At 37.4% G+C, this 230,686-nt stretch carries 192 protein-coding genes (1 of these 192 cut by a window edge); 39 read left to right on the top strand and 153 right to left on the bottom strand.

Annotated features, from left to right (window positions below; genetic code table 11):
- Positions 1 to 1,020: the 5' portion of a beta-ketoacyl-ACP synthase II gene (gene fabF / locus LDK52_RS11290; RefSeq protein ID WP_277586069.1), read on the bottom strand. Its footprint begins 216 nt before the window's first position; the window shows 1,020 of its 1,236 coding nt (coding positions 1-1,020); its start codon is at positions 1,018 to 1,020; the stop codon falls past the left edge of the window.
- Between the two features lie 28 nt (positions 1,021 to 1,048).
- On the bottom strand, positions 1,049 to 1,984 hold the full coding sequence (locus LDK52_RS11285) for a beta-ketoacyl-ACP synthase III (RefSeq protein WP_277586068.1): 936 nt from the start codon (positions 1,982 to 1,984) through the stop codon (positions 1,049 to 1,051).
- Between the two features lie 165 nt (positions 1,985 to 2,149).
- Here LDK52_RS11285 and LDK52_RS11280 point away from each other — a divergent pair, with 165 nt between their 5' ends.
- Entirely contained in the window at positions 2,150 to 2,338 is a 189-nt protein-coding gene (locus LDK52_RS11280) for a DUF2929 family protein (protein WP_277586067.1), read from the top strand.
- 1,119 nt (positions 2,339 to 3,457) lie between these two features.
- Here LDK52_RS11280 and LDK52_RS11275 read toward each other — a convergent pair.
- Complete coding sequence (locus LDK52_RS11275) at positions 3,458 to 5,593, bottom strand: ATP-dependent Clp protease ATP-binding subunit (RefSeq protein ID WP_277586066.1); 2,136 nt, start codon at positions 5,591 to 5,593, stop codon at positions 3,458 to 3,460.
- A 186-nt stretch (positions 5,594 to 5,779) separates the two neighbouring features.
- Here LDK52_RS11275 and LDK52_RS11270 point away from each other — a divergent pair, with 186 nt between their 5' ends.
- On the top strand, positions 5,780 to 6,475 hold the full coding sequence (locus tag LDK52_RS11270) for a Crp/Fnr family transcriptional regulator (protein WP_277586065.1): 696 nt from the start codon (positions 5,780 to 5,782) through the stop codon (positions 6,473 to 6,475).
- Between the two features lie 82 nt (positions 6,476 to 6,557).
- On the opposite strand, the gene LDK52_RS11265 is transcribed toward LDK52_RS11270, so the two are convergent.
- Both LDK52_RS11265 and LDK52_RS11260 read right to left on the bottom strand, forming a co-directional pair.
- Positions 6,558 to 6,878, bottom strand: coding sequence for a metal-sulfur cluster assembly factor (locus LDK52_RS11265; RefSeq protein ID WP_277586064.1), 321 nt, complete (start codon positions 6,876 to 6,878; stop codon positions 6,558 to 6,560).
- 51 nt (positions 6,879 to 6,929) lie between these two features.
- Positions 6,930 to 7,688 carry a prolyl oligopeptidase family serine peptidase gene (locus LDK52_RS11260; RefSeq protein WP_277586063.1) on the bottom strand — a complete coding sequence of 253 codons (759 nt, stop codon included), beginning with the start codon at positions 7,686 to 7,688 and terminating at the stop codon, positions 6,930 to 6,932.
- 131 nt (positions 7,689 to 7,819) lie between these two features.
- Here LDK52_RS11260 and LDK52_RS11255 point away from each other — a divergent pair, with 131 nt between their 5' ends.
- A complete protein-coding gene (locus LDK52_RS11255; RefSeq protein ID WP_277586062.1) occupies positions 7,820 to 8,632 on the top strand; it encodes a Cof-type HAD-IIB family hydrolase in 813 nt (270 codons plus the stop codon).
- 21 nt (positions 8,633 to 8,653) lie between these two features.
- Complete coding sequence (locus tag LDK52_RS11250) at positions 8,654 to 9,508, top strand: DegV family protein (protein WP_277586061.1); 855 nt, start codon at positions 8,654 to 8,656, stop codon at positions 9,506 to 9,508.
- A gap of 993 nt (positions 9,509 to 10,501) precedes the next feature.
- Here the strand turns inward: LDK52_RS11250 and LDK52_RS11245 are convergent.
- The 9 genes from LDK52_RS11245 to LDK52_RS11205 form a co-directional block, all read right to left on the bottom strand.
- Entirely contained in the window at positions 10,502 to 11,953 is a 1,452-nt protein-coding gene (locus LDK52_RS11245) for an alpha-amylase family glycosyl hydrolase (RefSeq protein ID WP_277586060.1), read from the bottom strand.
- Between the two features lie 627 nt (positions 11,954 to 12,580).
- Entirely contained in the window at positions 12,581 to 12,742 is a 162-nt protein-coding gene (locus tag LDK52_RS11240; RefSeq protein WP_277586059.1) for a hypothetical protein, read from the bottom strand.
- A gap of 90 nt (positions 12,743 to 12,832) precedes the next feature.
- Entirely contained in the window at positions 12,833 to 13,195 is a 363-nt protein-coding gene (locus tag LDK52_RS11235) for a YisL family protein (RefSeq protein ID WP_277586058.1), read from the bottom strand.
- 55 nt (positions 13,196 to 13,250) lie between these two features.
- Complete coding sequence (locus LDK52_RS11230; protein WP_277586057.1) at positions 13,251 to 14,147, bottom strand: fumarylacetoacetate hydrolase family protein; 897 nt, start codon at positions 14,145 to 14,147, stop codon at positions 13,251 to 13,253.
- A gap of 78 nt (positions 14,148 to 14,225) precedes the next feature.
- The gene (locus LDK52_RS11225) at positions 14,226 to 15,389 is read right to left on the bottom strand and encodes a DUF418 domain-containing protein (RefSeq protein ID WP_277586056.1); all 1,164 of its coding nucleotides are present in this window, start codon (positions 15,387 to 15,389) and stop codon (positions 14,226 to 14,228) included.
- A gap of 11 nt (positions 15,390 to 15,400) precedes the next feature.
- On the bottom strand, positions 15,401 to 19,114 hold the full coding sequence (addA, locus tag LDK52_RS11220; RefSeq protein ID WP_277586055.1) for a helicase-exonuclease AddAB subunit AddA: 3,714 nt from the start codon (positions 19,112 to 19,114) through the stop codon (positions 15,401 to 15,403).
- Positions 19,101 to 22,595, bottom strand: a complete 3,495-nt coding sequence (gene addB / locus LDK52_RS11215) for a helicase-exonuclease AddAB subunit AddB (RefSeq protein ID WP_277586054.1) — start codon at positions 22,593 to 22,595, stop codon at positions 19,101 to 19,103. Before addB ends, addA begins: the two co-directional genes overlap by 14 nt.
- Before the next feature lie 741 nt (positions 22,596 to 23,336).
- Positions 23,337 to 23,888 carry a signal peptidase I gene (gene lepB, locus LDK52_RS11210; protein WP_277586053.1) on the bottom strand — a complete coding sequence of 184 codons (552 nt, stop codon included), beginning with the start codon at positions 23,886 to 23,888 and terminating at the stop codon, positions 23,337 to 23,339.
- A complete protein-coding gene (locus LDK52_RS11205; protein WP_277586052.1) occupies positions 23,881 to 24,522 on the bottom strand; it encodes a TVP38/TMEM64 family protein in 642 nt (213 codons plus the stop codon). Before LDK52_RS11205 ends, lepB begins: the two co-directional genes overlap by 8 nt.
- A gap of 110 nt (positions 24,523 to 24,632) precedes the next feature.
- Here LDK52_RS11205 and LDK52_RS11200 point away from each other — a divergent pair, with 110 nt between their 5' ends.
- Both LDK52_RS11200 and LDK52_RS11195 read left to right on the top strand, forming a co-directional pair.
- Positions 24,633 to 25,340 carry an AzlC family ABC transporter permease gene (locus LDK52_RS11200; RefSeq protein ID WP_277586051.1) on the top strand — a complete coding sequence of 236 codons (708 nt, stop codon included), beginning with the start codon at positions 24,633 to 24,635 and terminating at the stop codon, positions 25,338 to 25,340.
- Positions 25,341 to 25,344: 4 nt separating this feature from the next.
- Positions 25,345 to 25,653 (top strand): AzlD domain-containing protein, encoded by a 309-nt coding sequence (locus LDK52_RS11195; protein WP_277586050.1) that lies wholly within the window; start codon positions 25,345 to 25,347, stop codon positions 25,651 to 25,653.
- A 1,040-nt stretch (positions 25,654 to 26,693) separates the two neighbouring features.
- Here the strand turns inward: LDK52_RS11195 and LDK52_RS11190 are convergent.
- The 30 genes from LDK52_RS11190 to LDK52_RS11045 form a co-directional block, all read right to left on the bottom strand.
- A complete protein-coding gene (locus LDK52_RS11190) occupies positions 26,694 to 26,951 on the bottom strand; it encodes a CsbA family protein (protein WP_277586049.1) in 258 nt (85 codons plus the stop codon).
- A gap of 8 nt (positions 26,952 to 26,959) precedes the next feature.
- On the bottom strand, positions 26,960 to 28,129 hold the full coding sequence (locus LDK52_RS11185) for a PDZ domain-containing protein (protein ID WP_277586048.1): 1,170 nt from the start codon (positions 28,127 to 28,129) through the stop codon (positions 26,960 to 26,962).
- Positions 28,130 to 28,215: 86 nt separating this feature from the next.
- Entirely contained in the window at positions 28,216 to 29,631 is a 1,416-nt protein-coding gene (locus LDK52_RS11180) for a S41 family peptidase (RefSeq protein ID WP_277586047.1), read from the bottom strand.
- Positions 29,632 to 29,702: 71 nt separating this feature from the next.
- Positions 29,703 to 30,281, bottom strand: a complete 579-nt coding sequence (locus LDK52_RS11175; RefSeq protein ID WP_277586046.1) for a redoxin domain-containing protein — start codon at positions 30,279 to 30,281, stop codon at positions 29,703 to 29,705.
- A gap of 1,204 nt (positions 30,282 to 31,485) precedes the next feature.
- A complete protein-coding gene (locus LDK52_RS11170; RefSeq protein WP_320415363.1) occupies positions 31,486 to 32,820 on the bottom strand; it encodes a murein hydrolase activator EnvC family protein in 1,335 nt (444 codons plus the stop codon).
- 28 nt (positions 32,821 to 32,848) lie between these two features.
- Positions 32,849 to 33,736 carry a permease-like cell division protein FtsX gene (ftsX, locus tag LDK52_RS11165; RefSeq protein ID WP_277586045.1) on the bottom strand — a complete coding sequence of 296 codons (888 nt, stop codon included), beginning with the start codon at positions 33,734 to 33,736 and terminating at the stop codon, positions 32,849 to 32,851.
- Entirely contained in the window at positions 33,726 to 34,412 is a 687-nt protein-coding gene (gene ftsE / locus LDK52_RS11160; protein WP_277586044.1) for a cell division ATP-binding protein FtsE, read from the bottom strand. The genes ftsX and ftsE overlap by 11 nt, the downstream gene beginning before the upstream one ends.
- 309 nt (positions 34,413 to 34,721) lie before the next feature.
- The gene (cccB, locus tag LDK52_RS11155) at positions 34,722 to 35,069 is read right to left on the bottom strand and encodes a cytochrome c551 (protein ID WP_277586043.1); all 348 of its coding nucleotides are present in this window, start codon (positions 35,067 to 35,069) and stop codon (positions 34,722 to 34,724) included.
- Between the two features lie 50 nt (positions 35,070 to 35,119).
- On the bottom strand, positions 35,120 to 35,995 hold the full coding sequence (locus LDK52_RS11150) for a YitT family protein (protein WP_277586042.1): 876 nt from the start codon (positions 35,993 to 35,995) through the stop codon (positions 35,120 to 35,122).
- A gap of 970 nt (positions 35,996 to 36,965) precedes the next feature.
- Complete coding sequence (locus LDK52_RS11145) at positions 36,966 to 38,057, bottom strand: methyl-accepting chemotaxis protein (protein ID WP_277586041.1); 1,092 nt, start codon at positions 38,055 to 38,057, stop codon at positions 36,966 to 36,968.
- A 12-nt stretch (positions 38,058 to 38,069) separates the two neighbouring features.
- A complete protein-coding gene (locus tag LDK52_RS11140; protein ID WP_277586040.1) occupies positions 38,070 to 38,438 on the bottom strand; it encodes a hypothetical protein in 369 nt (122 codons plus the stop codon).
- 83 nt (positions 38,439 to 38,521) lie between these two features.
- Positions 38,522 to 39,626 (bottom strand): peptide chain release factor 2 gene (prfB, locus tag LDK52_RS11135; RefSeq protein WP_407081813.1). Its coding sequence is split into 2 segments (ribosomal slippage): positions 38,522 to 39,550 and positions 39,552 to 39,626, totalling 1,104 coding nucleotides; the frame shifts between segments, so codons are not numbered across the junction.
- A 55-nt stretch (positions 39,627 to 39,681) separates the two neighbouring features.
- The gene (gene secA, locus LDK52_RS11130) at positions 39,682 to 42,192 is read right to left on the bottom strand and encodes a preprotein translocase subunit SecA (RefSeq protein WP_277586039.1); all 2,511 of its coding nucleotides are present in this window, start codon (positions 42,190 to 42,192) and stop codon (positions 39,682 to 39,684) included.
- Positions 42,193 to 43,039: 847 nt separating this feature from the next.
- Entirely contained in the window at positions 43,040 to 43,597 is a 558-nt protein-coding gene (gene hpf, locus LDK52_RS11125) for a ribosome hibernation-promoting factor, HPF/YfiA family (protein WP_277586038.1), read from the bottom strand.
- A 110-nt stretch (positions 43,598 to 43,707) separates the two neighbouring features.
- Positions 43,708 to 44,088: a PilZ domain-containing protein gene (locus LDK52_RS11120; protein ID WP_277586037.1), complete on the bottom strand. Its 381-nt coding sequence runs from the start codon at positions 44,086 to 44,088 to the stop codon at positions 43,708 to 43,710.
- Between the two features lie 155 nt (positions 44,089 to 44,243).
- Positions 44,244 to 44,738, bottom strand: a complete 495-nt coding sequence (locus tag LDK52_RS11115; protein ID WP_277586036.1) for a C40 family peptidase — start codon at positions 44,736 to 44,738, stop codon at positions 44,244 to 44,246.
- 179 nt (positions 44,739 to 44,917) lie between these two features.
- Positions 44,918 to 46,606, bottom strand: coding sequence for a methyl-accepting chemotaxis protein (locus LDK52_RS11110; protein WP_277586035.1), 1,689 nt, complete (start codon positions 46,604 to 46,606; stop codon positions 44,918 to 44,920).
- A gap of 393 nt (positions 46,607 to 46,999) precedes the next feature.
- Positions 47,000 to 47,848, bottom strand: coding sequence for a VOC family protein (locus LDK52_RS11105; protein WP_277586034.1), 849 nt, complete (start codon positions 47,846 to 47,848; stop codon positions 47,000 to 47,002).
- Between the two features lie 726 nt (positions 47,849 to 48,574).
- Positions 48,575 to 49,504 carry a threonine/serine dehydratase family protein gene (locus LDK52_RS11100; protein ID WP_277586033.1) on the bottom strand — a complete coding sequence of 310 codons (930 nt, stop codon included), beginning with the start codon at positions 49,502 to 49,504 and terminating at the stop codon, positions 48,575 to 48,577.
- 102 nt (positions 49,505 to 49,606) lie between these two features.
- Positions 49,607 to 50,188, bottom strand: a complete 582-nt coding sequence (leuD, locus tag LDK52_RS11095) for a 3-isopropylmalate dehydratase small subunit (protein ID WP_277586032.1) — start codon at positions 50,186 to 50,188, stop codon at positions 49,607 to 49,609.
- A gap of 15 nt (positions 50,189 to 50,203) precedes the next feature.
- The gene (gene leuC, locus LDK52_RS11090; RefSeq protein WP_277586031.1) at positions 50,204 to 51,613 is read right to left on the bottom strand and encodes a 3-isopropylmalate dehydratase large subunit; all 1,410 of its coding nucleotides are present in this window, start codon (positions 51,611 to 51,613) and stop codon (positions 50,204 to 50,206) included.
- A 19-nt stretch (positions 51,614 to 51,632) separates the two neighbouring features.
- On the bottom strand, positions 51,633 to 52,733 hold the full coding sequence (leuB, locus tag LDK52_RS11085; RefSeq protein ID WP_277586030.1) for a 3-isopropylmalate dehydrogenase: 1,101 nt from the start codon (positions 52,731 to 52,733) through the stop codon (positions 51,633 to 51,635).
- Positions 52,734 to 52,907: 174 nt separating this feature from the next.
- Positions 52,908 to 54,449, bottom strand: a complete 1,542-nt coding sequence (locus tag LDK52_RS11080) for a 2-isopropylmalate synthase (RefSeq protein ID WP_277586029.1) — start codon at positions 54,447 to 54,449, stop codon at positions 52,908 to 52,910.
- On the bottom strand, positions 54,436 to 55,467 hold the full coding sequence (gene ilvC / locus LDK52_RS11075) for a ketol-acid reductoisomerase (RefSeq protein WP_277586028.1): 1,032 nt from the start codon (positions 55,465 to 55,467) through the stop codon (positions 54,436 to 54,438). The genes LDK52_RS11080 and ilvC overlap by 14 nt, the downstream gene beginning before the upstream one ends.
- A 34-nt stretch (positions 55,468 to 55,501) precedes the next feature.
- Entirely contained in the window at positions 55,502 to 56,017 is a 516-nt protein-coding gene (ilvN, locus tag LDK52_RS11070; RefSeq protein ID WP_277586027.1) for an acetolactate synthase small subunit, read from the bottom strand.
- Positions 56,014 to 57,765, bottom strand: a complete 1,752-nt coding sequence (ilvB, locus tag LDK52_RS11065; RefSeq protein WP_407081812.1) for an acetolactate synthase large subunit — start codon at positions 57,763 to 57,765, stop codon at positions 56,014 to 56,016. Before ilvB ends, ilvN begins: the two co-directional genes overlap by 4 nt.
- Before the next feature lie 415 nt (positions 57,766 to 58,180).
- Positions 58,181 to 59,848 carry a dihydroxy-acid dehydratase gene (gene ilvD / locus LDK52_RS11060; protein WP_277586026.1) on the bottom strand — a complete coding sequence of 556 codons (1,668 nt, stop codon included), beginning with the start codon at positions 59,846 to 59,848 and terminating at the stop codon, positions 58,181 to 58,183.
- A 554-nt stretch (positions 59,849 to 60,402) separates the two neighbouring features.
- A complete protein-coding gene (locus LDK52_RS11055) occupies positions 60,403 to 60,834 on the bottom strand; it encodes a DUF2269 family protein (protein WP_277586025.1) in 432 nt (143 codons plus the stop codon).
- A 409-nt stretch (positions 60,835 to 61,243) separates the two neighbouring features.
- Positions 61,244 to 62,932, bottom strand: coding sequence for a methyl-accepting chemotaxis protein (locus LDK52_RS11050; protein ID WP_277586024.1), 1,689 nt, complete (start codon positions 62,930 to 62,932; stop codon positions 61,244 to 61,246).
- A gap of 24 nt (positions 62,933 to 62,956) precedes the next feature.
- Complete coding sequence (locus tag LDK52_RS11045; RefSeq protein WP_277586023.1) at positions 62,957 to 63,706, bottom strand: C40 family peptidase; 750 nt, start codon at positions 63,704 to 63,706, stop codon at positions 62,957 to 62,959.
- Positions 63,707 to 63,879: 173 nt separating this feature from the next.
- Here LDK52_RS11045 and LDK52_RS11040 point away from each other — a divergent pair, with 173 nt between their 5' ends.
- Entirely contained in the window at positions 63,880 to 64,206 is a 327-nt protein-coding gene (locus tag LDK52_RS11040) for an SCP2 sterol-binding domain-containing protein (RefSeq protein WP_277586022.1), read from the top strand.
- A gap of 43 nt (positions 64,207 to 64,249) precedes the next feature.
- Here the strand turns inward: LDK52_RS11040 and LDK52_RS11035 are convergent, their stop codons facing one another.
- The 20 genes from LDK52_RS11035 to LDK52_RS10940 form a co-directional block, all read right to left on the bottom strand.
- Positions 64,250 to 64,636: a DUF8042 domain-containing protein gene (locus LDK52_RS11035; protein ID WP_277586021.1), complete on the bottom strand. Its 387-nt coding sequence runs from the start codon at positions 64,634 to 64,636 to the stop codon at positions 64,250 to 64,252.
- Positions 64,637 to 64,703: 67 nt separating this feature from the next.
- Positions 64,704 to 65,057 carry a hypothetical protein gene (locus LDK52_RS11030; RefSeq protein ID WP_277586020.1) on the bottom strand — a complete coding sequence of 118 codons (354 nt, stop codon included), beginning with the start codon at positions 65,055 to 65,057 and terminating at the stop codon, positions 64,704 to 64,706.
- Entirely contained in the window at positions 65,054 to 65,455 is a 402-nt protein-coding gene (fliS, locus tag LDK52_RS11025) for a flagellar export chaperone FliS (RefSeq protein ID WP_277586019.1), read from the bottom strand. Before fliS ends, LDK52_RS11030 begins: the two co-directional genes overlap by 4 nt.
- A gap of 36 nt (positions 65,456 to 65,491) precedes the next feature.
- Complete coding sequence (locus tag LDK52_RS11020) at positions 65,492 to 67,009, bottom strand: flagellar hook-associated protein 2 (protein WP_277586018.1); 1,518 nt, start codon at positions 67,007 to 67,009, stop codon at positions 65,492 to 65,494.
- 15 nt (positions 67,010 to 67,024) lie between these two features.
- Positions 67,025 to 67,405, bottom strand: coding sequence for a flagellar protein FlaG (flaG, locus tag LDK52_RS11015; RefSeq protein WP_277586017.1), 381 nt, complete (start codon positions 67,403 to 67,405; stop codon positions 67,025 to 67,027).
- A 399-nt stretch (positions 67,406 to 67,804) separates the two neighbouring features.
- A complete protein-coding gene (locus LDK52_RS11010) occupies positions 67,805 to 68,005 on the bottom strand; it encodes a YjfB family protein (RefSeq protein ID WP_277586016.1) in 201 nt (66 codons plus the stop codon).
- A gap of 426 nt (positions 68,006 to 68,431) precedes the next feature.
- Entirely contained in the window at positions 68,432 to 68,809 is a 378-nt protein-coding gene (locus tag LDK52_RS11005; protein WP_277586015.1) for a hypothetical protein, read from the bottom strand.
- A 248-nt stretch (positions 68,810 to 69,057) separates the two neighbouring features.
- The gene (locus tag LDK52_RS11000) at positions 69,058 to 70,425 is read right to left on the bottom strand and encodes a flagellin N-terminal helical domain-containing protein (protein ID WP_277586014.1); all 1,368 of its coding nucleotides are present in this window, start codon (positions 70,423 to 70,425) and stop codon (positions 69,058 to 69,060) included.
- A 146-nt stretch (positions 70,426 to 70,571) separates the two neighbouring features.
- Positions 70,572 to 70,784: a carbon storage regulator CsrA gene (gene csrA, locus LDK52_RS10995; protein ID WP_277586013.1), complete on the bottom strand. Its 213-nt coding sequence runs from the start codon at positions 70,782 to 70,784 to the stop codon at positions 70,572 to 70,574.
- A gap of 4 nt (positions 70,785 to 70,788) precedes the next feature.
- Positions 70,789 to 71,226 (bottom strand): flagellar assembly protein FliW, encoded by a 438-nt coding sequence (gene fliW / locus LDK52_RS10990; protein WP_277586012.1) that lies wholly within the window; start codon positions 71,224 to 71,226, stop codon positions 70,789 to 70,791.
- 20 nt (positions 71,227 to 71,246) lie between these two features.
- On the bottom strand, positions 71,247 to 71,801 hold the full coding sequence (locus LDK52_RS10985; protein WP_277586011.1) for a DUF6470 family protein: 555 nt from the start codon (positions 71,799 to 71,801) through the stop codon (positions 71,247 to 71,249).
- 51 nt (positions 71,802 to 71,852) lie between these two features.
- Entirely contained in the window at positions 71,853 to 72,737 is an 885-nt protein-coding gene (gene flgL / locus LDK52_RS10980) for a flagellar hook-associated protein FlgL (protein ID WP_277586010.1), read from the bottom strand.
- A gap of 15 nt (positions 72,738 to 72,752) precedes the next feature.
- Positions 72,753 to 74,351 carry a flagellar hook-associated protein FlgK gene (gene flgK / locus LDK52_RS10975; RefSeq protein WP_277586009.1) on the bottom strand — a complete coding sequence of 533 codons (1,599 nt, stop codon included), beginning with the start codon at positions 74,349 to 74,351 and terminating at the stop codon, positions 72,753 to 72,755.
- 12 nt (positions 74,352 to 74,363) lie between these two features.
- The gene (locus LDK52_RS10970) at positions 74,364 to 74,858 is read right to left on the bottom strand and encodes a flagellar protein FlgN (protein ID WP_277586008.1); all 495 of its coding nucleotides are present in this window, start codon (positions 74,856 to 74,858) and stop codon (positions 74,364 to 74,366) included.
- Between the two features lie 152 nt (positions 74,859 to 75,010).
- Positions 75,011 to 75,274 (bottom strand): flagellar biosynthesis anti-sigma factor FlgM, encoded by a 264-nt coding sequence (flgM, locus tag LDK52_RS10965; protein WP_277586007.1) that lies wholly within the window; start codon positions 75,272 to 75,274, stop codon positions 75,011 to 75,013.
- A 266-nt stretch (positions 75,275 to 75,540) separates the two neighbouring features.
- Positions 75,541 to 75,957 carry a TIGR03826 family flagellar region protein gene (locus LDK52_RS10960; RefSeq protein ID WP_277586006.1) on the bottom strand — a complete coding sequence of 139 codons (417 nt, stop codon included), beginning with the start codon at positions 75,955 to 75,957 and terminating at the stop codon, positions 75,541 to 75,543.
- A gap of 43 nt (positions 75,958 to 76,000) precedes the next feature.
- Positions 76,001 to 76,624 carry a ComF family protein gene (locus LDK52_RS10955; protein WP_277586005.1) on the bottom strand — a complete coding sequence of 208 codons (624 nt, stop codon included), beginning with the start codon at positions 76,622 to 76,624 and terminating at the stop codon, positions 76,001 to 76,003.
- On the bottom strand, positions 76,621 to 77,760 hold the full coding sequence (locus tag LDK52_RS10950) for an ATP-dependent helicase ComFA (protein WP_320415362.1): 1,140 nt from the start codon (positions 77,758 to 77,760) through the stop codon (positions 76,621 to 76,623). Before LDK52_RS10950 ends, LDK52_RS10955 begins: the two co-directional genes overlap by 4 nt.
- Before the next feature lie 203 nt (positions 77,761 to 77,963).
- Positions 77,964 to 78,809, bottom strand: coding sequence for a DegV family protein (locus LDK52_RS10945; RefSeq protein ID WP_277586003.1), 846 nt, complete (start codon positions 78,807 to 78,809; stop codon positions 77,964 to 77,966).
- Between the two features lie 107 nt (positions 78,810 to 78,916).
- The gene (locus LDK52_RS10940; RefSeq protein ID WP_277586002.1) at positions 78,917 to 79,498 is read right to left on the bottom strand and encodes a nuclear transport factor 2 family protein; all 582 of its coding nucleotides are present in this window, start codon (positions 79,496 to 79,498) and stop codon (positions 78,917 to 78,919) included.
- Between the two features lie 130 nt (positions 79,499 to 79,628).
- Between LDK52_RS10940 and LDK52_RS10935 the strand changes: the two genes are divergently transcribed.
- Positions 79,629 to 80,555 (top strand): nuclease-related domain-containing protein, encoded by a 927-nt coding sequence (locus LDK52_RS10935; RefSeq protein WP_277586001.1) that lies wholly within the window; start codon positions 79,629 to 79,631, stop codon positions 80,553 to 80,555.
- Between the two features lie 976 nt (positions 80,556 to 81,531).
- On the opposite strand, the gene LDK52_RS10930 is transcribed toward LDK52_RS10935, so the two are convergent.
- On the bottom strand, positions 81,532 to 82,206 hold the full coding sequence (locus LDK52_RS10930; RefSeq protein ID WP_277586000.1) for a response regulator: 675 nt from the start codon (positions 82,204 to 82,206) through the stop codon (positions 81,532 to 81,534).
- 35 nt (positions 82,207 to 82,241) lie between these two features.
- Complete coding sequence (locus tag LDK52_RS10925) at positions 82,242 to 83,387, bottom strand: sensor histidine kinase (RefSeq protein WP_277585999.1); 1,146 nt, start codon at positions 83,385 to 83,387, stop codon at positions 82,242 to 82,244.
- Between the two features lie 140 nt (positions 83,388 to 83,527).
- On the opposite strand from LDK52_RS10925, the gene LDK52_RS10920 reads away from it, so the two are divergent.
- Positions 83,528 to 84,163, top strand: coding sequence for a YigZ family protein (locus LDK52_RS10920; RefSeq protein WP_277585998.1), 636 nt, complete (start codon positions 83,528 to 83,530; stop codon positions 84,161 to 84,163).
- A gap of 30 nt (positions 84,164 to 84,193) precedes the next feature.
- Positions 84,194 to 85,354 (top strand): CAP domain-containing protein, encoded by a 1,161-nt coding sequence (locus LDK52_RS10915; protein WP_277585997.1) that lies wholly within the window; start codon positions 84,194 to 84,196, stop codon positions 85,352 to 85,354.
- A gap of 870 nt (positions 85,355 to 86,224) precedes the next feature.
- Here the strand turns inward: LDK52_RS10915 and LDK52_RS10910 are convergent.
- The 19 genes from LDK52_RS10910 to LDK52_RS10820 form a co-directional block, all read right to left on the bottom strand.
- On the bottom strand, positions 86,225 to 87,754 hold the full coding sequence (locus LDK52_RS10910) for a SpoIID/LytB domain-containing protein (protein ID WP_277585996.1): 1,530 nt from the start codon (positions 87,752 to 87,754) through the stop codon (positions 86,225 to 86,227).
- Positions 87,755 to 88,453, bottom strand: coding sequence for an SH3 domain-containing protein (locus LDK52_RS10905; RefSeq protein WP_277585995.1), 699 nt, complete (start codon positions 88,451 to 88,453; stop codon positions 87,755 to 87,757).
- Positions 88,454 to 88,471: 18 nt separating this feature from the next.
- On the bottom strand, positions 88,472 to 91,309 hold the full coding sequence (locus LDK52_RS10900) for an SH3 domain-containing protein (RefSeq protein WP_277585994.1): 2,838 nt from the start codon (positions 91,307 to 91,309) through the stop codon (positions 88,472 to 88,474).
- A gap of 1,299 nt (positions 91,310 to 92,608) precedes the next feature.
- The gene (locus tag LDK52_RS10895) at positions 92,609 to 93,649 is read right to left on the bottom strand and encodes an LCP family protein (RefSeq protein WP_277585993.1); all 1,041 of its coding nucleotides are present in this window, start codon (positions 93,647 to 93,649) and stop codon (positions 92,609 to 92,611) included.
- A gap of 80 nt (positions 93,650 to 93,729) precedes the next feature.
- On the bottom strand, positions 93,730 to 94,950 hold the full coding sequence (locus LDK52_RS10890; protein ID WP_277585992.1) for a glycosyltransferase family 4 protein: 1,221 nt from the start codon (positions 94,948 to 94,950) through the stop codon (positions 93,730 to 93,732).
- Positions 94,951 to 94,962: 12 nt separating this feature from the next.
- Positions 94,963 to 95,826, bottom strand: coding sequence for a UTP--glucose-1-phosphate uridylyltransferase GalU (gene galU, locus LDK52_RS10885; protein WP_277585991.1), 864 nt, complete (start codon positions 95,824 to 95,826; stop codon positions 94,963 to 94,965).
- 28 nt (positions 95,827 to 95,854) lie between these two features.
- Entirely contained in the window at positions 95,855 to 96,922 is a 1,068-nt protein-coding gene (locus LDK52_RS10880) for a glycosyltransferase (protein WP_277585990.1), read from the bottom strand.
- Complete coding sequence (locus LDK52_RS10875) at positions 96,919 to 98,034, bottom strand: glycosyltransferase (RefSeq protein WP_277585989.1); 1,116 nt, start codon at positions 98,032 to 98,034, stop codon at positions 96,919 to 96,921. Before LDK52_RS10875 ends, LDK52_RS10880 begins: the two co-directional genes overlap by 4 nt.
- Complete coding sequence (locus LDK52_RS10870) at positions 98,031 to 99,329, bottom strand: oligosaccharide repeat unit polymerase (protein ID WP_277585988.1); 1,299 nt, start codon at positions 99,327 to 99,329, stop codon at positions 98,031 to 98,033. Before LDK52_RS10870 ends, LDK52_RS10875 begins: the two co-directional genes overlap by 4 nt.
- A gap of 302 nt (positions 99,330 to 99,631) precedes the next feature.
- A complete protein-coding gene (gene wecB, locus LDK52_RS10865) occupies positions 99,632 to 100,696 on the bottom strand; it encodes a non-hydrolyzing UDP-N-acetylglucosamine 2-epimerase (RefSeq protein WP_277585987.1) in 1,065 nt (354 codons plus the stop codon).
- Entirely contained in the window at positions 100,693 to 102,291 is a 1,599-nt protein-coding gene (locus LDK52_RS10860; protein ID WP_277585986.1) for an asparagine synthetase B family protein, read from the bottom strand. The genes wecB and LDK52_RS10860 overlap by 4 nt, the downstream gene beginning before the upstream one ends.
- A 13-nt stretch (positions 102,292 to 102,304) precedes the next feature.
- Positions 102,305 to 103,720: a lipopolysaccharide biosynthesis protein gene (locus LDK52_RS10855; RefSeq protein WP_277585985.1), complete on the bottom strand. Its 1,416-nt coding sequence runs from the start codon at positions 103,718 to 103,720 to the stop codon at positions 102,305 to 102,307.
- Positions 103,721 to 104,452 (bottom strand): acyltransferase, encoded by a 732-nt coding sequence (locus LDK52_RS10850; protein WP_277586085.1) that lies wholly within the window; start codon positions 104,450 to 104,452, stop codon positions 103,721 to 103,723. It abuts the gene before it with no gap.
- Positions 104,453 to 104,517: 65 nt separating this feature from the next.
- Positions 104,518 to 105,261, bottom strand: coding sequence for a hypothetical protein (locus LDK52_RS10845; protein ID WP_277585984.1), 744 nt, complete (start codon positions 105,259 to 105,261; stop codon positions 104,518 to 104,520).
- A gap of 80 nt (positions 105,262 to 105,341) precedes the next feature.
- Positions 105,342 to 106,457 (bottom strand): DegT/DnrJ/EryC1/StrS family aminotransferase, encoded by a 1,116-nt coding sequence (locus LDK52_RS10840; protein WP_277585983.1) that lies wholly within the window; start codon positions 106,455 to 106,457, stop codon positions 105,342 to 105,344.
- Between the two features lie 73 nt (positions 106,458 to 106,530).
- Positions 106,531 to 107,595, bottom strand: coding sequence for a glycosyltransferase family 4 protein (locus LDK52_RS10835; RefSeq protein ID WP_277585982.1), 1,065 nt, complete (start codon positions 107,593 to 107,595; stop codon positions 106,531 to 106,533).
- A gap of 947 nt (positions 107,596 to 108,542) precedes the next feature.
- Positions 108,543 to 108,947 carry a hypothetical protein gene (locus LDK52_RS10830; RefSeq protein WP_277585981.1) on the bottom strand — a complete coding sequence of 135 codons (405 nt, stop codon included), beginning with the start codon at positions 108,945 to 108,947 and terminating at the stop codon, positions 108,543 to 108,545.
- Between the two features lie 90 nt (positions 108,948 to 109,037).
- On the bottom strand, positions 109,038 to 111,539 hold the full coding sequence (locus tag LDK52_RS10825) for a phosphodiester glycosidase family protein (RefSeq protein ID WP_277585980.1): 2,502 nt from the start codon (positions 111,537 to 111,539) through the stop codon (positions 109,038 to 109,040).
- 35 nt (positions 111,540 to 111,574) lie between these two features.
- On the bottom strand, positions 111,575 to 113,872 hold the full coding sequence (locus tag LDK52_RS10820) for a hypothetical protein (RefSeq protein WP_277585979.1): 2,298 nt from the start codon (positions 113,870 to 113,872) through the stop codon (positions 111,575 to 111,577).
- Between the two features lie 164 nt (positions 113,873 to 114,036).
- Here LDK52_RS10820 and secA (LDK52_RS10815) point away from each other — a divergent pair, with 164 nt between their 5' ends.
- Positions 114,037 to 116,406 carry a preprotein translocase subunit SecA gene (secA, locus tag LDK52_RS10815; RefSeq protein ID WP_277585978.1) on the top strand — a complete coding sequence of 790 codons (2,370 nt, stop codon included), beginning with the start codon at positions 114,037 to 114,039 and terminating at the stop codon, positions 116,404 to 116,406.
- Between the two features lie 183 nt (positions 116,407 to 116,589).
- Positions 116,590 to 117,495 carry an LCP family glycopolymer transferase gene (locus LDK52_RS10810; RefSeq protein WP_277585977.1) on the top strand — a complete coding sequence of 302 codons (906 nt, stop codon included), beginning with the start codon at positions 116,590 to 116,592 and terminating at the stop codon, positions 117,493 to 117,495.
- A 280-nt stretch (positions 117,496 to 117,775) separates the two neighbouring features.
- Here LDK52_RS10810 and LDK52_RS10805 read toward each other — a convergent pair whose 3' ends face one another.
- The 3 genes from LDK52_RS10805 to LDK52_RS10795 form a co-directional block, all read right to left on the bottom strand.
- Positions 117,776 to 118,204, bottom strand: coding sequence for a VOC family protein (locus tag LDK52_RS10805; protein WP_277585976.1), 429 nt, complete (start codon positions 118,202 to 118,204; stop codon positions 117,776 to 117,778).
- Between the two features lie 92 nt (positions 118,205 to 118,296).
- On the bottom strand, positions 118,297 to 119,280 hold the full coding sequence (gene guaC / locus LDK52_RS10800; RefSeq protein ID WP_277585975.1) for a GMP reductase: 984 nt from the start codon (positions 119,278 to 119,280) through the stop codon (positions 118,297 to 118,299).
- A 154-nt stretch (positions 119,281 to 119,434) separates the two neighbouring features.
- Complete coding sequence (locus LDK52_RS10795) at positions 119,435 to 119,632, bottom strand: hypothetical protein (protein ID WP_277585974.1); 198 nt, start codon at positions 119,630 to 119,632, stop codon at positions 119,435 to 119,437.
- Positions 119,633 to 119,834: 202 nt separating this feature from the next.
- Between LDK52_RS10795 and LDK52_RS10790 the strand changes: the two genes are divergently transcribed.
- Positions 119,835 to 120,008 (top strand): hypothetical protein, encoded by a 174-nt coding sequence (locus LDK52_RS10790; RefSeq protein ID WP_277585973.1) that lies wholly within the window; start codon positions 119,835 to 119,837, stop codon positions 120,006 to 120,008.
- A 361-nt stretch (positions 120,009 to 120,369) separates the two neighbouring features.
- Here the strand turns inward: LDK52_RS10790 and LDK52_RS10785 are convergent, their stop codons facing one another.
- Entirely contained in the window at positions 120,370 to 122,682 is a 2,313-nt protein-coding gene (locus LDK52_RS10785) for a 5'-nucleotidase C-terminal domain-containing protein (protein WP_277585972.1), read from the bottom strand.
- Positions 122,683 to 122,929: 247 nt separating this feature from the next.
- Between LDK52_RS10785 and LDK52_RS10780 the strand changes: the two genes are divergently transcribed.
- A complete protein-coding gene (locus LDK52_RS10780) occupies positions 122,930 to 123,910 on the top strand; it encodes a proline dehydrogenase family protein (protein ID WP_277585971.1) in 981 nt (326 codons plus the stop codon).
- Between the two features lie 525 nt (positions 123,911 to 124,435).
- On the opposite strand, the gene LDK52_RS10775 is transcribed toward LDK52_RS10780, so the two are convergent.
- From LDK52_RS10775 to LDK52_RS10765, 3 genes are read right to left on the bottom strand one after another with little or no spacing between them, the layout of a single operon-like run.
- Positions 124,436 to 125,581, bottom strand: a complete 1,146-nt coding sequence (locus LDK52_RS10775) for a hypothetical protein (RefSeq protein ID WP_277585970.1) — start codon at positions 125,579 to 125,581, stop codon at positions 124,436 to 124,438.
- Positions 125,582 to 125,620: 39 nt separating this feature from the next.
- On the bottom strand, positions 125,621 to 126,982 hold the full coding sequence (locus tag LDK52_RS10770; RefSeq protein ID WP_277585969.1) for a sensor histidine kinase: 1,362 nt from the start codon (positions 126,980 to 126,982) through the stop codon (positions 125,621 to 125,623).
- Positions 126,972 to 127,679 carry a response regulator transcription factor gene (locus tag LDK52_RS10765; protein WP_277585968.1) on the bottom strand — a complete coding sequence of 236 codons (708 nt, stop codon included), beginning with the start codon at positions 127,677 to 127,679 and terminating at the stop codon, positions 126,972 to 126,974. Before LDK52_RS10765 ends, LDK52_RS10770 begins: the two co-directional genes overlap by 11 nt.
- A gap of 280 nt (positions 127,680 to 127,959) precedes the next feature.
- Here LDK52_RS10765 and LDK52_RS10760 point away from each other — a divergent pair, with 280 nt between their 5' ends.
- Positions 127,960 to 128,559, top strand: coding sequence for a transposase (locus tag LDK52_RS10760; protein ID WP_277585967.1), 600 nt, complete (start codon positions 127,960 to 127,962; stop codon positions 128,557 to 128,559).
- Positions 128,560 to 128,579: 20 nt separating this feature from the next.
- Here LDK52_RS10760 and LDK52_RS10755 read toward each other — a convergent pair whose 3' ends face one another.
- From LDK52_RS10755 to LDK52_RS10745, 3 genes are all read right to left on the bottom strand, one after another.
- Entirely contained in the window at positions 128,580 to 129,377 is a 798-nt protein-coding gene (locus LDK52_RS10755; protein ID WP_277585966.1) for a gamma-glutamyl-gamma-aminobutyrate hydrolase family protein, read from the bottom strand.
- Between the two features lie 72 nt (positions 129,378 to 129,449).
- Positions 129,450 to 130,520 (bottom strand): branched-chain amino acid aminotransferase, encoded by a 1,071-nt coding sequence (locus tag LDK52_RS10750; RefSeq protein WP_277585965.1) that lies wholly within the window; start codon positions 130,518 to 130,520, stop codon positions 129,450 to 129,452.
- A gap of 253 nt (positions 130,521 to 130,773) precedes the next feature.
- Positions 130,774 to 131,259: a C40 family peptidase gene (locus LDK52_RS10745; protein ID WP_277585964.1), complete on the bottom strand. Its 486-nt coding sequence runs from the start codon at positions 131,257 to 131,259 to the stop codon at positions 130,774 to 130,776.
- A gap of 362 nt (positions 131,260 to 131,621) precedes the next feature.
- Between LDK52_RS10745 and LDK52_RS10740 the strand changes: the two genes are divergently transcribed.
- Positions 131,622 to 133,322: a methyl-accepting chemotaxis protein gene (locus LDK52_RS10740; RefSeq protein WP_277585963.1), complete on the top strand. Its 1,701-nt coding sequence runs from the start codon at positions 131,622 to 131,624 to the stop codon at positions 133,320 to 133,322.
- Between the two features lie 762 nt (positions 133,323 to 134,084).
- On the opposite strand, the gene gdhA is transcribed toward LDK52_RS10740, so the two are convergent.
- Together gdhA and LDK52_RS10730 are read right to left on the bottom strand one after the other, a co-directional pair.
- Complete coding sequence (gdhA, locus tag LDK52_RS10735; RefSeq protein WP_277585962.1) at positions 134,085 to 135,467, bottom strand: NADP-specific glutamate dehydrogenase; 1,383 nt, start codon at positions 135,465 to 135,467, stop codon at positions 134,085 to 134,087.
- 571 nt (positions 135,468 to 136,038) lie between these two features.
- Positions 136,039 to 137,637, bottom strand: a complete 1,599-nt coding sequence (locus LDK52_RS10730; protein WP_277585961.1) for a M20/M25/M40 family metallo-hydrolase — start codon at positions 137,635 to 137,637, stop codon at positions 136,039 to 136,041.
- Between the two features lie 1,623 nt (positions 137,638 to 139,260).
- Between LDK52_RS10730 and LDK52_RS10725 the strand changes: the two genes are divergently transcribed.
- A complete protein-coding gene (locus tag LDK52_RS10725) occupies positions 139,261 to 139,470 on the top strand; it encodes a hypothetical protein (RefSeq protein ID WP_277585960.1) in 210 nt (69 codons plus the stop codon).
- On the opposite strand, the gene LDK52_RS10720 is transcribed toward LDK52_RS10725, so the two are convergent.
- Entirely contained in the window at positions 139,465 to 139,899 is a 435-nt protein-coding gene (locus tag LDK52_RS10720; protein ID WP_277585959.1) for a HEAT repeat domain-containing protein, read from the bottom strand. The two genes, LDK52_RS10725 and LDK52_RS10720, sit on opposite strands and share 6 nt — an antisense overlap.
- A gap of 201 nt (positions 139,900 to 140,100) precedes the next feature.
- Between LDK52_RS10720 and LDK52_RS10715 the strand changes: the two genes are divergently transcribed.
- Positions 140,101 to 140,310: a hypothetical protein gene (locus LDK52_RS10715; protein ID WP_277585958.1), complete on the top strand. Its 210-nt coding sequence runs from the start codon at positions 140,101 to 140,103 to the stop codon at positions 140,308 to 140,310.
- Between the two features lie 143 nt (positions 140,311 to 140,453).
- On the opposite strand, the gene LDK52_RS10710 is transcribed toward LDK52_RS10715, so the two are convergent.
- Together LDK52_RS10710 and LDK52_RS10705 are read right to left on the bottom strand one after the other, a co-directional pair.
- The gene (locus LDK52_RS10710) at positions 140,454 to 141,209 is read right to left on the bottom strand and encodes a hypothetical protein (protein WP_277585957.1); all 756 of its coding nucleotides are present in this window, start codon (positions 141,207 to 141,209) and stop codon (positions 140,454 to 140,456) included.
- Positions 141,210 to 141,299: 90 nt separating this feature from the next.
- Positions 141,300 to 141,515, bottom strand: a complete 216-nt coding sequence (locus tag LDK52_RS10705) for a hypothetical protein (RefSeq protein ID WP_277585956.1) — start codon at positions 141,513 to 141,515, stop codon at positions 141,300 to 141,302.
- 447 nt (positions 141,516 to 141,962) lie between these two features.
- Between LDK52_RS10705 and LDK52_RS10700 the strand changes: the two genes are divergently transcribed.
- Genes LDK52_RS10700 through LDK52_RS10690 form a run of 3 tightly spaced genes read left to right on the top strand, consistent with a single transcriptional unit; the run spans position 141,963 to position 145,556 of the window.
- Positions 141,963 to 142,715, top strand: coding sequence for a DeoR/GlpR family DNA-binding transcription regulator (locus tag LDK52_RS10700; RefSeq protein ID WP_277586084.1), 753 nt, complete (start codon positions 141,963 to 141,965; stop codon positions 142,713 to 142,715).
- A complete protein-coding gene (gene pfkB, locus LDK52_RS10695; protein ID WP_277585955.1) occupies positions 142,712 to 143,623 on the top strand; it encodes a 1-phosphofructokinase in 912 nt (303 codons plus the stop codon). Before LDK52_RS10700 ends, pfkB begins: the two co-directional genes overlap by 4 nt.
- Positions 143,624 to 143,639: 16 nt before the next feature.
- The gene (locus LDK52_RS10690) at positions 143,640 to 145,556 is read left to right on the top strand and encodes a PTS fructose transporter subunit IIABC (RefSeq protein ID WP_277585954.1); all 1,917 of its coding nucleotides are present in this window, start codon (positions 143,640 to 143,642) and stop codon (positions 145,554 to 145,556) included.
- A gap of 159 nt (positions 145,557 to 145,715) precedes the next feature.
- Here the strand turns inward: LDK52_RS10690 and LDK52_RS10685 are convergent, their stop codons facing one another.
- Positions 145,716 to 147,209: a class I adenylate-forming enzyme family protein gene (locus LDK52_RS10685; protein ID WP_277585953.1), complete on the bottom strand. Its 1,494-nt coding sequence runs from the start codon at positions 147,207 to 147,209 to the stop codon at positions 145,716 to 145,718.
- 214 nt (positions 147,210 to 147,423) lie between these two features.
- Here LDK52_RS10685 and LDK52_RS10680 point away from each other — a divergent pair, with 214 nt between their 5' ends.
- Positions 147,424 to 147,552 carry a hypothetical protein gene (locus tag LDK52_RS10680; RefSeq protein ID WP_277585952.1) on the top strand — a complete coding sequence of 43 codons (129 nt, stop codon included), beginning with the start codon at positions 147,424 to 147,426 and terminating at the stop codon, positions 147,550 to 147,552.
- A 43-nt stretch (positions 147,553 to 147,595) separates the two neighbouring features.
- Here LDK52_RS10680 and LDK52_RS10675 read toward each other — a convergent pair whose 3' ends face one another.
- The 3 genes from LDK52_RS10675 to ytxJ form a co-directional block, all read right to left on the bottom strand.
- Positions 147,596 to 149,344, bottom strand: coding sequence for a mechanosensitive ion channel (locus LDK52_RS10675; RefSeq protein WP_277585951.1), 1,749 nt, complete (start codon positions 149,342 to 149,344; stop codon positions 147,596 to 147,598).
- 527 nt (positions 149,345 to 149,871) lie between these two features.
- Positions 149,872 to 150,687 carry an STAS domain-containing protein gene (locus LDK52_RS10670; RefSeq protein ID WP_277585950.1) on the bottom strand — a complete coding sequence of 272 codons (816 nt, stop codon included), beginning with the start codon at positions 150,685 to 150,687 and terminating at the stop codon, positions 149,872 to 149,874.
- A gap of 260 nt (positions 150,688 to 150,947) precedes the next feature.
- A complete protein-coding gene (gene ytxJ, locus LDK52_RS10665) occupies positions 150,948 to 151,304 on the bottom strand; it encodes a bacillithiol system redox-active protein YtxJ (protein WP_277585949.1) in 357 nt (118 codons plus the stop codon).
- 145 nt (positions 151,305 to 151,449) lie between these two features.
- Between ytxJ and LDK52_RS10660 the strand changes: the two genes are divergently transcribed.
- Complete coding sequence (locus LDK52_RS10660; RefSeq protein ID WP_277585948.1) at positions 151,450 to 151,953, top strand: YusW family protein; 504 nt, start codon at positions 151,450 to 151,452, stop codon at positions 151,951 to 151,953.
- 194 nt (positions 151,954 to 152,147) lie between these two features.
- On the opposite strand, the gene LDK52_RS10655 is transcribed toward LDK52_RS10660, so the two are convergent.
- Both LDK52_RS10655 and LDK52_RS10650 read right to left on the bottom strand, forming a co-directional pair.
- Positions 152,148 to 152,612 carry a divergent PAP2 family protein gene (locus LDK52_RS10655; protein ID WP_277585947.1) on the bottom strand — a complete coding sequence of 155 codons (465 nt, stop codon included), beginning with the start codon at positions 152,610 to 152,612 and terminating at the stop codon, positions 152,148 to 152,150.
- 88 nt (positions 152,613 to 152,700) lie between these two features.
- The gene (locus LDK52_RS10650) at positions 152,701 to 153,357 is read right to left on the bottom strand and encodes a Dph6-related ATP pyrophosphatase (RefSeq protein WP_277585946.1); all 657 of its coding nucleotides are present in this window, start codon (positions 153,355 to 153,357) and stop codon (positions 152,701 to 152,703) included.
- Positions 153,358 to 153,472: 115 nt separating this feature from the next.
- Between LDK52_RS10650 and LDK52_RS10645 the strand changes: the two genes are divergently transcribed.
- A complete protein-coding gene (locus tag LDK52_RS10645) occupies positions 153,473 to 153,805 on the top strand; it encodes a DUF5658 family protein (protein ID WP_277585945.1) in 333 nt (110 codons plus the stop codon).
- Positions 153,806 to 153,814: 9 nt separating this feature from the next.
- Here LDK52_RS10645 and LDK52_RS10640 read toward each other — a convergent pair whose 3' ends face one another.
- Positions 153,815 to 154,846, bottom strand: coding sequence for a M23 family metallopeptidase (locus LDK52_RS10640; RefSeq protein ID WP_407081811.1), 1,032 nt, complete (start codon positions 154,844 to 154,846; stop codon positions 153,815 to 153,817).
- Positions 154,847 to 155,670: 824 nt separating this feature from the next.
- Here LDK52_RS10640 and LDK52_RS10635 point away from each other — a divergent pair.
- On the top strand, positions 155,671 to 155,850 hold the full coding sequence (locus LDK52_RS10635; RefSeq protein ID WP_277585943.1) for a hypothetical protein: 180 nt from the start codon (positions 155,671 to 155,673) through the stop codon (positions 155,848 to 155,850).
- 102 nt (positions 155,851 to 155,952) lie between these two features.
- Here LDK52_RS10635 and LDK52_RS10630 read toward each other — a convergent pair whose 3' ends face one another.
- From LDK52_RS10630 to LDK52_RS10605, 6 genes are all read right to left on the bottom strand, one after another.
- Positions 155,953 to 156,654, bottom strand: a complete 702-nt coding sequence (locus LDK52_RS10630) for a gamma-glutamyl-gamma-aminobutyrate hydrolase family protein (protein WP_277585942.1) — start codon at positions 156,652 to 156,654, stop codon at positions 155,953 to 155,955.
- Positions 156,655 to 157,207: 553 nt separating this feature from the next.
- Entirely contained in the window at positions 157,208 to 159,271 is a 2,064-nt protein-coding gene (locus LDK52_RS10625; RefSeq protein ID WP_277585941.1) for a beta-galactosidase, read from the bottom strand.
- A 102-nt stretch (positions 159,272 to 159,373) separates the two neighbouring features.
- Entirely contained in the window at positions 159,374 to 160,213 is an 840-nt protein-coding gene (locus LDK52_RS10620) for a galactooligosaccharide ABC transporter permease GanQ (protein ID WP_277585940.1), read from the bottom strand.
- A 5-nt stretch (positions 160,214 to 160,218) separates the two neighbouring features.
- Positions 160,219 to 161,475, bottom strand: coding sequence for a galactooligosaccharide ABC transporter permease GanP (locus tag LDK52_RS10615; protein WP_277585939.1), 1,257 nt, complete (start codon positions 161,473 to 161,475; stop codon positions 160,219 to 160,221).
- A gap of 113 nt (positions 161,476 to 161,588) precedes the next feature.
- Positions 161,589 to 162,860 (bottom strand): galactooligosaccharide ABC transporter substrate-binding protein GanS, encoded by a 1,272-nt coding sequence (locus tag LDK52_RS10610; RefSeq protein ID WP_277585938.1) that lies wholly within the window; start codon positions 162,858 to 162,860, stop codon positions 161,589 to 161,591.
- Positions 162,861 to 163,015: 155 nt separating this feature from the next.
- A complete protein-coding gene (locus tag LDK52_RS10605) occupies positions 163,016 to 164,008 on the bottom strand; it encodes a LacI family DNA-binding transcriptional regulator (protein ID WP_277585937.1) in 993 nt (330 codons plus the stop codon).
- 277 nt (positions 164,009 to 164,285) lie between these two features.
- On the opposite strand from LDK52_RS10605, the gene LDK52_RS10600 reads away from it, so the two are divergent.
- Genes LDK52_RS10600 through LDK52_RS10585 form a run of 4 tightly spaced genes read left to right on the top strand, consistent with a single transcriptional unit; the run spans position 164,286 to position 169,002 of the window.
- Positions 164,286 to 165,473: a galactokinase gene (locus LDK52_RS10600; RefSeq protein ID WP_277585936.1), complete on the top strand. Its 1,188-nt coding sequence runs from the start codon at positions 164,286 to 164,288 to the stop codon at positions 165,471 to 165,473.
- Positions 165,470 to 166,465: a UDP-glucose 4-epimerase GalE gene (gene galE, locus LDK52_RS10595; RefSeq protein ID WP_277585935.1), complete on the top strand. Its 996-nt coding sequence runs from the start codon at positions 165,470 to 165,472 to the stop codon at positions 166,463 to 166,465. The genes LDK52_RS10600 and galE overlap by 4 nt, the downstream gene beginning before the upstream one ends.
- A 2-nt stretch (positions 166,466 to 166,467) precedes the next feature.
- Complete coding sequence (locus LDK52_RS10590; protein ID WP_277585934.1) at positions 166,468 to 167,949, top strand: UDP-glucose--hexose-1-phosphate uridylyltransferase; 1,482 nt, start codon at positions 166,468 to 166,470, stop codon at positions 167,947 to 167,949.
- 12 nt (positions 167,950 to 167,961) lie between these two features.
- Positions 167,962 to 169,002: an aldose epimerase family protein gene (locus LDK52_RS10585; RefSeq protein ID WP_277585933.1), complete on the top strand. Its 1,041-nt coding sequence runs from the start codon at positions 167,962 to 167,964 to the stop codon at positions 169,000 to 169,002.
- 250 nt (positions 169,003 to 169,252) lie between these two features.
- On the opposite strand, the gene LDK52_RS10580 is transcribed toward LDK52_RS10585, so the two are convergent.
- The 4 genes from LDK52_RS10580 to LDK52_RS10565 all read right to left on the bottom strand — a co-directional run bounded on the left by LDK52_RS10580 (position 169,253) and on the right by LDK52_RS10565 (position 174,861).
- Positions 169,253 to 170,440: an ROK family transcriptional regulator gene (locus tag LDK52_RS10580; protein WP_277585932.1), complete on the bottom strand. Its 1,188-nt coding sequence runs from the start codon at positions 170,438 to 170,440 to the stop codon at positions 169,253 to 169,255.
- A 308-nt stretch (positions 170,441 to 170,748) separates the two neighbouring features.
- The gene (locus tag LDK52_RS10575) at positions 170,749 to 171,642 is read right to left on the bottom strand and encodes an NAD-dependent epimerase/dehydratase family protein (RefSeq protein WP_277585931.1); all 894 of its coding nucleotides are present in this window, start codon (positions 171,640 to 171,642) and stop codon (positions 170,749 to 170,751) included.
- Between the two features lie 1,363 nt (positions 171,643 to 173,005).
- The gene (locus LDK52_RS10570) at positions 173,006 to 174,226 is read right to left on the bottom strand and encodes a helix-turn-helix domain-containing protein (protein WP_277585930.1); all 1,221 of its coding nucleotides are present in this window, start codon (positions 174,224 to 174,226) and stop codon (positions 173,006 to 173,008) included.
- A 155-nt stretch (positions 174,227 to 174,381) separates the two neighbouring features.
- Complete coding sequence (locus tag LDK52_RS10565) at positions 174,382 to 174,861, bottom strand: metal-dependent hydrolase (RefSeq protein ID WP_277585929.1); 480 nt, start codon at positions 174,859 to 174,861, stop codon at positions 174,382 to 174,384.
- A 197-nt stretch (positions 174,862 to 175,058) separates the two neighbouring features.
- Between LDK52_RS10565 and LDK52_RS10560 the strand changes: the two genes are divergently transcribed.
- On the top strand, positions 175,059 to 175,466 hold the full coding sequence (locus LDK52_RS10560; protein ID WP_407081810.1) for a hypothetical protein: 408 nt from the start codon (positions 175,059 to 175,061) through the stop codon (positions 175,464 to 175,466).
- Between the two features lie 71 nt (positions 175,467 to 175,537).
- On the opposite strand, the gene LDK52_RS10555 is transcribed toward LDK52_RS10560, so the two are convergent.
- The gene (locus tag LDK52_RS10555; protein WP_277585927.1) at positions 175,538 to 176,200 is read right to left on the bottom strand and encodes a ribonuclease H family protein; all 663 of its coding nucleotides are present in this window, start codon (positions 176,198 to 176,200) and stop codon (positions 175,538 to 175,540) included.
- Positions 176,201 to 176,544: 344 nt separating this feature from the next.
- Positions 176,545 to 177,420, bottom strand: coding sequence for a helix-turn-helix domain-containing protein (locus tag LDK52_RS10550; RefSeq protein ID WP_277586083.1), 876 nt, complete (start codon positions 177,418 to 177,420; stop codon positions 176,545 to 176,547).
- A 48-nt stretch (positions 177,421 to 177,468) separates the two neighbouring features.
- Here LDK52_RS10550 and LDK52_RS10545 point away from each other — a divergent pair, with 48 nt between their 5' ends.
- Both LDK52_RS10545 and LDK52_RS10540 read left to right on the top strand, forming a co-directional pair.
- Positions 177,469 to 177,594 (top strand): hypothetical protein, encoded by a 126-nt coding sequence (locus LDK52_RS10545; RefSeq protein ID WP_277585926.1) that lies wholly within the window; start codon positions 177,469 to 177,471, stop codon positions 177,592 to 177,594.
- Between the two features lie 82 nt (positions 177,595 to 177,676).
- A complete protein-coding gene (locus tag LDK52_RS10540; RefSeq protein WP_277585925.1) occupies positions 177,677 to 178,615 on the top strand; it encodes a putative bifunctional diguanylate cyclase/phosphodiesterase in 939 nt (312 codons plus the stop codon).
- Between the two features lie 52 nt (positions 178,616 to 178,667).
- Here LDK52_RS10540 and LDK52_RS10535 read toward each other — a convergent pair whose 3' ends face one another.
- The 9 genes from LDK52_RS10535 to LDK52_RS10495 all read right to left on the bottom strand — a co-directional run bounded on the left by LDK52_RS10535 (position 178,668) and on the right by LDK52_RS10495 (position 188,948).
- Positions 178,668 to 179,687, bottom strand: a complete 1,020-nt coding sequence (locus tag LDK52_RS10535) for a LacI family DNA-binding transcriptional regulator (protein WP_277585924.1) — start codon at positions 179,685 to 179,687, stop codon at positions 178,668 to 178,670.
- Positions 179,688 to 179,771: 84 nt separating this feature from the next.
- Positions 179,772 to 181,868, bottom strand: a complete 2,097-nt coding sequence (locus LDK52_RS10530; RefSeq protein WP_277585923.1) for an ADP-ribosylglycohydrolase family protein — start codon at positions 181,866 to 181,868, stop codon at positions 179,772 to 179,774.
- 26 nt (positions 181,869 to 181,894) lie between these two features.
- A complete protein-coding gene (locus LDK52_RS10525; protein WP_277585922.1) occupies positions 181,895 to 183,046 on the bottom strand; it encodes an ADP-ribosylglycohydrolase family protein in 1,152 nt (383 codons plus the stop codon).
- Between the two features lie 12 nt (positions 183,047 to 183,058).
- Positions 183,059 to 184,519 (bottom strand): extracellular solute-binding protein, encoded by a 1,461-nt coding sequence (locus LDK52_RS10520; protein WP_277585921.1) that lies wholly within the window; start codon positions 184,517 to 184,519, stop codon positions 183,059 to 183,061.
- Positions 184,520 to 184,568: 49 nt separating this feature from the next.
- On the bottom strand, positions 184,569 to 185,387 hold the full coding sequence (locus LDK52_RS10515; protein WP_407081814.1) for a carbohydrate ABC transporter permease: 819 nt from the start codon (positions 185,385 to 185,387) through the stop codon (positions 184,569 to 184,571).
- Between the two features lie 75 nt (positions 185,388 to 185,462).
- Positions 185,463 to 186,365 carry an ABC transporter permease gene (locus LDK52_RS10510; RefSeq protein ID WP_277585920.1) on the bottom strand — a complete coding sequence of 301 codons (903 nt, stop codon included), beginning with the start codon at positions 186,363 to 186,365 and terminating at the stop codon, positions 185,463 to 185,465.
- Positions 186,334 to 187,263, bottom strand: a complete 930-nt coding sequence (gene rbsK, locus LDK52_RS10505) for a ribokinase (protein ID WP_277585919.1) — start codon at positions 187,261 to 187,263, stop codon at positions 186,334 to 186,336. The genes LDK52_RS10510 and rbsK overlap by 32 nt, the downstream gene beginning before the upstream one ends.
- A 12-nt stretch (positions 187,264 to 187,275) precedes the next feature.
- A complete protein-coding gene (locus tag LDK52_RS10500; protein ID WP_277585918.1) occupies positions 187,276 to 187,587 on the bottom strand; it encodes a DUF4387 domain-containing protein in 312 nt (103 codons plus the stop codon).
- Positions 187,588 to 187,598: 11 nt separating this feature from the next.
- The gene (locus LDK52_RS10495; RefSeq protein ID WP_277585917.1) at positions 187,599 to 188,948 is read right to left on the bottom strand and encodes an acyclic terpene utilization AtuA family protein; all 1,350 of its coding nucleotides are present in this window, start codon (positions 188,946 to 188,948) and stop codon (positions 187,599 to 187,601) included.
- A 361-nt stretch (positions 188,949 to 189,309) separates the two neighbouring features.
- Between LDK52_RS10495 and LDK52_RS10490 the strand changes: the two genes are divergently transcribed.
- Positions 189,310 to 190,080, top strand: coding sequence for a hypothetical protein (locus tag LDK52_RS10490; RefSeq protein ID WP_277585916.1), 771 nt, complete (start codon positions 189,310 to 189,312; stop codon positions 190,078 to 190,080).
- Between the two features lie 1,093 nt (positions 190,081 to 191,173).
- On the opposite strand, the gene LDK52_RS10485 is transcribed toward LDK52_RS10490, so the two are convergent.
- A complete protein-coding gene (locus LDK52_RS10485) occupies positions 191,174 to 195,058 on the bottom strand; it encodes a S8 family serine peptidase (protein WP_277585915.1) in 3,885 nt (1,294 codons plus the stop codon).
- Positions 195,059 to 195,542: 484 nt separating this feature from the next.
- On the opposite strand from LDK52_RS10485, the gene LDK52_RS10480 reads away from it, so the two are divergent.
- The 4 genes from LDK52_RS10480 to LDK52_RS10465 all read left to right on the top strand — a co-directional run bounded on the left by LDK52_RS10480 (position 195,543) and on the right by LDK52_RS10465 (position 200,298).
- Positions 195,543 to 197,030, top strand: coding sequence for a DUF6583 family protein (locus LDK52_RS10480; protein WP_277585914.1), 1,488 nt, complete (start codon positions 195,543 to 195,545; stop codon positions 197,028 to 197,030).
- 256 nt (positions 197,031 to 197,286) lie between these two features.
- Positions 197,287 to 198,507, top strand: a complete 1,221-nt coding sequence (locus LDK52_RS10475) for an ABC transporter permease (RefSeq protein ID WP_277585913.1) — start codon at positions 197,287 to 197,289, stop codon at positions 198,505 to 198,507.
- Entirely contained in the window at positions 198,507 to 199,661 is a 1,155-nt protein-coding gene (locus tag LDK52_RS10470) for an ABC transporter permease (RefSeq protein WP_277585912.1), read from the top strand. The genes LDK52_RS10475 and LDK52_RS10470 overlap by 1 nt, the downstream gene beginning before the upstream one ends.
- Positions 199,624 to 200,298 carry an ABC transporter ATP-binding protein gene (locus LDK52_RS10465; RefSeq protein ID WP_277585911.1) on the top strand — a complete coding sequence of 225 codons (675 nt, stop codon included), beginning with the start codon at positions 199,624 to 199,626 and terminating at the stop codon, positions 200,296 to 200,298. Before LDK52_RS10470 ends, LDK52_RS10465 begins: the two co-directional genes overlap by 38 nt.
- Before the next feature lie 198 nt (positions 200,299 to 200,496).
- Here the strand turns inward: LDK52_RS10465 and LDK52_RS10460 are convergent, their stop codons facing one another.
- From LDK52_RS10460 to LDK52_RS10370, 19 genes are all read right to left on the bottom strand, one after another.
- Positions 200,497 to 200,655, bottom strand: coding sequence for a YwzD family small protein (locus tag LDK52_RS10460; RefSeq protein ID WP_277585910.1), 159 nt, complete (start codon positions 200,653 to 200,655; stop codon positions 200,497 to 200,499).
- 739 nt (positions 200,656 to 201,394) lie between these two features.
- Complete coding sequence (locus LDK52_RS10455; protein WP_277585909.1) at positions 201,395 to 201,604, bottom strand: hypothetical protein; 210 nt, start codon at positions 201,602 to 201,604, stop codon at positions 201,395 to 201,397.
- Positions 201,605 to 201,775: 171 nt separating this feature from the next.
- Complete coding sequence (locus LDK52_RS10450; RefSeq protein ID WP_277585908.1) at positions 201,776 to 202,729, bottom strand: bile acid:sodium symporter family protein; 954 nt, start codon at positions 202,727 to 202,729, stop codon at positions 201,776 to 201,778.
- A gap of 159 nt (positions 202,730 to 202,888) precedes the next feature.
- Positions 202,889 to 203,188 carry a Zn-ribbon domain-containing OB-fold protein gene (locus tag LDK52_RS10445; RefSeq protein ID WP_277585907.1) on the bottom strand — a complete coding sequence of 100 codons (300 nt, stop codon included), beginning with the start codon at positions 203,186 to 203,188 and terminating at the stop codon, positions 202,889 to 202,891.
- Positions 203,189 to 203,192: 4 nt separating this feature from the next.
- Positions 203,193 to 204,326 (bottom strand): thiolase C-terminal domain-containing protein, encoded by a 1,134-nt coding sequence (locus LDK52_RS10440; RefSeq protein ID WP_277585906.1) that lies wholly within the window; start codon positions 204,324 to 204,326, stop codon positions 203,193 to 203,195.
- Between the two features lie 2 nt (positions 204,327 to 204,328).
- On the bottom strand, positions 204,329 to 205,804 hold the full coding sequence (locus LDK52_RS10435) for a class I adenylate-forming enzyme family protein (protein ID WP_277585905.1): 1,476 nt from the start codon (positions 205,802 to 205,804) through the stop codon (positions 204,329 to 204,331).
- On the bottom strand, positions 205,805 to 206,287 hold the full coding sequence (locus LDK52_RS10430; protein ID WP_277585904.1) for a PPC domain-containing DNA-binding protein: 483 nt from the start codon (positions 206,285 to 206,287) through the stop codon (positions 205,805 to 205,807).
- Positions 206,280 to 207,026, bottom strand: coding sequence for an SDR family NAD(P)-dependent oxidoreductase (locus tag LDK52_RS10425; RefSeq protein WP_277585903.1), 747 nt, complete (start codon positions 207,024 to 207,026; stop codon positions 206,280 to 206,282). The genes LDK52_RS10430 and LDK52_RS10425 overlap by 8 nt, the downstream gene beginning before the upstream one ends.
- 15 nt (positions 207,027 to 207,041) lie before the next feature.
- A complete protein-coding gene (locus LDK52_RS10420; protein ID WP_277585902.1) occupies positions 207,042 to 208,364 on the bottom strand; it encodes a TRAP transporter large permease in 1,323 nt (440 codons plus the stop codon).
- A complete protein-coding gene (locus tag LDK52_RS10415) occupies positions 208,361 to 208,855 on the bottom strand; it encodes a TRAP transporter small permease (RefSeq protein ID WP_277585901.1) in 495 nt (164 codons plus the stop codon). Before LDK52_RS10415 ends, LDK52_RS10420 begins: the two co-directional genes overlap by 4 nt.
- 12 nt (positions 208,856 to 208,867) lie before the next feature.
- On the bottom strand, positions 208,868 to 209,881 hold the full coding sequence (locus tag LDK52_RS10410; protein ID WP_277585900.1) for a DctP family TRAP transporter solute-binding subunit: 1,014 nt from the start codon (positions 209,879 to 209,881) through the stop codon (positions 208,868 to 208,870).
- A 4-nt stretch (positions 209,882 to 209,885) separates the two neighbouring features.
- Positions 209,886 to 211,193, bottom strand: a complete 1,308-nt coding sequence (locus LDK52_RS10405) for a (Fe-S)-binding protein (protein ID WP_277585899.1) — start codon at positions 211,191 to 211,193, stop codon at positions 209,886 to 209,888.
- On the bottom strand, positions 211,186 to 212,595 hold the full coding sequence (locus tag LDK52_RS10400) for an FAD-binding oxidoreductase (RefSeq protein ID WP_277585898.1): 1,410 nt from the start codon (positions 212,593 to 212,595) through the stop codon (positions 211,186 to 211,188). Before LDK52_RS10400 ends, LDK52_RS10405 begins: the two co-directional genes overlap by 8 nt.
- 1,155 nt (positions 212,596 to 213,750) lie before the next feature.
- Positions 213,751 to 214,833 carry a CdaR family transcriptional regulator gene (locus tag LDK52_RS10395; protein ID WP_277585897.1) on the bottom strand — a complete coding sequence of 361 codons (1,083 nt, stop codon included), beginning with the start codon at positions 214,831 to 214,833 and terminating at the stop codon, positions 213,751 to 213,753.
- Between the two features lie 178 nt (positions 214,834 to 215,011).
- The gene (locus LDK52_RS10390) at positions 215,012 to 215,569 is read right to left on the bottom strand and encodes a DoxX family protein (RefSeq protein ID WP_277585896.1); all 558 of its coding nucleotides are present in this window, start codon (positions 215,567 to 215,569) and stop codon (positions 215,012 to 215,014) included.
- Positions 215,570 to 215,726: 157 nt separating this feature from the next.
- Positions 215,727 to 216,002: a hypothetical protein gene (locus tag LDK52_RS10385; protein ID WP_277585895.1), complete on the bottom strand. Its 276-nt coding sequence runs from the start codon at positions 216,000 to 216,002 to the stop codon at positions 215,727 to 215,729.
- Between the two features lie 406 nt (positions 216,003 to 216,408).
- A complete protein-coding gene (locus LDK52_RS10380) occupies positions 216,409 to 219,051 on the bottom strand; it encodes a bifunctional 2',3'-cyclic-nucleotide 2'-phosphodiesterase/3'-nucleotidase (protein WP_277585894.1) in 2,643 nt (880 codons plus the stop codon).
- A 651-nt stretch (positions 219,052 to 219,702) separates the two neighbouring features.
- Positions 219,703 to 220,782 (bottom strand): Gfo/Idh/MocA family protein, encoded by a 1,080-nt coding sequence (locus tag LDK52_RS10375; protein WP_277585893.1) that lies wholly within the window; start codon positions 220,780 to 220,782, stop codon positions 219,703 to 219,705.
- A gap of 21 nt (positions 220,783 to 220,803) precedes the next feature.
- Entirely contained in the window at positions 220,804 to 222,117 is a 1,314-nt protein-coding gene (locus LDK52_RS10370) for a nucleotide sugar dehydrogenase (protein ID WP_277585892.1), read from the bottom strand.
- 746 nt (positions 222,118 to 222,863) lie between these two features.
- Here LDK52_RS10370 and LDK52_RS10365 point away from each other — a divergent pair.
- Entirely contained in the window at positions 222,864 to 224,225 is a 1,362-nt protein-coding gene (locus LDK52_RS10365; RefSeq protein ID WP_277585891.1) for an FAD-binding oxidoreductase, read from the top strand.
- A gap of 77 nt (positions 224,226 to 224,302) precedes the next feature.
- Here the strand turns inward: LDK52_RS10365 and LDK52_RS10360 are convergent, their stop codons facing one another.
- The 5 genes from LDK52_RS10360 to LDK52_RS10340 form a co-directional block, all read right to left on the bottom strand.
- Positions 224,303 to 225,625, bottom strand: a complete 1,323-nt coding sequence (locus LDK52_RS10360) for an aspartate aminotransferase family protein (RefSeq protein WP_277585890.1) — start codon at positions 225,623 to 225,625, stop codon at positions 224,303 to 224,305.
- 59 nt (positions 225,626 to 225,684) lie between these two features.
- Positions 225,685 to 226,548, bottom strand: a complete 864-nt coding sequence (locus tag LDK52_RS10355; protein WP_277585889.1) for an ABC transporter ATP-binding protein — start codon at positions 226,546 to 226,548, stop codon at positions 225,685 to 225,687.
- The gene (locus LDK52_RS10350) at positions 226,538 to 227,335 is read right to left on the bottom strand and encodes an ABC transporter permease (RefSeq protein ID WP_277585888.1); all 798 of its coding nucleotides are present in this window, start codon (positions 227,333 to 227,335) and stop codon (positions 226,538 to 226,540) included. The genes LDK52_RS10355 and LDK52_RS10350 overlap by 11 nt, the downstream gene beginning before the upstream one ends.
- A gap of 80 nt (positions 227,336 to 227,415) precedes the next feature.
- A complete protein-coding gene (locus LDK52_RS10345) occupies positions 227,416 to 228,405 on the bottom strand; it encodes an ABC transporter substrate-binding protein (protein WP_277585887.1) in 990 nt (329 codons plus the stop codon).
- Between the two features lie 103 nt (positions 228,406 to 228,508).
- On the bottom strand, positions 228,509 to 229,843 hold the full coding sequence (locus LDK52_RS10340; RefSeq protein WP_277585886.1) for a sigma 54-interacting transcriptional regulator: 1,335 nt from the start codon (positions 229,841 to 229,843) through the stop codon (positions 228,509 to 228,511).
- Positions 229,844 to 230,183: 340 nt separating this feature from the next.
- Here LDK52_RS10340 and LDK52_RS10335 point away from each other — a divergent pair.
- Positions 230,184 to 230,686: DUF6904 family protein (locus LDK52_RS10335; protein ID WP_277585885.1), on the top strand; the 503-nt coding region annotated here is incomplete at its 3' end.

Below are 230,686 nucleotides of genomic sequence, written 5' to 3'. Positions count from 1 at the left end.
ATGACCAGTCATAGACTTTGTAGAACTCATTGCCAGTTTGTATGCATGTTCTCCAAATACACTTTTCACTGCCATTGTTTCAAAATGATCATTATATGGTGTGCTTGTTCCATGTGCATTAATATAATCGACTTGCTCAGGCGAAATGCTGGCATCATCTAGTGCTTGTTTCATCGCACGAGCAGCACCCTCTCCACCTGGAGCAGGAGCAGTTATATGATGCGCATCTCCTGTGGAGCCGTATCCGATAATTTCCGCATAAATCTTTGCACCACGCGCTATCGCATGTTCATACTCTTCTAAAATAATAATCCCTGCACCTTCACCAATAACAAATCCATCTCGATTTGCATCGAATGGTCGAGATGCTTTTTCAGGTTCTGTATTTAACGTAAGTGCAGTATTCGATACAAATCCCGCTACAGACATATTAGTAATTGGGGATTCTGCTCCACCTGTAATCATAACATCTGCATCCCCACGTTCTATTACCTTAAATGCATCTCCAATAGAGTTTGTACCAGAAGCACAAGCTGTTACTGAACAAGAATTAATTGCTTTGGCCCCAAAGTGAATAGACACTTGACCTGCTGCCATATCTGGAATCATCATTGGAACAAAAAATGGACTTACTCGGCGTGCCCCTTTTTCTAAAAAGATACGGAATTGAGCCTCAAACGTTTCCATTCCACCTATACCAGAGCCAATCCATACTCCTGTACGAAGGCCCACTTCTTCTGTAATGGTAAGATTTGCATCTGCCACAGCCATAATAGAAGCAGCCAATGCATAATGGGTAAAGCGGTCCATTTTACGTGCATCTTTTCTTTCAATATACTTTTCTATATCAAAATCTTTTACTTCAGCTGCAACCTTAGCTGCAAATTGTGTTGCATCAAGTCTCGTCAGCATGCCTACACCGGATTTACCTTCTTTTATCCCTGACCACGTTGTTTCAATATCATTACCTAATGGTGTAACTGCACCTAAACCTGTTACTACTACCCTGCGTTTCTTCATGAATTATTCACCCTTCCAAATTGTTCGATTATTTTCCCCATTTTAATGCAATTGCACCCCAAGTCAAACCTCCACCAAAACCAACCATTACAATGACATCATCATCTTTTACTTTACCATTTTTCACTTCTTCTTTTAAAGATAAAGGGATGGAAGCAGAGGATGTATTACCGAACTTATGAATGGTTTTAGACATTTTCTCAGGCGTTAACCCTAGCCTTTCTCTTGATGATTCCATTATACGAATATTAGCTTGGTGTGGAACTAGCATATCAATATCTTCTTTATTTAATCCAGCTTTTTCGATTACATTAATGGCCGATTCACCCATTTGTCTTACAGCAAATTTAAACACTTCTCGTCCGTTCATATGAAGATGTGGCCCTTCTTGCGATAAATGCTTACCGCCGCTTCCATCAGCACCAAGTTCGAAGGATAAAATTCCACGGCCTTCAGAAACTTTACTTATAACTGCAGCACCAGCACCATCACCAAACAAAACTGCTGTATTTCTATCTTCCCAATTTGTGATTTTAGATAGTTTTTCTACTCCCACAACAAGCACATGAGAGTATGCATTCGATTCAACAAATTGCTTTGCTGTAACTAATCCATAGATAAATCCTGCACATGCTGCGGATAAATCCATTGCAGCCGCATTTGTTGCACCAAGTTGTTCCTGTAGCATAGTTGAAACACTTGGGAATGGGCGGTCTGGAGTTACTGTCGCCACTATTATTAAGCCAATTTGATCGGCGTTAATTCCTGCATCTTTTATTGCTTCTCTTGCGGCTTTCACCGCCATATGGGAGGTATCTTCATCTGCTCCTGCAATTCTACGTTCCTCTATACCAGTCATCGTTCTAATCCATTCGTCAGATGTATCCATTCTTTTCTCAAGGTCTTCATTTGTCAAAATATGTTCAGGTGTATACGTACCTAAACCAATTATTCCTGCATTCATGAATGTTCCTCTTTTCTTATAATCTATTATTAGTACCTGGTATTAATAATAACGAATATATGTACATTTTTCAACAACAGAGTTTGTTTTACCAAATATTCTTTTGTAATATGCTATGCTATGTTATGATAAATACAGAAAAAATAACGCCTGAGGTGAAATTACATGCACTATATAATGACATTATTTTGGTCAGTACTTTTAGTTTCTATGTTAAATTACGTAGTGAGCTCTGTTCAAAACGTTGATTTTGTATTCAGTCATGGTATTATCATGTCCATTCCTGTTGCAATTATGGTTATGATCATTGCTGCAATTATTCCGAACGAACCAGTTGCTAAAACACAACACTAATAAAACAGCCTTCCCAATTGGGAGGCTGTTTTTGTGTGCTGTCTAGTTTATCATTTCCATTTATCCGAAAGACATCGTCGGCTATACGAGAGAGCTTCCAATTTAAAAAAACATTTACTTTTATTATGATAAACCGGGCAAAAGACACACGCGTGGTCCTTTTCGATCAAAACCTGTTTCTATCGTTATCGAAGGCTTTTGGACAGACGTTTTACTATATGATTATCGAGTGAATTTATTAGAGATGTTGGTTGTGACGTTGTCACAACCAACATCTCTTTTTTCCCGATAATCTTATGGCATTTGTCTATCCGTTGCCCTACTACAACTCTTAGAAACAGGTAAGTGCGTTTTTGTATAACTAGAGATAAAATACTTTCCTATTCAAAAAAAGGCTAGATGAGGACAGTCTAAGTGCGCGACATCGTGGTGCTCCTGCGCAAAGCGCGTCGCAAAATAAAAAAACATTTCGCAACGACTGCCTGACCCGCATCGTGCGGGCCCGATGATGAAATTTCGTTCGCTATTTCGCTTCTTTATTTAGTAAATACTTACAATTGCTTTTTATTTCCACTAGTAAAAAAAGAAATCTACTTTCCTCATCCCTCCTAACAGAAGAGTATCTCTAATTCAAAAGACGGTTTTTTCCCTATTTTAACTTTGACCAATCTTATCATCTAAGCGATAAGCTATGCTAAATCTTATAGTGAAGTACTACACACTAATTGATTGTAGTGAAGGTGGCGACTCCGGCGGGATGAGTGAGACAGATGAGATATCACATCGACGCGTTAGCGACGGTGATAGCTCATCGCTCACCCCGCGGATGCCAACAGGATGTTGGTCACAAAGGCGTTGAGGCCCACAGGAGGTGGGTTATGCAATCGTTGCCGCAGGACGCGGCGAACTTAGATTGCCTTCCTTTTGAGAGGTGGCGCTCTTAGCCTTTGTATCCCACCTGATACGGAAATCAGTAGTATTATTCATTCTTTCAAGCTTCATGAACCCAGTGTACACGGCACATTTATATATACTTTCTTCATCTTTTAAGATAAAAACCATAGATATACCACAATTCATATGTGGATTTATCTATGGTTTTTATTTGTGGAAGCTGGATTAGCTTTCAGTCAAGATTTTTAGTTCATCTTGTTCCATTTTAGCGACTAACTTGCTGCCTGGTAAAACGGTGCCGCCGATTAGTAGTTTGGCAACTGCTGTTTCTAAATATCGCTGGATGTAGCGTCTTAGTGGTCTCGCACCAAAAGCAGCATCCGTACCTTCCTCAACTATCCATTGGATTACTGAATTATCCACTTGCAACTCAATCTCTTGTGCATGTAATCGTTGTTGAAGTTGTTTCACGTATTTTTCTGTAATCTTAACAAAGTGATGCGTGGTCAATGAGTGGAACATAATAATGTCATCTAAACGATTCAATAATTCTGGCTTAAAATGCTCTCGTAATGCAGCCATGACAAGGCTTTCTTCTTCCTCAGAGACTACTCCAGTCGTATTGGCTAAATACTGTGATCCAATATTTGACGTTAGGATAACAATCGTGTTCGTAAAGTTAACGATTCTACCTTGGCTATCTGTAATTCGACCATCATCCATCAATTGCAATAATATATTGGCAACATCAGGGTGTGCCTTTTCTATTTCATCCAACAATACAACGGAGTATGGATTTCTGCGAACAGCCTCCGTTAATTGACCACCTTCCTCATACCCGATATATCCTGGAGGTGCGCCAACCAACCGAGAAACACTGTGCTTCTCCATATATTCAGACATATCGATACGAATAAAATGCTCCTCCGAATCAAATAAATTTGCTGCTAATGATTTAGCTAATTCCGTTTTTCCTACGCCGGTAGGTCCTAAAAATAAGAAAGAACCGATTGGTTTATGCGGATCTTTAATACCTGCCCTTGCACGCCAAACCGCTTCTGTAACTAACTGAACTGCTTGGTCTTGTCCAACTACACGCTCTGCTAAAGTTTCGTTTAAGCGTAACAGTTTTTCTCTTTCCCCCTCGACGAGTTTAGTTACAGGAATACCGGTCCATCTCGATACGATGGAAGCAATCTCTTCTCCTGTTACTTCTTCACGCAATAGACGAGTTTCTGAATCATCATTGATTTGGTTCTCATACACTTGGAGCTCTTTTTCTAGCATTGGAATTTTGCCGTGACGAAGCTCAGCTGCTTTGTTTAAGTCGTATTGGTTTTCAGCTTCTTCTAATTCTCGACGATAGCGATCCAATTCTTCCCGTTTTTGTTGAATTACTTGAATGGCATCTTTTTCATGTTGCCATTTTGTTCGCATTTCACTTGTAGATGCCTCTAATTCTGTTAAGTCACTTCTCAACTGCTCCAATCTTTTTTGGCTGGCAGCGTCTTTCTCTTTCATTAATGCTTGTTCTTCAATTTGAAGTTGCATTATTTTTCTTGTAACTTCATCGAGCTCTTGGGGCATGGAATCGATCTCTGTTCGTATCATTGCACAAGCTTCATCGACTAGATCAATTGCTTTGTCTGGCAAAAATCGTTCTGTAATATAGCGATTCGATAGCTCGGCTGCTGCAACGATTGCTCGGTCATGAATTCGCACACCATGATGTAGCTCGAAGCGTTCCTTTAGTCCACGTAAAATAGATACCGTATCTTCAACAGATGGCTCTCGTACCATCACTTGTTGAAAACGTCTTTCTAAAGCTGCATCTTTCTCGATATACATTCGGTACTCATCGAGTGTAGTGGCACCAATACAATGCAGCTCTCCGCGTGCAAGCATTGGCTTCAACATATTTCCAGCATCCATTGCACCATCCGATTTCCCTGCACCAACAATTGTGTGAATTTCGTCGATAAATAAAATAATTTGTCCTTCACTATCTTTCACTTGCTTTAAAACAGCTTGAAGACGCTCTTCAAATTCTCCACGATATTTTGCTCCGGCGATTAAGGAGCTCATATCCAACTCATAAATTTCTTTTTCCTTCAAACCTTCTGGTACATCCTTACGTACAATACGTTGTGCCAGCCCTTCTACTATGGCCGTTTTCCCTACCCCTGGTTCTCCAATCAGTATCGGGTTGTTTTTTGTTTTTCTAGAGAGAATACGAATAACATCTCTAATCTCCTGATCACGTCCAATAACCGGATCCATTTTCCCTTCCTTGACCACAGTTACTAGGTTTCTACCGTACGTTTCTAAGGGACTTTTTTCATCTTGTTGTTTCATTTGCATATGCAAACCTCTCCTTATGAAATAGTTTGACCTTCTTTGACTAATATAAGTATACGTCCTTATTCATCACTTTGTAAAGAAATATGGCTACTAATTTCACGCTGAACCATCTTCAAAATATGCTATTATAAAAGAAAGTGCTCATACACGAAAACGAGTGTGAATAACGGAAAGGAAGTTATGATCATGATTGAACAAAGTTCCCATACACAAGGCATACACGCACTGTTTGAACAATTTGGATCTAACTTAAAAATAGACAAGGATCGCCCTGTTTTCTTAGAAGGTGTAGTTGCAGAATACGTCTACTTTATAAAGACTGGTACCGTTCGCATTAGTAAAGATACAGAAAGCGGCAAACTATTAACTTTACGAATTACAGGTAATGATACATTTATCGGAGAAACATCTATTTTTTGCGAAACAATCTATCATTCTGTCTCTGCTAATGCAATAGAATCCTCTCATTTATTAGTCTTACCACGTACCACGTTGGAAAAACACTTATCGGATTGTCCTTCACTCATGGTGGAATGGATTAAAATCATGCAATTGCATAATTTGAAAAATGAAACTCGCTTTAGAGATTTACTGCTTCATGGGAAAAAAGGTGCGTTATTTTCCACATTGATTCGTTTAACAAATACTTACGGGGTAAATAAGGAGGATGGTAGCATTCTCATAGATAATGCTATGACGAATCAGGAGCTGGCCAACTTTTGTGCCACCAGTAGAGAGGTCGTCAACAGAATTCTAAATGATTTAAAGAAAAAAGAGGTACTTTCGTTAGATAAAGGGATGATTACCATTCACGATTTACAATTTTTACGCACGGAAGTAGAGTGTGATAACTGTCCCTTGCATGTTTGTCGAGTTGACTAGCTTTATAGATTTTTGTTGGGTGAAACTTAATCATAATAAAAAGTCGAATCTTGGAAGATTCGACTTTTTATTTATCATGTTATTATCTTACGCCTAGTGCAATTTTAGCGTAGCGTGACATATTTTCTTTTGACCACGGTGGGTTGAAGACAATGTTTACATCTGTCTCTTTTACTTCAGGTAGTTCACCAAGAGCTGTTTTTACTTGGTCGACAATTTGTGGACCCATTGGGCATCCCATTGATGTTAAAGTCATCGTAACTTTTGCGATATCATCATCAGCTAATTGTACATCATATACTAAACCTAAATTGACAATATCAATGCCTAGTTCAGGGTCAATAACATTTTCTAGAGCGGCCATCATACTATCCTTCATGTCTTGTTCTGTATCTTGACTCATTTTGAAAACCTCCTCTATTTAATATATTTCAATCATAACAAAGTCATCAGTTTATGCCAAACGGTTTGCAAGCCATTCCATAGAAGCTAGCAGTCCTTTTCGAGATACTGCATGTCCTGCCGATTTTTCATTCATCAAGACTATATTCTTATTATTATGTTGTTTTCGAAGAGTGGCGATAAATTGGGCTGTTGGTTCGTATGGTACGACAGGATCCTTTTCTCCATGCCAGAAAAATAATGGTGTTTCAACAAGGTTATCTGGATGGTTCGATGCATCAAATTTAGATAGGGTGTAGAACATATTTTTTCGCTCTTCTTCATTTAACGGTACTTTAAATCCTTTTTGCTCAACGGAAGCAATTTGTGCTTTTGCAAGTTCGACATAACCAGGTGTTCCCATCAAAATTGCAGCAGCTTCAATCCACGGATAGACCGTCAAACAGCCTAAGGTAGTAATTCCACCCATGGATGTGCCAGCTAGACCGATTTTTTGATCAGATAAATAGCCCTGTTTTTCAAGTTCATGTTTTATAAGGCCAACTTCTTCTATGGAAGTTAAAATAATTTCCCAAAAGCGCAAACTTATTTCTACTTGATCTAGTTTTTCATCTCGTTCTCCATGTAAATGCGCATCTGGTAAAATGATTCGGCATCCTTGTTGAGCTAGCTGATAGGCATAATGTAAATTATGTTCTTTTCCACTTTCAAATCCATGTAAAAAGATGACAATTGGTGCATCCTTCTTCGTTTCTTCTTTATGAATATGTAATAACGGAATGTTTCCCCATGCCTCGGTAGTGACGATCATTCATATCCCGCCTTTCTTCTAATCATTATTCTACCAAAGTAATCCCATGACTTCAAAGAGATTGATTTAACATTTTGACGTTATTCATGGAACAAGATACACTTTAAAATATGATAGAAGGGAGTTTTTTTATGAAACCGCATTTAATCGTGTTAGATTTAGATGGAACTTTATTAACCGATGAAAAAGTAATTTCAGCAAAAACTAAAAACATACTGCAACAAGCAAAAAACGAAGGACATGAAGTGATGATTGCCACTGGTAGACCATATAGATCCAGTGAAATGTATTATAAAGAACTTGGTTTAACTACACCAATTGTTAACTTCAACGGGGCTTTTGTTCATCATCCAGGAATTTCTTCTTGGAAAACTGTACATACACCGATAGATTTAAGGGTTGTTAAACAAGTAGTTGAAGCTGTAGAAAGTTATTCGATCAAAAATATGCTTGCTGAAGTACTGGATGATGTGTATTTACATTATCATGATGAAAAAATACTTTCTGCATTTTCATTAGGGAATCCTCAGGTAACTACCGGGGATTTACGTAGTCTTTTGAAAACAGACCCAACTAGTTTACTTATTCATGCAGAAGAAGATTCAGTAGACTTGGTTCGTCAGCATCTTAGAGATGTACACGCAGAGGTAATTGATCATCGTCGTTGGGGTGCACCATGGGATGTCATTGAAATTGTACGCCATGGTTTAAATAAGGCAGTGGGATTATCACAAGTATCGGAGTTTTTAAACATTCCACAAGAACGAATTATTGCATTTGGTGATGAAGATAATGATTTAGAAATGATTGAGTATGCTGGTATTGGGGTCGCAATGGGAAATGCCATAAGCCCTCTTCAAAACATTGCCAATGAAGTAACTTTAACAAATAACAAGGATGGTATTGCAGAATTCTTAATAGAGAGATTAAACTTAACTAGATAATAGAGTGTAGGAGGATGGGAAATGAGAATATTTGCTGATAGTGCTTCCGATTTACCAAAAGCTTTTTTTGAAGTCAATAACGTTCTTTTAGCGCCACTGAGAGTTCATATTGATGAGGATGAATATGAGGATATTATTGGAATTGATTCTTCCGAAGTGTATGCAGCAATACGTGCAGGAAAGCATCCCAAAACTTCACAAGTATCACCGGAGTTATTCTTACGTTTGTTTGAGGATCTTGCGAAATCTGGAGAAGAAGGATTATATATCGCATTTTCGTCGGCTCTTTCTGGAACCTATAGTACAGCTATGATGATGCGCGAGCAATTAGTAGAAACGTACCCAGATTTAAAACTAACGATCATCGATTCACAATGTGCGTCGCTAGGAAGTGGTTTGGTATTAAAAGAAGCAGTAAGATTGCGTGATGAAGGTATGGACAATGCTCAACTTATTGAAAAAGTGCGTTTCCATGCAGAGCATATGGAGCATTTATTCACCGTAGAAGATTTGGACTACTTAGCACGTGGTGGCAGAGTTTCTAAAGCGAGTGCATTTGTTGGTGGATTACTAAATATTAAACCTTTGCTCCATATGGAAGATGGTAAGCTAGTGCCCATAGAGAAAATCCGGGGACGTAAAAAAGTGTTGAAACGAATGCTTGACCTCATGGAAGAGCGTGGAGAAAAGTTCGATGAGCAGATTGTCGCTATCAGTCATAGTGATGATGAAGCTACTGCTTTAGATTTAAAACAAATGATTGAAGAGAGATTTCAACCAAAAAGTATTGAAATTCATAGAATCGGTTCTACTATAGGAGCACATGTTGGTCCTGGAGCTTTATCATTGTTCTTTTTAAATAAATTATCTTTATAAAGTCTATAAGCAAAACCGAACAAAAAAACGGTCTGTCCTTTAGAGCTAAACTTGTTTCTACTGTTTTCGAAGTACTTTGGACAGACTTATTGCTATATAATTACCGTTTGATTTTTTAAAGATGCTGGTCGTGACTGAAGTCACGACCAGCATCTTTTTTTCTCGGTAATCTTATGGCTATTGACTGTCCGTCGCCCTTCTACAACTTTTAGAAACGGGTTAGTTCATTTTTTGGGTAACTAGAGAAAAGCTAAATTCCTATATAGAGAAGAAATGATGACAGTCTAAGTACACGACATCGTGGTGCTCCTGCGCAAAGCTCGTCGCAAAATAAAAAAACATTTCGCAACGACTGCCTGATCCGCATCGTGCGGGCCTGAAGATGCAATTTCGTTCGCTATTCCTCTTCTTTATTGGGTAAACACTTACTAATTCTCTTATTACCACTATATGAAAGAAGATCTCATTTCTTCCTCATTTATTCAATAGTCGATTTTATCCCTATATTAACTTTGTCTACTCTTATCGTCTTAGCGATAAGCTCTGCTAATCTTCTTATCGAGTACTACTCACTTAATTGATTGGAGTGAAAGGTGGCGACTCCAGCGGGATGAGTGAGACAGATGAGACATCACATCGACGCGGAGCGACGGTGATGGCTCATTGCTCACCCCGCGGAAAGCGTCCACCTGAAACGCAAATCAGTAGTATTATTCATTCTTTCAAGTCCCATGAATCCAGTGTACACCGTACATTTTTATATACTTTCTTATCTTTGAACAAAAGCTAGGAGCGCACCACGTGTGGCAACGCCTTCATGACCAACATCCTGCTGGCTGGAGGTGGTCCGGCCTCGCCTTCGGAAAGCGTCCACTTGAAACGGAAATCAGAGTACTAATTCATTTTTCCAATGTACTATTCCCAGTATTTATGTTTTATGGTATCTAATTCTTTATAAATAGCTGTCCACCATAAAAAAGGTGGACAGCTATTTTAGTTAATTTTTTTTTTCTCTTCGTCTACTCGGCGTTGTTTTCCTTTTCGCCAAACAATAACTAAAAATAACATAAACAATAAATAAGCGATGGCCATTGCCGCGATGTATGCGCCATTTAGCCCTGTTTCATCTTTAACTTGATACACTTCGACTATTTCTCTATCCAATACTAAACGGTAGGAACCATCATCGGTAGGACGAACTATATCCGATTCAAATAAACCACGTAGTTCTTTATCTTCGCCAATTTCTTCACTAGAAATATCTATTCTCTTTGTCTCACTTGTATTATTAACGACAACGATAAATGTTTCTTCATCAGAAGATCGTTTGTATACCGCATATCCATCTTTATTTTCTAACAATTCCATTTTACCAGTTCGCATCGCTTCTGACTTTGTTCGAATAGAAGCCATGTCTTTTAAAAATTCAATTACTTCTTCATCTACACGGAAATTCATGATTTGGTGGCTATCTTGTGGATTTTGACCATTCATTGCTATTTCCGTACCGTATGTCATATAAGGCACACCTGGTAATGTAAGTAAAGTACCAATCGCCATTTTAATACGTGTTGGTGGGAACATATTCTCTAAGGCACTATAATACGTAATTCTTTCCGTTAACAAGTGATCCACCATTAAAAGATTATCTTCACTTGTAGAAGAAACTGACTGAGAAGGTTGATCTGTATTTTTGAATGTGTCCCGGAAGTCTTGCATTAGCTGTTCTGAATAGTCGAGATCAAAATCTGCTTCTGACTCTTCTAGAGCAATGACATACATAGGATCGCGCACTTCTTTTACAGCAGCAATTAATTCATTAATGAATGAAGTTGGTGCTCCCTCTAACTCCGACAATTTAATTCCATCAATTTTGTAGGTTTCTGCAAAATTTACAATTGTATCTATTAGAGCTTGTTGTACATCAGGGTTAGTTAAATCCAGTTGAATTTGAGCATCTTCTTTGGAGAGTATCCAATCACTTTTCTCGTTATCGCTAGCCCAAATATGGTTTTCACTATAATTATTTAGAGGAAATTCAACCATGATTTTTAAATCTTTTTCGTGTGATTTGTCTAATAACTGATTAAATTCTTCGGTTGTACCAAAGTGTTTTTCCAATTCATCAAAATTTAAAATTCGCTTCCCTTCATAGGATTCTGTTGCAAACACAGGTCCTATCGAGATAATAGTGAAGCCCATATCACTAATATGTGTCATTTTCTCCAAAACACCAAGAAAATCCCCACCCGCGAATGCATTTGGATCTTTTGGGTTGACGTCATAATCGTTCGTTCCTAATTTATTGAAGTAACGATCTACATATAGATCATAAATACTTTCGTTATGTATAGAGTTATTCGTTTCTGCATTGCTTACTTGAGTTGTTGTTAGGCAAAGGCTACTCATCAGCAATCCAGATATAATCCATTTTGTAAACTTCAAGGTAAATCCTCCTTTGACGCATATACATCTCATTTTATCAAAGCTATGTTTTAATCGCTATCGTTTCGTAAAATATCTATTATATTTCGTCCAAACTGTGACAAGATTCATCTGGTCAGTTATCTAGAAGGGCTTACTTGCTCTTCCTCGGTAGATACTTGCTCTTGGCTGCTGTTTACTTGCGCACAGTCGCCATTTACTTGCGCTCACCACATGTTTACTTGCTCTGTGGTATATTTATCCATTTATCTGGCAAACTCCGAGTAGAATTACTACAATTCTAGGGCTTACTTGCTCTTCCATGGCAGATACTTGCTCTTGGTCGCTGTTTACTTGCGGTCATGGTGAATTTACTTGCGCACAGTCGCCATTTACTTGCGCTCACCCCATGTTTACTTGCTCTGTGGTATATTTATCCATTTATCTGGCAAACTCCGAGTAGAATTACTACAATTCTAGGGCTTACTTGCTCTTCCACGGCAGATACTTGCTCTTGGTCGCTGTTTACTTGCGCTCATGGTGAATTTCCTCGCTTTGTGGTGCATTTTTACATTTATTCAGAAAACTCCGAGTTCCATTTTGGTTTACTTGCCTAAGCTTTATTCCTTTCCAAAACAAAAGCCCCGATCATTTCGGTGGCTTTTGGGTTTTATGGAATTCTTGAAGGATATGTGATTGGAGTTCACCTGAAGAATCGGTATTGTTTTTTTGTAGGTTGGCAATGATCAATGATGTGGCTATAAAAGCTATCATTAAGACAATGACTAATATGAGCAATGTTAGTCCCACTTGTTACTCCCCCTCCCTTGTTATCTTTCAAGATAGCATAATTTGGATGAATTGAAAAGAAGCTCCCACTAAGTGGAAGCTTCCCAAAACTTAAGCTAAGAAATTGATACCCAATGGTAATTTGAACCCTAGGAAAAGTGCGATAAAGAAGAAAACAAATACTAACACTAAGAAAGTTGTGTACGGTTTTCCTTTTGCCTTTTTCACTAAAGTCATTTCCATCATACCAATTACTAATATCCCTGCTAGGAATTTTAATCCGTAAAGCATTCCTTCACCGAAGTCCATGCCCTTGATGAACAAAGCAACCCCAGAAATGATGATTAGGATGTAGAACAAACGTAAAATCATATGAACTACTTTCGGTTTTGCAATCGCTAATGCTACAAAAAATAGGATTAGTGCGACTACCCAAGTGGTAATGTGTAAATCTGTTCTTGCTAGGAAATCCATTTTTTCCACCTCAATTATACTTGTAGTTTACTACTATCCTATTTAGTGTAACATGTTACTCAAATTTGTTCACTAATGTACCTATTCCTTCAATAGATATTTTGACAATATCTCCTGACTTCAAGAAGCGAGGTGGATTGAATCCTTTCCCTACACCTGCAGGGGTTCCTGTCAAAATAACATCACCTGGTTCTAGGATGATTGACTTGGAAATTTTAGCGATAATTTGTTCAACAGAGTACAACATATCCGAAGTTTTCCCATTTTGGCGAATTTCATCATTTACTTTTGTTACAACTGCAAGGTCCTGTGGATTCGGCAATTCATCTTTGGTTACTAAGTAAGGTCCCATTGGACAAGAGCCTTCTAGACTTTTTCCTAAGAAAAATTGCTGATGCTTCGTTTGTAAATCACGAGCAGTTAAGTCATTGGCAATCGTGTATCCAAAAATATAATCATATGCTAATTTTTCTGGTATGTTTTTTCCTTGTTTCCCAATTACAATCGCTAACTCGCCTTCATAATCATATGAATTTGTTATATCTGTATGCAATGAAAGAGTTTGCTCATCTGCCGCAATGGAAGTTGGTGATTTGGTAAATACAACAAAATCACTTGCTGTTCCACCCATTTCTTTTGCATGTTCCACATAATTTTTTCCTACTGCCATAATATTCTTTGGAGTACGTGGAATTGGTGAAAGCCACTCAATTTCTGTAAAAGATCGTTTAAAGTCATTTGGATTTTCAGCCTTTAACGCTGCTTCAACTAGTTTGCGAATTTGTTCGACAAAATCCACGCCTAAACGCACACCTTCGACAATGGTAGCTGGAAATTCGGGTAATACTTGGAGCGTCTCTTGAATGTGTAGAACATCCCATACTGCCTCTTCTTTTTTGACTTTTGGTCCGAAGTAAGTTTTGTCATGTAAACGGTATGATAACAGTTTCATCTAATGGACACTCCCTTAATAGTTTTGAATCTATCTCTTAGTCTATTACAAATTAGCTTTCTTTTCATCTATTTTCGACTAACTATTCGAATAAGTCAGTTTTTTCCACAATAACTCCACTGGACCTTGCTTAAATTTCATAAACCAAATCTCCGCGAAAACTATTTGTAATGCGTAAATACCCACAGCCATCCATGTACCTGTACTTATATCAATTTTTCCATATAACCCGAATCCGTAGGAATAAAAAATGGTAGTTGCAATAATCGATTGCATTAAATAGATGGTCATGGACATTCTACCGACTTTCGAAATGGGAGAGAGTATTTTTGCTGCGATCGGAATCGAACAAACCATAGCAATGATACCTGCATAAGCAATTGCCTGAAGTGGTCCTCCAAAAGTATCTTGGACATACATCGTTAATGCATTTGCTTCCTTTATATAAGGAATCCACTTAATGGATGTACCCACGCCGAATGCAATTATAATAGTAACCATCCAAAAAACTTTTAACTCTTTCACTCTTTCGATAAGCTTCCATTTTGCGGCTGCAGCACCTAATAGCAAAAATGGAACTATAGTAAATAACATTATTAGGAGCATGGAACCGTATCCGCTCATATAAACCCAATCGCTTAATCTTTGCCAGAAGATATCCATCCATGACCCTTGACCGTAAGCAAGAATAGATGCTTCGATTTCCTGTATAGCAGTATAAATAATCATTGAATCTGCATCTAGTTTCGATCCTAAGTAAAATAAGCCACTAAGTAAACCATTTGGTATTAAAAATAAGGAAACACTAATGACAAACAACCAAATTGGTTTTAATCTGATCATGAGTAATAAAACAAATCCCGCTAAGGCATACGTTATCAATATATCCCCAGCCCATATAAGAAAAGCATGAATACATCCGATTACTAGTAAAACGGATAGTCGTCGAACAGCGAACTTGGTAAACGGACGTCCGTTTGCTTCAGACTTCATAAATTGCATAGCCAAACCGTATCCAAATAACATGGAGAATAATGGATACACGCTTCCCTGCACAAAAATATCAATCATTTTAAACGTCTCATAATCACTTGGATTTTGATACCAAGTATATGGATTAACATAAATATATGGAGTATGGAAAAATAGCATATTCACGACAAATATCCCTAAAAGGGCGAACCCTCTCATGACATCTATCGAGATGATTCGTTCATTTACTCCTGTTGGTTTGATTAGCAAGCTTTCTCCCCCTAAAATGATACGGTTCTATTTACATCAAATAAGTATAGTACTTTTTCTTTTATCTCTACTTGTAATATCGCCTCAATTGCCTGCGTATAAAGGGACAATTGAAGTTGGTAGCGTTTTTGCATTTCTTGCTGTAATAATGTTTCATCCTTTAATAGATGTTTCACTTTGTCCGTTTTATAGTCCAATAAAACCCAGCGTCCATCATCCTCTAAAAATAAGCAATCGACGACCCCTTGGATAATTTGTTTGTCGCCATTATCGTCCTCTAGCGCATACGTAAAAGGAAATTCTCGCATAACGTCTTTTGCATTTCGTAGACGTACAGCAATTTCTGAATGGAAGAGCGGAACCATTTTGCTAGGATCTATGGCAGCCTGTTCCGCTTTCGTTAAAATTTCACGTTCGGCAAGTCTTTCTGCAAAAAGCAGAACCTGCTCCTCATTTTTTTCTTCCTGCAGATCAACGTTTTGCATAAAGGCATGGACCGCGGTACCTGCTTCTGCACCCGTCAATTTCGTTTCTTGTTGAAGGAAGAAAGGACGCTTTGCAATCTTTTTCAGACTAGTAGGACCAGACATTTGAAAATAGTCATCGTCCGAGCGTTCCATCAGCTGCTGAATTTTCTTCATCTCGCTAACTGATTGTTTGGAACGTTTATGTGTAGTCATTTCATAGGCGTATGGTGTGTCGAAACGATCCTGAACTTCCTTTAAATAGAGACTTTTTGCAGGATCTATTAGTTGTTCCAATACAATAGCTTCTTTTTCGTCCTCTTGTACAATATGTTTTAAGTCATCTACACATGTAGCAACAATTTTCCATTTGGATTCACTATCCACTATATTTGCTTCATTTACACCTGATAGCTGGCTGAAATTTGTATGTCTCGCTAAAGCTGGTCCAATCCAGTCTAAATAGCCTTTTGCTTTCGCACGCATATAGCCAGGCAACATTTCATCACTCAAAACGTTTTGGGCATCCTCCCATTTTTCCAACGTTTTTGCTAAATCTTTTATAGATCCGATGAGGAATAAATGCTCTTTGGCACGTGTCATCGCCACATATAAGACACGCATTTCCTCCGCCTTCAACTCCATTTGTTTTTTCTCTTTCATAGACAAAAATGGCAGTGATGTATAAGAGATTCGCTTGTCAGGGTCAATTGCTTTTACCGCAAGCCCAAACGATTGGTCAAATAAGTATGATTCATTAAAATCCATTTGGTTAAAAGGTCTACCCATTCCAGCTATGAACACAACCGGAAATTCCAACCCTTTGGAAGAGTGAATCGTCATTAAACGAACGACATTTTCCTTTTCCCCTATTGCGCGTGCTGCTCCTAAATCATCCCCTCGATTACGCATACGATCGATAAAACGCAAAAAGCGGAACAGTCCCCGGAAGGAAGTTTTCTCATAATCGATTGCGCGGTCGTGAAGGATGCGTAAGTTTGCTTGTCTTTGTTTCCCATTTGGCATAGCACCTACTATTTCGTAGTAATGTGTATCCAAGTATATTTGCCATATTAAATCTGCTAGTGAGCCCCTTCTACTTAAATCACGCCAATCTTCATATTGAAGTAAGAATCTTTGTAGTTTCTCAGCGGTGTCTGGCGATAAACCCGCCCCTCCACTTGACACAAATGTTTTCATCGCATCGTAGAAAGGTTCCTTTGGAGCAGATAATCGGATAAGTGCTAGCTCTGACTCTGTTAGTCCAACAAATGGTGACCTGAGAACGGATGCAAGTGATATATCCTGATACGGATTATCTATTGTACGAAGCGTATGTAGCATTATTAGGACTTCAATTGCGTCAAAATAACCCTTCGAAAGCTCTGCGTACAAAGGAATTCCAGCTTCTTTAAATTGCTCTGTAACTTCCGCCGACCAAGTCATCGAGCGCATTAATATGACCATGTCACTGTATTCGACAGGCCGATGAACTTTTTTCCATGGATCATAGACAGTTGCTTCGGACTGAATCATTTCATTTATTTTCGAAATAATATAACGTGCTTCGGCTTGTGATTTTTTAAGTTCCTCTTCTGCCATTACTTCAACCGTTTCTTCATCATCCTCATTCGGTTCCGCGCTGCTATCTTCTATTTCATATAATAGAGCAAGCTCGACAGGTGTTTCGGTTTCTTCATATGGAGCTCCAGGTTTTAAGGAAGCTGCCTCATCGTATTCTATTTCCCCTACTTGTTTGCCCATAATTTGACTAAAAATATAATTCGTTGCATGCAGCACTTCTTTTCTACTGCGGAAGTTGGCATTTAAATCTATTTTAATACCAGAATCAATTGGAAGATCATGGAACGCCAAATATTTCCCTAAGAATAACATTGGTTCTGCTAATCGGAATCGATAGATGGACTGTTTGACATCCCCTACCATAAACATATTGCCTGTGTTTTCATTTCCACTTTTCACAAATTGTAAGATGGTCTCTTGTAGTAAATTAGTGTCCTGATATTCGTCCACTAGTACTTCTTTAAAACGCTCCTTATATTCCTTTGCTATATCTGAAGGTATTAGCTCCCCATTTTCATCCTGCTCGGATAGTATATCTAATGCGTAATGTTCTAAGTCTGAAAAGTCGACAAGACCCTTTTCATTTTTTGCTGCAGTATAACGCTCTCCATAAGCTATCGTAAGTTCCACTAGTTTTTGAAGCTGTGGTGCCATTAATCGCATTTCCTCAAGCAATCTTTCTGGTGTTCGAGTGAAATAATTATCCTTTAAGTCATTGACGATTTTCTTCACTTTTGTCCGTTTGTTTGTCGCTTGATTTTTTAATCCTTCATCGCAAGAGTCTTTTTTTATCGCTGCTGCTCTTCCCCATTTAATGCCTTGGAAGTAATGAAAAACACTTTGCCACGAGCTATTCTTCATCAAATCTACTGCCTCTTGAATCATTTGCTGATCAATCATCACAGTTTCTGCAAGAGGAGCCGGTCCATTTGGTTTATTTGCGAGTCTACGAATCTCTTCGGTTACAGCGATTGCCTCTTCTAAATGATGGATGATTGCAAGCTTCAATGGGTCGATAAATGAAAGCTCATCTATCGTCATATCTTCCGGTAGATTATATGCTTCCGGAATTGCCAGCAACCACTTCGCAGGCTCTGGATGTACGCGCGAATAGGAATAAAGTTTTTCAATCATCACTTCAATCGATTGATCGTCACGATCGGAGGTGAAACTATCCGATAATCGATACATCGTCTCTGGATTGTCGACATGATAGGCTGCTTCTAGGACTTCAGCTAACATATCATCACGCATGATTGCCGCTTCGGTTTCGTTTGCAATACGGAAACCTGGGTCTATCGTTAGCATATATGCATATTGCCGTACAATATTTAAACAAAATGAATGTAGTGTTGAGATTTGTGCTTTATTTAACAGACTTAGTTGTTTTCGTAAATGATTCGATGTCGGATCGTTCGCTATAGCTTTCTCTAGTGCCTCTCCCATACGGTGGCGCATTTCTGCAGCGGAAGCATTGGTAAAGGTAACGACCAATAACTCATCAACATTGATCGGGTGTTCCTTAGCAATAACTTTTTGAATGAGACGATCGATAAGGACAGCCGTTTTACCAGAACCTGCAGCAGCGGAAACGAGCACATCTGAACCCGTTGCCCAGATTGCCGTCCATTGTGCAGGTGTCCATGTTAGTTCTTCTGGCATATTAGGAATGTTCATTTGAACTCATCTCCTCTCGAATTTTTTCTGCTACTATTTCTGGCTGCTCCACTTTCAATGCACGTACTTGTTGAGCGGGATCCCCGGGATCAAATTGGCAAACACTACGATATGAGCAATACGTACATGGCATTTTGTCTTTTATTTTATAAGGTAGCACGCGCGTATCTCCAGCATTCATGGCGTTCCCTGCTTGCTCATGCTTTTTACGTACAAAGGATTGCAGCAATCTCATTTGCTCCGGCTCTACTACTTTTGAGGATGATTTGGACAGGTTTCCGTCTTTATTCATACGTACTGGAATAACTTTCGAAAATCCTGAAATCTGATCGTCCATTTCCATAATAACTTCTGGGTCATCGAGTAATAGACCATTCATTTTATAGGATTTATAAACGGCATCCTCCAGTTCTGCATCTTCCATTTCTTTTTGCGACTGAATAAAAGGATTATGCATATGCACATATAAAACGCCTGCTGGATTAGCACCCTCATGTAGCCATATTTCGGCATTTTCTACAGCTACGTCTAAATAAGTTAACATTTGTAGGGAAATACCATGGTATACCTCATTCAAATCAATCCCTTTTTTAGATGATTTATAATCGACAATCCGAACAAACATATTGCCGTTAATATTGGCTGCATCTACACGGTCGATTCGACCACGTAATTGCATTTTCCGACTACGCTTCAAGGGAATTTCTAATGCTGGCAATGCCTCTCCAGGTCCGAATCCAGCTTCAATAGCTATCGGAACAAAGCTTGAACCTTTTGAATGCTGACTTAAAGCTATTAACGTATTTGCCACAATCTGCTCCAATTTACGTTGGATATATCGGTAGCGATTTGTACTTAATAATAATTGGTGAACAAAAACTGGCACAATATAGTCGACTGCTTGTCTAGCAAGCTGGTAGCATTGTTGGCGAGTTAACTGGGACCATTGTATATCTAAACGCTTCGTCTCATCCGCAATCCATTTCAACGCCGCATGGAATAAGTCTCCCATTTGCGGTGCTTCTAATTTATACTCTGCACGTTCTTCTAGCTTTAGGCCATAAGATGCGTAATGTGCAAATGGACAGCTATAATATTTCTCTACACGAGACACGCTAGAAATCATTGTTTCCCCGTATAGTGCAGCAGTCATTTCTTCATTTAATATCTCGGTTTTATTGCCATGCGTTAAGGGCTTCGAAATTCTCTTCAATAATTTGGACCAATATGGGTCCTCTAAATAATACTCGTAAACGGACTGCCACACCGCAGATAATTCCCCTGTTTCCAGCGCTCCTCGAAGCTGCATAATCACATACGGCAATGTAGGCCGTGGGTGGCTGATGGAAGTCAAATCTAATCCATCTGTTAGCATATCGCTCGGATCCATTACAGCAACTTCAACAGGCAAATCACTTACCATTTGATGCATTTTTTTAATATACATGGAAGGTAACAGTGCTTTCCCCTCGTTATCAGCCATCGGATACGATACGTATAAGTAATGGGATGCAGTGACGAATGCTTTATAAATTAAATAATTTTCGTCCATCAACCGCATTTTGGACGTTGGTGCAAGTTCAAATCCAATTTGTGTGAACCATTCGCGCTCTGAATCCGTTAGCAACCCCTCATGATCCATCCGTTTTGGATAAGCTCCATCATTTACTCCAAGCACAAATGCGGCCTTAATATTCGTTAAACGAACGATATCCACATTCCCAACAATCACTTGATCAAGCGTAGGTGGAATGCCTGAAAATGCAAGCTGGTCGTAGCCTTCTTCTAAAATCTTTCCTACTTCTTCCAAAGACATTTCCTTTTCGCCAAACATCAGTACAAACTGGTCGATTACATTTACCCACTCGTTCCATACTTGTTCATGCTCGGAAGCTAAAAGTAACTGACCGTTTTCTTCTTCGGCTTGTTTCAAGCTTTGTAGTTTTTCATATACGTTTAGCTTTTCTATAAAAGTATAAATAGCTATTGCATAGTCTTTTGCCGTTATACTTTGCTTCAACTGATCGGAAAGGACTTTCATTGGTTCGACGATCAAGTCTCTTATTGTGTGGATATCAGCTTGAATACTTTTTTCTTCATCGGTTTGCACTTTCGAATAAAATTCTAAGCCACGATATTTTTTATACACCCAGCGTCTTTCATCGAGCCATCTATCTCCGTAGATTCCGAATGCTAAGACAAAATTCTCTAAACGATCCGCACGCTCTCTCCATGTTTTTTTAGGGGCATCTAACGGAAAAAATAAATCCGTCTTCACCGCACGAAAAACAGGTTCATATTTCCAATCTGTTCGAATAATCTCTAAAATGGTCCGACTAAGCTCGATTAACGGGTGATGTAACATTGGTTTCTTTTTACTAATGAAAACCGGAATATCATACTGCGGAAAAATAGTCTCGATTAATCCTTCGTATACGTCTGCATCTCTATGCAAAATAGCCATTTCGTTATAACGAACACTTTTCTGTTGCATGAGTGTACGTATTTGTCTTGCTACAGCATGCATTTCTGCACGACGATTGGCAGCTTCCGTTATACGAATATTCCCCTCTGACTTCGTTTGCAGGTGAGGAAGCTGATCTAGATTAGCCTCAATATGAGCAATTTCTTGGGACATAAATCGTTTTTGTTCATGTCGATGGACAGTTTCTTCTATTTCCACTTGTTCGATTTGTGCTATTTCTAATAATCTTACACATGTATTTGCAGGTTGATAGAACAACGATTGGTCCTCTGTAGCATCTTGCAATGATTCCATTGGAAGGGCGATTGTAATGCGCTTTACTTGCTTCATTAATTGCTCAATAATCTCTATTTCTCTCGGCGTAAACGAAGTGAATCCATCGATGTATATATCTGTTTTGGCAAGTAGTGAAGAGTCTTTTATTTTCGTTGCTAATAAGGTTAAGTAGCCTTCTCCGTCAATATAACTAACCCCTAGTTTTTGCTCTATTTTTTCAAGCATCAGCATAATATCGGAGGATTTATCTATAAGTATTTTGGGAGCATTCACCTTTTCTAAATTGCTTAGGGCATTGGCCATTGTAGAGTAATCCATACAGTATCTACTAAACTCTTTGAGTAATACTTCGATTTGGTCGGTGAATCCTCTTTTAGTTGCCGCTCGTTTAAACAGCGTAAATTCGTCTTTGTGGTTTTCCAGCAGGCTACGAATAAGCATACGGTAACCGAAGCCGCTTATTTCTTCTTTGGCAATTCCACCAGTTTCTTGGAGGACACGCCACGCAAGTCGTTTAAATGTCGTTACCTGTGCTCTAATTAGTCCAGGAAGCCCCGATTCTGCTGCAAGGTCGTATTCACTGGAAAAGGACATTTGGTCAGGTACTATGTAGAATATCGGGTCTCCAAGAGGAGCTTTATGTAGTTCTGTAATTATTTCTTGATGGATAAAGGTTGTTTTTCCAGAGCCTGATCGGCCACTCACTATTCGTAACGACAATTGGTTTGATCTCCTTTCGATTGAAGAAATTTAAATCATATAAGTTCAAAATTAATAGAAGTGAATAAACGCTGTGATTTTCGTTTCAGGCGGGGAACAAAGGCTAAGTGCGCCACGTCTCAAAAGGAAGGCAATCTAAGTTCGCCGCGTCCTGCGGCAACGATTGCATGACCCACCTCCTGTGGGCCTCAATGCCTTTGTGACCAACATCGTTGTTGGCCTCCGCGGGCGAGGAAGTCCCGCCAACGATCTTTTCAGCGGTTACTTGCAGAAGACCGTTATTTACTTGCGTTCAAACGGTTGTTACTTGCGCTTGCTGTTCGTTTACTTGCGCTCGATGCTGATTTACTTGCGGAACGGAAGATTTATCCAATAATATTTAGTTTTCTAGTTTAGAAAGTCATTTTTGTTTCATCAGTGGTACAAGGATGTTCGCCTTCTAAGCCGCAGGAGCACATAGCGACACGTCCTGAAGGCTCATGCGTAGCGTGCGGCAGCGTACATCTGTGTAGAAAGGTCCTCTATGGAAAAACCCCTACCAGTTACTTGCGGAAGACCGTTATTTACTTGCGTTCAAACGGTTGTTACTTGCGCTCGATGTTGATTTACTTGCGGAACGGTTAATTTTTCCATTATGAATGATTGCTTTATTAAACGCTAACTAGTAATAAGTCTAATAGTATCAAAAAAACCGAATAGTCTCCTGTCTCTATTGTACAAAACATACTACAGAGAGGGAAATTATTCGGAATAGAATTCGATCGTTGCCTTGGATATTGGCCAATAGCGCGCCTGCACCTCACCGACAATTGCTTCCATATCTACAAAGTAAAAATATCGACTATCCATACTAGAAATACGATTATCTCCTAATACAAATAGCTTATTTGGCGGAACCCGTTTACTTCCGGTTAGTTCCTCTAATTCAAAATCTTCCGTGAAGTTGTCATTTGGATTTTCGTACGCACTATAAGATTGTAGATATGGCTCTTCTACTTTTTTATTGTTAATAAATAACTCATCGTTTTCGTAGCTAATCTTATCCCCTGGTATACCAATTACGCGCTTCACATAATCTTCCCGCTGCTCTCCATGGAAAATGACAATATCCATTCGTTCAATTTTAGAAAGCTTTTGAACAATTACCTTATCTTTGTTATGTAATGTGGGCATCATTGACTGTCCAACTACTTCATAATTTGTCACAAGGAACGTTCTGACTAACATCACGATCAAGATTCCAATTACTATGGCTATTAACCATTCGAACATTTCTTTTTTTACATTATTCAAGACTTTCTCCTCTTTTGTTTTTTCTTTCGCTGCTGATTGTTCTAAAATCTGCATCCACTTTTTTGTTAATCTTTTTTTCAATTGCTTTACCAACAAACCATAGAATAGCTATTAGTAAAATAACAATAGCAGTTCTAATTGGTTGAGTAATCAGTGCTTTGATGTCAGATCCAATAAAACTAATAACGAAAATCATAATGAGCTTGCCTAATGCAATTGTCCAGAAGTATGTGTTTTTCTTCATATCTGAAAGACCTGCAACAATATTGACTAGGGCAGAAGGTGTGAATGGGAAACAAACGAGTAAAAAGAGTGGACCAAATCCATTTCTCTCTACCCAATTAATTAGTTTTTGAACTTTCACATGCCTTGTAATAAAACCTAATGCACGAGCTCGTCCATATTTTCGGATGACTAAAAATACCGCATAGGAGCCGGCAACCGACCCTATCCAGGTTAATAGAAAACCAAACAGTAAACCATATGCATTGACGTTGGCTACTATAAAAACTACTAATGGTAAAAATGGGAGAAAGGCCTCTAAAAAGGGCAGTAGGATACCTATTAATGGTCCTAGTGCACGATAATCCTGTGTTAAATTTGTTAATGTTTCTATTGAAACCCATTCCGGCATTTGGCTCTCCTCCAAATATGTATATTTATACTATTCCCAATATTTCTCTACATAAAACTATCTTCTTATAGTATAATTTGTTCATTATGTGTTTAGGTGGTGAACGTTTTGTGAATAATAATTCATTTATCTCGGGATTGAAAGCCGGGATCAGTATAGCAATTGGTTACTTTCCGGTTGCGCTGACATTTGGCTTGCTCGCTAAAACGACTGGACTGTCGATTTGGGAAGCTACGGCTATGAGTATTTTCGTTTATGCAGGAGCAGCTCAATATATGTCCCTCACTCTCATTGCAAAAGGTGTTGACCCTATTTTAATCGTTTTAAATACATTTGTCGTTAATATTCGTCACTTCTTAATGACCGCTGCGCTCAATGAAAAGATGCAGAGCGAAAAAAGGTGGATCAAAGGGATCTATGCTTTTGGGATTACAGATGAGAGTTTTTCGGTTCTAGCTACCCAAAAAGAAAGTAAAATAGCGACACCCTTTGCCTTTGGAGTTGCCTTAATTGCCTATAGCAGTTGGGTCGTTTTTACTGCAGTTGGTCATGTCATTGGCGCAAATCTCCCAGCATTTTTACAAGCAGCGATGTCAATTGCTTTATATGCAATGTTTGTCGGCTTGCTAGTGCCATCTATGCGGGGAAATCGTAAAGTAGTGATGCTTGCACTTGTTGCAGCTGTCATTAACGGGTTCTTTTATTGGACTGGACTATTATCGACTGGATGGTCCATTTTAGTCGCTACATTGGCATCATCTATTTTTATCGAAATCATTTACGCAAAACACGAGAAAAATTTACCGAAGGGGGCTTAACTAAATGGGGACGTGGTATTGGTGGACATTACTTGGAATGGCTCTTGCCACATATATTCCAAGGGCATTTCCTCTTACCTTTTTAGAAGGGAAAGAATTGCCTCCGGTAGTATCGGGTGTATTACGTAATATTCCTTATGCAGTGTTAGGTGCTTTAATCTTCCCAGCTATTTTATATGTACAACAGGATCATCTTCTTTTTGGTTTAATAGGAACGGTTGTTGCATTTAGTTTAGCTTTTTTATTTTCTAATGTGATGGTTGTTGTACTAGGTACAATTGGAGTTTTAGCCGTATATAGCTTGATATTTTAGTCGCACATAAATTTTATAAGATAAACTTGCCAAAAGAAATTCACGGCATATTAAGGTCAAAATCTGTTTCTATCGTTTTCGAAGAGCTTTGGACAGACGTTTTGCTATATGATTACCGAGTGAATTTTTAGGGATGCTGGTTGATTGTGACGTTCGTCACAATCAACCAGCATCCCTTTTTTTGGTAATCTAATGGCGTTTGTCCCGCATTAACGGGCAGTAGAGAACTGCCTGTTAAAGCCCGAATGGTTCAACTAACAATCAGTGGGGGATAAAGCCCCACTGATTGAAGTGTCACTTTTTCTATCCGTCCCGCCTCTACAACTCTTAGAAACAGGTTAGTGCATTTCTGGCTAACTAGAGAAAAGATACTTTCTTATTGATAGAGGAAGCTCACGAAGATGAAATTTCGTTCGCTATCTCGCTTCTTTATTTAGTAACCACAAACTATTTCTCTTTATTTCCACTAGATTAAAGAAAATCTACTTTCTTCCTCTTTCCTTACAAAACAGTATCCCTACTTAAAAAGACAATTTTATCCCTTCATTAACTTGAACTACTCTTATCATATAAGCTAGAGGCAATGCAATATCTCCTAGTTGAGTACTACTCATTTAATTGATTGGAGTGCAAGGTGGCGACTCCTGTGGGAACAGCAAATGTTTTCTGCACCAATAGCGAAGCGACAGGTGCACGAGCTGATAGTCCCGCAGGAAAGACGTTGGTCAAACTATATTTGACCAACGTCTTTGCGACGAGTAACCGCAGGAGCATATGTTTTAGTAGTGACGAGGAGATTGAAGCCGTGCCCACGGAGGCCAACAGGATGTTGGTCATGCAATCGTTGTCGCATTGCCGCAGTACGCGGCGAACTTAGATTGCCTTCCTTTTTAGACGTGGCGCCCTTAGGCTTTGTTCTCCACCTGAAACGGAAATCAGTAGTATTAATCATTTTTAAAAGTCCTGTAAAACCTGTGTTCATACTGTATTTTTATATAATTGCTTATCTTTTAAAAAAGCAAAAAATCCGCCCTCTTTTGTTAAAGAGGCGGATTTTTTTTATTCTGACTTGTTTTCATATGGGTACTATACCAGAAACCTAATGTAAGTGATGCAGCGTCGATCACATAAATCCACCATCGATGTGTGTAGCCTGCGTAGACCGATGTGGTGAATAATGCGACGGTCAATATTAACGCGACATAATGATTGAATGTGATACGTGTAAATAATACGACGAGTAATGCCGGAGCAAAAATAGCCAATATTATTTGGGTTGTGAGTGATAGTGCTTCCATAGTTTCTCCTATCTAACTAAGATTAGACCTAGTCGATAATGATCATGTCTAAATAATATGTGCTGACGAAGACGTAATTCCCCATTTGAATCCAACACTTCTAGCCGACAATGAGCTGCATTTATTTGAACTGCTTCATATAATTCTTGTTCGTTTTCCACTTTCTGTCCGTTCACTTTTACAATACGCTCTCCGATTACTAAATTCATTTTCTCAGCTGGAGAACCGGCCAAGACACCTGCAATCATGACACCATTCGATTGAGGGGAGACAGCATAATTCCCTGTTTTTTCTTGTTGGTATTTCAGGATTGTAATAAGAAATCTTGCTACTACACCGACTAGCAGAGCAATCGCACTAACTAGTGGCGCAAAGTAACCGATAGCCGCAATTATCGTAATAACAATTCCTAGTTGCCAAACAATTTTTCCATATCCTTCGAAAAAATGAATAGGTAGAGAATGTTGAGATTTTTGTTGGAAACCAATTACAAATGGAAATAAAACTAAAGAAAAAGCAGTTTCGCCAAGAGAAAACTGTGGCCAATACGGTAAATAGGAAGGAATAACATCCCCCGGAATTACTAGTAGTATAGGCAATAACCATAATTTTTTCACATGATAAACAATTGCTTCGATACCTCTATGAGTAGTGACTAGTTTTGGAGAGGCCTGAGCAGCCCCATGTTTTTGTATAAGTACGCCCTCCACGATGAGTAACAGTCCAGCTATTACAGCAACTGATACAATCCCATCCCGAAGAACATCTAATCCAGAAACAGTCCAAGAAAATACGTCTAAACTCCAGTTATATGTATACATAGCATAGGCTGCTGCAGTACCTAATGCAATTGTATAAACAGCAGAACCAAACTGATACGTAAATAATAGTATAAATAATAGCATCCACACGCTATATATTAATAACCATGAATTAGGAATAACTAATCCGATAGCTACACTAATAACTGATAAAATAAGTGCCCAAACAATTCCATCTAACAAGAATCCCTTAGCTTCAGTCCATCCCCATAGAAGTCTAGTGCGAAACTGTCTTCTTTCTCTTTTCACGCGAACATATCCGATCAATATCGAGAAGAGAAGCGTAATATATATTGCTGGATGAAGGAAAAAACGCCCAATTCCTTTAACCAATTCGATTAATACTTCTTGCACCATACGCATCCCCCTCACTTACAACTCTACTTCCTATTATTGTAACAAACGTAGAGGGCTTTGCGTATAGGATTTTCGTATTTACTTTGTTATTTCATATCATGAAGCAAATAACCAATTCCCATTTGGAACTGTTTATCGTTTTCTCTGCTAGCTTTATAATCGAGAATAGTTTTTGTTATTGACTTAAAGAGTACATCATCAATCTCGGTAAACTCCTCTAAGCTTTTCTCTTTTCGATACTTTTCAATAACATCCTGCGTATCTTCATCAAAGTATCCATCCTGGCGACTTACATTATATCCTAGAGCTCCTAATACTTGTTGAACATACTTTACCTCTTCTCCAAAGTCGCCAACATGAAATTGTCCTTTATAATATTTTAAATCCATTGTATATAATTCATCCGGCTCGACCTGTAAATCTGCTTGAATTCCTTTATGATGGATCCACTCTTGTTTCGGAGTAAGCCATTTATGTGTAGAAATTTTTAGCTTTCCTCCATTCTGAAGTGGATGTGTCTCCTGAACTGTTCCCTTCCCAAAACTTGTTTCACCGACAATCATCGCGCGCTTATTATCCTTTAGTGCCCCAGCTAGTACTTCACTTGCAGAAGCACTACCACCATTTTGTAACAATACAACAGGAAGCTTGTTTAAATATTGATTGTCTTTTGTCTCGGTATTTAGCATTTCCAAGACACCTTTTGCATCTTGCATATAAGCGAACGTGGTGCCATTCGGCAATAAAGTACCGATAATTGTAGAAACACTATATAAATAGCCGCCTGGATTTCCTCTTACATCAATGACAAGACCATCTACTCCTCGTTCCACTAAGGCTTTCGATTGTTTCTCCCACTCTTCTCCAGTCTTCTCTCCAAATAACGAGATACTCATTATACCGACTGAATAATCATCAACTTCGTAAACATCACTAGTTACCGTATGCATGGCAATCGTGTCACGTTTCATATGTAATTCAACATGGCGGTTCTCACTAGCTCGATATACAGTCATTTTTACACTCGACCCTTTTTTACCACTTAATAACTTCATTAACTCTGTCATTGACTTTCCTTCTACTCTTTCTTCATTCACCCGAACAATTTCATCCTGAGATTTTAAGCCTGCTTTAAAGGCTGGTGAATCTTTTAAAGGTGCCACTACAACAAATTTTCCTTCGGAGAGCATAATCTCCGCCCCAATTCCAACCCGTTCTTCCGCAAGTGATGCCTCTTGGTTTGCAGCTTCTTCTTTTGTTAAATACGTACTATGTGGATCTTCTAGTGCATCTGCCATTCCACGAATTGCACCTTCTACGAGCAGATCTTCATTTTTAGAGAATACTGCCTCTTTTTTGATTAATTGAAACGCTTCATCAATGACTTGACTATTGCTCACGTTTTTTTGTTCTGTAGCTGAAGGTTTCATCAACCACATATACCCAATACCTAAAATAACAACGACTAACAATCCATAAAGAAAAAACCGACTTTTGCGCAAGTTATACCTCCTACTTTTCCACTAATATATGTGTGGAAAGAGGAATTTAATACTTGCCCAAAAATCGATTCTTATTTTAAGTTGTTTACATATTCTGTTAACATTTGCTCATCCATTGGTCCAACAATCTTATTTTGAATGGTTCCTGTCGTATCAATCATATAAGTAGTAGGTATCGTAATCGCTTGATACATATCCCCAACTACACCTTCTTCATCTAAAGGAATCGGGAAACTGAGTGCATAATCTTCTTGAAACGCTTGCACTTTCTCCAACCCGACATCAGAACTTGTTAAATTGACAGCTAAAATTTCTACATTTTCTTTTTCTGCCATATCTTCATAATAGTTTTGCATATGTGGCATTTCCGCTTTACAAGGACCACACCAGGTAGCCCACAAATTTAAAACGACTTTTTTTCCTTTATAATCAGCGAGCGTAACTTCCTCACCATCTAATGTAGTTAACGTAAAATTAGGCGCTGCATTTCCTTGACCTAAGCCTTCATTCGCCGGATTCATTGCCAAATCTGTGCCCATTTGCTCTCCTGCAAATGCTTCTTGTTCATCAATATTACCTCTTACAAAGGATGTGGTTGCGATTGCAACTAATGCAGCTATAACTATAAGCCCCAAAATTTTCTTCTTCATATGATACCTCCTACTGATACGATCATATTTCACTGCCCTTATTATATGTTATTTACTGCGTTAAATACGAATTAATTGATTTGTAAATATGGCGATGCAGTGAATGGAATGAAAGAATTCTACGTGTCTACGTTAATGAAACGTCGAAGAGACACTATAATAATCGTTCAATAAATAGTTAAACTTTCCATTCCGCAAGTAAATCTACACCGAGCGCAAGTAACCAGTGAAAAGGTAGAAATTTCTATACCGATGAGCGCTTGCCTCACGCTATGCATGAGCCTTCAAGGATGATCGCTAGCGCTCCTTCATTCCTTTTGAAGTCTCATTCCTCGCACTCATGCGGCTTGGAAGGCGCACACCCTAGTTACCGCTAATAACAAAGAATTAAAGTTCTAAATTTACGAATAATTTTGAAGTAGTTTATAAAATCCAATCAATTAATGGATAAATTTTCCACCAAGCAAGTGAATTTACACCGAACGCAAGTAAAATCACTATGACCGTTGGTAAATAATGATCGTCCGCCAGTAACATCCTTTTGAACGCGAGTAAATAATGATTGTCCGATAGTAACTGGCAAAACGGAATAAATTGCTTTATAGAGGCCTTTTCTAGAATGCTATTTACTAGTACTTTAAAGGTCTTAATGTTTCTTTCTTATATAATCTATTTCAATCATCGTTTTTATAGTCTTACTCCGCTCAATCTTATCGTTAATACCTACGCACTTATTGATTGAAGTGTAACGCGGCGACTCCAGCGGGAACAGCGAGAAAGTCGAGACCCCACAGGGAGTATATATATTAATATGAAGAATGACTCCCCGAATCCTGTGTCAACGAATTAAAAATCATCATATTGCCCCGAGGAGGCTCGGCCTCGCCCGCGGAAAGCGTCCGCGTGTAACGGAAATCATAGTATTACTATTACTTCTCACTTTAATTACACCTTTTAATTCATCGTTTTTATAATACTCACTCTGCTCAATCTTATCGTTAATACCTACTCACTTATTGATTGAAGTGCAATGCGGGGGCTCCAACGGGAACAGCACGAGCTGAAAGCCCCGCAGGAACGCAGTGACGAGGAGATTGAAGCCGTGCCCGCGGAAAGCGTCCGCATGAAACAGAAATCATAGCCTCATCTGGTTTATTGATCAAAAAAAACGCTTCTCCACGAATGGAAAAGCGTTGAATAAAAGTTATAAAGAAATATATCTCAATGGGTTAACAGAGTTTGTGGCCATACCTTCCCAGTTTCCTACATGAATCTCAAAATGTAAATGAGGACCAGTAGAATTACCAGTAGTACCAATAGCTCCGATAATCTGTCCTTTTGAGACTACTTGTCCAACACTCACTTTAATACTGCTTAAATGCGCATATAAAGAAGTGAAAATCTGGCCATCTATAGAATGTGTCACCATGATTGCATTTCCATATGTACTAAGCGGAGAAGCATAAGAAATAACTCCATCGGCAGCTGAAACTACTGATGTACCAGTACTGTTTGCGATATCAATACCATAATGGGTTTTTGTTCCACCATGAATTGGATGAGTTCTCGAACCGTATCCAGAAGTGAATCGTCCAGATGCAGGTTTTGTCCAAGAACCAGCAGAAACATTAGGAATGGCTGAAGAAGAACCACCATTTGAATTTGAATTTGCACTTGCACTTGCTGCTTGCTGACGTTTTCTTTCTTCTGCTGCTTTACGTTTCTTTTCTTCTGCTGCTTTTCTTGCAACTTCAGCTTGTCTTTTTTGTTCAGCTACAATTTTATTTTGCGTTTCTTGGCTTAAGTTTAGAATTTCATCATATTCCGTTTCTAATACTTCTTTTTCTACATGTAATTTTGCTTGCTCGACTTCTAATTGATCTACCAAATCGCCTTTAGAAGCTTTTTGCCCATCTAGAGAAGCCTTTAAATTTACAAGTTCACTTTTACTATCTTCCTGCTGTTGCAGTTTTTTCTCCAAACTTGCTTGTTGCTCTTCTAATTGTTTTTTATCATCTGCTTGTTCTTTTAATATGGTACGATCTGCATCCATTAACGTATTGACTGCAGAAAAGCGGTCGATAAAATCGATGAAGCTATTTGCTCCTAGCAGGACATCTATATAACTAACAGAACCTCCACTTACTTGAACAGCGCGGATACGTTCTTTTAATAGTTCATCTCGTTCTTCAATTTTTCTTTCTAGCTCTTTAATAGAAGCATTTAATTTTTCAATTTCAGTTGTCGTTAATTTTATTTGATCTAACACTTCAGAAATCTGTGCTTCCGTATTAATAATTTTAGTATCTAACTCTTTAATTTGCGCCATAATTTGATCGATTTTCGATACATTTAGATCAATCTTACCTTCTGTTTCTTTAATAGTTGAGTCAATAGTATTTTTTTGTTGATTTAATTGTTTCTGTTCATTTTTCAAATCATCTAGAGTATTTGCAAGCGCATTTGGAGTTGTTATTAAAAGTGCTCCAGTTGTAGCTATAGCCATAATTCGTAGCATCCATTTAGACTGTTTTCTCAAAATTTCTTGCTCCCTTCAATTTACAAATCTAAACACGTAGAAATTTGCGGACTGACATGAAACTTCCCCAAATGCCTATTAATACACCCATTAATAAAATCAAGCCGTTTACTTGATATATAAAGGGTGAAAAATCGAGCAGTTCAAATAATTTTCCTTGTTGTAATCTTGGAGCTAGCAAATTATAGACATTATAGTAGAGTACTGTCACTAACGTAATAGGAACAATTGAGCCTAAAATTCCAAGCCACATACCTTCTAAGATGAACGGAATACGAATAAACCAATTCGTTGCTCCGACTAGTTTCATAATTTCAATATCTCTTCTTCTTGCAATAATTGTAATACGAATCGTGTTAGAAATTAGGAACATTGCTGTAAATAACAATGCTAAAATCAATACTAATCCAACGTTTCGACCCGTGTTCAAGAAAGAGAATAGTCTTTCTATCTTACCTTCTCCATACCTTACTTCAAACGTATTATCGAGACGTTCTAATTTCTTTGCCACTGCTTCCGTTTCTTGGGGATTGACAGCTTTAGCATAAAATACATTATGTAATGGATTTTGTTGTTCAAATAATTGTAAATCATCTCCAAAATCAACTACTAATTTATTTAATTCGTCGCCTTTTGGAGAAAATGTAACTTCTGCTACTCCTGCTGTATCTTTAATCTGTTGTTCTAAGTTTGTAATAGAAGCTTCATCCGCTGTTAATTCGACAAAGACTTTAATCTCTACGTCTTTCTCCAAATCATCTGCGATTTTGTTTAAGTTCATCATGATCATAACGAACACACCAACAAGTAACAATGTAACAGTTACTGCACTTACCGAAGCAAATGTCATCCATCCATTTCGACTGATGCTCTTTATACTCTCTCTGAAATGTCTTCCTAATGTTCTACCCTTCATAACCGTAATCGCCTCCGTATTCGTCTCGAGTGATTAATCCACCCTCAACAGCAATAACACGGTGTCTAATAGTATTAACAATTTCTCTATTATGAGTTGCCATAATAATTGTTGTTCCTCGAGCATTAATTTCTTCAAATATATTCATAATTTCCCATGAGGTTTCTGGGTCTAAGTTTCCTGTAGGCTCATCTGCTATAACAAGTTTTGGTGTATTTACAATGGATCTGGCAATTGACACACGTTGTTGTTCTCCGCCTGAAAGCTCCGTTGGGAACATTCTTGCTTTGCCTTTCAACCCTACCAGTTCTAAAACATCCATAACTTTTTGTCGTATTACTTTTGGTGTTTCTTCTATAACTTCTAATGCAAACGCCACATTTTCATAAACACTCAAACGTGGTAATAATTTAAAATCTTGGAACACTACACCGATTTGGCGTCTTAGAAGTGGAACTTTACTATTTTTTAAAGTAGCTAAATTGATACCATTTATTAAAATATCTCCTGAGGTTGGGCGTTCTTCTCGATACATCATTTTGATGAATGTCGTTTTCCCTGCTCCACTTGGTCCAACTACATAGACAAAGTCACCTTGTTCAATCTTTACATCAATACCGTTTGCGGCAACAATACCATTTGGGTATTTTTTGTAGACATTTATCATTTCTATCATTAATAAACCACCTATTTAGATTCGTCATAAAATGCAACACGCCTATTATAACATTAGAAGCGCTTTCGTTTGTTACAAACATATTTCAATTTATAGGTAAAATTAGGAATAAATCTTTAATACAAATCTATGTTTTAGCCTAACTAGTAAATTTCACTCACATACCATTTACCTACTCCCCCTATACATTCTACATGAAGCGAGGAGATTCCTTCTTTTATTCACTTGAATTGTCATATTTAGCAATAAAAAAAATCAGCTACTCAATAAGAGCAGCTGATCTCATAAAATGGGGTTACTGTGCTAAAATTATTTCTTTTCCGCTAACCACTTAGCAACCGCTTGAGCGTCTTCTCCAGTAATAATATTACCAGGCATTGCGCCTTGACCGTTTTCAATAACATTTAATATTTCATCTTGTGATAAGCGTGCGCCAACATTTTTTAGAGCTGGAGCGTTACCTTGCCCTTCTAAATTTTGACCATGACACATAATACATTTTCCGTTAACGACCTGTTCTGCGTCAACTGAAGCTGTTTCAGTTGTAGTTTCAGTGTCAGTGGATACATCTTTATCCTTATCAGCATTATCATTGCCGCCACATGCAGCTAGTACTAAACCTGCTCCAAATATTAAAGCTAATAGTTTCTTGTTCATGTTAAAACCTCCATTTTTCGAATTTTGTATGCATAACTATTATACCAAATTTAGGACCTTTTAAAACCTTCTCCCAATACCTCATAGGCATCCGAAACTATGACAAAAGCAGCAGGGTCAATAGTCTTGATGATATGTTTCAGCTTTGTGAACTCTGTTTGATATGCCACTACCATTAAAATTGGCCGTTCCACATTCGTATACCCACCATAAGCTGGAAGTTTTGTTACACCGCGGTCTATCTCGGTATATATAGCATCCCTAATTTCATCTTGTTTATTCGTTATAATATAAATCATTTTGGATTGACTAAATCCTAGTTGCACAAGATCAATTGTTTTTGTCGTAACAAATAAAGCGATTAGCGCATAAAGAGCCTTTTCAATGTCGAAAACGACTGCAGCGCTTAGCACTATTAATCCGTCTAAAAAAAACACACTTCTCCCAAGAGAAAATCCTGTATACTTCGTAATTATTTGTGCCGCTAAATCGGTTCCACCTGTGGATGCGCCACCTCTAAAAACAATACCTAAGCCTAAACCTACAGAAATTCCGCCAAATAAAGCTCCTAGCAATGGATTCATCGTCCACGGTTCCCAGTTAGCTGACACTAGTACTACTGCTGGTAACACTAGTGTACCTACGAAGGATTTAATGCCAAATTTTGCACCTAAAAAGATTAGTCCTGCTATAAATAAGGGAATATTAAAAGCATATTGCACGAGTCCTGGCTCCCAACCGAAGACGCCTTTTAAAATGGTACTAATTCCGCTTACTCCACCAGAAGCTATTTGGTTTGGTAATAAAAAGACATTAAATGCAATCGCAATGATGGCTGCTCCAATTATTACATATACATAATCCTTCGCATTTTTTATAAAAGGATGTGGTTCTTTATATTGTTTTCGAATATTGTTAGTTTCCATTTGATATCCTCTTTCATCTGAATACTTGTGTTTGCCTGCACTAGTATAACAAGTGAAAAGTAATTTGTGAACTTCATCCAGATAGCGCGTTGACGAGGTGAAGTGATTGAAAGGAGGGTTTTGGTTTGTTATATATGTTTTCTCTAAAGATTAGAAGTTATACATACGGCTGAGGAGAAAAGCTTAATATGTGCTTTAAGATTAAAACCTGTTTCTTTCGTTTTCGAAGGGCTTTGGACAGACTTATTGCTATATAATTACTGGTTCATTTTTTAAAGATGCTGGTCGTGACTGAAATCACGACCAGCATCTCTTTTTTTCGGTAATCTTATGGCTATTGACTGTCCGTCGCCCTTCTATAACTCTAATAAACAGGTTAGTGCATTTTTGGATAACTAGAGAAAAGTTCCTATCCTATTCATAGAGGAAGCTCACGAAGATACAATTTCGTTCGCTATCTCGCTTCTTTATTTAGTAAACACTTACTATTTCTCTTTATTTCCACTCGTCTAAAAGAAAATCTACTTTTTTCATCCTCATTTCAGCATAGTTGACGAATTTATCATTATATTTACTATGACTACTTTTATCTGCTTAGCGATAGGCTATGCAAAATCTTCTTGTTGAGTACTACTCGGTTATTTGATTGTAGTGAAAGGTGGCGACTCCGGCAGGATCAGTGAGACAGATGAAACATCACATCGACGCGCAAGCGACGGTGATGGTTCATCGCTCACCCTGCAGAGGCCAACAGGATGTTGGTCACGAAGGCGTTGAGGCCCACAGGAGGTGGGTTATGCAATCGTTGCCGCAGGACGCGGCGAACTTAGATTGCCTTCCTTTTGAGATGTGGCGCTCTAGGCCTTTGTATCCCACGCCTGAAACGGAAATCAATAGTATTACCGGTTTCTAATCTTTTAATAATCTCTTAAAAAAGAGCATGTCCTAGGACACGCTCTTTAAGTAGTAGTTAGTTATTGTTAATACTTTGGGCTTCTTTGTATGTTTCGTCGATATATTTTGCAATTGTTTGTTGATCTTCTGTTATTTGAACGAGTGTTGCGTTGAATTCTTCTACAATTGCTGTGCTTTCTTCAATAATTGCAGCAAATTCATTCGTACTTGTATTAATGGATTCTGTATTATTGGAAATGATATCTACGTCCTGCATAAATTTAGCTAACTCGGTTTGTAATTTCTTCATCGTTTCATGAAGGTTATTAAATGATTTATTCGATTTATCAGCTGTAGCTACTTGAACATAAATTTGGTTTACTCCATTTTCTAGCTTATTTAGAGCTTCTTGATTATATTTATTTAATTCATTTAAATTATTATCTATCTTTTCAAGAGACTGATCAGTTACACCTGCAAGTTTTCGGATTTCTTCAGCTACAACAGCAAATCCTTTTCCTAGTTCTCCGGCTCTTGCAGCTTCTATAGAGGCATTCAAAGCTAGAAGATTAGTTTGTGCTGTAATTTGGCGAATATCACTAGCAAAGTTATTTGTTTCATTAATTTTTTCAGAAAGTCCATTGAAGGTTTTATTTAGTTCCACAAAAAAGACTGTAAACTCATCGATTTCGCTTTTCATCTTTTCCATCACCGTGGAACCATCGGATGCATTCTGTTCTGCTAATTCTGCTTGTTTAACGATTTCATGCAAATGTCCTGCCATTTCTTTCACTGAATAAGAAGTTACCTCTGTATTTTTCACAATTTCAACTACATGGTCTGCTTGTTTTTGGGAACCAATACTAACTTCACCTACAGCAACAAGCATTTCTGCCTGTGCATTATTCATATTAAATGTATTCGTACGAATTTGCTCCAAATTAGTCGTAATGACAGATACAGCAGTTTCTAATTTTTGGTGTAGAAATGTATCTTCATCTGATTTTTCTTTAGCAGCTTCTATAAGATTTTCCACATCCATGAATAACTTTTTACTCTGTCTTACTTGTAAAAATATTCCGAGTGCCATAATGAACTGGATAAAGAAAATATTCACAGTTCGTCCCTCAAATATACCAGAATCATCCCACATCACATTCAAAATCATAGCTACCACACATTAAATGTAACCGTATACAAAAATACTTTGTTTAGAATGTAAGCTACTTAAAATTAGGAGGAAAAGTGCTAAAACGATTGTAGCAATACTTACTTCATTGAAGTAACTCATACTTATCGCTGTTATCGCTCCTGCGAGTACGACAAAATAAGGAAATATACGTGCCGTTTGTATGGATTTTCTGGCGATGAAATACAAAATAATCGAGATTACAAAAGGTATTCCAATTGAAATAATGACTACCGTTGCCTGTTGAATAATAATTTGTACTAGTAATCCAAGTCCTGCTGCTAATGCGTAAGCTAAAAATAATATGAAGTTTTTTCTCTTTAAATCTTCGTTCTTTAACTCATTCATATTCATTTTCATTTTCATTTTCCCCTATCTATAATATTCTGAAAAATTAAAAAACCAATGTTATAAAATTATAACATTGGTTTACAAAAGGTCTATTAATTTATTTTCGATCGTAGATAAGCGTGAATAAATGGATCGATTTCACCATCTACAACTGCATGAACATTACCACTTTCTTCATTTGTACGATGATCTTTTACCATGGAATATGGATGGAATACATATGATCGTATTTGACTTCCCCATCCAATTTCTTTTTGTTCACCACGAATTTCCAATAATTGTGCTTCTTGTTCTTCAATTTTAAGCTGATAAAGTTTAGATTTTAATAATTTCATCGCGTGTTCACGGTTTTTAATCTGTGAACGCTCCGATTGACAAGTAACAACCGTATTTGTAGGTAAATGTGTAATACGGACAGCTGAGTCAGTTGTATTAATATGTTGTCCACCAGCACCGGTTGCACGATACGTATCAACTTTCAAATCCTCTGTCCGAATATCTATTTCAATTTCATCGTTAAACTCTGGCATTACTTCACAAGAAACAAAGGAAGTATGTCGGCGTCCAGATGAGTCAAAAGGAGAAATACGAACAAGACGATGGACACCTTTTTCGGCTTTTAAATAGCCATATGCATTATGACCTTTGATGAGTAAGGTTACCGATTTAATACCAGCTTCATCTCCAGGTAAATAATCAATCGTTTCTACTTTAAAGCCACGTTTATCTGCCCAACGTTGGTACATTCTTAACAAGATAGAACCCCAGTCTTGAGACTCCGTACCACCAGCACCTGGGTGCAATTCTAAAATGGCATTATGCTTATCGTATTCTTCACTCAATAGCATTTGCAATTCAAAATCACTAAGCTTGTTGGTAAACACCTTTAACTCATTACCAAGGTCTTCTTGTAATTCTTCATCTGGCATTTCTTTGATCAATTCCAAAGTCATTTCTAAATCTTCTTGTGAAGATTCAAGACCACGATACTCTTCTACGATTGCTTTTAGTGCATTGGTTTCATTTATAACTTTTTGAGCTCCTTGTGCATCATTCCAAAAATCTGGAAATGTCATTAGCTCTTCTAACTCTTGAATACGAATCTCTTTGTTTTCTAAGTCAAAGAGACCCCCTAAAGTCTTTTAACTTTCCTGAAGTTCTATCTAATTCATTACGTACGGTTGCTATTTCGATCATTTGTATTCCTCCGACTTTCTTTTGTCTCTCTCGTTCTGCGCCTGTACTCTATTTGTTAACTTACTACACCGTGGCAGTTTTTGAATTTTTCGCCGCTGCCGCATGGACATGGGTCGTTACGTCCGACGGAAACTTCTTTGCGCACTGGTTTTTTCTTTACTGGGCCGCCTTCTTCTTTTGGATTTACAGCTTGCCCTTTTGCTACTTCTTCGCGTTCTAGGTTATTGCGAATTTCTGCTTTCATCGCATATTTCGCAACGTCTTCCTGGATAGCATCAACCATTGCTTCGAACATGGCAAATCCTTCACTTTGGTATTCGCGAAGTGGATCGGTTTGCCCGTAAGCACGCAAATGGATTCCTTGGCGAAGTTGATCCATTGCATCGATATGATCGATCCATTTGGAGTCAATAGAACGAAGTAATACTACTTTTTCGAATTCACGCATACGTTCAGCAGTCATTTCTTCTTCCTTCGCATTGTAGAAGTTAATTACTTCTTCTTTCATTTTTTCGATCATTTCTTCAGGAGTTAAAATTTCTAGATCCGATTGTTTTATTACCCCTTCAGGCAATAAATTCGCTTGAACGTAGTCTTCAATACCTTTCAAAATCCACTCAGCCTTATTCTCAGAGCTTGTATGGGAAGAAACTAAACGTTCTATTGCGCCGAATAACATGGACTCTACAAGTGCACGCATATTCTCTGTTTCTAATACTTCGTTACGTTCTTTATAAATGATTTCACGTTGTTGGCGTAGAACATCATCATATTGTAATAAACGCTTACGTGAATCGAAGTTATTCCCTTCGACACGTTTTTGCGCTGATTCTACTGCACGGGATACCATCTTGGATTGAATAGGTTGCGAGTCATCCATACCAAGTTTCGACATCATCGCACGCATATTATCAGAGCCGAACCTTCGCATTAATTCATCTTCCATCGATAGATAGAATTGTGTAACCCCAGGATCTCCTTGACGACCCGAACGACCACGTAATTGGTTATCTATACGACGTGATTCATGGCGCTCTGTACCAATAACTGCTAAACCACCGACATCAACGACACCGTCACCTAATTTAATATCTGTCCCACGACCAGCCATATTCGTTGCGATAGTGACAGATCCTATGTTTCCAGCAGTCGCAATAATTTCTGCCTCATGTTCATGGTTTTTGGCATTTAATACATTATGCTTAATACCATGTTTAGTTAACAATTTAGAAATAATTTCAGATGTTTCAATAGCTACAGTACCAATTAGAACAGGTTGACCATTTTTATTGCGTTCAGCAATATCAGCAGCTGCTGCTTCGTATTTACCATTCATTGAAGCATAGATTAAATCTGCACGGTCATCCCTTACAATGGAGCGGTTTGTTGGAATCGCAATAACATTCATATTGTATATATTACGGAATTCTTCCTCTTCCGTTTTTGCTGTTCCAGTCATACCGGACAGCTTATCGTACATACGGAAAAAGTTTTGGAACGTAATTGTCGCCATCGTCATCGATTCATTTTGGACTTCTAATCCTTCTTTTGCTTCAATTGCTTGATGAAGACCATCACTATACCGGCGGCCTTTCATTAGACGACCAGTGAACGAATCGACAATAACAACGTCGCCCTCTTGAACGACATAGTCAACATCTAGGTGCATAGAAGCATGTGCTTTCAATGATTGGTTGACTGCATGATTTAAACGAACATGAGTCAAATCAAATAAATTATCTATATTGAAAGCTTTTTCAACTTTTTCAACACCATTATCCGTTAGCGTTACACCTTTTGTCGATTCCTCATAAGAATAATCTAGTTCTTTTGTTAAAGTACGCACAAATGCATTTGCTTGTTTATAAAGAAGTGCTGCTTTGTTTGCTTGTCCGGAAATGATTAATGGCGTTCTAGCTTCATCTATTAAGATGGAGTCAACTTCATCGATTACTGCATAGTGAAGTGGACGTTGAACTTTATCTTCCTTGTACAAGACCATATTATCTCGTAAATAATCAAACCCAAGCTCATTGTTCGTGGAATACGTAACATCCGACGCATAAGCTTCCCGCTTTTCTTCTTTAGACATTGAATTTAAGTTCAATCCAACACTTAGTCCAAGGAAATTATATAATTGTCCCATCTCAGCAGCATCACGGCTTGATAAGTACTCATTAACTGTCACAACATGTGCACCGAGTCCAGTAATTGCATTCAAATAGATAGACATGGTAGAGGTTAGCGTTTTACCTTCTCCTGTTTTCATCTCTGCAATATTACCTTCGTGAAGAGCAGCTGCCCCCATAATTTGAACACGGAACGGGAACATTCCAAGAACACGTTTAGATCCTTCACGTGCTACTGCAAATGTCTCTGGCAATAAACTTTCTAAGCTTTCTCCTTTTGTATAACGGTCACGAAATTCATCTGTTTTCGAGCGTAGTTCATCATCAGTTAATGCTTCCATTTTACTTTCTAATGCTTCTACTTTGTCCGCTACTTTTTCTAATCTTTTTAGATCACGTTTATTCAAATCGAACACTTTGTTTAATACACCAAGCATCTATTTTCACTTCCCATTTAGTCTTACTCTACATTTTACCATTCGTTCGAAAGGCACGCAAATAAGGCACACTGATTAATTTGAAAAGCAGGGCAAAAAAACTCTCGGTCCGTAAAGGTCAAAACCTGTTTCTATCGTTTTCGAATGGCTTTGGACAGACGTTTTGCTATATGATTACCGAGTGAATTTTTTGTGATATTGGTTGTGACATCCGTCAAAACCAATATCACTTTTTTCCTGTAATCTTATGACATTTATCTGTCCGCCACCCTTCTGCAACTACTAGAAATAGGTTAGTGCATTTTTTGATAACTAGAGAAAAGATATTATCCTATTTATAGTAGTGTTGACAGTCTAAGTGCGCGACATCTTGGTGCTCCTGCGCAAAGCTCGTCGCAAAATAAAAAAACATTTCGCAACGACTGCCTGACCCGCATCGTGCGGGCCTGAAGATGCAATTTCGTTCGCTATTTCGCTTCTTTATTTGGCAGACACTTAACCACTAGTAAAAAAGGAAAACTACTATCTTCATCCTTCATTACACAATTTCATTCCCAAATTCAACAGACGGTTTTATCCCTGCATTAACTCGGACTACACTTCTAATATAAGCGAGAGTCTATGCAATATTTCCTAGTTGAGCCTTCGTGACCAACATCCTGTTGGCTTGGGGAGGCTGAAGCCAAGCCCGCGGAAAGCGTCCGCCTGAAGTGAAAATCAATAGTATTATTCATTCTTCTAAGTTCCATTAACTCAATGTTCAAGCTTTATTTTTATGCTTTCTTATCTTTTAAGAAAAAACTCTCCTCATAATTATGAGGAGAGTTGGATATTTGCATTTAGTTGTTTAGTTTGTTTCGATTAAGCCGTATTTTCCGTCCTTACGTTTGTAAACAATATGAGTGCCATTAGATTCAGCATCTGTGAAGATGAAGAAATTATGACCAAGCATGTTCATTTGTAACACTGCTTCTTCTTGATCCATCGGTTTTAGGTCAAATTGTTTTGTACGAACGATATTATATTCATCTTCTTCTGATTGTTCAGTAACAGCTCCTGGTGGATCGATTGTTGCAAAAAATGACGCAACACCTTCACGCTCACGGAACTTACGATTAACTTTTGTTTTATACTTTCTAATTTGACGCTCTAGTTTATCAACGATTAAATCGACTGCAGCATACATATCAGCATTACGTTCTTCTGCTCTAAGTGTTAAATTTTTCATAGGAATTGTTACTTCCACTTTAGTGTGTTTATCGTTATACACTTTTAAGTTCACGTTTGCAGTGGCTTGAATTTCTTCGTTGAAGTAACGGTCTACTTTCTCAATCTTGCCCTCAACGTATTCACGTATTGCAGGAGTTACCTCAATATTTTCTCCACGAATGTTAAAGTTTAACATGTAAACTCCTCCTTTAATTTGACTCTATATATATACTTCAACACAACCTTTAAAATATCCTTCTTATTTTAAAGATTTTATTTATTTTTTGTCGAAACTTGTAATAATATTTACTTATTTAGCTCCATTTCTTTGCGTCTACGATTTTTCAGCTCTCCAATTATCATTTTTTCACTCTCACCGTCCCCAACTAACTTAACGCCATATTCATGTCCGTATGCATTTCGGCGGGACCATACAAATTCCCCAACCATAGAAATTGGATTTGTATCTAATGTGAAATTCAATTCTACGTGATGTAATTGATCGATGGATATAAATAATTCACTGAACATCTTAATGCCATTTGGGCTAATGTCTATAATTTTACATGCCCCTTTTTTTGATAATTCCACTTCAGCATCGCCTTGATGTTGTTTGATCAGTCGAAATGTTGCATCACAAGGTTCTCCGAATGAATAACGAAAATACTCATTACGATTGTACTTCAAATCGTTTCCCCCTTTCGTTAGTGTAACTGTTACCTTTTTTTCCATTATGCCGAATTAACCAAGAATTATCAAACGATTTGAGAATTCTTATAAATTTCTTGAATATAAAAAATGTTCTATCGTAAACTATACGATAGAACAGATACTTATATGTTTTATTTGTTTAATGCTACTGTTACATCCGCAATTCGTTTAGCGCCTACATAGCGGTCTCCCCAATAATAAGGATCACTTAATTTATCGATTTTTACACCTTTGGAAGAAGATGAATGAATAAATTTGCCATCCCCTATAAATATACCAACATGAGAAACGCCTTTTCCTGATGTATTGAAAAATACTAAATCTCCAGAAACTAAATCACTTTTATCAACTTTAGATCCTGAAGCGTGCATTCCAGAAGATGTTCTTGGAAGGCTAACTCCTAAATCATTGTATACATAACTTACAAATCCTGAACAATCAAACCCAGCCTTCGTTGTCCCACCACCACGATATTTAATTCCAATCAAATCTTTGGCTGTGGCAACTAATTCCGTTGAATTTACAGAAGAACTTGCTTCGGTATTTGCGGCGAATGAAGTCGTTACTAATAGTATAGATAATAGGATTACAGCCATGACTTTTTGCGACATAGATTTTAAATTCATCGTGTTCCCCCAAGGTCAAAAATTTTCTGATAATTTCTCTAAACTCATCTTACCATTCTTTAAACCTATTTAATTTTACAGTTATGTAACAATTATATTACAAACGAAACTCAGTATTCTCAAGGGTTTAAACATAAAAAAGACTAACAAGTATAGAAAAAATACTCGTTAGGACTATTTTATATGACAAATCTAATGCTTGATTTCTCCAAAATAATCGCCTGTTCACTTACATTATTTATCAATTTGGACAGCTTCTCGATTGTTTGAACATTAGATAGAAGCATGTCTTCTGTATGTTCCATTTGCGCTGTGTTAGATTCAATTGATTCTATTAATGCAAAAATGAGTCTCTCAGAAGTGTTCTTTTCTTCTTCGATTGTTAGCATAGAATCTTTCATATGATCGTTTTGATTTTTAGAATCTCTTATATACGAAACTATTTTATCCATTTTATGATGCAGCATTTCAAACGTTTGAGCATTGTTTTTGGATGTTGATAGTCCTTCAGCAAAAACATTCGCCATCTGAGTCCCTTGTTGAGTAATAGAGTTAGAAATCTGATGAATTGTATGAGCAGTTCCAGATACTTCATCCGCAAGCTTCTTCACTTCTTCTGCTACCACTGCGAATCCTTTGCCATGTTCCCCAGATCGGGCAGCCTCTATTCCAGCATTCAGTGCCAATAAGTTTGTTTGCTTGGAGATGGTTTGAACGATTGTTGTCATGCGTGCAATTTCCTCTGTTCGGTCTTGGAGTAATTTTCTTTCTCGGTCCGCTTCTTTAAATAACGAGCGTAATTTTGCCGATTCCCCCGCAGCATTTTTCAATGCCAATGCACTTTCATCAGCCATTTGTACTGCAATAGTGGAATACTCATTCAGTTCTATTACCTTTTCTGTTACCTCACCAAAAGTACGAGAGAATTCCTCTAAAAAGGAACGAATACTGATCGATGCTTCTTTTTGCTCCAGCATGCTTCCACTAGTTTCTTGAATAGCAAGTTTCACGGTATTTGTGCTATCTACGGTTTTGCTGGAATATTCTTTTAGCTCTATGCTATTTCCACTTAATTTCTCCGCAGTTAGTTTAATCGTTTTTACGATACCTATCAGGTTGCCACGCATCTCATTCATCGCACGGGATACTTCTCCAATTTCATCGTTAGTTAAAATTTTTAACGGCTCACTATTTAAATTTCCTTGTGATATATCTTTTGCAAATAACACTACTTGGGCAAGTTGGTTTTTAACTTGTCGATTTGTTAATAACACTAAAGCAAGTGATAGTAAGCCCGCTATTAGAGATGCGCCGACTACAATAACTATTGTATTTTTCTGGCTCGCGGACATTTCCTCTATTAAAAGAATTCTTTTGTCAGATTCAAGTTGTCTAGTTTCTTCTAATATAAGCGTTAGGCTATCATATTTTTCATAGATTGTTTGAAGCTGTCTTCGTTTTGGGACATTTTCTTTATTGATCACTGATTTCTTTAAATTATTCTCATATGTAGTTTGTATGGATTGTATAGTTACTGAGAAAGTTTCCCAATCTACAGAGGGCATTTGCTTGCTAGCCTCAGTTAGTAGACTTGCTAGACTCTCTTTTGACAATTCGTACTCTTTGTCGAATTCATCTAAAGGGTCTCCTGCGAAATGAGAAATAGCAATGTATAAATTCGCTACCTCCGAACGCATAATATCTGCACTTTCGACATTTTGTGATGAAACTTCCATATCATCCGCTATTTCTTGATTGTGAATTACTTGAATGACTAATAAAACAGCCATTGCACCGAATAAGATAAAGGAACTAAAAATCGCTATTAAATACTTCATTCGCAGTGGAATAGTAGACCATTTTATCATAGGTATTCCGACCTCCCACAATGAAATATAGCATAATCCTCGAAAGAAATGAGTGTGTTTTCTGAAACTTTACATGAATTTTACAAAGACAAATCTGACAATTCGATGCAAGTTAAAAGTGACCTCTAACAATCGACCACGTTTCCTCATTATCTGCACAAAAAGGTTCCTTTAAAGTCGAATCTTGCCGATTATATTAGTTTGTCGAAAAGTGTCGGTCAGGAATGTGTAGAGAGTGACAAAATAATCAATACTGCAGGGGAAGGTCGAATTCGAACAGATTGTGTCACAGAGTTAGACCAAATAGTTGTTGAGAAAAAAGGAGCTAGCGGAAGGATTCGAAAAAAAGGGAGAAGACAAAAAAATGACTCCGATATGCTCGGAGTCATTGGTTTACTTTATAGTTAATTTAATTGTATTTTGTGAAGGATCTTTAACACTAAAAATACCGTTTTCTTCTAGAACTTCTGTTCCTAATGCTTTTAATTTAGTAATTTTAGCTTGTAGCTCTTCGTTTGTTGGATAAACTACAGAGAATGCTTTTAGCCCAACTACGTTTTCTGGTGTAGGAGGTGCTCCCACTCCAGCCCATGTATTTAAACCAATATGGTGATGGTATTTACCCGCTCCCATAAATAATGCGCCAGGGTAATTAGGCGTCATAACATCAAAACCTAATGCGATATAAAATGTTTTCGTTGCCTCTAGTTCCGAAACATGTAAATGAATATGTCCCATTACAGTCCCTGCTGGTAGTCCGTTCCATGGGGTGCTTGAACCTTCAGCAAGAATACTTTGTGCATCTATTTGAAGTGTAGCCATTTCAACAAATTCATTTTCCCATTTCCACTCAGTATCTGGACGGTCACTATAAATTTCGATTCCATTTCCGTCTGGATCATTTAAGTATAATGCTTCACTAACTAAATGATCTCCTGCTCCAACACGAATGTTAAGCTCAGCGAAATGTCTTAAAATAGCGCCTAAATCAGCACGTGTCGGTAATAATAATGCGTAGTGGTATAATCCTGCTGTTTTTTGTTGTGTCGGCATAATTTCTGCTGGTTGTTCAATAGAAAGTAATGCTGTTTTTCCATCGGCAGTTAGATAAATTTTGTCCGCTTGCTGTTCCAGTACTCTAAAGCCTATAATGTTCTCATAAAACTCAAGGGAACGTTGAAGATCAACTACTTTTAACTCTACTAGTTCTACAAATGTAATTGGTTTATTATGGTAGTTCATGTTAATTCCTCCAGTTAGATATATAGGTTACTTTTCGTAAGTAATTATATTTTAGTTACCGACGGAAGTCAAGCGATGAGTTTGGAATAAAGTTGGAGTAGTGTGAATCGCAAGGTCATGTGGCAGAATCGCAAGTTAGTCGATGAGAATCGCAAGTTCCGCGTATCAAATAGCAAGTTCAAAGGATAGAATCGCAATATAGGACGTGCAAATCGCAAGTTCGGTCTAGTACGGACTGATTTTTGTTTTGCCGTTGTGTATTTTAGTTATGCCCTATATGAATTTGGATAATCAGGAGAATTTTATTGCCTAGCATTTTAGTTAATGGAGATGTTTTCGTTATGCGCAACGTTTTTGGTTTGCGCAACTTAGCATGCCGGATGCGCAACAATTCCACCGGTACTCGCAACTTCTCGTTCTGTTCGCGCAACATTGGCGCTCGTTTGCGCTACGTTTTTGGTTTGCGCAACTTAGCATGCCGTATGTGCAACAATTCCACCGGTACTCGCAACTTCTCGGCCTGTTCGCGCAACTTTGGAGCTCGTTTGCGCAACGTTTTTGTTTTGCGCAACTTAGCATGCCGGATGCGCAACGTTTCTGTTTTGCGCAACTTAGCATGCTGTATGCGCAACAATTCCACCGGTACTCGCAACTTCAATATCCTATTCCCTCTTAACAACACCAAAACACCACTGTCCGCAATCAGATAGTGGTGTTCTAGAGTCTTTATTTAGCTAATGGCATATCTGTACATAGTTGTTGGCATTCGACTAGTTTACTTACATCGAAGTTGCCTCCGCTTACGATGATGCCGATATTTTGGGAGGAACCTGGAATGCGGTGATTCAATACTGCCGCTACAGCTGCGGCAGCTGCACCTTCGATAAGCGTTTTTTCGCGTTCGAGCGTGAAGAGAATAGCAGAGGCTATTTCTTGTTCGCTGACGGTGATTACATCGTCCACGAGTGCTTGAATAATTTTCATCGTTAAGTTGCCTGGTGTTTTCACGTTGATGCCTTCCGCAATTGTTTTGCCTTGAAATGGCAGCAGACCGTCTCCTTTTCCTTTATACGCAAAGGCAATTGCCGAGGCGTTGCTAGATTGGACGCCGATCACGCGGATATCAGGACGGATAGATTTGACTGCCAGGAGCGTTCCTGCGAGTAAACCTCCTCCGCCTGCTGGCACTACGATCGTGTCTAGCTCTGGACGTTGCTGAAGCATTTCCATCGCGACAGTTGCTTGCCCCTCGATAATCGTCATATCGTCAAAAGGATGGATGAATGTTGCTCCTGTTCGAAGTTGTTCCTCACGAGCAGCAATATATGCTTCATCAAAATTTTGTCCGATTAATTTGACAGTTGCGCCATACCCTTTCGTAGCATTTACTTTCGAAACGGGTGTTCCAAGTGGCATGAAAATTGTGACTGGCACATTTCGTGCTTTTCCTGCAAAAGCGACACCTTGTGCGTGATTCCCTGCAGAAGCAGCGATTAATCCTTTAGCACATTCTGCCTCGCTCAGTTGCGATACTTTATTCATAGCGCCTCTAATTTTAAACGACCCAGTTTTTTGTAGATTTTCTAATTTCAAAAACACATTTTTCTCGGTAATTTTATTGAATGTGGCTGATTTTTTACACGGTGTGCGATGCACGAACTCCGCTACTTTTTCAGATGCACGATATAAACCTACAGTGTCGTATGAATTCCCAACAAAACCATCTCCTAGTTAGCTTTTTTTTGAGCTCAAATTTGTTTATGCTTGAGCTACTTTATCTTCATAAGCTTTTATTTTATCCTCGTATTGGAAGGTTAATGAAATTTCGTCCCATCCATTTAGAAGCATATTCTTTTGGTAAGGATCAATGTCAAATGAATACACAACACCGTCCACACCTGTTACCGTTTGTGCTTCTAGATTAACTGCTACGTCATATACATCTTTGCTTAGCAATGATTCGACTTCGTCTACTGATAGCTTAATCGGTAAAATCCCATTTTTCATGCAGTTACTATAGAAGATATCCGCAAAGCTTGGTGCAATAACTACTCGGAAGCCATAATCCAAAATGGACCAAGGTGCATGCTCACGGGAGGAGCCACAGCCAAAATTGTCATGAGCTACTAAGATAGTAGAATCCTTATAGCGTTCATCGTTTAATACGAAGTCTTTAATCGGTTCATCATTTGCGTCGAAACGCCAGTGATAAAATAGGTATTTACCGAATCCAGTGCGTTCGATACGTTTTAGAAATTCTTTTGAGATTATTTGGTCTGTGTCGACATTCTTTTGATTTAAAGGTGTGATGACACTATTTATTTCATTAATTGGCTCCATTGGTTTTCCTCCTCCTTAAGCATTTACTAATCCAAACTTGCGAATGTCTACAATGTGACCCTCGATTGCGGCAGCTGCTGCCATTGCTGGGCTCATCAGATGCGTTCTGGAACCAGCACCTTGACGACCTTCAAAGTTTCGGTTGGAGGTCGATGCACAGTGCTCGCCTGCTGGAACGATGTCATCATTCATCGCTAGGCACATACTGCAACCTGATTCGCGCCATTCAAATCCTGCTTCTAGGAATACTTTGTCGATGCCTTCTTGCTCTGCTTGTTTTTTAACCGTTTGAGATCCTGGAACGACAATCGCTGTTACATTAGGATGTACTTTACGACCGGCAATAACAGTTGCTGCTGTACGAAGATCACTCAAACGCGCATTTGTACAAGAACCAATAAATACATTGGAGATGGCGATATCCTCTAACGGCATTCCCTGTTCTAGACCCATATAAGCAAGTGCTTTTTCATGTGCTTGCTTATCGCTTGTTTCTGCGAAATCGTAAGTAAACGGCACGCTTTGCGATACACCAGAACCCATAGAAGGATTTGTACCCCATGTAACAAATGGTTCGATTTCATCTGTAGAAATTTCTACCGTTTTATCGTAAAGCGCACCCTCGTCAGTTGCTAAAGCTAACCAACGTGCGGCTTCTTTTTCAAAAGCTTCCCCTGAAGGTACATGCTCACGACCTCGAAGGAATTCAACAGTCGTTGCGTCTGGGCTGATCAAACCTGCACGAGCCCCTGCTTCGATCGACATATTACAAATCGTCATACGCTCTTCCATGGATAGCTTACGAATCGCTTCACCAGTATATTCCACAATGTAACCTGTACCCATATCGATACCAAACTTCGAAATAATGGCTAAAATAATATCCTTTGCAGCCACCCCATAGCCAAGCTCACCCTTTACTTTTATTTGCATCGTTTTAGGTTTTGCCTGCCATAGCGTTTGTGTAGAAAGAACATGCTCTACTTCACTCGTTCCGATACCAAAAGCAATAGCACCAAATGCACCATGTGTAGATGTGTGACTGTCTCCACATACAATTGTTTTACCAGGCTGCGTTAAGCCAAGCTCTGGTCCGATAATATGAACAATTCCTTGGTCCGGATGGTCCATATTGGCAAGTGGAACGCCAAATTCTTCACAGTTTTGTTGTAATGTAGAAATTTGCTTACGCGCGATAACGTCCTTGATCTGCTCTCTATTTCGAGTTGGTACGTTATGATCCATCGTTGCATAACAAAGATCTGGCCGACGAACCTTACGATTATTTAGCCGTAATCCTTCAAAAGCTTGCGGAGATGTCACCTCATGGATTAAGTGTAAATCGATATAGAGAAGGTCTGGTTTACCTTCTTCCTCGTACACAATATGTTCATCCCAAATTTTCTCAATAATCGTTTTTGCCATTTAGTTTCTCTCCTTTTGGTTAGACATAAGAAAACATAATACTATCTGATACAAATTCGGAGTCTAATTCTTCTAAAACTTTAGCCGTCCATTCTGTAGTAGAAAGCACTCGTTTCCCTTTTATTTCTAGGTCACTTGTGAAATTACCGTCATTCAATACATTGAATACCGCTTCTTCAATTGCTGCGGCTTCAGTTTCCATTTGGAAGGATTCACGTAGCATCATTGCTACGGAAAGAATCGTTGCTGCTGGATTTGCTTTGTTTTTACCAGCAATATCAGGAGCAGATCCATGGACTGGTTCATATAAGCCGAATCCGTCCTCACGCGTACTTGCAGATGGCAGCATTCCTAAGGAACCAGTAATTACGGAAGCCTCATCACTTAAAATATCACCAAACATATTTTCAGTGACAATTACGTCAAATGAATCTGGCTTCGTGATCAATTTCATCGCAGTCGAGTCAACAAGCATATGCTCTACCTCTACATCAGGATAGCCTTGTTTTTTCTCCTCGACGATTTGACGCCATAGTTTACTAGAGTCCAAAACATTCGCTTTATCGACAGAAGCAAGCTTACCACGACGGCTTCTTGCTAATTGGAAGGCAGTATCTACAATACGTTCAATTTCAACGCGTGTGTAAACCAAAGTATCCATTGCATAATCATTTGTTAACTTACGTGGCTCTGCAAAATAAAGTCCACCTGTCAATTCACGAACAATAACTAAATCCACTGATTCTGCTATTTTCTTTTTCAGAGGAGAAGCTTCTAGTAATGCAGGAATTGCTTTTACTGGACGGATATTCGCAAACAATCCAAAATGCTTACGAATAGCTAGCAACCCTTTTTCGGGGCGCAAATGAGATGGATTTTGATCCCATTTCGGCCCACCTACTGCGCCTAAAAGGATGGCATCACTTTGACTACATGCGTTAATTGTTTCTTCTGGAAGAGGGTTTTCACAAGCATCAATCGCTGCTCCACCAATCAATCCGTATTGCAAGTTAAACGTATGGTTATAACGTTTTGCGATTGCTTGAAGCACTTTTACAGCTGCCTCTGTTACTTCTGGACCGATTCCATCTCCCGGTAATACCGTTATCGTTTTTTCCATCTCATTCACTCCCATTTTTTTGTTCTTGATTCTATTAAATAATGCTATTGATTTCCGTTCCAGGCGAACGCTTTCCGCGGGCACGGCTTCAATCTCCTCGTCACTACGTTCCTGCGGGGCTTTCAGCTCGTGCTGTTCCCGCTGGAGTCGCCGCCTTTCACTACAATCACTTAATTATTGCCCTATTACGGCTTGTTCTCTTATTTGTACATTTACTAATTGACGATTGATGGCGTTGATGTATGCTCTTGCAGATGCTTTTAATACATCCTGAGATGCGTTACGACCAGATGTTGTTTTGCCATTGAAGGTTAAGTTGATAACTGCCTCACCAAGTGCATCGCGGCCCTTAGATACAGATGAAACACGGTAGTCTAAAATGCGAACTTCGCCATTCACTATTTTTTCCAATGTGTTGAAAATCGCTTCTACTGCACCTGAACCTGCGCACGTTTCCATTACACTTTCACCAGATGGTACTTTTACAGTAATCGTAGATGCTGGAATATTGTTTTCATAGTGGACGATTAATTCCTCTAATTCATACACTTCCACTTCTCCACTCATCACTTGTTGATCAGTCAATAAAACAAATAAGTCCTCTTCTGCAATTTCTTTCTTACGATCTGCTAATTTTTTGAATGCTACAAATGCAGCATTTAGCTTTTCATCACTTAATTGGAAGCCCATCTCCGCTGCTCTTGAGAAGAATGCATGGCGGCCAGAATGTTTTCCAAGCACAAGCTCAGTTACCACATCGCCTATTAAATCAGGTGTAATAATTTCATATGTTTCCGGATTTTTCAGCATGCCATCCTGATGAATACCAGATTCATGTGCAAATGCATTTCTTCCTACAACCGCTTTATTTGGCTGAATAACAACACCTGTCAACTGACTTACTAGCTGACTAGTACGTTTCGTTTCTTTTAATATTATCCCGGAATCTGCTTGGTAATAATCACTGCGAATATGTAATGCAACAGCTACTTCCTCCAGTGCTGCATTACCCGCTCGTTCACCGATACCATTGATCGTACCTTCTACTTGCGTCGCTCCATTTTCGATAGCTGCTAATGTATTTGCAACAGCCATTCCTAAGTCATCATGACAATGAGCTGATAATTTCACTTTTTCGATACCTGTTACGTTCTCACTTAAGTATTTGAATAAAGCACCGTATTCAATAGGAGTTGCATAGCCTACCGTATCTGGGACATTGATCGTTGTTGCGCCTGCTTTAATCACTTCATTCATAATGCGTACAAGGAAATCCTTGTCTGAGCGAGTTGCATCCTCTGCTGACCATTGTACAAGAGGAAAATATTTTTTGGCTAGCTTCACAGATTCAACAGCAATTTCAATTACTTGCTCTGGTGTTTTATTTAACTTATATTGCATATGAATTGGAGATGTTGCTATAAATGTGTGCAAATGCGGTTGTACGCCACCTTTTAGCGCTTCCCATGAAGTTTCAATATCACTTTTGATCGAGCGAGCTAGACCAGTAACGATTGAATTTTTCACTGTATCTGCAATTAGTTTAACTGCTTCAAAGTCCCCGGGGGATGAAGCAGGAAACCCTGCTTCAATAACGGAAACACCATATTTTTCAAGTTGACGAGCAATTTCTAGCTTTTCTTTCGTATTTAGATTAATACCAGCTGATTGTTCGCCATCACGTAACGTTGTGTCAAAAATTTCAATTTTGCGCACTAGTCACCACTTCTTTCTTGACTTTTTTCCCTTCATTGATGAAAGGCATCATTTCACGTAATTTTGTTCCAACTGCTTCGATTTGGTGCTCAGATTCTGCTTGTTTAATAGCATTATATTTTGGACGACCTGTTTCGTTTTCTTTAATCCATTCTTTTGCGAATGTACCATCTTGAATGTCCGTTAATACTTCTTTCATACGATCTTTTACAGATGCGTCAATGATACGTGGTCCTGAAACGAAATCTCCCCACTCTGCAGTGTCTGAGATAGAAGAACGCATTGTAGCCATTCCTCCTTCGTACATTAGGTCAACGATTAGTTTTAATTCGTGTAAAGTTTCAAAATAAGCAAGCTCGGGTTGGTAACCTGCTTCTACTAATGTTTCGAAACCAGCTTTTACGATAGCAGTTGTACTACCACAAAGTACTGCTTGCTCTCCGAATAGATCTGTTTCTGTTTCTTCTTTAAATGTTGTTTCTAAAACGCCTGCACGAGCAGCTCCGATACCTTTAGCATAAGCAAGTGCTAATTCTTTTGCCCCGCCAGTTGCGTCTTGATAAACAGCGAATAATCCAGGTACTCCTGCTCCTGCTTCGAATGTTCTACGCACTAAGTGACCAGGGCCTTTTGGTGCTACTAAGAATACATCCACATCTGCTGGAGGAACGATTTGGTCAAAGTGTACGTTGAAGCCATGTGCGAACACTAATGTTTTACCAGCTTTTAATGAGGGTTGAATTTCCGCTTCATAGACTGCTTTTTGTCTTTCATCTGGCAATAAGATCATGATAACGTCTGCTTTTTCAGCCGCTTCTTTTACCGAATATACATCTAATCCGTCAGCTTTTGCTTGGTCGAATGATTTACCTGCACGAATACCTACGATTACGTCAAATCCTGAATCCTTTAAGTTTTGTGCGTGAGCGTGACCTTGTGATCCGTACCCGATGATTGCGATTTTTTTGTCCTGTAAAAGTCCTTCGTTGATATCTCCGTTATAATACATTTTAGCCATTGTTATTTCCTCCTCGAATTTGGGTTTTTTTATATTATTTTAAAATGGATAACTGTGGTGTATTTACTTTTTGTGTCTCACGAACAAATGCAGTTACGCCTGTTCTTGTAAGCTCTTTAATGCCATAAGGTTTAATCAAATCAATAAATGCATCGATTTTTTCTGGGCTACCTGTTACTTGGAATGTGACAACATTTTTCCCTGTATCAATAATAGAAGCTCGGAAAGGTTCGATGATGCTATTTATTTCCGACCTTACAGCTGGTGGCGACACGACTTTCACGAGCGCCAGCTCTCTTACAACAATTTGTTTTTCTGTAATATCATTTACTTTCAGCACGTCTATTTGTTTTTGTAGCTGTTTTAAGAGTTGCTCAAGCTTTCGTTCATCCTCCACATTTACGACAAATGTCATTTTGGATATTTGAGGATTTTCTGTATGCCCTACTGTGATGCTTTCTATGTTGAACTGACGCTTCATGAGTAGGCCAGTAACACGATTGAGAACTCCACTTTGATTGATCACGGTCACTGTTATAATTCGTTTCATTCTGGCTTCACTCCAATCATTTCATGTAGCCCTGTACCTGGAACTACCATTGGATAGACACTTTCTTTTTGTACTACTCGGCAATCGATTAATACTGGTTCATCGGATTCTAATGCCTCTTTTAGTTGAACTTTTGCGTCCTCGAACGTTTCGATCTTATAGCCTTTAATGTCATAAGCTTCTGCTAGTTTCACGAAATCTGGTTGAACTGGAATAAGGGATTGTGAAAATCTTTCTCCGTGGAATGTCTCTTGCCATTGGCGAACCATTCCAAGTGCTTGGTTGTTTAAGATAATAACTTTTACCGGAATCCTTAACTCTTGTAATAGAGATAACTCCTGTAATGTCATTTGGAAGCCTGCATCTCCTACAATGGCAACTACCTTCGCATTAGGTTTTGCTAGCTGGGCACCAATTGCTGCTGGGAAACCAAACCCCATCGTTCCAAGTCCACCGGATGTTACCCAGTTATGTGGATGGTTAAATTTATAGTACTGCGCTGTCCACATTTGATGCTGTCCAACGTCTGTAGTGACAACGGCATCTCCGTTTGTATACTGATGTACTAGCTCTAGTACTTGCTGCGGTAGCAATCCACGTTCCACACTAGCTTGATAATGGAATGGATATTGCTCCATCGAAATATTCAAGCTTTCTAACCATGCTGCCGTGTTACCATTTGGTGTATCTAGTGCAATTAGTGCTTCTAAAGCTTCTTTTGCATCCGCTACGATTGGAATTTCTGTTGGAACATTTTTCCCGATTTCTGCTGGATCAATGTCGATATGAACTACTTTCGCGTTTGGTGCAAATAAGTTTAAATTACCTGTTAGTCGGTCATCAAATCTAGCACCAACATTTATGAGTAAATCGCATGTTTGGATTGCCATATTGGCTGTATACGTTCCATGCATGCCTGCCATTCCTAGGAAAAGTGGATGATTTCCTTCGATACCACCTAATCCTAGAAGCGTATTCGTTATTGGAATTTGATATTTTTCAGCAAATGTAGCTAGTTCATCAGATGCTCTTGCAAACAATACACCTGCACCGGCAAGGATCAACGGCTGCTTTGCATTAGAAATAGCTTGCGCTGCTTTTTGAATTTGTAAAAAGTTCGGTGTAGTCGTTGGCTGATACCCTGGAAGATTTACTTCCTGCTCATCTTCACTAGGCGTTACGAACAATCCGGTAGCCATATTTTTGGGAATATCTACGACAACTGGTCCTGGACGACCTGTAGAAGCAATATGAAAAGCTTCGTTAATGATTCTTGGGAAATCTGCTACATCTTTTACTTGGTAATTATGTTTTGTAATAGGCTGCGTAATACCGATAATATCCGCCTCTTGGAATGCATCTGTACCAATCACGGTTGTAGCCACCTGCCCTGTAAATACGACAAGTGGAATCGAATCCATCATCGCATCGGCAATGCCGGTAACTAAATTTGTTGCACCTGGTCCAGAAGTGGCAATTACTACGCCAACCTTCCCAGAAACACGCGCATAGCCTTCTGCTGCGTGAATAGCTCCTTGCTCATGTCTAGCAAGAATATGCTTAATCGGATTTTTGTAGAGTGCGTCATAAATAGGTAAAACCGCACCACCTGGATAACCAAATATTACTTCAACCTGATGCTTCTTCAGCGTTTCGATAAAAACATCTGCACCATTCAACTGCATAGGAGCCTGCGTGGTTATCGGCTCTTCATAAACTTGTTCAGTTTCCTCAACGGTTAACTTCATCATTAATTCCTCCTTTTTAATCAAATCGTCCAGTTTGCTTGAAAAACTTTACTTAACTTTCGCTTTAAATTACTAAAGTTAAATTTATAAAAAAGAAAAGAATTCCACCCCACACAAAGAAACCTTCGTTCTTTTGTATAGGGATGAAATTCTTTTCATGGTACCACCCTAGTTCGTAGCGCAACCGCTACCTCGCAGACAGCAGGCAATTGCCCACTATCCATTTATAACGAGAGTAGCTAAACTACACCCGGAAGTATCTAGAAGGTTTCCCGTTCAACACTTCACTCCGAGGGGATGTCGCTAAAGGTTGTATTGTCGGTTCCCACCACACCGACTCTCTGTTAATACAAGGTTCCTTTAACTTTTGCCTCATCAATGATTTATATATTTGGTTTTTAATCAAAATTCGTTCTTAGATCTTCATTACTGCACCAGTACTAGCTGATGTTACTAGTTTTGAATATCTTGCTAAATATCCTTTTTTAATCTTTGGTTCAAATGGTTGTAAGTTTGCTTGTCTGGAAGCTAATTCCTCATCGCTAACTTGTAATTCTATCGTTCTATTTGTTAAATCAATAGCGATCACATCATCATTTTGAACTAAAGCAATCGGACCACCATCTGCAGCTTCTGGAGAAATATGTCCAATGGAAATTCCTCTAGACGCTCCTGAGAAACGACCGTCTGTAATTAGTGCAACCTTAGTTCCTAATCCGCGACCTTGAATTGCAGATGTAGGAGCAAGCATTTCTGGCATCCCCGGTCCGCCTTTTGGACCTTCATAACGGATAACTACTACATGACCTGCTTGAACAATACCGGCATCAATAGCTTCTTGTGCAGCTTCCTGTGATTCAAACACAATCGCTTTACCAGTGAACTCTTTAATAGAAGGATCTACCGCACCTACTTTGATTACTCCGCCTTCAGGGGCAATATTTCCGAATAATACGGATAAGCCTCCTACAGGACTATATGGGTTTTCTTTTCGGCGTATGACTTGATCATTTTTTATTTCTGCATCTTTGACATTTTCATAGAGTGATTTACCAGTAATCGTTAATCGATCTGGATGAACCGCTCCAGGAATCTCACAAAGTTCTTTGATAACGGCACTAACTCCTCCCGCAAGATGTACATCATGCATAGAGTAATCAGATGCTGGCATAATTTTCGTTAAGTAAGGAATACGCTTAGCGACTTCATTGATCTCTCTTACGTTGTATTCAATTTCAGCTTCATGTGCAATTGCTAATGTGTGGAGAACAGTGTTTGTTGAACCACCCATTGCCATATCTAGCGCAAATGCATCATCGATTGTTTCTTTTGTGATTAAATCTCTCGGTTTCACATCTTCCTTAACCATACGGATTAGGTGATGCGCCGCTTCTTTAATGAGGCGATGACGTTCATCTGATGTTGCTACAATCGTTCCATTCCCTGGAGGTGTTACACCTAACATTTCCATTAACGAGTTCATGGAGTTCGCTGTGAACATTCCTGAACACGAACCACATGTTGGACATGCACTTTGTTCAATATCCAGTAGTTCTTCCGCTGTCATGTCACCCGCCTTAAATGATCCTACACCTTCAAACACAGAAGTCAGTGAAAGTTGTTTACCATCAGCTGAAGTACCAGCTTCCATCGGACCACCTGAAACAAACACAGATGGGACATTTGTTCTTACAGCTGCCATTAACATTCCTGGTGTGATTTTGTCACAGTTTGGTATGTAAAATACTCCGTCGAACCAATGCGCATTAATCACTGTTTCAGCACAATCTGCAATAAGCTCACGACTCGGAAGTGAATATCTCATCCCGATGTGCCCCATTGCAATTCCATCGTCTACACCAATCGTGTTGAACTCAAATGGAATTCCACCTGCTTCACGAATTGCATCTTTCACGACCTCCGCAAATTTGTTTAAATGCATATGGCCAGGAATAATATCAATATAGGAGTTACAAACACCGATAAACGGTTTATCTAAATCTTTCGTCTTGACCCCAGTTGCGTAAAGCAAACTTCTATGTGGGGCACGATCGACGCCTTTTTTTATCATGTCACTTCTCAATTTAATCGCTCCTATACTTTCCGCTTTTGCAGCGTTTAGCTTTGCAGCTTTTAACAATTAAGTGGTTGTGAATTTTCTCACAATATTTAATATATTGTTGATATCATATCGTCTTTAAAATGTCCCGTCAACACCCTTTTTACAATTATCAGTCATTTTTGAATATTCATTATGTTTGTAATCGCTTACATCTGCGATATATCGCATTTCGCAGAAAGAATAAATAATTGTGAACTTTTTGTTAAAATGACAGGAGTATGTAAGATATCTATGTTCCTGGGGAATTGTGAAGGATAATTTTGTATGGAAGTTTCTATTATAATAGGAGATTGTTGGATTATTTGGAGGCTGGCGGAATTAGAAGTGGGGTTTTGTGAATCGCAAGTTGTTTGTGGTAAATCGCAAGGTCTAGGTCGAGAATCGCAAGTTACGGGTTGATTTTGGACCTGTTAATGGAGAATCGCAAGTCAAATTGGACGAACCGCAAGATCCACTTAGAGAATCGCAAGTTAACATGTAAAAACCCTTTCTCCACGAAGAGAAAGGGTTTTCTATTACCATAAATTAGGTTTTGCAACCATAAACCATAGCATGAGTAGTAACAATATAATATATTTCCACACGGCTGACCTTAATTTCTTTATGAGTGTATCTAAATCAATCGCTCCTGCATGAAATTCTCGTATTTTAGGCTTAAATGCACTTGCGAGAAATGCAATTGAAACTACCATCACAACAATCGTCATAATCACCCACGAGGTTGTCCATGGCCAATTCCCCTGCCAAACAAGCAGAAGCCCCGATCCAACAAGAACATGACCAGCATGTTTAACAAGACGAATTGCCGCTTGAAACACTTCTAAAGCTGTATCTAACATTTCTTTATTTTTACCTTTCATCCTATCTAATAAAGGAAATAGAACAAAAAATGGACCAATCGATAATACTGCACTAATTACATGTATGAAAATAATGAATGTATACATTTCGAAACAACTCCCTACTGCAAGTATACTCGATTTTCGTAGGTAACTTTGTGACGAGTTCTAGAATATTAGAAGGTGATTGCAAGGGAAAATAAGGGCGCTCCCTAGTTGCATTTTATAATAAATAAAGTTTTCCCTGAAGGGAGTGGGAGAATTTTTGCGCAACATTTTTTGTTTTGTCGCAATATTGCGCACTATATTCGCAATCATGGGTCTTTTGCGCAACATTCTAGTTTATCGCAACGTTGTTTGCAGTTTGCACAACGTTTTTTGTTTTTGCGCAACATTTCGGGTCGTTCTCGCAACATCCTGACCCGTTTGCGAAACATTCCAGCCGATTCTCGCAACTTCAATCCATAGACATAGAAACTACCCCTATTCGCATATACGAATAGGAGTCGCTTCTTTCTTATATTTTAAAGTGACTAACATTATTTTGTAATACTTCTGCAAGATCTGCTAAAGATTGTGCATTTGCCGAAATTTCTTCATTTGCAGCAATTTGTTGCTGGGTAGCTGCACTTGTATCATTAGCACCGTCAGCAGCAAGTGTTGCAAGTCTCTGTACTTCTAAAGCCCCTTGAGATACGGACTCCGCCATCGCTTGAATTTGTTCAATAGCTGCAGAAACCGATTCCACTTTTAGACCAACATCTCCAACTGCTTCTTCAATGCCTTGGAATACTTTTAAGGATTCTGTCGTTTTGGCGATACCCGCTTCTACTTTCTCGCCTCCAGCTGTAATAGCATGAACAGCTTTACCTGAAGCACTTTGAATCAGTTGAACCATAGAGGCTATTTCCGTTGCAGAATTCTTAGATTGCTCAGCAAGCTTACGTACCTCATCTGCTACAACTGCAAAGCCTTTCCCATATTCACCAGCTCTTGCTGCTTCAATAGCTGCATTTAAGGCCAGTAAATTTGTCTGTTCGGAAATATCCGTTATTAAAGCAGTAACGGTTTGAATGTCATTGGAATGCTTAGCCATATTTTGCATGATTATCGTTGTATCTTTAAACGTATGATGAATGGTATCCATTTGTTTGGCAACATCTGATACAACATTAGAACCTGTATGGACTAGCTTTTGTACATCTGTTGCAGACTGTAACATTTCTTCATTGCTAACAGAAATTTGACCGATACCTTGCGATAACTCTGTCAATGACTGGACAGATGTATCCATATGGTGCACTTGCTGTTCACTCGATACCATTTGGGCTTCTGCAGATTTTGCAACCATCTGAGAAGAGGCTAAGCTTTCTTCCGAGCTAGCTGAAAGCTCCTCTGCATTAGCAGCAAGCTGCATAGAAGAATCCCGAACGCCAGAAACTATGCTAAGCAAATCTTTAGTCATCGTGTTAAAAGCAATTGCCATTTCGCCTACTTCATCCTTATTTTTAATAATTACTGGCTCTACAGTTAAATTGCCAGTTGCAATTTCTGAAAGACCTGCAGTAACAAGCTTAACAGGTTTTGAAATACTTTTGCTTATGAAATAAGCCAAAATAACTCCTAATATAACTCCTAATATAACTAAACTTATAAGGAAGATTTTAGCTACTTTCTCATATCTAGCAATCTCATCTCTGGTTTTATCCATGTCCTGTTGTAAAAACTGTTCAATACCCTCTAAAGTTTTGAGTGCATCTGTATTGGTAGTTTTTGCATTTGCAGTGAATTTATTGAGCGCTGTTGTATCTTTATCCATTTTCGCCTTAATAGCATCTGCATTAATAGCAGCCAACATATCATTTTTCTTTTCAATTACTGTGATCATATCTAATGTTTCTGGGGAAAATAATTTATTGCGTAGTTCAGCAGTTAACTCATTCGTCTTTTGCTGATTTTCCTCTACACTCTTTTTCGATTCATCTGTAGTAAATAGTAAATAATCCATCAATGCTCTTGACGTGTCTTTTTGAGAAATCTCAATATCTTTTACAAGATCTACTTTAACCACTCTATCATCCAATAAAAATTGATATTTTTTACTATTATCGCCCGATGACATAATCGACAACACCGAGACTACAACTAATATTACTAATATAGTGACAAAGCCTAGCCACATTTTTTTAGCGATTGTCCATTTCATAGTTTTTCTCCTTTAAGTTCTTCTTTATCTTAGAGTTAATGAATTAAATCGATTGAATGAAACAAAATGTTCTTTCCAATAAGAGGATTCTAAACTCGTTACTTCCACACCTTTTGACCCAGTATGGATAAACTTATTATCACCTATGTAAATTCCCATATGAGAGATTCCTTGTTTATATGTATTTTGGAAAAACACTAAATCGCCTACAACTGGTATCGTAACAGCAGAAGTTTGTGTAAAGTAACTCTCACTACTTTGTCTCGTAATATCTAAACCTGCTTGCGCATGTAAGAAATAAATAAATCCACTACAATCAAACCCGGAAATTGAATAACCACCAAATACGTAAGGAATCCCTTCTAGTCGCTTTGCAAAATCTACTATTAAAGGATACAAAGCTTGTCCTTTAGCAGATAGATTATTTGTTTGAACTAAACTAGGTGCTGTGATCAACGAAGCATCCTTAACTTGAACTGGTGTAACTACTGTCTCTTGTTTGGATGTATTAGTAACTTCTATAGGTTTCGCAACAACCACTTTTACTGGAGTTTTAGTTGCTACAGTCGGCTTTTTCACAACCAATTTTTGTTTTATATAAACGCTATCCTTCGTCAGCTGGTTCCATGAACGGAGATCGTTGACCGATACTTTATTGAGCTTGGCAATTTTTGATAGTGTATCTCCCTTTTTCACTTCATATAAGGTATTAGCACTAGCAGTCGATGCAAATGAAATTAGTAAAACTGTTACTATTAGCACTTTCTTTAACATAAAGACCCTCCTTCTAAATAACTACTATATTTATAATAACATTTCTACTAATCAAACACATTACATTTTGCAATTAATTTCCCAGGCAATATTAACTCGAAATTAAGATGAAAATATGAGAAAATATAAATATGAATGGATATTCACTCGCAAAAAGAAAGGATGACTATAAAATGAACGAAACATGGCAACTAATTGAAACGACGATGAACGAAAACCCAGCACCAATACAAAACGAAAATGTACGATATGAGTTTAATTTAACTGGAGATAATGTTTGTGTGAAACAGCTAATCTTAGCAAATGGAACTGCAGAAGTATCTGACGATACCACTACAAAAGCAGATTGTAAGTTAACTTTGAACTCGAAGGACTTTATGAAACTTCTTGCAGGGGATTTGAATAGCACTACTGCTTTTATGTTTGGTAAGTTGAAGGTTGATGGGAGTATTGGGCTAGCTTTGAAGTTGGAGGCATTGTTGAAGGAGTATAAGTTTTAGGATTTAAAAATAACCCAATGATTCTTTCACATTGGGTTAGATTTTATACTTGTGTATATACGACTAATTGTGGATGAATAGACTCATACCATTTTTTATATGCTGGGTATAGATGTTGTTGAACCACTTCTTGTTTTTCTTGAGACTTTTCAAATATACCATCTAACTTCTCAGCTGTATTAATAACTTCTTGGAAATTAAGAATGGGGTTTTTCACTTCCATATTGTCATGGTAAATATTCGTTAAATCATCGTTCACTTGAATAAGCTGAACAAAGGAAGAAAGAATATCACTCAACACAAGGTCCCCCTCTGTTTTCGAGTAATCTGTAAAACTTGCCACCACGTATTCAAATGCTTCCTCTATATTTTGAAGCATTGTTGTGTATTCTCGAACTAATTGTGCTTGTTCTTCTGTTAAATTTGTCATTGTATTAGCCCCAATTCATATGTAAATATAAACAAACCGGCAAAAGCATGAGCTAATGCCAGTTTGTTTATTTCTTTTTATCGTAAAAAGTACCGTCTCGGAACACTTGGTTATATGGATCCATATAAGCATGTAAGGATACTTTTTTCTTTTGCTGATCTGTAATATCAAATCGAATCGTTTGCGTAAAGTGTTCAAGTTTTTTAGTCATTATCTTTTCTAATGGAAGTAACTCCTGGCCAAATGCTAGTTCTGCATCTGTAAATGGAGCTTGTATAGTCGATTTAAGTGTTTCACGTTCATCCAACAACCTGTCCACTTGCACAATAACAGTATCCCTTTTATCCTCATCGTGAACATCTAAAATTGTAATTAACATTTCAGTAGTAGTTTTCCAGGAAATTAGACTATCACGAATCATATTTCACCTGGTGTTCCATATTGTTTTTGACGATTAATCTGAATCACTTGTTTCCATGTATCTCGGAATTCCAACGTTAATGCATAAACTTCTTCTATTTTTTCCATGTCATTATTAATATTCGCTTCCACTAAGCGATTAATCATAAATTCATATAAGCTTGCCATAGATCCAGAAACACTCTGGGACATATCAAGCGTCACCATGAACTCACGAAGGATATTCTGAGCTTTTTGGATATTTGTATTTTTTAATTCAATATTATTTGTTTCAATACCCTTTTTGGCTTGGTTTAAAAATTTCAAACAGCCATTATATAGCATTAACGTCAATTCACCAGGGGTAGATTGCGTCACACTATTTTGCTGATACGCTTGATACGGATTATTCACTGCCATTTACTACACCACACCTTTAATATATTTCTTCACTACTTATGATCCTGTGCTAAACATCCCTGACAGATAAGAAGACTGTGAATTTGCTTTTTGAATAGCTTGTTCCATCGCTGTAAACTGCTTCCAATAACGGCTTTCAAGAGATGCTAAACGATCTTCAAAACGGGTCATTTGATCTTCATAGCCAGCCAACAAACGTCCTAAAACAAATGTATTATTTACCGTTGTAGTTCCTGAACCGGCTTTGCTTGTAATTTTTGTTCTTGCCTCATCTAGTGCTGAAGTAAGTCGTCTTGCTATTCCCTTTTCAGAATCCTTTACACCATCAGCAGCAAATAACTCATAGACCTGGTTTGGATTTGCAGAAATTGCTTCTCTTAATTTTGTCTCATCTATTATCAGTTTACCATTTTCTAAATAATTACTTGAAGTGGAAATGCCCAGTTTACTTAATGCATTTGTACCGGATACACCGCCAACAACTGAACTCATTGCACTTCGCATTTTGTTTAAAACTCCTGAAATGATGCTGTCATTCTTCAGCGTTCCACTCATTGCTTTTTCTTCCCACTTTTTAATCTGATCTTCAGATAACGTTTCTTTTTCTGTGTCAGTAAGTGGTTGGTAGTCCTTATATTTGCTTTCTCGCAATTGTCCATTCAAGTCTTCGATTAACTTATTATATTCATCTACAAATTTAGTAACAGATTCTAATATTTTGTCTGTATCAGGAGTAGAACTAAATGTAATCTCTTCATTACTTACTTTTTGCAAAGTCACTTCAAATCCATTAATTTGAAAAGTATTAGTTTGTCTTTCCGTTTTTAATCCATTAAATATAAATTCAGCATTTTGTCCTAATGTACCTAATTTATTTCCGTTTGCATCTGTAGCCCCAGCGGAAATTGTATTATTTTCTGAAACTTTCAAAAAACTATGACTATCTGAGAATTCTATTTCATTTCCCCCAACTACATTACCAGAATTTTTAGCTGAGAATGCAATTTTACCGGAGAAAGAATCATAAAATGCAGTTACTCCAGAATTTTTGTTAATATCATCCAACACACTTTTCATTGTTGAATTTACGTCTATTTTTACTTTATAGCCATTATCCAACGTACCATCACTTTTGATAGCTTTTATAGTAAAATCTGATGGTACTGTTGTTAGAGTTAGATCAGATAACTTCTTATTCAAATCTGCATCATTAATTACTTTACTACTACTTTGCATACTTGCATTCGTGGCAAGCTTATCGATCTTAAGTTTTCCAGAAAAATCACTTACAGAGTTAATATTTTTTACAGAAACGTTTTCTGGTGCCGAGGATGTGACTGTTTTTTGTATAAATGTGGATTGTCTTAGCATACTATCGCTTGTTAAAGTTTTGAAATCATTTAAAGTACGATTGACAGTACGATAATCATCACGTTGCCATTCCGTATATTGTTTCTTTTGCGTTATTTTATCTAAAGGGATTCGATGAGCCTTCATTAACTCTTTAACCATCGATTCTGTATCCATTCCACTTGCTAAACCACCAATACGCATAAAAACACCAGCTTTCTAAATTTTTTTATCTATTAGCACTCCAATAAAATCTAACATCGAGGCATACATATCCATCAATTTCTTATTTGGAATTTCACGGACGACCTGTTCAGTCTCAGAATCCACTAACGTAACATAGTATTTTTCTAATTTTTCATGAAATTCATATCTCAATTTAGTACTTGTAGTTTCTAAAAATTCATTTAAACTCTCTGTCATTTTCTTCACTTTATCGGGTGTTAAGTTTTCTTTCGACGTTTCTTCACTTTTTTGTATGTCTTGCATTTCTGAAGGAGTCACTTTACTCTCTATGATAGTTTTTTTACCGATATTTTCCTGCTTATTAGAAAAGATAATAGCAGTATTAGTACCACTCTCAGCTATTCTATTTACCATGCCTACTTGCCTCCTTATATTAGAAGATCCTTACAGTTTATATCGGCAAAAATAAAACTTTTTTAAGGTATGCATTGAAAAAGATAATGTTAGAAAAAGTTTTATATTTGAAATATATTATAAATGAGAATATAGGCTCTAAAACCGAAGTGAGTTTAATCAAAAGGGACTAAGCTAAATATCATAGTAGAATTTGCAGGTAATTACTTGGGGATGTCTAAAATTATATTTCTGAATAATTTAATGTAAGTTTGTCCATAAGTATGCGAAAAGATGGTTTGGATATATATTTAAAACGAATAAAGTGGAACTAGAATTTCTGGACATAATCTACTTTTCCCATTTGCCCGAAAAAGATAAAGAGCAACCTCTCATCAAGGCTACTCCAAAATACTTCTATTATAATTTCAAGTCAATGTTTCCACCTAAATGTGGCTGAGCAGCTTGTTGAATCGCAGCTGCATCTGTCGTAGTCATTAGATTTTGAAGCGCATCACCTTGCTGTTCGGCACTGCCCATTGCTTGTTTCATAACTGACATCGACGCTTGTTGCATAACGTTCTGTTGGCTCATGACCATTGATAATAATGCAATATCCATACGAACACTACCCTTCTAGTTTTAGTGTACAACAGCCTGTAACTGTCTTTCAAGAGACTGAACTTCCTTTTCAAGTTATCCAGCTGATGATTAAATCTCGCAATTTCATTGGTAGTCATGTCATTTACAAGAGCGCACTCTGCTATTTCTTTCATTTCATACAGTTTGTCTTCTATTTCCTCTAAGATATTATCTTGTTCCTTACACCATTCAAGTTGTTCTTCAAGAAATCTTTTATGCTCTTGAGTCTCTTTATCCATACTACTCCTTTCTAAATAACAGAGTATGTATATCAAATTCTCACTACTTAGTTAACATACAAGTTAATTCAATCATCGTGAATGTTTATTCTCTCATGTTTGTTTTTGATACTGTGGACAAATATTTATTCCCATTTGAATATAGACTAGTTCGATTTAAAACAACTTATTTTACTAATTCAAGAATTTTCATTAGATTTTCTACATCATCTGTTAGTTTAATTAATTCTTCTTTGTAATCCTTAATATTAGTAAATAATAAATTAAATAATCTTCCATCATCTAATTCAATAAAGTCTTCAAAGTTATCCTTAGTAATAATACCTTCAATATATAAAGCTTTCAATATATGTCTAGGATTAAAACTTATCTTACCAAGAACCACATCACTTCTCGAAATTCGTCCAATTTTACTATGATATAAATCAAGCGCTAGACTACCTATTTCACCTCTAAAGAAATCCACTATAAAACATAATTCTTCTCTAGAATACTTGTTTTTTATTTCAAATTTTTCTTCAAATAATGATTGTAAAGTTTTCATAATCTTGTCCCTTCCTTTAAAATTATTTTTATTACTTAAAATTACAATTATTCTGCATTTTCATCTTCTACAAACTTTGAATTCGACGATTATTTACCACTCAATCTTATTGACTTGCTAGAATCTCAGTTCATATATATTCCTCTTAAATTTAGTACTTTCTCTTGCAACAATTCCAAATGTCAAATGTAAATCTAAAAAAAAAAGAGACCCTAGCAAAGCTAGAGTCCCTTTCATGTATTCTAAAATTATTGTAATAATTGAAGAACTGCTTGTGGTTTTTGGTTTGCTTGTGCAAGCATTGCTTGAGAAGCTTGAGATAAGATAGATTCTTTTGTTTGGTTCATCATTTCTTTCGCCATATCTACGTCACGAATACGAGATTCTGCTGCAGTTAGGTTTTCAGAAGATGTTCCTAAGTTGTTAACTGTGTGATCTAAACGGTTAGTATAAGCACCTAACTTAGAGCGTTCCGCAGAAACAGTTTCAATTGCTTTATTGATAGTAGTGATTGCATCACTTGCAGAAGACTGGCTATTTACTTTGATTCCAGATACTCCAAGTGCTGATGCTCTCATGTCGCCAATTGAGATATTCATCTCTTGGTCTTCATTCGCTCCGATTTGGAAGTTTAACGTTCCGTTTGAAGCAACAGTTATTGTGGAATCAGCAGTTACATCAAGTGCTCCAGATATTTCAAAAGAAAGACCTTTTGCATCGCCATCTTCAATAGTAATTGTGTTTCCTACTGCTGAATAGTTATTATAATTAGCTGTAGTACCTGCTGTAATTGTAGCATCAGTACCAGAACCAGTTGCTGCACCAACAAAGTTACCTGTTGCCCCAGCAATTGTAATTTCTGAAGCACTACCTACAGAATTACTAGTAAGTACCAACATATCAGTTGCATCTAAAGAAGCTTTTATTCCTAATCCTGCATCATTAATTGCTTTAATTACATTATCAGTTGATTCAGCATCCGCAAAAGAGAATGATGTTCCATTAATAGTAATTGCACTTGCAGCATTCAATGCTGTCCCAGTAGTTGCAACAGTAGCTGTTGCCGTTGCAGCTGTTGCCACTGTTGATGTATTAATTCCTATTGATGCACCAACCTTAGTGTCACCTGTACCGCCTAATACTTTAATTAAAGCAGCATCGCCAGTATCTGCATCAGTTGCAGTCGCAGATACATTAGCTCCACCATTGATTAATTTTTTTGTATTGAATTCAGTCGTGTTACCAATACGATCAATTTCAGAAGTTAACTGATCCATCTCTTTTTGGATTTCTCCACGGTCAACATCTGTGTTTGTATCATTACCAGATTGTACTGCTAATTCACGCATACGTTGTAGAATTGAATGAGTTTCGTTTAGTGCTCCCTCAGCAGTAGCGATTAAAGAGTTTGCATCTTGAGCATTCTTAGAAGCCATATCTAGACCACGTACTTGCGCACGCATTTTTTCAGAGATTGCAAGACCAGCTGCGTCATCTCCAGCTTTGTTAATACGAAGACCTGAAGATAATTTCTCCATTGATTTTGATTGGTTTGAGTTAGCAGTAGTCAATTGACGGTGTGTGTTAAGTGCTGCGATATTGTGATTAATTCTCATTATAAGTTCCTCCTTGGAATGTGTTGCTCACTTCCATGTGAGCAGTGTTTAGTTTAGTATGCATTCAAGAGAACTGAGCCGGCCGGACACAGTTTTTCTTGCTTACATACTTAGTATCGGAAAACTTAGAGATAGTTTAATAGCTTTTAAAATTTATTTTTGAAAAGATCTAAGTTTGTTATAACTGCTTCTGTATTAGAGGCAGAAACATCTTGTCTCAATTCCCCACGAATAATATCAATACTTCTTGGGGCATTTATAGCAACTTTTACTTGCTCCCCTTTTACTTCCGAAATAACTATTTCGATGTCTTCCCCAATCCAAATAGTATCTCCAACTTTTCTAGACAATACTAGCATTTGCTCACCCCTCTTTACTTTCGGATGAGATTAAGTGACGAATTGCATAGTCTTCATTGTTTAAAATTACTTGCTTCGCTTTTTTGTTAGACGTGTTTAAGATAATTGGTGCCTTTAAGTTTACGGTAGACTTTTCGATGGTTTCTTTTAATGATACGATGGCGAAAACTGCTACTTCTTTTTCGTCTTCTATTTGTAGTGCATGTATAGTTGCTTCTTCTATATCAAAGCTATAATGAGTGGTGATGTCATAAGGGTTTGTAATGATAAATGCCAATGCTGCCGTTTGAACCGATTGCAACACTTGAAATACGCTATTTTCTTCAATAGGAAGTAAAATAAATTCTTTTTCATCTTCAAAACCTGGTAAGCCATGTTGGAAGTTTAATATGTTTGATTGATCAATTTCTACTTCCCCAAAGTAAGCAGTTTGTATGTTCATCTTTATTCTCCTCACTATTTTTACACTTCCCAATCAATTTGTATGGAAGGCTTTTGTATTAAATCTATTTTAACATTTTCTGGTGTATAATTATGAATCGGTTTATTGATCTGAACGTCGATTTTAGGATCGTTCTTTTGAACTTGAATGTCTACGGTTGCTGGAGTATATGTAGTTTTTACTGAATCGCCACTTGGAATAAATTTAATTCCCATTTTTTTATTCTGTGGACCTGTCCTAGCATCAATAATAGAATAGATGGCATTTCCACCTTTTTCAATGCTCATGAGCTGCTCCCCTTCTCTTGCGCGACGAGCAACTCCAGCTAGCGCAGCTTGTTTTCCTTTTTCGGCGTAATTCCTTGTCATTTCCATCGAACTGATCATTCCAAGATCTCGCCTTGCTTGTGAAGAGTCAATATGCAATTGCCCTTCCGTTGTGTGAATGGATAGCTCAGCTGCTGGTTGTTGAATCTGCATATCTGCTAGCGGCTGTTGAATCTGCTGATTGGGCTGTTGAATTGTTAATCCTAATGCAGCTTTTGTTGTTTGAATTTGGATTTGGGGTATTTTCATTCGTCTCATCCTTTAAAGAAAGCGTATGAACATTTGTCCATACGCTTTTTATTATCTTATGAAATCTACTAAGGTCGCTTGAATAATTTTGGATCCGACGGAAAGTGCTGCCGTATGGATAGATTCTTGGGTAATCATTTCGGTAATAGCTTTCTCTAAGTCAATGTCTTCGTTTTCGGACATACGCTTTGTTGCGATAATTTCTTGAGACTCTAAACGATTCTCCATCATTTCGACACGATTTTGGCGTGCACCAATATCTGCACGTTTTTCTAAGACATTATTTTGCATATTGTTTATATCCGATAAATAGCCACTTATAACAGTACCTGCACTGCCATTACCTAGAGATGTTTCTATTTTTTCTAGCATTGCATCTATGTCACTAAATAATTGAATACCAGTTGTATTTACGTTAATCTGTACGCCGTCATAGACTTCAATTTTCACTTCTTTATTTAAGCCAGTTGCAATAGAAGTATCAGTAAATGTATTTCCATCATGAAGAGGAGTTAAAGTATTTGTACCTGAGAAAATATATTTATCTCCAACTTTTGTGTTTGATAAATCTTGTATTTGCTTACGAATTTGTGTTATCTCTACTTGAATTTTTTTACGGTCGTCAGATGTTTTTGAATCATTCGCAGCATCTGTGACTAATTCTTGTAATCTTTTAACAGCTTCTCCTACGTGGTCTAAAGCATCATCCGAACTATCTAACCAGTTGTTAACCTCACCTAGATTTCGTTGGTATTGCTCGACTTTATTTAAATCTGTACGATATCCTATCCCTTTAGTAGCTACTACGGGATCTTGTGATGGTCGAGTAATTTTTTTACCCGTATTAATTTGGTCCTGTAGTGTACTCATTTTGCCGTAGCTGTTGGATAAGTTACGTAGCATATTACTAGATAGCATAGATTGTGTTACGCGCATGTTAAAGTCCTCCTATTATAGTCCTACTCGGCCCATGCCGTTTATGATTTTGTCTAATGTTTCATCTACTACTGTGATCATACGGGCATTTGCGTTATATGCTTGTTGGAATGTAATCATATTTGTCATTTCTTCATCTAATGATACGGAGCTAATGGAAGCTCTGTTATTTGCAACAGTTAATTGGATGGTTGCCGAGTTCGTAGCAAGACGAGTTGCTTGCTCTCCTAAAACTCCCATTTGTCCAATCATCGATTGGTAGTATGTTTGGATAGTTGCTCCGCCTAATCCGCCAGTTGTTGTATCCCCAGGAAGTGGTTTAGCTTTAATGTTAGCAAGTAATAATGCATTTGCTCCATTACCTGGCTCAACAACAGGATTCCCATTTGCATCAATAGCGGGTTGTGAGTTAGATGCAGCAATTAATGAAGTATTATTTTCAAACTTGCTATCTACTATAATATTGCTCGCACTTATTTCTTGCCCTGTCACTTTACTAACAAAGAAATTTTGACCTAGAGCACCATTTATATCGGTACCTGTTGTATGAACATTATTAAATGCGGTTGCAAATGCATTTGCCAACTCATCTAGTTTTTTCAACATTTCTGGATAGAAGCCGGTTTCGTCTGCAGCCGCACCATAGCCGTGAGAGTTAATAAGAGAAAGGATTTGCCCCTTATTAGCTTCCATATCAGCATATTTAATTTCACCACCTAGAGCTTTGCCACTTCCAGTAACAGTGAAACTTGTGAAAGGTTGATAGCCCTCGGCGTTTGTCATTAGTGTTGGTGGAGTAGTATTTCCTGTGTTTGCAGTTAAAGTAGCAAAGTCTTTACCTGTTACAACATTAATAGAACCACCAGCAGTTTTAATAGAAATGTTCATAGAGCCTTCTGCAATTGCTAATGCGTTACCACCAGATTTTTCGTAAGAAACTTCTACAGGGAAATAATTCGAAAGTTCATCTAGCAATACATCGCGTACATCATATAAATCATTTGGCATATAGCCGTTTGGTTCAATTGCTTGAATTTCTTCATTAATCGCAGCGATTTGTTTCAAAATTGAGTTGATATCAGTAGTTGATACTAGAATTTCATTTTTTAAGTTTTCTTGAATATCGGTTAGTTGTTTATTGATATAGTTAAACGATTCTGCAACTGCTATCCCTTTTTGAACAACTACCTTACGGGTACTTGCATCATCAGGGCTTGTGCTTAAAATTTGAAGGGAGCTCCAGAACTGATCTAATGACTCATTTAATCCGAAATCAGATGGCTCTGAAAGAATATCTTCCATTTGAGAAACTGCATTTGAGCGAGTTTCCCAATAGCCAAGTTTCGTCGTTTCTTGACGGTACTGACGATCAACAAATTGGTCACGAATACGTTGTACCGATTGAGCTTGCACACCTGTTCCAAGATGACCTGGGATCTTGGGTGCATTTAGGCCAGTTCCTGGATATCCTAAAGTTGCTTCCATATTTACACGTTGGCGTGAGTATCCTATTGTATTTGCGTTAGAAATATTGTGTCCTGTTGTATATAGCGCTGATTGTTGTGTAGTAAGACCGCGTCTAGCTGTTTCTAATCCCATAAATGTGGAGCCCATGGGTTCGCCTCCTTATGCTTGTGAGTCGAAGTAGGTTTTGTCTTTTGATGGACCTTTTACTTCGGTTTTTGAGTAATTCATTTGATCTGGCTTTGGACGTAGCATATCTAGAGTCATGTTGACGAATTGCAGTGATTGGAATGTAAGTTTTTGGTTTAGGTCATTTTGGTTTTTTAATGTTTCTAACGTAAGTAGTAGATTATTACGTGCTATTGTTAGTTGAGCTTTTTCTTCGTCTGTGTTGGTATTTTCTAAGACAAGTGCAACAGTTGGGTTGTCAGTAGGAGCAATTCCTTTTGCTCGAAGGTAATCCGTTACCTCTAGTTGACGCTGTTGTTCAAGCTGTGAAATGCCTGCTACATGTGCCTGCTCGTCCTTGAGCAGTTGGTTTAGACTGTCCATGTCTCCAATTTTAATAGCTTCTGTTTTTTTGTATGCAACCTCTAGCAAGCTTTTGTGAAGCATTTCTAGTTTGCTGAGTGATTGCAATATGTTATCGATGGACATGTTTTAAGCTCCTTCTAATCAATAATGCCTCGGCATAATTGCGTCCAGATTTTGAATTGTGCAGAGCACAATTTACTCCTTTCAAAATCTGTGACATCCGCCGGAGGCATGTAACTTATTTCAGTTGGCGTTTGGGCGCCTACTGAAATAAGTTACATGCGGTAATAATTTAGAATGTTCGATGCTAGTTTCTTCGCATCTACTTTGTACGTTCCTGCATCGATGTCCGCTTTTATAGATGCAACTCGTTCCGCTTGTTCTACCTCTACGGATGATTTTGTTTGCATGCTTTTCGCAGCAGATGAAATTTCCAATTGATCTGCGGTTGTTTTAGTTGTATTTTGTACTTTTTCAGCTTGTTGTTGATTGCGTTTGTATGGATTTACCTGGTTTAAACCAACGTTTGTGATTTTCATAAAGTTTCGTCCTCTCCTTTTCTTACAAAGTGTCTATATCTTATTTCGGCATGAAATATGAAGTGTTTAGAGTAATTTGAACGATTTGTGTAGAATAGGTCTTGGGAATTAATGGGGTGAGTGGAATTGGAGGGTCTTTGAGTGGAACTGAGACTTGGTTGGGTGGAACTCGGGTGGTTGGGTGGAACTCAAGGATTTTTGTGTGCAACTCATTTTTGGATTATTGTTTTTCATTCCAAATAAAAACTCCCACACGAGGTGAGAGTTTACTTTCTCTTGTTATCAGCGTGGTAAGTAGCACTTTCTTGGCTAGCTACTTTGTCACGGAATTCTTTTGCTGCGTCGAATTGGCGTAGGCCAGATTGTAAGTCTCCTACACAATTTTTGCATAGTTTACCTTGTTGCGTTATTTTCCCACAGTTATCGCATGGATAGCCTAGGTTTGGGAACATTGCTGGTTGTAAACGGTTTTTGCGTACCCATTTGTGTAATAATGACTCTTCTACGCCGGTTACTTCTACAATTCGTTCTATAGTTGCTGCACGATTTTCTCGTTTGCGAAGGAATCGGTATACTGTTTCGTATAGTTTTTCTTCGTTCATAGCGCAGTTATTACATACTTCTCTCAATCCCGTATAGTTAAAAAACTCGTCGCAGGACGGACAATTTTTTAATTCACCCATTTTGTTACCTCCAGATATTATTCTCTCTTGTTTTATCGGTTGGTTAGCCTTTTATTAAAGTGATTGCGTCGACTCTTTTGGCTCCTGCGTCCTTTAAAATCTTCGCTGCATGGTGAATGGTAGCACCTGTTGTGTAAATATCGTCGAATAAAATGTAATTTGTTGCTTCGATTGTTTGGATTGTTTCGAAAAGATTGGTTGTTTTTAAACGTTCCTTTTTTGATTTCTTCCCTTGGGTTTCAGATTTTGTTTTAATGAGTAATTGTTGATAGGAGATTTGTGCCGCATTTAGCAGTTCGTCCACTTGTGCGAATGTGCGTAGTACTAATTTTTCTGGATGCATGGGGATTGGGACGACTATGCCTTCTTTCGTGTGAAATGCCTGTTGTAGCTTCCTGGCAAATACTTTGGCTAATGCAACGTCTTGGAGGAATTTGTATTGGTGTAAATATTCTCTCATGGCTTCGTTATAGGTGTATAAACAATAAACTGAGTCGACTGCTCCCTCATAGGGAGTTCCTAGAAAATCAGTGAAATCAATGGTCGACTGTGATATTTCAAACTTTTCTAAGCATCTTATGCAAGTAGACGAGTCTAATTCGTATAAAAAAATCTTCGTCCACGTTGCCATAGATTGATAAGGATTGCCGCAAATTAAACAGGTCATGAACGATTCCACCCTTCTATCGCATCCTGTGCTTTGTCCATTTCTCTGCTTATCCCATGGTGAAAGAACACGATATCTCCATTTGGATACTGTGCTGATCGACCGACTCGTCCACTTATTTGAATGAGCGCACTGGAAGTGAAGATTGGTTGCTCTGCTCCAACTATGGCTACATGAACATTTTCAATCGTTACTCCTCTTTCTAATATGGTCGTTGTTAGTAGACCAGGTATTTTCTTTTCGCGTAATTGCAAAACTAGTTCTTTTCTATCTGGATGCTCGGCATGTACTCTTGGTAGATCACCTGGAAAGTTTTCTAGCACTTCAATAGTAGGAAGAAAGATAAGAAAAGGAGTTTTGGAATCTATTTTTTCATTTATCCACTTTTGTAGTTTGTGAGGGATTTTTCCTTTATTTAATTGTCTAGCGTATCCCCATAGACTATCGAATCGCGGTACTGGAAGGTCGTGGCCGTGGTATCTTCTTGTGAGAATGGATCGGTTCGTTGTTTTTAATGATTCAGTAGGAGTGGCTGTTACATAATGAATGGCAGCATTCTGTTTGGCGGCTTTGGTGACTGCTTTTTGGAGTGTTTCGTCCGCATGATAGGGAAAAGCGTCTGCTTCATCGACAAACACGACGTCAAATGCTTGTTCAAATCGGTAGAGCTGATGGGTAGTGGCGAGTACTAATTCAGCGAAGCCATGCTGGTCGGGTGCGCTTCCGTATAGGGCGTGAATTGCTGTGTTTGGGAAGACTTTTTGAAAGCGAGGGAATAGTTCTAAAATAACGTCAGTTCTTGGCGCGGCAACGCAAACTCTTTTGCCTGCTTGTAAGCTTGCAAATATGGCGGGAAATAGTAGTTCAGTTTTTCCAGCTCCGCAAACTGCGTGGACAAGGTGGGATTGGTTTTGTTCGACACTAGACAGTAGTTCTTCACTTGCTTTTTGTTGAGGTGCTGTAAATTGGCCGCTCCATGCAAACACATGAACATTCGCGCCGCGAGCATGCTGCTTGTCCCAAAGGAGTAACTGCGAACAACTGCTCACTCGACCCATTCGGATACAGTGGCGGCAATACGTACAAACTTTGTTACAGCGTGCACAGTTGAATGTTTGAAATAAGGATGGCTTCATGTTGTGGCATCTGTTGCAGACGCGCTTGTTTGATTGCCAAAAAAGGTTGGATTTTGAGTATGTTGTGATGCCGGGTTTAAGGTGGATGTGGCCGGAGTCGATGTGGGCGTCAATGACTTCGCGTGGGAATGGGGTGTGTTCGCGAAGCCAGATGCGGCCTGTGAGAAATTGTTGTAGTTGTTCGTTCATGGGCAGTCTCCTCGTTAGTTATTATTAAACCAACCGAGACCCATAGATCCTTCCCCGAGATGCGTACCGATTACGGGACCGAAGTAGCTGATCGTGAAGTCTACGTTTGGCATGGTTGTTTGGAGTTCGTTTTTCCATGCGATTGCTTCGTTTTCGTTGTTTGCATGGATGATTGTTGCTTTTATGCTGTTGAATTGGTTCGAGTCATCTTGTAGCATGTCCGAAATCCGTTTCATCGCTTTTTTGCGTGTACGGACTTTTTCGAATGGAACGATGACTTTGTTTTCGAAGTGCAGAATTGGTTTAACTTGTAGTACAGAGCCAATGATGCGCTCGAGGCCGTTTAGTCTTCCTCCACGATGGAGATGGTCTAGATTGTCGACCATGAAGTATGCCCGCATTGAATTTTTCATGCTGTTTAGTTTTTGTATGATAGCATCTGGAGTAGAACCAGTTTCAGCCATTTCAGCGGCTTTTAGGACGTAAAAGCCTTGTGGCATGCATGAAAGTTCAGTATCGAACGTGCGCACGTTGGTGTCCCCTACTATTTCTCCTGCTTGTTCTGCTCCGGCAAGTGTACCGCTGATGCCACTGGATAAATGGATGGAGATTATTTCATCGTATTCTTTCGCTAGTTGTTCGTATGTTTCGATAAATGTTCCTAAGGAAGGCTGTGATGTCTTTGGAAGAGCTCCACCTTTACGGATTTTATCGTAGAATTCTGTGGTGTTAATGTCTATTTCTTCTTGATAGGTGTCATTTCCGATGACAACGCTTAGCGGCACCATATGAATATTCAGTTGGTCACGAATTTCTTTCGGGATATATGCGGTGCTGTCGGTTACGATTGCTGTCTTCATTTAATAAATCACACTCCTATCTGTAGTTTACGGAAGTTTTCGTACAAATGGAAGCATAAAAAAGACCCAAACATGATATTTATCATATATGTCTGGGGGATGCAATCTTATTTAGTTGTTTCACCTATATAGTAGACGCTGGAAACTAGCCATTTGCCGTCTTCTTTGACGAACACAGTTACTTGGCGACCCTTCTGATCAAGTTTAGCGCCTGTGTCCATTTGTTCAAAGGAAGTATGGATTGTGGAGAATACTTGTGCTTGCGATTTATCGTATTCGATTATGGTGATGTCTTCCGCTGTACGAATCGTATTGAAGTCCTTGAAGGTCTCTTCGATTTTCACTTTTTCAGCTTCATAGTTAAAGCCTTCTGGATTTTTGGAGATTGTTTTCATATAGCGTTCTGTATCTTCTGCGTTAAATGATTCCATATATTCCGTGAAGGAGTCGATTAATGCCGTTTTTTCTTTTTCTGGTACATTTGTCGCTTCTTCAATATTGCTACCTGACATTTCGAAGCCTATACTGGTTTCGCTTTTATTTTCCGCACCGTGATCAGTTGTGGTTTGTGTGTTCGTTGGAGCGATGTCAGCCGCAGAATTGGTGTTTTCGGCTGTGTCGTCATTACTATTGCAAGCTGCCAGCGTTAGTATGAGGGCTGCGAGTGTAATTGATTGAATTGTTTTCATTTATGTCTCCTCCTGCTGAAGGTTATTTTGTCATAATTAGGACGAAAACTCAATTATTATGTTCCCATCTGAAATAGGTAGAATATTCCGGTATTGGAATGTAAGATATAGGTAGAAAGGAGCTGAAGTAATGAGTGGACATTTTGCTTTGTTGAACAGGTTGCGTGATGGATCTGGGATGTTTGATTTTATCAGTGAAGAGATTCGGAAGATAGAAGCTGGAGTGCGTGGTGAGGACCGGCTGGTGGATAGGTTGAATGAGTTGCGTTTGAGTGGTGAGTTTCGTTTTTTTTCTGATGTTTGTTTGGAGCTTGGTGATTGGAAAGTGCAAATTGACTGTCTTGTTGTTACTGATCGATGTTGTATTGTGCTCGAGTCGAAAAACATTAGTGGACGCTTGTATTTTAATGAAGAGCTAGATGAATTTTATAAGGAGGAAAATGGTGTAGAGACCCCCATTTCTAATCCGTATTTTCAGTTGATGCGACATATTCGCTTCATGAAAGAGTTTCTACGCACGACCCTTCCCCAGATAAAAGTGACTGGTGCCGTCATCATGACCGCTAAGTCCTGCCGCATAATGCAAAAACCTACCCATTATCCCATTTTTAAATTAGAGAGCATGATTGAGCGAGTGACTCAGATGTACAATAGTGCTGGCGAGACGAGTTTTTCTGATGAAGAGTTAGATGTTGTTGAAAAGTTTTTGTTGGAAGGTAGGTCTGCTTTTGTGTATCCACCACTTTGTGAACATTATCGGATTTCTCCTGGGGAAATACGGCCGGGGGTGGAGTGTCCTGGTTGTGGGGTTTTGGGGATGCGGCGTGTATACACAACTTGGAATTGTAGAGCATGTGGGAAAAATGATCGCTATGCACATATATCCGCTGTGAGAGATTACTTTTGGATAATTGATAAGAAAATTACCAATAAAGAGTTTCGTAGATTCTGCATGATAGATTCTAAGTATGCTGCGTCTCGCATGTTAAATAGTATGGATTTGATAGCGCATGGGTCTGGTCCAAGTCGATACTTTAAGGAGAATAAGAAAAAGTGATGGATTGTAGGGACGTTATTGGGACGTGCAACGTTCGGGGCGGTTTGCGCAACTTCGGGGTGAGTTCTCGCAACATTGGTGGACGTTTGCGCAACATTCACTTCGTTTGGCGCAACTTTTTTGGGACGCGCAACGTTCGGGGCGGTTTGCGCAACTTCGGGGTGAGTTCTCGCAACATTGGTGGGCGTTTGCGCAACATTCACTTCGTTTGGCGCAACTTTTCTGGGATGCGCAACTTTCCAGGCAATTTGCACAACTTCGGGGTGGGTTCTCGCAACATTGGTGGGCATTTACGCAACATTCACTTCATTTGGCGCAACTTTTCTTGGACGCGCAACGTTTGTGGGTGGTTGCGCAACTTCGGGGTGAGTTCTCGCAACATTGGTGGACGTTTGCGCAACATTCACTTCGTTTGGCGCAACTTTTTTGGGACGCGCAACGTTCGGGGCGGTTTGCGCAACTTCGGGGTGAGTTCTCGCAACATTGGTGGGCGTTTGCGCAACATTCACTTCGTTTGGCGCAACTTTTCTCGGACGTGCAACGTTTGTGGGTGGTTGCACAACTTCGGGAGGGGTTCTCGCAACATTGGTGGTCTTTTGCGCAACGTTCACTTCGTTTGGCGCAACTTTTCTGGGATGCGCAACGTTTGTGGGTGGTTGCGCAACTTCGGAGGGGGTTTCACTTCGTTTGGCGCAGCTTTTCTTGGACGCGCAACATTTGTGGGCGGTTTGCGCAACTTCGGGATTAGTTCTCGCAACATTGGTGGACGTTTGCGCAACATTCACTTCGTTTGGCGCAACTTTTCTCGGACGCGCAACGTTTGTGAGTGGTTGCGCAACTTCGGGAGGAGTTCTCGCAACATTGGTGGGCGTTTGCGCAACGTTCACTTCGTTTGGCACAACTTTTCTTTTTCAGGACGTTATTTCTCTTGTAAAAATCCCACTCCAAAACACTGGAGTGGGATTGAATATGAATATTATCGAACTTCAACCCAACCGTTTTTGATGCCGGTTACTACGGCTTGGGTGCGGTCGTTTACGTTCATTTTTTGAAGGATGCTGGATACGTGATTTTTTACGGTTTTTTCGGAGATGAATAGTGTTTCTCCGATGGTGCGGTTACTTTGGCCATCTGTTAGTAATTGAAGTACTTCGCATTCACGTTTTGTTAGTAAATGGAATGGACGACGGATTTCTGTTTGATGGAAGTTTCCTTTGTTTTCGCGTTCACTTAGGCGACGGAATTCTGCAACTAGGTTCTTAGTAACTTTTGGATGTAAGTATGATCCGCCTTTTGCTACTACTTTGATAGCGGAGACGATAGCATTGGCATCCATTTCTTTTAGCATGTATCCAAGTGCCCCTGTTTTTAGTGCATGCGATACGTATGATTCATCGTCATGGATTGATAGGATAATTACTTTTGCATCTGGGAATTTTTCTAGTAATTCCCCTGTTGCTTCTACCCCATTTTTAGTAGGCATATTGATGTCCATTAATACTACGTCTGGTAGATGCTTTTCATAAAGGCTTAGGACGTCATGGCCGTCATCACCTTCTCCTATTACTTCGAAAGAGTCTTCAAAGTCTAAAATGCGTTTTACTCCTTCGCGGAATAGTTGGTGATCATCTATGATTATTATTTTTGTCATGTGTATTTCCTCCTATAATTCAAATGCCATATTTACTATACCTCATTTAATGGGATACTAAACAAAATGGTTGTTCCTTTGCCGGGGGATGAAATAACTTTCATCGTTCCCTCTAACAAATCCACTCGTTCTTTCATACCAATTAAACCAAAGGATTTTTCTTTTACTACTTCTGGATCAAATCCAGCTCCATTATCTTTGACGATAATATTTATCTTTTGTTTCAACCATTCTACTTTCACCCAAGCTTCTGTAAATTTTCCATGTTTAGTTCCATTTGTTAAACACTCTTGGACTATGCGGAAAATGGCTACTTCAAAATTGGTTTCTAACCTTTTCTCTACTCCAAATGCTTGGAAATTAATCTTACCTTTTGGGTTGTATTCTTCAATTGTTGTTATATACTTTCGAAGCGTTGGTATTAATCCTAAATCGTCTAATGCCATTGGTCGAAGGTCGTAAATGATACGACGGACCTCGGATAGAGCATTGCGAACCATCGTTTTTAGGTCAATAATCTCTTTCATCGCTTCTTCACCGCCACGCTGCTGATATGTAAGATTGATTAGATCTGTTCTGAGGAGTACATTCGCTAGCATTTGCGCGGGGCCATCATGAATTTCCCTTGAAAGTCTTTTACGTTCTTCTTCTTGTGCTTCTATGATTTTCAAGGTGAAATCTTGCTTAATTTTTGCATTTTCAAGTGCTTCTCCTACATTTTTCAAATCGGATGTTAAGTAATTCATGACTATGTTCACCTGATTGACCAGATGATCGGCACGTTCAATCATTTCTAACAAGCCCTGTAATCTGCGTTCTAAATCATCTCTTCTAAGTCTTAGTTGACGTTCTTCACTACGCTTGACGAGAAGATTTATTTGAATTTCATTTGCAGATTCGTATGCTTGGCGAACTTGTGGTTCATCGTATGCGTCAAAATTCTTAGAGACTTCTGCTAATCGATTTCTGGAAAACTTTGAATTCGATTCGAGCATATCCCCTTCAATAATAACCGCCTCGATATTTCCACGAATAATTTCTAACTCCACTTTCATTTCTTCAAAGCTTTGTCGACTTTGTTCGCTTATAATGAAAATATCCTTTTTCGAATGATCCATCACTTCGACCATCCGATCGAAAATAACATCTAACGATTGAGTTTCAATATTCCTATTCGTCATCTGTTTTTTCTCCTTTATGCGTCCAAATGAGTCCTCATTCACTAATGATGACAAGTCCTATTATAGCACTAAGTGACTAAAAATAAATTAAAATTACTTTACAACTATGTTTCAATTGAATCAGGGGGGGAAATATATCCATGAGAAAAGATTACCAGACTATCCAAAGCTACGGGGAGTGCGAAATCATCATTCAAAAATCACGTTTTATTACTTACGTGAACCGAGCAGAAACAGAAGTAGACGCACAAAATTTTATTAATAATATTAAAGAAAAGCATAAAAGTGCTAATCACAACTGCTCCGCATACATTATTGGGGAGCATGACAACATACAAAAGGCAAACGATGACGGCGAACCAAGTGGCACTGCGGGGGTACCAATGCTAGAAGTGCTTAAAAAGCAAGGTTTACAGGATACGGTTGTGGTCGTTACTCGTTATTTCGGCGGCATCAAGCTCGGTGGTGGTGGACTTATCCGGGCTTACGGGAAGGCTACAACCGAAGGAATTGACGCTGCGAAAGTAGTAGATCGTAAACTGCACCATCTCATGAAAGTTTCTATTGAGTACACCTGGCTTGGAAAAGTGGAAAATGAAGTACGCAATTCTGACTATCCTCTAAAAGAGATAAACTACGCAGATCTTGTCGAAGTGCTCGTATTTACAAAAGCAGATGAAGAGGCAGTCTTTACAAACTGGATGGCCGAAATGACGAATGGGCAAGCAAAAATCGAACTTGTTGAAAAAGAGTTTTTGGAATTTAGAGTGAATTGATTTATACTTTTACTATGAGGAGATGAATCTATGAAAAAACTTTCTATTGTAGTAATGTTATTTTTCGCATTAATCTCGGTTCCAACAATTTCTCAAGCAGCAGATTGCCCTTCCATCGCTTACTGGGATGGAGTAGAACTAAAATCCGGTCAAATCGGTCGAGTTTTGATTCAAAAATCAACAACTATTTATAAAAATGTAAATGGTAAATTTGAATTTTCTAGAACTGTTAAACCTGGCGAGAATTACAGAATATACGCGAAGAGATCGACCTACTATCATCTTGGTGGCGGATTAGTAATCTTAGATAATGCGGATGTTTTGTATCAAACACCATCTAAAAGTAAGGTAAATCAGTTAAATTGTGTAAAAACTGCTCTTTCTATTGGAGACAATAAAACGACTGCAACAGCAAAACTTGGTACTCAAAAAACAGCTCTTATAAACGAATTTGGTGCCTCTACTTCAATTTATCATAATAACTATAATAGCTTTTATGCTATAAGTTATTTGAGTAATAAAATAGCCTCCATTTATACGAAAGATAAAAGTTATCAAGTAAATGGCGTTTCAGTATCCAATACGATCGGACAGCTGGAGAATAAACTAGGTACTAAATATGAAACTACCGGAAATACATATCCAATCGAAATTATTACGTATAATTTGCCTGAATATGAAGCAAACTTTTTTATAGATGTGCATAATGATAATAAAATTGCAGCTATTTATTTAATAGATCATTTGCTAATTGATAAGAATCCGAATTTATATCCTAAAAAATCTATTACATTAGAAACTAGCTATGAGGCACTTTTATTCCAATTAACGAATGCAGAGCGTAAAGCACATGGAGTAGAAATTCTTCAAAGCTCGTCAAAGGTTGCTAATGTCGCACGAAATCATAGTGTAGACATGGGATTAAATGATTACTTTAACCATGATAATTTAAAAGGTGAGTCCCCATTTGATCGCCTTTCCAATAGCGGTGTACAGTTTAGAAATGGTGGAGAGAATATTGCAATGGGTTATACAAGTCCCTATTTTGCACATGAAGCACTGATGAATTCTTTAGGGCATCGTAAGAACATCATTAGTACAGCTTATACACAATTGGGCGTAGGTGTTTACTTTGCAGATTGGACCCATGGATCGATTCCGTATTATACTGAAAACTTTATAAAACCTTAAAAGTTGAGAGGCTGCCCAAATGTATGAGTTAGGGCAGCCTCTTTCGTTAGTAATCTTTTATTTGGTTTCAGTTGAAAGTTTATGAAAGATCTTAAAGGTTAAATTCTGTTTCTATCGTTTTCGAAGTGCTTTGGACAGACGTTTTACTATATGATTACCGAGTCGATTTTAGGGATACTGGTTGGTTATGACGTCCGTTACAACCAACCAGTATCCCTTTTTTCGATAATCTTATGGCGTTTGCCTATCGGTCGCCCTCCTACAACTCTTATAAACAGGTTAGTGCTTTTTTGGAAAACTAGAGAAAAGATACTTACCTATCCAAACAGGAAGCTCTCGAAGATGCAATTTCGTTCGCTTCTTCACTTCTTTATTTAGTGAACACTTACTATTTCTCTTTATATCCGCTCGATAAAAGAAATTCTACTTTTTTCATCCTTCCTAACAAGAATAGTATTCCTAATTCAACAGACGATTTTATCCCTATATTAACTTTGACTACTCTAATCATCTAAGCGATAAGCAATGCTCTATCTTATAGTGGAGTACTACTCACTTAATTGATTGGAGTGAAGGTGGCGACTCCAGTGGGAACAGCAAATGTTTTCTGCACCGATAGCGAAGCGACAGGTGCACGAGCTGAAAGCCCCGCAGGAACTTTCGAAAGGGACAAAGGCTAAGAGCGCCACATCGTGTGGCAACGCCTTCGTGACCAACATCCTGTTGGCCCGAGGGAGATTGAAGCCGTGCCCACGGAACGCGTCCACCTGAAACGGAAATCAGCGGTATTATTTAATTTCTCTTATTCTTATACTTTTACAAAATTCATACAAAAAGGCAACCACTAATGTGGTTGCCTTTTGTATTTTATTAGTATTTTTCTATTGTCGTGCCTTGGTAATAATGTTTTAGAATGCGGTCGTATGTCCAACCAGCTTCGGCACGTGCTTTAGCACCGTATTGACTCATACCGATTCGGTGACCATAGCCTTTACCGTTTACGGTTACTGTTTGGACACCTGTAACTCCTGTTGTGGAGATGATGCCTTCATTCGTTTGGACTTTCACAGAGCCACCTGGAATGGGCACTGTGCCTGTTGCTGTTTGAACGGACATTCCCTCAAGTGATGTTACTTCTGATGAACCATTTGCTCCTTGAATAGCTAGGTCAGTTCCTCCAGTTGGTTTTGTGAAGGAAATATCGAACCAGCTAGATTTTAAGGATGCATTGTTGGCATCTATAAATACATTTCTCATCACAGTTTCATTGCCAGTTATCGTTTTCTCTCCGGACGAAGTCACTGCAGTTACGGCAGTAACTTCTCCGTTAGATCCACCCTTTGTAAGTTTGATGTCTAACAAAGTATCAGTGGTGGAAAATCCGAATTTTTTTAATATATTGGAAGTTGGAATGCTCACTGTCCAGTTTTTATAAGGTGATTGCTCAATGGAATCATCTACAGATACAAAATGGGAAACCTGGGCACTATTCCATACCTCACCAATATTCGCTGTTCTACCACCACTAGTAGAAAAATAGTAGGCCTGAACTAGTTTGCCATTAGCTCTTAAAACTAGATCGTTTGTTGCTTCTACTGCAGCATTTGAATTTTTATGTTCAGATGAATAGCCTTTATACATTTGGTCTTTAGTAGTACTACTTAGAATACCAGCTTTACTCAATGTATAACTTCTTGCTGCAATTGTTTGGGCTTTTAAAGCTTCAATATGCCATGAAGCTGGTGATTCATTTGGAATTACGCCTTTTAAATAATTTTCTAAATCTAGTCGGTTGACGATTTGAACTGTCGCACCTGATTTAATAACATTAAAACTTCCTCGATATTCATTTCCATTTGAAGCCTTGCCAATTGGTAATGAAGAAACTTCAGCAAGTCGTCCACTAGTAGCGGGGACCCAGGATGAAGCTCCTAGTTCATCTGTAATAGAGTACCAAGTTTCACCATTTGCATTTGTGAATTCATCTACAAAGTTTGCCCCTTGGAAAGCTGTATATGATTTTACTGTTTCATAATCAGCAGTAGCCCCTTTTTTACCATCAACATCTGACGTAAATACGACTATCTTTTCATTGCCAGAAATGGCATGCAGGGCATAACCATTTGCTGAAAACATAGAAGATCCAGATTGATAAATAGAGACTTCCCCATTCACTTGAGAAAATGTAACCGGTGTATTTGGTAAAGCAAAGAACATTTCGTTTGTTGTTAAGTTTTGTAGCTTGTACACTCCTGATAGATTAAGAGAAGTAGTAGATGCATTGTGTACTTCTACTTGTATTTGTTTCGAATAACTTTCTTGTTTGTATGCAAAAGCGCTATTTGCGGAAACAAGACTAAGCACTGCTACTGATAAAATGGCTATTACTTTTTTCTTCAATTATTTCACCTCAGTCAGCGTACTTAGCACCCAACCTTTATTGCCTTTAGCAGTTTGGACATTATACCAAGTTTCACCATTTGCATTTTTGAAGGACCCTAAATAAGTTAATGAAGAGCCTTTAGCAACAGTTTCCAGTGATTTATAATTAGTAGTTGCCCCTTTGCGTACGTTTGTAGATTCTTTTGTTATGACTTTTGAAGGTACAAAGTCTACTGGTTTTGTCGTAGAAACATCACCTGAGAAAATCCACCCTTTTACAGTAGCTGAAACTTCTACTCGATACCAAATTCCATCGGCACCCTTGTGCTCACCAATAACGGATAAGCCTTTATTTGCAGCAATTGTTGCAAGAACTTTATAGTTTTTTGTTGCTCCAGAATGTACTTTTGCACTAGCCTTTGTATAAATTACAGCAGTTGTTTCTGTCGGGGGATTAGTAGTCGTTGGTGGCGTTACAACCACAGAGCTACCCTCCGCTACTGCTTTTTGTAATTGTTTAATGATTACATCTTGTTCTGCAACTTGTTTTTCTAAAGTTGTTACTTTCGTTTGAAGAGGGTTTAGCTGTGCTTGTACCCATTCAACCGATGCTAAAAGTAGATTTGAATCTGCTTTAGTGGAGGTCGGTGTAATAAAAGTTAATACCAAACTTAAACCAAGTACAGCTCCAACTGTTGCTAATAATTTCTTTTTCATATGATTATCTTCCTTCCATTATTGATTGAAATAGTTTTCTAATCCTTTACGAATTCCAATTGCTGCATTTTTACGGAAGGAAGTAGAAGCTAATTGTGCTTCTTCCGTAGGATTTGAAAGAAATGCAAGTTCGACTAATACAGAAGGAAGCTCATTCATACGATTTACATAGAAGTTTTGTGGCTTGATTCCTCGGTTATAAGTTCCAATTGCTTTGACTAAATCAGATTGAATACTCTTTGCAAGTGTCAAACTTCTAGGACCATTAAAGCTCACTGACGAATTATAGAAGGTTGTAGTTCCTTTCGAAGTAGAACTGAATGAATCGGCATGAATACTTATAAATGCATCATAGTCCGAAGCATTAGAGATACCTGTACGCTGCGAAAGCTCTAAGAACACATCTGTGCTTCTTGTAAGTGTCACAGTAGCTCCCGCCGCCTCTAACTCAGCTTTTAGGAAATTCGCAGTTGCAAGATTTACATCTTTTTCCTTCGTACCTTTTTTACCTATTGCACCAGGATCAGAAGCACCATGCCCAGCATCGATGATTATTTTCTTCCCTGCCAATCCTTTAGGAACTACTTTGATGGTTAATTCGTTATTATAATCACGAATTGTATATGTGTAATTAGGATCGAAAGTGACTAATAATACAGATGTTCCACCGGAAACTTTCTCTACTTTCATACTCTTCACTCCAGCAACATTCGATTTAATCTCGTTAATACTGGAGAGATTACCAAACACTCGTAACACATTTGCTGATGGTATCGAGTAGGTAATATCGAACTTAGATGGTTTAGACCAAACCATATAATTTTGCCCTTTTCTAACTTCTGTTCTACCGTTCGTCAGTGAAATTGGTGAAATTGGTGAAATTGACGCAGCATCTGAAAGTACAGAAGCCTGAATCCAACCACGTTTTTCATTTGGTGTTTCGATATTAAGCCACCCGTTTAATGAACGTAGTACACGTACCGGTGAACTTAAGTAAATAGTATCTACTTTCTTCGCTGTTGCACTTGCTCCACTATACACAGTAGATGTTTTTGTTCCATATTTAGTAGGGATATTTTCATTAATTTCGAAATCTGGAATCCAACCCTGTTTTCCATTAGCTTGAATGTTTATCCAAGTTGTCCCATCTGTTGAAACTATTTTACTTAGCACAGTAAACTTTGTACTTCTTGGTAAACCTACTAAAACTGATGAGTTATAGTTGCTATTTGCATATAGTAAAGCGTTAAAACGTTGAATTGTACCTGTTTCCCCATTACCTGGAGTGACAACTGGAGTCTCGTTCACTTTATCTACAATAGTTACAACAGATTGATGTAACCAAGCATCCCCACTACCTGAAACTACTTTATACCATTTTTCATTGCTAGCATCAGTAACATATTGTGCAGAAACAAATTGGTCATTTAACCTTGATTGAGTTACAACATCAAAAGTTGTTGCTGGACCTGATCGCATATTTGCTACCGAAACGGAAACCGACAAATGATTTTCTTCGGTAATTACCTCTACGTTTGGAGTTGGAGTTTCGGTTGGCGGATTTTCGGGTACAGTGGAAACACTATCAAATGCATCAGCAGCTATCCATCCTTTTTTTCCAACTGCATAAGTCACTTGATACCATTTTTCTTTGGAACCATTCGTAAACTCTTGGTGGATTGCTAGTTTTACTCCCTTGTTAATCGTTGCTACTGTTTTGTAACTCTTTGTTGCTCCCGAATGTACCGTCGAATTTTTGCTTACGACTTTGTTCGCTATCGAGCTATCTTCAAAAGCTGATGCAAGAATCCAACCTTTTTTTCCAGTGGCATATGTAACTTGAACCCATTTCTCATTGTAGCCATTTGTAAATTCTTGATGAACGGTCATTGTTGCTCCAGCTTTTGCTGTGAAAACTGTAGAGTAATTTTTGGTGGCTCCTGAATGAACGGTTGATGAATTGATAACCTTCATCATTGTAGCTGTTTCTCCAGCAGTTCCATTCAGTACAAATAAGTCAGAGGTTACCCAGCCTTTTTTGCCTTTATATTCTACATTAAACCAAATCTCATTTTGGGCATTAGTAAAAGCACCAATAATTTTCAAAGAAGTTCCTGCTGGAATAGACGCAATTAATTTATAAGAAGTTGTTGCACCACTTCTCATGTTAGAAGCATTTTTCCCTATATTCTGTGATGTTCCGACATAGGAATCTCCAGATTTTAAAGTGGACGCTTTAACTGCTTTTGCAGCGGTTTCTGCAGCATTATCATTTAATATAAATAAGTCAGAGGTTACCCAGCCTTTTTTGCCGTTATTTTCTACATTAAACCAAATCTCATTTTGAGCATTAGTAAATGCACTAATAATCTTTAAAGCGGTCCCTTCTGGAATAGTTGCAACTACATCATAAGAAGCCGTTGCACCTTTTCTCATTTCAGAAGCACGTTCCCCTATTTTCTGTGATGTTCCGACATAGGCATCTCCTGATTTTGAAGTGGACGCTTTAACTGCATTTGTAGCAGCTGTTAAATAGTCACTAATAATCCAACCTTCCGTCGAACTTAAGGAAACTTTGTACCAGACTTCACCTTTACTATTTTTCGCAAAGGCAAGTACACTTACCGACTGACCCGTATTTACTTGTATTACTTTATCGAACTCAGTACCCGCACCTGATCGTATATTGACATTATTTTCAGTAAGTAACGCTTTATTACCAACCAATTGTTGAATGTCGCCTAATACTATAGCAGAATTAGAAGCTGCATATACAGATGGTGCTTCATTGGCAACAAGGTTAAGTGGCAAAAGGACAGATGTTGCTAATACAGATGATGCGATGATTTTTTTCATTTGTTCCTCCTAGAACTTTTATTTCCTACATAATAAAACACAGAATTCCATAAAACATTCCAATACATGAAATTAAAACCTATGTACTATAAATTTAACATACATCACGGTTTATTAGCATAAGCTAAAAATACCCATTTGTATAACAATACTATTACAAATTTCGATATTTTGTAATGATATTGTAATATTTTGCGAATCTTAAGGATATTTTAATAATATTAAACTTATTAATAGCTTTCAACCCAAAATCGATATTTTAGAGTTACCAAATGGAATTTATCACCTTTAGTCTTCGATCCACCCATATCATCCTACTACTATATTATTCTCTAAGAAAAAGCAGGCATAAAGATTTCCTATCCTTTAAGTTCAAAACCCGTTTCTACCGTTTTCGAAGGGTTTGGGACAGAAGTTTTGCTTTATGATTGCCGCGTTAATTTTTAGGGATGCTGGTTGTTTGTGACGTTCGTCACAAACAACCAGCATCCCTTTTTTCGGTAATCTTATTGCGTTTAACTGTCCCTCGCTCTCCAGCAACTCTTATAAACAAGTTAGTGCGTTTTTGGCTAACTAGCGAAAAGAAACTACCCTATTCCTAGAAGAAAGATGATGACAGTCTAATTACGCGACATCGTGGTGCTCCTGCGCAAAATAAAAAACATTTCGCAACGACTGCCTGACCCGCATCGTGCGGGCCTCGAAGATGAAATTTCGTTCGCTATCTCGCTTCTTTATTTAATGAAGACTTACTATTTCTCTTTATTTCCACTAGATTAAAGAAAATCTACTTTCTTTATCTTTCCAAACAGAATAGTATCCCAAACTCAACAGACAATTTTATCACTAGATTAACTTTGACTACTCTTATCATCAAGGAATATGTAATGCTATATCTTATTGTTGAGTACTACTCACTTAATTGATCTTCGTTACAGGTGGCTACTCCGGCGGGATGAGTGAGACAGATGAGACATCACAGCGACGCGCAGCGATGGTGATAACTCATCGCTCACCCCGCGTGGCCAACAGGATGTTGGTCACGAAGGCGTTGAGGCCCGCATGAGGTGGGTTATGCAATCATTGCCGCAGGACGCGGCGAACTTAGATTGCCTTCCTTTTGAGAGGTGGTGCTTTTAGCCTTCGTTCCTTTGTCGCCACCAGAAACGAAAATCATTAGCAACTTTTTATTCTTTAAAGTTCTATAAACACCGAGTTTGCATCGTGATAATCCTACTACTTTATTATTCTCTATTGAAAAAAAAGAGTAAAACGAAGCGCCCGTGAAGGCGATTCATTTTACTCTCCTAAAGATAAATCATTTGCTGTTTTTGTTTCATTTAACTCACTTTGCGCATTTTGCCCAAAATCATCTAAATTTAACTTAAGCTGCTCTGAAACAGTATCGATAGAATCCTCATCTGGTATAAAATAATAGATTCCTCTGATCGTAGCATCCTCTCCAGTTATTTGTAACTGCTCAAATGGAGACGACTTTAAGTTCTGATACATTTTAATCAACCCAAAATACTCAGATGAAGGAATATTAGTTCTCACATTATTTCCTACATCCTTAATCATATCATCAATCTTTGTAATATTACCTAAGCTTGTGCCTTGATTGATAATCTCTTGAATTACTTGTTTCTGACGCAAATTACGTCCCATATCACCTTGAGGATCTGTTTTACGCATACGCACATAAGCAAGCGCTTCGTTCCCGTTTAACTCCATCGTTCCCTCTGTATACGTTTTCCATTTTAAGCTTTCCGTCAACTGAGCTTTGAATGTAAACGGCACGTCTACTTCTATACCTCCAACCGTATCGACGATATCTTCAAATCCTTGGAAATCAGTGGAAACATAGTAATCAATTTTCAAATCTAATAATTCCTCCACAGCATTAATCGTATAGTTAATACCACCATTTGCATAAGAGTGATTGATCTTGTTTTCATGTCCTAAATCAGGAATATACACTTTCGCATCTCGCGGGATACTAACCATGGATATTTTCTCCGTTTTAGGATTAATCGTCGCTACAATAATTACGTCGGATCTACCGTAAGTCGAGCCTTCTTGATTTTCAATACCAGTAAGCATCAAGGTGAATGCAGAATCTTCAGCAATTGCACTATCAAACTTACTTTCTGATTTGTTTTTTTCTTTATCTCGATCTAATGGTTGAAACATATTCGATGTGGCGTTTTTTGTCTGTAAGGATAGGTTAGTAGCGAATACTATCACACCAGACAATAAAACCATCGAAATGACTAGAACTGTGTATAAAAATTTTCTTCTTGTCTGCTTTTTTCGTTTTGTTTGACGTGAGGTACCCATGATTCTTCCCTACTTTACTGTTAAAATATAATCTCACCTATTATACATAAAATATCGTCATATGTATATTCTGAAGATACTTACTTCTTCGTAAGGTTCTGCAATAAATCCTTAACGATAGAAACCCAACTGTAATCATTTAATGCTAATTTTCGTCCGCATTCTTTCATTTCTGTACGAACTGTCTCATTCATTTCTACAAATGAGAACATCGTATCCACAATAGAATCGACATTTTCTGGTATTGCAACTAATCCAATATTATTTTTCGTTACGATTTCAGCACTTTCCCCTTTTCCGCAATATAATACCGGAACTCCGGATGAAGCCGCCGGGAAAATTTTCGATGGACGCGCTCCTTCAAATAACTGAATATCTCGCAGTGGCACGATGCTTACATCTGTAACAGAAAATAATTTGGGCATTTCTTTTAAAGGTAAATGACCGAGAAAGGCTATATTCATAAGTCCTAGTTCTTTCGCTAATTCGTGTAGCTTTTCTTCCTCTGGACCTGCTCCAGCAATTAAGAAGATGGCATTAGGCACTGTTTCTTGCATTCTTTTCGCTGCATATAATATAAACTCTAAGCCTTGGGCATAACCTAAATTACCACCATAAGAAAACACGAATTTACCTTGTAGATTAAACTTCTCTACATACTCATCGTCTTTTGCCTGTGGTTGGAAGAAGGTTGTATTTACTCCATTCGGTAACACAAACACTTTGTCCTCCGGCTGAGAGTGGTTAATAATATACGAACGTATACCATCTGTTGCAGTCGCTATTTTCCATGAATGCTTATATAAAAATGACTCCAAAATTTCTGCAAGTTTAATGAAAAATTTATTTTTCACTAGTCCTAACTTTACTGCAGACTCTGGCCAAACGTCGGCTACATTAAATACAAATTTTGCACCTTTTAATTTGGCACTTAATAGTCCTGTTAAACCTAAAAAGATAGGCGGAGAGTTCACGATAATAACATCGACTTTTCCGGCTTTCATTAAACCGTAAAATGAACTGAATGTAAATGAGAAATAAGAAACTAATCGTTTATAAAATGTACCTTTTTTAGAAGGATAAATCCAAGTACGATGAACAGGAATTCCATCCCATTCTTCAAACTCATATTTTTTGCCTTTATACTCATCCGGAATCATGCCGTAAGGATGATGAGGAAACGCTGTTACCACTTGAATATCATGGCCTTGGGCAAGGAGCTCCTTACTAACTTCGTATACACGAATTTGTGGTGCTCCCGTTTCTGGTGGAAAATGTTGACACAAATATACTATACGCATGGAATCACCGTTTTAATCTTTCAATTTATTCTTTAAATATGCCAATAATGGCTCTCTTAAATCATCACGTTTTAAAGCAAAATCAAAGGTCGCTTGTAAGTATCCTAATTTATCGCCAACATCATAGCGTTTTCCCTCAAACATATACGAATAAATAGGTTCTTTCGCAAGCAATGAATCAATTGCATCTGTTAACTGAATTTCACCTTTTGCATCAGGTTGTACTTTTTCTAATTCCTCAAAAATACCAGGTGTCAAAATATAACGGCCAACAATAGCTTGATTAGATGGTGCATCCTCAATTGCAGGCTTTTCCACTAATCTTTTCACTGTATATAGATTATTATCTGCTTCGCTATAGTCAACAATACCATACTTACTTACATCTTCCGTTGGCACTTCATTGACCCCTAAAATACTACTTTGTACTTGCTCAAACATATCAATCATTTGTTTTAATGCTGGTACTTCCGAATCGATAATATCATCTGGTAGTAAAACAGCAAATGGTTCATTACCGATGAATTTCTTCGTGCATAAAATCGCATGACCAAGTCCTAGAGGTTCTTTTTGACGCATATAATGGATATCGACTAAATTAGAAATGTTCTCTACTGTTTCTAACAACTCTAATTTCCCTGTTTTCTTTAATAATAGCTCTAATTCGATGGATTTATCGAAATGATCCTCCATCGATTTTTTATTACGTCCCGTTACAATTATTATATCTTCTATCCCAGAGGCAATGGCTTCTTCGATAATATATTGTAAGTTTGGCTTATCTACGATAGGTAACATTTCTTTAGGTAATGCTTTTGTTGCAGGTAGGAAACGTGTTCCAAACCCTGCTGCGGGAATAACTGCTTTTTTAATCATATCCAATCACCCTTCTCTTTCTAAACGATTAAAGATATTTTTTATATAGCTCTAACATATAATGTGCATTATCAATCCAACTATAGTGTTCCAGCACATGGGTAACTCCAGCTTGTCCCATCGACGCTCTCAAGTCATCGTTTCTTGCTAACTTCTTGAACGCATTTGCCAGCTGCTCTGGACTTTCTTTATCGGTCACTATTCCAGTTACATCATTGACTACTACCTCAGGAAGTCCACCAACATTTGAGACGACTACTGGAATCCCACAAGCCATAGCTTCCACTGCAGCAACTCCAAAGCTTTCACTATCTTCCGTAGAGGGTACTGCAAAAATGGTCATTTTCCGAATTACATTTGGTACTTCTGTATTCGGTACTTTACCTGTAAACGTAGTAACTGAATCTATACCTAAGTCTTTGGATAGTTGCTCATACTCTGCTCGTTGTGGTCCGTCACCTGTTATCACCAGCTCGGAATTTGAAAATTCCTTATGAAACAAAGCAAAGCCCTTCACTAAATCAGCTATTCCATATTTATCTTCGAGTGCTTTTACTGTTCCAACAATAATTTTATCACTTGATTGTTCTTTAGCAATTTCCGGATAAAAAATATTAATATCCACGCCGAACGGAGTAACCTCTACAAAGCGTTTCGTATATAAATTCGTCTCCTTAGCCATTACATGACTAGTGGAGAAAATAGCTGTTGCTTTACTTAATGTAAACTCAATAAGCTTTTTATTAAGCTTGCTCTTTTTAGGGAAATCAAAAATATCTTTTCCCCATACAGAAACGAAATACTTTTTATAATTGACCATTGCCCCTAACAAACCATAGCTTGAAACAAAATGAGAATGAAGAACATCTGGTTCCCATTCCTTCAGCATCTTTTTCAAAGCAGGAGCTGCTGCTAAATAGGAAGCTTTACCTGGTAATGACTTTGGTAATACCACAGTCGGAACCAGCTTCGCGTTATCCTCCGAGTAATGATCTTTAAATGTATACACTTTTACATCTATTCCTTGGGACTGATAAAACAACGCCCACTTATGGGTATGAATGGATCTGCTTGGTGCTAATAACGCAATTTTCATTGGTTACCTCCTATTAGAGCATGTGCGGCTTGTTCAGCTCGTTCATTCCATGCATGCTTTTGTAAAAAAGTTCGTTGTATATTTTGTTTGTATTCAGCAAAATTAGGTTGAATCGCTTGCATTCCTTCTACAAGGCTCGCAGCATCATCACCTGTTAGAACCCCATAAGGTCCGGACCCTATAAAGTCCTCCTGTGCAGAACAATTTGTAGCAATAATTGGCAATCCAGCTGTTAAGTACTCTACTAGTTTAATCGGTACCGCAAAATCATTGTACACCGAACGTTTACGCGGAATAAAAGCGAAATCCACATCCTCGTATACTTTTTGTAGCTCTGCCCCACTCACATGCTTTACTTCTATATATGATTTATTTAGCTTTTCCTTATCTTCATTACTTAAATCGTTAAATTCATCATCCCGACAAACAATGACTAGGTTACCGAGAATTTCACTTTTATTTAATATAGCATAGGCATCGACTAATGTAGGTAAACCGTAATCATCATTATTAATGCCGCCTACATAAATCCCTTTAAATGGATTTTGTATCGCTGTTGTATTTGATTTTATTTCTGTAAAACGCCCACCAGGAGGGAGCGCCATTTTAGGAGCATTAATATGGACATACTTGCCCATCGCATCGCTTGGCAAAAAGACCGTATGGACGTATTTTCCGTAAAAATTTTCTTCTAGCTTATAAATAGATTGCATGATAAATTTCTTTAGCCCTGTTAATGAATATAATTCATCAAATTTCCAATATACATCACGATAAAATACACCCACTGGAATTTGATATTTTTTTAATGTTTTAAAAACATCTTTATCAATTTTCCAGTCCTTTGGAATATGCCCTGCATCTGTCAACCAGAGCGGGATCGTTTGGTTTTCCGAATAACAAAACAGCGTCTGTTCCAGCTTGTTCTCCTGCAATACTTTATTCCACAAGATACGACGTTCCTTCGTGTTACCTGAAATGATTATTATTTCTAAATCTCGCTTTTGAGCATATAATTCAAAAGCCTTGATCATTTCTACTGGTCGAATAGCAGATCCACTCTTTGGATTTGTAGCTATCGTAAAAGGATAATAAATAAGAATATTTTTCATACTTTCACCTTTTTCCTCTTCACCTTACTCATAAGGAATGTCCATATGATGTGAAAATATTGCTCTAATATAAATAACCCGGCAAGAACGACTGTCATAATTATCCAAATTGGATTGAAGAAAAAGTCTGCAGCACCACCAACAAGTGTTCTTGGGATATTAATGGTAAAGTATACGGTTAAAGCAATAACGACTGGAGTTTTTGGGAGTCTTAAGAACGCGATATGTAGCAACTGGATAACAGCAGCCACATAAATTATACAAACAATCACACCGACATACCCAAATGATCCAAATGCCTCTCCGATGAAAATTGTATTTAATACTCCACCAGTTCCTTTATCAATATTTTCAGGGAACACATTTTCCATGACCATTCTTGCAGTACGCACTTGTTCAATATCGAAAATACCAGCGATAAATGAAGGTAACCCTTTCATCTCCAGAAAAGCAATAGAATGCGAGTACGTATCTAAATGTAAAAAGAAAGGTGATATTTGTGCGAGAATAATTCTTCCTATTGGACCAGAATTATAGGATAAGAAGCTCTCTATATCTGTTACTCCTTGTATAGCCACATACATAATTACTAATAACACAGTCCCCGAAATAACAAAGGCACTAATTTTCTTCCAATTTAAGTTTAATGTTTGCGTGAATACACCAGCTAACAACAACATGATGACGTAAAAGAAAATGGGCGATTTTGCCAAATCATATGTAGTTATTACTAAAGATGACATAAACAATAAAAAGAATACAATTTTCCAATACAATGCTCTAGATTGCGTAGTGTATACAAAAGCAATAATGGAAAGGACTGGGGTTAATGCAATCGCGAATATGTTCCGAATATATACGTCAATCCCACTAAAACCTCGTGATGCGTCAATACGCATTTTCGCCAATTCAGAAGTATTTCCTTTTAACAACTCAAACAATGGTACAGTATTGGTTTTCAACATGGTATACGCTACTGCTAGCATCGATATAGCAGTAAGGGCACCAAAAGCCAATCTAAACAAGCGTCCATTCTTATCTACACTTGTACGAACGGGTTCGTGTAGGTAGCGGTCAAACTCTTTTTCGGAATTAAAACCGAACATTCTTCCTACAACCAATTGCGTTAGTGGAAATAAGATCATTAATATCGTCAACAAAATAAATCCAATGATTCGATATTCCTCATGGTCCATTCGTTTAATCATATAATAATCGTCAATCCCTAAAGCTATCAATAAACCGCCAATATAACTGGAGATAAGGAAAGAATAATAATATATTATCGTAATCATATTTGGCTTTACAAGAGAAAGGCTTCCAGAAACCTTTTTGAAAAGGTATGTGGAAGCCACCACAGTAAAGAGCCATATGCTAAAAATTAACAATGCTCACACCTACTTTATTTTCATCAATAGCGCCCAGATTTGTAAAGATATCTTTGGCATCTGTTGGACTTTATCATCACTTGTATCAACTTTAATTTCCGTTTCAGGCAAAGGAACAAAGGCTAAGTGCGCCACCTCTCAAAAGGAAGGCAATCTAAGTTCGCCGCGTCCTGCGGCAACGATTGCATAACCCCCCACCTCCTGTGGGCCTAAGCTAAATATTCTTTTAGTAATGTCAATACTTTCTGAGCTGTGTTCCCATCTCCAAAAACAGGAGTATAAGAAGGAGAAACTTGCTTGTTTACTGCTGCTACTATTTTTTCTGTATCCGTACCAGTTAAAATATTTGCATCTTCTATTAGAGTTTCGACCCATTCCGTTTGGTCGCGAACTGTTATACATGGTACTTCTGCAAAATAGGCTTCTTTTTGCACGCCACCTGAATCTGTAACGATTTTTTTCGCATTAGTTTCCAGCGAAAGCATATCTAAATAACCAACTGGTTCGATTACTTGTAAATTAGGGATTTCGTCTAATTTGAATCCATAATCCTCTAACATATGCTTCGTACGTGGATGAATTGGCCATACTTTTTTATCAGGGATTTGACTAAATGCATCTAAGATAGACTTCATACGCTCAACATCATCTGTATTTTCTGCACGATGAATCGTGATTAATAAATAGTCTTTTGCTGTTAAATTTTCACGTTCTAAAATAGTCGTAGACGATGCTGCTAATTCTTTATTATACAAAACTGCATCATACATAACGTCTCCTACATTATAAACGCCTTCTGATATATGTTCATTTGTTAAATTTTGGATAGCTGTGTCCGTTGGGCAAAGAAGTAATGTAGAAATATGATCTGTTAGGATACGATTTACTTCTTCTGGCATTTTCTTATTAAAGCTACGAAGTCCTGCTTCAATATGCACAATTGGTACATGAAGCTTAGCAGCAGCAAGTGCACCCGCAAGTGTTGAATTAGTATCACCATATACTAGTACGAAATCCGGAGTTTCAGTTAAAATTATTTCTTCAATTTTAGCTAACATTTCTCCAGTTTGTTTCCCGTGGTTTCCAGAACCTATTCCTAAATGATAGTCTGGTTTAGGAATATTCAACTCTTCAAAAAAGATGTCGGACATATTGGCATCATAATGCTGTCCTGTGTGTACAATTAGTTCTGTCACTTCTTCACGAATGACACGTGATACCGCCGCTGCTTTTATAAATTGGGGTCTTGCTCCTAAGATTGTAAGAACCTTCATTTTGTAATCTCCTTCATCATTTCAATCATGTCTTTGACGATAAATGAATTTATATTATATGGATTTTCATACTTTTTACCATTTCGTTTGAACTTTAATGATTTTATATATTGCTTATAAGTTGGATAGATTCCGTACCATTCCATAGGCTCATCAAAGTATTTTCGGTAAAGGTTTTTCTTCCTATATAGCTTGCGCAAAATAGGATAAAGCATTCCATATTTATTTTTTAACGAGTTTTCAGGACCAGGTTTTTGAGGCATTGGATAATACTCTGGATGCATTTTATGCAATGTATAATCATATAAATATTTTTTATATTTTAAATCCACTGGAAGCTTTCTGAAGAAATGGATTAAACGATCATCCCATAACGGTAGGGACCAGCTTTGGCCAAAATACTCATAAACTCGAACAGCGTTAATGATGAATTTAGATTGTCTTTCTCTCCAGTTCCATTCATCTATTATCGAAGACACTCGCTCATTCGTGTAGTTGGAATACACTTCAATGTCTTCGATTAAACCTCTTCCTATATTCGTGTTTGCATATGTTTTTTCACCATTAAGTTCCCATAATCGAAAATGTTTATTCATGATGAAGGTTTGGATTTCACTCACTTCAAAGTCTTTTTCAATAATCGATTCATAAGGCAAGTGACCACCTGCTAGATAATCTAAGGAATGTCCTGGTAGGAACACTGCATCCTCTAAACCTTCTTCTTGCACTAACAGCTTCGTGCTCGGGAAGTCCTGTAAATGGGCAACAGATACGCCATTACTGGAATACACTACATAGTCTTTCCATTCGTCAGACTTGTACATGTCTTCCCACATTTTTTTGTCATAAGCAAAATACTTCCACTTAAGCCCTAATTGATCAGCTATTTGTTTACTAACCGTAGATTCACCATTACCTGGTCTTCCATATGTAAAAGCAGTAATATTATCTTTTAATCCTCGTTCTACAAGGTTCAAGGCTATTAACCTGGAATCATAGCCACCACTAAGTGGGATAACTATTTGACGTCCCTGTAAACGCGTTGCCAGATCATCAAATAATTCATGAAAAACCTGCTCCAATTCTTCAGCAAATGTATCGATAGACTCGGATTCTGATTCTAAAACGTATGTGTAATAATATTCTTGCTTTGCATCCTCAGCTAGTTTCACATAAGAAACAGCTGGCACTTGATACCAGTCTGTAAATAGTGTTTTATCTCTAAATACAAATCCTGTTACAAGAAACTCATCTTCTGCTTCCTTTACCATATCCATTCCTTCATGTGGTGTAATATAGTCTTGAACAATCCAATTGGATGCAGAATCTTGAGAATAGAATAACGGGATGGAACGTTTCATATCGGTCACTAGCGTGGTGTTATGTTCATTTTTGAATATTAAAGCGTACTCTCCATTCCATTTGGAATATTCCATAGAAGAAAGTTGTGCTCCATTAAATATGTTACCAAAATTTTCATGGGTGACATATTGATTTTCATAGTAGAAATAACCTCTTAAAAACCCTTCATACCCCTCGCCTATAATAGGATAAAAATCTTTATGCCTAAGGTTAATTTTACAATTTCTCGCCATGTCATATCCCCCATTACTTTCTATTTACTAAATATTTATCCATTCTCACGAGCAATACTAGAATTATAAATGCTAGCCATACTCCTATTATTAGCCAATCAGTTAAATCCGTTAATTGAATATATACGATACTTAATGTAGCTACTATTAGCCAAAAGATTGTCCATGCCATTTTGAATCCAGAAAAGGGTACATAGTAGAGCTTTTGACTTTTTCGGAACACCATAAATAAAGCCAAACAATATGCTGCAATATAGGAAATAACAGTACCCCAAATTAAGAAAATCGGAACGAATATAAAATTCAATATAACAGATACAACTGCCGCTATTCCAAATGCGATAGATATATGTTTTGTTTGTTTCGAGTAAAATATCCCTGTAGAAACAATCATATAATAAAAACCTAAAAATGTTGCAATTGAAATTGGTGCTACATATTGAAATGCAATTCTAAATTGCTCTGGCATCACCAAAATAATCCACGGCATAAACGTAGCTAATGCTAAAACTCCTAAACTACCTATCAATAAAAATGCAGCGTATAAAGTAGCAAAAAGTTTTGGACTACTTTCCTTATCTTTTAATGACATCGAAAAAGGTCTCCAAGCAAGTTGAATCCCACTCGTCAATAAAGTGATGAATGTAGCAAATTTAATAGCCGTACCGTAGAGTCCAACATCCCCAATAGTTCCATACCCTCTTATGAAGTAATTATTTGCGTTAGCAATAATCCAAAAAGCTAAAGAAGCAGGTACCAAAGGAGTTGCATAAATTAGTATTTTCTTTAAAATACTCCAATCGAATAAAGGTCGCAAATAAACCTTTACTGGCTTTATTAATACTAGAACAATAATTGCTACACTTATTAATCGAGCCAAAAGTATCCCTTCAAGTGAAGTCCAAACGAACATCAAAAAAAGTAATGATACGATTGCTATTAAAAGCATCTTCGCAACAGTTGTCGCGACCACTCTTTTCGTATGAAAATCATATCTCAAGATCGTTAATACGAGCGTAATAATAGTATCTAAACAAAGCGTTCCAAGAGCAATATAAAATAATTGAGATTGTCCAGGAACATCTAATAGCAGTACCGAGAGCCACTCTCCACCAGTTAAAAATACGATAAAAAGTAGAATAACAATGAATAACCTAAATGTCATAACGGATCGAACATACTTTTCTCGTGTCTCTTGGTCTTTGTATTCAAAATAGTAATAAGCCAAAGCAGAATCTGTACCAAAGATCACTAAGAAAGTAAGCATCGACATATTCGTATCGACAAGCTGAAGCAAACCAACTAGTGATGTATCAACTAGGTAATGGGCGTACAAAGGAAACAGGATGAAAGCAATTAGTTTCGTTCCTACATTCATAAATGCATAAAGGAGCGAATCCGCTCCTAAACGTTTTAACTGAGAGAACACTTAGAGAAGCTCCTCTTCAGGTACATTTTTCAAGAATTTAGCTGGGAATCCTTTAATTACCGTTTTTTCTTCTGTATCTTTTGTAACAATTGCTCCAGCTGCTACGAAGGTTTCTTCTGCAATGGTGATTCCCGGAAGAATAATAGCTGCTCCGCCGATACGTGCACCTTTTTTCACAATTGCTCCTTTGATTTTACCAAAACGAGCCTCTGTTCTACCCATAAAGTTATCATTCGTTGTTGTTACACAAGGTGCGATGAATACATGATCCTCTAAAATAGAATGCGCTGTTATATATGAATTCGATTGAATTTTCGTACGTTCCCCGATTGTTACAAAGTTTTCTACCGTAACATTGCGTCCGATAATAACAAATGATCCAATCTTCACATCTTCACGTACTGTTGCTAAATCTGCGATTAATGTACTCTCACCAATAATAGCCCCTCTATAAATAATCGTATTCGCTCCAACTGTACATTCTTTTCCTAGTTCAAGGGGTGGAATTTCTTTTGTGATTTGCATTGTGCTTGTTTTAGCGGGTTTCGGTTGCTTTCCAACAACAGCACCATCATCAATTGTTGTGCCATCTCCGATGATTGTATCAGCGTGAATGGTCACACGATTACCGATGCGAACATTGCTCCCGATTTTAGCACCTTCTTCAATAACTGAAAAATGTCCCACTGTTGTATCTACACCAAGCTCAGCAGTGTCATGTATAAAGTTCATGTTCATATTTCCCTCTTTTCGATTCCATTAAAATGCGTTACATTTTTAAAAGATAACTTTATGGTTTAAATAACTCTTTTATTTCCTCTAGCTTCTAAGATGTATTTCCATAGAGATAAAATAAGGATAGCAGCTAATATCCCAAGAATGAACCCTGCGATTGCTCCTTCTAAGCCATACGATTTTGCTTCTACTACATAAGAAGCATTTGCTAGTGCCGGCTGCTCAAAAGTAATGATGTCATTTCTAACACGTTGCTCTGTAGCCATCGCATTTGTTAAATCCATTTCAGCAGTACTTAGTAAAGCAGAAAAGTTATTTATAACTGTTACATTATTTGTATCGTTTAGAATTCCTTTATAGGACTCAATTGCCGTCTGTAAAGTTTCAATACGTTTTGCTTGAGCTTGTGCATAAGTTTCTGTTTGCTGTATCACTTTATCATGTCGAGCCATTAATCCCTCTAATAACTGATCATTGAATTGAGTTAACTCTTTTGTTAATGCTTCCTTATTGCTCCCATGAGTTTCTACTTTAATGTAGCTTCTTGTAGGTACAAATACTTCTGTAGGACCAGTAAAGTGTTCCCCATATACTGTTTGAATATGTTCAGGGTTTGTTAATGCTTCTAACTTAACAGAACCTGTAAATATTGTACTTTTCCCTACATAATCTCCATCACTAGGTATTAGCATTCCGCCGACGTATCCTAACAATGCTACTATTAGTGGAATAATGAGAAACCATATTTTCTTTTTCCAAAAAAACTCTAATGAATCGTATAAACGATATGTTTTATTTTCAGCCATTTCACTTCTCCTTCAAATCTCTTTAACAGGCAGTTAGAGGGAAACGTAAATAACGTCTCCCCCTACTTTTTATCCATTCATTATTTACTAGCAAAAAATTCAGCAATTTTCTCTACCACATATTGCTGCTGTTCTTCTTTTAACTCTGGGAACATTGGTAAAGAAAGAGCTTCATTTGCAGCTTTTTCAGTTTTAGGGAAATCACCTAGTTTATACCCTAAACCTGAAAAAACAGGTTGAATATGCAATGGTAGTGGGTAGTAAATCATCGTAGCTACACCGTTTTCTTTTAAGAAAGTTTGTAATTCATCGCGACGTTCCGTCAAAATAGTATATTGATGGAATACATGATGGAATCCTTTTACGATTACTGGTGGTTTCACATGATCAGCTACTTTTTCATTTAGTAAATTAGTATAAAAATCAGCGTGTGTTCTACGTTGCGCACTCCATGTTTCTAAATGCGGGAATTTCACATTCAATACCGCTGCTTGTAATTCATCTAAACGACTGTTATAGCCAAGCACATGGTGGTAATATTTTGGTTTACTACCGTGCACACGTATCACGCGACTTTTTTCTGCGATATCGTCGTTATTTGTTACGACCATACCACCATCTCCATATGCACCAAGGTTTTTAGTAGGGAAGAAGCTATATGTAGCTGCATCACCAAGTTCACCAACAGTAAATTCACCTTGTCTAGCTCCAATTGCTTGTGCTGCATCTTCCACAACAAAAAGATTATGCTTGTCTGCAATTTTACGAATGCTAACCATGTCTGCCATTTGTCCATATAAATGTACAGGAATAATAGCTTTTGTTTTATCTGTAATATGTTTTTCAATCTCATTAGGATCTAAGTTAAACGATACTGGATCAATATCTGCATATACCGGGGTTGCACCAGTTCTGACAATTGCTCCTCCAGTTGCAAAAAATGTAAATGGAGTTGTAATAACTTCATCTCCAGGTCCTACTCCAGCAGCTTGTAACGCTATATGAATCGCATCACTACCATTCCCACAGCCAATCCCATGGGCAACATGACTATATTTTGCAATATCTTCTTCTAGCTTTTTGACATTACTACCAAGTATAAACTGAGAGCTACTCATCACTCCGTCTAATGCTTCTAATACTTCACTTTTTAATGAGGCATATTGTTCCGATAAATCTAACATTGGTACTTTCATTCTATCAACACCAACCTATTCCATAAATTAAAATCTACTATAAATTTAAAGCAATATATTAAAAGCACATGGATTAATTGCGCTTATACCCAACAACCTTTTGAAATACAGAAATAATAGGTCTGTATTCATCACTCACAAGTCCAATCTTTTCTGCAATAATTTCAAATGCAACTAATATGAACAGCAAGATAAAGATTGCCCATCTTAATGTCAGTGTTTCAAATGTAATTGCCGTAATACTAAAGATTAAACCAAAACCATATATAACTAATACCGTATCACGATGTGTCAAACCTAAAGCTAATAAACGGTGATGCAAATGCGACTTATCCGCAACAGAAATAGGTTTCCTATTTACTACCCTTCTAATGATCGCAAAAGAAGTATCGAAAATTGGTACTCCTAAAATCATAATTGGAACTACAAAGCTAAACAACGTTACACTTTTGAATAATCCAAGTAAAGATAATACTGATATTGCATAACCTAAGAACATTGATCCGGTATCACCCATGAAAATTTTCGCCGGGTAAAAGTTATGGAACAAAAATCCAAGCGTACTCCCCAATAATATTAGGGAAAGTGTAAGAATTAGCATCTTATCTGCTGAGAAAGCTAGGAATGCAATACTTGCAAACACAATTGAAGAGATCCCCGCGGACAGCCCGTCCAATCCATCGATAAGATTGATAGCGTTTGTAATAGCTAATATCCAAAATAATGTAACCAAATAGGAAAAGATACCAAGTTCAAATACACCAATGAACGGGATATTTAATACATCAATCGTTAGTCCACTACCCATTACTGCACAAGCAGCTAAGATCTGACCTGAAAGTTTAATTTTAGCTGATATCTCATATTTATCATCTATTATTCCCAAAACAATTATGATCAATGCACCGACTATAATACCTGTAATTTTTGCTTCATACAATCCAGCCACAAAATAACCAGCAATTACTGCTATAAAAATAGCAAGACCTCCTAATCGAGGCATTACATTTTGATGTACTTTTCTTTCAGAGGGTTTATCAACCGCTCCTATTTTATGTGCTAGTTTAATAACAAGCGGTGTTACCGCTATTGCTGTCGCCATAGATACGATAAAAGCAAGAAGTAATTTTATGTCCAAAAATATCATCCTTGTCTTTTTATTTTCAAAAATTTAGTACAACATTCCATTTAGACGTTTATCCTATATGAAAGTTTCTTCAATTAATGATTATACTATAAAAATACGCTTTTAACCAAATTTAGTATAAAGAAAGAAAAGACTGATTGTTCATAAACGGTTGCATATGCAATCGAGTATACTGTTCAATTTGATATAGATTACTTTCTACTCGGATGTGGCTAACCAACAATATGAACCGGCCGTCAAGTATGACTTATCAGCGTTCTATCCTTTATGAAATCTTTTCCTTTAAGTGTAGTCTCGTTATGACACTATTAGAAAGAAATATTTTCTGAACTTAAATATTCCCTTTCAATAGATAATTTTACCGTTTCGCAAGTAAATAGTCTACAAGAGCAAGTAAACGTTGAAAATGAGCAAGTTATTTATTGGGGAAAGCAAGTAAAAGACTGTTGACCGCAAGTAAATGAAATATTGGAGCGAGTAAATAAAAAGAAGATGGAGAGTTAAGAAAATCCGGGCAAAAAGACGCCCGGTCCTCTAAAAATAAAAACGTAGATATGCCGTTGATTTCCGCTACGAGCGGACGCTTTCCGTGGGCACGGCTTCAGCCGCTTCCCTCGCGATGCTCAGTCCAGGGTCTTCAGCTCGCGCTGTTCCCACTGGAGTCGCCGCTCCGCGCTCCAATCAACTAGGTCCACTTTATATAATCATTCTTAAATGTTCTGCAAATCCAGTGTTCATGTTGTATTTTTATATACTTTCATAATATTTTAGAAGAACCTGGCAAAAGACATTTACGGTAATTTAAGTTCAAGGTCTATTTCTATCGTTTTCGAAGGCCTTTGGCTAGCCGTCACATGATAGTTTATCCATATAAACACTTAAAGGAGCGCGACGGTAAGTCGCACTCCTTTAATGAAACGCATAGAAATATGGTGATTTTAAGAGAATTCAGGCCAATTAACTTGGAACTGATCTCCATCAATTTTTTCGAGGGTTCTATACTTGAAAGGTACTAACTCATCCAACTCGAACTCTTCTAATGCTCTTTCAAGTGGAAGTAACTGGAAATTTTCCTCTTCTTCAATAATCAAATATGCCCCTACAACTTTACCGTTTTCTTTCGTATTAATACGAATAAAAGCCGGGAAGAACAAATCATTATTAGATTGAATGACAGAAGAAGCTAGTATTACATTTTTACCATCTTCGACAATGCTATCTTGTTCTATTTTATCAAATACTTTTAACGCCCACGCTTGTCGCTTATAATACCCTATTATCTTTTGGGCATTTGCTTCTACCGATGCGTTAGATTTCTTCGTTTCTTTTTCTTCCGAGTCCATGTACTTCCCTCCACAATTAGCAAAATTCAATGCAAATTACGTTATCACACATCAATAGAGTTCGCAACATCCAATGATTTTTCTTTATATTTAATCTTTATAGATAGACTGAATGTCATCTATTATAATTTCACCATTTGTTTTGTTATTATTTTCAGTTTCCATATAACGAACAGGTAAAGCCATTTTCAATGGATATGTTAATCCTGCTGGTACTTCAGTAGAAACAAATTGCCAGTCTGACCAGTTCACATTTTTACTAAAGTCTAATTGAACTGTTTTTCCGGTGGCATCTGTTATTTGAGAACGTAACCAATGACCTTTACTATCGCCTTTTACCCACATACCAATTTTTTTAGCAGGAGTAGTAATTGTTAGACTTGTTTTTGCATCCACATATGCTCCTGAAGTTCCGGTAGTAGCTGTAAAATCATAAACTAGTTTAAGGGCTTTTGATCCATCTCTATCATTTGTAACAGATTCAATAGAAACAGAATTTACTCGATCACCCGAGGCTTCATAGTTAGAGATCCCTTTATTGAATGACTCTAAAATGGTTGGCGCAACTTCCCCAACTACAACCGGAATTGTAGTTGTCTTAGAACCATATGTTACGGTAATCGTACCAATACCATCCGTTTTCGGAGTTGTAAATTTACCATTACTTATTGCCCCAATAGTAGATGTCCAAGTAAACGCAGCAGGATCGGTGATTACTGCTTGTCCATTGTTCATTCCGGTTGCAGTAACTTGAACTGCTTGTCCTTTATTTACGTGTAAAGAACTTTCATTGGTCTTAATGCTATCCAACGTATTAGTAACTTTAATTTGGATATTTGTTGTTTTCCCATCATAAGTAACAACCCCTGCGTATGTTCCCGGACCTGCTGTAACTAATTGTTTCCCACTCGAACTTTTTAGAATAGTTGAAGTTACTGTGCCACTCCCTGATACTGCCACAGGGTTCATATATTGATCGATACCTTTAACAGGTACAGAAAGATTAGTATAAGTTGCACCCTGGAACAGCTCTAGAAAATTAGAAGCTGGCGCAATCGTTGCAAGCGCCCCTGTCTTATATTTACTGATAAATAATAATGTGTTTGAAACAGAACGTTCCCCACCATCAGATGGTTTGTTAGCAACAGTCACTTTGTCTGCTCCTAGTTCTCTAGCTACTAGAGTAGAAGAACCACCACCATCAAATGTCATCGCATAGTGAGCACCTAAATCTTTCATAAGCTTAGCCGTATTTTGTAGTGTCAATCCTTTACTTGAAGTAGTACGACCATCTACTACTATTGTAAAAATACTACCATCTTTTTTAATGCCAACTGCAGTACGTGGTGCAACTCCTGCAACTTTGATCGTTTGCAGAGTACCATTTTTCACCAAATGGTAACGTCCACTTACAGATTCACGAACATCATTCCACTCAGTTGGTGTGAAATTTGTTGAAATTTCTATTTGATCTCCTACTTGAACTGTTTCTAAAAACTTACTAGCAAAATGGTGTCCAGATAGAATTATTTCTCCACTATTCAACTTTGCATTTCCAACACTTGAAATACTTTCACTTACAGTACCTACTAATTTTTCAGACCCATTTAACTTGCCTGATTCCACTTTTACTCTGACTTCGGTTCCAAGTGCGTTTGTTCCAGTCGTTGCCGAGAAGTCTTTTGTATATATTACTAGGTGATTTGCACCTCTTGTTCTATTAACCGAATTAATAGCATAAGATTGTCCACCATTAACTGTAACATTCATCGCAACTTGTGGAGCACCGATAATTGCCTGACCATTTGACTTAACCCCTAATACAGCAAGATCACTTAATCCCGTTTGAGGTGTGGATACGATAGATCCATCCATCATCATCAAATCGATTGGTTGACCAAACTTATCAAAATAATCTCCATTTACTCCCCCTACCACGTGATAGGAATCATTTTGGTCTACACTATTTGCTTGTGATGAAGTAGTTTCAAATCCTTTAATTTGATCTTTTGCTAGCTCAGCCTTCAATCCGATATTTGATGTTTTCCCATCATATTCAAGCATGAATAGCTTTTGCAAACCATTTGATGAGTCGATATCAAAGAACTTTTTACGAACTCCAGGCGCTATTTGAGTAATAGATTGGCTAGAAACCTTACCTATTGTCAAGGAAGGTTTATTCTCTACTGGAAACAAATTGGATGATGTATTTCCAGGAACCGGTGTCGACCCCTGAGCATTTGCTAATTCTTTTAATTTTGCTTTAGATGGTGTTTTATATTCTACATAGCCAGCCATCTTCGTGATGTACATACCACCACCTAAACCGTACTGTCCTCCGTATAAATTATCATAACGGTAAACACGATATTGTTCGCCAGGTTTTAATATTCTTTCAAATACCAAACCATCTGAAGTGCGTTTCCAAAGGTTAATCGGTTTTACAACTTTGATTTTACCGGCTTGTCCAGGAACCAGCAAGATTCCATCCCAATAGACTTTAGTTGTTTGCGCTTCTACTTGATTCGTTTGGAATAGTCCTCCCGTGACAACAGCAAAAATAATTAAAAGGTATAGCAATTTTTGTTTCATTTAAGTAAATTCTCCTTCGTTTCGTCGAGCAGCTATTACTGCTTGTTTTGTTTTATCGCACGATTTTGTTCTATTGTATATTTCCATAAATTACTTCCATCGTAGTAATATAAATTACCATTTAAGTCTTTTTCAAGGCCGTAAACACCTTTGTCTTTTAACCACTCAACTGCTAATGTATCTTTTGTAACTCTGAATAATTTACCCTCTACACTTCCGTATATATATCCATCTACGTTTTCTAAAATTTGGGCGTTACGGAATCTTCCAGAAATTAATGGTAATAGTTCAACCGTTTTAACATCCGTCCACTCATCTGTGTAGACGAATAACTTTCCATCCGCCATACCCCATATTTTATTATCCTTATCTACTATTAAACTAGTAATCATACTTGCACTTAATGGAAGATGAATATATTTCATATCTTCCGGAGTACTTCTATTAAAGTAGAATAGTCTTGCACCTCTTGGATTTACTTGTTGGTTTGCATGAATAGAAGTTCCACCAAATACTTGTGTCCCTCTAGTTACTAAAGAAACGATACTTTGGTTATAAATATAGTTTTCATAGATTTCCATTTTTTCAGTTTCAGTATCAAAGAATGCCAACGCTCCACCGCCAACACTTGTATCTGGTAAAGTACCAAAAATAATTTCTTTCCCCTTATTGTATGGCGCTACCGCAGTTGTACGTTCTTGACCATATTGGCTCATACGGATAACTTCTTTAGGGTTTCCAGTAGACCATTCTTTTTCACGATCATAAACTAGAAGTCTTGCAAGTGGATATGCACCGATATATAGTTTGTTATTAATATGGAACATAGATTCAATTTGACTGATATTACGGTATAGTTCTTTGTTTCCTGTTTGTACATCATAAACGCCAAGTCCACCAGACATATATCCGTTGGCAAATATTTTCTTGCCGTCTGAGCTAGTAGCAAGTGTGTACAACTCCACCGGCTGTTCTGGTAGTTCAAATTGATGGTGCGTCATTTCACCTGTTTGTGGATTATACTCAAAAATCTGACCTAAATTATCAACCATACCTGAAAGCAAAAATTCCTTTGGCTCTTCTACGATCGGTTCTTCTATTATTAAATCGCCTTCACCTGGAATTTCTTCCGTAACCTTTTTATTGTTTGGCACTCCTAAGACTGGAGTAATAGCTTTTGCTGAAGGAATAACTGGAGTTTCCTTAATAATAGTTTCCTTAGTGTTATTTTGAATAATTCCTTCATTACTATTATCATCTTCATCTTTTGGAGAGTCTTTTAAGATAAAGTCTAAGTTAATAGCTTCTGTACCTTTTGGTAAAAAGACACCTAGTTCTGTATGCTCTTTTGTATTTAAATCATATTTAATGAGTTGCTCCGCTTTTGTGTAATACAGCGCATCTTCATTTGGAGAAAGAACGGAAACTGTTTTAGATTTCAATTCAAACTCATCAACAATTTTTAAAGTTTTACGATCGAAAATCACCGCTAAATTCGAAGGATGTAATCTTGCAATAATATAGTCATCTGTTAGCACTAAATCCTGTGCATATTTTTCCGACATATATTTAGATGGTAAAAATGAAGTGAAATTTTTCGTATTAGGCTTTTTAACTAATAAGTCCATTGGAGAGCCAATCGAAACATAAATTTCATCTTTCTTTTCATCCGCTACAATTGCTTTCACAAATTCTCTTCGTTTACGAATTTGACCAAATTCCTCTATTTTTTCTGTCTCTGTATCAAAAGCAACTAGACTTCCTCCATATGCAGAACCTGCATATACTTTGTTACCAGAAACGATTAAATCTTGAATAGATGTATCGCTTTTATTGGAAAAAATAGCTCCATGATTTTCAAATTCCTCTGAGTTAGGATCATAGCTGTATAAAGTACTTGAAACGGAACCACCAACCCATAGCTTTCCATTCTGGTCTACATCAAGACCCCATGCGCTTTTTGAGTCTTCAAGTGTAAATGTATGTACAATTTCTTTTGTTTCATAGTTGACTACGACTAATGCTGCAGGAGATCCATGCATGATGTAATAAATGAAGTATTCTCCCTTTTCATTTGCTGCAATTTTAGAAGATACTGCTGATGATTTGAAAATTAGGGAACCAAGATTCTCATAACCTTCCAATTTCACTTCTTCTTGCTGTTCAACTTCAACTGCATTCTCTAACCATTCTTCTGAACTACTATCTACCTCAATTACTTCTTCAACATTCTCTATCTTTACTTCCGTGGCTTTTAATTCTTCTGCATAAACTGTCGAACCAACTGGCGCAACTAACATAATACATAACATAGATTTGTAAATTTTTCTCATTTCATAACCCCTTTCCCTATTATTCTAACATTAACATCTATTGGTAACATTTAAAACTTAATGTTGTAATATAATTGAAATATAAGCACATTATCTCATAAAATGCTTGCTTATATAATTCGTGATATAATAGAGTTTGGAATTTAAAAGTAGGGAGAATGATTATGTTACATTCTATTAAAAAGATGATATCTGGTGAAACAATCGAATTAAAACAACTGAATAAAATTGTTTCTAAAATAAATGCTCTTGAAGAATCCTTTTCACTGAAAACGGATATAGAACTCAAAGGGTATACGCAAATTTTTCGTGACCAATTAAATGATGGGATCTCTCCAGAAGAATTGATCATTGAGGCTTTTGCAGTCGTTCGAGAAGCTTCAAAAAGGGTTTTAGGTAAACGGCATTATGATTCACAATTGATGGGTGGAGCAGTACTGACACAATCCCAAATTGCTCAAATGCAAACTGGAGAAGGTAAAACATTAGTCGCGACTTTGCCGGCATATGTTATGGGCGCGCATGGAAAAGGAATTCATATCGTTACTGCAAACGAGTATCTAGCAACTCGTGACTATGAAGAAATGAAACCATTGTTTGAGTTTTTAGGTTTGACAATCGGCTTAAATATTTCTGGAATAGAAGCTGATGAAAAACAAGCAGCTTATAATTGTGATATTACATATGGTACCGGGACAGAATTTGGCTTTGATTACTTACGTGATCATATGGTGCAAGATGCTGATCAGCTAGTTCAGCGTCCACTTTTTTATGCATTAATAGATGAAGTGGATAGTATTTTAATAGACGAAGCAAGAACTCCTTTAATTATTGCCGGGAAATCAAATGCTAGCTTGAACTTGTTTCCTATTATGCATATGGTAATTGATTCCTTTGAAGACAAGGTAGAATATGATTATTACCCAGAGACAAAACAAATCGTATTATTAGACGATGGTGCAGACCGTTTAGAAGAGGCATTTGGAATTGAAAATGTTTACGATAGTGAGCATCGCGAATTCATGCACATTGCTATGCAGACTCTTCGCGCTAAAGTTGTCATGCGTAAAGACGTAGATTATATCGTAAAAGACGATAAGATTATGATTGTTGACCCATACACAGGTCGTATAATGGAAGGTCGGACATTCAGTGATGGACTACATCAAGCAATTGAAGCGAAAGAAAAGGTTTCATTAAAAGAAGAAAACAACACGCAGGCTTCGGTTATGATTCAGCATTACTTCCGTTTATATAAACATGTTTCTGGTATGACAGGAAGTGCCATTCCCTCAAAAGATGAATTTTGGGAAACATACAATTTGCGTGTAACAGAAATTCCAACAAACAAGCCAAATCAACGTAAGGATTTAGATACTCTTGTTTATTTGACAATAGAAGATAAAGTTAAAAAAATTATTGAAGAAACAAAGAAATACCATGAAATTGGCCGTCCAGTTTTAATAGGAACTACTTCTATACAACAATCAGAAAAGCTTTCGTCTGCTTTAAAAGAGTTGGATATAAAGCATTCGATATTAAATGCCAAAACTGAAGAAGACGAAGCAGAGATTATTTCTAATGCAGGACAGCTACATAAAATCATGCTTGCTACCAACATGGCTGGTCGTGGAACAGACATAATTCTTGGTGAAGGAGTACCGGAACTAGGTGGACTTCATATTATAGGTACTGAGCTGCATAGTAGCGCTCGTATTGATATGCAGTTGCGTGGTCGCGGAGGACGTCAAGGAGATCCAGGTAGTACACAATTTATCATCTCTTTGGAAGATGAACTTTTCTACTTTTATGATGAGTACGAGCTGGAGAAATATAGAAAAAAAGTAAAAACAGATTCAACTGGTTTAATACTTGCTACGAACCCATCTAAATTCGTTTATAATGTGCAAAAAGTTATTGAAGGCACCCATTCATCTAGTCGCTCTCATTTATTGAAACTAGATGATATTAATAATGATCAGCAAACAGTAATGTATAACTATCGCGAGAAGGCGCTCCATGTCCATAATATGCAGTCGCTAATAATTGATGCCATGCACGAACGAAAAGAATATCTTATCCAAGAACTTGTTGATCTAATCTTAGAAAGTGCAGACAGTATGAGTATGTGGAATGAAATTACTGATGAAATTAAGATATTATCAACATTAAGTTCCGATACTTTAAATGCAATGGATACCACGGACAAAGAAAGTAAAGAGCAACTAGAGGTCGCATTGAAGAAAGTTTATAGCCAAGCAATGGATGTTGCCAGTACTGTTTCCCTAGAGGAAGATATTTGGGCGAATATACAATCCATTTACTTAGAAGCTTTAGACAGATCATGGATCACACATTTAGATAATCTTCATCATTTAAGAGAAGGTATTAGTATTCGTGGATATGGTCAAGAAGATCCTTATAGACTATATGCATTTGATGCACTCTACTCGTTCGACCGAATGTTACAAGCTTTCTTCAGAGATATAATTAGGTATTTCTTACAACTAAACGCAACGAAAATAGAAGAGTAAGTCCTTGCAACATTTATAGTGAATCTCTTAAGAGGATTGTGGTTATAGCCGCAATCCTCTTTTTTTGTATGTTTAATAAAATTTGAAACTATACATACTATCATCAGTTCTAATTAATATTCTAGAGCTTACATTCATATATTTACGATACGGAATTGTCGCTATAAGAAATGAGGATTATGAATGTCGAAGAAAAAAGTTTGGATTACCATCATAAGTTGCTTACTTTTTGCTGGGATAGTATACGCCACAAGTATTTACCGAAATGTATCCACAACACTCGAGACTATCCATGAACCGGATATTCGAAAGGTTTCTGAGCGAAGAGAAATCGAAGTAGAGCTTGTGGAAAAAGAACCAATCTCCGTTTTACTACTAGGTGTAGACGAAAGAGAGGCGGATATTGGACGTTCTGACACTATTATCGTACTAACTGCTAACCCCTCTCTATCTTCGATTAAAGTATTGAGCATCCCAAGAGACACGTATACGGAAATCATTGGATTAGACAAAATGGATAAACTAAATCACGCGTATGCATTTGGTGGGACAGATATGGCACTTCGTTCTGTCGAAAATTTACTTGATATTCCAATTGATTATGTTGTACAGGTTAATATGGAAAGCTTTTTAGAAATTGTCGATAGTGTTGGTGGTGTAACAGTTCAGAATACTACTGCTTTCGAAGAAAACGGTTATGTGTTCAATGAAGGTCCAATCCATTTAGATGGTGATATGGCACTTAGTTATGTGCGCATGCGAAAGAATGATATACAAGGTGACTTTGGAAGACAGGAGCGCCAAAAACAAGTTCTCCTAGCTATTTTAAAGGAGGGAGCTTCTTTCAATAGCTTGCTCAACTATAAGGATTTATTGGCCACATTAGAGGAGAATATCCGTACTAATATGACATTCGATCAAATGATGGATATTCAAAAAGGTTATAAGGATGCTCTGACAAATGTCGAATCTATTGCTCTAACGAATGGTAGTGGCCAGGTAATGAATGATATTTGGTATTATGTACCCGAAGAGGAAGAGTTGAATGAAGTATCGATGAATTTGAAGAAGCATCTGGAGCTTGACTAGGGAATTTATTGTTGGGCCGGTTTACTTGAGGTTGACGGATGAATACTAGCGAGTGGCAGTTGGCTACTAGCGCGTGATTGGTGGATACTCGCGGTCGGTGAATGTTTACTTGCGGTTGACTGGTCGATACTAGCGATTGGCGGCGGTTTACTTGCGCTCGCTCTGTGGTTACTTGCGGACGGGCGTCATTTACTGGCGGAACGGGATTTCCTTCCATTTAAATCTATAAAAAAGGGCTATGCGACGTCTATTAAAACGTTGCATAGCCCTTTGTAAGATATTATTGTGGCAATTGATCGGTTTCATGGCTAAATTGCCATTCGATGCCGAATTTGTCTCTTAAGGATCCATAACATTTACTCCAAAATGTTTCTTGTAGATCCATGCTTACTTTGCCGCCTTCTTTTAGTGCATTAAATGCGGATTTGACCGTTTCTACAACTTTACTGACAAAAGCTAAGCTAATATTATTTCCTTCTACAAAAGATGACCCTGGAAATGTATCCGAGAACATTATGTTGCTTCCATTAATATTTAAGCGAGTGTGAAGAACTAAATCTTTTGCAACTTCTGGCAATACAAAATCCGGACTTTGAGGTGATTCACCAAATGTCATAATTTCTGGTTTTTCTGTCTTAAATACTTCTGCATAAAATTCAGCAGCCTCTCGACAATTTCCGTTAAAAGTAAGATATACATTTACAGCCATTTAGAACACTCCTCTTCTTAAATAACGTTAATATTCAAATAATAAACAACAATTATATTGTAGCATTTGAGGTCCTAAAATAACATAAAATTTTAGTAAACTTTATCTCCGTTGAAAATGGAGTTTTTAACAATTACATAATCTACTGTGCGAATCGATTCTAGTTTATTTCCACCTGAATAAGAAATAGAGGATTGTAAATCTTGTTCCATTTCTTTCAAAGTATCTTCTAGAGGTCCTTTGTATTCTACAAACATCTTTTTGCCTTCAACATTTTTCTTTTCACCTTTTTGGAATTCAGATGCAGAACCGAAATATTCTTTATATCGTTTACCATCCTTCTCCACTGTCACACCAGGAGATTCCTCATGGCCTGCAAATAGAGATCCAATCATAACCATGGAAGCACCAAATCGAACGGACTTTGCAATATCGCCATGTGTACGGATTCCACCATCTGCGATTATTGGCTTGCTAGCTGCTTTTGCACACCAGCGTAGTGCAGCAAGTTGCCAACCACCAGTTCCAAATCCAGTTTTAATCTTCGTGATACACACTTTTCCTGGTCCGATACCAACTTTTGTTGCATCTGCTCCAGCATGTTCTAGCTCTCTTACTGCTTCTGGAGTACCTACATTACCAGCGATGACAAAGCTCTTCGGTAAATATTCTTTAAGATGTTTGATCATGTTAATAACGGCATTAGAATGACCATGTGCTATATCTATCGTAATGAATTCAGGTACCAGATTCTCTTTCGCTAACTGCTCTACAAATAGGTATTCTTCCTCTTTGACACCCACACTTATAGAAGCAATTAACCCACGTGATTGCATACTCTTAATGAACGCAGTACGTTTTTGCGGTTCGAAGCGATGCATAATATAAAAGTAACCATTCTCCGCTAAATAATTTGCAATGTTTTCATCTATAATTGTCTGCATATTAGCAGGTACTACTGGCAATTTAAAAGTATGTCCTCCAAGTGTGACTGTAGTATCACATTCCGATCTACTATTAACCACACATTTTGCCGGAATTAGCTGAATATCTTCATAATCAAATACATTATCCATCAATTACACTCCCAAATACGAATATTTATTACAATACGAACTATAATGTTCGTTCATTTGGTAATTTACATCATATTTGGTAGTATGTCAATCTTTTTGGAGTTCATGTGCAAATGTTTCAATAAAAGTTACTCAAGTTAAATTTGGAGAGCAGCTAGTGAGTTCTTTCACGTTTGTTTATATCTACATGCATTTCGAGTAATTTTATCCGGTCACTTAGCTCTAAAACTGCTTGCATAATTTGATGCTGATCTGCCTTTGACATATTTGTATGACGTTCTACCTGCTCAACTGTTTCCTCTACTTTTTGTAAACTGCGATTCATTACTTGAACTAGATATTCAACAGTCATCGCTTATCCACTCCTTTCATTTCCTCTATTTTATCTACTCATTAAGTTAATTCAATTGTCAGAATTAATTTTTAAATGCAACTATGGAATTTCTACAACCTTTTCGATCTAAGAATTCATTTTTGTAGCGATTTTGGACCTCAAAATTTTTTTATGTTTCATGTCATTTTTTATTTTTGGTTAATATACTAATAGAAAGGGTATGAGGAGGAGATTTTCTATTAACGTAAATCCAGTTGAACCAGAAGAAATGGCGTATAGAAATGACTTAGATATACAAGCTTCCCTTCAGATGATTTGGGAGGGAGCTCCTCTTTCGCCAATGGATATGGAGAAAGAGGAGTCAGCTCCACAAACATGGCCCCTACAATTGTAGGGTTTTTTTGATTTATTTTAGGAGCTGGAACGTGATAAGTTGAATGATCATTAACTAGAGGACTAAAAAAATGACGATGTGCCACTTGAAAACGACAATGGGAATACTGGTTGGGGCTCGTTTCCTAGCATTCCTCTCAGGGCAGACAGGAATTCTTACTCTAGATGACAATATCATTTCCCCGGAAATAATAGTGGTGGACGGTTTTGTAGAAGTACCGAAAGGGTATATAATTTGCGTCAAGCCAAATTGGACAGAGATAGAACGTTATATGTTGAATATGCTAGTATTTAAATATTTTCATCATTTTTGGTTAAAAAAATCCTTTCGCTAGATTAATAGCGAAAGGATTAATTTCTCTTTACTTTTTCACGTCAACAATGCGACCTTCTGTTTTATTATTAACAGTTTTTAATAATTGTAATTGTTCTTGAAGGTTTTCCCAATCTGAAAGACCTAGGTCTGTTACACGACCTTCTTTGTAAATATTCGCAAACACATCATAGCCATCGCCGCCTTTAGCCGTAAATGCATTGGTCGCTACTTTATACTTTTCTTCATTTTTAATATCTACAAATGACCCATCTTCTGCCTTGTATTTAATTGATACTACTCGTTCACCAGCAGGTTTTGAAGAATCGAATTCCACTTTTGCTCCTGCAACGTGTAAGAATCCGCCATTTTCTTTTGGATAACTTTTAAAACTGATTTCAAATGCAGATTTTAATTCTGCTCCTGTTATTTCCATCGTTGCTAACGTATTACCAAATGGAAGCACCGTAATAACCTCACCTACTGTAATTGGTCCTTGTCCGATTTCAGCACGGATTCCTCCACCATTTTGAAACGCCATAATAACTTTATTATCGTATTTTTTTGCTTTCAAAAGCATACCATCTGTAATAATATTTCCTAAAGCAGTCTCGTTTTTACGAACGCTTGGCTTTGTATCATCACCATCGGTACGTGGGGTTTGCAATTCTTCTACTGCATTTACACCAATTTCTGTTTTATTAATTGTATCTATTTTACTTGAATACGTTTTTAATAGAGCAGCCGCAGTAGGATCTGCTACTTGGTCTTTAATCTCAATTAGTTTTCCTGCGTGCCCTATTACTTTACCTTCTCCATCAAAGTCCACATCTAGTGTTCCTAGGAATTCACTATATTGTGAAGCTTGTACGATAATAGTAGGATCCTTTTTCTTACCAGTGCTATCTTTATCAACTAATACAGGCTTCTCTAATTTAGTATGACTATGTCCACCAACGATTACATCAATACCATTGACAGCAGCAGCTAACATTAAATCATTATCTACTGTTGGATTGTCATCATATCCAATATGAGTAACCGCAACAACTTTATTGACACCTTGTTTCTTAAATTCATCAACCATTGTTTGTGCTGCTTTGATATACTCCGTAAAAGTTACATCTTTCGGACTAGATATAGTAGCAGTTTCAGCAGTAGTTAGACCAAACAATCCAATCTTTTGGCCGTCTACTTCCTTAATAATTCCGCTGTAAATTTGTCCATCTTTTGGATTAGATGAAACATTCACATTAAATAATCCTTTTAGATTCACATCTTTAGAAAAATCAACGTTCGAGCTAACAAATGGGAAATTAGATTTCTCGATAAATTCTTTTAGTGCTTTATGCCCTTCAGGATCGTTTCCTAAGTCAAACTCATGATTACCAAATGTCATTACATCATAATCCATTAACTTCATTAACTCTAAATCTGCTTGACCTTTGAACTCATTGAAATATAAAGTACCTGAGAATACATCTCCTGCATCAATTAGCAATGTAGAAGGATTTTCAGCTCTTACTTCTTTTATAGCCGTTAAACGTTTAGGTGCTTGTGTTGTACGTGCATGTGTATCATTTACATGCATTAAAGATAGCGTAAAACCTGCTTTTGTTTGAGCACTAATATTCTCAACGTATGCAAGTAATTCTTTGATAATTGGAGAAGAAGTGCTTGGTAGTTTTTCTATTAATAGGTTAATAGATTCCATTACTTTTACAGCTTCATCTTTTTTGTTTGCTGCTAAGTATGCTTCTGCCTCTTTCGTCTTCATAAATATAGTAACTGGTACCATGAGCTCATCACGCTTTTGATTTGCAGGATTTTTATATTGCACTAATAGTAGATCACGAGGAGCTTTTCCTGTAAAACGATACAGGATAGCGGTACGTGTTTTCAATTGTACAGAAAGTTTATGATAAGCCTTTTCTAACTTGTCCCAATCTTTAATTGCTTCTGCTTGTTTAATTTCTTTCATAATTGGATCTAAGTATTTGTCCGCATAGTTATAAGCATCAATATAAGGAACAATACCTTTAGTTACATGTTCATTATATAATTCATCTAAATTTTTAAGTAATAAATCTTTGTTTTTTACATTGGATTTAATAATTTCATTTCTTGCTTTTTGGTAACTTGCTTTTGCGGTGTTCAAAGCGGGGTATAAGTCCTTACTAGTCGAAAGTTTTCCAGCTTGTGCTGGGACTACATAGGAATAAGCAGAGTTCTTAATATCTTGCCTTGCATGGTCAACTACCTCTTGTAGTGAACTATTTGCAAATGAAACGCTTGAAACAGAAAATAATGATGTTGTAATTACTGCTGCTACAACTGACTTTTTAATCTTATTATTCCGCATGTCCTACCTCCTGAAATTGTTTTGAATAAATAATTTTTAAAGATAAGTGAAAATTACTCACTATACCAAAGTTAACTTACTACTTTATAAATGGCAAGTTAATTTTCTGATAATTAGACGTAAAGATTTATATATTTACAATATAAAAATAGTTTATAATATTATGTCGAACTACAGTTAAATGAATGCTATTGCCAGCGGAATTTGTGGTATAATGAAGCATCAAAACAGAGATAGGAGCATTACAATGTTAAAAGATATTTTTATGGCTTTGTCTGAAAATCAAGTACTAAATGGTGCGGCAAAAAAATATGGTTTAAAAATGGGTGCACAGCATGTTGTTGCTGGAACAAACATTGAAGAAACAATTGAGAGCATAAAAAAACTAAATGCAATGGGTATCTCTTGTACAGTAGATAATTTAGGGGAATTTGTTTTCGAGAAAGAAGAAGCATTAGCTGCCAAAGAACAAATTATCGCAGTAATCGAAGCAATTGAGAAGCATCAAGTAGATGCACATATTTCGTTAAAACCATCACAGCTTGGTTTAGATATTGATTATGAATTCACATTTAACAACTTAAAAGAAATAGTAGAAATCGCACATAAATATGGCACGTTTATCAATATTGACATGGAATCCACCAAACACTTACAGCCCTCTTTTGATATTTTGGATGAGCTTTCAAAAGACTATGATAATGTTGGTACTGTAATTCAAGCATACTTTTATCGAGCTTCAGAAGATATTCAAAAGTATAAAAATTTCCGCCTACGTATCGTAAAAGGTGCTTATAAAGAGCCTGCTGAATACGCTTACCAAACAAAAGAAGAAATTGATAAAAACTATGTAGAGCTAATAGAATGGCATTTATTAAATGGTAAATTCACTTCTATCGCTACTCATGATCATAATGTGATTAACCATGTTAAACAATTCATAAAGGATAATAATATCTCTAATGATAAGTTTGAGTTCCAAATGTTATATGGTTTCCGCACTGACATGCAACAACAACTTGCAAACGAAGGCTATAACTTCTGCACATATGTACCATTTGGACAAGATTGGTACGGTTACTTCATGCGTCGTCTTGCTGAGCGTCCTGCAAATATGAACCTAGTTGTAAAACAAGTTTTCAATAAAAACACGAATACAATGATTGGTCTTGCTGCTGGTGCATTTGCACTTGGTCGTATCACTAAAAAACGTAACAAACGTAAATAATAAAAGTTGTCTCGAGGTATGAAAATTTTTGTGCGGTTAGGTAAACTATATAAAGGCAATGAGTTTACCGTACATTTGTTGAAAACTGCTTGATAATGATGAAAGCACTTGCGTACTGTCTATAAACAGTACACAAGTGCTTTTTTGACCTATGTGGATTTAGTTTGTCCGGTTATGGGCTATATCTCCGTTTTTAAGGGCAATCATCATATTTTAGGTGTATAGATGTTATGAAAGAATACATACAAAAAACACCTCACTCTACGGGGAATTGTAGAGTGAGGTGCATTTCCCCTTGTTATCGCACAAGAATTATATTATTACGCCGTAAACAGTATTACCTTCGTTCGTTTCGTTTATCGCTTTGATCGCCGTAAGATCGTTCCCCTATTATGCTGAGTTGCCTGAACTTGTTTCCTTCAAACTCGTTCAACAACAATTTGAAGTGCTATTCATTTGTTATTTTTATCATAAAGGATTTAAATGAGAATACCACTAGAGTTTTATTAGAATTTGATGAGAAACTTATTCCCAAGTCACAGAAAGTATTTTTCCTGAGATTGCATGTACCTGAATAGTTGCTTTCGTTTTCTTTTCTTTCACACTTTCTTCTGTTTTAGTAGCTGTCATTACAATTAAGTAATAACCACCCTCATTCGTCTTCACAAAGGAGTTATTTTCTACTGTACCCTTTTGCTGTTGCTGGGCTATCTTTAAGGCTTCATCGCCAGTGATTAGAACAGTAATCGGCTTTTCAGTAACTTCCGTCTTTTTTTCTTCTGTTTTAACTACTACAGAAAGTTCACTTTTCTCCGTATTTTTTTGTTCTTCTGTTTTCGAACTTTCGGTCTTTACGGTCGTTTCACTTTTAGTAGTTTCTGTTTTAGCTGCTTCTGTTTTTGAAGTAGTTGTTTTAGGTGGTTCAATTTTTTCTAACTCTACTTTATTTGTCTCAGATTTACTTACTTCTGCCTTAACTGCATCTATTTTAGCAACCTCAGTTTTAGTTGTTTCCTCTGTTTTTGTTTCTTTTTTAGACTCTTCTTTAGAAGACTCTACCGGTTTACTAGTTTCAGCTGCCAGCACTTCTTTAAAAGCGTCTTTAATCGCTTGTTTGATAGGTTTTTCTTCTGCTTTTGCTTCTTTTTTAGTACCTGTTTTTTTTGATTTTTTATTTTCCACAACATTTGGATTCTCCACAATTTTTACTTTCGGGGATGATGCCTTAGGTTTTTCAATAATAACTAATTTAGTAGTACCATTAGAAGAAACTATATTACTTTCAACTATTTCTACTTGTGAGGATGGCATTGTAGATTTCTGACTTATTTCAGGTCCCTCATCAAATTGTCCATTAGTTGTCTTGGTCATAACCGGTACTTCTTCAATGATGAATTCATCCGTGTGTTCCAACGAATTCACATTACCGGTAGTGGCACTCATTTCTACTAAATACACTTGTCCACTTTTTGCAATTATTGCCTCATAAACATCATCATTTTTCTTCACTTCTGCTACTTCTGCATCATACATTTGCTCGAGTTGGGTGCGGACGTTCTTTTCAGTTATAGGTATTTTATTTGAGTCAGTACTGACTATGAATACAATTACTACGATACCGATTGTAACTATACAAACGATAATAAATCTTTTCATTTTAGTAAATTTCATTCACGCACTCCCCCTCATATTCATCTTAAGTGACGAACATTAAAAATCGATGAGAATTTGATTAGAAGGAAGAAAAATATGGATGGTTGTACCAAATCCTACCGTACTTTGGATGGTTAGTGTTGCCGGGAGGCGATCTGCAATACCTTTTGCAATAGCCATCCCAAGTCCAGTCCCTCCTGTTTTACGATTTCGCGCTTCATCAACCCGGTAAAACCGATCAAAAATTCGATCCAAGTCTTTTTTAGGAATACCATCTCCATAATCCATGATGGAGATAGTTGTTCCTTCCTCGTTTTCTTTAATAGTTGTCTTTATATCTTTTTCGCTATATTTCCGAGCATTATCTAAAATGATAAAAAGTAACTGTCGAAGCTGTTCTGTATCCGTATTGACATAAAATGGACCATCACCTTTTAATAAAAAGTTCCGATTATAAGAAGTTCTCATTGACTGTAATGTTTCTTCCACTTTAACTTTCACATCGATCAAATCATTTTTATTTTTTTGTTTTCCTTTACTTGTTGCCAAAACTAGCATTTGTGACACCATTTCTTTCATTCTACTCGTTTCGTTAATAATTGCCTGGACGGACTCTTCCGCAATTTCGGTATTACCAAAACCATGTCTAGACAATAGTTTAGCGTAGCTTTCAATAACAGTTAATGGTGTTTTTAATTCGTGAGAAGCATCAGATACAAACTGCTCCTGCTTATTAAAATTTTGCTCCAGCTGTTCCATCATTTCATTAAAAGCAATGCCCATTTGAGCCATTTCGTCTTTTTTATTTGGACGAACTGCTATTTTTTCATATTTCCCTGAAATTCTACTATGAGACATTGTATTTATTAATTTATTAATAGGATTAGTTATAATTTTCCCTAACATTATACTTGAAGCAGTCATCAATAACATCCCGATTAGAGTTACAGCAACCAAAATAAGACGAAGGAAATCTAAATTTTTTCCTACATCCAATAATTGTTTCATCGTCTGTACTTCTACGACTTTCCCATCCGACCAAATAACAGGTTTAGTTATCGTTAAAACAGGTGAACCATCGAGCATTCCAATGGAGTAACGTTCATCCACTTCAAAGTGTGGTTGATAGGTTGTTATTTCTTCAATTGATTGAACGACTAATTGTAGTTCTTCTTTACTATCTAAGATCCGCACTCCACCTCTAGGCGGTATATAAGTACGTAAGATAGTTGCAGGGTCGTCCTTTGTTTGCATCTTACTTAATGCCCCGATCATTTCATCTACATCCGAGTTAAGCTGAGTATATTCCGAATCAAAAGCCATTCCTTCAAATAAAAAATATACACCTATATTCATTAAACCTATGATTAGTAACGTCAGTAGGGTAGAAAATAGATGTATTTTCGTTTTAAGCTTCATTCTTTTGCTCCTTTAGTACATATCCGACGCCGCGGACGGTTTGTATATAAGAAGATTGCTGATCATCATCTAACTTTTTCCGAACGTAGCGTATATAAACATCTACAACATTCGTATCTCCATAATAATCGAATCCCCAAACAGCATCCAGAAGCTGCTCTCGTGTCAACACTTGGTTAGGGTGCTTCATCATATATAACAATAAATCATATTCGCGAGGAGTCAGATTAATAGACACTCCTGAATTAGTAATTTCACGCGTTTGTACATTCAGTAAAAGTGAATGAAATACATGTACATTTTCATCTTGAACAGGAATTGGAGTAAGGACTTTAGCAAAACGAATTGCTGAACGTACACGAGCTAGCAACTCTTCAATTTCGAAAGGTTTCGTCACATAATCATTCGCTCCCAGATCTAAACCAGTCACTTTATCATCTGTATTATTTTTTGCAGTTAGCAAAATTACAGGCGTTTCATCTTCGGTCGCACGAATTCGTCTTAATACGTCCAGTCCATTTAAGCCAGGAAGCATTAAATCCAGTAACACTAAATCCCATTTCTCCTCCCGATATTTTATCAATCCGTCTGTTCCTGTATATGCAATATCCACAGCGTATCCCTCAAACTCTAGCTCTAACTGAAGAACACGTGCAATATTTTTTTCATCTTCTATAATTAACACCTTGTCCTTCATGGAAACACTCCTTTTCCCCTATTTTATCACACAATATGAAGCGACAGCAGTTTCAAAAAAGAGTTTAAAAAGGAAAAGGTGAACAACTAATCATCCTTGTCTTGTATCAAACTCATTTGTAGAAAATTTTATTTTAATGGCTATTATCGGGTGAAAATTGAATTTTGATAGCATTTTTGAATCAAGAATGGAATTGTTGTTTATAATAATGAATTGTGACAATTGTTGTTTGTTGTATTTTATTATATGGTGTTGTCAATATAGAGGAGGGGAAGTTCTTATGGACAATATCCGAAAGGTTTGGCAACCAGAAGTTTTTTATCATATTACGATGCGTGGTAATAATAAACAACCAATTTTTATTACTAAAGGGGATTTCAAGTTCTTTACTCATACGCTCGGGCAGGCAAATACCATTTACTCCTTTACAATCATTGCTTATAGTATTATGAATAACCACTATCATTTACTTATACGTTCTCCTAAAGTTCCACTTTCGGAAGTGTTAATTTTTATTAATATGCAATACTCCGATTATTTTAAGCGAAAGTACAAATACAACGGTCAATTATATGAAACTAGATATTACACTAATCTGATTTCTGACCCAAAGGAATTATTAAAAGTGAGCAAGTATATACATCAAAATCATCTATATTCACAAAGAACAATTTCAGTTAAGTTGGAGAATTACCCATATAGTTCCTATCCGTTTTATGTGGATGAAAAAAAGGGCAAACCTACTTATATAAATACATATTTATTACCTAGTTTGATAAAAAATTATCCTGAACTAAAGATGGAAAGTTATAATGTTTACTGCGATAACATTCAAATGGAAGTAGAAAAATCCTTCCATCGTCAATATACTTTGACATAGGAAGGATTTCTATACAATTATTATGCTATTATTTCTTGGGTTGGGACTAATTCGATAGCCCCGGCATTCATTTTACTTGCCTCAATGAAAGCATTAAAAATCGGACGCACTGTATCAACTTGTCCTTCCATCATTTCCGGATGCCATTGAACGGCTACAACAAATCGGCTCGACTCTTCCCATTCCATTCCTTCTATAATTTCATCAGGAGCAGTCATAGTAGATTTAAACCCTTTACCTAGCTCTTTTACTGCCTGGTGATGGAAACTATTTACTCTCAGTTCAACACTTTCAAAAATACTATTTAATATAGAGCCATTTTCAATTTGCACTGGATGGAATGAGTGATGTTTAATTGCTTTTGGCACGGAATGATTGATTCCTTCTGGTTTTTGAGATGCTAAATCCTGGTATAATGTACCGCCAGTTGCTACTGTGAGCAACTGCATTCCACGACATATACCAAAAACTGGAATATTCATTTCCGTTAACACTTTCTGAGCAAGTTTAAGTTCATGTAAATCTCTTCTTGGTTCAATAAATCCTAAACCAAATATAGGGTATTCACCATACAAATTAGGGTCAATATCAGAGCCCCCTGAAAATAATATTCCATCTAACTTTTCTAGCAGAGGGGTCAAAGTTTCTATATCTTTTGTGACTGGCAATATTACTGGTACTCCTCCTGCTCGCTCAATAGCAACAATATAATCATCTGCAAGCATTTGCCATTCTTGATTTTTTGCGCCTATACCAGCTGCCAAACCTGCTGTGTCATCTGATAAATAGTTTGCACAAATACCAATTAGTGGTTTCATCGCAATTCTCCGTTCTATTTAAACAAAATGATCGCCTCTCGATGAAGAGAAGCGACATGTTATATATTATTTTTATAACTCAACTACCCAGCCAAACGGATCTTCGATAATACCACGTTGAATTCCAGTTAATGTATCATATAATTTTTGGGAAAGCTCTCCTGTTTCACCGTTATTCACGAAGAATAACTCACCTTTCCAGCGTAGCTCTCCGATCGGTGAAATAACAGCTGCAGTTCCTGTTCCGAAAGCTTCGTCCAGTTTACCGTTCAAGTAAGCTTCACGAATTTCTTCCATTGAAACTTTACGTTCTGTAATTGGAACATCCCAGTGTTTTAATAATTCAATGATAGATTTTCTCGTAATTCCATCTAAAATACTTCCATTTAAAGCTGGAGTAACTACCTCTCCGTCAATTTTGAAAAATACATTCATGCTTCCTACTTCTTCAATGTATTTTCTCTCTAACCCATCTAACCAAAGTACCTGAGCGTACCCTTCACGATCCGCAACCTCTTGTGCTTTTAAGCTAGATGCATAGTTACCAGCGGTTTTAGCTGTTCCTGTTCCACCGGCAACTGCCCGAACATATTCACTTTCCACTAATATCTTCACTGGATGAATTCCTTCTTTATAATAAGAGCCAACCGGCGACATGATGATAATGAAGCTATATGTTTTAGAAGCGGATACTCCAAGATGAGCTTCTGTTGCAATCATAAAAGGTCTGATATAAAGAGATGTTCCTGGCTCCTTAGGAATCCACTCTTTATCAATTTCAATTAGCTGTTTTAAAGCCTCAATAGCTAACCTTTCGTCTATTGGCGGCATGCTGAGGCGATCAGCCGAAATATTCATACGTTTCATGTTTTGTTCTGGACGGAACAAGCGAACGATACCATCCTCTGATAGATAAGCTTTCATTCCTTCAAAAATCGTTTGTCCATAATGTAATATAGATGCAGATGGATCTAATGCAAGTGGCTGATAAGGGATGATGCGGTGATCGTGCCAACCTGTTCCTGCTGTATAATCAACGATAAACATATGATCTGTAAATTTGGTTCCAAACACGAGTTGCTCTGCTGGAGTTTTTTCATTTTTCATTTCATTTTTAGTAAATTGAATTTTTAGACTATTCATAGTGTGTTTCCCCAATCAATTAATATTAGTAAATTGCATCAATTTTAAACATGCAATATATTATATGCAATTATACTACTTTTGCAGAAATTAGAAATACCTTTTTAAATATTATTTTCAAAAAATTTTAAACATTTTATCTAATTATGATATACATATATATAAAACCTATACTAAATACCATCAAAATCACTCAATATTAACTTTAAAAAACCGTTTCAGCAAATCGCTGAAACGGTTTTTAATTTTAGGATTATTTTTTTGCTACTGTTACTGTTGCTACTCTTTTAGCACCAACGTATTTTTTACCCCAGTAATAAGGATCATTTAATTTATCAATTCGAACGCCTTTAGAGGATGAAGCATGGATGAATTTACCACTACCTATGTATATTCCAGCATGAGATACGCCTTTACCAGATGTATTGAAGAAAACTAAATCTCCCACTGTTAAATTTGCTTTTTTAACAGTTACCCCACTGTTGTACATTCCTGCTGCAGTTCTTGGTAAGTTTACGCCTTTACTTTTATAAACATATCCGATATAACCTGAACAATCAAAACCAGCCTTCGTTGTCCCACCATAACGATATTTAATTCCTACTAAACTTTTCGCACTAGATACTATTTCAGTGGATGCTACAGTGCTTGCTGCTTCTGTATTTCCTGCAAATGTTCCCGCGGCTAAAACTACAGTTAAACTAAAGATGGTAATGATTTTCTTAAACAAAGAAGTCAATATTATGTTCCTCCAAAGATGTGTATTGAAAAATTTAAACCAAAATGTGTTCTGAAAATTTCTCTATACCCATACTAACATCTCTTAATCAAAACTAATTTTACAGTTGTGTAACATTAACGTTACAGACTTTATGTAATAAACTCTCTTAGTCAGAATCTACTATACATGTTTTAGTTCTAATTACTGTCACAATTCGATTATTTTCAACATCTAAACCACGGCCAATAGTTAACACCTGGTATTTAATTGGTTATATATACCCGTTTTGTTTACTGATAAAACTGTATCTTTTCTACCTCTCTTTATGGTATAAATATGTTATATATGTTTTTGGAAAGTTAGACAGGAGAGAGTTTAAAATGAAAAATACTTTAACTATGCATTTAGGAATGATCATTGTAGGGATAATTGCATCGATGCTAGTAATCACATCGGTTGCCACTTACAATACTGCGTATGACGAACTGTACAAGGCAGCTGGTATTGAAGCTTATGGGTGCGCCAATATTACTACTGGATTGATTCAACCTGATGATGTTAAAAAGATTATTGCTGGGGATACTTCAGCCATTGATAAAGTTGGTCAGCAACTAAATTGGACGATTGCCCATAAAGATATTTTTGAAACACAGTACATATTAGATTTAGATGGTAAGTTACTCGCTATGGATGACAATTTAAAGGAACATGGCTTTAAGGCTGGGGATCAGTATTATATAGATGAGGAAGCCATTGCAATGTTAATAGAAATGAAACACGCTACATACTCTGAGGCTTATGAGTCCGCTGGATTAGAAAGACTTTCTGGCTATGCACCTATTTTTGAAGATCATGATCCTTCTAAGAGTATTATCGCAATTAGCGTCATTGATTTTGACGCATCTATTGTTAAAGACCGTACTTGGGATGTTGTTAGTGGAGGAATACTTATTAGCTTAATTCCCTTAATATTAGCATCATTAGTTACACTATATTTAATAAGAAGAAAAACGAAGCCACTTTCAGCACTTATAGCACATGCTGGTGAAATTGCAAAAGGTAATTTAACAGTACAAGACACGCATTTCACAAGTAAAGATGAGGTTGGGGATTTAAGTAGAACATTGAATACATTAGCGTCTAACTTACGAGATATTATCGGAACGATTCAAACAACTTCCGTTCAATTAACGAATAATGTGGAGAACAACTCTATTTCCCTAAATGAAATGAAAGATGCAGCACATCAGATATCAACTAATATGAGTGAAACTGCCATATCAGTGTCGGACGGAACGCTTACAGCAGAACGATCCTCCGATATCTTGAAAAATCTAGCACAAGACTTACAAATTTCAAAAGAACGTGCAGATACAAGTGTGATAAATTCCAAAACAACGATGCAAACTGCCGAAGAAGGCCTAACTCGTGCGAGTGAAATTAGTCGTGATATGGATAAAATCCGATCTGCTTCTATTGAAACAAGTGAAACAATAGGACGTCTAAATGAGGCTACAACAAAGATTCAACAAATTACTGGCTCTATCTCAGCAATTGCAGCACAAACTAATTTACTAGCACTTAACGCTTCGATTGAGGCAGCTCGCGCTGGTGAACACGGTAAAGGTTTTGCAGTAGTAGCCGAGGAAGTTAGAAAACTAGCTGAACAATCAAATACAGAAGTAGGTCAAGTCGAATCAATAATTAAGGACATTACAGAAAGTATTAAGCTAGTAGTGGACTCTACAAAAGAAAGTACGAAATTAATCGAAACAGGCTCTTCCACTGTCCTTCAAACATCTCAATCATTAAGTGATATTTCGACAGCAGTTGCAAAAACCGTCGAAGAGATATCGATGATTTCAGAGATGACAACTACAGAGGCAGATAATTCGAAACGGGTCGTAGAATTGATCAATCAGCTTACCGAGTCGATAAGAGGGATTGAAGAGGTTACTACAACTATTTCAGCAGCAACAGAAGAAACAACTGCTTCCATTGATGAAATTGCGATCAGTTCAAATGAAACAAATGAAATTGCACAACAGTTAAAACAGATCGTAGGTAAATTTAAAATTTAAGTAAACAAACAAAAGGAGCAGTTCTCAATTTAGAGAACTGCTCCTTTTGTTAAAGAGTGGTAAATACTTTAAAGAATTTAGCGATCTAATGATTTCCGCTCCGATCGGACGCTTTCCGTGGGCACGGCTTCAGCCGCTTCCCTCGCGATGCTCAGTCCAGGGTCTTCAGCTCGCGCTATTCCCACTGGAGACGCCGCTCTGCGCTCCAATCAACTATACCCACTTTATATGGTTGGATATTAATCCACTTAAATATACATGTTTTCTCTTAAAATAAGTAAGGCTGAAAGGGACTTAGATAAAAGAAAATCCACTTTCTACATTACAGAATAATAGCCCAATTAAAAAGACCGTTTAATCCCTATATTACCTTTGACTACTATTATTATCTAAGCGGGAAGCTATGCTCTATCTAATAGTTGAGTACTACTCACTTAATTGATTGGAGTGAAATGTGGCGCGACTCCAGCGGGATAAGCGAGAAAGTCGAGACCCCGCAGGGAAGAAGCAAATCGCCTGACTGAGGAGGCTTGGCCTCGCCCGCGGAGGCCAACAGGATTGCAGCAGGACTCGGCGATCTTAGATTGCCTTCCTTTTGAGACGTGGCCCCCTTAGCCTTTGTTCTCAACATGTAACGGAAATCAGTCGGATTATTCATATTTATAGTTTTATGAACCCAGTGGAAACGGGTCATTTAAATATTATTCATTCATCTATCAAATAGGAAAAAGGAGCAGTTCAATGAACTGCTCCTTTTTCTTATTAATGAATTCCGTGCGCAACCATTGCGTCCGCTACTTTAAGGAATCCAGCTATATTTGCTCCTATTACAAAATTACCTGGATGTCCGTAACTTTCTGCAGCATTAAAGCAGCTAGTGTATATATTCTTCATCACAGCCTTCAACTTTTCATCAACTTCTTCAACCGTCCACGACAAGCGCATACTATTTTGCGACATTTCCATAGCAGAAACAGCAACTCCACCAGCATTTGCAGCTTTGGCTGGGGCAAATAAAACCCCTTTTGCTTGGAAGGCAAGAATGGCTTCTTCTGTACAAGGCATGTTAGCGCCTTCCCCTACTGCCTTTACCCCGTTTTGAATTAACAAAATAGCATCATCTTTGTCCATTTCATTTTGAGTCGCGCAAGGTAAAGCAATATCACAGGCTACCGACCATATATCCTTGCAACCATCATGATAGATAGCATTTGGATGAGTCTTTGTATATTCTTTAATACGTTGACTATCAAATTCTTTTAACTGTTTAATCGTTTCTACGTCAATACCCTTAGGATCATAAATATAGCCAGTAGAGTCACTACATGCTAGCACTATTGCCCCAAGCTCTATAGCCTTTTCCATTGCGTATATTGCTACGTTCCCCGATCCGGAAACGACTACTTTTTTCCCTTTAAAGCTATCTTTTTTCGTCTTCAGCATTTCTTCTACAAAATAGACGGTGCCGTAACCTGTAGCCTCTTTTCTACCTAAGCTTCCTCCGTGATTTGGGTCTTTCCCCGTAAATACTCCCGCCTCATAACCACCTTTTAAACGATTATACTGGCCGAACATATAACCAATTTCTCTCTTTCCTACGCCTATATCTCCAGCAGGTACATCCATATCTGGACCGATATATTTGCTTAACTCGGTTATAAAACTTTGCGTAAATCGCATTATTTCACGTTCTGACTTTCCTTTTGGATTAAAATCGGACCCACCTTTACCTGCACCAATCGGCTGTCCTGTCAAAGCATTTTTAAAGGTCTGCTCGAAGGCCAAAAATTTCATAATACTACTATTAACTGTCGGATGAAAACGAATTCCACCCTTATAAGGTCCTAAGCTATTATTAAATTGAACGCGGAAACCACGGTTGACCTGAACTTTTCCAATGTCATCTTCCCATGCCACTCGAAACGTGATAACTCGATCAGGTTCCGTAATACGTTCTAATATTCCATTATGTATATATTCAGGGTGCTTTAGAAATACAGGTCTTAGTGAATCAAAAATTTCACGTGTTGCCTGTAAAAATTCTTTTTCGCCTTGATTTCTGTCCTTTACTAATTCGAATACTTCATGCACATAGTCATTTGCTCTACTTTTATGTTCTAGATTTGTTCTGATTGTTTTTTCCATCCTATTACTCCTATCGTAAAAAAACTATTAGTTTTATTATCTCCAAAAAACATTATTTTTTCAACATGTTTATAAACAAAAACTTATGAACATACAAAAAAGTCCGACAAATTACATATTTGTGATAGTCGATATTTTTTATTTTCTTCTCTCCAACGAAAGAACCCAAAGTACGATTGGATAATTTCTCCCTTGATAAGTATATCATCCTTTAGAGAAATTAATCGAAAGTTCAATGCGAATTAGTAAAACCGGGCACATGCCCAATCCTTTAGTTCAAAACCCGTTTCTATCATATTTGAAGGGCTTTGGACAGACGTTTTGCTATATGATTACCGATTGAATTTTTAGAGATGCTGGTTGGTTGTGACGTGCATCACAACCAACCAGCATCCCTTTTTTCGGTAATCTTATGGCGTTTCCGGGCGTTATTTGCTCGGTTTTTTCTTACAACACCTGTTAATTTTTTATTTATTCTTTCGCCCATAAAACACAGTGTAAACAGTACAATTTTATATACTTTATCTTTATAGAAAAGACTTCCCATTTTTAGGAAGTCTTGTTAGTATGCTTAAAACAAACTTTTTATTAATGTTTCTAACATGACTGGCATCTCTACAAATGCACTGTCTAAATGGAGTCGTTCTGTTTTTTGATGGGCGTCTTTACCGAAGGGTCCAACGTTTAGAACAGGTCCTTTTAACTCCGCCATATCGTCAAATGGAATACTGTATGTGTCTCCCCATACAGGTGTATTATTTTCAAATGCAGTCCAGCCCTTACCTTCATCCTCATAGTTCACATAGCTTAAATCACAAATTCCATTGAAATAGTGGATTTGATCCACTTTATTATTAAATGATAGAGCTGATTGTTTCATCAATGCCACTATTTCTACTATTAGTGTATCTTTAGACGTGTTAACTGCTGGATAGTAAGGTGGCGCAAATAGAATAACTGTCGCAGGTGCTAGCTCTTGGCATTGGATCATCAGGTCATCTACAATACGAAGTGATTTTTCTCTGTCATCCCATTGCTCATTTGTCAGTGTTTGTTGTTTTAGTTGCTCAACTTGTTCTGTTCCTAATTTTTTATTTGCATAGGTAAGCAGTTCCTCATAGCGTAAAACTTTCACTGACCCAATCCCAGTTACTTGTTCACGTTCACAAATCATTGAATAATTTTCGTTTAGTGCTTGCATAGCATCTTCAGCAACTTGCTCGAACAAATCCATTACTTCCGAGGCTGTTCGTTTCAGTAAAAACACATTATATAAGGCTACTGCTCGGTAAGGTGTTTGTGTTGAATAAGACATTTTCAAATCTTTTTGTTGCAATGAAACTGGTAACGGCGTACTTTCCCCAAGATCGGTCTCACGGAAAGAGTCATTCCATTCCATTCGCTGTGTCAAAAATGATGCAATATAATTAGCAGTCATGCCTTTCATCGGTTCTCCCACATGCGTTTCCTTACCATAAAACAATGCTGCTGGCATGATTTTACCAATCGTTCCTGTATAAATATACTCTGCAATGTCAGTAGGATTTTGAGAAAATGACGGTTCACTATTTAAAAATAACTTGTACGTCAATCCAAATTCCTCTCGTATGCGTACTAAATGAGTTACCGCAGCGCGCATACCAGCGGAATTGACTTCTTCATCCGGAACAGAAGTCAAAACTAGATTAATCGGCCATTGCTCGACACTCGCTTTTTCAATCAACTGCATATGTAAGGCAAGTCCCATTTTCATATCCATTGTGCCACGACCAAACAAATACTTACCAGTTTCCAAGTCAGCACGAGCACTTTCTGGTAGTTCTTCTGGATTTTCCATTAATTTTTTGGTTAACTCCTCTGGAAAATAAGCAAGAGGCTCCAATGAACCGTACTCTTCCGTCTGAACTGTATCAAAATGACTGATCAGTACGATCGTTTCTGTTGCTTCTGGATGTTTATACAGGGCAGTTACTACTTGTCTTCCAAGTCCCGCATCCTGCATTTGTAAAAGACTTGGACGGTCTTGAAAGTAGCGTAACTCTCTGAATTTTTCTACTAATTTAGGGGCAAATGCTTGCTCCCCCTCTGTTAGCGTAATACTATCCCAGCTAACCAGCTCACATAACAAAGCACGTAGCTTTTCAGGTGTAACCCATAATTTACCCATCATTGTCTCTCCAATCCCATCATCAATAGTAGCTATCTACTTAAAATATATGCGCTACACTATTAACTGTCAATCTATTTTGAATATTTATTAACATTACTTATTTTTGCCGTACTTCAAATCAATTATCAGCCGTATTTATAACAGAATGATATTATCTTTAACAGTATATATAATAAATTATATATTCATATAAGAAGAGCTAGGTAATAAAAAGCCAGGTCCTCCAAAAATAATAATGTAGATTTACTACTGATTTCCGCTTCGAGCGGACGTTTTCCGTGGGCACGGCTTCAGCCGCTTCCCTCGCGATGCTCAGGCCAGGGTCTTCAGCTCGGTGCACCTGTCGCTTCGCTTTCGGTGCAGAAAACATTTGCTATTCCCACTGGAGTCGCCGCTCTGCGCTCCAATCACTTAAATCCGCTTTATATAATCGGTAAATTGGACATAAAACACATAAGTATACCTGTTCTATTTTAAAATAAGTAAAGATGAAAGGGACTCAAATAAAAGGATATCCACTTTCTTCTCTCATAAAAATTAGTATTCCTAACCAAGCGGATGGTTTAATCCCCACATTAACTTTGACTACTCTTATCATCTAAGCAATAAGCTATGCTCTATTTTATTGTTGAGTACTACTCACTTAATTCATTGGAGTGCAAGGTGGCGACTTCAGCGGGATAAGTGAGAAAGTCGAGACCCCCGAGGGAAGAAGCTTAGCGCCTGACTGAGGAGGCTCGCCATCGCCCGCGAAGGCCAACAGGATGTTGGTCACGAAGGCATTGATGCCCACAGGAGGTGGGTTATGCAATCGTTGCCGCAGGACGCGGCGAACTTAGATTGCCTTACTTTTGAGACGTTGCGCTCTTAGCCTTTGTACCTCACCTGGAACGCAAATCAGTAGTCTCGCTTAATTTAGCTTTCATGCACTTCTTCATTAAGAAAAACCGGGCAAAAAAACGCCCGGTCCTCTAGGATCTAAACCTGTTTCTACTGTTTTCGAAGGTCTTTGTACAGATTTATTGCTATATAATTACCATTTGATTTTTTAAAGATGCTGGTCGTGACTGAAGTCACGACCAGCATCTTTTTTTCTAGGTAATCTTATGGCTATTGACTGTCCGTCGCCCTTCTACAACTTTTAGAAACGGGTTAGTTCATTTTTTTGGTAACTAGAGAAAAGATACTATCCTAATAATTGAGGAGAGAGGATGACAGTCTAACTACGCGACATCTTGGTGCTCCTGCGCAAAGCTCGTCGCAAAATAAAAAAACATTTCGCAACGACTGCCTGACCCGCATCGTGCGGGCCTGAAGATGGAATTTCGTTCGCTATCTCACTTCTTTATTTAGTAAACACTTCCTAATTCTCTTATTACTACTATATAAAAGAAGATCTCATTTCTTCCTCATTTATTCAATAGTCGATTTTATCACTATATTAACTTTGTCTACTCTTATCGTCTTAGCGATAAGCTCTGCTAATCTTCTTATCGAGTACTACTCACTTTATTGATTGGAGTGAAAGGTGGCGACTCCAGCGGGATGAGGGAGACAGATGAGACATCACATCGACGCGGAGCGACGGTGATGGCTCATTGCTCACCCGCGGAGGCCAACAGGATGTTGGTCACGAAGGCGTTGCCACACGACGTGGCGCTCTTAGCCTTTGTTCCACCACCTGAAACGCAAATCAATAGTATTATTCATTCTTTCAAGTCCCATGAATCCAGTGTACACGGTACATTTTTATATACTTTCTTATCTTTTCAAAAAAAGCAATTGTCTATGTCGACAATTGCTCCAGATGATTCACAGATGAAATTACTATAACTTAGACCATTCGTTTTCTAACCAAGTCTTGAATTCGTCGCCTTTGTCGCCTTCATACGTATCATATACATCGATACGCATTCTTTTTAGTTTCGTTAAAAACTCTTCAAACGTATGATCTTTTGGTAAGCTCTTCTTAACGCGAACAAACACTTTGTTTGCTCCTTTTAATAATTCGAATTTTTTACGCTTCGGTAACTGGGCTTCTTCTCCAAATTCTAATAAGCTTTCGAAAGCAGCCTCTTGTACTTTGTAAACTGGATCGTTTGCAAGTCGAGTTCTTAAAATATCTTTCACTTGACTATGATTGTACTTCCCTAGTTCAACAACTGCGTCATAACGTGCTTTCCAGCTTGCAGTACGATTGGCTGCTTTCTTTAGTTCTTCGTAGTTCTCTGGCAATTCAGTTTTTATTGTTTTGTTTCCCATATGATTCAAACTCCTTTATATTCTCTAATACAGTATTTTCAGCATCCCTTCATTATATACTACTTAAGTAATATCACCTAATTAAATATATAAGAAACACATGCTCATTAAGTCTCATAAACTATATACCCATTTAAACTCTCTTATATCTATTAACCTTTATCTATACGAATGATATACTCCGTTAAAGGAGGGAGAATATTGCGTAATGCTGGTGAATTTAAAAAGTATAAATTTTACCTGAGGTTTAAAGGTGGTCATAACTTAATATTCGAAACGAATACAGATATCCGTACAGCTGAAAGAAATAGAGTAGATGGCGGGGTATTTGTAGAGACGGAAAACAGTTATACGATTAACTTAACGCAATTAGAAAAGTTAAATGTCAAAACACTTCATGAAAATACATAAGGAATACTATTATACACATAAAGCACTCTATCCGCTTACGGAAAAGAGTGCTATATTTTTATACATAGCAACCATTCTTAAATCGTTGATTTCTAATGTTGCTCCCTTCCTAAATCCTCTTAAATTCACCACCTGAAGATTGATTAAGTTTCCTTTTTCTTTTTTTTCCTCTTGCTATTTGTATACCTCTCACTCAATGGTAATCCGAAAGTCGGATATACTTGCTTTACTAATTCTATATTCTTATCGATAAAAAAATAACGATGAATATAAACAGTAAAATATGCAGTTAGAATCGACAATAAGGAAATTAACACTATAAATAGAGTATATAAAGCGGAGTCAGTATAAATAAATGTTAGTAAAAACTGACCTATAAGATACCCTAGTGCACCAATAGATACCCACGCTACATTAATACTCCTCATATTTTGTAATTTGTGATATGTTCCTGAATTCAGTGCTTTTATATTTAATACATTTACTCCTACTAATAATATAATGAATAATAACATGGTAAGGATAAAAGGAACTTTTCCTTCTACCTTCATATCAAGATATAACAACTTGACAATACATAAAAAATAAACAAACGTATTTACTACCCCGTAAATGCCAAAAAACAAATAATAGGACTTCTCATATTTATAGGGATCAATTAAATATATTATTGCCCATACTGAGATAATAACTGTAGGAATAATTGCAGCTAAAAAAAATGTTACTGAGAAGGTTTCTCCTATTATCGGAAACAATCCAATAATATATAATAACAATATAAAGAAACAAATAATATTCCCTTTATTCTCTTTAGGTGTTTGAAATTTTAAATAGGATAAAGTGACATTATCGATTACTTTCTTCTCTATTTGTAGATTTCCTCGATATTTAGTGGACATACTTTTTCCTCCTTTTCAACTACATTCCGTATTTATATATTGAATAACACTTCTCAAATAACACCTAAACTCATCTCCTTATATGTTTGGTCATGGTTTGTCTTTTGAAACTGCACGAAAACAGGCGTTTTTTTGAATCATACTATGCTGCTTCATATAATCAAATAGTTCCCAATACTTCACTTGTAATTGTTCATTAGAATTATCGTTTACTCTAGTCATAAGTAAATTATCCACAGCAAAATAGCTTTGAAAATTCACTTCCTCTTCTTTAGGAAGAAAGAAGTGGTTTTCCACAATTATCATTCATCACCCTGTTCTTTTAAAGAAACGTAAAAATCAATCATACATTCTCCGTACACTTCTAGTAAAACACAATAATATGTATCCTCTACCTCTAAGTGATTGGAATTGGCATAAGATATTACTTTTTCATAGGCGGCATAAAAATCTAATGTAGTTACTTGTCACTGCTCAGTAGCTAAATGCTTAGGGTAAGCTTCCATAAAGGTGGCAGATTATCCGTAGTTATTTTTAAAAAAGCAACAATGCTATTACAAAAATGCCTCAAATCATTAGGAACTGGGGTATTTTTGTATTTCTATTTATTTTTTGATTTGATTTTTAACTGCTTTTAAAAATAAGTGACTGACTTTGAATGAATGTGATTGTTTATGATTGATTTTGATTGATATTTCAAGTAATATTATTTTTAACAGGAATATAACTCTATTTAAGAAAGCGGGTGATTACTTGCTAACAAATGAGCGACACGCTTATATTTTAAAAAAACTAGAAAAAAAACGAACAGTGAAAATTCAAGAGTTGGTAGAAGAAACAGCAGCTTCCGAATCGACAATTCGAAGAGATTTAACTGAACTTGAAAGCCAGCAAAAACTTGAACGTGTCTTTGGTGGCGCTATTCTGACCGGGCACATTCTAAAAGAACAAAGCTTAACGGAAAAATCTACGCAGAATCTTTCCGAGAAAGTCCAAGTCGCACAAGCCGCCGCAGAACTGATCAAAAAAGGAGACAGCATCTTTTTAGATGCTGGTACTACTACTTTTCAAATGATTCCATTTCTTGAGAACAAAGACCTGGTTGTCGTAACTAATGGACTTAATCTCGTTGATGCATTAAACGAATATGGCATTAAAACTTATTTGACCGGAGGATTGTATAAGTCGAAAACGAGTGCTTTTGTCGGTTCTCAAACGGTACAAGCTATAAAAAATTATCGTTTTGACATCTGTTTTCTCGGTGTCAATGGTCTTCATGAAGAATACGGTTATACAACACCGGATCCTGAAGAAGCAGCGATCAAACAATTGGCAAGTTCCTTGTCTAGAAAATCCTTTGTGCTTGCTGATCATTCTAAAATCAATCAAGTCAGTTTTGCTAAAATCATGGACCTAGAAAACGCCATGCTAATTATCGATAGTATACCGACAGAAACTTTGGATATTTTCAGAAAAAAAACTTCAGTAAAGGTGGTGCACGAATGATTTATACTTGCACAATCACACCATCAATCGATTATACAGTTTACCTTCCTGCTTTCGAAAACGGGAAACTAAACCGCTCAGAAGAGGTGTATTACTATCCGGGCGGTAAGGGTATTAATGTTTCACGAGTATTGAACAGACTTGGTGTTAAGAGCAAAGCACTAGGATTTACAGGTGGCTTTACGGGCAAATATATAGAAGATTTCCTTCAAAAAGAAGAGGTAGATACTGATTTTATTGAGACTTCACAAATAACCCGGATAAATATAAAAATCAAGTCAGATAAAGAAACAGAATTAAACGGACCTGGTCCAGAATTGACGGAGCAACAATTACTGGTTCTTACAAATAAAGTAAAAGCCATGAAAAAAGGAGATTGGTTCATTCTTGCTGGCAGTCTTCCTAATTCCATACCAGTTAGCTATTTTCTCGACCTTGCTGAAATCTGTATGGAGAACGAAGTGCATTTTGTACTTGATACTTCCGGTCCGGCGCTGAAAAAACTGACAAAAGTACCCTGCTTTTTGATCAAGCCGAACCTAGAGGAACTGGGGGAGTTATTCGATACCGAAATAACCGATATAAATGATGCACATTATTATGCTAAAAGGCTTTTGGAGAATGGCATCAAACATGTCATCGTCTCAATGGGCGGTGACGGGGCTTTACTTGTTACCAAAGATCTATCTTTAAGCGCAAAAGCGCCGATTGGTCTTGTCATCAATACAGTAGGATCAGGCGATTCGCTCGTTTCTGGTTTTATTGCTTCCTATTCAAAAGACGAAGATCCTGAAATAGCTTTTCGTTACGGTGTTGCAAGCGGAAGCGCCACTGCCTTCCGTTCAGATTTATGCGATCAACAAGGCGTCGAAGTATTACTTAAACAGGTAGAAATCACCCCAATCTGATAAAGGATGTGACAGGATGAAAATCACACAATTATTGACAGCAGAAACAATTATACTGAATTTAGATGCCACTTCAAAACAACAGGTTCTTGAAGAGTTGACAGGACAATTGGAACAGGCCGGAAAACTAGTGGATCGACAAGCGTTCCTGAAGGATATCCTAGCGCGTGAAAATCAGAGTACTACAGGTATCGGAGAAGGTATAGCGATTCCTCATGCCAAGTCAGTAGCAGTCAAAGCTCCAGCCATTGCATTCGGCAGATCTGAACATGGCCTCGACTATGAATCATTGGATGGCCAACCCGCTCATCTGTTTTTCATGATCGCAGCCTCTGAAGGTGCCAACGATGATCATCTGGAAGCCTTGTCAAGACTCGCGACATTTTTAATGGATGAAAGATTCCGCTCACGTATTCTTGCAGCCAGTTCGAAACAGCAAGTTTTGCAAGCGATTACAGATAAAGAGGCGGAAGCCGAAGGGCCAGAAGATGCATTGGAAGAAAAGGCTGTACCTGGTTCATCCGCTAAAAAGATTCTAGCGGTTACAGCCTGTCCGACAGGAATTGCCCATACCTATATGGCGGCAGAAAAACTCAATGAACGCGCAAAAGAACTTGGTATTACGCTGAAAGTGGAAACCAATGGCTCTAGTGGTGTGAAAAATCGGCTAACCGAAGCAGAAATTACAGAAGCTGAAGCCATTATCGTGGCAGCAGATACCAAAGTGGATATGGCTCGTTTCGATGGAAAACATGTCATCCAGACTGCTGTCGGCAAAGCGATTTACGAAACAGACGATTTACTGAATCGAGCGGTGAACCAAGATGCACCAATCTATAAGCATGACAAATCAAAAGATGAAGCATCCTCTAGTGAAGGCAAAGGCGGGTTTTACAAACATTTAATGAACGGTGTATCCAATATGCTACCATTTGTCGTCGGTGGGGGTATTCTAATTGCCATATCGTTTTTCTGGGGCATAAATGCTTCAAATCCTGACAGTCCTGAATACAATGAATTCGCTGCTATGCTAAATACCATTGGTGGCGGCAATGCCTTCTTCCTAATGGTGCCTGTTCTAGCCGGATTTATCGCGATGAGTATTGCTGAGCGACCGGGATTTGCGCCTGGAATGGTCGGCGGACTGCTTGCTATTACCGTAACAGGCGTTGAAGGAGCAAGTGGTGGTTCCGGATTTCTTGGTGGACTGATTGCCGGGTTCCTCGCTGGTTATGTTACGCTGTTAGTCAAAAAAGTATTTTCAAGACTTCCTAGTTCACTTGAAGGGTTAAATCCCGTATTGTTCTTCCCCGTGTTTTCAATTGCCATTACTGGAATAATCATGATGTTAGTCAATCCTGAATTGACCAAAGTCTATACAGGCATTTCAAGTTTTCTTGAAAGCCTCGGCGGTACTAATCTAGTGCTTGTCGGATTACTTCTAGGGGGCATGATGGCTATTGATATGGGCGGTCCTATCAATAAAGCCGCTTATACATTCGGCATTGCTATGCTTGATGCACAAAACTTTAATTTCATTGCTACTGTCATGGCAGCAGGAATGGTTCCGCCACTCGGCGTAGCGATTTCTACCACACTTTTCAAAAATAAATTCACAAAAACTGAACGTGAAGCCGGCAAGACAGCTTATGTGCTCGGTGCTAGCTTTATTACAGAAGGTGTTATTCCGTTTGCAGCAGCAGATCCGGCACGCGTTATCCCGGCTTCTGTTGCCGGAGCCGCAGTTACCGGTGCATTGGTAATGCTGTTTGACATTGGCTTGCGGGCTCCTCACGGTGGAATTTTTGTTATCGGCCTCGTTGATGGGGGAGCGATAAATATACTAATGTATATATTCGCCATTCTCGTGGGATCCTTTATTACTGCTATAACCCTTGGTTTCCTGAAAAAGAAAATCGTAATTGCTGTATAATGCAATACACTAAAGCTTTCGGATTTTTTCTCCGAAAGCTTTTTTATATTTGAATGATCACGCTTGTACATGAATTTTGCAAGCTCGAGCTAGCGAGTTATTTGGAGAAACAAAAAAAATGACATTCTATTCCTTTTAAGAAGTAGAATGTCACTTTTATTAGTTTCGTAATGTAGTTTTTAGTACTTTTCCACTTGCATTGCGTGGTAAGCTATCTATAAATTCTACCTCCACTGGTAGCTTATATTTAGCCAAACTTTTCGAGCATTTATTCCAAACATCTTCTGCGGTCAGTTCTTGGCCTTCTTTCAATACTACAAACGCTTTTGGAACCTCCCCATATACCTTGTGGGGGATACCGATTACAGCTGCTTCTAGTACTTCAGGTATTTCATAAAGAACCTCTTCCACTTCTATTGGGTATACGTTCTCCCCACCGCGGATGATCATATCTTTTTTTCGATCCACAATATATAACAAACCATCTTCATCCATGCTTCCTAAATCGCCGGTATATAACCAGCCTTCTCTAATTGCCTGTCGCGTAGCTTCCTCATTTTTTAAATACCCCTTCATTACCTGAGGACCCTTTACAACAATTTCTCCTACCTGACGAGGAGAGAGTGGAATGCCATGCTCATCTACTACTTGAACCTGTGTGCCTGGTACTGGCTCTCCAACAGATCCTACTTTATCCAGGGCATAATGATCCTTCAATGTTGTTGCCGCTGGAGAGTTTTCTGTTTGCCCATATATATTTTGGACTTTCACTTCCGGGAATAGTGATTTTACTTTGCGGATTAACTCAAATGGCATAGGAGCAGCACCATATGTAAATAATCTTAGATTAGATAAGTCGAGCGTTTCCATTTTAGAGCTATTCAATAAAATACTATACATCGCTGGCACACCAAAGAAGACCGTAATTTTCTCTTGCTCCAATGTATCCATCGTTTGTTCTGGAGAAAAACCTTCTTCAATAACGACAGTTCCACCAGCATAAATAACTGGAATACTAAACACATGACTTGCTGCACAATGAAAAAGAGGAGCTACAATTTGCATACGATCGGTTGAGTTTAATTCGAGTGCTTCAACGTAAAGTTTCGCGGTCGCACGAACATTTGCTGCCGATAGCATAACCCCTTTTGGCTTACCAGTCGTACCAGATGTGTAAAAGATGACCGTCGTAGTATTTGCATCCACCTTTACTTCATTAAATGATAAGTTTTCATCATTTAATACTCTGAGTAGCGTGTCCTCCTGCCCTAAACATAGAACATCTTCGAAACTATCCATCGTTTCTGGTAGGTCGTTTAATATATTCTTTAAACGAGCATCATATATGAAGGCCTTTGCCTCAGAATGGGTCACTATATAATCTACTTCCGGTGCAGTTAACTTTGTATTAATCGGTAAAATCGTGAAACCACCTAGCTGACAGGCATAATAACACGTCAAAAAATAATCTGAGTTTATCAAATACACGGCTATGATGTCTTCTTGCTCATACCCTTTCGATTGAAAGTATCCCGCAAGACGTTTAGCTTGCTCGAATAAATCTTCGTAGCTTGTCTCCCTACCTTTAAAAGAAGTAATGATTTTCGATGGTTGTTCCTTTGCTAAATATGCCAATCTCTCTGAAACTAACATGCTACTCCCCCTTTTCAAACATATATATGTATGAATATTGTGAAAATAAAGAATATTTATACTTTAATACTATTATACATAATTAGTAGAGAAATCATAACTAATTATATGAGGAGATTAAGACTCTCTAAAAAGATGAATCAATCGATGGTAGAAGATAATTGATCGATGACCTACACGGTTAGAGAATTTCCATTTTAAAAGGGTGAATCGGTTGAATAAGTTCAAGAATCGGTCGGTAACTACTGATAATCGGTCGAATCTGTCTGAAAATCGGTTGAATCGCACGGATAATCGGTCGAATCCACGTATGAAACGGTTGAAAGACTTCGGACTACCATAAAAAAAGCTCCAGCGAGATTATTTCCCGCTGAAGCCAATTCTTATTATTCGTCTTTACTATCGTCTATCGGCGGTAGGTCTTCAAATGGATGAAGATCATCTGTCGATGGGATATTATAACCGGTGCTTGGTGAATCTTGCTCATGAGCCGGATTTACTTCATTTACATCCACTTCCTGAATAGGACTCACTTCATCCATATGAGCGCTTGTCCCTTTTAAGCTTTGTTCTGCTTTAGTAGGATCTTGAAAGTTCTCTTTAATTGATTCTTTCATTGATTCTTTTTCTTGTTGATATTTTTCTTTGGAAACTTCTGCGTCATTTAAACTTCTTTCTATCTTCGTTAAATATTTTGCAGCATGCTCACGGCCTCCAAGTCCAAATGCAAGCCCGAACGCTAATGCTACTCCTCCAAGAATCAGGATGAATGCTGCGTTAATTATAGAAGCCGCAATACCTAATTGGTCTAATGCCATGAAAAACGCAAATGCTAAGATTGCATATTTTGCTACGTAACGAAGGAAATGTGGTGTTCCAGATGAATGTGTCATCACGTTTCCAACTATTTTTTCTGCTAAACTAGCTAACCAGAATCCTACTGCTAGAATAATAATCGCTGCAATTACGGAAGGCAAGTAAGCAAATATTCCTGTCGCAAGTGTCACCATAAAGTCTAACTCTAATAATTGAAGTGCCTCTACAACGAATAACAAGATAATAACGACTTGCACAATCGTCCCTATTAAAGTTGCAAACGAAGGTGCTGCTCCATTAGCAGATTGGAATCCCATTTTTCCAAAAATAGAATTCACACCTAATTTTTCTAGTAACGATACAACAATATCCTTCACCCATTTAGCGGCAACTATACCAACTAGTACGAGCACAATTGCTACGAAAATCTTCGGTAGCATCGTCATGACATCATTCAACATGGCAATAGCTGGTCCAGAAATACCTTCTAAATCTAATATCTCTAGCGCTGTAATGGATACTGGAATCATGATTAAAACAAATGCTATAATGCCTACAATTTTGGATAGACTAGTACCCTCTACAAACGAGGATAGTTTCCATTTATCTGCTAAACGATCTGCTCCCGCTGATTGTAATAGCTTTTCTAGTAGGTTTCGAACTAGTTTCGCTATAAACCAACCGATTGCAAATACAATTGCAGCTGATATTAACTTCGGTATAAAGTTAAAGAAACTTGCGAGCATTCCTTCAAAAGGTCCACTTAATCCATTAATTCCTAATGCATTCAATACTGCTGGAATGAACAAAAGGAATATTAAATAATACGCAACCTTTGCTGCAGTATCCGTCCACTTTGCCTGATCTTCAGGTTTTGCGTCGATTCCTGCCTTCTCCGAATATTTATTCAGATGGAGCTTTGATCCAGCCATTTGTATTGCTTTTTTCACGACAGTAGCTAATACCCAAGCAAATAGTAAAATCAAAGCAGCTTTCAATATATTCAAGAAAGCTCCAGTCAATCCAGAATACATGGAAACGAGTGGTGCTGCCATCGAATTCAGATTCAATATATTAAAGAATAAAACTAGTGCTAAGATCAACACGATTACAAATACAACCTTACTAATAACCTTCTCTACGGTCCATTTGGACTTCGTATTTCCTAATCGTTCATTTACCCGAAACTTTCTTAATAATTTGTGAGTAGCATTTTCCAATACTTTCGCCACGATAAATCCAATAATAAGTACAAGTATTGCAACTACTAACTCTGGTAAGTAAGATAATGTATCATTCCAATAATAACGATCTAGCATACTCTCTCCTCCTTCTATTCAACTATGTTCATATAAATTAGTTACCCTAGGCAAAGGAAAATTAAACAGGAATACAAAAAACTCCCGGTTCTTTAGGATCTAAACCTGTTTCTACTGTTTTTTGAGGGCTTTGGACAGTCTTATCGCTATATAATTATCGTTTATTTTTTAAAGATGCATTTTCATTTGCTATTCTGCTTCTTTATAGGAGCACCCCCGGCCCGACCCCGCCCCTTTGTTAGACTCAAATGCTTTCCAATTTGTGGCTAACACTGGGGGTCACAAATTGGAATAAATCCCCACTTCGCAAGTAAATCGCCATCAACCGCAAGTAAACCAAGATGAACCGCCAGTATACGCCGACAATCCACCGGTACCTCCACAGCGACCGCAAGTATCCAACAAGCGACCGCAAGTAAACTCAAAACAGAAGGACGCTTAATAGCTTGTTCCTATGCAGCACACATAATTTAATCTATAAAAAAAATCCAATCCCTCACAAAAAGGATTGGATAAACTACATTCTATTATCTCAAACTATTAATAGCCTGTTTTACACTTCCATATGTATCAAAGCAGGTAAAATCAATCCCCGCTTTCACGATTGTCATCGATAAATTAGGTCGAATTCCCGAGAATAACACTTGAATGCCTAATAATTCGAGCACATTGTGAATAGTGAATATATGCTGTGCGATTTCCGAATCTATTGCCAAAATTCCGCTGAAGTCAATAATTAGATGGTCAACCTTTAAACCCGGAATGGTAGGAATGACATAATTCAATAAATGCTGAACCCGTGTATAATCAATCGCTCCGATTAACGGTAAAATAGCTACACCATCTTGAATAGGGACAATTGGTGCGGACAACTCATTAATTTTGCGTTGATGATCCTTCATTAATTTATCACGATAAATTTCATACGAATGAATAGTTTCTGTCATACTTACATCCATCAAATAACCAAATCGATTATTTACTTTCACAACATCTTTTGTTGATAACCCCTGCTCCATAGATATTTGAGAAATTTTTTGTAAAAATAATAATCGATTAACTGCATATGGTTTCATAACGGAAGAAAACTGCTGAAACAACCTCGCTTCTTCTTCACCGTTCTGCTTACCCCATAATCTCAGTACTTCTTCTGCTGACTCTTCTGTTTCTTGTAAGGATTCAGACAATAATATTAAAAACTGGATGTTTTTTTGAATGGCTTGTTCTAGCTCTTCCGGCGTTAATTTTATATTTAAATTTTCCAACGCAGTATTTGTCATGTCTCGTATAATATCCTCTGCATGATTCACTAAATAATTGCTTACTTTTTGTATAGTTTCCATTCCATTACTCCAATCTTTAAAAAAGTGAAACTTCAATCATTGAGGGTTTTCCTCATCCGTCAATGATTGAAAAATTGAACTCAGGCGAATAACGCCGCGTCGTGCGGCAATGCCTGAGTGACCAACTTCCTGTTGGCCCGAACCATTTGGGCTTTTACGGGCAGTTCACTCCCACTCATACTTGGTTACTTTGGCCAATCTTTGAGGTGGGAGTCTTACGACGTACTAGTGCCGATGTTGCCACAGGACGTGGCGACTTTTTAATCGGCCTGCCCGTTAATGTGGGGAAAAGAAGCTGTAACCTTATCTAACTCCTTTTTTGTAATTTTCCAGTGCGATGCATTCCATACAACTTCCCCATTCGCAATAACAAATGCTTGAGGAGATTGATGTTGAATTCCCAAGTCATCCGATATTTCATCGGATACTTGACGGTGCTCTATAACCTTCACCAAATAACGATCCACCGGTTTTTCAAACGAACTGAACTCACCATATGCATGAGCACTTACCGGACATGTGGTACTATGCTTGAACACCACTAATGGTTTCTCGTTGGACTGCTCCAAAACTTTCTTCCACTGGTCAACAGACGTAATTTCCGTATAATTCTCCATTAAACAATCTCCTTTCTATTATATATCTTCCTTTACACATACCCTAACTTATTCACTAGTAATCATAATAAACAGAAATGTTTAAGTCTAGTATTTTAGGTTATACAATATAGTATGTTTGAACACCATGAAAGGAGACAACTAGATGACTATTACAAGATTTAAAGTCCTTACTACGACATTACTAACTTCCACCTTACTTTTAGGAGCTTGCGGGGACAACAATGATGAGGTTGAAGAAAACAAGCTGAAGGATGCCGAAGTACAAAAACAGGAGGAAGTAACAACAGAACAGGATACTACTGTTGAAACTCCTGAAGAAGAACCAAAAGAAGTAGCATTCGAGTCGTTTAATCTACATATCGATAATGCCGAGACAAAAGATGCCCTAGTGGCTCAATATAGTGAAGAACCAAAAGACTCTCTTTATACCAATGAAGCCGATTCCGCAAATATTAAGGGAGAAGAAGCCAATGAACTTCTTAAATCTGTTCTTGGCGAACTACAATTAACCAAAGATATGGCTGATGAAGATGTCATCCAAAGAATCACACTTGCTTTTGGGGTGGAAAAATATACAAACTTTAATTTAGAGATTCTATATGATGGAGAAAAAGAAGCTAAAACCTATACAAACACAAACAAATAAGCATATAAAAACCAAGTTGGAACTTTTCCAACTTGGTTTTATTTTTGTTCCCGTTACAGGCTTTACTTGCGATTCTCGGAGGTTTACCTTCTCTTGATTGGGGTTACTTGCTATCAATGTGTTACTTAAACCTAAACCAAAGTTATAAAGTCAAATTAGAATTGCCATCTAACTTGGCATTTACTATGAGTGGATCAATCTTCCAATTTAGCGCATAATATCCCAAAGGCAGTTCCTAATAACGCACCAGCCATTACTTCTACTGGCTGATGTCCTAGAAGTTCTTTCAATTCGCCCTCTCGTTGAACATATTCAAAGCTAGGGAAATTTCCGGAAAGTGCCACAAGATTGTCTTCCAAGTCATTTACTAATTGTGCAATTTCCCCAGTATGTCTGCGAATTCCCTGGGCATCATACATAACAATTACCCCGAAAACAACTGCTAGGGCAGTTTCTGTATGTCGAGCTCCTTTATTTGCAGCAACATATGATGCTAATGCTGCGACCCCCGCTGAGTGTGAACTTGGCATTCCACCAGTTGTAAATGCCTGTTTTAAATCCCAATTGCCTGTTAACTTTTTATGCGTGAAAACCTTCAAGCCTTGCGCTAGACCAATTGCCGAAATCGCAGTAATAATTCCTCTATTCATTTTCGTCATTTAATTCTCCACCATTTCAGAATTTATGTATTTTCTTCCTTACAATACCCTTTTTCCATATTATTAATCAAAAAGAAAGCAGCTTTTTTCACTCAATTATAACTGGTGAGAAAATATAGTCTCCTTTTATTACAGCCTGCTCCATTTTTATAGGGATTCTATTTGAAAAGATTGGACCATCCACAACAACCGTATGAAATTCTCCTTTTTCTCCACAAGCGTCAATCCCTAGAGCTTCTAATTCTACGATTAACTCTTTCGAAAATTTTCTCCCAACAAATTCAGCAGGCATCATTGTAGTGTTTACAACGACAATCCAAGCCTCAAACCCTGCATCTAAGAGATCCTCCACAACTTTACGCCGAGGTTCCTTCCACAATGGATGCACCGCAACAATATCCGATTTCTCACAAGTATTTTGTACCCATTCTAAGTGACCCTCCAGATCAATATCTCCAAATACACCATGCGTAATTCCTTGGGCACGACATTCATCCATTGCATCTATAAATTGTCCCTCATAGGAATTCCAGCTTGCTTCTTTTATTAATAAAGGGACTCCTAAACTCTCCGCCTGAGCTGCCACTACTTCAAGCGGAAGTGCGTGGGATTTAGAAACTTCTCCCTCTTCTTCAAACATGGTTAGTAACATTTTCGGTTTCATCCCCATCTTCATTGCCCGGTAATAGGCCATGGCAGAATCCTTTCCACCACTCCAAGAAGCTACAAATGGAATATCTTTCAATTTGGCACATCCTTTCCTAACTTATTTCATTGTAATCTATTTTTGTAAATCAAGAATATAATCCTCCCCTTCCATCACATACTGAAAGAAAACAATGAAAGGAGTACACATTCTTTTGCATTCAATTTCTTCTACATTACCTCAAAATAAGTTAATAAAAATGAGCATTATTCTATTAGTGCTTGCTACATTGGATGCCCTATTTACCGATTTTGGGATTAAGAGTTACCATATAACAGAATCAAATCCGATTATGCGCAGTATATATGAAGTTAACGTAATAGGCTTTTATTTTATTAAAATTGCGCTTCCTGTTTTATTAATAGGTATTGTGACCAAATTAGAATCGAAACCATTTATACTAATTTTAATGAATTTAACCCTTTTTCTCTATGCAAGTGTGTTGATACTTCACCTTTTTTGGCTAACTCTTGCTTTTATTATGTAAATCCAGCAACTAACTTGCTGCTGGATTCTTTTTCGCTTGCTTTTCTTGCTGCTCCCAACGCTTTAATAATGGAAAAGGATCGTAAGCCCACTCTGTGCGACCGTTAAATTTATACATTCCATAATGTAGATGTGGCGGGAATTTTCCAGAAGTTCCCTGACGACCATAACCCGAACTTCCGACATAGCCGATAACAGTACCAGATTCCAAAATATCACCTTCTTTTAACTCCTTCGTATAACCGGATAAATGGGCGTAATAATGATACGTATTATTTACATCACGAATTCCAACACGCCAGCCACCGTAATCGTTCCAGCCCTTCACTTCGACAATTCCATATGTGGTCGATCTCACTGGTACACCATAGGAAGCGAATAGATCGATTCCTTCATGCATCCTTCGTCCACCCCAGCCACGACTATCCCCCCAAGTACTGCGGTAACTGTAATTATGCTGGAGAGCCAGTGGAAATGCACGTGCATCTAGGTCCACCGTATTGAAATGCTCATAAATTTTAGCGTTCGTCATGATCTGCTTAACCGCTTCATCTCGCGTATAATATTCCTTCAGCGTTTTCTCGAAATCTTCTTCCGATACGACGCGATCGATTAAATAATTAGTTAGCGTAAACATGACATCATCATCCTGGTTAAGATCAGCAAAACCATCATTATTCCCATCCAGCCCTCTACCATCAAAGAAAACGATGGATGTGCTATCCCGATCATCTCTTGTGGGATTCAATACACCAACCCAAAAATCATCGGAAAATTGAAAAGCCACAACCCCGTCTCTTTTCGGGAGATCACTTCGAACCTCTTGCAGATTACGTTCGTATTGGTCAATCGCTGCCAAGTAATACCACGGTAGCATTTCACTCGAAAACTTTTTATAGTAATCCATGCGCAGTTCCAAAATCTGCTCCCGCGTCGGTTCCTCCTCCGCTGCCAAAACACTTGTGGAGAATAAAAACGAAAGCACACAAACAGAAAATCCTAGCCTCAGCCAGTTCTTCACAGCTAATACCTCCTTATTCATGATTCAAATAGCTTTCCCCAGAAAAAATATTTCATGAATGACATTTTTTCGGCAAAAAGGAGAATAATAAAAACGACTGCTTTAAAAACAGTCGTTTGTGATATAACTCGATATAACATTTTTTATCATTTTTTATGAAGTCGTTTCTGTTGAATGGAGCGCAAGGCGGCGACTCCAGCGGGAACAGCAAATGTTTTCTGCACCGAAAGCGAAGCGACAGGTACACCGAGCTGAAAGCCCCGCATGAACTTTCGAAAGTAAGAAAAACCGGACAAAAAAACGCCCGGTCCTCTAGGATCTAAACCTGTTTCTACTGTTTTCGAAGGGCTTTGGACAGACTTATTGCTATATTATTACCGTTTGATTTTTTAAAGATGCCGGTCGTGACTGAAGTCACGACCAGCATCTTTTTTTCTCGGTAATCTTATGGCTATTAACTGTCCGTCGCCCTTCTACAACTTTTAGTAACGGGTTAGTTCATTTTTGGGTAACTAGAGAAAAGATACTATCCTAATAATTGAGGATAGATGATGACAGTCTAAGTACACGACATCTTGTCGCAACGACTGCCTGACCCGCATCGTGCGGGCCCGAAGATGCAATTTCGTTCGCTTTCTCGCTTCTTTATTTAGTAAACACTTCCTAATTCTCTTATTACCACTATATAAAAGAAGATCTCATTTCTTCCTCATTTATTCAATAGTCGATTTTATCCCTATATTAACTTTGTCTACTCTTATCGTCTTAGCGATAAGCTCTGCTAATCTTCTTATCGAGTACTACTCACTTAATTGATTGGAGTGAAAGGTGGCGACTCCAGCGGGATGAGTGAGACAGATGAGACATCACATCGACGCGGAGCGACGGTGATGGCTCATTGCTCACCCCGCGGAAAGCGTCCACCTGAAACGGAAATCAGTAGTATTAATCATTCTTTCAAGTCCCATGAATCCAGTGTACACGGTACATTTTTATATACGTTCTTATCTTTGGACAAAGGCTAAGAGCGTCACATCGTGTGGCAACGCCTTCGTGACCAACATCCTGTTGTCCCGAGGAAGATTGAAGCCGCACCTGCGGAAATCAACTTGGTTAGGATTTCAATATTATTTCTTACACGCCTTCATAAATGCACCAAAAATCGCAAGCGAACTTGCATCCCCATTTGCTATTAAGCTCTCTGGATGCCACTGAACTCCCATTACAAATGCATGATTTGTGCTTTCAAAGGATTCAATGACACCATCACTAGCAACACCATTTATCATAAAACCTTCTGGCATATTTCGAAGTGCTTGATGATGGTAACTATTCACCTTAATTTTATCCACTCCAACAATTTCCCGTAACAATGACCCTTCCGTCACTTGTACAAAATGAGAGCCATGCCAATTCGGAGCTTGCTGATCATGCTGTAATAATGACGCATCTTTTTGCGAATAAATATCCTGATACATATCGCCACCCATCGCAATGCTCATAATCTGGGCGCCACGACAAATTCCTAAAATAGGCTTATTCAATTCCAACATCTTTTGAATAAGTGCTAGTTCAAACTGGTCCCGCTCGGGCACAATATTACCCAATCCAGGAAGTGGCTCCTCCCCAAACAAGGTTGGATCAATATCTCCACCACCAGTTAATAATAGACCATCAATAACTCCGGCAATTTCCTCAATTCCATCTCCAACTAGATTTGGCAGCACGATCGGAACACCGCCAGACTTTGTGATTGCACGTACATTACTCATCGGAACTGACAGCAAATCCTCTTTTAAATTGGACGAAACTCCAATAATAGTTCTCATTCCAGCCCCCCTATTATATTAAGTTTTATATATTCTCTCATTATAATATATATGCTAAATCTTGAAACGATAAGTTTTATGCCTATTATCTTTTTAAAAAAGGGTTGTACAGTAAATGACGTTGGTGAAGAAAACCTCTATCCCTTTTAAAGGAGATGAGGAGGTATAAGCTTGAAAGTCTTTTGTCTATTTATATGTAATTCAAAGGTGTAATACTAGTTGTTTGGAGTATAAGATGGCGACTCCAGCGCGAGCTGAAGACACCACAGGAGCGTACTTTTCGCGACGAGGAGGCCTGATGCCGTGCCCGCGGAAAGCATCCACCTGGAATGGAACATATCGGGATACACGAAGGACTATCCAAAAAATCAGCTTTACTGACTCCTAGGATAGCCCCTACAATAACTAAATTATAGTTGGCTACTATTCTTCACCAAAGTCATTTGACAAAGAACCAAAAAAAGTAGCTAATTACTTAAATTTATAAGTAACAAGCTACCATTTTAATGGAATTTGGGATAAAACTTTTAGAATCTATTACGATGTCTTCAATTTAACTATTAGACTTTTCAACAATTCTTACTTCATACTTGCGCAACACTACTTCTCCAACCAACTCTTCACCTGTAACCATATCTGTTACTAATGATTCAAATAGGACGGGTTGGTTTTGTTCCGTAAAATTCATCACGAAGATATAGTCACTTTCAGCAGAACTTCTGACCTGTACAGAAACGCCCTTTTCGTGTTTGACGTTAGAAATAGGTGCAAGATTCAATTCTTCGATCAACGTTTCATAGAAATCCTTTTGGAAGGCATCTTCTAGACGTCCACCAATATAGTAGGCCTTTCCACTTTGATATTGATGGCTAGTTATTGCCGGTGAGTTAGCATAAAAGTCTTCTACGTAAAGACCTTCTATGTTGGCGTTTGTAAGTTCAATAACTGTCGCATAATCCTTTAAAGAATAAGTTTTATTATGATACGTTATAGTATTTTGATCTCTCGGATATAATGTATCCGTTTCAACAGGCTTGATACCAAATATCTCTTGAAGATCTTTGTGCCAACCACCTAAATATGCTAAATCATGCTCATTTACCAATCCGCTAATATAGGTCATCACTAATGTACCACCGTTTGAAACAAACGTTTTCAAGCGAGAAATCGTTTCTTCGCTTACTAAATAGAGCATCGGCACAACTAATAATTTGTATGCGGAGAAGTCCTGCTCTTTAGTAATAACATCTACAGGGATATCCTTTTCCCAAAACGTGCGATAATGATCCTGCAATGTTTGGGGATAACGTTTGGTCTCTAATCCAAACCCTTGCGCATCATTTAGTGCCCAGTTGCTCTCCCAATCATAAAGTAGGCCCACATCCGCTGGACGGTTGGTACCTACGATATTAGACAGTTTTTCTAATGTTTGACCAACTTCTGCAACATCTTTAAATACTCGGTTTTCTGCACTATTATCATGATCTACTACAGCACCATGGAATTTTTCAGATGAGCCACGTGATTTTCTCCATTGAAAGTATAGAATACTATCTGATCCATGAGCAACCATTTGCATCGCTGACAGCAAGTGCATACCCGGACGCTTCGTCTTATTGACCTGATGCCAGTTAACTCCACTTGGGGTAGATTCCATTAATAAGAACGGTTGCTGTTTAAGACTACGGTAAAGGTCATCTATAAAGGCTACCTTCATCGCTAAATCCCCGGTACTTTCCCAATCATTATGCCAAGCTGGGTATGCATCCCAACTTATTACATCTAAATGCTTAGCAAATTTGCTATAATCTAGCGCCTGAAAAGGTATTAGGTCATTTGTATCAGCCATAAAGTTAGTTGTAATTGGAACAGTTGGTGTTAATTCTCTTAATGGAATAATTTCATTTTTATAAAAAGAAATAGTCTGATCGGTTATAAATCTTCGCCAATCCAAATTTAATCCATGAACCATACTTTCTCCAATGGAAGAAGGTGATTCAATTTGTGACCAATCAGTTATTGTATGGCTCCAAAATGGTCCCCACCAAGCATCATTTAAAGCTTTTAGCTCACCATTATATTTGTTCATTAACCAATTTCTAAAAGTATCCTGGCACTGATTACAATGGCATTCGCCACCATATTCATTGGAAATATGCCACATGAGTAAGGCAGGATGATCTCCGTATCTTTCTGCTAGTAGTCTATTAATCTGCTGTGTTTTTTCACGATAAACTTTAGAAGTGAAACAGTGATTATGTCTGCCTCCATGTAGTTGCTTTACTCTTGAGCCATCTACCCTTAATACTTCAGGATACGTTTGAGACATCCAAGCAGGGCGAGCTCCACTAGGTGTAGCCAAAATTACTTTACCACCGATACTATGAATATTAGAGAAAATTTCATCCAACCATTCAAATTGGTATACACCCTCTTCAGGTTCCAGTGTACTCCAAGCAAAGATGCCTACTGAAAATGTATTTGTATGAGCTAACTGCATTAGTTTTACATCGTCCGCCAAAATATCTGGGCGGTCTAACCATTGATCAGGATTATAGTCTCCTCCATGAAGCATAAATTTCGCTTCACTAGTGTAAGATTTCTCTTGTTTTGACATTTTAAACTCCTTTGTACAACATTTATTCTTAAATTTGAGTGCTTCTTGGGACCTAAAATCGTTTATTCATAGTTACATATTTTCAAGATTGCTTTAGTATTCTTAACCCTTCGTTCCACCAGCTGTTAAGCCAGAAACGAAGTATTTTTGTAGCATTAGGAAGATAATTGCCACCGGTATACTTAAAAGAATGGCGCCAGCAGCAAACGTCGTGTAACTTGCTCCCATGACATCATTCACTAATTTATATAATCCTATTGGCAAAGTGTAGTATTCGGGTGACCTTAAGATGACTGATGATAATATGAAGTCGCCAAGTGGACCTGTAAAGCCATTCATAGCTACAACTGCTACCATAGGTGTAGATAATGGCATAATGATTTGTAAGAATATTCTGGTGTTACTAGCACCGTCAATCTTAGCGCTCTCATCTAAATCCATCGGAATCGTGTCCATATACCCTTTCATCAAGTACGTATTCATAGGAATTTGTCCACCAATATAAAGTAAAATTAGTAACCAATGGCTATTCATCATCCCTAAAAGTTGCGCTAAAACAAATAGAGCGATCAAAGCAGAAAATTGTGGAATCATCTGTAGTAACAGGAATAATGTTAGAGCATTTTTTTTTCCTTTAAAGCGAAATCGTGAAAATGCATAGGCTGTGAAAGAAACACTCACAATAGTTCCAATCATCGTAAAGAAACTAATCTTCAATGAGTTTAAGTACCACTTGCCATACTGTAAGCTATCCTTACCAGCAAATAATTCCTTGTAGTGATCTAACGTTGGATTCTCTGGAATAATAGACATACTGATTAGACTATTCCCAGGGTTAAAACTAGCTCCAATTGTCCAAAGTAGTGGGTAAATAATAATGACTGTCATAAAGCTTAAAATTAAATAAGTAGCAAGGCGGCGTAAAAAAACTCTTCCTTTCATGTTGATTAAGCCCCCTCTTTAAACGAATTTGTTCGTCTGAACTGCCAAAGTGCAATTGCAATAACGAATACAGATAATAAGATAGTTAATGCTGCTGCTAGTGAGTATTGACTTGATTGCATGGTCAATTTATAAATCCAAGAAACCAAAATGTCCGTTCCTCCAGCTGTTGAACCAGGAACAGCTGGCCCACCACCATTGAATAGATAAATAATATTAAAGTTATTAAAGTTAAAGGTAAACTGAGTAATAATAATTGGAGCCATTGCGATTAATATCATTGGCAAAGTAATATTTTTAAATTTTGCTAGAATGGAAGCTCCATCAATCGTCGCTGCTTCATAAAGGTCTTCTGGAATAGATTGAAGGACACCCGTCGTAACGATGAATATATATGGAAAACCAAGCCAACCTTGCATAAGTATTAATGCAACTCGCGTCCAGTTTTCATCAGTTAACCAAGGAATAGGATCGATACCAAACATCGCTAAAATATCTAGATTGATGGCACCAAAAGAATCATTAAATAATCCGGCAAATATTAAAATTGTTACAAATCCTGGAACCGCCCATGGAAGGACAAGTACCGTACGGAAAAATTTCTTAAAACGAGTATCTTTTTGATTGACGAGTACTGCCAAGAATATTCCAAGGCTAACCTGGAGCGTAGATGCAACAATCGTCCATACCACTGTCCAGCCTAATACATCAAAAAATGTAGAGCGCCAAATATCTACAGTGAAAATATCTTGAAACGTCTTTAATCCAACCCAATCTGCTAAATTAGCGGGTGGAGAATGGTACAAATCATAATTTGTAAACGCTAATGCAAAACTAAATAGGATTGGAAAGATCACAGCAAAAATTAGTATAAATAGAGACGGACCACTCACAACATATGGATATCCCTGCGAGATTAAATTCTGATATTCCGCTCTAAGTGTATTTAGTGGTTGGTTGTTATCTCGAGATTTCCCATTTTTATATGCATCTCTAAGATTTAAATAATAGAAAGCAAGTCCGAAACACGTCACAATAATTGCAATTATCCCTTCTGCCAAAAGGAATATTGAGTTATCTCGTGGCACCTCTGTTCCTAGCGTAAATAGACCCCAAAATCCCATATTCAATAGATCTGCGAACACTGCAATAAATGACACACCAAAAACTAAAAATAAAAGACCTTTTATCCACTGCTTATTGTACATTTGTCCAAGGCCGGGTATAACAGACAAGAGTAACGCTATCTTTCGATGTTGCATCTAATTCACCTCTTTATATTACGACCAGTATTTACTGGCCCATTTTGTCGTAATTATAATAAATGGCGTCAAACCATAATACTGTTTGACACCACTTATTTTGGCTCTACATATTATTTATGCTTAGCTTCAATTTGACCCGAAATTGTTTTAACTGCTTGATCTAAAGCAGCTTTTGGTTCTGCTTTGCCTGTTGCAATTGTTTGTAACGCAGAATCCGTTGGTGTCCAAACTTCATTCATTTGTGGAATATTGGGCATCAATACAGAGAAATTCGATTGCTCAGCAACCGCTTTAGCCGCTTCACTTTCCGTAACAACTGGATCACTAGCTAAAGCAGCTACAGCTGGAACCTCTTGCGTAATTTCATATCTCTTTTTAGAGTTTTCTTCATTTGCAATGAATTTAACAAATTCTTCTGCAAGCTCTGGGTTTTTAGAGTACGAACTTACGTTGTAGCTTTTTACTCCAATGAACGCAGTCATATTTTTACCATTTGAAAGCTCGGGCAATTTTTGAACACCAAAATTTACGCCTGCTTTTGTAAATGGCTCAACATTCCACGGTCCTGAAATGATTGCTGTAGCTTTTCCTTCTGTAAATAAGGATTCAATTACACTAATTCCTTGCTCACCAATAATTCCTGATGGGAATAGTCCCTCTTTATAGAACTTCTGAATATATTGTGCACCTTCGACAGCACCTGCATTATTAAGACCGATATCAGATGGGTCATAGTTTCCATTCTCGTCTTGTGCAAAAATATAACCACCATAAGCACTTAATACGCTATTTGCATAATAGATTTGGTCAAAAAGAGCTAGGAAACCAAACTTTTTACCATCTGCAACGCCCTTAGAATATTCATACCAGCCTTCTAAAGAAGTTGGTAGCTCTGCTTCTGAAATAAGGTCTTTATTGTAATAAAGCATCGTAGTTTCAACTGCTTTTGGTAATCCATAAACTTTTCCATCTACTTTTTGAGCTGCCATTGCCGCTTCTGTATAAATACCTTGAGTAGCGTCATCGACATTTAGTTCTTTTATTAAACCTTCTGTAACAGCTGTCCCAGTCTGATCACTTGGCATAGTTAGAACGTCTGGTCCAGTACCAGCTGGCCCGTCTAAACGTAAATCCTCAATTTGTTTCGTATATTGTTTTTCAACCATCGTAACTTTTACATCATGTTCTTTTTCAAAAGCGGCAATGGCATCTTTAATACCCTCACCTTTTAGAATATCCTCCCAAACAACTAACTCTTTTGGTTTTTCTTCTTTACCTGTATCTCCACTTTCTTTTCCATCATCTTGTGGTCCACAAGCTACCAAAGATAAACTTAAAGCAATACCGCTCATAATGCCCAAATATTTTTTATACATTTTCATTGATACTCCCCCTCTCAAAATATAAGCCAAATCTCATTCGAACTAATGAAAGCGTTTTACAAATATTAGTTTAACACCACAAGAAAAATGTGTAAACAAAATTTTCTATATTTTTAGTAAAAACATTCACAAAAATACATTAAACTATTACTAACTTAATTTGTACTCTTTCTAATGACCAATTCTGCTCCAAGATATAGGGTTTTGACAATCTTTCTCTTTTCTAATACTTGCTCTAAAAGAAGTTTTACCGCATTTTTACATATTTCTTCCATATCAATATGGAAGGTTGTTAGCGGGGGAGATACATACTTTGCAACACTTACATTGTTAATACTAATTACACTTACTCTATTCGGAATCGCTACCCCACACTCATTCAATGCCTGTAGACAACCAACTGCAATGGGATCTGCAGCTATAAAAAATGCAGTAGGCAGTTGGTCCCCCAAGGTTTCAATTGCTTCGGTCATCAAATTATATCCGTTTTCCACTGAGAATCCTCTACGGGTAAAAACATTATTTTCCTCCAGCAACTTTTTTTCTTTCATATACGTTCTAAAGGCTTGTTCTCGAGTATCCATTTCATCTTCATTGGTATTGGGATTATGGTATGTCCCTCCGATAAACCCAATGTTGTTATGTCCTTTATCGATTAAAAAGTCTACTGTTTTCTTTGTCATCTGTACTAAATCAGGTTTGACTGAATCATAAAAATTAGAGTCAGGTGTAGAATCGATAAAGACTCCGTTAACCGTTATTTTTCTAAGATACTCTAACTCTTTTTCTGAAAAAGTACCTACTGCAATGAAACCATCGGTAGTATCTGGAATTAGGTTTATCCCATCTGTTTTTTTATATATTGTTAGATCAACATTGCGCTTTTTCGATATACTTTCTATTTCCAGCCTCATTGATTTAAAGTATTCATCTTCTAATTCTTCTTTATCAGTTAACCAATACAAAAATGCGATATTCTTCACTAAAAGTCTCACTTTTTTCTTTTGATACTCTAATTTTTCTGCTACTTTAAAAATTTTTTCACGTGTCTCTTCAGGAACTGATAAACTTTGATCATTGTTTAGTACACGAGAGATGGTTGATATAGAATATCCACTCTCTTCAGCAATATCTTTTATTGTTGCCACGTTTCCCTACCTCCAAATTCTTGATGAATAATGATATTTCTAAATATTTTATTTAAGTTTAAGTAAAATACTTTACTTAATTTTACTACTTTTTTTCTTTTTAGGCAAGAACCTATATACTTCTTGAAATAGTACTTCTTTTCCTGTTCCTTGAAACATATTTAATATTGCGTCTTCTTTGAAATCATAGTAAACTAGTTCTAACTTAGTTAAGTTAATTTATTAAGTTTTTCTACCTTAATCAAATTTGCACTTATCCATACTTTCAGGAGGCATTATGAATACTACAACAAATCTTCTAAGTGAATTTAAATCCATTTTCAATACAACTAAAGAGCCTAGAATATTTTTTGCTCCCGGTAGGATTAACTTAATCGGAGAACATACAGATTATAACGGCGGGCATGTATTCCCAGCTTCTCTCTCCTTTGGTACTTATGCACTTGGAGTAAAGCGAAATGACCAAAAGCTACGTTTCTATTCCTTAAACTTTCCAGAAGCAGGAATTATAGAATGTGATTTAACAAATCTATTATTTCATGAAAAACACAGTTGGGCCAATTACCCAAAAGGAATGCTTCTCTACATGCAAGAAGTGGAAAACAAGATTTTTCTAGGTGCGGACATTTTATACTACGGTAATATACCAAATGGTGCTGGCCTTTCTTCCTCTGCATCTATTGAGATGGCAACTGGTGTTTTACTAAACGAACTGTTTGAGTTACAAATGGAACGTATCCCAATGGTTCAGCTTGGACAAAAGGTAGAGAATAATTATATTGGTGTCAATAGTGGTATTATGGATCAATTTGCGATTGGGATGGGGAAAAAAGATCATGCTATTCTTTTAAATTGCCAAACCTTAGAATATGAATACGCACCCTTTGTATTAAAAGAACATGTCATTATGATTATTAATACAAACAAACAACGCACATTAGCTGGTTCAAAATACAATGAACGACGTGCTCAATGCGAGGAAGCATTAAAGGACTTGCAGAAAGAGCTATCAGTTAGTAGTTTAGGCCAATTAACAAAAACTGACTTTGAACAGAAAAAACATTTAATTACAGACACAGTTAACCAAAAAAGAGCAAAGCACGCTGTATACGAAAATGCCCGAACACTAGAAGCACTAGAGAAATTGCGAAAAGGGGACCTACCAGGTTTCGGTAACTTGATGAATGAGTCTCACCTTTCCTTAAGAGATGATTATGAAGTTACAGGCTTGGAACTGGATACTATAGTTCAAGCCGCTTGGGAACAAAAAGGCGTGGTAGGTGCTAGGATGACTGGTGCAGGATTTGGCGGCTGTGCGATTGCGATGGTGGAAAAGGACCAAGTGGAAGAAGTAAAGAAAAATATTAACACTATTTATCATGAAACTGTTGGGTATGATGCAACTTTTTATATAGCTACAATAGGCGATGGAGCAAAAGAAATTTCAAAGGGAGAGATAATATGAGTATTTTAGTATTAGGAGGAGCAGGTTATATTGGTTCCCATGCAGTTTACCAACTAATCGACCAAGGTGAAAATGTTGTAATCATAGATAATTTAGAAACGGGTCATTACGAGGCTGTCCATCCGCAAGCTACTTTTTACGAGGGAGATATTCGTAGTTTCGAATTCCTAAACTCCGTATTCGAGAAGGAATCTATAGAGGCAGTTATTCACTTTGCTGCAAATTCTTTAGTTGGAGAATCGATGGAAAAACCTCTTAAGTATTTTGATAATAATGTTTATGGTACACAGGTCCTACTGCAAGTCATGGTAGAACATGATGTGAAGAAAATTGTTTTCTCGTCCTCCGCTGCTACTTATGGTGAACCTGAATCTGTACCTATTATCGAAACTATGCCAACTAACCCCACAAGTACTTACGGGGAAACAAAGCTTATAATGGAAAGATTAATGAAGTGGACGGAGCAAGCCCATGGGATAAACTATGTTTCTCTGCGTTATTTTAATGTAGCTGGAGCAAGAGAAACTTCAGAAATTGGCGAAGACCACACCCCTGAATCACATCTTGTACCAATTATATTACAAACTGCACTCGGTCAGAGGCCCTATATCACTATTTTTGGGGAGGATTATGATACCGAAGATGGAACGTGCATTCGTGACTATGTACATGTGGAAGATCTAATTAATGCTCACCGATTGGCTTTAGACTATTTAAGAGATGGCGGTCAAAGTAATATATTTAACCTTGGGAGCAACCAAGGATTTTCTGTAAAGGAAATGATTGAAACAGCCCGTACTGTAACGGGGAAAGAAATCCCTGTTAAAATAGGTTCCAGAAGAGCTGGTGACCCAAGTATTTTAATCGCTAGCTCTGCAAAGGCACAAGATATATTAGGTTGGAATCCAACACATACTTCCGTTACGAAAATCATTTCGGATGCATGGAACTGGCACTCCTCGCATCCTACCGGCTATGAAAAGGAAGTGTAACAATGATTTTTCAGAATCTAGCGGGACTGTTTCAAAAAGCTTTGGAAGTAAAGTTAATAGAAACTGCCGATTTAAATTACGTTCGTAATAAGGTGATCCAGTTACTAGGAATAGATTCATATCCAGAAGAGTCTATCTTACCTATAGAAGATAACATTCCAAACCTATTAGAAAACATAATTTCTTATGCTGTCGAACAAGATGTAATAACGGATATCTTGGAAGATAAAGAAATTTTATCCGCAAAAATAATGGACTGCTTTGTTGCAAGACCTTCCGTTATTAATGCAATTTTCAACGATAAGTACAACGAATCCCCAGCGGAAGCAACCGATTATTACTATAACTTAAGTATAAATAGCAATTATATTCAGATGAATCAAATCAAAAAAAATATTTCCTATAAAGTAGATACTTCATATGGTGAAATGGATATTACGATTAATTTATCCAAGCCAGAAAAAGATCCTGAACAAATACAGCGGGAACGTATGATGAAACAAACATATAACTATCCTAAATGTCTTCTTTGTAAGGAATGCGAAGGCTATACAGGGAGAACCGGATACCCAGCCAGAGCAAACCATCGAATTATAAATGTCCCTTTAAAGGGGGAGGATTGGTATTTACAATATTCTCCCTATGTGTATTATAACGAGCACAGCATTTTGCTTTCTAAAGAACATCGAGATATGAAAATTGATAAAAATACCTTTGAAAGATTGCTTCAGTTTACAAATAAATTCCCTCATTACTTTATCGGATCCAATGCCGATTTACCAATTGTCGGTGGTTCCATTCTAAGTCATGATCACTATCAGGCTGGGTGCTATGATTTTGCAATGACTCTGGCAGAAGATGCTTTTACCTTTACATTGAATGCCTTTCCGGAAGTTAATGCATCTGTTGTCAAGTGGCCAATGTCTGTTATTCGTTTAAAAGGAACTAAACAAGAAACTCTTGTTTTAGCAGCAGATCATATACTTCAGAACTGGAAAAATCACTCAGACGAGCTAGCAGATATCATTGCTTTCACTGATGATACTCCACATAACACAATTACACCGATTGCAAGAAATCGTGATGGTTGCTTTGAAATCGACCTTGTGTTGCGGAATAATCGCACGACTGATGAACATCCCCTTGGAATTTTCCATCCACATGCGGATGTAAATCATATTAAGAAAGAAAATATCGGACTAATCGAAGTAATGGGCCTTGCCGTTTTACCCCCCCGCTTGAAGGATGAACTGAATGAAATCAATGCTTACCTACTAGATGAAACTAGTAGTGTCGCAATGTATCATCAGGAATGGGCAGACCAGCTAAAATTTAAATATGGTTCTATAACTGATTTCAAACAGGCAGAAAACATCTTACATCAGGAGTTAGGGAAAAAATTTATAAGGGTGTTGGAAGATGCAGGCGTATTAAAGAACCAAGAGTCATTTGAACGATTTATTAACAAACTAAATAATAAATAGGCGGATAAATATATGCATATAGAAACGAAAGAAATTCTGGGAAAATGGAAAGAATATACACTTACTAATAACCATGATATGACAGTCAGCGTACTAGATTTCGGTGGAATAATAACGAAAATTCTTGTCCCAGATCGGAACGGCACCATAGAAAATGTAGTACTCGGCTATAAGGAATACAAAGATTATGAGGAAAATCCTAATTTTTTTGGAGCAATCATTGGACCCGTTGCTGGAAGGATTAAAGCCGCTTCATTTGAGCTTGATAACAAAACTTTTAACTTAACAGCAAATGATGGGCTTAATCACCTCCATGGGGGTCCAGAAGGGTTTCATCAGGTTATTTGGGATGTAAGCTCCTTTAAAACTGATGATACAGTCGGTTTAGTACTGACTTATAAAAGCACAGCTGGTGAGGCGGGTTATCCTGGTAATGTAGATATAAAAGTTACCTATACATTAACAGATAATAATCAGTTATTCCTAGACTATTTGGCAAGCAGCAACGAGAAAACTCTTTTAACTTTAACTAACCACACATACTTTAACTTATGTGGAAATTTAAAAACTACTGTGCATGAACATACTCTGTCTCTGGATAGTAGCGAGTTCGTTGAATTAGATGAGCAGTTAATTCCTACAGGTAGAATAGTAAATGTGAATGGGACACCTTTTGACTTTCGTGATGAACGTGCAATAGGAGCTGGCTTTAATGATGACTCTGAGCAAAATAAAATAGTTGGAAATGGTTATGATCATTATTTTATATTCGATAAAAACAGCGATACTCAAGTCGTGGTGAAAGAACCTATACAAGGCCGCATGATGACTGTAAAAACCACCCAACCAGGAATGGTTTTATATACAGCAAATGGGTTGAGTGAGGGATTGCCATTAGCAGAAGGATTATCTAAGAAATACCAAGGAGTATGTTTTGAAACACAAGCATCTCCAACCTCCTTACACTATGCTGAATTGCCAAGAATCATATTGAATACTTCGGAAATTTATCATCACCAAACTGTTTTTACTTTTAGCCTGATGGATTCATGAAAATAATAAGCATCGTAAACGATAAAAGGCCGGGACAGAAATCCAAAACAGCATTTTTCTCTGTGAGAAAAATGCTGTTTTTTTTGCTGTGCAGAAAATTGATTGCCACTCCGGGGACGCTTTCCACGGGCGTGGCCTGAGCCTGAAGTCTCAGGCATCACGCTTTTCCCGTAGGAGTAGCCCCTCATTCCAATCCATTTTATAAAATATCCATTGTTTAATAAGGATTTCTCCTTATCCAATGAAATTTCTACTTCTGTCCCAGCCTGTTTAAAAATGGATCAAATAATTCTACTAATAGTAGGGATACTGCACCCATTAATGTTGCATCATTACCTAGATTAGTAACAATAACTGTTGTTTCCTTTGCCCCAGGAGTGATTGCTCTTTCTTGGATAGTTTCAAGAATTGCAGGTAAAATGAACTTTTCACTTTTCATGACCCCACCTCCTAATACAATTTTACTGGGATTTACTAAATGTATTAAGTTGATAAGCCCGACCCCAATAACAGTCCCCGTTTCATATAATAGTTCGATGCAGCCTTCATGCCCACCTTGAGCGAGCTCAAATATTTCCTTACCTGTTATATTCCTTTCAATTTCCTGTATGCGTTTTGTCGCACGCTCTGCTATTGCTGATCCACTTACGAATGTTTGTAAGCATCCTCGATTTCCACATTCACATAATCTACCGTTAATATCAATAGTCATATGACCAATCTCCCCTGCAATTCCAAGTGCTCCTTGATATAATTTCCCATCAATTACTATCCCTGCTCCAACACCACGTCCAATATTAACAGCAACCATACTATCAACATTTCCGTGTCCTCCAAACCAAGATTCACCTAAAGCCATTGCTCTTGCATCATTTTCAACTTTGATAGTTAAATTAAATTCCTTCTCTAGCTCCGCTTTAATCGGAATATTACTTAAGTTTAAAATAGGTGCAACTAGTGATGTTCCAGTATTTATATCCACTACTCCGTGCATAGCTATTCCAATCCCAATAATTTTATCCTGATCAATTTTTGATAGCTGGAAAATTGTATTTATAGTTCCCTTTAATATAGCTAGGAATTGATCATTTGTAATAGGCTGTTTAAGTAAACTAGATGTTCTATACAGAATTTCACCTGCTAAATCTGTAATAACACCCTCCACCGTTTCTGGTCCAGCATCGATACCAATAACATAGTAGTTATCCGTATCGATATGTAGCATAGTAGGTTTACGACCACCGCTTGAGTGTCCCAGTGTACTCTCTCTTACTAATCCCTGCTCCATTAGTTCCTTTACAATACTGCTGACAGTCGGTGGAGTAAGTGTTGTATCCTTAGCAATTTGCGCTCTAGATATGGGTTCCGAAGTACGGATTTTATTTAATATAATTGATTTATTAACAGATTTCATTAATTGAAATGTACCTCGTTGCATTGAAAGTCCTCCATATGCCTGTATCATGAATTTATTGTAGCATAGGCAGGGTTGGTATTTATGGAAATGTACTAGAAATTACTCCTCCCCTTATACTAAGTAAAGATGAAGTTAACACTGCACTTGTACTTTTAGATAAAGCCTATGAAAATATTGAAAAAGGGAAATTTGACTTAAATAAATTAAAGAATTATAACGGTTGGGGTTAACTCCCATATACTTAGTGTTTCTTATAAAAAAAGTTATTCTCTCTAAGTAAGAATAACTTTTTTTATAAACAGATATTTACACTTGATTGACTATGAAGTTTAATCTTTACCTAATTCTTCAAGAGCTTCGCTTATTAACCCAGGCAAATACTCTTTTAAATCTTTAAATTCATATCCGTATGTCCTAGCTTTTTCATTACTGATCAACCAAGTTTCTGTAATATTATAGGGTGAATCGCTCTCTTCTTTCGTATCTGCAACCACTATCGCAGACTTCCCAACTTTTCTTTCCATATATTCAATCAGTTCTCCCATTTTTACATGGCCGTTAGAAGTCGCATTAATGGGACCTTCAAAATCAGATTGACCAACCCATGCTAAGAAATCGCCAGCCTCTTCCTCTGATATAAAATCCATTGCAGCTTCTAAGTTGACTAAATGTACATCCTCTTGATCTCTTACTTTTTGAATATAATAATTCAGTCTCTCTGTATAATCATTGATTCCAATTACAATTGGAAACCTTACTGCTACGACTGGAAAAGATGCACGCCCGAAAAATGCAGCTTCAGCTTGTCTTTTTCCTTCACCGTAAGAAAATTCTTCTTTTGGTCCTACAATCAATTTGTATTCAAAAGGATTGAAATCCGCTTCCGTGAATCCATTCTCTCCTCCGCCTTGTTCATAGACAGATTTAGAAGAGGTAAACACATACTTTTTCGTTTTCCCAGTAAACACGTCTATTGAATCGATCGCTTCTTGTGAGGAGTAGCATATTTGATCGAAAACAATATCCCATTCAGTACCTACAAAATTCTTCTGCATATCCCCTACATCTAATCTATCAACCTTTAAACGACTAACTTTATCTCCAAACGGATCCTTCACATTCCCCCGTGACGCAATTGTAACGTCAAACCCCTGTTTCAATAAAGATTCGACTAGCTGTACACCAAAAAATCTTGTTCCACCCAACACTAATGCTTTTACCATATATACATCCCCCTTATTTGTAGGTCTCTTTACTATCCCACTTCCACTAACTCTTAGTCAATATGAGAATATTCAATTTTCTGATTTTAGAATAAAAAAACCAGGCAAAGAAATGCCAAGTCCTCTAGGATCTAAACCAGTTTCTACTGGTTTCGAAGGGCTTTGGACAGACTTATTGCTATATTATTACCGTTTGATTTTTTAAAGATGCCGGTCGTGACTGAAGTCACGACCAGCATCTTTTTTTCTCGGTAATCTTATGGCTATTAACTGTCCGTCGCCCTTCTACAACTTTTAGAAACAGGTAAGTACATTTTTGGATAACTAGAGAAAAGATACTATCCTAATAATAGAGGAAGCTCACGAAGATGCAATTTCGTTCGCTATCTCACTTCTTTATTAGTAAACACTTACTAATTCTCTTATTACCACTATATAAAAGAAGATCTCATTTCTTCCTCATTTATTCAATAGTCGATTTTATCACTATATTAAATTGTCTACTCTTATCGTCTTAGCGATAAACTCTGCTAATCTTCTTATCGAGTACTACTCACTTAATTGATTGAAGTGAAGGGTGGCGACTTCTGCGGGATGAGTGAGACAGATGAGATATCACAGCGACGCGCTAGCGACGGTGATAGCTCATCGCTCACCCCGCGAAACGCGTCCACCTGAAACGGAAATCAGTAGTACCATTCATGCATTAAAAGTCCTGTAAAAACAATGTTCATGCTGTATTTTTATATACTTTCTTATCTTTTTAAAAAAACGAGCATAAGAAATGCCCAGTCCTTTAGAATCTAAACCTGTTTCTCCTGTATTCGAAGGGCTTTGGAAAGACTTATTGCTTCTAATTACCGTTTGATTTTTTAAAGATGCTGGTCGTGACTGAAGTCACAACCAGCATCTTTTTTTCTCGGTAATCTTATGGCTATTGACTGTCCGTCGCCCTTCTACAACTTTTAGAAACAGGTAAGTACATTTTTGGATAACTAGAGAAAAGAACCAATCCTATTCATAGTAGCTAGATGATGACAGTCTAAGTAAGCAACATTGTGGTGCTCCTGCGCAAAGCTCGTCGCAAAATAAAAAAACATTTCGCAACGACTGCCTGACCCGCATCGTGCGGGCCTGAAGATGCAATTTCGTTCGCTATCTCGCTTTTTAATCTAGTTAACACTTACTATTTCTCTTATTTCCACCTGAATATAAGAAAATTTACTTTTTTCATCCTCATTACAACATAGAATTTCTAATTAAAAGAGAGGTGGCGCTCTTAGCCTTTGTTCCTCCACCTGGAACGGAAATCAACAGTATACCAACAAATAGTAGTGGTACTTATTTTAAGCTGCCTAGAGGTTTATAAAATTTGAAACTGAACTGCTTTATCAAATTTTCCTTCCTCCTTGTAGAAATCGGAAAGCATGTTTGAAAAAAGCTTATGCGCAACTGTATAGCGCTCGTTTAAAGAAGTAAAGGGCAATAATTTTTCCTCTAAATAAGCCATTGCCTTTTTCTTTGTATGATCTAAAAGCAACAAATAAAAATTAGCATACATGTCAAAATGGACAGATTCAATTCTATTAGCGTCTTGTTTTAATAACTTGAAATTTTCTCTGCTTGTATCCCATTTCTCTAATTGGTATTCTGTTTGACCAAGGTTGAACACACATAACAGAAAATTCTCCGTGTCTCTTGGAATTTTTGTCAGACTTTTCTTAAAATAAGCTCTTGCAATAGAATAATTCTCCATTATATAATGTAAATCCCCGATATTATGATAAACCTGAGGTAGTAAAGAACTGCAGTTAAAAATTTCAGCGTTTCTTAACAAATGACCATATGTTTCTAGTGCTTTATCGTAAATCTTTACTTGTGAGTAATTCATAGAAAGCGAAAATAACGTGTTTAAAATTCTGCTGAAATTAAGCTGCGCCTTGAAATGCTCTAAGGCTTTTTCCCCATAAACAATTGCTTCATTGGATTGTGTTAAATAACCTTTCACAACCGCGACATAATAGAAAGCTTCTCCTTCAAAAATACCTAAACTACTATTTACTTGAATGATCTCCATTAGAATCTTATCAGCTTTAGCATAATTACCTCTTGATATTAATAATATGGAATTGAAGTAAGAAAGTAGGCACTCCTCATCTTTGGAAAAATTTTGTATCTGTCCTTGTAACCATTTCAATTGTTCCTCCGCTGACTTTAGCTCTTTTACAGTTAAATAGTATCTAAACTTATACAGCTCATACAAGTACATATAGTCCGTAAAGGCAATGAGATCCTTATAATTTTCTAATTGCACATAAGCAGACGACAACTTTTCTAATTCACAATATTGAAGGTGCGATACAAATTCTTCGAGTAAATGTCGAATATTACGTTCCCCATTTTCTACTTCACTAATATCTATCTTTAAACGTTCTAGCAGTAGTCGGTTAGTTTCAGCATTTCCTTCTCGTGTATTATTCTCAATTTTACTTAAATGCGCACTCGAACAAATCCCTGCGCAAAGTTTCCCTTGGGTCATCTTTTGCATTGTTCGGTAATATTTTATTAATGGACCTATTTTCATACGTTCACTTTCTTTCTGATTCTTCTTATACTCCTATAATAAGTTAAACTTCTTCATAAATAAAATAGAATTATTCTATCAGCCTTTTATGTGAGCCGAATCTAGGAAAAATAAAAAACTATTCCAAGGAATCTATCCATGAAATAGTTTGTAATTTATAAATATTTCCCAAATACACCATAACCAAAATACACCGAAAGTACCGACAATGCGGCAAATACCACGTATTCAACGGTTCCACCCGTTCGTGTTGTAATCGGAAATCGGACCGTTATTTTAAATGGAAACAATAACTTGATACCATTTTTCGTAGCCATGTCTAGTAATAAGTGACTTCCCATACCAACTAAAATGCCCAAAACGATAGATTCATTTTTGACAAAAGAGGTTAATAGAATAGCTGTCAAAACTAAACATAGTAAACTATGAGTGAATGATCGGTGTCCGAAAAGGGTGTTGACTACCTTAGATAATGCTTTAAATTTACGACCGATCGTACTGCCTCCATGACAAATATCTGGAAGGAGGGCACCAACTACCCCTGCACTAACTAATAGAATCGGTTCATAATTTGTCACTTGGGCAAAAGCAAGACTCGCTGCAAGACCGCCTATGATGTGTGTGTTTCCTGTCATGCTTGTATTCTCCTTTTTATTGTATGTAGACAATTATTTTACACTATTTATAGCTTAAAGGTTATCGGACATAGGTACTGACTCATGCTCTGTGAAACCGATTTTGTTTACGAGATGTGGTAATAAAACAATAAAAAAAGGCTGTTGATAAAGGATTGAGTTTGAAAAGAAATGGGTATATATAGATAAAGGGAGTGATGATTGTGGCAAACGGAAACAGAAGATCCATGTTAATAGGAGCAGCTACCGCACTTGCAGCAGTATTTTTGACAAGTAAAAACAACAAAGCACAACTAAAAACAGCTGTGAAAAATTCTAAAACGAAGATTGATTCGATGGTTTCTTCTAATAACACAAAACCAACTCAAATGACAAAGACAGGTTATTCCGACCCAAACGATCCAGATGATAATCGCATGGTCGAAGAGGGTGCTATGACAAGCGTTCAATATTATAATGAAAATGTACAGGATGCAAACTCAAAGGCTGAGGCAAAACAAGCATTTCCAAAATCGCAACAGAAAAAATTAGCTAAAAAGGTAGAATCTTTACCGGAAGACAACAACGATTCACCAGCAAAACAAGAAAATGCAGCACACTTATAAAACAATATAAAAATAACACCGGTGTCTCATAGGCACTGGTGTTTTCAACTTATGTACGTTTTTACAATCACTCAATCCCCAACTATTTCAATCACTGCCTGAATCTCAATACCATTCAAGGCCTGAGTCGCCAAACGGTCTGCTTCCCCGTTCATCTTCCTTGGTACCAACTCATACTCCGCTTGAATTCCTAGCTTCGTTAGCTTCCCTTCAATTCGATCTGCCCAACCAGTTAAATCTCGTTCAATTACGGGCCACTCGCCGTTCAAATGATTGATCACTACTTGTGAATCCCCTTTAAATCGGACTGGCAAATGATGAACACCTAGCAAATCCAGTTCCTGTAAACTTAAATGCATCGCAGCATATTCTGCTTCATTATTCGATTCTAAACCCGTCGTAGCAGCATTTCTTCTCAATCTATATGCCTTGCCATTCTGCTCATAATAAATGACACAGCCAAGTCCAGAACTTTTTGTTTCAAGATCATATCCTCCATCAAAATATACCTTCACATTATGTGGTTCCGTTTCAATCCCCTTCAAATATCCCTTCAATTCCTTTACTGTCCACGAACTATCGAACCGATCAACAAATGTCACCTGCTTTAGTCGACCTGTTCGCTCCATATCTTCCGCAAACAACAATGCCTGAGCAGCTGGAACTTCCTCCGAAAAGAAATCCATCTCTGCTCCTCGCTTTGTTTTATACACCCACTCTATTCGCACCTTCATCTCGCATTCCTCCTTACGTAGGTTTAGTATCTCCAGTGTATATCAATTTATGACGCTTCTACTACAATCAATAAAGTGAAAAACTCCGCTTTAATATAAAATAGCAGCCGAATTAATTTTCGACTGCTTAAGAAAATATCCATTTATGCATACACTACAGATTTTTTAATGGATATCTAGTATATTTGAAATGTAAAAAGGATTTAAAATACGATTAGTTAAGTAATTAGCACTCATTTGTAAAATGATCTTTTAGTAACGAATGCGTGTAATTATTAATTTGGAAATGGGGGAAATCACTCTACCAATAGAAACTTTATGAGAATCAAACCAAGACTCCCAGTCTACCGTAGAAATTGTTTTTTATTTTGATTAATCGCTTCGATATAAAAAGGTAATTCTTGAAACTCAAAGAAAAAAAGAGCTTGTTGATATACTTCTTTGATGTACTCTATAGGAGCCGCTTTCTTTTCTAAACATTGGCCTTTGTAGTATAGGAATTTTCCGGTTAAGAACATGAAGGAGCTTTCCTTTGACTTTTGAATTCCTTGATTTGCTGTATTTAGAGCTGCATCGAATTCTTTGAGATCATAAAGGATTTTACATTTATTAAATAAAACAGTTATTAGAGTTTTATATATTTTATAATCACTGTAGTTTTTGTGGATGTGCTCTTTTAATATTTTATTGTAATAAAATAGACATTTCTGACTCTCACCATTTTCACCGTAAACGTTAGCAATAGTATTATTAATTTTTATTTGCAAAAATCTGAACTGGATAGTGGTTGGATTAGAATAATTTAAAATACTTTTTAAGTTAACTATACATTCTTCTGGTGAAATAATTTTCAAATAATATCTAGCAGTATTTAAAATATAATCACAGTATAAATCTAACCAAATATTTTCTTTGTCAATTTGATTTGAATTAATAATCGATATTATTTTTTGATAATTATGCTCTTTTAAGTGAAATTCAATATCATTTATTAGTTCTTCACTTTCAAAAACGTTTTTATGGAATAGCATTTCAATAAAGTATTCTACTGGGACTTGTAGTTTTAAAGCTATTTTCAATAATGTATCTATTGCTGGGTACACTTCACCAGCTTCAATTCTACTAATTGTTGACTGTGTACAAATATCCTTTGCGAGCTCCTTTTGGGATATCCCTAATTCAGCTCTCAGTTTACTAATTTCTAAACCTAAGTATTTCATTTCCAACAGAATCACCCCATATTATATAAAAAAAGGACGGTAAAAAACATGAAAAAATTATCTATTATCTTATTAATCGTATTAGCAGTTGCACTTTATCCAAATGGAAACAGTGAAGAGGCAAAAACATTTAAACAACCAATTACTACTTACGATTTGCCTTTTACAAATTAATGATGACATGTCCAATAAAATTATTCTTTCTAATTTTATTGGATTCTCTAACAAAATCCAAAATATATAAGGAGAAAAGCCCATGCAGCCTACAGTAAATCTAGATGTAAATCAGACTTCACTACATAATTATAGCGCAAATAACAAAAATAATCATCCGAAAAATAGCATTTCTGATGTAAATAGCATCGAAGGAACTGTTAGCGATCAAGTATTTGCATCTTCCTTGACTGCACTAGAATTGGACCTTATATATGCAATAGATCGAAACGAGTTTGAATTGTATTACCAACCTAAAGTAGATGCGAAGAAGAGTTTAATCATTGGAGCCGAGGCACTTATCAGATGGAATCACCCGACATTAGGGTTAATCCTACCTAATGATTTTATTCCGTTGGCAGAAAAAATTGGATTTCTTAATAAAATTGGAAAATGGGTAAAAAAAACTGCGTGTGCTCAAAACAAAGCTTGGCAGGATGCTGGCTTACTGGCTATTCCAGTATCTGTAAACTTATCAGCTTCTCGCTTCATGGAGAAAGATTTAGCCAGCAGTATTAAGGAAATACTGGAAGAAACTCAGCTTGAAGCTCAATACTTAGAGATTGAAATTACCGAAACTTCTATTTTGAAGAATGAGGAAATTGTTTTCTCACTATTAGACGAGTTAAAAAATATAGGAATTAAAATTGCGCTAGACGATTTTGGGACTGGATACTCTTCTTTATCCAATCTGCATCATTTTAACGGAAAAATTGACATACTAAAAATTGATCGTTCGTTTATACAGGATTTAAGTATAGCTAAACAAGAGGATGCAAATTTCATCGTGCATATGATCCTTCAACTATCGAATCATTTACAAATGGATGTAGTCGCAGAAGGTGTTGAAACTTTGGAGCAATTGAAGGTTTTACAAAACTATAATTGCAACACGGTACAAGGATATCTGTACTCCAAACCATTGCCTGCAACTCAGTTTGTCGAGTTATTAAAGAAACAGAGGATAGAGCCAATTTGTTGAAAAATCTACAAAAGGCTCCCCACTATACAAGTAGGAAACCTCTAATTGGGTTCTATACTCCACCGGGATGTTTTCCCAAAGTAGATTCTCTTTTCCTCAAATGGACATCTAACTTAACATAATCACTACCTTCAGTCTTTTTTTCGATCATGTCGATTAGGTGAGTAGTTGCTAGTTTCCCCAATTCATAAATTGGTTGTTCAATCGTGCTTATTTCGGGATCCACCATTTGAGTTAATTGAATGCCGTCAAATCCAATGATCGCTATTTCTTCTGGCACTCGAATATTCATTAACTTTAGCGCTTTTAGTGCTCCAATAGCCATAAGATCGTTTCCGAAAAAAATCCCATCACAATCTCGGTGATTATTCAATAATTCTATTGTGAGTTTTTGGCCGCTTTCTAAAGAGAAATCACCCTCATAAATACATTCTTCCTGCAGTGGAAGATATATGTTCATCGCTTCTCGGTAACCTTTCACTCTCTCTAAAGATGAGGGATAGGTGCTTGGTCCACTTATATGGGCAATATTTTTACAACCAACCTCTATTAAATGCTCCACGGCAAGTTTCGCCCCTTCGCTATTATCAACTCCAAATGAATTATCTTCATCATCTCCTGCTCCACGGTCAATACGAACAAAAGGTAGATTCATATTCTCCATTCCTTTTAATACCTCTCCGGTAAATTGAAATGACCCCAAGATCAAACCATCAATAAATCGACTTTCAAGACTCCTCCAAAAACTATTGGAATGAAGCATCTCTTCCTCCGTATTTATTAAAAATAAACTATAGCCCCTTGTTCTTGCAACACCTTCAATGGCGACTACCAACTCCGGAAAGAAGGGATTGGTGATATCAGGAATAACTAATGCTATGGTATTCGTTTTCCTATTAGATAAACTTCTAGCCACTTCATTTGGCTTATAGTCCATTCGCTCCATGACATCTTTAATTTTCTTCTCTGATTGCTCACTTAAATAGCCTTTGCCGTTAAGATATCTTGAAACAGTCGCGATGGATAAACCTGATTCTCTAGCTACATCTCTAATCGTTACACTTTTTTTCACAAAACTCAAACTCCTTGCCAAGTTATGCTGAAAAGATTCAGAGGAATGTCGTGACTGAACTCGACATCTCCAAACCTTTCGTATTCATCCTATTTCTTTCACTTTAAATGAAAGGATATCTGTTTCACCTTTATCCAAAGATCCAATTCCAATCATTCCTGAAGTAATTTTGTCATCCTCAAATTCAATAATAACCTTATGATCTATTGAAAATTGGATACTTGCTCCTTTAAATTGAACCTCAAAACGATACTTTTCACCGATATCCCAACTAAATGGTACCGTGATTAAACGTTCATAACCATAATCATTTAAAATTAAGGATACTTTATCATGCCCATCAAATCCGACAAGGTAATGTCGTTGAATCCCTTGTGCTCTGAAAATCATTTGATGACTAATCCCACTAATTGGAGTAATATCAGTTTCTATAATTGCATCTCTTGTATAGTAATTACCTGTGTAACTCGAACAATTACCTTCTGATAAACAGGTCATCTTATCTCCATCTAATGTCCACTGTCCGTTGTGGTGGGCAAAGGGAGTAATACTTAGAAATTCAACAAATTGTTTGGAAAAGTCTATACTATATTCAGCATTTCCAAAAATGTGAAAGTTTTTTAAATAGAATGCCCCGAACGCACGATTAAGGGATTCGGAAGGACTCTCGAGAATATAGCCAATTTCATCTATTAATGCACCATTTGTTTCCGGAATAGTAAATCGTATGCTGTTCCATTGTTGGTTTACCAGTTCTATTTTATCTAAAGTTACGCATTCCTTTGTAAAGGTATTACGAATATAGGGGGTTATAAAAATCCCTGATCCTTGCCATTTGTCTAGATAGATATCAACAGCTACCTGTTGCCCACTATACGCTTTAGGAGCAAATGTAGGTTTATATTTTTCATCATTGAATTCTTCCCGGCGGTAGAAAGGCTTATAAAATATCTTACTTTGACTATCGCCATACATTCGATCAAAAATGACTTCTAGAGATCCTTGTCCAACTTTATCATTATGCTTAATAAATGCTTTAAAAGGATTATCCGATTTAAAACCATGTGTGGATCCTGGAAGTGCAAAGTCAAAGAAAACCTCCCCATCCTTTACTTTATTCTGCAGATTATCTGGTGGGTTCTCGCCTGCCATCTTATATCCTAATAATGCAAGTTCCGCTGAAAACGTTGGTATATCAACAATATTTAAGTATCCTGATACGCTAGATGCAACTATACAATCATTTACTGGTTTTCTATAATGATCAGGTATACCAGCAATTCCATCATATACACCAAGAATCGTTCCAACATTTCCTGCATTACAATCTGTATCCCATGCACACATTGTTGCGATTTCAATAGTTCTTGAAAAATCTCCATTCCCATAAAGAAGTGCTAAAATACAAACCCCTGCATTCGGAATAATATGACATATTCCAGGATATTTATCATATCCCCATTGTAGTTCTAAATAGTTGCGACATTCACGAAAATCCTCTGGCTTCTGAAGATGAAATGTCATTACTGCATTTACTACTTTTGCATATGTAGAGTCCTCTGGAATTACCGATAGTCCAGCATCTATTATTTCTTGAATAGACTTAGCAGTAAAAGCTTTAGATATACAAGCAGCTATAAATCTCGCACCATAAAGACCTTCTTTATCATGAGATACACTGGCAGCCAATTCTGCAAAATGAGCTGCTTTTTTAAAATCTTCTGGGTATATTAATCCCCAACTATCAATGAGAATCTGACCACCTATTTGTTCAGCTAAGACAATTCCATTTTCTTCGACTGATCCTGATTGAGGAGCTGGAATTCCATTTTTTAGATTGAGATAGGCATTATGCTCTGTACTAATACCTTCTCCACCCCACCAAATCATTCCAATGTTTTCTCTACAATAGTTTAACCAAGACTTCCCCACATCTTCTGCCTTTACTTCTCTATCCTTGGCATCGTCATAGAGAGCCCGTATAAAGAATATAGGTCCATTTGCATCATCATCTGCAGAAAACATCTCATAATCCTTTACGTAACCTCTTATATCGCCATAAACTTCTTGTATTTTTTCGAAAGTCCATTCTGTAGGTTCTAACGGTGCACCAAGTCTAATTCCAACGTTCATTCCCAAGAATCCCGCATACACCTTTTCCAAATAATTTTCATGTAACACGTGATTCACTCCAATTTTGGTTAATACTATTCAAAAATACTCATTCTCTTTTGATTAAGAGCAAGATCCTCTTTTATAATTATTTCAGCTACCTCAGCAAATTGCTCCGCTAAAAAAGTGAAATTCGTTTTATTTGTTTCTTCTAATAGACTTATTTCTTCTTTCTTTATAACATCAGCACCGTACATTGCTCCAAGTATGACACCTGTCATCACTCCTATGGAGTCTGTATCTCTACCAGAGTTTATACCATCATAGATAGAGTTATAGAAATCTCCATTGTTTAACACGATAAATGCAAGTGCCATTGGAAGCTCCTCGATAGAAAATATCCTACTCGGAGTGTAGTGGTTGGATGGAACCCCTATTTTCTCAAACTTCCGATGGACGTCATCCTTCATCGGAGAATACTTTTCCATTTTTTTCTGTAGTACTTGAATTACTTCATCCATGTCAGCATTTTTCATGCGCAACTCTTTTGCAGCTGCTGTCAAATCTTTGATAGCTTCCTTCGTGCCATCTTTAGCGAAGAATATGGCAGTTTCAATTATCTCATCTATGGTGACATTCACTTCAAACGCTTTAGCAACACAGGCGGCTAAAACTCCAGCCGCCTCCAGCCCATAACTACTTTGGTGTCCCATTGCGAATAATATTGCTTCATCATATGCAGCCTTAGGATTACCAGCATTGACAATACCAATAGGTGCTATATACATTGCTGCACCACAGTTCACCATATTGCCAATGCCACCTTCTCTTGGTTCACAGTTTGCTAGCACATGCCGTATAAAAATATTTTTTTCTGGATAGAACAATCGATCCATAATCATTGCTTCTTTGCCAAGTTCAGGTATATATTGTTTTTTATAGGCAATTTCCTTGATGAATTCATCTCCCATATCATATGCATCGAGATGTCTTTTTTTGGTCAAGTACACCTGGATCAACGCATTCGTCATAAGGGTATCATCAGTAATTGTTCCATTCCCCCTCATTCTCCCCAGTCGTTCTTCTTCTGGAATATCCGCTTTGTACCATTTTGTTTCAAGCGATTCAACACGACCATACTGTTCTTTTATTTCGTGATAGTTTAATTTTTCAATTGTTGCTCCCATCGCATCACCAAGTGCCGTCGATAGGAGTACTCCTTTTACTCGATCTTGAAAAGTAACCATTTATATTACCCCTTACTTGATTGTTTCGTTGGCATACTCTGTAATTTCATTTCCGCCAGCTTCATTCCACTGTTTTACATAGTCATCGAATTCACTAACTGATCGTTTTCCTGTAATAACATCGGCAGAAAAATCTTTATAAATATTTTCCATCGCATCCCACTTAGAAACAAATTCTTCAGGGATTATGAAACTGTTATCAGGATTGTAGAATTCATTAGCCAGCTCTCTTGAATTTTGTGCCGGCTCACTTAATAATGGAGTAACAAGTGGTTTTTCTAATTCAAAAGCTTCAGGTTCCCAGAATCTTGCGTACCATTCATTGTAATATTTTTCTGTCAGTTCAATTCCTGAATCTGTTACGTTAAAATGCTCACCTTCAAAACCAAGACGATCTAGTTTTTGCCCTTCTGGACTAGCTAAATAATCTAATACTGCAAAAGCCGTATCTTTGCTCTTAGATTGAGATGAAATTGCTAAGCCACGAGATTCTTTCGTAATATCTGTAGCGATAAAACCTTGGTATTCTCCTTTAGCTGGCGGAAGTACGACAACCTCAGCATCTGCACCATTTACTTGTGTCATTTTCCCGTTATAAATATCAATAATTTTTCCGTTTGTTCCAGTAATTACAGCTGCATCACCATCATAAAAAGCTTCTTCTTTTGTATCCCATTGCTTCGTTAAATACTGTGGATCCAATAATCCTTCTTCGTATAATTGGCTATAAAAAGTTAATTTGGCTTTCTCTTGTTCAGAAACCTTTGAATTTATATACTTCCCATCCTGTTCCAACCAAGTTTGGTTTAAACCAAATGCCATTTTAAAAATGGTATCCAGTTCAGCTATATCTCCAGCTACCGTTACTGCATAAGCTGGTTTACCACCGTCTGCATTTTGTACAACTTCTTTAAAAAACGCATGGTAATTTTCAATAGATGGATCTGCCATTAATGCATCAGAACTTGCTGCCTTCTCGAACCAATCTTTACGAATAACAGGTGTTTTCGAATCTAATGGCTTAACCCAAAGCAGGTATGGATAGTTTTTTAATCTTTCTTCATTATGTGGTAGCAAAATATCCTTGATATACTCGGACTTCTCAATGTATGGAGTCAAATCCTCGAGTAGATCTTGATTAGCAATTTGTTGATCTCCACCTTGGAAGTATATTAAATCTGGAATTTCTCCACTCATTAACAGTAGATTTAACTTCTCCGCATAGTTACCTTGAGGCATTTCTACCAATTCAAACTTCACATTCAAATCTTTATCTTCTTTTAAAGCCTTTTCTAAATTAGAAAAGTATTTTACTGCCACTGGATTAGATGGCCCTTCATCCTTGAATACAACTTTCAGATTAACTACGCCATCTTTATCGACAGTTGCTTCACTTACATCATCTGAATCGTTAGAACAAGCCGTTACAAAAATCATGACAAAAACTAGAACTAATAAAAGCATCTTCTTCATTTTATTTCCCCCTTTGATTTGGTATTGCAGTTAAATGCTAACAAGTAGCTTAATCTTTTACCCCTCCTTCAAGTGCTCCTTTCGCATAATATTTAAGAATAAACGGATAGAAAACAAGCAATGGGACGATGGAAATAATAATTGTTCCCGCTTGTAAAGAACCAAAGTCTAGTGCCTGCACCTGCTCATAAGAGAGAAGATTCTGCGCCCCTAATAGAGTCGTATTATCTCTCTCTACAACAAATTGTCTTATGACTACTTGCAATGGCCATTTATTGGGATCGGTTAAGTAAATCGTTGCTCGGAAGTATTCGTTCCAATGATAAACCCCATAAAACAACCCCAATGTAGCTAAGCCTGGTTTAGAAAGTGGTAACATAATACGAGTGAAAATTCTAAAATGCCCTGCTCCATCGATTCGTGCAGCCTCTAAAATACCATCTGGAACTTCTTCAAAGAACCGCATCAGTATAAACAAGTAGAAAATATTTATAGTCTTATAGAGTATTAGAGAAGCATAAGTGTCTAATAACCCTAGGTCTTTCACTAATAGATATTCCGGAATGAGACCTGGCTCAAAGACCATGATTACGATTAAAAAGAGAATAACCACTCTCTTCCCTACAAAGTCTGTCCTTGCTAAAACATACGCAGCTAAAGCAGTTAAAAACAGATTTAGAGCGGTACCGACAATCGTCAGAAACAAACTATTGAATATACTCCTTACGATAAGTGGATTTGAAAACAACACCTCGTAATTAATAAATGAAAACCCTTTTGGAATAATATCCAATCCACTAAGTTTATGCACTTGTAAGGGGTCCGATAAGGACATCGCCAACAAATTTAGGATAGGAACTAGTACCATAAATGATAAGACTAGCAATACCGTACAAATGATAAACTGGGACCAAGTAAACCGTTTAACAAAACGTCTCATCACTTACCACACTCCTTTCCCCGTCAACCTTTTCGATATAAAGTGAGTACTTAGTATTAAAATAACACCAATTACACCTTTAAAAAGACTGGCTGCCGTTGCATAAGCGTATTGCCCATTTAAAATCCCGATACGATACACATAAGTATCCAGAATATCTATTTTACTAATAGTAGAATCGTTAATCATATTGAATACTTGGTCAAAACCTGCGTTCAGGAAGAAACCTAAATTTAAAATGAACACGACTACGACCGTACTTAGCAGTTGTGGAAATGTTATAAAACGCATCTGTTGAAAAGTAGAAGCTCCATCGATACGCGCAGCTTCATATAAAGAAGGACTAATTTTCATAATTGCTGCGAGGTATATAATGGAATCCCATCCTGCGCTTCGCCACATTTCAGAAAATACTAGTACCCAGCGGATATGGTCCTTGCTTGTCATATAATCGAGTGTCGGCAGTTGAAAAAAATTCCTGATAACATTTATACCACCAGCATCAGGACTTAATAAGCTGATCCATACTCCTGCAATTACCACCCATGATAAGAAATGGGGTAAATAAATAACAGATTGCACATATTTTCTAAAAGGACCATTTCTAAGTTCATTAATCATCAATGAAAGAACAATCGGTATTGGGAAAAAGAATACAATTTTCATAGTGCTGATAATAATCGTGTTTTGCAATACATCAAAAAAAGCTGGAGAGCTGAATAATACTTTAAAATGCTTTAAACCGACCCAGATATTATCCCCAATAACACGGTAATCCTGAAAAGCGAGCTTCATGCCAATGATAGGAATTACATTAAAAATGACAAAGTATAATATAGCCGGAAAGAGCATTAAGTAAATGACCCAGTCTTTTTTAATTCTGTGGAATATCCCTTTCTGTGTCATCGATTCGCTCCTCTTTAATAATTTGATCTACATCTTTTTTAAATGGCATTCCAGCTTGTGCCCCTTTCTTTTGAACGGACAAAGCTGCAGCAATATTTCCAAAACGGATACATTCACTCAATTCTTTACCATCTGCTAAAGCAACAGCAAAGGCACCACAAAAAGTATCCCCCGCACCTGTTGTATCTACGGCTTTTACTACGTGGACTGGTACATGTACTATGCGATTTCCATCGAAGAATTTAACTCCATCTTGTCCGCAGGTAATCACTAGCTTATTAGGATACTTTGTTAGCGCGTCCTCCATACTACTGTCTGGCTGATCCAGTACCTCTTGGTATTCATGTTCATTTGGAGTTAAGTAAGTAATTTTGTCAATAATATCTTGTTTTATCAGTTGAGCTGGAGCCGGATTCACTATAATTATCTTTTGATGTTCATAGAGAATCGGTATAAGATAATCAATTGTTTCCATCGGGATTTCTAGTTGGAAAATAAAAATATCATGCTTCAAAATCTGTTCTAAGTAATTTTCTACATACTTCTTGTTTGTAAAGCTATTCGCACCAGGAATGACAATGATCCGGTTTTCAGAGTTACTAATCTCAACAAAGGCAGCCCCTGTATGTGCGTTATTCTCAAATAGAAGAAAAGAAGTCACTATATTCTCTTGCATAAAGGTATCCTTTGCAAAATAGCCATTATCATCTTTGCCGACAGAGCCAAAAAACGAAACTTCTGCTCCTAAGCGAGATGCCGCTACTGCCTGATTTGCTCCCTTTCCTCCGAGTGCCCTAAAAAAGTTATTACCTAAGATCGTTTCTCCAGTCTTAGGGAGGACATCTGCCTCTACAAAATAATCACTATTTATACTGCCGACCACTGCAATTTTTTTCATATGTCTAACACCCTAATCTATTAGTATGTTCATCAACGGTGCATGTTGCTGTGCACCATATACGTCCCTTTCTCCAACAGTTCCGGAAGAAACTCCCCTTAGAATTGTTATCTTTATGCCCATCGCGGGATCAAAGAAAACAATATGACGGACATCTCTTTCTGTTATGTTATAAAGATCACAAATAAGCTCCGTCGTAATTTTATTAGAATTTTTAACTCTCAGATATTTTTCAGAACTATCAAATAAGATATCCATTGTAAGCTCAAATGGACCTGAATTTTTACTCCTTAATACCTTTGCCATATCAAATAATTTCTCCATCTGCTCCCACCCTATCTATATTCAATTCGGAACGGATTATCTACTATTTCCATTAAGTGATATACAGAAAACTCGTAAACGGCTCCGAACTCAATGTCGCTTGGTGCAAAAGGAAAAGCAAGATTCCCTGCTGTAGACTTTCTTTTTTCATGTGGGAAGTGCAGAAAAGTTGATCTCGCTGTTGAACATATGCTATTTGCAAGCTCTTGATCTTTTGCAATTACTTCTATTACTAAGCCTATTTCATGACCGCTGAAGACTTCTTTTTCCTTGTTGCCAAGTACTGCGTTCATCCCGTAATTATAAAAATTTACTTGGTAATCATCACTTGGAATTTCGTCATAATACTCACTTACTTGTTGTTTCACTCTAGATTCAATATCATCAATGTTTTCCAACAAAATCGGATCTCTTATTCCAGCTAATGCAAAAGTACGATAAGCAACTTTTCGAGCCCCTTCTAGCTTGATAAAATGCTGACTAGCAGGTATATACTTGCTATTAGAAACTTCCACCACGCCATCTTCTAATTCTTTGAACTCGCATTGCTCAAGGTTCAAAGTGAATCCAGGTCCATGCAGAATATATGGATGCTCTTTCTCATAAAAAGTATGTGCAGCAACACTAATCGATGTACATTTGCGTTTCGGATTCAATGACTTCACTTTAAAAGAGGTATCACCGATGATGCCTAAAATACTATCCTTCGTCGTTCCGGGCTCTGCGCAAAGAGCCCCGCATTCTAATATTTTGCCTAGATGATAGGAAAGCCCTGGGTCTTTTCCATGGAATATTCCTATTGCAGCAAATGGAGATGGATCATAAGCTCTTCCGCAAACAATAATATCTGCTCCTTCTTTAAGAGCTTCCAGAATAGGTTCATGCCCCATCTGTGCTACAATTCCATTCGTCTCGAGAATAACCTCTTCCGTTAAAAGAGGGATATTAGGACTTAGTGGTTTTATTTTCCCTTGTACATTTGACTCTATTACTAAATCATTTGGGATATCTGCCCATATGACAGCTATTTTCACTTGCAGTTCTAGTTCTTGTAAAATCTCCTCGATAATTTCCATCGTCCAATTTACATGAACCTGTGCTCCTGCTCCACCAGCCGAACCAATGATAATTGGTATTTTGTTAGGAATTCCATTTTCTAAAATAATCATTAAATCCTTTTTGGCAGCTCGCCTACTAACAATGGAAACACCCGCTCCGAGTTTATGGGGTCCTGCATCTGTAGATCCTGCATCCACAACTATTCCGTGCGGTTCCTCTTCTATTCCTCTTAAGAATGATTCCTCTGGAAAACCATACCCCAACATCCCACATGGAGATAAAATCTTAATATCGTTGCCCATCTTGTCACCCCTCATTGTTTACTAATAAATTTATCTATTTAATAGAATAATCACTTTTATGGAACCGGTTACACATTCCGTTAAAAAAATATTTAAACAGCGTCTCTTAATTTATGAAACCGTTTACAAGTATGATAATTCAAAATATTCTTGCAGTCAACACTATTTTTTTATATTCTCTGTGTAGCGAACTAAATTCCTCTCCCCAGAGCTGATCATAAAGTATGATCAGGGCCAAAAAAGTTTTAAAAATGATATTTTCCACCTACCCATTATAGCCCCAAAGGTTCTATAAACTGGAAATTCTAGATGCTATAATAGAACTCAATTAATTGAACTTTTATTAGGAAGGGGAAAATAAATGAAAAAATTAGTATCTGTCATGCTAGCAACTTTTTTAGTTATTTCTATATCACTGTTAGCAAATGAATCTGCTAGTGCACAACCTGCGCTGAGTAAAATTATGTGGGGAAAAACAGAATTAAAAATTGGACAGCTTGGAAAAGTAACAATTTTAGAGGATACCCCTTTAGTAAAACAAAAAACTGACGGCAAATTAGAAACATTTAGAATCCTTAAAAAAGGGGACGAATATCGAGTCTACACATACAAATCAATGCACAATGGATTATATGGAGTGGGTGCAAACAGCTTCGTCCCAAAAAATGCAAAGATTAAATACGAAACACCATCTAAGAAAAAGTTAGAATTACTTTCTTACAAAAAACTATTCCAAGAAGCTCGGAATATTCAAATTTATGAGTTAGGCGGAGACCAAACTAGACAAGAATTACTTAAAGTTTTTGATTCTCATTTTACTGAAGCATTCGCACTTCAATATATATCTCATCATATGTCCACAAAAGAGATAGATGGAGTAAGATATTATTATTACAAAGACGGCAGTAGTTTGCCAGACATGGAACGTTTTGTAGATGATAATTTTTCATGGAAAGAAACAACTACCGTGACTTACTATCAAGTTCCAACGATTCATTTAAATAAAAAATATTTAACGGACCATATCAAAATAAGTGAATATCAAAAAGAAGGTAAATTCACGTACACCATTATTCTAATGAAAATGGACGATGGCATATATAAAATTAGTGATGTAAAAAGAGAATATTAATATTATCTGTTTGGAGTAAAAGGAGCCTTTTCTCTATTACGTTTAAATAAGAAAAACCGGGCAAAAAAACGCCCAGTCCTCTAGGATCTAAACCTGTTTCTACTGTTTTCGAAGGGCTTTGTACAGATTTATTGCTATATAATTACCATTTGATTTTTTAAAGATGCTGGTCGTGACTAAAGTCACGACCAGCATCTTTTTTTCTCGGTAATCTTATGGCTATTAACTGTCCGTCGCCCTTCTACAACTTTTAGAAACGGGTAAGTACATTTTTGGATAACTAGAGAAAAGATACTATCCTAATAATTGAGTAGAGAGGATGACAGTCTAAGTACGCGACATCTTGGTGCTCCTGCGCAAAGCTCGTCGCAAAATAAAAAAACATTTCGCAACGACTGCCTGACCCGCGTCGTGCGGGCCTGAAGATGCAATTTCGTTCGCTATTTCGCTTCTTTATTGGGTAGACACTTACTATTTTTCCTTATTTCCACTAGTAAAAAAGGAAATCTACTATCTTCATCCTTCCTTACACAATTTCATTCCTACATTCAACAGATGGCTTTATCCATTAACTCCTACTACTCTTCTTATCTAAGTGAGAGTCTATGCAATATCCCCTAGTTTAGTACTACTCATTTAATTGATTGGAGTGAAAGTGGCGACTCCTGTGGGAACAGCAAATGTTTTCTGCACCGATAGGGAAGCGACAGGTGCACGAGCTGAAAGCCCCGCTGGAAAGACGTTGGTCAAACTTTATTTGACCAACGTCTTTGCGACGAGTAACCGCAGGAGCATATGTTTTCGTAGTGACGAGGAGATTGAAGCCGTGCCACGGAGGCCCACAGGATGTGGGTTATGCAATCGTTGCCGCAGGAGGCGGCGAACTTAGATTGCCTTCCTTTTAAGACGTGGCGCTCTTGGCCTTTGTACTCCACTGAAACGCAAATCAGTAGTATCAATCATTCTTAAAAGCCCTGTAAAACTGCTGTTCATGCTGTATTTTTATATACTTTCTTATCTTTAAATAAATACCGCCCTATTCGATACTAAATCGAGTAGGGCGGTATTTTTATAAACTAGTAATTATTTTCCTCTATTTCTTTACTACAATCACATTAAACGTCAAGGTATGCTCGCCGTAAGTGACAGTAACTGTTGTTTGGCCTTGACTTATGCCTTCTACAACACCTGCTTTTACAATTTCAGCTATTTTATTATCCGCTACATTGTAAGTTGCAAGTTTCGTAACATCTTTTTCTTTTGACTTGCCATTAACAGTAGTAACTTCTGTAATTTTTACTTTTACATCTTTACCCGTTTTTATTTCTAATTGGGGTTTATCTATTGTTAGAGTTACTACTGGTTCTTCAACAGCAGGTGCTGTAACTGTTACATTTACAGTTAATTCATTTTTACCGGATTTAACGATAATCGTTGTATTTCCTGCTTCTTTTGCCTTCACTAAACCATTCTTAACAGAAGCCACTTTGTCATTTGCTACTTTATACGAAGCTGATTTTGTGACATCTTTTTGTTTTATTTCCCCATCAGCCGTCGTTGTTACTTCTGTAATTTTCAGTTGTTCTTCGTTTCCTTGCTCCAAATCAATTTGTGTTTTATTTGCAGTTAGAGTAACGCCCGGTATAACCACTTTACCTTTTACAATTACATCTACAGTAACTTTATTTTCACCGTATGAAATGGTAATTGTAGTAGAACCTTCAGCTACTGCAGTTACTACTCCATTTTCAACTGTTGCGATTCTTGCATCCGCTACAGCATAGGTTGCAGATGTCGTTACATCTTTCTCAGTTGCATCACCTTCTACAGGTGTTGTTGTTTCTGTCACAGTAAGTGGAGACGTTACTCCAGCTATTAAATCTAGTTTAGTTGGATTGACAGAAAGAGTTACTTTCGCTTCAGCTTCTTTTTCATAAATTATTGCTTCGCCAACATTTCCCGCCGCATCATTAATAATTACTTTCACTGAATCTGTTTCAGCCGTTACTGGGAATGTAAAGCTACCGTCTTGGTTCAAATCAAACTTAACTGCCGCATGTGCTTCCCCATTAACAGTCGCAATATAGGAAGCTTTTAATTTTTCATTTAAATTATAGTCTAAACCATATAAATACAATTCTTCATTGTATTCGATATATTGGTCTGTTACTTGACCAGTCGCTACACCTTCTGCTACTGTTCCAGTAATTTCTGGTTTTGTTGTTTTCACAACAACTGGTCCCACATAGTCAGACACTGTCCCTGAAGCTGCTACGCCAGTGAAGTCAATTGTGTATAAACCGTCTGGAATCGTTGTTGCTGGTTCCGTGCCCCACGGTTTATATTGTCCTGCAATATTCAGGTTATAAGATCCTGCAGCTAGTGCCGAACCTGAATGTAAATAACCAATATAGCCATCTCCATATTCTCCACCCTCTGGGTTCATAATGTCCCAAAGTTCAATATAGTTAGTAGTTACGTCACCAGTTAATGTAAACGAAAGGACTGCAGAATCTTTCACTCCGTCGCCATTAAAGGATAAATCTGTTTCTGTAATCTTGTAGTCTTTCAGTTGTGTTGCTTCTGCTCCTCCAAAATCTGCAGCAAATGGTAATGAAATATCCGTTTCTCCCCCTTGAACATGGATATATCCGAGGATTTCATCGCCAGGCTTTGTAGTAGTCGCGGATGCAGTTAAAGTAATATTTAATACTTGCTCACCAGCAAGATTGAATGATGGTTGATCAACCGTCACCTGTGCATCACCGAATGATTTCGTGACATCCACTGTGACATTGTATTGACCCCCAGTGCCTTTAATATCTTTTACTTTAATTTGTTTCGTTACTGTAAGATTTTCTTTCAGTGATTGTGGACCGAAAGTAACTGTCCCTTTCAAATTTTCTACAATTGCACCATTAGCATCTAATACAGCAGTATCTAATGCATACGCAAGAATTTCTGTATGAGCTGCAGCATATGCATCTGCACGTCCCGCACCTTGAGCGAATACATCATACTTCGCTGTATCCAATATTTTAGCCGTATTGGAAAGGGCTACTTTTACGTCAAAAGCATTCCAATCAGGATTTGCTTGTTTAACAAGTGCAACAATACCTGCGATATGCGGTGTTGCCATAGAAGTTCCTGTTTTACGATCATACGCTTCCCCGTAAACTGCTTCTGGGAAATCCGTTTTGTACATTGGGATTGTTGACATGATATTTGTTCCAGGTGCACTTACGTCTGGTTTAATATCAAAGTTAGGCGTGGAAGGTCCACGTGAACTAGAGTCATTTACGTCATCTCCAAGTGTATTTGTGGAAGCAAAGTTACCAAAACTAACTTTACCTGTTCCTTTCTCCAATTCAGCAAGAATTGCCTTTCCATCAGTTAAAGACATATCAAATGTTGGAAGGAAGGCAAATGAATCGCCAAGGAATGTTCCTGACGCATTTGGAGAATTCGATCCAGCTGGAGAGTTATAAATAATCGTAGCAACTGCTCCATTTTCTTTTGCATTCGCAATTTTATCAACAAACGCGATACTACCACGAGCTATCAATGCCACTTTACCTTCAACATTGATTCCTTCGAAGTCTTTTACTTCCCCTAGGCCAGGGACTGCCACTAGGTCAAACTCGCCTTGAAGTTGTGTTGCTAAATTTTTTCCAAATGTTGTACCCATTAATTGTAATTGTTTTGTTAAGTTGTAACCACCAACTGTGATATTTACTTGGCCATTATGCATTGTTTCTGGATTTGTTGTATTACCAACTGCAATCCCTAAACGTGCTGTTGCCGGAGTTCCCATTGTTCCACGGTTTGGACCTGAGTTACCCGTTGCAATTACTCCGATTGTACCAGCAATCATTGCATTATTAATTGCAAATGATCCTGCATCTGTCTCCGAGTTTGCTCCACCACCAAGTGATAGATTGATAACGTCCATCTCTTCTAATACTGCAGTTTCAATAGCTTTGACGATTCCAGAAGTAGATCCACTTCCGTATGCACCAAGTACACGGTAAGCGTAAAGGTCTACTTTAGGTGCAATTCCTTTAATACCAAATTCATTTGCTCCAATTGCTGCGATCGTTCCCGCAACATGTGTACCATGAGATGTATAAAATGAGCTTCCAGTTGCATTAAATTCAGGTGTTCCCGCAGGACGTTCGGAAGGTAATGTTTCCGAAGCATCATCATCTGCACGTGTTTTTGCGTAAGTAGATGAGTTAGGAATAAAGTTCTTCCCGCCTTTATAAACTCCAGCGAACTCCGGATGATCCGCGTCAATACCAGTATCAAGTACTGCTACTTTAACGCCTTGTCCTTCAATTCCTTCATTCCAAAGCTTTTCAATTCCTAAGAACGAAACACTTGTATTCATTTGCGCTTCTAATGTTTCATCTTTTATAAGTTCAGTTGATTTTGTTGTATTTTCTTCTGAAGCATAAACAGTTGCATCTGGTTCGATTAATGTAATTCCTTCTACTGTAAGTAGTTTCGGAATGTCATTTGCTTTAACTGTTGCTGCAATTCCATTTAAAACAGTATCAAATGTATATCCTTGCTTAATTTGTACCTGTTTAGCAGTTAGCTCTTTTTTTACTTTTGTTTGTTGCGCTTTTACATTCGCACGAACTTGATTTGCTCGAGCATTGGAGAGTTTTTTGTCTTTTACTTGGCTTATCCCTTGTTCAAGTGCTACTGGTTTTTCAGATAAATGAATGATCACCGCAACTTCTTGATTTCCCGATACATTTTTTAAACTTTCATGAAGGGTTGGACCATCTTTAGATAAGCTCAATTGTTCTGCTATAGCTGCCTTCAGTTGAATAGTACTTTCACTTTGACCATTTTGCTTGAACGGTTTTGCTTCTTCAGCACTAGCACTCGAGAATGGAAACAATAAAGAAAGAACCATAATCACAGCTAGCATACTACTAAAGAACCTCGTAAACTTAAACTTTTTCAAATCTCATTTCCCCTTTGACTTTGGTTTTCACACCTACCAATTTCATGTGACAATACCAATTTATCACAACTAAACTAATACGAACACCGAAATTTCTAACTATTCCGAAAGATTGATATATAGTATTAGTCTCACTCAAAAATGGTATATCTTATGAACCTGTCTGAGATTTAAATAATAGTAATTTATACCGCCAAGTTCAGTAGATTCATAACTATTCCGACAATTAAGAAATCCTCCACTGTTTAACGAATAATTGCTTCTTTACATAGAGTTAGCTGTAATTGTTCCTTATTTTTCAGAATTGTTTGCTACACAGGGACAATGTCGAAAAAGAGCGAAATTCCAGATTTTTCAGAACTACATGTAGATAAAAGTCCTTTTAGAATTATTAATCTGCTATAATTATTTATAGATACATATAATGTAAATTAAAGAAATAAGTTAGTCGTCTACAAAAATATGGAATTGGAAGGAAGATTGTATGAAGAAAAAAACGTGGATTATTGCTATTATTTCTATTTTTGTTGTTGCTGGAGGGGCATCTGCTTTTTTCCTACTGGATAAGACGCCGAAGGAACAGTATTTTTATTCCGAAATTAAAACTATTCAACATATCCAGGAGCTTGTCGAAACACGCTATGAAGATGAGTCAGAATGGGCAAGTATCGGTAGAACAAAAGCTACAGACAGCACATATGAATTATCGGGCGAATACGAAGGTAATACGGATCCTCAAATAGAACATATGCTTAATAATTCAAATATTTCCCTAAGAATTGCGGCTGATCCAAATGAGCGCGAGGTGGAGACCGAGATAAACGCAACAGTTCTTGGTGTAGATGTGGATCCGATAAAAGCCTATATTACGACAGAAGAAGTTATTGTTGGCCTTCCTTTCTACGATCAATTGATTCAGTTAAAGGATAAAGACTTTGGTAAATTTATGACTACTTTAGACCCGAGCTATGAAGGCAGTGAAACGCTTGGTCTTGATAGTTTCTTAGGGGATAAAGGTTTGTATACAGAGGAAAATCTGGAGTATTTAAAAGATGAATATGCTATGTATATATATGAATCTATTCCGGAAGATGCTTTCACAGTGACAGACGAAACAGTAGATGTAAATGGAAAATCTATAAAAGCAGAGAAAGTTGCGATGACGCTTACGGAAGCTGAAGTACAAAAAATCTTGAAAGATGTTCTTCAAAAAGCAAAAGAAGATCCTAAGTTTGAAGAAATTGCAAAGGAATCTACTGAAAGCTTCATAGACCAGTTAAATTTAGCTAGTAGCACGGTAGAACCTGTTGATTATGGTGAAATGATGGATGAGTTAATCAAATCTGTCGATGATATTAACCTACCTAGTGGTATTAACTCAACCATTTGGCATGATTCTAATTTAATCGTTAAACGAGATTTTAATGTTGAAACTCCAGATGCAGGAATATTTGCAATTGCTGGGACACAATCATTAGAAGAAACTGCGCAAAACTGGGAATATTCAGTAGGTGTAGATAATGAAACATTGAATATTACAGGGAATCTTTCGGCTACTAAAGATGGTATTTATACGGATGAAGTTTCCATATTGGATACGAATAACGTTGGATTAGTCTATAACGCTGAAGAAAAATTAGCGGGGGAAGAAAGAACATTCGAACGTACATTTATGATGGAAAATGAAAATCAACCTATGGAATTTTTATGGAATGGGAAATCTAACTTCAAAAAAGACACGATGCAAGCTGATCATGAATTTGTTATTACAATAGATGAAAGTTCCAATGCAGTTATAAAAATTGGCCAAGAAAGCAAGATTATTAAAAAAGTAAATCTACCGGCTGACTCTGAAAAAATGGTCAATATCGGAACGATGGATTCCGATTCACTACAGCAATTACTAACCGAAGATATTTACCCTGAAATGCAAAGCTGGGGAATGAACATCATGCAGCAATTCGAACAATAAACGTACTAAATCTTTTAATGCATTTAATATTGGTTAGTGAAGCTCTATTCTAATAAAGGTTAAAACTATCGCTTTATTGATTGTGGTGGAAGGCGGCGACTCCAGTTGGAACAGCGCGAGCTGAAAGCCCCGCAGGAGCATATGTTTTAGTAGTGACGAGGAGATTGAAGCCGTGCCCGCGGAAAGCATCCGCCTGTAACGAAAATCAACAGCAATGATTAATCATATCTAATTTAAAGAAATGAGTGAATGCATCTTGATCCAACTGAAAAAGATTGCTTTCTTTACGACTCAATATGGAAAAAGTATTCAGAAGAAGTGGAAATCGCTTCTTCTGCTTTTTCTTTTCCCTATTTTACTGTTAGCTTCTACACTTGGAATTGTCGCTTCTCTCTTTGCTCCTTCAGCTAAAGCACCTGTTACCGTTGCTTTTGTAGATGAAGACCAAACAGAAGAAACGAACATGCTACTGGAATTCATGTCCCTCTCCATCGATAAAGAGGAAGGTATTGACATTATTTCTATGTCCAAAGATGCTGCCAATGAACGAATAGAAGATAATGAAATAAGTGCATATATCCTGTTTCCAGAAGGTTTCACTAAAAAGCTATATAAAGGAAAATCGGTCTCCCTAACGATTGTTGGTAACCCCTCCAAAACAGTAGATAGCTTCATCGTCAAAGAATTAGCGGAAAGTATGACACGTTATATTTCCTCTGCTCAAGCTAATATTCTAACGGTGTATGACTATGTCAGTAATACATATATTCCGGAAGAGGATTTAGAGAAGCTTCTATTTGATACATTTATCGAATTTACTTTGTATACATTAGGAAGTGGACAAATTCTAGATGAAGAAGAAGTGACGAACATCACCACAACCTCCCCTACTAATTATTATGTAGTAGCTGGATGGTTTAGTGCATTTACTATTTGGCTATTTGGAAGCTATTCATTATTAAGGAAAGATACCCATGAAGCAATGCGAAATCGGTGGAAACTACTTGGAGTCACCCATTGGCATACGACTATTTCGCAAATATTTATTTCTCTGCTAGTAGGTATTGCATTTGCTTCTATTGCTTTTATTCCGGTTAGCAAATACTTCGCAGTAGAGTTATTTATTGTCGATTATTTCCGATTGCTCTTGTTCGTCCTTTTATATGGTTTACTTCTATTAATAGGTTTAGCACTCATAGACTTATGGATTTCATCTAAAAAAGTAGTGCTGCTCCTTCAATTTTTCTCTGTTGTACTATGGATAGTTTCAAGCGGAGCATTAATTCCTACGATTTATTTTCCTTTATTCTTAAAAAATGCATTACCATTATTCTTCTCTTTCGAAAGCTTCCAGTGGATCGTAGAAATAGTTTTAGTTGGACGAAACTACGCAAGCTTTACGTCTTTAGGAATTCAGACGTTAGTATGTTTACTCCTTTTGTGGATCTCTACCCGGTGGAAAGATAGGTGGAAATGATGAAAGCTATACTTGCTATACAAGCAATGCGAATGCGAAAAGAGTGGAAGACTTTATTAACATGGCTGTTACTACCACTCCTTCTCACAGTATTAACGTTCAGCACGCTAAATAAATTAGGGGATGAATCCAAAGTTCCAATTGGTTTAGTAATAGAGGAAAACTCCCCCCTTTCGGATAATCTAGTTCAACGAATAATGGATACGGATTACTTACAAGTAAATATACTTGACCTTCCAGAAGCAATAGATCTATTGGAAAAACATGAGCTCGACAGTGTATTTGTCATTCAGGATGGTTATGAGGAAGATATTCTAAACAATCGCCGTTCTCAACTTATTGAGGCGTATTCATCTAATAGATCTTTCGCTTACTTTGCTGTTGCAGAGACGATTAGCTCCTATGTTCAAGAAGAGGCAACTCGGACGAAAGCAGCAACAAAAATAAAAGATTTATACGAAAAGTATGGCTCCAGTGAAGAATGGGACCGAGAAGAAATCTTCCAAACGAGTAAAGAAAAACAAGAAGCAAAACAGCTAATTACGACAAGCTTTTCGTTCCAATGGACACCAACAGAAACAGGAAGTGATACTACCTCTCTTCTATCTATTTGGGGTATTTGGGCATTCTTCCAAATCATCGCTACATTATTTCTCTTCGATTGGATTGTAAAAGCTAATAGCCCATTGATAAAAGTGCGTTGGACGTTTACAAAAATATCATTAAATAGCTATATTAGTTGGAATTTATTGTTCTACACGGTTTTACTATTTGTTATGGATGTAGTCACTTTATATGTTCTTCACTTATTAGATTTAGCATCTCCAAGTGCTCGCCTATACTTTGCCCTACTTGGCTTCCGGGTAACGATAAATATTTTAGCTGCGCTACTTGCTAAAGGCTACACTAATAGTTTCTTCTATTATATTAGCGCCATTGCGATTTCTCTTATCCTAACGATTTGTGGGGGTGCATTTATTCCAATTGATTCTATTATAAGTAGATGGCCATGGATAGCGCCTTTCAGTCCAGTTTATTCATTGTTACAGGGTGAGATTGCGTATGGATTTTTAGCTGCCATTATAGTCATTGCAATAGTTAAAGGAGGTATTTTGAGTGCTGCAAGTAAGTTCCCTACAAAAAAACTATCATAAACACAAAATATTAAACGATGTAAATATTCTAGTGAACCGAGGAGAAGTTGTCGGGTTAGTCGGAGAAAATGGAGCCGGTAAATCGACGCTATTGGAAATTTTAGCAACGGTGCTTCCTCAATCCAACGGCAGTATTGTACTAGAAGATAAATCATATTCAAAAGACATAAAAAGCATCCGCAAGTTAATAGGATACGTCCCTCAGGAAATCTCTCTATGGGAGGAATTCACAGTAGCTGAAAACTTTTTGTTCTTCGAAAAGCTATCCTGGAAAAGAAGATCATTAGAGGAATGTAAACAACTCTGCCTCGATATGCAGCTAGACAAATGGGATGAACCAGTAGCTTCCTTATCCGGTGGTATGAAACGGAAACTAAATCTCGCAATCAGCCTTATCCACGACCCAATATTAATCCTACTAGACGAGCCAACCGTAGGAATCGATATGAAATCGAAAGAAGAGATTGGAAACTATTTAGTGAACTTAGCAAAAAACGAAGGAAAAATGATTATCTACACTTCTCATGACATGACCGAAATCACCTCGTTTTGCGACCGCATTTACTGTTTAGGGGAGGACCCGTTTTACAGGAATTTACTCAAATCGAAGGGTTTGACTGTGGAAGAATTGGTATAGGTAGAGAATTTTTTTAATGTTTCCTGTAAAATGTTCCCTGTGCATCTAACTATTCTGACAATTATCCTGTGTAACTAACTCAGTACTGCTTTACACTCATTCGGCAATACTTTCTCTGAATCTGTCAGAATTGTTTTCTACACAGGGACAACAACAAATTCGCCCTCAAGAACTATTGTCTTGAGGGCGATTTTTTATTTAACTCTTAAATGTTCTATTTTTATCCATCAAGACTTTCAACTGAGCTGATATCTCTTCGATAAACTCGCTTGCTTTGATTGTTTTATTTTCGTTTCCTAATGTATAACCGTATTCTAATATTTTTTTGAATTCATGATTCAATTCTAGTGCCGTCATGTAATGCTCCTCCTACAACTAAATTGTAACTGACTACATTGTAAATTAAAAATTGTCCATTTTAGGGAATGTCGTTAAAACTTAATGGTTTAGTAATATTTTGAAACACCTTATCGGTAGCCATTATTATTTTGGTGTATTTCTTCATTTACAAGTTGAATTTGTTACTCTCCCTTTATACCCCTTAATACCCTTTATTAATCTACCTTAATACATAATATTGAAATAATCATACCACTTTTTTATCGAACAGGTATTTTGAACCACAAAATTCACATGTTTTAATGATTCTTTAAAAACCTTTAATGATTGACTTGTCGTTATTTGTTCAACTAATATTCTCCAAATAACATTCTCAAAATGGAAATTATGCAGCATATTAGTAATGCACTAATTAACTGATATTTTAAAATCAAAATTTTTTATAGGTAATACGCATAACATTGATTATCTTTATACTAATACTTACTGTACAAAATGCTTAAAATTTCTATAGAAACTGAGTAAATCTATGAAAAATGATCATAGCATTTCACAGATAGGTTTAATTTTTCTAATTAAAAGTCTATCAATCTCTTCACCAATGTACGCTAACGCCGTTGCAGGAACACTGGCAAGTAGAAATCCTTGAACAAATCGCAAAATGACAATGATTAAAAATGAATCGGTAAGGGAAATTAGTAAAAATGGTAGCACTGAACTTATAAGAGAAAATTTAATATATAGTATGCGACCCTTTCTAACCGAAAAAAAAACCGAATACAAGAAGTCCTATCATAAGACCAACTGTAGTCATTGATAATGACATGCAGGCGTAGGAAACTGTAATATTAAATTCAGTTGTGAACGTAGGTAGAATCGGTTGCACTGAATACATCGTTCCTAAAACAATTTTCCAAAAATGAAAGTTTTTTGTTGTATAGCCTGTATGTACCCTTGTATTAGTCAATTAAATCACCTATTTTCTTCGGAAGCCTTAGATTTATTATTATTAAGTGATCCCTGTGTAAGAAACAATTCCGAATTGTTTCTTACACAGGGACAAAAACGGGACAAAAACACACCCTCCAGCTGCAAGCAAGAGAGTGTGCGAATTTCATTCAGATGTCGGAATTGTTTCTTACACAGGGACCAAAACAATCTTCTTGCGAGCAAAATAATTCGACATGATAGCTCCAAGCGTCAAATTGATTACCATATTTACTACTGCCGGTACTGCTGCAAGCGAACTCACATGCTCTAATGCCAGAGTAGCTGCTAGTGCCGTATTGCAAATACCAGTCTGAAATAAAATCGAACGTGCCGCTGCTTCTTCTATCTTTAATAATTTGGCTATATAATAGCCACCAAACATAGGAATGGCAACTTGAAGAAAAACTGCAATAGCAATAAGAGGCAGTAGATGCAAATTTTCCTCAAGGGAAGACTGTGCACTAGAAATAACCGAAACAATAATTAAAAATAAGGCAAGCTGTGAAAGAATAGCGGTATAAGGTTTCACCTTATTAACGGTTTGGCTGAATTTCCATTGTAAAAAAACACCTAAAAATAATGGAATAAAAACGATATAAATAATGTTTAAAAAAATTGCCCAAAACTTAATGGGAATAAGCTGACCAGCAAATAGTTGTGTTAAAGAAGGCGTTAGAAGTGGAGATATGATAGTATCTAGTGTCGCCATCGTAATACTTAATGCTACATCCCCTCCTGCTATAAAGGAGTATAAATTAGCTGATGTCCCGCTTGGCACTGTTCCCGATAAAATTACCCCAATAGCTACTTCTGGATAGTCCCCAAAAAACAAATAGGCCACTCCAATTGATACTCCAGCCATTATAGTCCACTTTAGCGCTATACCAACAAACGCATTTTTAGGGTGTTTTATGGAAGCGATAAGCTGTGATGTAGCCAGCTGCATACCCATTAGTAGGAAAATTGCACCGAGACCAAATCCCGTCCAACCACGAAATCCTCGAAATGCTTCAGGAAAGAAGTATGCGATAATGGCTAGCGTGACTATCCAAACAGGTAAAAAACGCGAAATAAGCGAAGAAATAACTTTCAATGAGCACACCATCCCATACTAAACTGAACGACTTCTCCTAACAAATAGAGCATCGCTAATTCTATTAACTTAAGGAAGCTCGAGGTGCTAGACACTTTAAATAGCGCAAGTTTCTAAGCATTATTTTCCTTATTTTCTAAAAACCTGTGCCAAAAAGCACAGGTTCGTTTACACTTTTTTATAAATATAAGCTCCAGCTTCTACTCGATCCAATTCGACGGAATCTCCAATCGACACCTCGCCCATTAAACGGCCAGTAACCTTCGCAGTTGTATCTATTAGTTGAACTAATACCACATTGTATGGTGCAATTTCTGCAAACTCAACAGGTGGAACATGGATTTTCGTGAAACTATATATTGTTCCATGATCAGAAACTTCTAGCTCCTGTAAATCCGGAGTACCACAACTCGGACAGTAAATACGTTTAACAACTGTGTCATGCCCACAACAAGAATACACTTTCATGTGATTACACCCTCTCCAAGATATGAACAGCTGAATAAGAACCTGTCCCACCTAAATTTTGAGCAAGTGCAATTCTTGCACCCTTTACTTGGTTAGGAGCAGTACCATTAAGCTGATGAACGAGCTGGTAAATTTGAGAAAGTCCGGTTGCTCCAATTGGATGACCTCTAGAAAGTAGGCCACCACTCGTATTGACCGGTTTTTTGCCTCCTGGTTTTGTATGCCCTGCTTCAACAGCTTTCCAGCCTTCTAGTCTTGGGAAAAACCCTAATTCTTCGATAGCAATGATTTCGGTCATGGAGAAACAATCATGGATTTCAATCACATCAATATCCTCTGGACCTAAACCTGCCTTTTCATATGCTCGTCTTCCAGATTCTCCAATAGCAGGAATAGATAGCAATTCCGCTGCATCCTGCATTTGTGTAGGACCTGATACAAGGGCAGATGCTCTTACATGTATAGCACTTGGCTTCCTCGAAAGGACAACCGCCGCAGCTCCATCTGTCATCGGAGAGCAGTCGAATAATCCTAAAGGCTCCGTAATCAGGCGTGCGTTCATTATTTCTTCAATGGATGTTGCTTTCTGGAACTGTGCAAGCGGATTATTGAGAGCATTTTCTCGGTTTTTCAATGCAACCATCGCTAAATGTTCCTTAGTTGCTCCAGTTTCATGGAAATATCGATGAGCAAGTACACCAAAGAAACCTGGGAAAGTCAGCCCCGCATGTTTTTCATTTGATTCGGTATCCATAGCGGCGTTAATAGCTTGTGTTACATCTGGAGTATTTGCATGTTTCATTTTCTCTACTCCAGCAACTAGAACTGTATCGTATTCTCCACTCATAATCCCTAATATTCCTTGACGTAATGCAATACCTCCAGAAGCACAGGCACCTTCTACCTTTGCAGTAGGAATATAACCAAGTCCTAGATCATTTGCAACGATTGCTCCTAAAATCTCTTGATTACTCATACTTCCTGCAAGAAAATTCCCTACAAATACTGCATCGACTTTAGGTCTACCTGCTGCTTCTAGTGCCTGACGACTTGCATCTAACAACAAACTTTTTAATGTTCTGTCCGAATGGTTTCCGAATTTTGTCATTCCTACACCATGTATATATGTTTTGGTCATCGTTACACTCCTACATGTTGTGACTTCAATTCACGTTTCAATATTTTTCCGTATGAACTCTTAGGTAGTGCATCTACAATGTGTATTTCCTTTGGCTTTTTAAAACTTGCTAAATGGTCCATGCATAAAGCTAAAAGTTCACTATTTCCAACTTCTGCAGTACCATTTAACACCACATAAGCAATGATATTCTCTCCCCATTTATCATCTTCAACGCCTATTACACATGTTTCTTTCACACCTGGATGTAGATTTAATACTTCTTCTACCTCACGGGGATAAATATTAACTCCACCCGAAATAATTACGTCTTTCTTACGATCGACGATATGTAAAAACCCTAATGCATCGCGCCAACCTAAATCTCCTGTTTGCAGCCATCCGTCTATGAGTGTCTCTTCTGTTGCTTTTTTATTGTTCCAATAGCCTTTCATGACTAATGAACCTTTACAAACAATCTCACCAACCTCACCATGTGCTACTTCTTCGTTCTTATCATTGACTATCTTCATATCAACAAAAGGACCAATTTTACCACATGACTCTAATCTGTTCGGAAGCTCGTGACGAGGCATCATAGTTATACACATCGGTGCCTCCACTTGGCCATAAGTTTCCACAAAGACTGTTCCTGCTTTATCCAACGCTTCCTTGAGCTTAGCCGCAGCAATTGGAGATCCTGCCATATTAATAGATTTAAGTGTTTCCAGTTTCGTTGCATCGAATGAAGGATCCTGTATCATCAAGTTCACCATAGTTGGCACCATGAAGATGACGCTTACTCGATCTTCTTTTAAGTGATCCAAAAATTGATCTGATTCGAATTTATCGTAGACGATCTGTGTCAGACCGTATAGCCAAGCAACATGACTGAGAAAATTACTTCCATGAGTTAACGGAGCGACATGCCCGATTATATCCGAATAATCTACATTACAGACTTGCGCTAACGATAAGGAACCGGCAATCATGTTTCGGTGACTTAACATAACACCCTTAGGACTACCCGTCGTTCCTGATGTATACATAATAGCAAAAAGATCATCTTCCTCTACCTGCTCCAAAAATCCTTGACCGTAGTGGTCTTTAATCACCTTTTCATACTGTTCACCAATATAAAGCTCTGGAAGTTTTACACTAAGTGTAGACAATAGTTGCTCATCGCCGATTATCAAAGAGACATCTGCATCATTTACCATATAGTCCAATTCTTTAAAATGAAGACGATAATTAAGTGGAACCTTAATAATTCCAGCATGTGCAAGCGCTACATCCAACTCAACATGCTCTAATCGGTTTTTCATCAATACGGCAATACGGTCTCCCTTTTGGATACCGATTGCATGAAAATAAGCAGATAAAGCTAGTGTTCTTTTTTTAAATTCCTCGTAGGTGAGTGAACGATCCCTATCCTTCACTGCAACCTTATCTGGATTGGCATCTGCAGCCTTTAAAGCCAATTTACTGATTGTCTCCATTTAAAGCCCACCTTTCGCAAATTGGAATACGGGCATTCCCCATATTTCATCTTCCTTACGTTGCATTTCTACGTCTTTTAACGGAAAAATAATATACTCAATCGTTACCGCTACCGGGTTCTCATCCTCAAGGAAATGTCCTCCATTAATAACAGAATTGCAGTCTACAAATACGCCATGCATGTGAATATCCGGGTTGCCCTGCTCATCGAATCCTACAAAGCCCGTTGCAGATAACAATTCCACAGGAGAATCAGTGCGCTTTTTGGTAGAATATTTAATCCGTCCTTGCGTACCATCCCGCTCTACTTGAACATAAGTAGCATGTTGCAAAGAGCCGATACACTGAAAGTGAGCTGCCGTTACACCATGCAGGTGGCAAATTTCTTTAATACCTTTGAAAAGATCTATATCTTTTGTCAAACGCCCCACGATTCTCTGAGTTGTTATATCATAGACGGATTGTAGTGGTGCGTTAGCCAATACTGTAACCCCCATCTACTTTTAACACTTGAGAAGTAGAGTAGCTAGCTGTTTTAGAGGCAAAATATAATACTGCCTCTGCAATATCATCCGGAGTTCCCATTCGATCAATCACTTGATCAGAAGTATCATAAGGCACTCCTGCGGTAATTCCAGTAGCCACAGCTCCTGGTGCTACCGAATTACACGTAATTCCATATTTACCTACTTCTTTCGCAATCCATTTTGTCAGAGCAATAACTCCTCCCTTGGAAGCAGAATAAGCAGGACCGGAACGTCCATTTTTTACACCACCAGAAACGACCCCGCCGTTTATCCCAGAGATCGAGCTTATATTGATGATTCTTCCATAATTAGCATCTCGCATATGTGGGTATACACAAGCCTGACTGAACAAGAAGGTTGCCTTTAAGTTTGTATCTAAATCACGATCCCACATCTCAACAGTCATATCTTCCAGATCCAGTCGACTACATGTACCTGCATTATTGACTAAGATATGTATCTCTCCAAATTTTTCAATCGTTCGTGCAACAGTTGCTTGGACAAAATCTTGATCTCGAATGTCCCCTAAACATTCTAAGTAAACAGAGTTCCCTAATTGAGCAATTGTTTTTTCACATGAATTTAAGTCGACAAGAACGACATTAGCCCCTTCGTTTGCAAGCTGTATAGCAACAGCCTGGCCAATTCCACTAGCTGCACCAGTGATAATAGCTACTTCTTTTGAAAACTTCATCCCTTAAATCCCCCTTTATTTTACATTCAGTAGATCAGGTAAAAACGTTGATAAGGACGGTATAAATGTTATGAACATTAAAACGATAATGGCCGCCACTATAAATGGAACTACCCCTCTGGATATCCCAATAATATTCGTCTTAGAAATACCCGCCGCTACATACAGATTGAGTCCTACAGGTGGTGTAAAAAGACCAATTGCAAGATTTACTGTCATGAATACACCAAATACGGTTGGATCCATATCGATTACAACCATAATTGGCAACAATATTGGTACGAATATATAAAAAGCGGAAATGGCATCAATAAATGCACCTGCGATTAAAAGCAATAAATTGATCAATAAAAGAATGACAATTGGATTACTTGAAATCGATAAAATCACATCACTCATGTCACGAGCAATTTGTTCGGTTGTAATTATGTAAGCAAACACAGAAGCCGCACTAACAATAATCATAACGACAGCAGTCTGAAGAGAAGCATCTACAAAAATACGATACATACTTTTGAAAAGATTTTGCCTTAATACAAACAAACCAACGACTAGACCATATACTACCGCTACTACAGCAGCTTCTGTTGGAGTGAAAAATCCTCCATATATTCCGCCTAAAATGATGATTGGTATAAATAGTCCTGGTAATGCACTGACAAAAGCACGCCATCTTTCTTTACTTGTAGCTTTTTGAATAACATCCTCTGCAGGTAGAAAAGTCCCTTTTTTCACTTCTCTACTGCGCACGTAAAATGCAGCAATAATGAAAGCCAGACCCATAATCAATCCAGGAATAACACCAGCTAAAAACAGACGATTAATCGTAATAGGGATTTGATCCCCTGCTACAACTGCAAAGACGATGAAGGCAATACTAGGTGGAATAATGATTCCAATTGCTCCTGAACTCGCAACTAGCGCTCCAGCTGTTTCTTTTGTGAAACCACTTCTAACCATTGCCGGTATGAGAATACCACCGATTGCTGCAACGGTAGCTGGACCAGAACCTGATATAGCTGCAAAGAAAACAGCTACTAATACAGTTACAAGCACAATACCGCCTTTACGATGTCCAACCATAGCCTGCGCGAATTCTATTAATCTTCTAGAAATTCCTACATGGTCCATAATTACTCCAGCTAATATAAAGAAAGGAATTGCGAGTAAAGTAAATTTCGCTACACTCGTATACATAATATCAGTTACTGCTTCTAAACCGTATAATCCACTTGATGACACTAAGACGATCAACGAGGAAACGCCAAGAGAAACGGCAATAGGAACACGAAGGAAAATCAGTACAAAGAATGCTCCAAATAATAGTAATGCAATCATAGTAATTCCCCTTCCTTATCTGTAGATGCTGGGTCCTTTAACTGCCATTCCGCCAAGCCAACCTGGATTGTTCGAACGATACATAAAATTGCTCCTACAGGAAGGGACATAGTCATCACCCATGTTGGCCATCCTAGTGCAGGTGTTTTCTGACCAATATCTATTTGGAATATAATCGTCTGAATGCCATACCAGAATAAGACTCCAAACAGTACTAGTCCTGCAATTGTAGAAAGGGCAATCATCCCTCGTTTTACTCCTTTTCCTCCCAAATCATATAGTAGAGTAAAGCCAAGGTGTGAGTAATTACGCACACCCATAGCCGTACCTACAAAAGTGAGAAGGACGAAAAGGTTAATAGTCAATTCCTCTGTAAAAGACAGAGAAATCTCCGCAAAGTTTCTAGATATAATATTAGCAAAAGCAATAATGGTCATCGCTAATAATGCTAAAACTAGAATAATTTCTTCTACCTTATCAAGGATTTTCATCCGATTCCCTCCTTATCTCTTTTGGAAAGCTTCCAGTAATTCAGCACCCCAAATGTCTTTGTATTTAGCATACAAGGGTTGTACTGTCTCTTTAAATGCAGCAAGTTCTTCTTCCGTTGGCTCATAGAATTGCATGCCACTTGCTTTTAAAGCTTCAATTTGAGTTGCCTCTTTTTCACGTGCTTGCTTTACTTGATATGCTGCTGCTTCTTTCCCTAAACGATCGAAAAGTTCTTTATCCGAATCACTTAACGAATCATATAGCTTTTTATTCATTCCAAGCACTAATGGATCATATGAATAGTTCCACATTGTAATGTAATCTTGTACTTCATTTAACTTAGATGAAGAAATTACATCGATTGGATTTTCTTGACCATCAATTGTTCCTTGTTGTAATGCCGTAAATACTTCAGAAAACGTCATCGTAACAGGGTCTGTTCCTAGTTCACGGTATAAATCGTTATACATCGTAATTCCTGGAATACGAAGCTTCAACCCTTTAATATCCTCTGGACTTTTTACTTCACGTACACTATTAGTTAGTTGACGGAATCCATTTTCGCCAAACCCTAATGCCTGTACTCCTTTTTCAGACAATACTTCTTTCAGTTTCGTTCCGCCGTCACCATTGAATACTTTATCTACCTCGTCTAAATCGTTAAACAGAAATGGTGCAGATGAGACACCGAAACGATCATCCAAAATAGAATAAATGATAGTCGAGTTGAAAGTTAGATCAATCGTCCCTTTAGCGAGACTTTCCACTGCCTTACCAGAATCTCCTCCGGAAAGCTGTTCATTGGCGAATAGTTCAATATTAATACGGCCATCACTTTCTTCTGCTAAATCCTTCTTCAGCTTTTCCGCTGCTTCATACCAAGTAGAAGAATCGGAAACTGTCACTGACATTTTTAAGTTGTACTCCTTTTCCTCTGAAGAAGCTTTCTCCTCGCCACATGCTCCTAAAAGTAGAACAGCTGATAATCCGATTGTCGTAAAAATTGAACGTTTTAATTTTTTCATTTCCTTACACCCCTTTTTTATAATTAATCATTGACTCATATATGAAATCAACGATATGTACCGCTTCCATTTGATGAGATAATCCTTCTTTTTCAATGCCTACCTTCATTTGAAGTAAACAGCCTGGATTGGAGGTCACGACTTTCATCGGTGCTACCTCTATCACCCCTTTCATCTTTTCCTTGAGAATTTTAGCAGACATTTCAGGTTGCAATATATTATAAATACCAGCCGAACCACAGCAACCTGCTGCATTTGGCATTTCCTGATATTGATACCCAGGAGCTGCTTGTAATAATGCGCGTGGCTCCCTCCAAACTCCATTCACATTGCGTAAATGACATGAGTCCTGATATGTAACAATTGCCGATGAGACATTATTAGTGTGTGGAAGCTTTTCGAGCATTCCTAACTTAACTAATAAAGAGGAAATATCGATAATTTTCCTAGAAAATCTTGCCGCATCCTCTGTACCGAGGAGCTTCCCATATTCGCTAAGAAATGCGCCGCAACCTCCAGCATTCTGAACAATAAAATCATAGTCATCATGATCGAAGGTTCGAATGTTCTTCTCCGCATTACGCTTCGCTTTCGGCACCTCACCACTATGGCCATGAAGTGCACCACAGCATTGCTGGCCAGGTGGTATTTCAACTTCGACATCTAGCATATTTAGTAGTTCGATTGTTCGCTGGTTTGTTTGTTGAAACATCGTCTCCATAAGACAGCCTGTAAAAAATGCTACTTTTGTTGAAAGTGGCTTTGTTTCTCTTTTAGGCTTTTTCAGAGCAACTTTTGGTAATACAGCCTCCATCTCTTTAAGCTGTGTAGAAAAAAGATCCATAAAACCAATTTTTCGAGCGACTTTTTGTATACCTGTTGCCTGATATAATGCAATCAGCTTCACCGTACCCGTCATTAGCTTCTGATCTGCAAATAACCCATCAAATGTTACCTTTCTAATGACCTTCTCTTTTAGACTGATAGGTTTTGCTTCTTGAATAGCATGTCTCGTTTCCTCGATTAACGTTCCATATTGCACACCTGCCGGACAGGCCGGCTCACAAGCGCGACAACCAAGACAGACATCAAAAGCTTCCTCTACGGATCCATCCCACTTCACAACGCCATCCCGTACAGCTTTCATCAAGGCTATTCGACCTCGAGGGGAGTGAGTTTCGTCTTGGCCGGTCATAATATAAGTAGGACAAGCCGGTAAACAGAATCCACAACGCATACAATCCATTAGCAAATCCTCTTGCACATGCTCCTGAAAGCTTTCTTGCATCCGCTCTGCGAGTGGGCTAGCCATATTGCAGCACCACCCTAGGTTTCGTTGACTTCGCAAATAGTTTACCTGGATTACATATATTATTCGGGTCAATCGCTTGTTTAATAGCTTTCATCAGCGAAATTCCTTCTGGTCCTATCTTCCACTCCAAGTACGGAGATTTCATTTCTCCTATACCATGCTCTCCGGTAATCGTTCCACCAAGTGCAATAGCAGCCTCAAATATTTCTGCAAAAGCAGCATCTACTCTTTGCATTTCTTCTTCATCCCGTATATCCGTTAAACAGGTCGGATGCAGATTACCATCTCCCGCATGACCAAATGTATAAATCTCTACCTGATGTCGCTCTGCAATTCGTTGAATCTCACGAACCATCTCGGCGATTTCAGAGCGGGGAACAGTCGCATCCTCTAAAATGGTAGTCGGTCGTTTCCTTGCGAGTGCGGATAGCGCACTTCGTCTTCCCGCTTTTAAACGATTTGCTTCCTCCGTGGAATTCGCAATGGCAGTAGAGGTAGCACCGTTATTCTCTGCAATTTCAATCATTTTGGCAACATCAGAACTAACTGTTTCTACTGCTCCATCCTGCTCTATTAATAGCATCGCTTCCGCATCGGCCGGTAATCCTAGATTCATGAATAGCTCCACTGCGTCCATTGTTCCTCTGTCCATAAATTCAAGCGTAGCCGGTATAATTTTGGCAGCTATAATTTCAGATACAGTGGAGGCAGCAGCTTCTAATGAATGAAAATAGGCAATCCCTGTCTTCTGTGTCTGCGGCAGAGGGATTAGCTTTAGAGTTATTTCTGTTATAACCCCTAAGGTCCCCTCTGATCCAACAAGTAGAGAGGTTAAATCATAACCAGCTACATCCTTTGCCAATTTCCCACCAGTCTTAATAATGTCCCCATTTGGTAGGACAGCTTTCAGTCCCATGACATAATCCTTCGTCACGCCATACTTCAGCCCCCGAAGACCACCAGAATTTTCACTAACATTTCCCCCGATTGTTGAAATTTTCATACTGCTCGGATCTGGAGGATAAAATAACCCACGTGCTTCAACATAATTGCAAAGATCAAGCGTAATAACGCCTGGTTGTACTTCGATACACAAATTAGCTTCATCAAAATCTATTATTTGGTTCATTCGATTAAATAGAAGAACAATACCTCCACTAGTCGGCACAGTACCTGCTGCTAAATTCGTACCGGAACCACGTGGTACGATTGGAACAAGATACTTCTGGCAGACAAGCATAATTTTTTGAATTTCTTCCGTCGAAGCGGGCGACACAACAGCATTCGGTAATGACTGGAAACCAGCAGCTGCATCATAGCTATAGCTTGTAAGATGTGCAGCAGATGTCTTCAAATTGGCATCTCCTACAATTCCTCGAATTTCATCTATCCATAGCAACATTTATTCCCTCCTCTGCGATATCTTTAATAGCGCTTACAAGAATTCTACAAAAATATTAACTAGTTTGAAATGTCCGATAGTCCAATAATTCAGAATCTTACAATGACTTTTTTTGTCCATTTGGACAGTGCTAAACATTTACTAGTTTGATTAGAGTCCTAGTGAATAAATTCACATATTCAAAAGAGTACGGAATAACTAAGAGCTCCCAAAAATCCACCAGTAAAACTCAATAAACAAAAAGTCCATGTAAAAATCGCTAGGTCCTTTAGGATCTAAACCTGTTTCTAATGTTTTCGAAGTGCTTTGGACAGACTTATTGCTATCTAATTACCGTTATATTTTTAAAAGATGCTGGTCGTGACTGAAGTCACGACCAGCATCTTTTTTTCTCGGTAATCTTATGGCTATTGACCGTCCGTCGCCCTTCTACAACTTTTAGAAACAGGTAAGTACATTTTTGGTTAACAAGAGAAAAGCTACTATCCTAATAATAGAGGAGAGAGGATGACAGTCTAAGTACGCGACATCGTGTCGCAACGACTGCCTGACCCGCATCGTGCGGGCCTGAAGATGCAATTTCGTTCGCTATTCCGCTTCTTTATTGGTTAGATACTTACTATTTTTCTTTATTTCCACTAGTAAAAAAGGAAATTTACTATCCTCATCCTTCATTACACAATTTCATTCCAAAAATCAACAAACGGTTTTATCCCCTACTCGGACTACTCTTATTATCTAAGCGAGAGACTATGCAATATCCATAGTTTAGTACTACTCATTTAATTGATTGGAGTGAAATGTGGCTACTCCAGTGGGAACAGCGCGAGTTGAAAGCCCCGCAGGAAAGACGTTGGTCAAACTTTATTTGACCAACGTCTTTGCGACGAGTAACCGCAGGAGCATATGTTTTCGTAGTGACGAGGAGATTGAAGCCATGCCCACGGAGGCCAACAGGATGTTGGTCACAAAGGCGTTGCCACACGACGTGGCGCTCTTAGCCTTTGTACTCCACTGCAACGTAAATCAGTAGTATTAATCATCTTTAAAAGCGCCTAAAACTGGTGTTCATGCTGGATTCTTATATACTTTCTTTGAACAAAAAAACCATGATTTTAAATTCATGGTTTTTAAATCTGTATTGGTTTACGCAGATTAGACTCGTTTATAAAGTCGATAAGCTGTATAAATTTCCGCTAGATGGGCCCGATTAGACATTTGAATAGAAAGCAAACTTTCAATCTTAGATAACCGATACTTCAATGTATTCTTATGTATAAATAGTTTATCAGCGATTTCCTGTAGACCTCCATTGTCATTAAAATACACTTCCAATGTATCAAATAGCTCCTTATCCTCTAATATCGGCTCAATCGTTCTACTTACAAAAGTCTTAATACAATCATCGGAAAGCTCATAGTATAGAAGTTCCAACTTGAGGTCTTCCTCAAAAACGATTTTCTTCTGTCTGATAGAAATATTAATAGCAGTCTGTGCCTGTAAAAAAGAGCGTTTCAAATCTCCGGCCTGTCCTATGCCAATTGGCTGAAAATCTTCGTATACCTTCATTAACTGCATCTCCATTCTCTCAAAAGAAGACATTAGTTGATTTTTCTCCACCTCTGGTATAAAAAAGATTAATTGCCCTAACCCAGAGCGGACAATCATTAATTCTGGATGAATGGTCTGGTTATTTTTCATCCGCTCTACAACTTCTTGATCAATATACTGGCTCCCCTGTAAAATCGCAATGCGGCAAAAGTTCTCAATAGGAAACCCCAATAATTTAGCTTTCTTCGTTGTCTCTAAGTCAGACAGCTTCTTTAAAAAATAATCGGACACAAAATACTCAAGTTCTCTAACCGATCTCTCTCTTTGTTGACGAGATAAAAAGTCAGTTACAAAAAGTTCTACTACCTTCTTAACAAGCTTTGCATACTTTTCCACTGTTTTAGGTGTACCCGTTATCCCAATAACACCAATTGCTTGATCTTCAATTACAATCGGCATAACCATCCCAGGCCTAACACCTTTTAACTTTTTACACATTTCTTCAGTCATATGTAATTGTTTAAGATTCTTAATCGATAGCGAAGCCCCTTCATGAAAAGTATTCAACCGCTGAGGATCTGTACTAGCTATGATGAATCCGGTGCGATCTGTAACTACTACACTTTGTTCAATAAGCGTTGAAAGCTCCTTCACAATTTGTGGCCCTAAAACCTCTAAATCAAACATCGTCATCCCCCATCACAACTAATAGTTAATTTTTCTATATATTGCATATTACATGAATAATGAAATAGCACAACTGTTTTTTTTGTCCCTGTGTAAGAAACAATTTCGAATTGTTTCTTACACAGGGACAAAAAAAAGCCAGAAGAAAAATATGAAATTTTTCTTCTGGCTTTCAAACCTACTGAGGCGGCGAACTATTCTTTTTACTCTTCCAAGGGGTACCTAATAATGGCAGTGCCCAGCGATCCAATCCGTACCATCCTGCTACTTTCCAAGCAAGTACTAACCAAGTAGCCAAGATGAATAGCAATGGATTAACACTAAGCGTTCCAGCAAACAGAAAACTTACGTTCATGAGAGCACCGAAAAAGGCTGCAATACCAGTAAGTAAGCCGAACACTAAGCCCAATCCTACTAATACCTCTCCAATTGCTACTACGTAGGAAAACAACTTGGCATTTGGTAGTACAGTGTTTTCCAAGAAAGTTGCATACCATCCAGCCACATCTGCGCCTTCTTGTGATTTTGCAAGTGCACCCTTCACAAAGCCCGTAATTGCAGCTCCAGCATTTTCTCCTGTCCAAGCATCATTGTTTAATTTTCCCCATCCAGCTGTCAACCATTTATAACCGACATAAAGTCGGATGATTAACCAAATAACCGCAGAACGAGTATCACTAAATAAGAATCGCGAAACTGGGTTCTCTGGAATATAAACAGCACTTTTATCCGTCAAATTAACCACTCCTCTATAAAACTATTGTACTATATACTATTACACTTTACTACATAGTTATGTGTCTATAGTGTATACAAAACGTGAAGTTTCAGTTACAAAATATTACCCTGTGTAAGAAACAATTCGGAATTATTTCTTACACAGGGACATTTCACTAAACCGCCTCTACCACATTTATGGCAAGAAGCTCATTTAAATAGGCATCTATTTGGTTATGGTAATCTGCTCCATCTCCTCCAAAAAGTCCGAAATGGCCGCAAATACTATTTATTACTTTTAGTTCACTGTTTGGAATCAGTTTTTGCTCTGCTTCACAGTCTCTTACCGGGAAAAACATAAAGTATTCATTCGGATTTAAAGCTCTGTCTACACCAATATAAGTTTCATAATCTTTACTTATGCCAGAAAACCAAGTTGGAATAACAATCACATTATCTTTTTCACTGTTTAACTCGCCATGCGTGTTTTAAGCCAATTTCAAATCTGGGATGATTCCGCCATCTTCTAATTCAAAATCTCCTAAATTATAAACTTCGAAAGGTCCTACATTCTCCTGTGAATAAAAATCATTTTTAATCATTAACCATTTCCCCCCTTCTACTTCAAAATGTAGTTCAAGGTGACTAATTGAATAATGCGCATCTATTATAATCATAGATTTGAGGGATACACAAGTCAATGTCTAATATTAATAGAATAGTTCGAATTCTTTTGTCCCTGTGTAAGAAACTATTCGCAATTGTTTCTTACACAGGGACAAAAAAACACACCCTCCAGCAGAAAGCTAGAGAGTGTGCGACTTATGTCAAATTGTCAGAATTGTTTTCTTCGCAGGGTCACTTTATAGAATACTTCCCAAACCCATCAGTACCCTCACCCACATACTTAATACTCCCGTCAGCAGGGATTACTTTTTCTGCTTGTTTAGAGGATTCGAATACGATTGTTGCGTTTGCTGGTAATGGTGCGAATTTCCAGTTGCCGTCAGCCGATGGATCGATTGTTTTCTCTGCAAGAATGTATTCGATAATCGTTTGACGGTTTTCATCTGGATAGATTTCAATCGCTGTTGCATTGCGTACGCCTGGGAATGTTCCATTTGCACGGTAGTTGTTTGTTGCTACGATGAATTCTTGTTTTAAATCGATTGGTTTACCATCGTATTGTAAGTTTTTAATACGTGATGTGCCTTCATTTTTAAGATTTCCATCTGCATCATATTTTGCTGGTTTCGTCACATCAATTTCGTATGTTACACCATCAATTACGTCATAGTTATATGAGCGGAAGTCTGTATTGATAAGCTGTTGATCGCCAGTCTTTGTTGCATCGATTTGGTTGAATTGGCCCGCGGACATTTCCAACCATTCTTTTACGTCTGCTCCATTAACTTTAACAATTGCTACTGTGTTGTCGTATAAATATAAGTCAGCTACGTTTTTAATTGCTAATTCACCTTTTGGTACGTAAGTGTAGTATTCTGGATCACTTCTTGTTCCGGCTTTAAATGGAGCTCCTGCAGAGAGGACTGGAAGTGTTTCATTTGCTGTACCTTTTAGTTTCTTTTTCACATACTCAGTTTGAGCGTTTGTTACGATTTGGATAGATGGATCATCCTGTACTTGTGAGAAATAACTATGGATGTCAGCTGTTGTAGTTCCAACTGCTTGGCGCACGTATTTAATCGTTCCTTCATGTGCTTCCTTTACTGCATTTACAATCGTCTGGTCAACATCCGTTGCGTCCTTAGCAATTGTACGAACTTCTGCTTTAGACTTTGTTACGTTCCAAACGTCGCCTTTTTTCTCCAACGTTAAGTCAATAACACCTAAATGGCTACCGAATTTACCAGGCATTACAACAGGAACGCCGTTAATCGTACCGTTATTGATATCAACATTTGTTAAAGAAGCATCCACTTTACCAGGGAACACTTGATGTGCATGTCCAGTAATAATGGCATCTACACCTTCAACTTTCGTCAGTAAATACGTTACATCCTCTTCTCCAACCTCATGCTTTGTATCTCCAAGGCCAGAGTGAGAAAGAACTACAACTACGTCTGCTCCTGCTTTTTTCATTTGAGGAATAATAGCTTCCACAGCTTGTACAGAATCTTGAACCTTTACTTTTCCTTCTAAATGAGATTTATCCCACTTTAGAATTTGAGGAGGAACAATACCAGTGACCCCAACGGTTATCGTTGACTTGTCGCCTTCTGCATCTACTACTTCTTGTTTTATTAACGCATATGGTTCATACATTAATTTACCCGTTTTTGCGTCTTGAACATTCGCATTGACATATGGGAAGTTTGCATCGTCCATTACTTCATCTAAATAATCTAAACCGTAGTTAAATTCATGGTTACCAAAAGTCGCACCATCGTATTCTAACAATTCCATTGCTGTTACAGATGGATGTTCTTCCCCATCTACTAATTTATCTACAGCTTGCTTGTAAGAACCTAGTGGAGTTCCTTGAATTGCATCCCCATTATCGAATAATAACGAACTGCTATTTTCTGCACGTGCATTCTTAATAAGCGTTGCAGTTTTCGCAAGACCTAGACTATTAGACTCTGTATCTTTGTAATAATCATAGTTCACGATATTTGTATGAATATCAGAAGTACCTAAAATCCGAAGCGACACTGCATCTTTTGAAACTGAATCTGTACCTGATGCTTTAATAACTACTTCTAATTTTTTCAATAAATCTTCTACCATTGGATATGAACTAGCAGTAGGAAGTCTATCCAATAAAGGTGCAATCGTATCGATTACCTTCTTAGCTTCGACAGTATTGCCAGCTGCTAATAATTTTTCTGCCTGCACAACCTTCATATAAACAGTAACAGGTACCATAAGCTGATCACGCTTCGCATTTGCCGGTTCTTTATATTGGTCTAACAACAAATCTCTTGGTGCTTTACCAGAAAAACGATAAAGAATAGATGTACGGCTTTTCAGTTGAACAGAAAGTTTATGATACAAAGTCTCAACCTTCGCCCAATCCTTTACAGCTTCTGCTTTTTTAAGATCATTCATAATAGGAGTTAAGTATTTATCCGCATAGTTATATGCATCAATATAAGGGATAATTCCTTTTGTTACACGCTCGTTATAAAGATCGTTTAAATCTTTTAGTAAAGCGGCTTTATTTTTTGCATTAGATTTCGTGATAGCTACCTTTGCTTTCACATAATTTTCTTTAGCTTTATTGAGTGCCGGATACAACTCTTTACTTGTAGCAAGCTTGCCACCCTGAGCAGGAACAACATATGCATAAGCTGCATTCTTCATATCTTTTCTCGCTTGATCCACTACGTCTTGCATCGAGCTACTCGCAAAACTTACATTCGTACCAGCTAATAAAGACGTTGCTAAAGCTGCAGCTACTATTGTTTTTTTGAACGTGTTCTTCTTCATCGTTTCACTCCTGTTTAAATAGATTATTTTCACCCAATTTTTACTCAATAAGTCCCTCCCTAACAATAAACTATGGAACAACCTATGACAATGAAAATATTGTAATAATTTAGTAAATTAAAATAGGTCTTATTTACATACCAAACACGGAATATTCGACCATTCATTAATAATATCGAGTTTATAACGACAATCATATAGGTAAATGAAAATATTAAATTGGTCAACAAAAATAATACTTAGTATACATTATGCAGACATCTAATTTCGCTATAAAACAGGTCATTATACTACAATTAATTTCAATTAATTCTCGGGTACTTTTTTTACGATCACAAACTAGATTTTTTCTATTACTCGCATGCGTTTTTCAGATAATGTCCTTTGGAGAAAATAAATAAATAAATAAATAAATAAATAAAGCGTGAAGTACAAACACTTTGTTTCCCCGAAGTAAATGTTCAAACTTTATTGAGGAAAATTGATTACACTTACTTTGTGTAAACTGCTTAATTTTCTTGACGGTACTTTCGGTGAGGTGAAACTGTTAAAATTTGTACAGTTTTGAAAAGTACCAATTTCTAAAGCAAGTATGAATTGTTTCTTACACAGGGACACAAAAAACACACCCTCTAGCAGAGAGGGTGTGCGAATTCACTTAGTTGTCAGAATAGTTTTCTGAACAGGGTAGCTTTCGCTTCAATCAAACCTACCCTTAAAATCTAACGTACTACATTTTTCTAATGGAAGCTTAACGCTTTTTCCTTCTGCTGCAGATTTGTAGATCGCAAGCACAAGTTCAAGTGCCCTTCTTCCATCTTCTGCTGTTACATAAGGAGCTCTATCGTTTTGGATCGCGTCAATTACATCCGCATACAATGGAGTATGACCAAACCCATATACAGATGGTGGGTTTTCATGATACTTTTCTTTCACTTCATCTGCGTTATCTTTGTTATCTGCAAACATCCATTCTTCAATGATATTTACCGATTTCCCACCAATTTTAACTGTACCTTGTTCCCCAAATACATAAAGAGTTTCCTCTAAATTTTTCGGATAAACATTCGTTGTACCTTCGATCATACCGTAACTACCATTAGCAAATCGGACTAATGCCATACCTAAATCCTCTGCTTCGATAAATCCATGCATCATATTATCTGTCATGCCAACAACTTCGACGATTTCGTCACCCATCATCCAACGTAATAGATCAATATTATGGATACATTGATTCATCAGAGCACCACCGTCTTGCTCCCATGTACCGCGCCATGGTGCTTGCGTGTAGTAATCTTCTCCACGATTCCAACGAATATGAGCTGTTCCGTGAAGTAATTTACCAAAACGTCCTTCTTCGACTGCTTCGCGCATTTTTTGAATTGATTTATTGAAACGGTTTTGGTGACAAGCACTTACTTTTATATTTTTCTCTTTTGCTAATGCAATAATTTGGTCTGCGTCTTCTAATGAAAGTGCAATCGGTTTTTCGATAATTAGGTTGCTACCTGCTTCTATGCAATCCAATGCGATTCGACCATGATTTCCACTCTCTGTACATATACCAATCAGTCCTGGCTTTTCAGCTTCAAGCATTTCTTTATAATCAGTATATTTTTTCACCGTATTCGGTAGGTCGAAATTTGAAATGGTTTCGTCCATTTTAGATGGATCGATATCACATATTGCAACGATATCTAATTTATTTTCAATTGCTGCGGCGATATGGTTTGGTGAGATTCTACCGCAACCAATAATTGCATATGTTAAACTCATGTATTTGCCACCCCTTATTTCTTATAATAGTTCGATATTATCTCTATTTGTTACTTCTTTTAATGCATTTTTTGTATCAAAGATAGATTTTGCATGTTGTTGAACAAATGCATAATCAACATTTGTATGTGCTGTTGTAACAATTACTAAATCGACGCTTGATAGTAACTCGGCAGATAATTCTAGTTCACTTTTCTTCACTTGGCCTTTTTCTTTGTATTCCGCTACGAAAGGATCGTAGTAAATTACATTTGCGCCTTCTTTTTCTAGTTCTTCAATAACGCGAATAGCAGGACTTTCTCTAAAATCTTCAATATCCTGTTTATATGCAACACCTAACATTAAAATATTAGATCCATTCATTGATTTTTTATCTCTGTTTAAAATTTTACTCGCTCTTTCTGCGCAGTATTCTGGCATACGGTCATTAACCATCATCGAAGATTCAATCATCGAAGTATGGAATCCGAACTCACGCGCTTTCCATGAAAGATAATATGGATCTAAAGGAATACAGTGACCTCCTAAACCTGGTCCAGGGTAAAACGCTTGGAAACCATATGGCTTAGATTTTGCTGCATCAATAACTTCCCAAAAATTAATGCCCATTTTGTGACTTAAAATCGCTAATTCATTCACAAGACCAATATTAACATTGCGGTATGTGTTTTCTAAAATTTTCTCCATTTCTGCAATAGCAGGAGAGGAAACAGTATGTACATCCCCATCTAAAACTTCACGGTACATTGCAGCAATTACTTCTGTTGCATCTGCACCAATAGCACCAACTACTTTAGGAGTGTTTTTTGTTTTATAAATTGCATTACCTGGATCTACACGCTCAGGAGAGAAACCTAAATAGAAATCCTCACCACAAACTAAACCAGAACCATTTTCTAATAATGGTTTGATTAATTCTTCTGTTGTACCTGGGTATGTAGTAGATTCAAGCACTACCATTGTATCTTTTGTTAAATATTTCGCAATTTCCTTGGAAGAAATTTCTAAATAACTAACATCCGGTTGTTGGTAATCATCTAACGGAGTAGGTACACAAATAGCGATAAAGTCTACGTCTTTGATGAAACTAAAGTCAGAAGTTGCAGAAAGCATCCCTTTTTCCACTAATGCTGAAAGGTCAGTATCTACTACATCTCCAATATAGTTTTCGCCATTATTAACCATGTTTACTTTTTCTGCTTGAACATCAAAACCGATTGTTTTGTATCCAGCTTTCGCTTTTTCAACAGCTAGAGGAAGGCCAACGTATCCTAGACCAACTACCCCCACTATAATTTCTCTATTTTCTATCTTATCCAGTAGTTTTCTTTTCATATTTTACCTACCCTTTCTTTCTTGCTTAATTTTATTAAATAAATACTCGTCGATTTTTTTATACCGTCAAAAAGTTTAACCGCCAAAGTGATTTCTGACACAGGCACGCTCTATGAGGAATGAATGAATAGCCTACAATCACTCTTTTCTATTGATGTACCATTAACAATGCCCATTAAAGTATCTCAAACTAATTGGTAACTTTCAATTAATAGCCAAATAATATTAGAAGTGAGTTATAGACTATTGACGAATTTGTTACTAACACAGCGACACAACCAACTCTAGTGCCGATAAATTGTTATATACTGTGAAAAAAAGATGATTTTCTTATTTAAGTAATATTCATTCCATTATATCAGAAAAACACTACCATTTCACAGGAATCTTCTAGTAAAGAAGAGGACTAACTACTTATTTCTAATACGCTTATTTAATAGTAAATTGTAGCGAATTGTCAGAATAGCGTCGAATTATTTCTACCACAGCGTGTTTTTATAGATACTTTGCAACGCTAGTGGGGACGCGTTTTAAATTTAATTCTTGCTAGTGGGAACTGCTTTAAATATAATTAAATTATTCAGAATTTTCTTTTTCATATTATTAATACTTTGTAGTTTTAATCGTGTTGATTTTAGCGCAAGGCGATGCCTAATGTAGAAATCAAACTCGTTCGGATTTTATGATTTATTGTTCCATTATGAAATTGATTCTAAAAAATTTAAATAAGTAAAGGATGTTTTAAGGTGTTTATTCAGGAATTGCTAGAGCGTCTTGGAAAGGATATAGTTAGCCAAAATGAAAACGAATTGTACCGTCATAGCCATGATGAATCTTTTCATCCATCAGTAGAGCCAGACGTCGTCTGCTTTCCCAAAGGTCGAGATGATATTGAAGGGATTATGCAAGTAGCACGCGAGCATAAAGTACCTGTAACACCATTTGGTGCAGGGTCTGGTTTAGAAGGACAAGCAATTCCAATTCAAAAAGGGATTTCTATTAACTTTGAAAATATGAATAATGTCATAAAGTTTTCACCCGAAGATTTATTGATTACCGTACAACCTGGTATTACACGCTTACAGTTAAATAAGTTCGTAAATCGACATGGTTTAATGTTTCCAATCGATCCAGGTGCAGATGCAACGATTGGGGGAATGGTAGCTACGAATGCGAGTGGTACTACAGCAGTTCGCTATGGATCTATGAGAGAACAACTGCTCGATTTAGAAGTTGTTTTGGCTAATGGAACAGTAATTCATACAGGTTCACTTGCTAAAAAATCATCTTCTGGCTACCATTTGACAGGCCTATTTGCTGGATCCGAAGGTACATTGGGCATCATCACTGAAGTTACCTTACGACTTCACGGAATTCCAGAACATACGATAGCAGCACGATGTACATTTAATACACCAAAAGAATGTGCTGAAGCCGCTCAGGCAATTCTACTAAGCGGAATTCCAGTCATGCGGATGGAGCTTCTTGATGCAGAAAGTATTGCTCAAGTGAATGCATATGGTGACTATAATCTTCCAGTTGCTCATTCACTATTTTTTGAATTTGCAGGCATAAAAACCTCGGTTGAGGAAGAAGCAAAGCTTGTAGAACAATTAATGCGAGAATTAGATTGTGATAACTGGGATGTTGCTAGTGGATCTAAAGAGCGAATGGAACTTTGGAAAGCACGCCATGAAATGTCTTATGCATACCAACATGTAAAAGGAATGGCCAATACAGGAGCAGATGTGTGTGTTCCAATATCGAAGCTACCAGAACTTATTGTATACGCGCGCGAACTAATTGATGAGACTGGATTGACAGGAGGGGTGCTGGGGCACGTCGGCGATGGAAACTTCCATACAATTGTTCTTTATGATCCAAACGTGGAAGGCGAGTTTGAAAAAGCTGAGTATACAAACGACGCAATCGCAATAAGAGCAATCGAAGTTGGTGGCACATGTACAGGCGAGCATGGTGTCGGACTTGGTAAGAGAAAATTCCAAGAAAGAGAACATGGTGCAGCAGTTTCTATTATGAAACAAATGAAACAAATACTCGATCCAGAAAGATTATTAAATCCCGGAAAAATATTTTTCGAAGACTAATCAATCATAAAAAGATCTGTTGGCAGTTTTATTGCTAACAGATCTTTTTGAATTTGTATTACCAAAATAAGAAAAAATCAATTAGTACGCAAGTTTACAACAGATTCATATTCTGTTATTGCTTCATCTAACATTTGTAAACCTTCATCAATTTGTTCTTTTGTCACAACTAATGGCGGAATCATTCTGATTACCTCTCCATGGTTCCCACAGAGATAGAATAACACTCCTTTTTTTAGAGCGATATCCAAGATCTTTAATAACCCTTCTCCATTAGGTTTACCTGTTTGAGGATTAATAACTTCAATACCTATCATTAAACCAACAGCACGAATATCGCCAATTACGCTATGTCGTGCTTTTATATTTTCTAGTTGTTGGACTGCATAACTTCCCATCTTTCTAGTGTTTTCAAGCAGGTTTTCTTCTTTCATAATTTCCAAAGTGGTCAATGCGACCGAACATGCAATTGGATTGCCACCAAATGTTGTGCCGTGACTACCAAGTGGCCATTGCTTCATCAGTTCACTAGACGCAACTGTTGCGCTAAGCGGAAGACCTGATGCAATTCCCTTTGCTATTGCCATAATGTCTGGAGTAACATCAAATGTTTGTGCAGCAAACCATTCGCCTGTACGACCGAATCCAGTTTGCACTTCATCAAAAATCAGTAATATTTGATGGCGATCACAAATTTCTCGTATTTTCTTTAACCAACCTTTAGGTGGTACAACATAACCGCCTTCTCCAAGAACAGGTTCTAAAATAACACAAGCTACTTCTTCAGGTGTTACTTGATGATTAAATAATGTTTCAAAGTCAGATTCCAATTTATCGATTACGTAAGTTTCAGGATCAACCCCTGGTGGGCATCCTTTTACATTTGCATAAGGTATTTGATATGTAAGTCCGGATGGTTGCATAAATTTACGATATTTACTTTTGGACGTTGTTACACTTAATGCACCTAATGACCTACCATGAAACCCTCCAGTAAATGAAATTACATATGGTCGCTTCGTTACATACTTAGCAAGTTTAAGAGCACCTTCAATTGCTTCTGTTCCGCTATTTGCAAAGAAGAAACAATCCAGATTCCCAGGCATAATTTCTGCAAGTTCATCTGCTAACTTCAAGATAGATTGATACATGATTACTCCAGAAGGACCGTGTACTAAACCATCTGCAGCATCTTTTATCGCTTGAACAACTTTCGGATGACGATGACCTACGTTTGTAACAGCAATACCAGATGTAAAATCTAGATATCTCTTTCCATCTACGCCGAAGTAGTAACAACCTTCCTCTTTCACAACTGGTAGATTTGGATGATCCTTAGCCATACTCGGAGCTAACCGATTTGACATGTTTTTTAGCAGATGATCCCATTTGTTTTCCATAAAATTGACCCCCATAATCGTATTGCGACACTTAAATTAAGTAGTAAGAAAGAGAATTTCTAATGAATAGATTTCAAACTTTCTTCCCGAATAAGAGATAATAATTCCTCTTTGTAGTTTCCGAATTCCACTGTGCTTTTCATACTGTACTCCCTTGGTCGTTCCAAAGTAATCGGAATCTTTTTCTTTAAACGTCCAGGTCTAGCTGTCATTACATAAACGGAGTCTGCCAAAAAGATAGATTCATCTACATCATGTGTAATAAACAAAATTGTTTTTTTCGACTCTTCCCACGCTTTTAGTAGTACTTCTTGCATAATAGTTCTAGTTTGGGCATCTAGAGCACCAAAAGGTTCATCCATTATTAATATTTTGGGGTCGTTAGCCAAAGCACGAGCAATAGCAACTCTTTGTTTCATTCCTCCAGACAACTGGATAGGGTAATGTTTCTCAAACCCTGTTAAACCTATTAATTGTAAGTAATATCTTGCAAGGTCATCCCGTTCTTTTTGCGGAACACCTTTTAACTTTAAACCAAATGTAATATTATCCTTAACATTTAACCATGGAAACAAAGTGTAAGACTGAAAGACCATCCCACGATCAGGACCAGGTCCATTAATTTCTTGGCCATCTAAGAGAACCTGACCTGAGGTTGACTCTTCTAAACCAGCTACGATACGTAATATGGTTGATTTTCCGCATCCAGAAGGTCCTAAAATGGTGACAAATTCTCCATCTTCTACAGTAAAGGAAGTCTTTTCGAGTGCTACTGTTTCTCCAGATTTCGTTTTAAATATTTTGCCAACGTCTTTAATTTCTAACTTTGGTGTGGTGATTTTAGGAATAGCATTTCCTTGTTTTTTCAAGTCGGAACTTTCGGTTAGTATGTCTAGTTTCTGTGATACCATATTAATAACCATCCTTTCTCATCCAAGAAAACGAAGCACGGTAAATAGATTTAAACATGATATCTGTAATAAGCCCCAATAAACCTATTATCAATATGCCTACGATAATTTTATCTGGTTGCAGGAAACGAGAGGCTTGCATAATCATATGTCCTAAACCGCTAGATGCTCCAACAATCTCAGCTACTACTAAATAAGTCCAAGCCCATCCAAACGTTATACGAAGTGTATCCACAATTCCTGGAAGGGAAGCGGGGAGAATCACTTTTGTAAAGATTTGAGCATTCTTAGCTCCTAATGTATAGGAGACATCTATCAGATCGTTTTGCACATTCTTTGTAACATCCATCACCATAAGAGTGAGTTGAAAAAACGTCCCTAAGAAAATAACAGACATTTTCTCTGCCTCACCAAGGCCAATCCATAATATTAATAATGGAATAAATGCTGAAGCAGGCATATAACGGATAAACCCAATGATTGGTTCAAAGGCGCCTTCCATAATTCGTAGTGATCCCATAAGTATTCCTAAAGGTATCCCGATTAACGCAGCAACTAGAAATCCAGTAAATACTCTTGAAAAACTGATACCAATATCAAAAAGAATATCTCCACTTACAAATAACTTAACGGCTGTTGCTAACACAGTTGTAGGAGTTGGTAAAAATAAGGCATTAACAAACCCACTATAACTTAAGAGTGACCATATTCCGAGAACAACAAGAAATGTGATGAACCCAACTGAATTATAAATTTTCTTTGGTATTTCTTTATTAGGAGTAAACCACTTTTTTATCATCTAAACCCCTCCATCCTATACATCTTTGTGGAATGGTGTCGTTAACGTTTACTTTAAATGTTAACGACACCTCTACTCCTTTATTTTAGAAAACTAGAATCGATTACATCTTCTGCTTTTACATCATTCTCAATCACTTTTTGATCTTTGTAAAACTGAATAGTATTTTCTGTCGATTCATAAATAGAACCTTTTTCACCATCTAGACCAAATAAGTTGTCATTATCTTCTTTTGAGAAAAATTTCAGTCCTGTTTCTGTTGCTTCAAACTCTGCTACATCAATACTAAGTCCTTTTGCCATTATTTCATTTGCTTCTTTTTTATTATTTTTCCAATAATCCATCGCTTCACCCATTGCTTTTACAAATGCTTTTACATCTTCAGGGCGGTCTTTGATAACATCTTCTTTAAAAGAAACAGTATCGATGATAATTCCAGGTAAATCTTTTGTAGATAACAATACTTTTCCGTTTGCTTGTGCTCCTTTAGTTAACCAGGGTTCCCAAGTAACAGCTGCATCTACCTTTCCAGCTGCGAACGCCGCACCAGCATCACCTGCTGACATTTGTACGACTGTTACATCTTTTTCAGTTAGTCCACCTTGAGCTAATGCAGTTAATGCCAGCAGTTGACTTGTCGAACCTACTTCAAAGGCCATTTTCTTCCCTTTTAAATCTTCTACACTATTAATATCATTTTTTACAAGAATTCCATCGCCGCCATAAGAATCGTCCAATAACCAAACAACTTTAACTGGAATACCAGCACCAGCAAGCGTTATTTGTACGTCTAGCGCAGTTGCCATACCATCCACTTTCCCCCCAGCTAAAGCTGCTTTACGCTCCCCTAAGCCTTCCACAATTGAAAGTTCAACATCTACCCCATTTTTTTCAAAAAAGCCTTTTTCCTTTGCTAAAAAGAGTGGCCCATACCCAGTCCATGTTGGAAGTGTTACTTTTAACGGTGCCGATGCTTTCTCATTTGTAGCACTTTTACCTTCTTCCTTCCCACAAGCTGTTAACACGAAAAGTAATATTAGTGAACATACAACCAATGACCATTTCTTCAACCTAATTCCCCCTATTAATTTGAATGTAAAAATGCCTTTTCCATTTGGTCCCTCTAAATTTCCTACCCCCTTCTTATCTCCCCCTTTCTAAGCCAATATGAAGTTATTCGTATTCTTTGTCTAAAGAAGTAGAGTACTTTTTTAACTTACGAACGACAGAAGGTTGACTAATTCCTAATACTTGGGCCATTTGCGTAGTCGTCTTGTAACGCTTTTGTGTATTCAATAGTACTTTCCTTTCAACAAATTCCAATATATGCGGTAAGCTTTGACCGTCCAATTCAATACCAATTTGTTCCCCTTCTAATGGTTGGTATTGTAATGGCAAATCTTGAAGAGTGATTAAACTCGTTTCACTTTCAATAACGATTCGCTCCATTACGTTTTTTAACTCACGGAAGTTAGCTTTCCATTCAAGCTGAAGGAGGCGGATGTATACATCATCCGCAAGTTTCTTATTGTATTGATATTTCTCATTTAATGTTTGTAAATAAAAAGAAATAGCACTTTCAAGATCTTCTGGTCTTTCACGTAATGGTTTCAAAGCAATGGATGTAATGTGAAGTAAGTAGAATAGATCATCTCGGAATTTCCCTTGATGGACGAGTTCTTCCAGTGATGTTTCGCTAATGGCAATAATTCTAGTAGTCGTTTGCTTGTTTAAAAGAGTAAAAAGGATTGCTTGGGCAGCTATTGACAGTTGGTCAATTTCCTTTAGTACGAGAGAACCGCCCGAAGAAAGAGAGAGATAACCTTGAGATTTAGCGTCTAGTTGACCGGTGAAAGCATTCTCAAAAATAGAGTCCGGTATTGATCCACAATTAACTTCAATGAAAGAACCTTCACTGTAATTGCTTTGAGCGTGGATAAACTTTGCTAGGGAAATTTTTCCAACGCCGTGCTCACCTTGAATGACAATGGGAACATCGAGTCGTGCCATTTTATGAGCTGTTTTGATGGCACGATCAGATGATTGACTTTCCATTATCAAACTACTAATTTGAATATGCTGATCTCGAAAGTAGGCAAGCTCTTCTTTTACTTTGAACATTTCGGTTTCTAAATCTTGCAAGTACTCTTTCATGACCATTAGTTCAGAAAGCTCGTAGGAATAACTAATAACAAATTCAACCTCACGCTGGTCATTAAAAAGCGGAATACCTGTTATCAATACTTTTCGTCCTGATGGTGTCATTTGAACGGTCACAATTTTTTTCTTCTTTTCAACAACTTCGGGTGTAATCGCTGGCGAGAAAATACCCTGAGCTTGTAAGTCTAAAACTGATTTCCCTAAAAGTTCAGAAGGTTTCATACCATAATGTTCGCCGCTTATTTGAGTAACTTTGATTATTTTACCTTCACGTGAAGTAATAATGATATCTTCGTCATAGGTATCAATAATTTCTTCCACGCTATTTGGAAGAAAATACATCGACATCATATTCGCCCTCCTTTATTCATTCTTGTATAAGACTATACAATATTGAATAATCCAATTGCAACTAAAATTTTAACTATTCTAATAATTTAATAGAAAAATGTTTGTTTTAAAAAAAGTGGTAAAAATTGAATTCAAATAAAAAAGAAGAGACTGTATCAATAGTCATCAAAAATGGCTTTTGATAGCAGCCCTCTTTTTTATTATCAAGTTCTCATGGAATTCAGAATAAATATTTTGAACCTGGTACCCCTCATTAGGCTCTTCTAGGTAAAAAAGATTGTCAGAATAAGATATAATTGGGGTGCAAATATTATAATTCGAAGAAAAGGAAGATAACATGATTAGTATGCAAAATACACCAAACCTCACAGGCGTCACAACCACGGGGGATTTCCAAGATTTCGAAGAGTTATATGAAGCACTCCACACGATTGTTGGGGAGGAAATGGAATATATACATTATGATGCTGTTCGAATACGTGTCCTCGGGGTATGTTACGATATTCGACATGCACTGATGGGAGACCGTAGTGCAGTACATGTCCCAAATGGCCTCGACCAGGAGCGTATGCAAAGACTTTCCATCATCGGCGCTGTGATGAATATCTATTTATCTTTCGAAACGTACTGGCCAGAGATTATTTTCGTCAGTTATGCACTCAATGACTTTATTGAACTTCATGAAAAAAAATATAAAACGCATGCCTGGGATGCAACAATTGCCACCGTCCGAAAATTCCAAGCTGCTGTCGCTAGTTGTTTACAAGAAACCTTAAGTCCTAATAAATTTGCCCAAATAAAAAAATACATTACTCCTCATAACATATGGGAGAAAAATAA

The organism is Psychrobacillus antarcticus (genome assembly GCF_029533155.1).
GTDB classification, from domain to species: domain Bacteria; phylum Bacillota; class Bacilli; order Bacillales_A; family Planococcaceae; genus Psychrobacillus; species Psychrobacillus antarcticus.
This window is presented reverse-complemented; position numbering and strand designations above follow the sequence as displayed.

What these genes read in the sequence shown, in the direction of transcription:
- LDK52_RS11285 (WP_277586068.1), bottom strand. Translation starts at nt 1,984, where the DNA reads ATGAATGCAGGAATAATTGGTTTAGGTACGTATACACCTGAACATATT.
- LDK52_RS11280 (WP_277586067.1), top strand. Translation starts at nt 2,150, where the DNA reads ATGCACTATATAATGACATTATTTTGGTCAGTACTTTTAGTTTCTATG.
- LDK52_RS11275 (WP_277586066.1), bottom strand. Translation starts at nt 5,593, where the DNA reads ATGCAAATGAAACAACAAGATGAAAAAAGTCCCTTAGAAACGTACGGT.
- LDK52_RS11270 (WP_277586065.1), top strand. Translation starts at nt 5,780, where the DNA reads ATGATTGAACAAAGTTCCCATACACAAGGCATACACGCACTGTTTGAA.
- LDK52_RS11265 (WP_277586064.1), bottom strand. Translation starts at nt 6,878, where the DNA reads ATGAGTCAAGATACAGAACAAGACATGAAGGATAGTATGATGGCCGCT.
- LDK52_RS11260 (WP_277586063.1), bottom strand. Translation starts at nt 7,688, where the DNA reads ATGATCGTCACTACCGAGGCATGGGGAAACATTCCGTTATTACATATT.
- LDK52_RS11255 (WP_277586062.1), top strand. Translation starts at nt 7,820, where the DNA reads ATGAAACCGCATTTAATCGTGTTAGATTTAGATGGAACTTTATTAACC.
- LDK52_RS11250 (WP_277586061.1), top strand. Translation starts at nt 8,654, where the DNA reads ATGAGAATATTTGCTGATAGTGCTTCCGATTTACCAAAAGCTTTTTTT.
- LDK52_RS11235 (WP_277586058.1), bottom strand. Translation starts at nt 13,195, where the DNA reads ATGGATTTCCTAGCAAGAACAGATTTACACATTACCACTTGGGTAGTC.
- LDK52_RS11230 (WP_277586057.1), bottom strand. Translation starts at nt 14,147, where the DNA reads ATGAAACTGTTATCATACCGTTTACATGACAAAACTTACTTCGGACCA.
- addA (WP_277586055.1), bottom strand. Translation starts at nt 19,114, where the DNA reads ATGAACATTCCTAATATGCCAGAAGAACTAACATGGACACCTGCACAA.
- LDK52_RS11205 (WP_277586052.1), bottom strand. Translation starts at nt 24,522, where the DNA reads ATGCCGGAATGGGTTTCAATAGAAACATTAACAAATTTAACACAGGAT.
- LDK52_RS11195 (WP_277586050.1), top strand. Translation starts at nt 25,345, where the DNA reads ATGGGGACGTGGTATTGGTGGACATTACTTGGAATGGCTCTTGCCACA.
- LDK52_RS11190 (WP_277586049.1), bottom strand. Translation starts at nt 26,951, where the DNA reads ATGGAAGCACTATCACTCACAACCCAAATAATATTGGCTATTTTTGCT.
- LDK52_RS11185 (WP_277586048.1), bottom strand. Translation starts at nt 28,129, where the DNA reads ATGGTGCAAGAAGTATTAATCGAATTGGTTAAAGGAATTGGGCGTTTT.
- LDK52_RS11175 (WP_277586046.1), bottom strand. Translation starts at nt 30,281, where the DNA reads ATGAAGAAGAAAATTTTGGGGCTTATAGTTATAGCTGCATTAGTTGCA.
- ftsX (WP_277586045.1), bottom strand. Translation starts at nt 33,736, where the DNA reads ATGAAGGGTAGAACATTAGGAAGACATTTCAGAGAGAGTATAAAGAGC.
- ftsE (WP_277586044.1), bottom strand. Translation starts at nt 34,412, where the DNA reads ATGATAGAAATGATAAATGTCTACAAAAAATACCCAAATGGTATTGTT.
- cccB (WP_277586043.1), bottom strand. Translation starts at nt 35,069, where the DNA reads ATGAACAAGAAACTATTAGCTTTAATATTTGGAGCAGGTTTAGTACTA.
- LDK52_RS11150 (WP_277586042.1), bottom strand. Translation starts at nt 35,995, where the DNA reads ATGGAAACTAACAATATTCGAAAACAATATAAAGAACCACATCCTTTT.
- LDK52_RS11145 (WP_277586041.1), bottom strand. Translation starts at nt 38,057, where the DNA reads ATGATTTTGAATGTGATGTGGGATGATTCTGGTATATTTGAGGGACGA.
- LDK52_RS11140 (WP_277586040.1), bottom strand. Translation starts at nt 38,438, where the DNA reads ATGAAAATGAATATGAATGAGTTAAAGAACGAAGATTTAAAGAGAAAA.
- secA (WP_277586039.1), bottom strand. Translation starts at nt 42,192, where the DNA reads ATGCTTGGTGTATTAAACAAAGTGTTCGATTTGAATAAACGTGATCTA.
- hpf (WP_277586038.1), bottom strand. Translation starts at nt 43,597, where the DNA reads ATGTTAAACTTTAACATTCGTGGAGAAAATATTGAGGTAACTCCTGCA.
- LDK52_RS11115 (WP_277586036.1), bottom strand. Translation starts at nt 44,738, where the DNA reads ATGAATTTAAAATCTATGTCGCAAAAAGTCATGGCTGTAATCCTATTA.
- LDK52_RS11110 (WP_277586035.1), bottom strand. Translation starts at nt 46,606, where the DNA reads ATGATAAAATGGTCTACTATTCCACTGCGAATGAAGTATTTAATAGCG.
- LDK52_RS11105 (WP_277586034.1), bottom strand. Translation starts at nt 47,848, where the DNA reads ATGAACTACCATAATAAACCAATTACATTTGTAGAACTAGTAGAGTTA.
- leuD (WP_277586032.1), bottom strand. Translation starts at nt 50,188, where the DNA reads ATGGAGCCAATTAATGAAATAAATAGTGTCATCACACCTTTAAATCAA.
- leuC (WP_277586031.1), bottom strand. Translation starts at nt 51,613, where the DNA reads ATGGCAAAAACGATTATTGAGAAAATTTGGGATGAACATATTGTGTAC.
- leuB (WP_277586030.1), bottom strand. Translation starts at nt 52,733, where the DNA reads ATGGAAAAAACGATAACGGTATTACCGGGAGATGGAATCGGTCCAGAA.
- ilvC (WP_277586028.1), bottom strand. Translation starts at nt 55,467, where the DNA reads ATGGCTAAAATGTATTATAACGGAGATATCAACGAAGGACTTTTACAG.
- ilvN (WP_277586027.1), bottom strand. Translation starts at nt 56,017, where the DNA reads ATGAAACGAATTATAACAGTGACCGTGATCAATCAAAGTGGAGTTCTC.
- ilvB (WP_407081812.1), bottom strand. Translation starts at nt 57,765, where the DNA reads ATGAAGTTAACCGTTGAGGAAACTGAACAAGTTTATGAAGAGCCGATA.
- LDK52_RS11055 (WP_277586025.1), bottom strand. Translation starts at nt 60,834, where the DNA reads ATGTATACATTCATTATTTTCATACATGTAATTAGTGCAGTATTATCG.
- LDK52_RS11050 (WP_277586024.1), bottom strand. Translation starts at nt 62,932, where the DNA reads ATGAAATGGACAATCGCTAAAAAAATGTGGCTAGGCTTTGTCACTATA.
- LDK52_RS11045 (WP_277586023.1), bottom strand. Translation starts at nt 63,706, where the DNA reads ATGTTAAAGAAAGTGCTAATAGTAACAGTTTTACTAATTTCATTTGCA.
- LDK52_RS11040 (WP_277586022.1), top strand. Translation starts at nt 63,880, where the DNA reads ATGAACGAAACATGGCAACTAATTGAAACGACGATGAACGAAAACCCA.
- LDK52_RS11035 (WP_277586021.1), bottom strand. Translation starts at nt 64,636, where the DNA reads ATGACAAATTTAACAGAAGAACAAGCACAATTAGTTCGAGAATACACA.
- LDK52_RS11030 (WP_277586020.1), bottom strand. Translation starts at nt 65,057, where the DNA reads ATGATTCGTGATAGTCTAATTTCCTGGAAAACTACTACTGAAATGTTA.
- fliS (WP_277586019.1), bottom strand. Translation starts at nt 65,455, where the DNA reads ATGGCAGTGAATAATCCGTATCAAGCGTATCAGCAAAATAGTGTGACG.
- LDK52_RS11020 (WP_277586018.1), bottom strand. Translation starts at nt 67,009, where the DNA reads ATGCGTATTGGTGGTTTAGCAAGTGGAATGGATACAGAATCGATGGTT.
- flaG (WP_277586017.1), bottom strand. Translation starts at nt 67,405, where the DNA reads ATGGTAAATAGAATAGCTGAGAGTGGTACTAATACTGCTATTATCTTT.
- LDK52_RS11010 (WP_277586016.1), bottom strand. Translation starts at nt 68,005, where the DNA reads ATGGATATTGCATTATTATCAATGGTCATGAGCCAACAGAACGTTATG.
- LDK52_RS11005 (WP_277586015.1), bottom strand. Translation starts at nt 68,809, where the DNA reads ATGAAAACTTTACAATCATTATTTGAAGAAAAATTTGAAATAAAAAAC.
- LDK52_RS11000 (WP_277586014.1), bottom strand. Translation starts at nt 70,425, where the DNA reads ATGAGAATTAATCACAATATCGCAGCACTTAACACACACCGTCAATTG.
- csrA (WP_277586013.1), bottom strand. Translation starts at nt 70,784, where the DNA reads ATGCTAGTATTGTCTAGAAAAGTTGGAGATACTATTTGGATTGGGGAA.
- fliW (WP_277586012.1), bottom strand. Translation starts at nt 71,226, where the DNA reads ATGAACATACAAACTGCTTACTTTGGGGAAGTAGAAATTGATCAATCA.
- LDK52_RS10985 (WP_277586011.1), bottom strand. Translation starts at nt 71,801, where the DNA reads ATGAAAATACCCCAAATCCAAATTCAAACAACAAAAGCTGCATTAGGA.
- flgL (WP_277586010.1), bottom strand. Translation starts at nt 72,737, where the DNA reads ATGCGCGTAACACAATCTATGCTATCTAGTAATATGCTACGTAACTTA.
- flgK (WP_277586009.1), bottom strand. Translation starts at nt 74,351, where the DNA reads ATGGGCTCCACATTTATGGGATTAGAAACAGCTAGACGCGGTCTTACT.
- LDK52_RS10970 (WP_277586008.1), bottom strand. Translation starts at nt 74,858, where the DNA reads ATGTCCATCGATAACATATTGCAATCACTCAGCAAACTAGAAATGCTT.
- flgM (WP_277586007.1), bottom strand. Translation starts at nt 75,274, where the DNA reads ATGAAAATCACAAACGTTGGTTTAAACCAGGTAAATCCATACAAACGC.
- LDK52_RS10960 (WP_277586006.1), bottom strand. Translation starts at nt 75,957, where the DNA reads ATGGGTGAATTAAAAAATTGTCCGTCCTGCGACGAGTTTTTTAACTAT.
- LDK52_RS10955 (WP_277586005.1), bottom strand. Translation starts at nt 76,624, where the DNA reads ATGACCTGTTTAATTTGCGGCAATCCTTATCAATCTATGGCAACGTGG.
- LDK52_RS10950 (WP_320415362.1), bottom strand. Translation starts at nt 77,760, where the DNA reads ATGAAGCCATCCTTATTTCAAACATTCAACTGTGCACGCTGTAACAAA.
- LDK52_RS10945 (WP_277586003.1), bottom strand. Translation starts at nt 78,809, where the DNA reads ATGAAGACAGCAATCGTAACCGACAGCACCGCATATATCCCGAAAGAA.
- LDK52_RS10940 (WP_277586002.1), bottom strand. Translation starts at nt 79,498, where the DNA reads ATGAAAACAATTCAATCAATTACACTCGCAGCCCTCATACTAACGCTG.
- LDK52_RS10935 (WP_277586001.1), top strand. Translation starts at nt 79,629, where the DNA reads ATGAGTGGACATTTTGCTTTGTTGAACAGGTTGCGTGATGGATCTGGG.
- LDK52_RS10930 (WP_277586000.1), bottom strand. Translation starts at nt 82,206, where the DNA reads ATGACAAAAATAATAATCATAGATGATCACCAACTATTCCGCGAAGGA.
- LDK52_RS10925 (WP_277585999.1), bottom strand. Translation starts at nt 83,387, where the DNA reads ATGACGAATAGGAATATTGAAACTCAATCGTTAGATGTTATTTTCGAT.
- LDK52_RS10920 (WP_277585998.1), top strand. Translation starts at nt 83,528, where the DNA reads ATGAGAAAAGATTACCAGACTATCCAAAGCTACGGGGAGTGCGAAATC.
- LDK52_RS10915 (WP_277585997.1), top strand. Translation starts at nt 84,194, where the DNA reads ATGAAAAAACTTTCTATTGTAGTAATGTTATTTTTCGCATTAATCTCG.
- LDK52_RS10905 (WP_277585995.1), bottom strand. Translation starts at nt 88,453, where the DNA reads ATGAAAAAGAAATTATTAGCAACAGTTGGAGCTGTACTTGGTTTAAGT.
- LDK52_RS10900 (WP_277585994.1), bottom strand. Translation starts at nt 91,309, where the DNA reads ATGAAAAAAATCATCGCATCATCTGTATTAGCAACATCTGTCCTTTTG.
- LDK52_RS10895 (WP_277585993.1), bottom strand. Translation starts at nt 93,649, where the DNA reads ATGGGTACCTCACGTCAAACAAAACGAAAAAAGCAGACAAGAAGAAAA.
- LDK52_RS10890 (WP_277585992.1), bottom strand. Translation starts at nt 94,950, where the DNA reads ATGCGTATAGTATATTTGTGTCAACATTTTCCACCAGAAACGGGAGCA.
- galU (WP_277585991.1), bottom strand. Translation starts at nt 95,826, where the DNA reads ATGATTAAAAAAGCAGTTATTCCCGCAGCAGGGTTTGGAACACGTTTC.
- LDK52_RS10880 (WP_277585990.1), bottom strand. Translation starts at nt 96,922, where the DNA reads ATGAAAATTGCGTTATTAGCACCAAGCAGATCCATTCATACCCATAAG.
- LDK52_RS10875 (WP_277585989.1), bottom strand. Translation starts at nt 98,034, where the DNA reads ATGAAAAATATTCTTATTTATTATCCTTTTACGATAGCTACAAATCCA.
- LDK52_RS10870 (WP_277585988.1), bottom strand. Translation starts at nt 99,329, where the DNA reads ATGATTACGATAATATATTATTATTCTTTCCTTATCTCCAGTTATATT.
- wecB (WP_277585987.1), bottom strand. Translation starts at nt 100,696, where the DNA reads ATGAAGGTTCTTACAATCTTAGGAGCAAGACCCCAATTTATAAAAGCA.
- LDK52_RS10860 (WP_277585986.1), bottom strand. Translation starts at nt 102,291, where the DNA reads ATGGCGAGAAATTGTAAAATTAACCTTAGGCATAAAGATTTTTATCCT.
- LDK52_RS10850 (WP_277586085.1), bottom strand. Translation starts at nt 104,452, where the DNA reads ATGAACTTTATACATGACACTGCTGAGCTTGGTGTAGATACAACAGTG.
- LDK52_RS10845 (WP_277585984.1), bottom strand. Translation starts at nt 105,261, where the DNA reads ATGGCTGAAAATAAAACATATCGTTTATACGATTCATTAGAGTTTTTT.
- LDK52_RS10840 (WP_277585983.1), bottom strand. Translation starts at nt 106,457, where the DNA reads ATGAAAGTACCAATGTTAGATTTATCGGAACAATATGCCTCATTAAAA.
- LDK52_RS10830 (WP_277585981.1), bottom strand. Translation starts at nt 108,947, where the DNA reads ATGGACTCGGAAGAAAAAGAAACGAAGAAATCTAACGCATCGGTAGAA.
- LDK52_RS10825 (WP_277585980.1), bottom strand. Translation starts at nt 111,539, where the DNA reads ATGAAACAAAAATTGCTATACCTTTTAATTATTTTTGCTGTTGTCACG.
- LDK52_RS10820 (WP_277585979.1), bottom strand. Translation starts at nt 113,872, where the DNA reads ATGAGAAAAATTTACAAATCTATGTTATGTATTATGTTAGTTGCGCCA.
- secA (WP_277585978.1), top strand. Translation starts at nt 114,037, where the DNA reads ATGTTACATTCTATTAAAAAGATGATATCTGGTGAAACAATCGAATTA.
- LDK52_RS10810 (WP_277585977.1), top strand. Translation starts at nt 116,590, where the DNA reads ATGTCGAAGAAAAAAGTTTGGATTACCATCATAAGTTGCTTACTTTTT.
- LDK52_RS10805 (WP_277585976.1), bottom strand. Translation starts at nt 118,204, where the DNA reads ATGGCTGTAAATGTATATCTTACTTTTAACGGAAATTGTCGAGAGGCT.
- guaC (WP_277585975.1), bottom strand. Translation starts at nt 119,280, where the DNA reads ATGGATAATGTATTTGATTATGAAGATATTCAGCTAATTCCGGCAAAA.
- LDK52_RS10795 (WP_277585974.1), bottom strand. Translation starts at nt 119,632, where the DNA reads ATGACTGTTGAATATCTAGTTCAAGTAATGAATCGCAGTTTACAAAAA.
- LDK52_RS10790 (WP_277585973.1), top strand. Translation starts at nt 119,835, where the DNA reads ATGAGGAGGAGATTTTCTATTAACGTAAATCCAGTTGAACCAGAAGAA.
- LDK52_RS10785 (WP_277585972.1), bottom strand. Translation starts at nt 122,682, where the DNA reads ATGCGGAATAATAAGATTAAAAAGTCAGTTGTAGCAGCAGTAATTACA.
- LDK52_RS10780 (WP_277585971.1), top strand. Translation starts at nt 122,930, where the DNA reads ATGTTAAAAGATATTTTTATGGCTTTGTCTGAAAATCAAGTACTAAAT.
- LDK52_RS10775 (WP_277585970.1), bottom strand. Translation starts at nt 125,581, where the DNA reads ATGAAATTTACTAAAATGAAAAGATTTATTATCGTTTGTATAGTTACA.
- LDK52_RS10770 (WP_277585969.1), bottom strand. Translation starts at nt 126,982, where the DNA reads ATGAAGCTTAAAACGAAAATACATCTATTTTCTACCCTACTGACGTTA.
- LDK52_RS10765 (WP_277585968.1), bottom strand. Translation starts at nt 127,679, where the DNA reads ATGAAGGACAAGGTGTTAATTATAGAAGATGAAAAAAATATTGCACGT.
- LDK52_RS10760 (WP_277585967.1), top strand. Translation starts at nt 127,960, where the DNA reads ATGGACAATATCCGAAAGGTTTGGCAACCAGAAGTTTTTTATCATATT.
- LDK52_RS10755 (WP_277585966.1), bottom strand. Translation starts at nt 129,377, where the DNA reads ATGAAACCACTAATTGGTATTTGTGCAAACTATTTATCAGATGACACA.
- LDK52_RS10750 (WP_277585965.1), bottom strand. Translation starts at nt 130,520, where the DNA reads ATGAATAGTCTAAAAATTCAATTTACTAAAAATGAAATGAAAAATGAA.
- LDK52_RS10740 (WP_277585963.1), top strand. Translation starts at nt 131,622, where the DNA reads ATGAAAAATACTTTAACTATGCATTTAGGAATGATCATTGTAGGGATA.
- gdhA (WP_277585962.1), bottom strand. Translation starts at nt 135,467, where the DNA reads ATGGAAAAAACAATCAGAACAAATCTAGAACATAAAAGTAGAGCAAAT.
- LDK52_RS10730 (WP_277585961.1), bottom strand. Translation starts at nt 137,637, where the DNA reads ATGATGGGTAAATTATGGGTTACACCTGAAAAGCTACGTGCTTTGTTA.
- LDK52_RS10725 (WP_277585960.1), top strand. Translation starts at nt 139,261, where the DNA reads ATGTTGGTCACGAAGGCGTTGCCACACGACGTGGCGCTCTTAGCCTTT.
- LDK52_RS10720 (WP_277585959.1), bottom strand. Translation starts at nt 139,899, where the DNA reads ATGGGAAACAAAACAATAAAAACTGAATTGCCAGAGAACTACGAAGAA.
- LDK52_RS10710 (WP_277585957.1), bottom strand. Translation starts at nt 141,209, where the DNA reads ATGTCCACTAAATATCGAGGAAATCTACAAATAGAGAAGAAAGTAATC.
- LDK52_RS10705 (WP_277585956.1), bottom strand. Translation starts at nt 141,515, where the DNA reads ATGATAATTGTGGAAAACCACTTCTTTCTTCCTAAAGAAGAGGAAGTG.
- pfkB (WP_277585955.1), top strand. Translation starts at nt 142,712, where the DNA reads ATGATTTATACTTGCACAATCACACCATCAATCGATTATACAGTTTAC.
- LDK52_RS10690 (WP_277585954.1), top strand. Translation starts at nt 143,640, where the DNA reads ATGAAAATCACACAATTATTGACAGCAGAAACAATTATACTGAATTTA.
- LDK52_RS10685 (WP_277585953.1), bottom strand. Translation starts at nt 147,209, where the DNA reads ATGTTAGTTTCAGAGAGATTGGCATATTTAGCAAAGGAACAACCATCG.
- LDK52_RS10675 (WP_277585951.1), bottom strand. Translation starts at nt 149,344, where the DNA reads ATGCTAGATCGTTATTATTGGAATGATACATTATCTTACTTACCAGAG.
- LDK52_RS10670 (WP_277585950.1), bottom strand. Translation starts at nt 150,687, where the DNA reads ATGGAAACTATACAAAAAGTAAGCAATTATTTAGTGAATCATGCAGAG.
- ytxJ (WP_277585949.1), bottom strand. Translation starts at nt 151,304, where the DNA reads ATGGAGAATTATACGGAAATTACGTCTGTTGACCAGTGGAAGAAAGTT.
- LDK52_RS10660 (WP_277585948.1), top strand. Translation starts at nt 151,450, where the DNA reads ATGACTATTACAAGATTTAAAGTCCTTACTACGACATTACTAACTTCC.
- LDK52_RS10655 (WP_277585947.1), bottom strand. Translation starts at nt 152,612, where the DNA reads ATGACGAAAATGAATAGAGGAATTATTACTGCGATTTCGGCAATTGGT.
- LDK52_RS10640 (WP_407081811.1), bottom strand. Translation starts at nt 154,846, where the DNA reads ATGAATAAGGAGGTATTAGCTGTGAAGAACTGGCTGAGGCTAGGATTT.
- LDK52_RS10635 (WP_277585943.1), top strand. Translation starts at nt 155,671, where the DNA reads ATGAGTGAGACAGATGAGACATCACATCGACGCGGAGCGACGGTGATG.
- LDK52_RS10630 (WP_277585942.1), bottom strand. Translation starts at nt 156,654, where the DNA reads ATGAGAACTATTATTGGAGTTTCGTCCAATTTAAAAGAGGATTTGCTG.
- LDK52_RS10625 (WP_277585941.1), bottom strand. Translation starts at nt 159,271, where the DNA reads ATGTCAAAACAAGAGAAATCTTACACTAGTGAAGCGAAATTTATGCTT.
- LDK52_RS10620 (WP_277585940.1), bottom strand. Translation starts at nt 160,213, where the DNA reads ATGAAAGGAAGAGTTTTTTTACGCCGCCTTGCTACTTATTTAATTTTA.
- LDK52_RS10615 (WP_277585939.1), bottom strand. Translation starts at nt 161,475, where the DNA reads ATGCAACATCGAAAGATAGCGTTACTCTTGTCTGTTATACCCGGCCTT.
- LDK52_RS10610 (WP_277585938.1), bottom strand. Translation starts at nt 162,860, where the DNA reads ATGAAAATGTATAAAAAATATTTGGGCATTATGAGCGGTATTGCTTTA.
- LDK52_RS10600 (WP_277585936.1), top strand. Translation starts at nt 164,286, where the DNA reads ATGAATACTACAACAAATCTTCTAAGTGAATTTAAATCCATTTTCAAT.
- galE (WP_277585935.1), top strand. Translation starts at nt 165,470, where the DNA reads ATGAGTATTTTAGTATTAGGAGGAGCAGGTTATATTGGTTCCCATGCA.
- LDK52_RS10590 (WP_277585934.1), top strand. Translation starts at nt 166,468, where the DNA reads ATGATTTTTCAGAATCTAGCGGGACTGTTTCAAAAAGCTTTGGAAGTA.
- LDK52_RS10585 (WP_277585933.1), top strand. Translation starts at nt 167,962, where the DNA reads ATGCATATAGAAACGAAAGAAATTCTGGGAAAATGGAAAGAATATACA.
- LDK52_RS10580 (WP_277585932.1), bottom strand. Translation starts at nt 170,440, where the DNA reads ATGCAACGAGGTACATTTCAATTAATGAAATCTGTTAATAAATCAATT.
- LDK52_RS10575 (WP_277585931.1), bottom strand. Translation starts at nt 171,642, where the DNA reads ATGGTAAAAGCATTAGTGTTGGGTGGAACAAGATTTTTTGGTGTACAG.
- LDK52_RS10570 (WP_277585930.1), bottom strand. Translation starts at nt 174,226, where the DNA reads ATGAAAATAGGTCCATTAATAAAATATTACCGAACAATGCAAAAGATG.
- LDK52_RS10565 (WP_277585929.1), bottom strand. Translation starts at nt 174,861, where the DNA reads ATGACAGGAAACACACACATCATAGGCGGTCTTGCAGCGAGTCTTGCT.
- LDK52_RS10560 (WP_407081810.1), top strand. Translation starts at nt 175,059, where the DNA reads ATGATTGTGGCAAACGGAAACAGAAGATCCATGTTAATAGGAGCAGCT.
- LDK52_RS10555 (WP_277585927.1), bottom strand. Translation starts at nt 176,200, where the DNA reads ATGAAGGTGCGAATAGAGTGGGTGTATAAAACAAAGCGAGGAGCAGAG.
- LDK52_RS10550 (WP_277586083.1), bottom strand. Translation starts at nt 177,420, where the DNA reads ATGAAATACTTAGGTTTAGAAATTAGTAAACTGAGAGCTGAATTAGGG.
- LDK52_RS10545 (WP_277585926.1), top strand. Translation starts at nt 177,469, where the DNA reads ATGAAAAAATTATCTATTATCTTATTAATCGTATTAGCAGTTGCACTT.
- LDK52_RS10540 (WP_277585925.1), top strand. Translation starts at nt 177,677, where the DNA reads ATGCAGCCTACAGTAAATCTAGATGTAAATCAGACTTCACTACATAAT.
- LDK52_RS10525 (WP_277585922.1), bottom strand. Translation starts at nt 183,046, where the DNA reads ATGGTTACTTTTCAAGATCGAGTAAAAGGAGTACTCCTATCGACGGCA.
- LDK52_RS10520 (WP_277585921.1), bottom strand. Translation starts at nt 184,519, where the DNA reads ATGAAGAAGATGCTTTTATTAGTTCTAGTTTTTGTCATGATTTTTGTA.
- LDK52_RS10515 (WP_407081814.1), bottom strand. Translation starts at nt 185,387, where the DNA reads ATGGTACTAGTTCCTATCCTAAATTTGTTGGCGATGTCCTTATCGGAC.
- LDK52_RS10510 (WP_277585920.1), bottom strand. Translation starts at nt 186,365, where the DNA reads ATGACACAGAAAGGGATATTCCACAGAATTAAAAAAGACTGGGTCATT.
- rbsK (WP_277585919.1), bottom strand. Translation starts at nt 187,263, where the DNA reads ATGAAAAAAATTGCAGTGGTCGGCAGTATAAATAGTGATTATTTTGTA.
- LDK52_RS10500 (WP_277585918.1), bottom strand. Translation starts at nt 187,587, where the DNA reads ATGGAGAAATTATTTGATATGGCAAAGGTATTAAGGAGTAAAAATTCA.
- LDK52_RS10495 (WP_277585917.1), bottom strand. Translation starts at nt 188,948, where the DNA reads ATGGGCAACGATATTAAGATTTTATCTCCATGTGGGATGTTGGGGTAT.
- LDK52_RS10490 (WP_277585916.1), top strand. Translation starts at nt 189,310, where the DNA reads ATGAAAAAATTAGTATCTGTCATGCTAGCAACTTTTTTAGTTATTTCT.
- LDK52_RS10480 (WP_277585914.1), top strand. Translation starts at nt 195,543, where the DNA reads ATGAAGAAAAAAACGTGGATTATTGCTATTATTTCTATTTTTGTTGTT.
- LDK52_RS10470 (WP_277585912.1), top strand. Translation starts at nt 198,507, where the DNA reads ATGAAAGCTATACTTGCTATACAAGCAATGCGAATGCGAAAAGAGTGG.
- LDK52_RS10460 (WP_277585910.1), bottom strand. Translation starts at nt 200,655, where the DNA reads ATGACGGCACTAGAATTGAATCATGAATTCAAAAAAATATTAGAATAC.
- LDK52_RS10445 (WP_277585907.1), bottom strand. Translation starts at nt 203,188, where the DNA reads ATGAAAGTGTATTCTTGTTGTGGGCATGACACAGTTGTTAAACGTATT.
- LDK52_RS10440 (WP_277585906.1), bottom strand. Translation starts at nt 204,326, where the DNA reads ATGACCAAAACATATATACATGGTGTAGGAATGACAAAATTCGGAAAC.
- LDK52_RS10435 (WP_277585905.1), bottom strand. Translation starts at nt 205,804, where the DNA reads ATGGAGACAATCAGTAAATTGGCTTTAAAGGCTGCAGATGCCAATCCA.
- LDK52_RS10425 (WP_277585903.1), bottom strand. Translation starts at nt 207,026, where the DNA reads ATGAAGTTTTCAAAAGAAGTAGCTATTATCACTGGTGCAGCTAGTGGA.
- LDK52_RS10420 (WP_277585902.1), bottom strand. Translation starts at nt 208,364, where the DNA reads ATGATTGCATTACTATTATTTGGAGCATTCTTTGTACTGATTTTCCTT.
- LDK52_RS10415 (WP_277585901.1), bottom strand. Translation starts at nt 208,855, where the DNA reads ATGAAAATCCTTGATAAGGTAGAAGAAATTATTCTAGTTTTAGCATTA.
- LDK52_RS10410 (WP_277585900.1), bottom strand. Translation starts at nt 209,881, where the DNA reads ATGAAAAAATTAAAACGTTCAATTTTTACGACAATCGGATTATCAGCT.
- LDK52_RS10405 (WP_277585899.1), bottom strand. Translation starts at nt 211,193, where the DNA reads ATGGCTAGCCCACTCGCAGAGCGGATGCAAGAAAGCTTTCAGGAGCAT.
- LDK52_RS10400 (WP_277585898.1), bottom strand. Translation starts at nt 212,595, where the DNA reads ATGTTGCTATGGATAGATGAAATTCGAGGAATTGTAGGAGATGCCAAT.
- LDK52_RS10395 (WP_277585897.1), bottom strand. Translation starts at nt 214,833, where the DNA reads ATGTTTGATTTAGAGGTTTTAGGGCCACAAATTGTGAAGGAGCTTTCA.
- LDK52_RS10375 (WP_277585893.1), bottom strand. Translation starts at nt 220,782, where the DNA reads ATGAGTTTAACATATGCAATTATTGGTTGCGGTAGAATCTCACCAAAC.
- LDK52_RS10370 (WP_277585892.1), bottom strand. Translation starts at nt 222,117, where the DNA reads ATGAAAAGAAAACTACTGGATAAGATAGAAAATAGAGAAATTATAGTG.
- LDK52_RS10360 (WP_277585890.1), bottom strand. Translation starts at nt 225,625, where the DNA reads ATGGAAAACAAATGGGATCATCTGCTAAAAAACATGTCAAATCGGTTA.
- LDK52_RS10355 (WP_277585889.1), bottom strand. Translation starts at nt 226,548, where the DNA reads ATGGTTATTAATATGGTATCACAGAAACTAGACATACTAACCGAAAGT.
- LDK52_RS10350 (WP_277585888.1), bottom strand. Translation starts at nt 227,335, where the DNA reads ATGATAAAAAAGTGGTTTACTCCTAATAAAGAAATACCAAAGAAAATT.
- LDK52_RS10340 (WP_277585886.1), bottom strand. Translation starts at nt 229,843, where the DNA reads ATGTCGATGTATTTTCTTCCAAATAGCGTGGAAGAAATTATTGATACC.